General features: G+C 42.4%; 220 protein-coding genes, 15 tRNA genes, 6 rRNA genes, 1 other RNA gene, 4 pseudogenes and 1 other annotated feature (2 of these 247 only partly in view). Of the genes and pseudogenes, 212 read left to right on the top strand and 34 right to left on the bottom strand.

Going from position 1 to position 230,686, the window contains the following annotated elements; genetic code table 11:
- The 28 genes and pseudogenes from ABVF55_RS09340 to ABVF55_RS09205 form a co-directional block, all read left to right on the top strand.
- On the top strand, positions 1-158 hold the 3' end of the coding sequence (locus ABVF55_RS09340) for a CTP synthase (RefSeq protein WP_003004055.1). It extends 1,456 nt beyond the left edge of the window; 158 of the gene's 1,614 nt are visible here — the last part of the coding sequence; its start codon lies beyond the left edge, outside the window; it ends in the stop codon at positions 156-158.
- A gap of 124 nt (positions 159-282) precedes the next feature.
- A tRNA-Leu gene (locus ABVF55_RS09335) sits at positions 283-368 on the top strand.
- Positions 369-448: 80 nt separating this feature from the next.
- Positions 449-901 carry a hypothetical protein gene (locus ABVF55_RS09330; protein ID WP_445285273.1) on the top strand — a complete coding sequence of 151 codons (453 nt, stop codon included), beginning with the start codon at positions 449-451 and terminating at the stop codon, positions 899-901.
- Positions 902-1,245: 344 nt separating this feature from the next.
- Entirely contained in the window at positions 1,246-2,127 is an 882-nt protein-coding gene (locus ABVF55_RS09325) for a class II fructose-bisphosphate aldolase (protein ID WP_003004573.1), read from the top strand.
- Between the two features lie 84 nt (positions 2,128-2,211).
- Positions 2,212-3,150, top strand: a complete 939-nt coding sequence (locus ABVF55_RS09320; RefSeq protein ID WP_049522769.1) for an alpha/beta fold hydrolase — start codon at positions 2,212-2,214, stop codon at positions 3,148-3,150.
- Between the two features lie 361 nt (positions 3,151-3,511).
- The gene (locus tag ABVF55_RS09315; protein WP_445285272.1) at positions 3,512-4,504 is read left to right on the top strand and encodes an ABC transporter ATP-binding protein; all 993 of its coding nucleotides are present in this window, start codon (positions 3,512-3,514) and stop codon (positions 4,502-4,504) included.
- A 1-nt stretch (position 4,505) separates the two neighbouring features.
- Positions 4,506-5,324 carry an ABC transporter permease gene (locus tag ABVF55_RS09310; RefSeq protein WP_320910922.1) on the top strand — a complete coding sequence of 273 codons (819 nt, stop codon included), beginning with the start codon at positions 4,506-4,508 and terminating at the stop codon, positions 5,322-5,324.
- A 1-nt stretch (position 5,325) separates the two neighbouring features.
- Entirely contained in the window at positions 5,326-6,111 is a 786-nt protein-coding gene (locus ABVF55_RS09305; RefSeq protein ID WP_320910921.1) for an ABC transporter permease, read from the top strand.
- A gap of 38 nt (positions 6,112-6,149) precedes the next feature.
- On the top strand, positions 6,150-6,611 hold the full coding sequence (locus tag ABVF55_RS09300; RefSeq protein ID WP_320911300.1) for a GNAT family N-acetyltransferase: 462 nt from the start codon (positions 6,150-6,152) through the stop codon (positions 6,609-6,611).
- A 46-nt stretch (positions 6,612-6,657) separates the two neighbouring features.
- Positions 6,658-6,730: transfer RNA gene (locus ABVF55_RS09295), tRNA-Thr, on the top strand.
- Between the two features lie 197 nt (positions 6,731-6,927).
- A pseudogene (locus ABVF55_RS09290) lies at positions 6,928-7,240 on the top strand (LiaF transmembrane domain-containing protein).
- Positions 7,241-7,383: 143 nt separating this feature from the next.
- On the top strand, positions 7,384-7,830 hold the full coding sequence (locus ABVF55_RS09285) for a LytTR family DNA-binding domain-containing protein (RefSeq protein ID WP_003004160.1): 447 nt from the start codon (positions 7,384-7,386) through the stop codon (positions 7,828-7,830).
- 4 nt (positions 7,831-7,834) lie between these two features.
- The gene (locus ABVF55_RS09280; protein WP_445285271.1) at positions 7,835-8,530 is read left to right on the top strand and encodes a LiaF transmembrane domain-containing protein; all 696 of its coding nucleotides are present in this window, start codon (positions 7,835-7,837) and stop codon (positions 8,528-8,530) included.
- Between the two features lie 118 nt (positions 8,531-8,648).
- A complete protein-coding gene (gene rpmB, locus ABVF55_RS09275) occupies positions 8,649-8,837 on the top strand; it encodes a 50S ribosomal protein L28 (protein WP_001140948.1) in 189 nt (62 codons plus the stop codon).
- A 142-nt stretch (positions 8,838-8,979) separates the two neighbouring features.
- Complete coding sequence (locus ABVF55_RS09270; protein WP_003004393.1) at positions 8,980-9,345, top strand: Asp23/Gls24 family envelope stress response protein; 366 nt, start codon at positions 8,980-8,982, stop codon at positions 9,343-9,345.
- A 2-nt stretch (positions 9,346-9,347) separates the two neighbouring features.
- Positions 9,348-11,012 (top strand): DAK2 domain-containing protein, encoded by a 1,665-nt coding sequence (locus ABVF55_RS09265; RefSeq protein WP_070665167.1) that lies wholly within the window; start codon positions 9,348-9,350, stop codon positions 11,010-11,012.
- A gap of 284 nt (positions 11,013-11,296) precedes the next feature.
- Positions 11,297-11,851, top strand: a complete 555-nt coding sequence (locus tag ABVF55_RS09260) for an SP0191 family lipoprotein (RefSeq protein ID WP_049483529.1) — start codon at positions 11,297-11,299, stop codon at positions 11,849-11,851.
- Positions 11,852-11,986: 135 nt separating this feature from the next.
- Positions 11,987-12,178 (top strand): hypothetical protein, encoded by a 192-nt coding sequence (locus ABVF55_RS09255; RefSeq protein ID WP_445285270.1) that lies wholly within the window; start codon positions 11,987-11,989, stop codon positions 12,176-12,178.
- A 72-nt stretch (positions 12,179-12,250) separates the two neighbouring features.
- Positions 12,251-13,168 carry an ABC transporter ATP-binding protein gene (locus tag ABVF55_RS09250; protein WP_445285269.1) on the top strand — a complete coding sequence of 306 codons (918 nt, stop codon included), beginning with the start codon at positions 12,251-12,253 and terminating at the stop codon, positions 13,166-13,168.
- On the top strand, positions 13,137-13,877 hold the full coding sequence (locus tag ABVF55_RS09245; RefSeq protein ID WP_445285268.1) for an ABC transporter permease: 741 nt from the start codon (positions 13,137-13,139) through the stop codon (positions 13,875-13,877). Before ABVF55_RS09250 ends, ABVF55_RS09245 begins: the two co-directional genes overlap by 32 nt.
- Entirely contained in the window at positions 13,874-14,971 is a 1,098-nt protein-coding gene (locus tag ABVF55_RS09240; protein WP_070587457.1) for a sensor histidine kinase, read from the top strand. The genes ABVF55_RS09245 and ABVF55_RS09240 overlap by 4 nt, the downstream gene beginning before the upstream one ends.
- A gap of 1 nt (position 14,972) precedes the next feature.
- Positions 14,973-15,572 carry a response regulator transcription factor gene (locus ABVF55_RS09235; protein WP_070660835.1) on the top strand — a complete coding sequence of 200 codons (600 nt, stop codon included), beginning with the start codon at positions 14,973-14,975 and terminating at the stop codon, positions 15,570-15,572.
- A 187-nt stretch (positions 15,573-15,759) separates the two neighbouring features.
- A complete protein-coding gene (locus ABVF55_RS09230) occupies positions 15,760-17,460 on the top strand; it encodes an acetolactate synthase large subunit (protein WP_445285267.1) in 1,701 nt (566 codons plus the stop codon).
- Positions 17,453-17,929: an acetolactate synthase small subunit gene (gene ilvN / locus ABVF55_RS09225; RefSeq protein ID WP_003010242.1), complete on the top strand. Its 477-nt coding sequence runs from the start codon at positions 17,453-17,455 to the stop codon at positions 17,927-17,929. The genes ABVF55_RS09230 and ilvN overlap by 8 nt, the downstream gene beginning before the upstream one ends.
- Before the next feature lie 68 nt (positions 17,930-17,997).
- Complete coding sequence (gene ilvC / locus ABVF55_RS09220) at positions 17,998-19,020, top strand: ketol-acid reductoisomerase (RefSeq protein ID WP_445285266.1); 1,023 nt, start codon at positions 17,998-18,000, stop codon at positions 19,018-19,020.
- A 71-nt stretch (positions 19,021-19,091) separates the two neighbouring features.
- On the top strand, positions 19,092-20,342 hold the full coding sequence (ilvA, locus tag ABVF55_RS09215) for a threonine ammonia-lyase IlvA (RefSeq protein WP_045759134.1): 1,251 nt from the start codon (positions 19,092-19,094) through the stop codon (positions 20,340-20,342).
- A gap of 110 nt (positions 20,343-20,452) precedes the next feature.
- Positions 20,453-21,346 (top strand): SPFH domain-containing protein, encoded by an 894-nt coding sequence (locus ABVF55_RS09210; RefSeq protein WP_003004210.1) that lies wholly within the window; start codon positions 20,453-20,455, stop codon positions 21,344-21,346.
- Between the two features lie 108 nt (positions 21,347-21,454).
- On the top strand, positions 21,455-21,670 hold the full coding sequence (locus ABVF55_RS09205) for a capsule biosynthesis transcriptional regulator (RefSeq protein WP_003004771.1): 216 nt from the start codon (positions 21,455-21,457) through the stop codon (positions 21,668-21,670).
- A gap of 119 nt (positions 21,671-21,789) precedes the next feature.
- On the opposite strand, the gene ABVF55_RS09200 is transcribed toward ABVF55_RS09205, so the two are convergent.
- On the bottom strand, positions 21,790-22,530 hold the full coding sequence (locus ABVF55_RS09200; protein ID WP_003010256.1) for an amino acid ABC transporter ATP-binding protein: 741 nt from the start codon (positions 22,528-22,530) through the stop codon (positions 21,790-21,792).
- Positions 22,530-24,092: an ABC transporter substrate-binding protein/permease gene (locus ABVF55_RS09195; protein WP_445285265.1), complete on the bottom strand. Its 1,563-nt coding sequence runs from the start codon at positions 24,090-24,092 to the stop codon at positions 22,530-22,532. The genes ABVF55_RS09200 and ABVF55_RS09195 overlap by 1 nt, the downstream gene beginning before the upstream one ends.
- Before the next feature lie 117 nt (positions 24,093-24,209).
- Between ABVF55_RS09195 and ABVF55_RS09190 the strand changes: the two genes are divergently transcribed.
- From ABVF55_RS09190 to sufB, 9 genes are all read left to right on the top strand, one after another.
- Complete coding sequence (locus tag ABVF55_RS09190) at positions 24,210-26,117, top strand: DUF2207 family protein (protein WP_445285264.1); 1,908 nt, start codon at positions 24,210-24,212, stop codon at positions 26,115-26,117.
- 108 nt (positions 26,118-26,225) lie between these two features.
- On the top strand, positions 26,226-27,062 hold the full coding sequence (locus ABVF55_RS09185; protein WP_445285263.1) for an undecaprenyl-diphosphate phosphatase: 837 nt from the start codon (positions 26,226-26,228) through the stop codon (positions 27,060-27,062).
- 135 nt (positions 27,063-27,197) lie between these two features.
- Positions 27,198-27,935, top strand: a complete 738-nt coding sequence (gene mecA, locus ABVF55_RS09180; protein WP_049473266.1) for an adaptor protein MecA — start codon at positions 27,198-27,200, stop codon at positions 27,933-27,935.
- Positions 27,932-29,089, top strand: coding sequence for a glycosyltransferase family 4 protein (locus tag ABVF55_RS09175; protein ID WP_042760185.1), 1,158 nt, complete (start codon positions 27,932-27,934; stop codon positions 29,087-29,089). Before mecA ends, ABVF55_RS09175 begins: the two co-directional genes overlap by 4 nt.
- A 134-nt stretch (positions 29,090-29,223) precedes the next feature.
- Positions 29,224-29,994, top strand: a complete 771-nt coding sequence (gene sufC / locus ABVF55_RS09170) for a Fe-S cluster assembly ATPase SufC (protein WP_003004238.1) — start codon at positions 29,224-29,226, stop codon at positions 29,992-29,994.
- Positions 29,995-30,060: 66 nt separating this feature from the next.
- The gene (sufD, locus tag ABVF55_RS09165; protein ID WP_070590541.1) at positions 30,061-31,323 is read left to right on the top strand and encodes a Fe-S cluster assembly protein SufD; all 1,263 of its coding nucleotides are present in this window, start codon (positions 30,061-30,063) and stop codon (positions 31,321-31,323) included.
- A gap of 9 nt (positions 31,324-31,332) precedes the next feature.
- Positions 31,333-32,559, top strand: a complete 1,227-nt coding sequence (locus tag ABVF55_RS09160; RefSeq protein ID WP_150905372.1) for a cysteine desulfurase — start codon at positions 31,333-31,335, stop codon at positions 32,557-32,559.
- Positions 32,546-32,980: a Fe-S cluster assembly sulfur transfer protein SufU gene (gene sufU, locus ABVF55_RS09155; protein WP_003010276.1), complete on the top strand. Its 435-nt coding sequence runs from the start codon at positions 32,546-32,548 to the stop codon at positions 32,978-32,980. Before ABVF55_RS09160 ends, sufU begins: the two co-directional genes overlap by 14 nt.
- A gap of 32 nt (positions 32,981-33,012) precedes the next feature.
- The gene (gene sufB, locus ABVF55_RS09150) at positions 33,013-34,425 is read left to right on the top strand and encodes a Fe-S cluster assembly protein SufB (RefSeq protein WP_003010279.1); all 1,413 of its coding nucleotides are present in this window, start codon (positions 33,013-33,015) and stop codon (positions 34,423-34,425) included.
- Between the two features lie 56 nt (positions 34,426-34,481).
- Here sufB and ABVF55_RS09145 read toward each other — a convergent pair whose 3' ends face one another.
- Positions 34,482-35,723: a serine hydrolase gene (locus ABVF55_RS09145; RefSeq protein ID WP_150905375.1), complete on the bottom strand. Its 1,242-nt coding sequence runs from the start codon at positions 35,721-35,723 to the stop codon at positions 34,482-34,484.
- Between the two features lie 205 nt (positions 35,724-35,928).
- On the opposite strand from ABVF55_RS09145, the gene ABVF55_RS09140 reads away from it, so the two are divergent.
- The 10 genes from ABVF55_RS09140 to ABVF55_RS09095 all read left to right on the top strand — a co-directional run bounded on the left by ABVF55_RS09140 (position 35,929) and on the right by ABVF55_RS09095 (position 47,650).
- On the top strand, positions 35,929-37,914 hold the full coding sequence (locus ABVF55_RS09140; RefSeq protein ID WP_150905377.1) for a peptide ABC transporter substrate-binding protein: 1,986 nt from the start codon (positions 35,929-35,931) through the stop codon (positions 37,912-37,914).
- Positions 37,915-37,987: 73 nt separating this feature from the next.
- A complete protein-coding gene (locus ABVF55_RS09135; protein ID WP_021154493.1) occupies positions 37,988-39,487 on the top strand; it encodes an ABC transporter permease in 1,500 nt (499 codons plus the stop codon).
- Entirely contained in the window at positions 39,487-40,413 is a 927-nt protein-coding gene (oppC, locus tag ABVF55_RS09130; protein WP_445285262.1) for an oligopeptide ABC transporter permease OppC, read from the top strand. Before ABVF55_RS09135 ends, oppC begins: the two co-directional genes overlap by 1 nt.
- Before the next feature lie 11 nt (positions 40,414-40,424).
- Positions 40,425-41,492: an ABC transporter ATP-binding protein gene (locus ABVF55_RS09125; protein ID WP_150905381.1), complete on the top strand. Its 1,068-nt coding sequence runs from the start codon at positions 40,425-40,427 to the stop codon at positions 41,490-41,492.
- 10 nt (positions 41,493-41,502) lie between these two features.
- On the top strand, positions 41,503-42,429 hold the full coding sequence (locus tag ABVF55_RS09120; protein ID WP_003010296.1) for an ATP-binding cassette domain-containing protein: 927 nt from the start codon (positions 41,503-41,505) through the stop codon (positions 42,427-42,429).
- A 250-nt stretch (positions 42,430-42,679) separates the two neighbouring features.
- A 16S ribosomal RNA gene (locus tag ABVF55_RS09115) occupies positions 42,680-44,227 on the top strand.
- Between the two features lie 53 nt (positions 44,228-44,280).
- Positions 44,281-44,353 (top strand) — tRNA-Ala (locus ABVF55_RS09110).
- 123 nt (positions 44,354-44,476) lie between these two features.
- A 23S ribosomal RNA gene (locus ABVF55_RS09105) occupies positions 44,477-47,376 on the top strand.
- 79 nt (positions 47,377-47,455) lie between these two features.
- Positions 47,456-47,571: ribosomal RNA gene (rrf, locus tag ABVF55_RS09100) — 5S ribosomal RNA — on the top strand.
- Together the 16S, 23S and 5S rRNA genes with 2 tRNA genes alongside form the textbook arrangement of a ribosomal RNA operon.
- A 5-nt stretch (positions 47,572-47,576) precedes the next feature.
- Positions 47,577-47,650: transfer RNA gene (locus ABVF55_RS09095), tRNA-Asn, on the top strand.
- Between the two features lie 94 nt (positions 47,651-47,744).
- On the opposite strand, the gene ABVF55_RS09090 is transcribed toward ABVF55_RS09095, so the two are convergent.
- Positions 47,745-49,100: an aspartate kinase gene (locus ABVF55_RS09090; protein WP_021154497.1), complete on the bottom strand. Its 1,356-nt coding sequence runs from the start codon at positions 49,098-49,100 to the stop codon at positions 47,745-47,747.
- Positions 49,101-49,340: 240 nt separating this feature from the next.
- On the opposite strand from ABVF55_RS09090, the gene ABVF55_RS09085 reads away from it, so the two are divergent.
- From ABVF55_RS09085 to ABVF55_RS09025, 13 genes are all read left to right on the top strand, one after another.
- Complete coding sequence (locus ABVF55_RS09085; RefSeq protein WP_445285261.1) at positions 49,341-50,132, top strand: enoyl-CoA hydratase; 792 nt, start codon at positions 49,341-49,343, stop codon at positions 50,130-50,132.
- 96 nt (positions 50,133-50,228) lie between these two features.
- On the top strand, positions 50,229-50,663 hold the full coding sequence (gene fabT, locus ABVF55_RS09080; protein ID WP_003003993.1) for a fatty acid biosynthesis transcriptional regulator FabT: 435 nt from the start codon (positions 50,229-50,231) through the stop codon (positions 50,661-50,663).
- Positions 50,663-51,637 carry a beta-ketoacyl-ACP synthase III gene (locus ABVF55_RS09075; protein WP_445285260.1) on the top strand — a complete coding sequence of 325 codons (975 nt, stop codon included), beginning with the start codon at positions 50,663-50,665 and terminating at the stop codon, positions 51,635-51,637. The genes fabT and ABVF55_RS09075 overlap by 1 nt, the downstream gene beginning before the upstream one ends.
- A gap of 58 nt (positions 51,638-51,695) precedes the next feature.
- Positions 51,696-51,920, top strand: a complete 225-nt coding sequence (locus ABVF55_RS09070) for an acyl carrier protein (RefSeq protein ID WP_003003892.1) — start codon at positions 51,696-51,698, stop codon at positions 51,918-51,920.
- Positions 51,921-52,034: 114 nt separating this feature from the next.
- Entirely contained in the window at positions 52,035-53,000 is a 966-nt protein-coding gene (gene fabK / locus ABVF55_RS09065) for an enoyl-[acyl-carrier-protein] reductase FabK (RefSeq protein ID WP_195915913.1), read from the top strand.
- Between the two features lie 22 nt (positions 53,001-53,022).
- Positions 53,023-53,943 carry an ACP S-malonyltransferase gene (fabD, locus tag ABVF55_RS09060; protein ID WP_445285259.1) on the top strand — a complete coding sequence of 307 codons (921 nt, stop codon included), beginning with the start codon at positions 53,023-53,025 and terminating at the stop codon, positions 53,941-53,943.
- A 12-nt stretch (positions 53,944-53,955) separates the two neighbouring features.
- Positions 53,956-54,690 carry a 3-oxoacyl-[acyl-carrier-protein] reductase gene (fabG, locus tag ABVF55_RS09055; RefSeq protein ID WP_003010456.1) on the top strand — a complete coding sequence of 245 codons (735 nt, stop codon included), beginning with the start codon at positions 53,956-53,958 and terminating at the stop codon, positions 54,688-54,690.
- A gap of 61 nt (positions 54,691-54,751) precedes the next feature.
- Positions 54,752-55,984 (top strand): beta-ketoacyl-ACP synthase II, encoded by a 1,233-nt coding sequence (gene fabF, locus ABVF55_RS09050; RefSeq protein WP_003010454.1) that lies wholly within the window; start codon positions 54,752-54,754, stop codon positions 55,982-55,984.
- A gap of 3 nt (positions 55,985-55,987) precedes the next feature.
- Positions 55,988-56,476 (top strand): acetyl-CoA carboxylase biotin carboxyl carrier protein, encoded by a 489-nt coding sequence (gene accB, locus ABVF55_RS09045; RefSeq protein WP_049490989.1) that lies wholly within the window; start codon positions 55,988-55,990, stop codon positions 56,474-56,476.
- On the top strand, positions 56,473-56,898 hold the full coding sequence (gene fabZ / locus ABVF55_RS09040; RefSeq protein ID WP_049490988.1) for a 3-hydroxyacyl-ACP dehydratase FabZ: 426 nt from the start codon (positions 56,473-56,475) through the stop codon (positions 56,896-56,898). The genes accB and fabZ overlap by 4 nt, the downstream gene beginning before the upstream one ends.
- 13 nt (positions 56,899-56,911) lie before the next feature.
- Complete coding sequence (locus ABVF55_RS09035) at positions 56,912-58,276, top strand: acetyl-CoA carboxylase biotin carboxylase subunit (protein WP_003003860.1); 1,365 nt, start codon at positions 56,912-56,914, stop codon at positions 58,274-58,276.
- A gap of 103 nt (positions 58,277-58,379) precedes the next feature.
- Positions 58,380-59,246: an acetyl-CoA carboxylase, carboxyltransferase subunit beta gene (gene accD / locus ABVF55_RS09030; RefSeq protein WP_445285258.1), complete on the top strand. Its 867-nt coding sequence runs from the start codon at positions 58,380-58,382 to the stop codon at positions 59,244-59,246.
- The gene (locus tag ABVF55_RS09025) at positions 59,239-60,009 is read left to right on the top strand and encodes an acetyl-CoA carboxylase carboxyl transferase subunit alpha (protein ID WP_021154504.1); all 771 of its coding nucleotides are present in this window, start codon (positions 59,239-59,241) and stop codon (positions 60,007-60,009) included. Before accD ends, ABVF55_RS09025 begins: the two co-directional genes overlap by 8 nt.
- 42 nt (positions 60,010-60,051) lie before the next feature.
- Here ABVF55_RS09025 and serS read toward each other — a convergent pair whose 3' ends face one another.
- The 7 genes from serS to ABVF55_RS08990 all read right to left on the bottom strand — a co-directional run bounded on the left by serS (position 60,052) and on the right by ABVF55_RS08990 (position 67,147).
- The gene (gene serS / locus ABVF55_RS09020) at positions 60,052-61,329 is read right to left on the bottom strand and encodes a serine--tRNA ligase (RefSeq protein ID WP_049506154.1); all 1,278 of its coding nucleotides are present in this window, start codon (positions 61,327-61,329) and stop codon (positions 60,052-60,054) included.
- Between the two features lie 217 nt (positions 61,330-61,546).
- A complete protein-coding gene (locus ABVF55_RS09015) occupies positions 61,547-61,915 on the bottom strand; it encodes a DUF956 family protein (RefSeq protein WP_023920226.1) in 369 nt (122 codons plus the stop codon).
- Between the two features lie 80 nt (positions 61,916-61,995).
- Positions 61,996-62,907 carry a PTS system mannose/fructose/sorbose family transporter subunit IID gene (locus ABVF55_RS09010; protein ID WP_445285257.1) on the bottom strand — a complete coding sequence of 304 codons (912 nt, stop codon included), beginning with the start codon at positions 62,905-62,907 and terminating at the stop codon, positions 61,996-61,998.
- 18 nt (positions 62,908-62,925) lie between these two features.
- Positions 62,926-63,729, bottom strand: coding sequence for a PTS mannose/fructose/sorbose transporter subunit IIC (locus tag ABVF55_RS09005; protein ID WP_003003888.1), 804 nt, complete (start codon positions 63,727-63,729; stop codon positions 62,926-62,928).
- A gap of 27 nt (positions 63,730-63,756) precedes the next feature.
- Complete coding sequence (locus ABVF55_RS09000) at positions 63,757-64,746, bottom strand: PTS sugar transporter subunit IIB (RefSeq protein WP_445285256.1); 990 nt, start codon at positions 64,744-64,746, stop codon at positions 63,757-63,759.
- 375 nt (positions 64,747-65,121) lie between these two features.
- The gene (adhP, locus tag ABVF55_RS08995; RefSeq protein WP_003003874.1) at positions 65,122-66,144 is read right to left on the bottom strand and encodes an alcohol dehydrogenase AdhP; all 1,023 of its coding nucleotides are present in this window, start codon (positions 66,142-66,144) and stop codon (positions 65,122-65,124) included.
- A gap of 190 nt (positions 66,145-66,334) precedes the next feature.
- The gene (locus tag ABVF55_RS08990; protein WP_049471729.1) at positions 66,335-67,147 is read right to left on the bottom strand and encodes a Cof-type HAD-IIB family hydrolase; all 813 of its coding nucleotides are present in this window, start codon (positions 67,145-67,147) and stop codon (positions 66,335-66,337) included.
- 175 nt (positions 67,148-67,322) lie between these two features.
- On the opposite strand from ABVF55_RS08990, the gene ABVF55_RS08985 reads away from it, so the two are divergent.
- The 4 genes from ABVF55_RS08985 (at position 67,323) to lytR (ending at position 71,311) form a co-directional block, all read left to right on the top strand.
- Positions 67,323-68,744, top strand: a complete 1,422-nt coding sequence (locus ABVF55_RS08985; protein ID WP_049471728.1) for an NCS2 family permease — start codon at positions 67,323-67,325, stop codon at positions 68,742-68,744.
- Positions 68,745-69,125: 381 nt separating this feature from the next.
- Positions 69,126-69,581 (top strand): tRNA (adenosine(37)-N6)-threonylcarbamoyltransferase complex ATPase subunit type 1 TsaE, encoded by a 456-nt coding sequence (tsaE, locus tag ABVF55_RS08980; RefSeq protein WP_445285255.1) that lies wholly within the window; start codon positions 69,126-69,128, stop codon positions 69,579-69,581.
- A complete protein-coding gene (locus tag ABVF55_RS08975; protein ID WP_445285254.1) occupies positions 69,574-70,104 on the top strand; it encodes a GNAT family N-acetyltransferase in 531 nt (176 codons plus the stop codon). Before tsaE ends, ABVF55_RS08975 begins: the two co-directional genes overlap by 8 nt.
- A gap of 13 nt (positions 70,105-70,117) precedes the next feature.
- Complete coding sequence (lytR, locus tag ABVF55_RS08970) at positions 70,118-71,311, top strand: glycopolymer--peptidoglycan transferase LytR (RefSeq protein ID WP_445285253.1); 1,194 nt, start codon at positions 70,118-70,120, stop codon at positions 71,309-71,311.
- A 21-nt stretch (positions 71,312-71,332) separates the two neighbouring features.
- On the opposite strand, the gene ABVF55_RS08965 is transcribed toward lytR, so the two are convergent.
- Both ABVF55_RS08965 and ABVF55_RS08960 read right to left on the bottom strand, forming a co-directional pair.
- Complete coding sequence (locus tag ABVF55_RS08965) at positions 71,333-71,623, bottom strand: hypothetical protein (RefSeq protein ID WP_003012641.1); 291 nt, start codon at positions 71,621-71,623, stop codon at positions 71,333-71,335.
- 12 nt (positions 71,624-71,635) lie between these two features.
- Complete coding sequence (locus ABVF55_RS08960; RefSeq protein WP_003012582.1) at positions 71,636-72,049, bottom strand: HIT family protein; 414 nt, start codon at positions 72,047-72,049, stop codon at positions 71,636-71,638.
- A gap of 67 nt (positions 72,050-72,116) precedes the next feature.
- Here ABVF55_RS08960 and ABVF55_RS08955 point away from each other — a divergent pair, with 67 nt between their 5' ends.
- The 20 genes and pseudogenes from ABVF55_RS08955 to ABVF55_RS08860 all read left to right on the top strand — a co-directional run bounded on the left by ABVF55_RS08955 (position 72,117) and on the right by ABVF55_RS08860 (position 95,548).
- Positions 72,117-72,848 (top strand): ABC transporter ATP-binding protein, encoded by a 732-nt coding sequence (locus tag ABVF55_RS08955; protein WP_445285252.1) that lies wholly within the window; start codon positions 72,117-72,119, stop codon positions 72,846-72,848.
- A complete protein-coding gene (locus tag ABVF55_RS08950) occupies positions 72,845-73,900 on the top strand; it encodes an ABC transporter permease (protein ID WP_445285251.1) in 1,056 nt (351 codons plus the stop codon). The genes ABVF55_RS08955 and ABVF55_RS08950 overlap by 4 nt, the downstream gene beginning before the upstream one ends.
- A 40-nt stretch (positions 73,901-73,940) precedes the next feature.
- Entirely contained in the window at positions 73,941-74,735 is a 795-nt protein-coding gene (ccrZ, locus tag ABVF55_RS08945) for a cell cycle regulator CcrZ (RefSeq protein WP_003003852.1), read from the top strand.
- The gene (gene trmB / locus ABVF55_RS08940) at positions 74,732-75,367 is read left to right on the top strand and encodes a tRNA (guanosine(46)-N7)-methyltransferase TrmB (RefSeq protein WP_024056398.1); all 636 of its coding nucleotides are present in this window, start codon (positions 74,732-74,734) and stop codon (positions 75,365-75,367) included. Before ccrZ ends, trmB begins: the two co-directional genes overlap by 4 nt.
- A 97-nt stretch (positions 75,368-75,464) precedes the next feature.
- Entirely contained in the window at positions 75,465-75,944 is a 480-nt protein-coding gene (gene rimP / locus ABVF55_RS08935) for a ribosome maturation factor RimP (protein ID WP_003003953.1), read from the top strand.
- A 44-nt stretch (positions 75,945-75,988) separates the two neighbouring features.
- Positions 75,989-77,131: a transcription termination factor NusA gene (nusA, locus tag ABVF55_RS08930; RefSeq protein WP_445285250.1), complete on the top strand. Its 1,143-nt coding sequence runs from the start codon at positions 75,989-75,991 to the stop codon at positions 77,129-77,131.
- 14 nt (positions 77,132-77,145) lie between these two features.
- Positions 77,146-77,442 (top strand): RNase P modulator RnpM, encoded by a 297-nt coding sequence (gene rnpM / locus ABVF55_RS08925; protein WP_445285249.1) that lies wholly within the window; start codon positions 77,146-77,148, stop codon positions 77,440-77,442.
- Positions 77,435-77,734 (top strand): YlxQ-related RNA-binding protein, encoded by a 300-nt coding sequence (locus ABVF55_RS08920; protein WP_003010399.1) that lies wholly within the window; start codon positions 77,435-77,437, stop codon positions 77,732-77,734. Before rnpM ends, ABVF55_RS08920 begins: the two co-directional genes overlap by 8 nt.
- A 16-nt stretch (positions 77,735-77,750) precedes the next feature.
- Positions 77,751-77,874 (top strand): annotated as a pseudogene (locus tag ABVF55_RS08915) (translation initiation factor IF-2 N-terminal domain-containing protein); the annotation flags it as partial.
- 95 nt (positions 77,875-77,969) lie between these two features.
- A pseudogene (infB, locus tag ABVF55_RS08910) lies at positions 77,970-80,465 on the top strand (translation initiation factor IF-2); the annotation flags it as partial.
- A gap of 74 nt (positions 80,466-80,539) precedes the next feature.
- Positions 80,540-80,890, top strand: coding sequence for a 30S ribosome-binding factor RbfA (rbfA, locus tag ABVF55_RS08905; protein ID WP_003003976.1), 351 nt, complete (start codon positions 80,540-80,542; stop codon positions 80,888-80,890).
- A 449-nt stretch (positions 80,891-81,339) separates the two neighbouring features.
- Positions 81,340-82,971, top strand: a complete 1,632-nt coding sequence (locus tag ABVF55_RS08900; protein WP_031575242.1) for a Na/Pi cotransporter family protein — start codon at positions 81,340-81,342, stop codon at positions 82,969-82,971.
- A gap of 154 nt (positions 82,972-83,125) precedes the next feature.
- The gene (nagA, locus tag ABVF55_RS08895) at positions 83,126-84,283 is read left to right on the top strand and encodes an N-acetylglucosamine-6-phosphate deacetylase (protein ID WP_195529446.1); all 1,158 of its coding nucleotides are present in this window, start codon (positions 83,126-83,128) and stop codon (positions 84,281-84,283) included.
- A 172-nt stretch (positions 84,284-84,455) separates the two neighbouring features.
- Entirely contained in the window at positions 84,456-84,674 is a 219-nt protein-coding gene (locus tag ABVF55_RS08890) for a hypothetical protein (protein WP_445285248.1), read from the top strand.
- Positions 84,671-85,513, top strand: coding sequence for an aldo/keto reductase (locus tag ABVF55_RS08885; RefSeq protein ID WP_445285247.1), 843 nt, complete (start codon positions 84,671-84,673; stop codon positions 85,511-85,513). The genes ABVF55_RS08890 and ABVF55_RS08885 overlap by 4 nt, the downstream gene beginning before the upstream one ends.
- 268 nt (positions 85,514-85,781) lie before the next feature.
- Positions 85,782-90,212, top strand: a complete 4,431-nt coding sequence (locus ABVF55_RS08880; RefSeq protein ID WP_445285246.1) for a S8 family serine peptidase — start codon at positions 85,782-85,784, stop codon at positions 90,210-90,212.
- Between the two features lie 336 nt (positions 90,213-90,548).
- The gene (gene glyQ, locus ABVF55_RS08875) at positions 90,549-91,466 is read left to right on the top strand and encodes a glycine--tRNA ligase subunit alpha (RefSeq protein WP_002886077.1); all 918 of its coding nucleotides are present in this window, start codon (positions 90,549-90,551) and stop codon (positions 91,464-91,466) included.
- Positions 91,467-91,674: 208 nt separating this feature from the next.
- Entirely contained in the window at positions 91,675-93,711 is a 2,037-nt protein-coding gene (glyS, locus tag ABVF55_RS08870) for a glycine--tRNA ligase subunit beta (RefSeq protein WP_445285245.1), read from the top strand.
- Positions 93,712-93,744: 33 nt separating this feature from the next.
- A complete protein-coding gene (locus tag ABVF55_RS08865) occupies positions 93,745-94,002 on the top strand; it encodes a DUF896 family protein (protein ID WP_003010384.1) in 258 nt (85 codons plus the stop codon).
- A 163-nt stretch (positions 94,003-94,165) separates the two neighbouring features.
- Positions 94,166-95,548, top strand: coding sequence for an amino acid permease (locus ABVF55_RS08860; protein ID WP_070674546.1), 1,383 nt, complete (start codon positions 94,166-94,168; stop codon positions 95,546-95,548).
- A 259-nt stretch (positions 95,549-95,807) separates the two neighbouring features.
- Here the strand turns inward: ABVF55_RS08860 and ABVF55_RS08855 are convergent, their stop codons facing one another.
- Complete coding sequence (locus ABVF55_RS08855; RefSeq protein WP_003014929.1) at positions 95,808-95,987, bottom strand: hypothetical protein; 180 nt, start codon at positions 95,985-95,987, stop codon at positions 95,808-95,810.
- A 150-nt stretch (positions 95,988-96,137) separates the two neighbouring features.
- Here ABVF55_RS08855 and rsmH point away from each other — a divergent pair, with 150 nt between their 5' ends.
- The 13 genes from rsmH to pepC all read left to right on the top strand — a co-directional run bounded on the left by rsmH (position 96,138) and on the right by pepC (position 109,784).
- Complete coding sequence (gene rsmH / locus ABVF55_RS08850; RefSeq protein ID WP_003010377.1) at positions 96,138-97,088, top strand: 16S rRNA (cytosine(1402)-N(4))-methyltransferase RsmH; 951 nt, start codon at positions 96,138-96,140, stop codon at positions 97,086-97,088.
- Positions 97,089-97,099: 11 nt separating this feature from the next.
- Complete coding sequence (gene ftsL, locus ABVF55_RS08845) at positions 97,100-97,435, top strand: cell division protein FtsL (protein WP_003014937.1); 336 nt, start codon at positions 97,100-97,102, stop codon at positions 97,433-97,435.
- Positions 97,428-99,710 carry a penicillin-binding protein PBP2X gene (gene pbp2x / locus ABVF55_RS08840; RefSeq protein WP_155125291.1) on the top strand — a complete coding sequence of 761 codons (2,283 nt, stop codon included), beginning with the start codon at positions 97,428-97,430 and terminating at the stop codon, positions 99,708-99,710. Before ftsL ends, pbp2x begins: the two co-directional genes overlap by 8 nt.
- A 1-nt stretch (position 99,711) precedes the next feature.
- Entirely contained in the window at positions 99,712-100,704 is a 993-nt protein-coding gene (gene mraY, locus ABVF55_RS08835; RefSeq protein WP_003014926.1) for a phospho-N-acetylmuramoyl-pentapeptide-transferase, read from the top strand.
- Between the two features lie 134 nt (positions 100,705-100,838).
- Positions 100,839-102,182, top strand: coding sequence for a DEAD/DEAH box helicase (locus tag ABVF55_RS08830; RefSeq protein ID WP_045760261.1), 1,344 nt, complete (start codon positions 100,839-100,841; stop codon positions 102,180-102,182).
- Positions 102,183-102,378: 196 nt separating this feature from the next.
- On the top strand, positions 102,379-103,179 hold the full coding sequence (locus ABVF55_RS08825) for an amino acid ABC transporter permease (protein WP_024054761.1): 801 nt from the start codon (positions 102,379-102,381) through the stop codon (positions 103,177-103,179).
- Positions 103,179-103,922 (top strand): amino acid ABC transporter ATP-binding protein, encoded by a 744-nt coding sequence (locus ABVF55_RS08820; RefSeq protein ID WP_445285244.1) that lies wholly within the window; start codon positions 103,179-103,181, stop codon positions 103,920-103,922. Before ABVF55_RS08825 ends, ABVF55_RS08820 begins: the two co-directional genes overlap by 1 nt.
- A gap of 81 nt (positions 103,923-104,003) precedes the next feature.
- Complete coding sequence (locus ABVF55_RS08815; protein ID WP_003003995.1) at positions 104,004-104,231, top strand: DUF4059 family protein; 228 nt, start codon at positions 104,004-104,006, stop codon at positions 104,229-104,231.
- A gap of 58 nt (positions 104,232-104,289) precedes the next feature.
- Positions 104,290-105,201 (top strand): thioredoxin-disulfide reductase, encoded by a 912-nt coding sequence (gene trxB / locus ABVF55_RS08810; RefSeq protein ID WP_445285243.1) that lies wholly within the window; start codon positions 104,290-104,292, stop codon positions 105,199-105,201.
- Between the two features lie 138 nt (positions 105,202-105,339).
- Positions 105,340-106,800: a nicotinate phosphoribosyltransferase gene (locus ABVF55_RS08805; RefSeq protein WP_049490970.1), complete on the top strand. Its 1,461-nt coding sequence runs from the start codon at positions 105,340-105,342 to the stop codon at positions 106,798-106,800.
- Entirely contained in the window at positions 106,797-107,621 is an 825-nt protein-coding gene (gene nadE, locus ABVF55_RS08800) for an ammonia-dependent NAD(+) synthetase (protein WP_003010362.1), read from the top strand. The genes ABVF55_RS08805 and nadE overlap by 4 nt, the downstream gene beginning before the upstream one ends.
- A 209-nt stretch (positions 107,622-107,830) precedes the next feature.
- Entirely contained in the window at positions 107,831-108,382 is a 552-nt protein-coding gene (locus ABVF55_RS08795; protein WP_049490969.1) for a GNAT family N-acetyltransferase, read from the top strand.
- A gap of 67 nt (positions 108,383-108,449) precedes the next feature.
- A complete protein-coding gene (pepC, locus tag ABVF55_RS08790) occupies positions 108,450-109,784 on the top strand; it encodes an aminopeptidase C (protein ID WP_049490968.1) in 1,335 nt (444 codons plus the stop codon).
- Between the two features lie 152 nt (positions 109,785-109,936).
- On the opposite strand, the gene pbp1a is transcribed toward pepC, so the two are convergent.
- Together pbp1a and recU are read right to left on the bottom strand one after the other, a co-directional pair.
- Positions 109,937-112,051: a penicillin-binding protein PBP1A gene (gene pbp1a / locus ABVF55_RS08785; protein ID WP_445285242.1), complete on the bottom strand. Its 2,115-nt coding sequence runs from the start codon at positions 112,049-112,051 to the stop codon at positions 109,937-109,939.
- Positions 112,052-112,645 carry a Holliday junction resolvase RecU gene (gene recU, locus ABVF55_RS08780; RefSeq protein ID WP_445285241.1) on the bottom strand — a complete coding sequence of 198 codons (594 nt, stop codon included), beginning with the start codon at positions 112,643-112,645 and terminating at the stop codon, positions 112,052-112,054.
- A gap of 64 nt (positions 112,646-112,709) precedes the next feature.
- On the opposite strand from recU, the gene ABVF55_RS08775 reads away from it, so the two are divergent.
- The 5 genes from ABVF55_RS08775 (at position 112,710) to ABVF55_RS08755 (ending at position 116,690) form a co-directional block, all read left to right on the top strand.
- Positions 112,710-113,237, top strand: coding sequence for a DUF1273 domain-containing protein (locus ABVF55_RS08775; protein WP_445285240.1), 528 nt, complete (start codon positions 112,710-112,712; stop codon positions 113,235-113,237).
- Positions 113,238-113,306: 69 nt separating this feature from the next.
- Positions 113,307-113,648, top strand: coding sequence for a cell division regulator GpsB (gpsB, locus tag ABVF55_RS08770; RefSeq protein ID WP_003010351.1), 342 nt, complete (start codon positions 113,307-113,309; stop codon positions 113,646-113,648).
- Between the two features lie 16 nt (positions 113,649-113,664).
- Positions 113,665-114,030: RNase P RNA component class B (gene rnpB, locus ABVF55_RS08765), an RNA gene on the top strand.
- Between the two features lie 66 nt (positions 114,031-114,096).
- Positions 114,097-115,254: a THUMP domain-containing class I SAM-dependent RNA methyltransferase gene (locus ABVF55_RS08760; RefSeq protein WP_445285239.1), complete on the top strand. Its 1,158-nt coding sequence runs from the start codon at positions 114,097-114,099 to the stop codon at positions 115,252-115,254.
- Positions 115,255-115,265: 11 nt separating this feature from the next.
- On the top strand, positions 115,266-116,690 hold the full coding sequence (locus ABVF55_RS08755; RefSeq protein ID WP_445285238.1) for a cell division site-positioning protein MapZ family protein: 1,425 nt from the start codon (positions 115,266-115,268) through the stop codon (positions 116,688-116,690).
- Between the two features lie 229 nt (positions 116,691-116,919).
- On the opposite strand, the gene ABVF55_RS08750 is transcribed toward ABVF55_RS08755, so the two are convergent.
- Positions 116,920-117,402, bottom strand: a complete 483-nt coding sequence (locus ABVF55_RS08750) for an S-ribosylhomocysteine lyase (RefSeq protein WP_009732333.1) — start codon at positions 117,400-117,402, stop codon at positions 116,920-116,922.
- Positions 117,403-117,636: 234 nt separating this feature from the next.
- On the opposite strand from ABVF55_RS08750, the gene ABVF55_RS08745 reads away from it, so the two are divergent.
- From ABVF55_RS08745 to ABVF55_RS08685, 13 genes are all read left to right on the top strand, one after another.
- Positions 117,637-119,244: a ribonuclease Y gene (locus ABVF55_RS08745; protein WP_445285237.1), complete on the top strand. Its 1,608-nt coding sequence runs from the start codon at positions 117,637-117,639 to the stop codon at positions 119,242-119,244.
- Between the two features lie 106 nt (positions 119,245-119,350).
- Positions 119,351-119,983 (top strand): guanylate kinase, encoded by a 633-nt coding sequence (gene gmk, locus ABVF55_RS08740; protein WP_003003905.1) that lies wholly within the window; start codon positions 119,351-119,353, stop codon positions 119,981-119,983.
- A 25-nt stretch (positions 119,984-120,008) separates the two neighbouring features.
- On the top strand, positions 120,009-120,323 hold the full coding sequence (gene rpoZ / locus ABVF55_RS08735; protein ID WP_003010339.1) for a DNA-directed RNA polymerase subunit omega: 315 nt from the start codon (positions 120,009-120,011) through the stop codon (positions 120,321-120,323).
- 63 nt (positions 120,324-120,386) lie between these two features.
- Entirely contained in the window at positions 120,387-122,795 is a 2,409-nt protein-coding gene (locus tag ABVF55_RS08730; protein WP_445285236.1) for a primosomal protein N', read from the top strand.
- A gap of 11 nt (positions 122,796-122,806) precedes the next feature.
- Complete coding sequence (gene fmt, locus ABVF55_RS08725; protein ID WP_445285235.1) at positions 122,807-123,742, top strand: methionyl-tRNA formyltransferase; 936 nt, start codon at positions 122,807-122,809, stop codon at positions 123,740-123,742.
- Positions 123,732-125,045: a 16S rRNA (cytosine(967)-C(5))-methyltransferase RsmB gene (gene rsmB, locus ABVF55_RS08720; protein WP_023920307.1), complete on the top strand. Its 1,314-nt coding sequence runs from the start codon at positions 123,732-123,734 to the stop codon at positions 125,043-125,045. The genes fmt and rsmB overlap by 11 nt, the downstream gene beginning before the upstream one ends.
- Positions 125,046-125,066: 21 nt before the next feature.
- Complete coding sequence (locus ABVF55_RS08715; RefSeq protein ID WP_021154558.1) at positions 125,067-125,807, top strand: Stp1/IreP family PP2C-type Ser/Thr phosphatase; 741 nt, start codon at positions 125,067-125,069, stop codon at positions 125,805-125,807.
- The gene (pknB, locus tag ABVF55_RS08710) at positions 125,804-127,675 is read left to right on the top strand and encodes a Stk1 family PASTA domain-containing Ser/Thr kinase (RefSeq protein ID WP_445285234.1); all 1,872 of its coding nucleotides are present in this window, start codon (positions 125,804-125,806) and stop codon (positions 127,673-127,675) included. Before ABVF55_RS08715 ends, pknB begins: the two co-directional genes overlap by 4 nt.
- A gap of 116 nt (positions 127,676-127,791) precedes the next feature.
- On the top strand, positions 127,792-128,487 hold the full coding sequence (liaF, locus tag ABVF55_RS08705; RefSeq protein ID WP_003003865.1) for a cell wall-active antibiotics response protein LiaF: 696 nt from the start codon (positions 127,792-127,794) through the stop codon (positions 128,485-128,487).
- On the top strand, positions 128,484-129,500 hold the full coding sequence (locus tag ABVF55_RS08700; protein WP_118096436.1) for a sensor histidine kinase: 1,017 nt from the start codon (positions 128,484-128,486) through the stop codon (positions 129,498-129,500). Before liaF ends, ABVF55_RS08700 begins: the two co-directional genes overlap by 4 nt.
- Positions 129,497-130,129 (top strand): response regulator transcription factor, encoded by a 633-nt coding sequence (locus ABVF55_RS08695; protein WP_003004009.1) that lies wholly within the window; start codon positions 129,497-129,499, stop codon positions 130,127-130,129. The genes ABVF55_RS08700 and ABVF55_RS08695 overlap by 4 nt, the downstream gene beginning before the upstream one ends.
- Positions 130,130-130,173: 44 nt before the next feature.
- On the top strand, positions 130,174-131,574 hold the full coding sequence (locus tag ABVF55_RS08690; protein WP_021154563.1) for a bifunctional Cof-type HAD-IIB family hydrolase/peptidylprolyl isomerase: 1,401 nt from the start codon (positions 130,174-130,176) through the stop codon (positions 131,572-131,574).
- Position 131,575: 1 nt separating this feature from the next.
- Complete coding sequence (locus tag ABVF55_RS08685; protein ID WP_320909413.1) at positions 131,576-131,941, top strand: S1 RNA-binding domain-containing protein; 366 nt, start codon at positions 131,576-131,578, stop codon at positions 131,939-131,941.
- A 50-nt stretch (positions 131,942-131,991) separates the two neighbouring features.
- Here the strand turns inward: ABVF55_RS08685 and cysK are convergent, their stop codons facing one another.
- A complete protein-coding gene (gene cysK / locus ABVF55_RS08680) occupies positions 131,992-132,915 on the bottom strand; it encodes a cysteine synthase A (protein WP_003004014.1) in 924 nt (307 codons plus the stop codon).
- Positions 132,916-133,037: 122 nt separating this feature from the next.
- Entirely contained in the window at positions 133,038-133,679 is a 642-nt protein-coding gene (locus ABVF55_RS08675; protein WP_445285233.1) for a YigZ family protein, read from the bottom strand.
- A 55-nt stretch (positions 133,680-133,734) separates the two neighbouring features.
- Here ABVF55_RS08675 and ABVF55_RS08670 point away from each other — a divergent pair, with 55 nt between their 5' ends.
- From ABVF55_RS08670 to ABVF55_RS08590, 17 genes are all read left to right on the top strand, one after another.
- Entirely contained in the window at positions 133,735-135,033 is a 1,299-nt protein-coding gene (locus ABVF55_RS08670) for a DEAD/DEAH box helicase (RefSeq protein ID WP_129824778.1), read from the top strand.
- Positions 135,030-135,695 carry a ComF family protein gene (locus ABVF55_RS08665; RefSeq protein WP_320909411.1) on the top strand — a complete coding sequence of 222 codons (666 nt, stop codon included), beginning with the start codon at positions 135,030-135,032 and terminating at the stop codon, positions 135,693-135,695. Before ABVF55_RS08670 ends, ABVF55_RS08665 begins: the two co-directional genes overlap by 4 nt.
- Before the next feature lie 81 nt (positions 135,696-135,776).
- Positions 135,777-136,319, top strand: a complete 543-nt coding sequence (gene hpf / locus ABVF55_RS08660) for a ribosome hibernation-promoting factor, HPF/YfiA family (RefSeq protein ID WP_021154569.1) — start codon at positions 135,777-135,779, stop codon at positions 136,317-136,319.
- A gap of 309 nt (positions 136,320-136,628) precedes the next feature.
- Positions 136,629-138,176 (top strand): 16S ribosomal RNA (locus tag ABVF55_RS08655).
- Between the two features lie 53 nt (positions 138,177-138,229).
- Positions 138,230-138,302, top strand: a tRNA-Ala gene (locus ABVF55_RS08650).
- A gap of 123 nt (positions 138,303-138,425) precedes the next feature.
- Positions 138,426-141,326: ribosomal RNA gene (locus ABVF55_RS08645) — 23S ribosomal RNA — on the top strand.
- Positions 141,327-141,405: 79 nt separating this feature from the next.
- Positions 141,406-141,521: ribosomal RNA gene (gene rrf, locus ABVF55_RS08640) — 5S ribosomal RNA — on the top strand.
- 34 nt (positions 141,522-141,555) lie between these two features.
- Positions 141,556-141,628 (top strand) — tRNA-Val (locus ABVF55_RS08635).
- Between the two features lie 2 nt (positions 141,629-141,630).
- Positions 141,631-141,703, top strand: a tRNA-Asp gene (locus ABVF55_RS08630).
- 24 nt (positions 141,704-141,727) lie between these two features.
- Positions 141,728-141,800 (top strand) — tRNA-Lys (locus ABVF55_RS08625).
- A 6-nt stretch (positions 141,801-141,806) separates the two neighbouring features.
- Positions 141,807-141,888: transfer RNA gene (locus tag ABVF55_RS08620), tRNA-Leu, on the top strand.
- A 17-nt stretch (positions 141,889-141,905) separates the two neighbouring features.
- Positions 141,906-141,978: transfer RNA gene (locus ABVF55_RS08615), tRNA-Thr, on the top strand.
- Between the two features lie 23 nt (positions 141,979-142,001).
- Positions 142,002-142,073 (top strand) — tRNA-Gly (locus tag ABVF55_RS08610).
- Positions 142,074-142,080: 7 nt separating this feature from the next.
- Positions 142,081-142,166, top strand: a tRNA-Leu gene (locus tag ABVF55_RS08605).
- A gap of 19 nt (positions 142,167-142,185) precedes the next feature.
- Positions 142,186-142,259: transfer RNA gene (locus ABVF55_RS08600), tRNA-Arg, on the top strand.
- Between the two features lie 36 nt (positions 142,260-142,295).
- Positions 142,296-142,369: transfer RNA gene (locus tag ABVF55_RS08595), tRNA-Arg, on the top strand.
- Positions 142,370-142,388: 19 nt separating this feature from the next.
- Positions 142,389-142,462: transfer RNA gene (locus tag ABVF55_RS08590), tRNA-Pro, on the top strand.
- A 97-nt stretch (positions 142,463-142,559) separates the two neighbouring features.
- Here the strand turns inward: ABVF55_RS08590 and ntdP are convergent.
- On the bottom strand, positions 142,560-143,093 hold the full coding sequence (ntdP, locus tag ABVF55_RS08585; RefSeq protein ID WP_003005798.1) for a nucleoside tri-diphosphate phosphatase: 534 nt from the start codon (positions 143,091-143,093) through the stop codon (positions 142,560-142,562).
- Between the two features lie 95 nt (positions 143,094-143,188).
- Complete coding sequence (gene recX, locus ABVF55_RS08580; protein ID WP_254728042.1) at positions 143,189-143,971, bottom strand: recombination regulator RecX; 783 nt, start codon at positions 143,969-143,971, stop codon at positions 143,189-143,191.
- 37 nt (positions 143,972-144,008) lie between these two features.
- Here recX and rlmD point away from each other — a divergent pair, with 37 nt between their 5' ends.
- The 9 genes from rlmD (at position 144,009) to ABVF55_RS08535 (ending at position 152,258) form a co-directional block, all read left to right on the top strand.
- Positions 144,009-145,361 carry a 23S rRNA (uracil(1939)-C(5))-methyltransferase RlmD gene (gene rlmD, locus ABVF55_RS08575; RefSeq protein WP_254728040.1) on the top strand — a complete coding sequence of 451 codons (1,353 nt, stop codon included), beginning with the start codon at positions 144,009-144,011 and terminating at the stop codon, positions 145,359-145,361.
- Positions 145,362-145,371: 10 nt separating this feature from the next.
- The gene (locus ABVF55_RS08570; RefSeq protein WP_070673735.1) at positions 145,372-145,815 is read left to right on the top strand and encodes a cytidine deaminase family protein; all 444 of its coding nucleotides are present in this window, start codon (positions 145,372-145,374) and stop codon (positions 145,813-145,815) included.
- A gap of 13 nt (positions 145,816-145,828) precedes the next feature.
- A complete protein-coding gene (locus tag ABVF55_RS08565) occupies positions 145,829-146,062 on the top strand; it encodes a DUF1858 domain-containing protein (RefSeq protein WP_445285232.1) in 234 nt (77 codons plus the stop codon).
- Positions 146,062-147,408 (top strand): DUF438 domain-containing protein, encoded by a 1,347-nt coding sequence (locus ABVF55_RS08560; protein ID WP_445285231.1) that lies wholly within the window; start codon positions 146,062-146,064, stop codon positions 147,406-147,408. Before ABVF55_RS08565 ends, ABVF55_RS08560 begins: the two co-directional genes overlap by 1 nt.
- Positions 147,409-147,410: 2 nt before the next feature.
- Positions 147,411-147,665: a DUF1912 family protein gene (locus ABVF55_RS08555; protein WP_070594357.1), complete on the top strand. Its 255-nt coding sequence runs from the start codon at positions 147,411-147,413 to the stop codon at positions 147,663-147,665.
- A gap of 180 nt (positions 147,666-147,845) precedes the next feature.
- A complete protein-coding gene (locus tag ABVF55_RS08550; RefSeq protein ID WP_195623311.1) occupies positions 147,846-148,193 on the top strand; it encodes a helix-hairpin-helix domain-containing protein in 348 nt (115 codons plus the stop codon).
- Between the two features lie 282 nt (positions 148,194-148,475).
- Positions 148,476-149,036, top strand: coding sequence for a GNAT family N-acetyltransferase (locus ABVF55_RS08545; protein WP_445285230.1), 561 nt, complete (start codon positions 148,476-148,478; stop codon positions 149,034-149,036).
- On the top strand, positions 149,036-149,614 hold the full coding sequence (locus tag ABVF55_RS08540; protein WP_270288869.1) for an AAA family ATPase: 579 nt from the start codon (positions 149,036-149,038) through the stop codon (positions 149,612-149,614). Before ABVF55_RS08545 ends, ABVF55_RS08540 begins: the two co-directional genes overlap by 1 nt.
- Positions 149,607-152,258 carry a valine--tRNA ligase gene (locus tag ABVF55_RS08535; protein ID WP_445285229.1) on the top strand — a complete coding sequence of 884 codons (2,652 nt, stop codon included), beginning with the start codon at positions 149,607-149,609 and terminating at the stop codon, positions 152,256-152,258. The genes ABVF55_RS08540 and ABVF55_RS08535 overlap by 8 nt, the downstream gene beginning before the upstream one ends.
- A 71-nt stretch (positions 152,259-152,329) precedes the next feature.
- On the opposite strand, the gene ABVF55_RS08530 is transcribed toward ABVF55_RS08535, so the two are convergent.
- On the bottom strand, positions 152,330-152,950 hold the full coding sequence (locus ABVF55_RS08530) for a TVP38/TMEM64 family protein (RefSeq protein ID WP_045759145.1): 621 nt from the start codon (positions 152,948-152,950) through the stop codon (positions 152,330-152,332).
- A 147-nt stretch (positions 152,951-153,097) separates the two neighbouring features.
- Here ABVF55_RS08530 and ABVF55_RS08525 point away from each other — a divergent pair, with 147 nt between their 5' ends.
- The 11 genes from ABVF55_RS08525 (at position 153,098) to ABVF55_RS08475 (ending at position 161,260) form a co-directional block, all read left to right on the top strand.
- Positions 153,098-153,787, top strand: a complete 690-nt coding sequence (locus ABVF55_RS08525; protein WP_052690129.1) for a hypothetical protein — start codon at positions 153,098-153,100, stop codon at positions 153,785-153,787.
- A gap of 182 nt (positions 153,788-153,969) precedes the next feature.
- A complete protein-coding gene (locus ABVF55_RS08520) occupies positions 153,970-154,497 on the top strand; it encodes a YqeG family HAD IIIA-type phosphatase (RefSeq protein WP_045759146.1) in 528 nt (175 codons plus the stop codon).
- Positions 154,498-154,499: 2 nt separating this feature from the next.
- Complete coding sequence (yqeH, locus tag ABVF55_RS08515) at positions 154,500-155,606, top strand: ribosome biogenesis GTPase YqeH (protein ID WP_045759147.1); 1,107 nt, start codon at positions 154,500-154,502, stop codon at positions 155,604-155,606.
- A 222-nt stretch (positions 155,607-155,828) separates the two neighbouring features.
- Positions 155,829-156,140: a ribosome assembly RNA-binding protein YhbY gene (gene yhbY, locus ABVF55_RS08510; protein ID WP_003005853.1), complete on the top strand. Its 312-nt coding sequence runs from the start codon at positions 155,829-155,831 to the stop codon at positions 156,138-156,140.
- Positions 156,141-156,161: 21 nt separating this feature from the next.
- On the top strand, positions 156,162-156,794 hold the full coding sequence (locus tag ABVF55_RS08505; protein WP_003012335.1) for a nicotinate-nucleotide adenylyltransferase: 633 nt from the start codon (positions 156,162-156,164) through the stop codon (positions 156,792-156,794).
- The gene (gene yqeK, locus ABVF55_RS08500; RefSeq protein ID WP_045759148.1) at positions 156,791-157,387 is read left to right on the top strand and encodes a bis(5'-nucleosyl)-tetraphosphatase (symmetrical) YqeK; all 597 of its coding nucleotides are present in this window, start codon (positions 156,791-156,793) and stop codon (positions 157,385-157,387) included. Before ABVF55_RS08505 ends, yqeK begins: the two co-directional genes overlap by 4 nt.
- Positions 157,388-157,888, top strand: coding sequence for a cysteine hydrolase family protein (locus tag ABVF55_RS08495; RefSeq protein WP_045759149.1), 501 nt, complete (start codon positions 157,388-157,390; stop codon positions 157,886-157,888).
- A 14-nt stretch (positions 157,889-157,902) separates the two neighbouring features.
- Positions 157,903-158,256, top strand: a complete 354-nt coding sequence (rsfS, locus tag ABVF55_RS08490) for a ribosome silencing factor (protein ID WP_003014310.1) — start codon at positions 157,903-157,905, stop codon at positions 158,254-158,256.
- A gap of 322 nt (positions 158,257-158,578) precedes the next feature.
- Positions 158,579-159,319 carry a class I SAM-dependent DNA methyltransferase gene (locus ABVF55_RS08485; RefSeq protein ID WP_311626171.1) on the top strand — a complete coding sequence of 247 codons (741 nt, stop codon included), beginning with the start codon at positions 158,579-158,581 and terminating at the stop codon, positions 159,317-159,319.
- Between the two features lie 6 nt (positions 159,320-159,325).
- Positions 159,326-160,423, top strand: a complete 1,098-nt coding sequence (locus ABVF55_RS08480; protein WP_223325767.1) for a nucleotidyltransferase — start codon at positions 159,326-159,328, stop codon at positions 160,421-160,423.
- A gap of 120 nt (positions 160,424-160,543) precedes the next feature.
- Positions 160,544-161,260, top strand: a complete 717-nt coding sequence (locus ABVF55_RS08475; RefSeq protein ID WP_003005873.1) for a YebC/PmpR family DNA-binding transcriptional regulator — start codon at positions 160,544-160,546, stop codon at positions 161,258-161,260.
- Positions 161,261-161,312: 52 nt separating this feature from the next.
- Here the strand turns inward: ABVF55_RS08475 and ABVF55_RS08470 are convergent, their stop codons facing one another.
- The 4 genes from ABVF55_RS08470 to ABVF55_RS08455 are packed head-to-tail and all read right to left on the bottom strand — an operon-like array spanning position 161,313 to position 164,080.
- The gene (locus tag ABVF55_RS08470; RefSeq protein WP_003005875.1) at positions 161,313-161,639 is read right to left on the bottom strand and encodes a DUF5960 family protein; all 327 of its coding nucleotides are present in this window, start codon (positions 161,637-161,639) and stop codon (positions 161,313-161,315) included.
- Positions 161,620-161,991 (bottom strand): hypothetical protein, encoded by a 372-nt coding sequence (locus ABVF55_RS08465; RefSeq protein ID WP_049514182.1) that lies wholly within the window; start codon positions 161,989-161,991, stop codon positions 161,620-161,622. The genes ABVF55_RS08470 and ABVF55_RS08465 overlap by 20 nt, the downstream gene beginning before the upstream one ends.
- A complete protein-coding gene (locus tag ABVF55_RS08460; protein ID WP_445285228.1) occupies positions 161,988-163,400 on the bottom strand; it encodes a Y-family DNA polymerase in 1,413 nt (470 codons plus the stop codon). Before ABVF55_RS08460 ends, ABVF55_RS08465 begins: the two co-directional genes overlap by 4 nt.
- A 2-nt stretch (positions 163,401-163,402) precedes the next feature.
- Positions 163,403-164,080 (bottom strand): helix-turn-helix domain-containing protein, encoded by a 678-nt coding sequence (locus tag ABVF55_RS08455; RefSeq protein WP_003011690.1) that lies wholly within the window; start codon positions 164,078-164,080, stop codon positions 163,403-163,405.
- Positions 164,081-164,239: 159 nt separating this feature from the next.
- Between ABVF55_RS08455 and asnA the strand changes: the two genes are divergently transcribed.
- The 14 genes from asnA (at position 164,240) to trpB (ending at position 177,123) form a co-directional block, all read left to right on the top strand.
- Positions 164,240-165,232: an aspartate--ammonia ligase gene (asnA, locus tag ABVF55_RS08450; protein WP_003005888.1), complete on the top strand. Its 993-nt coding sequence runs from the start codon at positions 164,240-164,242 to the stop codon at positions 165,230-165,232.
- Positions 165,233-165,479: 247 nt separating this feature from the next.
- Positions 165,480-166,019, top strand: a complete 540-nt coding sequence (gene rsmD, locus ABVF55_RS08445; protein ID WP_445285227.1) for a 16S rRNA (guanine(966)-N(2))-methyltransferase RsmD — start codon at positions 165,480-165,482, stop codon at positions 166,017-166,019.
- Complete coding sequence (gene coaD / locus ABVF55_RS08440) at positions 166,009-166,497, top strand: pantetheine-phosphate adenylyltransferase (protein WP_445285226.1); 489 nt, start codon at positions 166,009-166,011, stop codon at positions 166,495-166,497. The genes rsmD and coaD overlap by 11 nt, the downstream gene beginning before the upstream one ends.
- On the top strand, positions 166,481-167,563 hold the full coding sequence (locus ABVF55_RS08435) for a SepM family pheromone-processing serine protease (protein ID WP_445285225.1): 1,083 nt from the start codon (positions 166,481-166,483) through the stop codon (positions 167,561-167,563). The genes coaD and ABVF55_RS08435 overlap by 17 nt, the downstream gene beginning before the upstream one ends.
- Positions 167,564-167,726: 163 nt before the next feature.
- On the top strand, positions 167,727-168,437 hold the full coding sequence (gene ccdA2 / locus ABVF55_RS08430) for a thiol-disulfide oxidoreductase-associated membrane protein CcdA2 (RefSeq protein WP_219075037.1): 711 nt from the start codon (positions 167,727-167,729) through the stop codon (positions 168,435-168,437).
- 26 nt (positions 168,438-168,463) lie between these two features.
- Positions 168,464-168,787 (top strand): hypothetical protein, encoded by a 324-nt coding sequence (locus tag ABVF55_RS08425; RefSeq protein ID WP_070586393.1) that lies wholly within the window; start codon positions 168,464-168,466, stop codon positions 168,785-168,787.
- Positions 168,788-168,843: 56 nt separating this feature from the next.
- Complete coding sequence (locus ABVF55_RS08420) at positions 168,844-169,404, top strand: redoxin domain-containing protein (protein WP_445285651.1); 561 nt, start codon at positions 168,844-168,846, stop codon at positions 169,402-169,404.
- 12 nt (positions 169,405-169,416) lie between these two features.
- On the top strand, positions 169,417-170,538 hold the full coding sequence (msrB, locus tag ABVF55_RS08415; RefSeq protein WP_272111137.1) for a peptide-methionine (R)-S-oxide reductase MsrB: 1,122 nt from the start codon (positions 169,417-169,419) through the stop codon (positions 170,536-170,538).
- Between the two features lie 58 nt (positions 170,539-170,596).
- Positions 170,597-171,331: a response regulator transcription factor gene (locus tag ABVF55_RS08410; protein WP_272111138.1), complete on the top strand. Its 735-nt coding sequence runs from the start codon at positions 170,597-170,599 to the stop codon at positions 171,329-171,331.
- The gene (locus tag ABVF55_RS08405) at positions 171,328-173,040 is read left to right on the top strand and encodes a cache domain-containing sensor histidine kinase (protein WP_272111139.1); all 1,713 of its coding nucleotides are present in this window, start codon (positions 171,328-171,330) and stop codon (positions 173,038-173,040) included. The genes ABVF55_RS08410 and ABVF55_RS08405 overlap by 4 nt, the downstream gene beginning before the upstream one ends.
- Positions 173,041-173,324: 284 nt before the next feature.
- Complete coding sequence (locus ABVF55_RS08400) at positions 173,325-173,900, top strand: YutD family protein (RefSeq protein ID WP_003005915.1); 576 nt, start codon at positions 173,325-173,327, stop codon at positions 173,898-173,900.
- A 6-nt stretch (positions 173,901-173,906) separates the two neighbouring features.
- Complete coding sequence (gene rlmN / locus ABVF55_RS08395) at positions 173,907-174,995, top strand: 23S rRNA (adenine(2503)-C(2))-methyltransferase RlmN (RefSeq protein WP_049514207.1); 1,089 nt, start codon at positions 173,907-173,909, stop codon at positions 174,993-174,995.
- The gene (locus tag ABVF55_RS08390) at positions 174,982-175,509 is read left to right on the top strand and encodes a VanZ family protein (protein ID WP_070589638.1); all 528 of its coding nucleotides are present in this window, start codon (positions 174,982-174,984) and stop codon (positions 175,507-175,509) included. Before rlmN ends, ABVF55_RS08390 begins: the two co-directional genes overlap by 14 nt.
- A 67-nt stretch (positions 175,510-175,576) precedes the next feature.
- Positions 175,577-175,811: a binding site (T-box leader), on the top strand.
- Positions 175,812-175,935: 124 nt separating this feature from the next.
- On the top strand, positions 175,936-177,123 hold the full coding sequence (trpB, locus tag ABVF55_RS08385) for a tryptophan synthase subunit beta (RefSeq protein WP_048687733.1): 1,188 nt from the start codon (positions 175,936-175,938) through the stop codon (positions 177,121-177,123).
- A 6-nt stretch (positions 177,124-177,129) separates the two neighbouring features.
- Here the strand turns inward: trpB and ABVF55_RS08380 are convergent, their stop codons facing one another.
- Positions 177,130-177,789: a prepilin peptidase gene (locus tag ABVF55_RS08380; protein ID WP_445285224.1), complete on the bottom strand. Its 660-nt coding sequence runs from the start codon at positions 177,787-177,789 to the stop codon at positions 177,130-177,132.
- 87 nt (positions 177,790-177,876) lie between these two features.
- On the opposite strand from ABVF55_RS08380, the gene ABVF55_RS08375 reads away from it, so the two are divergent.
- A complete protein-coding gene (locus tag ABVF55_RS08375; protein WP_003017930.1) occupies positions 177,877-178,095 on the top strand; it encodes a YqgQ family protein in 219 nt (72 codons plus the stop codon).
- Complete coding sequence (locus ABVF55_RS08370) at positions 178,095-178,478, top strand: rhodanese-like domain-containing protein (RefSeq protein WP_070589632.1); 384 nt, start codon at positions 178,095-178,097, stop codon at positions 178,476-178,478. Before ABVF55_RS08375 ends, ABVF55_RS08370 begins: the two co-directional genes overlap by 1 nt.
- A gap of 172 nt (positions 178,479-178,650) precedes the next feature.
- On the opposite strand, the gene ABVF55_RS08365 is transcribed toward ABVF55_RS08370, so the two are convergent.
- Positions 178,651-179,376, bottom strand: coding sequence for a 16S rRNA pseudouridine(516) synthase (locus ABVF55_RS08365; RefSeq protein ID WP_070589630.1), 726 nt, complete (start codon positions 179,374-179,376; stop codon positions 178,651-178,653).
- A 178-nt stretch (positions 179,377-179,554) separates the two neighbouring features.
- Between ABVF55_RS08365 and typA the strand changes: the two genes are divergently transcribed.
- From typA to ABVF55_RS08295, 14 genes and pseudogenes are all read left to right on the top strand, one after another.
- Positions 179,555-181,402 (top strand): translational GTPase TypA, encoded by a 1,848-nt coding sequence (gene typA, locus ABVF55_RS08360; RefSeq protein WP_070589628.1) that lies wholly within the window; start codon positions 179,555-179,557, stop codon positions 181,400-181,402.
- A 23-nt stretch (positions 181,403-181,425) separates the two neighbouring features.
- Positions 181,426-181,674, top strand: a complete 249-nt coding sequence (locus ABVF55_RS08355; RefSeq protein ID WP_049507003.1) for a DUF3165 family protein — start codon at positions 181,426-181,428, stop codon at positions 181,672-181,674.
- 90 nt (positions 181,675-181,764) lie between these two features.
- On the top strand, positions 181,765-183,114 hold the full coding sequence (gene murD / locus ABVF55_RS08350; RefSeq protein WP_445285223.1) for a UDP-N-acetylmuramoyl-L-alanine--D-glutamate ligase: 1,350 nt from the start codon (positions 181,765-181,767) through the stop codon (positions 183,112-183,114).
- 1 nt (position 183,115) lies between these two features.
- The gene (locus tag ABVF55_RS08345; RefSeq protein ID WP_445285222.1) at positions 183,116-184,198 is read left to right on the top strand and encodes a UDP-N-acetylglucosamine--N-acetylmuramyl-(pentapeptide) pyrophosphoryl-undecaprenol N-acetylglucosamine transferase; all 1,083 of its coding nucleotides are present in this window, start codon (positions 183,116-183,118) and stop codon (positions 184,196-184,198) included.
- A complete protein-coding gene (locus ABVF55_RS08340; RefSeq protein ID WP_445285221.1) occupies positions 184,182-185,405 on the top strand; it encodes a cell division protein FtsQ/DivIB in 1,224 nt (407 codons plus the stop codon). The genes ABVF55_RS08345 and ABVF55_RS08340 overlap by 17 nt, the downstream gene beginning before the upstream one ends.
- A 142-nt stretch (positions 185,406-185,547) precedes the next feature.
- Positions 185,548-186,936 carry a cell division protein FtsA gene (gene ftsA, locus ABVF55_RS08335; protein ID WP_003005953.1) on the top strand — a complete coding sequence of 463 codons (1,389 nt, stop codon included), beginning with the start codon at positions 185,548-185,550 and terminating at the stop codon, positions 186,934-186,936.
- 15 nt (positions 186,937-186,951) lie between these two features.
- Positions 186,952-188,217, top strand: a complete 1,266-nt coding sequence (gene ftsZ, locus ABVF55_RS08330; protein ID WP_003005955.1) for a cell division protein FtsZ — start codon at positions 186,952-186,954, stop codon at positions 188,215-188,217.
- Positions 188,218-188,219: 2 nt separating this feature from the next.
- Complete coding sequence (locus ABVF55_RS08325) at positions 188,220-188,888, top strand: YggS family pyridoxal phosphate-dependent enzyme (protein WP_003011742.1); 669 nt, start codon at positions 188,220-188,222, stop codon at positions 188,886-188,888.
- 267 nt (positions 188,889-189,155) lie between these two features.
- A pseudogene (locus ABVF55_RS08320) lies at positions 189,156-189,527 on the top strand (cell division protein SepF); the annotation flags it as partial.
- Position 189,528: 1 nt separating this feature from the next.
- The gene (locus ABVF55_RS08315) at positions 189,529-189,792 is read left to right on the top strand and encodes a YggT family protein (RefSeq protein ID WP_003005966.1); all 264 of its coding nucleotides are present in this window, start codon (positions 189,529-189,531) and stop codon (positions 189,790-189,792) included.
- 6 nt (positions 189,793-189,798) lie between these two features.
- A complete protein-coding gene (locus tag ABVF55_RS08310; protein WP_150905504.1) occupies positions 189,799-190,590 on the top strand; it encodes a YlmH family RNA-binding protein in 792 nt (263 codons plus the stop codon).
- A gap of 9 nt (positions 190,591-190,599) precedes the next feature.
- Positions 190,600-191,427, top strand: a complete 828-nt coding sequence (locus tag ABVF55_RS08305; RefSeq protein ID WP_021152770.1) for a DivIVA domain-containing protein — start codon at positions 190,600-190,602, stop codon at positions 191,425-191,427.
- 253 nt (positions 191,428-191,680) lie between these two features.
- The gene (ileS, locus tag ABVF55_RS08300; RefSeq protein ID WP_445285220.1) at positions 191,681-194,473 is read left to right on the top strand and encodes an isoleucine--tRNA ligase; all 2,793 of its coding nucleotides are present in this window, start codon (positions 191,681-191,683) and stop codon (positions 194,471-194,473) included.
- Positions 194,474-194,533: 60 nt separating this feature from the next.
- Positions 194,534-194,968 carry a GNAT family N-acetyltransferase gene (locus ABVF55_RS08295; protein WP_070666455.1) on the top strand — a complete coding sequence of 145 codons (435 nt, stop codon included), beginning with the start codon at positions 194,534-194,536 and terminating at the stop codon, positions 194,966-194,968.
- An 81-nt stretch (positions 194,969-195,049) separates the two neighbouring features.
- Here the strand turns inward: ABVF55_RS08295 and ABVF55_RS08290 are convergent, their stop codons facing one another.
- From ABVF55_RS08290 to ABVF55_RS08280, 3 genes are all read right to left on the bottom strand, one after another.
- A complete protein-coding gene (locus tag ABVF55_RS08290; protein WP_003012157.1) occupies positions 195,050-195,352 on the bottom strand; it encodes a DUF1827 family protein in 303 nt (100 codons plus the stop codon).
- Between the two features lie 67 nt (positions 195,353-195,419).
- A complete protein-coding gene (locus tag ABVF55_RS08285; RefSeq protein WP_070666453.1) occupies positions 195,420-195,869 on the bottom strand; it encodes an NUDIX hydrolase in 450 nt (149 codons plus the stop codon).
- A gap of 264 nt (positions 195,870-196,133) precedes the next feature.
- On the bottom strand, positions 196,134-198,392 hold the full coding sequence (locus ABVF55_RS08280) for an AAA family ATPase (protein ID WP_445285219.1): 2,259 nt from the start codon (positions 198,390-198,392) through the stop codon (positions 196,134-196,136).
- A gap of 248 nt (positions 198,393-198,640) precedes the next feature.
- Between ABVF55_RS08280 and ABVF55_RS08275 the strand changes: the two genes are divergently transcribed.
- From ABVF55_RS08275 to metG, 22 genes are all read left to right on the top strand, one after another.
- On the top strand, positions 198,641-198,871 hold the full coding sequence (locus ABVF55_RS08275; protein ID WP_003005989.1) for a DUF1797 family protein: 231 nt from the start codon (positions 198,641-198,643) through the stop codon (positions 198,869-198,871).
- 165 nt (positions 198,872-199,036) lie between these two features.
- On the top strand, positions 199,037-199,891 hold the full coding sequence (locus ABVF55_RS08270; protein WP_371608715.1) for a bifunctional methylenetetrahydrofolate dehydrogenase/methenyltetrahydrofolate cyclohydrolase: 855 nt from the start codon (positions 199,037-199,039) through the stop codon (positions 199,889-199,891).
- Positions 199,892-199,904: 13 nt separating this feature from the next.
- Entirely contained in the window at positions 199,905-200,678 is a 774-nt protein-coding gene (locus ABVF55_RS08265; protein WP_003005996.1) for an HAD-IIB family hydrolase, read from the top strand.
- Positions 200,679-200,730: 52 nt separating this feature from the next.
- Positions 200,731-201,609 (top strand): NAD(P)H-hydrate dehydratase, encoded by an 879-nt coding sequence (locus ABVF55_RS08260; protein ID WP_070845306.1) that lies wholly within the window; start codon positions 200,731-200,733, stop codon positions 201,607-201,609.
- Between the two features lie 26 nt (positions 201,610-201,635).
- A complete protein-coding gene (locus ABVF55_RS08255) occupies positions 201,636-202,631 on the top strand; it encodes a LacI family DNA-binding transcriptional regulator (RefSeq protein ID WP_070845308.1) in 996 nt (331 codons plus the stop codon).
- A 131-nt stretch (positions 202,632-202,762) separates the two neighbouring features.
- Positions 202,763-204,076, top strand: a complete 1,314-nt coding sequence (locus ABVF55_RS08250) for an ABC transporter substrate-binding protein (RefSeq protein ID WP_445285218.1) — start codon at positions 202,763-202,765, stop codon at positions 204,074-204,076.
- 84 nt (positions 204,077-204,160) lie between these two features.
- Positions 204,161-205,063, top strand: a complete 903-nt coding sequence (locus ABVF55_RS08245; protein WP_445285217.1) for a carbohydrate ABC transporter permease — start codon at positions 204,161-204,163, stop codon at positions 205,061-205,063.
- Between the two features lies 1 nt (position 205,064).
- Positions 205,065-205,910: a carbohydrate ABC transporter permease gene (locus tag ABVF55_RS08240; protein ID WP_161800641.1), complete on the top strand. Its 846-nt coding sequence runs from the start codon at positions 205,065-205,067 to the stop codon at positions 205,908-205,910.
- Between the two features lie 9 nt (positions 205,911-205,919).
- Positions 205,920-207,374, top strand: a complete 1,455-nt coding sequence (locus tag ABVF55_RS08235; protein ID WP_445285216.1) for a glycoside hydrolase family 32 protein — start codon at positions 205,920-205,922, stop codon at positions 207,372-207,374.
- Positions 207,375-207,449: 75 nt separating this feature from the next.
- Positions 207,450-207,647: a hypothetical protein gene (locus tag ABVF55_RS08230; RefSeq protein ID WP_445285215.1), complete on the top strand. Its 198-nt coding sequence runs from the start codon at positions 207,450-207,452 to the stop codon at positions 207,645-207,647.
- Between the two features lie 152 nt (positions 207,648-207,799).
- Positions 207,800-209,140: an exodeoxyribonuclease VII large subunit gene (gene xseA, locus ABVF55_RS08225; protein WP_445285214.1), complete on the top strand. Its 1,341-nt coding sequence runs from the start codon at positions 207,800-207,802 to the stop codon at positions 209,138-209,140.
- Complete coding sequence (locus tag ABVF55_RS08220) at positions 209,118-209,330, top strand: exodeoxyribonuclease VII small subunit (protein ID WP_003006013.1); 213 nt, start codon at positions 209,118-209,120, stop codon at positions 209,328-209,330. The genes xseA and ABVF55_RS08220 overlap by 23 nt, the downstream gene beginning before the upstream one ends.
- Positions 209,327-210,202, top strand: a complete 876-nt coding sequence (locus tag ABVF55_RS08215; protein WP_445285213.1) for a polyprenyl synthetase family protein — start codon at positions 209,327-209,329, stop codon at positions 210,200-210,202. Before ABVF55_RS08220 ends, ABVF55_RS08215 begins: the two co-directional genes overlap by 4 nt.
- Entirely contained in the window at positions 210,195-211,013 is an 819-nt protein-coding gene (locus tag ABVF55_RS08210; protein WP_445285212.1) for a TlyA family RNA methyltransferase, read from the top strand. Before ABVF55_RS08215 ends, ABVF55_RS08210 begins: the two co-directional genes overlap by 8 nt.
- Positions 211,003-211,437: an arginine repressor gene (locus ABVF55_RS08205; protein ID WP_003006022.1), complete on the top strand. Its 435-nt coding sequence runs from the start codon at positions 211,003-211,005 to the stop codon at positions 211,435-211,437. Before ABVF55_RS08210 ends, ABVF55_RS08205 begins: the two co-directional genes overlap by 11 nt.
- 6 nt (positions 211,438-211,443) lie before the next feature.
- Entirely contained in the window at positions 211,444-213,102 is a 1,659-nt protein-coding gene (gene recN / locus ABVF55_RS08200; RefSeq protein ID WP_251457952.1) for a DNA repair protein RecN, read from the top strand.
- Between the two features lie 20 nt (positions 213,103-213,122).
- Positions 213,123-213,851, top strand: a complete 729-nt coding sequence (locus ABVF55_RS08195) for a metallophosphoesterase (protein WP_445285211.1) — start codon at positions 213,123-213,125, stop codon at positions 213,849-213,851.
- Positions 213,852-213,940: 89 nt separating this feature from the next.
- Complete coding sequence (locus ABVF55_RS08190) at positions 213,941-214,774, top strand: DegV family protein (RefSeq protein ID WP_445285210.1); 834 nt, start codon at positions 213,941-213,943, stop codon at positions 214,772-214,774.
- A 110-nt stretch (positions 214,775-214,884) separates the two neighbouring features.
- Positions 214,885-215,160: an HU family DNA-binding protein gene (locus ABVF55_RS08185; RefSeq protein ID WP_003006038.1), complete on the top strand. Its 276-nt coding sequence runs from the start codon at positions 214,885-214,887 to the stop codon at positions 215,158-215,160.
- A gap of 453 nt (positions 215,161-215,613) precedes the next feature.
- Positions 215,614-216,060, top strand: coding sequence for a Fur family transcriptional regulator (locus ABVF55_RS08180; RefSeq protein WP_003006041.1), 447 nt, complete (start codon positions 215,614-215,616; stop codon positions 216,058-216,060).
- 144 nt (positions 216,061-216,204) lie between these two features.
- A complete protein-coding gene (locus tag ABVF55_RS08175; protein ID WP_003012031.1) occupies positions 216,205-216,897 on the top strand; it encodes a phosphoglycerate mutase in 693 nt (230 codons plus the stop codon).
- 158 nt (positions 216,898-217,055) lie between these two features.
- Positions 217,056-219,047, top strand: a complete 1,992-nt coding sequence (gene metG / locus ABVF55_RS08170; RefSeq protein ID WP_445285209.1) for a methionine--tRNA ligase — start codon at positions 217,056-217,058, stop codon at positions 219,045-219,047.
- A 272-nt stretch (positions 219,048-219,319) separates the two neighbouring features.
- On the opposite strand, the gene ABVF55_RS08165 is transcribed toward metG, so the two are convergent.
- Positions 219,320-219,526: a helix-turn-helix domain-containing protein gene (locus ABVF55_RS08165; protein WP_003006064.1), complete on the bottom strand. Its 207-nt coding sequence runs from the start codon at positions 219,524-219,526 to the stop codon at positions 219,320-219,322.
- 10 nt (positions 219,527-219,536) lie between these two features.
- Positions 219,537-220,058, bottom strand: coding sequence for a DUF2975 domain-containing protein (locus ABVF55_RS08160; protein ID WP_247923040.1), 522 nt, complete (start codon positions 220,056-220,058; stop codon positions 219,537-219,539).
- A 248-nt stretch (positions 220,059-220,306) separates the two neighbouring features.
- Between ABVF55_RS08160 and ABVF55_RS08155 the strand changes: the two genes are divergently transcribed.
- The 4 genes from ABVF55_RS08155 (at position 220,307) to ABVF55_RS08140 (ending at position 227,102) form a co-directional block, all read left to right on the top strand.
- Positions 220,307-221,569: a DUF6287 domain-containing protein gene (locus tag ABVF55_RS08155; RefSeq protein WP_445285208.1), complete on the top strand. Its 1,263-nt coding sequence runs from the start codon at positions 220,307-220,309 to the stop codon at positions 221,567-221,569.
- Between the two features lie 16 nt (positions 221,570-221,585).
- Entirely contained in the window at positions 221,586-222,569 is a 984-nt protein-coding gene (locus ABVF55_RS08150; protein WP_445285207.1) for a Gfo/Idh/MocA family protein, read from the top strand.
- Positions 222,570-222,922: 353 nt separating this feature from the next.
- Positions 222,923-223,858 carry a metal ABC transporter solute-binding protein, Zn/Mn family gene (locus ABVF55_RS08145; RefSeq protein ID WP_445285206.1) on the top strand — a complete coding sequence of 312 codons (936 nt, stop codon included), beginning with the start codon at positions 222,923-222,925 and terminating at the stop codon, positions 223,856-223,858.
- A 7-nt stretch (positions 223,859-223,865) separates the two neighbouring features.
- Entirely contained in the window at positions 223,866-227,102 is a 3,237-nt protein-coding gene (locus ABVF55_RS08140; RefSeq protein WP_445285205.1) for a pneumococcal-type histidine triad protein, read from the top strand.
- Between the two features lie 239 nt (positions 227,103-227,341).
- On the opposite strand, the gene ABVF55_RS08135 is transcribed toward ABVF55_RS08140, so the two are convergent.
- Positions 227,342-228,526 (bottom strand): DUF2974 domain-containing protein, encoded by a 1,185-nt coding sequence (locus ABVF55_RS08135; protein WP_445285204.1) that lies wholly within the window; start codon positions 228,524-228,526, stop codon positions 227,342-227,344.
- A gap of 169 nt (positions 228,527-228,695) precedes the next feature.
- On the opposite strand from ABVF55_RS08135, the gene ABVF55_RS08130 reads away from it, so the two are divergent.
- The 4 genes from ABVF55_RS08130 to ABVF55_RS08115 all read left to right on the top strand — a co-directional run.
- Positions 228,696-229,373: a response regulator transcription factor gene (locus tag ABVF55_RS08130; RefSeq protein WP_045759189.1), complete on the top strand. Its 678-nt coding sequence runs from the start codon at positions 228,696-228,698 to the stop codon at positions 229,371-229,373.
- On the top strand, positions 229,366-230,340 hold the full coding sequence (locus ABVF55_RS08125; protein ID WP_247913874.1) for a sensor histidine kinase: 975 nt from the start codon (positions 229,366-229,368) through the stop codon (positions 230,338-230,340). Before ABVF55_RS08130 ends, ABVF55_RS08125 begins: the two co-directional genes overlap by 8 nt.
- Positions 230,341-230,454: 114 nt before the next feature.
- Positions 230,455-230,583, top strand: a complete 129-nt coding sequence (locus ABVF55_RS08120) for a hypothetical protein (protein WP_260314290.1) — start codon at positions 230,455-230,457, stop codon at positions 230,581-230,583.
- Between the two features lie 15 nt (positions 230,584-230,598).
- Positions 230,599-230,686, top strand: the beginning of a protein-coding gene (locus ABVF55_RS08115; RefSeq protein WP_195915394.1) for an ABC transporter ATP-binding protein. The gene runs 671 nt beyond the window's last position; only the first 88 of its 759 coding nucleotides appear in the window; the start codon lies at positions 230,599-230,601; the stop codon falls past the right edge of the window.

The raw sequence follows: 230,686 nt of genomic DNA, 5'->3' as shown, positions 1-230,686 counted from the left end.
CACCAGACAACCGTTTGGTCGAAATCGTTGAAATCCCAGAAAACAAATTCTTTGTTGCTTGCCAATACCACCCAGAATTGTCAAGCCGTCCAAACCGCCCAGAAGGACTTTACACAGCCTTTATCACAGCGGCAGTTGAAAACCACGATAGCAAATAAAAATCAAGGGAGCAGGTCGAAGGACCTGCTCCCTTTTTGTGAAAAAATGACAAACTCTGAAAAAAGTTTGAAAAAAATCTTGACAAGAAAGTAGAAGATTGATATACTAGTAAGGTACTCAATCGCGGGGATGGCGGAATTGGCAGACGCGCAGGACTAAGGATCCTGTGACCGCTTTAGGTCGTGAGGGTTCAAGTCCCTCTCTCCGCATCGGATCAAGATAGCTTCGGCTATCTTTTTTTGTTTTCAAATTTCTTTGTGGTAGAATAGGTGTGAGATGAGGTGAGAACATGAAGAAAAAGGATCTGGTATTGGCCGATGGCCTTTTTGCACTATTGGGAAGTGCCATTAATTTTTTCGGTCCTATCCTGATTTTAGCGATGGGGATAGGTGCATACAAGGATACTTTTAGATATTTTATCGCCTTAAACATATGGAATGTTTTCATTTTTTTAGTGGCGATTGCTTCTAAGTATCTGCTCAGAGATGAAAAAAGAATCAAAAAATGGATTCTTTATCTTTTTCTGATAGCGGGCAGTATTCTCTTTCTTGCCTCAATCCTTGCTGTGTGTGAGAATATTCCCTTTCTTGAGGGATTGGTAAACGGACTTCTTGGGAAAATGTTTACCGACAGTCAGTTATTTGCTGCTTATTTCTATTCTCAATGGGTTGCAGCGGTATCCCTTATGATTTGCGGGATTTCCTTTCTCCTTTCACTAAAAAATTTTAAAGAAGAGAATTGAGAGTGGGACAGAAATCGGTAATTCGTTAGAATTCGATTTCGTCGTCCCACCTCCGCACAGTTGAGTAGGGCTGTAAAAGCTGAAGAAATCAGCGTATTAGAGCCCACTCAACCACTGCGTCTTGCTCGACAATCCAAAAATAATTGAGAGGCTAGGACTTTTGTCCCAGCTTCTTTTACTTATTTGCTAGGATGAAAGTCTTAGGAGAGAGAGGGTTCCTCCTCATTTATCGTAAGAAATCGCTTAAAGGCACAGGAAAAACTAGCAATTTCATCTAAAAAGTGATAAAATAAACAATGTAAGTGGGATTAACCCCACAAAAATATATAGGAGGCCTATGACTAATGGCAATCGTTTCAGCAGAAAAATTTGTCCAAGCAGCTCGTGACAATGGTTATGCAGTTGGTGGATTTAACACAAACAACCTTGAGTGGACTCAAGCTATCTTGCGTGCAGCAGAAGCTAAGAAAGCTCCAGTACTTATCCAAACTTCTATGGGTGCTGCTAAATACATGGGTGGTTACAAAGTATGTAAAGCCCTTATTGAAAACCTTGTAGAATCAATGGGTATCACTGTACCAGTTGCTATTCACCTTGACCATGGTCACTACGACGATGCTCTTGAATGTATCGAAGCTGGTTACACTTCAATCATGTTTGACGGTTCACACCTTCCAGTTGAAGAAAACCTTAAATTGGCGAAAGATGTCGTTGAAAAAGCTCATGCTAAAGGTATCTCAGTAGAAGCTGAAGTTGGTACTATCGGTGGTGAAGAAGACGGTATCATCGGTGACGGTGAATTGGCACCAATCGAAGACGCTAAAGCAATGGTTGCTACAGGAATCGACTTCTTGGCTGCAGGTATCGGTAACATCCACGGTCCTTACCCAGCAAACTGGAAAGGTCTTCACCTTGACCACTTGCAAAAATTGACTGAAGCTGTTCCAGGATTCCCAATCGTATTGCACGGTGGATCAGGTATCCCTGATGATCAAATCCAAGCAGCTATCAAACTTGGTGTTGCAAAAGTTAACGTGAACACTGAATGCCAAATCGCATTTGCAAACGCTACTCGTCAATTCGTACGTGAATACGATGCAAACGAAGCAGAATACGACAAGAAGAAACTCTTCGACCCACGTAAATTCTTGAAACCAGGTTTCGAAGCAATTACAGCAGCTGTTGAAGAACGTATCGACGTATTCGGTTCAGAAGGCAAAGCTTAATTAAAAACAGGAAAGCAAGGTCCCATGTGGATCTTGTTTTTTTGTATGGGAAAAGTTGCTTCCGGGATTTAATTTTTGTACAATATGCCTATGAAAAAATTTAAACAGTTTAGCTGGATCGTTTGTAGCTTTCTCCTGCTCTTTTTAGGTGCTACATTTGTTTTTCATCAATTTAGTTTACGAAATGAAAGTAAGCTTCTAACACCCATTGGTAAACAAGTTACAGTCAATGGACATCGAATGAATGTCTCTGTTAAAGGAGAAGGATCTGAAACAATCGTTTTTCTTTCCGGTGCAGGTATCGCCTCTCCTATTTTAGACTTTAAGAATCTATCAGATTCCCTATCCAAAAAATACAAAGTTGTTGTCGTGGAGCGAGCAGGATATGGTTTTAGTGAAGATAGTGATCGTTCAAGAGATGTGATGGAGGTCCTTTCTGAGACCCGTCAAGCTTTGGCGCAAGCTCATGTTTCAGGTCCTTATGTGATTATTTCGCATTCTATGGCTAGTTTAGAGAGTCTTGCTTGGCAAGAGAAATATCCAAATGAAGTGAAGGCTTTGATTGGTCTGGATTGGGCCTTGCCAGCGAGTTATGAAGATTTAAAGGATAATCAGGCCTTGCTTACTGTGGCTTATTGGAGCAGTAAGATTGGCTTATTACGCTATTTCCCTGAGTCCTTTTATATAAAAAATCCAACTCTGACTGAAACTGAACGACAACAATATAAATTACTAGCATATAAGCAGTTGATGTCACAAGCCATGCTTCATGAATCCCGTTTGGCAAAGGAAAATGCCAAGAAAGTTCCATCTAGCATTAATCCGAAAATTCCAGCCTTACTCCTGGTTTCTAACGGTGAAGGCACGACCTTTAGCCAATCAGAGTGGCAACGTTATGCAGAGAGATTTGCAAGCGACCAGTCTAATGTTCAAGTCGACTATATGGATGCACCTCACGACCTCTATCATTATCAAAGCGATGCTATTGTTTCTCGTATTAAAAAATTTTTAGAGAATAATTGAGGGCTTAAAAATCCATTGAGACTGATGATAATAATTAAATGCTGAAGGATTAACAGTAGAATCGTTAATTTTCTCGATTAAAAAAATTCTTTTTCTTAACAATAAGCCTGCCCCTAAGGGCAGGTTTTTTGGTGTTTTAAGGAAACTATTAAACCAGAATTTCTGACTCAAAAGCATTATTTCAAGAGAGAAATTTCTAATTTCATAATCTATAAGCAAACGCTTGCATTCCTTTTTTTATTAGATTATAATAGGTTGGTATAAAGCCCTCTGTAATAATATTGAAAAAGTGTAGAAAGTAAGGATTTAGAATATTTGTAGTCAAAAATACAATGTTGCTTCTTACGATAGGGAGATAGATATGGCAATGATAGAAGTGCAACATCTTCAGAAAAATTTTGTGAAGACAGTTAAGGAGCCGGGGTTAAAGGGGGCCTTGCGCTCCTTTATTCATCCTGAAAAGCAGACCTTTGAAGCGGTCAAGGATTTAACTTTTGAAGTTCCAAAGGGGCAGATTCTAGGATTTATCGGGGCAAATGGTGCTGGGAAGTCGACCACCATCAAAATGCTGACAGGGATTTTAAAACCGACATCTGGTTTTTGTCGGATTAACGGCAAGATTCCACAAGATAATCGACAAGATTATGTCAAGGATATTGGAGTCGTTTTCGGACAACGCACCCAGCTATGGTGGGATTTGGCACTGCAAGAGACCTACACGGTCTTGAAGGAAATTTACGATGTACCGGACTCGCTTTTCCATAAGCGCATGGACTTTTTGAATGAAGTTTTGGATTTGAAGGATTTTATCAAGGACCCCGTGCGAACTCTTTCACTTGGGCAACGGATGCGGGCGGATATTGCAGCTTCCTTGCTTCACAATCCCAAAGTTCTCTTTTTAGATGAGCCGACCATTGGTTTAGACGTTTCGGTCAAGGATAACATTCGTCGGGCCATTACTCAGATCAATCAAGAGGAAAAGACAACTATTCTCTTGACTACTCATGATTTGAGTGATATTGAGCAACTCTGTGATCGGATTTTTATGATTGACAAGGGGCAAGAGATTTTTGATGGGACGGTTAGCCAGCTCAAGGAAACCTTTGGCAAGATGAAGACTCTCTCCTTTGACCTGACGCCAGGTCAAAATCATCTAGTCTCTCATTATGAGGGCTTGCCTGATATGTCCATTGATAGACAAGGAAATACTCTCAATATTGAATTCGATAGTTCCCTCTACCAGTCGGCCGATATTATCAAGCAAACCTTATCTGATTTTGAAGTTCGTGATTTGAAGATGGTAGATACAGATATTGAAGATATTATCCGTCGCTTCTATCGAAAGGAGCTCTAAGATGGTCAAATTGTGGAGACGTTATAAACCCTTTATCAATGCAGGGATTCAGGAGTTGATTAGCTATCGAGTTAACTTTATTCTCTATCGGATTGGTGATGTCATGGGGGCTTTTGTCGCTTTCTATCTCTGGAAGGCTGTCTTTGACTCCTCCCAGGAGCCTTTGATTCAGGGCTTCAGTATGGCGGATATCACCCTCTACATCATCATGAGTTTTGTGACCAATCTTTTGACCAGGTCTGATAGCTCCTTTATGATTGGTGATGAGGTAAAAGATGGCTCTATTATCATGCGCTTATTGAGACCAGTGCATTTTGCGGCCTCTTACCTTTTCACTGAACTTGGCTCCAAGTGGTTGATTTTTATCTCTGTTGGACTGCCATTTTTAAGTGTCATTGTTTTGATGAAAATCTTATCTGGGCAAGGTATTGTAGAAGTGCTGGGATTAACTGTCCTTTATCTCTTTAGCTTAACTCTGGCTTATCTGATTAACTTTTTCTTTAATATCTGCTTTGGATTTTCAGCCTTTGTATTTAAAAATTTATGGGGCTCCAATCTACTCAAGACTTCAATAGTGGCCTTTATGTCTGGCAGTTTGATTCCCTTGACGTTTTTTCCAAAGGTGGTTTCAGATATTCTCTCCTTATTGCCATTTTCATCCTTGATTTACACTCCAGTTATGATTATTGTTGGGAAATACGATGCCAGTCAGATTCTTCAAGCACTTTTGCTTCAGCTTTTCTGGCTTATAGTGATGGTGGGCTTGTCTCAGTTGATTTGGAAACGAGTCCAGTCATTTATCACCATTCAGGGAGGTTAGTATGAAAAAATATCAACGCATGCATCTGATTTTTATTAGACAATACATCAAGCAAATCATGGAATACAAAGTTGATTTTGTGGTTGGTGTGTTGGGAGTCTTTCTGACTCAAGGCCTAAACCTCTTGTTTCTCAATGTCATCTTTCAACACATTCCCTCCCTAGAAAGTTGGACTTTTCAAGAAATTGCCTTTATCTATGGATTTTCCTTAATTCCAAAGGGACTAGATCATCTCTTTTTTGACAATCTCTGGGCTTTAGGTCAACGACTAGTTCGAAAAGGGGAGTTTGACAAGTATCTGACTCGTCCTATCAATCCTCTCTTTCACATCCTTGTTGAGACCTTTCAGATTGATGCCTTGGGTGAACTTTTGGTCGGTGGAATTTTACTAGCGACAACGGCGACTAGCATTGCTTGGACTCTTCCAAAATTCCTGATTTTTCTAGTTTGTATTCCTTTTGCGACCTTGATTTATACTTCCTTGAAAATTGCTACAGCCAGCATCGCTTTTTGGACCAAGCAGTCAGGTGCCATGATTTACATTTTCTATATGTTTAATGATTTTGCCAAGTATCCTATTTCTATTTACAATTCGCTCCTTCGTTGGTTAATTAGCTTTATTGTACCTTTCGCCTTTACGGCCTACTATCCTGCCAGCTATTTCTTGCAGGACAAGGATGGACTCTTTAAAATTGGTGGTTTGATTCTGATTTCCCTTGTTTTCTTTGTTATTTCCCTCAAACTTTGGGACCGGGGATTGGATGCCTACGAAAGTGCTGGTTCGTAAGAGGTAAAGTAAGACTAAAATCAAGAAAGGAACTTATGATGTTTGTAATTAAAGAAGTCAAGGGTGAAGATCAAAAAATGGCAGTTGTCGCTGAGATTTTAAGGGATTTGCCAGAATGGTTTGGAATACCAGAAAGCACGCAAGCCTACATTGAAGGAGCTAAGGATTTACGAGTTTGGGCTGCTTATCAAGAAAGTGATGTAGTAGGGTTTATAGGTTTATCATATTCGAGTGAAGATTGTGCTGAAATTGACTGTCTAGGCGTGAAAAAATCATTCCAAGGTCAAGGAATTGGAAGGGAATTAATTACGACTATAGAAAGAGAAGCAGTCAAACAAGTGGACTACCTACAGGTCAAAACAGTCGCAGAAGGTTCAAATAAAGATTATGACCGAACAAATGTCTTTTATCGCAGTCTTGGTTTTAAAAAATTAGAGATTTTTCCGCAACTATGGGATCCACAGAATCCATGTCAGATTCTGATTAAAAAGATCAACTAAAAGTGCTTGACATCCGCTATCAGAGTGCTATACTAAGAAGGTAATCGCCGATTTAGCTCAGTTGGTAGAGCAACGCACTCGTAACGCGTAGGTCACAGGTTCGATCCCTGCAATCGGCATAGAAAAAATCTGCTTTGAAGGAGCGAGACGACGAATGATGGTGATCACATATTCGTTCGGTCTCGCTCTTTTTTTTGACCGCATAGGCACCTTTTTTGACCACTTAGTCAAAAGTCCTTGTCGCCGTTGGGGCTCTCTGCTATCATAGAATCATCAAAGGAAGAAGTACTTCCGAATAATCAAAATGAGGTATATGATGAAAAAACTACTTGGACTTGGATTTATTTTGGCTGCTCTTGCGGTTGTCACAATGGGAATGGTTGGTTTTCCAAAGCTCGATGTGAACATCTGGCCCCTATTTCCTGCTCTCTTATTTGCATTCTTTACACTTGAAAATCTCTTGAAAAAAAGATTACAAGGCAAGTGTTATCTGCGCCTTGATCGCATTTATGATCGCAAATGCGATTTACGATCTCTTGTCGGTCTCAAATGGCCTGGTTATTACAGCAGGTGTGCTCGCTTGTGTAGGTCTTAGTTTTCTTTTACCGAACAAGGAAAGCAATAAATAAAGAAAGGCTGGTCACTTGATCAGCTTTTTTACTTCTCAAAAACTACCTCTTGATGGGGAAAACGTTCCGCTTACTGAAAAGCCCTTGTTTTGTTTTCAACAGCTGTTATAATGGTACTATCAAAACGTTGGGAAAGGAGTTTTATGAAAGTTAGAATCGAATTGGATCCATCTATGGACGAGCCTGAGATCTTGATTCGAGCTCCGCGCTTGACCCCGGAGTTGACCCAGCTGCAAGAGAGAATCCTCGAACAAAAGGTTGCTCCTTTGGCCTTTTACAAGGATCGAAGTGAGTATTTTCTGGATGTGGCATCGATCCTCTTTTTTGAGACGGACGGGGAGAAGATTTTTGGGCACACCAAGGACGAGGCCTATGAGGTTAAGCAGAAGCTCTATGAGTTGGAGGAGCTGCTTCCCATCGCCTTTTGTCGGATATCCAAATCCACCATTGTCAACGCAAAGCAGATCTACTCTCTGGAAAAGTCTTTTTCAGGGACCAGCACGGTCAATTTCTACCAGACTCATAAGCAGGTTCACGTATCTAGACGCTACTATCAACTCTTAAAAGAACGACTAAATGAAATGAGGTAATATCATGAGAAAAAAATTAATTGGAGTATTCTTAATCCTTTTAGCAGCCTTAATCCTCTTACAAGGCTATTTTGTAAAATGGGACATTAGCATCTGGACCTTAGCTTGGGTTACCTTGCTTGCCGTCCTGTCCCTCTCTAGTTTCTTAAAACGCCATTTTGGTTGGGGCTTCATCTATGGACTTTTAGCCCTCTTTTGTCTCAATGGGCAATACCATTTCCTCCCAGTTTCAAATTCAGTTGTCATCCTTTCCTCAATTCTCGCTGTGATTGGGCTCAACATTTTGTTTAAACCCTCTAAGAAAACAAAAGCCCGCCTAGCTTCCTATTCTGCTGGGTCCATGAGTAAGTCGGATGGCAATGACATTGATGTCACTTTTTCAACAGTGACAAAATATCTCAATGACCAACACTTTACCCGCGGAAGTGCAGATGTGAGTATGGGAGAAGCATCGGTTTATTTTGACAATTGCCGCATCGAGGGTCCATCTGCTCAGTTTGTTGTCGATGTTTCCCTTGGAAGTTTGAGTCTCTATGTACCAAGTGATTGGCGTGTCCATGTTCATGTGGATAATTCCCTCTCAGCGATCCAACATCAGGAAAATCCAAGTGCTCTGACAAGCAAGGATTTCTACATTACGGGCGATGTTTCCTTAGGAAATCTGGAAATTATCTATGTCGGAGCGAATTCGTTTTCTTAAGTCGGAAATGAAAAACTTTGGCCAAAAGCTTGCCAAGAGAGATTTTTTTTGGTAATATAGTACGGTATGTGGTGCTAGCACATCCGTTATATTAGATCTAATAGGAGGAAACACAGAAATGGCTAAAGTATGTTATTTCACAGGTCGTAAGACTGTATCAGGTAACAACCGTTCACACGCTATGAATCAAACAAAACGTGCCGTAAAACCAAACCTTCAAAAAGTAACTGTCCTTATCGATGGTAAACCTAAAAAAGTTTGGGCTTCAGCTCGTGCATTGAAATCTGGTAAAGTAGAACGCGTTTAATAAAGAATATAGAACCTCATAGAGGTTCTTTTCTTTTTCTCTAGAGACAGCTGTCACAGCGGGAGAAGAATAATCCCTACCCTTTTACAGCTGATCTCTTTTATGGTAAAATAGAATATAAAATACTTTTGAGGTAGAAATTATGACAGTAAAAATCAATACAAAGGACGGTCAAATTGAATTGACTGATGAGGTTATCGCAACTGTTGTAGGCGGTGCCGCTACTGAGATCTTCGGTGTGGTTGGAATGGCCAGCAAAAATGCGATCAAAGATAATTTCCAAGCCCTCCTAGGGAAAGAAAACTTCTCTAAAGGTGTTGTTGTCAAAACAACGGAAGCAGGAACTATCGCAGTTGATGTTTACACTGTTTTGAGCTATGGAACAAAAATTAGCGAAGTCTCAAAAAATATTCAAGAACGTGTGAAATTTAGTTTGGAAAATCAACTTGGAATCACTACGGATACTGTGAATGTCTATATTCAAAATATCAAGATTGTGGGAGAATAATCGTGGCTAATATTACTACAAGTTTATTTCAAGAAATGGTTCAAGCGGGGGCTACGCGCTTAAATAAACAAGCGGAATATGTAAACTCTTTGAACGTCTTTCCTGTGCCAGATGGAGATACAGGAACCAATATGGGAATGACCATCGAAAATGGGGCCAAAGAAGTATCTGACCGTTCTGCTTCAACTGTTGGAGAAGCAGCAGGGATCTTCGCTAAAGGTCTCTTGATGGGTGCGCGTGGGAACTCAGGAGTCATCACTTCTCAATTGTTCCGCGGATTTTCTCAAAGTGTCAAAGACAAAGAAGAATTGGATGGAGCAGCGCTTGCAGCAGCCTTCCAGTCTGGTGTAGAAGTTGCTTATAAAGCCGTTATGAAGCCTGTTGAAGGGACCATTTTGACGGTTTCTCGTGGAGCAGCTATCGGGGCCAAGAAAAAAGCAGAATCTACCAATGATGCAGTAGAAGTCATGCGTGCCGCTCTTGAAGGAGCTAAAACAGCTCTTGCGAAGACTCCAGATATGTTGCCAGTCTTGAAAGAAGTTGGCGTGGTAGACTCTGGTGGTCAAGGGTTGGTCTTCATCTATGAAGGATTCTTGTCAGCCTTGACAGGTGAATTCATCGCTTCTGAAGAGTTCCAAGCAACACCTGCAACCATGTCAGAAATGATCAATGCAGAACACCACAAGTCAGTTGCTGGCCATGTCGCAACTGAAGACATCAAGTTTGGTTACTGTACAGAAATCATGGTCGCTTTGAAACAAGGTCCAACCTATGTCAAAGACTTCGATTACGATGAATTCCGTAACTATTTGAACAACCTTGGGGATTCCCTATTGGTGGTGAATGACGATGAGATTGTCAAAGTTCACGTCCATACAGAAGATCCAGGTCTTGTCATGCAAGAAGGTCTTAAGTACGGAAGCTTGGTCAAGGTCAAAGTCGACAACATGCGCAACCAACACGAAGCGCAAGTTGAAAAAGAAGAGCGCCAAGCCAAACCAGTTGAAGAAAAAGAATATGCCATCATCGCAGTAGTTGCTGGTGACGGATTGGCTGATATCTTTAAAGCGCAAGGAGTTGATTACATCATCTCTGGTGGTCAAACCATGAACCCATCAACAGAAGACTTTGTCAAAGCGGTTGAAGAGTTGAATGCGCGCAACATCATTATCTTGCCAAACAACAAAAATATCTTGATGGCGGCTCAATCTGCAGCAGAAGTGATTGATCAACCTGCAGCAGTTGTTGAGACCAAGACTATCCCTCAAGGATTGACTAGTCTTCTTGCCTTTGATGAAAGCAAATCGATCGAAGAAAACTACGAACGCATGAGCGCTTCATTGAGTGATGTTGTGTCTGGTAGTGTAACGACAGCAGTTCGCGATACCACTATTGATGGGCTTGAAATCCATGAAAATGATAATCTTGGAATGGTCGATGGCAAAATCGTTGTTTCAAATCCAGATATGATGGAAACCTTGGAAGAAACATTCGCTCATATGTTGGATGAAGACAGTGAAATTGTGACCATCTATGTCGGTGAAGACGGCAGTGAGGAGTTGGCAAATGAATTGGCCCAAGCCCTTGCTGAGAAGTATGAAGATGTAGAAGTAGAAATCCACCAAGGTGGCCAACCTGTCTACCCATACTTGTTTAGTGTAGAATAATTGAACAGAAGGTTCCTTTCGGAACCTTTTTTTGTATATAGAAAAACGAGGAGATTCCCTATGAAATCAGCGTGATTCAGAGGAATTGAGATTGAAGTGACCCCTACACGGAAGCTTTATTCGTGAGAAAAAGAGGTTTCTGCAAAAAGTCTCATATTCATCAGATTTTTATTCAAATTGAAGAGCTTGAAAAGAGGGGGAAATGGTTTGAGCAGTGGAGTTTTTAGACAAGAAAGATGCGATATGTTATACTGGTATCAGTATGTGAAAGGAGAGTTATAAAAATGAAGAAATTTTTTGTAACCCTTGGGCTAGCCATTTTGGTATTGACTGGTTGTTCGCAATCCCAAACAAAGAAAACTACAACCGCTAGCTCATCTAGCAGTTCCTCTGTTAAAAAAGAAGTAAAAAATGAAGAAAAAACCACAACCTTAGTAGGAGATATCAATGGAACAAAACACCGGGATATCATCAAATCTAAGGGAGATAAGGTTGAAAACCTTCGTATCGAAGTGACGGCCGATCTGCCCCAACAACTTGGGACCATCGCAGCAGAAAAGTCACCTGAAGAGCTCACAGCAGCCATTCAAGCTTTGCTGGAGCAAAATGAAGACTATAAGAAGCTAAAAACCGTTCCTGGTTTTAGCTTGGAATACACAGTCACACCAGAAAAGAAATTGCTCTCAACCAGTGTGATTGACATCAACCAAATTGACGCCAAGTCTCTAGAAGAAATTTCTTACTTCAAAGATGCTGGTCTCAATGATTTGAAAAACATGAAGGCAGATGCCTTGGTCAAGGCCTTGAAATTGCATGGCATGAAAGAAGAAGGCCAGTAAGAAGAATAGAAAAAGTCGAGTGAAGTCACTTGGCTTTTTTTAGTGACTTTTGTCATGTGAGCGAGTGACAAAATTATCTAGTGGCTGTTATTTTCTTTCGCTATAATATAGTCAGAAAGTAAGAGGTAAGGAAAAATGAAACAATGGTTTTATAAAGTGTTTACGTTAACAGTGGTGGGGATGGTCGTCTATTTGATCTTTTCAAAGGATGATAGTCTCTATTACCATTTTCCTTGGGAATTATTTGCTGGGCTTGGCATCATGAGCTGGGCGGTTCAAGAAGGATTGAAAATGGTCAAGGCGGTAAAAAAGGAAATGGAGAAATGAAAAAAACGGGAGCGACCTTGGTCGTCTTTGTCATCATTCCAGCCAGCCAAGCCTGCTTGAAAGGAGAGTATCATGAGCATCATTAGAGTAGAGAACTTGAAAAAAAGTATCAAAGGAAAAGTCATTTTAGAAGATCTTTCTTTTGCGGTTGAACGGGGGGATTGTCTGGCCTTGATCGGGCCAAACGGAGCTGGGAAAACAACCTTAATGAACTGTCTTCTGGGAGATAGGAAGGTGACTTCTGGGATTATTGAAGTAGAGGGGAAGGCACCTGGTCATCCTCAGTTAAAGGCTAGTGTGTCCTATCTCCCTCAAGAGAATGCCATCGTTCAAAAGTTAACCGTGCAGGAACTGATTAACTTCTTTCGCTCTATTTATCCCCAACCCTTAACAGGGGAAGAAATTGATGATTTATTACGTTTTAGCTCAGAACAAAAGAAACAATTGGCTAGTAAGTTGTCTGGTGGTCAAAAGCGCCTCTTATCCTTTGTTCTAACCTTGATTGGTTGTCCCAGCTTACTTTTCTTAGATGAGCCAACTGCGGGAATGGATACGTCCACTCGCCAACGCTTCTGGGAGATTGTCGGGCATTTAAAGGAAGAGGGTGTGACCATTGTCTATTCTTCGCATTACATCGAGGAAGTAGAGCACACGGCTGATCGAATTTTGGTCTTGCACCAGGGCCATTTGCTTCGGGATACGACACCTCTCGCTATGAGAAGCGAAGAGGTAGAAAAACATTTTACCTTGCCTTTGCGCTACCAAGCTCTAGTGGCAGAGATGGAAGACATTGGTCAAGTGGTCATTAAACCCGATGCCCTTCAGGTTGTGACACGGGACGCCAATCGTTTGTGGAGGCGATTGCAAGAAGAAAGCTGTTCAATCCAAGAGATTGAAGTGACCAATAGAAGTTTATTGGATTCTATTTTTGAAAATACAAAGGAAGTAGGTAGAGAAGATGAAACGCATGAAAGCTCTTGGCGTGGTTGAGTGGCATTTAACTAAACGCCAAGCCATTTATTACTTGTTATCAATTGGGATGCCCACGGCCTTTTATCTCTTCTTTTCAGGGATGTACCAGGACACACCAGGGGCACCCGCTCACTTTATGAGGGATTATCTCCTTTCTATGACGGCATTTTCTATGATGTCTACGGCTATCTTTTCTTTTCCAACCGTTCTTGAAACCGATCGACTCAATAATTGGCAAAAAGTCTTGCGCCATACCCCCGTATCTATGGTAGAATATTATCTAATAAAGGTTGTAGGTCTCTTTGTCGATTTTCTCCTTTCGATTGTAGTTGTCTTTACCGTGGGCCATGTGGTGCGGCATGTGAATATGCCCCTACAGGATTGGGTCTTAGCAGCCTTTATTCTCATCCTAGGAAGTCTAGCTTTTGTGGCTCTCGGTCTGGTCTTGACCCTGCTTCCTTCTAGTCAATTGATGTCTGTTGTGGGCAATCTCCTTTACATGGGGCTGGCTGTCATGGGTGGTCTTTGGATGCCCATTAGCCTCTTTCCAGAATGGATGCAAGCTATCGGCAAATGCTTACCAACCTATCAATTGATGGAACTGATCAAGACCTTTTTAAACAAGGGGCAGGTCAATGTCTTTGCGAGTGTCTATTTAACTTTGTTTACCCTGGTCTTGTTTGCCCTTGTTATCGTCTATCGTCGTCATTCTGAGGTTCGTTCATGATTGAAAAACTCAAACATATTCACCATATGTTTTACGTAGGCCTAATCTTTATGGTCTTTCCCTTTGCTTCTATTTTCTTAGGGCAGATTCCCTGGTGGCATTTCTTTTTAGCCATCTTCTTTATGATGAGCTATCTAGGAATCCTCATTGTTGAAAATAGGACACTGACCTGGATTTTTTGGATTTATCTATTGGCTTACATAGGTGGAAATACCTTATATGTTGGGACAGGCTTTTGTTGGTTTTACTATTATCTAAGCAATATTTTAGTTTATCGTTTTAGAGTCCACAATTTTCGATCTCCCTTTCTTTGGACGGCCTTTTTATCACAACTGATCCTTTTGGGAGCCTTGTTATTTAATAGAGAGATGAGAGAAAATGATTGGCTTTTTGTCCTGATCGTCTCTTTGTTTATCGCGATCATGACCTTTAGTATGGTCCGGATGGAGATGATGGAAGAGTTGAAAGCTGACCATGCCAAGCAAAATGCCCAGATCAATCTCTTACTGGCAGAAAACGAGCGCCATCGGATTGGCCGTGATCTGCATGACAGTCTAGGACACACCTTTGCCATGCTCAGTGTCAAGGCGGACCTAGCTGATCAATTCTTGGCATTGGGTCAGGTTGAGAAGGCCCAGGAACAGGTGCAAGAGATTCAAGCCATCAGTCAAGAGTCCATGCACCAAGTCCGAGAGATTGTCGAGAACCTGAAGCAGCGAACCCTGGCAAGAGAGCTAGAAACCGTCAAGCAAATGCTGGAAGTAGCTCAAATCAAAGTGGAGATTCAAAACGAGCTTGATACTGCTAGCATCTCGCCGATTCTAGAATCTGCTCTGGCCATGGTATCTCTGGAATTAGCTACCAATATGATCAAACACGCTAAAGCGACGCAGGCCCTTCTCTCTTATCGCTCCACCGAAACAGGTGTAGAAATGGTCGCAGAAGATAATGGCATCGGCTTTGACAAGGTCTCTGACAAAGACCTGCACTCGATTCGCGAACGGATTGCCTTGTTGGGAGGAGAGCTGGAGATCAGTCATCAACACAAGCCGACCCGGATAGAAATACGGATCCCCTATCAAGAAAGGAAATAAGATGCGCTTATTAGTTGCTGAAGACCAAAGTATGTTGCGCGATGCGCTCTGCCAGCTCTTGCTCCTGCAAGAGGATGTGGAAGATGTCTTGCAGGCTGGCGATGGACAAGAGGCCATTCGTTTACTCGAAACACATCCAGTCGATATTGCGATTTTAGATATCGAAATGCCCATCAAAACAGGGTTAGAAGTGTTGGAATGGGCTAAAAGTCAACAACCCCAGATCAAGGTCGTCATCGTTACCACCTTTAAGCGGCCGGGCTATTTCGAGCGGGCCCTCAAGGCTGGAGTCGATGCCTATGTCTTAAAAGAACGCCGCATCACGGATTTGATGGCGACTCTTCATACAGTATTAGCAGGGCAAAAAGAATATTCGCCTGAATTAATGGAAGGGATCTTGACCCATCCCAATCCTCTAAGCCCTCAAGAAAAGGCAGTTTTAAAAGAAGTCGCAAAAGGGGCTTCTAACCAAGAAATTGCTGATCGCTTATTTCTCTCAAACGGAACCATCCGCAATTATATGTCAGCTATTTTGACCAAGTTGGATGCGGAAAACCGGACCGAGGCGGCAAAGATCGCACAAGAAAAGGGTTGGTTATAAGGAAGAAAAGTTTCTAGGATTTCCTAGAGACTTTTTTCTGATAGACCTAGCATTTTTAGAAAAACTCTCATTCTTCGGATTTGGATAGAAAATTCAGAAAATTTACTATTTTTCCTTGAAATATTTTCTAAAAATGGTATGATAGTAGCATGCTAATTTGAACTACAAAGTACTGGAAAGGAGAGACATGGAGAAAATTACCTTAGAAACTGCGAAAACCGGTTCAGAGCTCGTTCTTGAAACCCTGCGTGATTTGGGCATTGATACGATTTTTGGATATCCTGGTGGAGCAGTTTTGCCTTTATACGATGCCATCTATAGCTTTGAGGGTATCCAGCATATCTTGGGTCGTCATGAACAAGGATGCTTGCATGAGGCTGAAGGCTACGCTAAATCAACTGGAAAGTTGGGTGTCGCAGTCGTCACGAGTGGACCGGGGGCGACCAATGCCATTACAGGGATTGCAGATGCCATGAGCGATAGCGTTCCCCTATTAGTCTTCACTGGTCAAGTCAATCGTGCTGGGATCGGGAAAGACGCCTTCCAAGAAGCGGATATTGTGGGAATTACCATGCCCATCACCAAGTACAACTATCAAGTACGTGAGACGGCAGATATTCCGCGAATTATCACCGAAGCTGTCCATATTGCGACGACCGGCCGTCCTGGTCCGGTGGTGATTGACCTTCCAAAGGATGTGTCTGCTTTAGAGACAGATTTTATCTATGAACCGAGTGTGAAGCTTCCAAGCTACCAGCCTACCATTGAACCCAATGAATTGCAGATCAAAAAGATTTTGAAGCAATTGAGTAGGGCTAAAAAACCAGTTCTTCTTGCTGGTGGTGGGGTGAGTTACGCTGGAGCTGCAAAAGAGTTAATTGCTCTAGCAGAGCGCTATCAGATTCCAGTAGTGACCAGTCTGTTAGGTCAAGGAACGATTGCGACCAGTCATCCTCTTTTCCTAGGGATGGGAGGGATGCACGGATCCTTTGCGGCCAATATCGCTATGACAGAGACGGATTTCATGATCAGTGTTGGTTGTCGATTTGATGACCGTTTGACAGGGAATCCAAAGACTTTCGCTAAAAATGCAAAGGTTGCCCATATCGACATCGATCCTGCAGAGATTGGGAAGATCATTGCTGTTGACATTCCTGTGGTTGGCGATGCAAAGAAAGCCTTGCAGCAGTTGCTAGCAGAGCCAACGGTTCATAACAACACAGAAAAATGGATCGAAAAGGTGACCCAAGATAAGAACCGGGTTCGTTCATACGACAAGAAAGAACGGGTTGTGCAGCCACAAGCTGTGATTGAACGCATCGGAGAGTTGACCAAGGGGGACGCTATTGTCGTCACAGACGTTGGACAACACCAAATGTGGGCGGCTCAATACTATCCTTACCAAAATGAGCGCCAATTGGTAACATCTGGTGGTCTAGGAACGATGGGATTCGGTGTTCCTGCAGCTATCGGAGCGAAAATTGCCAATCCAGATAAAGAAGTTGTTCTCTTTGTCGGAGATGGTGGTTTCCAAATGACCAACCAAGAATTGGCGATCTTAAATATTTACAAGGTTCCGATCAAGGTCGTTATGCTCAACAACCACTCGCTTGGGATGGTCCGCCAATGGCAAGAAGCCTTCTATGATGGTCGGACATCAGAGTCAGTCTTTGATAGCCTTCCGGATTTCCAATTGATGGCGCAAGCTTACGGGATCAAGAATTATAAATTTGATAATCCTGAAACTCTGGAGAAGGATTTGGAAGTCATCACAGAAGATGTACCAATGTTCATCGAAGTAGACATTTCTCGGAAAGAGCATGTCTTGCCGATGGTACCAGCTGGTAAGAGTAATCATGAGATGTTGGGGGTGAAGTTTAATGCGTAGAATGTTAACAGCCAAACTTCAAAACCGATCAGGTGTTCTGAACCGCTTTACTGGAGTCTTGTCGAGACGTCAAGTCAATATCGAAAGTATCTCTGTTGGCGCAACAGAAAACCCTAATGTATCGCGGATTACCATTATCATTGATGTTGCTTCGCATGATGAAGTAGAGCAAATCATCAAACAGCTCAACCGCCAAGTGGATGTGATCCGTGTTCGGGATATCACTGATAAACCACACTTGGAGCGCGAAGTGATCCTGGTGAAAGTTTCTGCACCTGCTGAGAAGCGGGCGGAAATCTTGGCCATTATTCAACCTTTCCGTGCGACCGTGGTCGATGTAGCCCCAAGCTCTATCACCGTTCAAATGACGGGAAATGCAGAAAAGAGCGAAGCCCTCATTCGTGTTATTCGACCTTATGGGATTAAAAACATTGCCCGCACCGGTGCAACCGGATTTACTCGAGATTAATTCTCACTTTAACATTGTTAACCCCGCCTTAAAAAGGCAAATAATAAAATAGAAAAGAGATTTTACTTATGGCAGTTCAAATGGAATACGAAAAAGACGTTAAAGTACCAGCACTTGATGGTAAAAAAATCGCCGTAATCGGTTATGGTTCACAAGGTCATGCTCACGCACAAAACTTGCGTGATTCAGGTCACGATGTCATCATCGGTGTACGTCCTGGTAAATCATTCGATAAAGCAAAAGAAGATGGATTTGAAGCTTACCCAGTTGCAGAAGCAACTAAATTGGCTGATATCATCATGATCTTGGCACCAGACGAAATCCAAAAAGATATCTACAAAGATGAAATCGCTCCAAACTTGAGCGCTGGTAAAGCTCTTGGTTTTGCCCATGGTTTCAATATCCACTTTGGTTACATCAAAGCTCCTGAAGACGTAGATGTCTTCATGGTGGCACCAAAAGGACCAGGTCACTTGGTACGTCGTACTTACACTGAAGGATTTGGTGTACCAGCACTTTACGCTGTCTACCAAGATGCTACTGGTAACGCGAAAGACATCGCAATGGATTGGGCAAAAGGTGTTGGTTCAGCACGTGTTGGTCTTCTTTCAACAACCTTCAAAGAAGAAACAGAAGAAGATTTGTTTGGTGAACAAGCTGTTCTTATGGGTGGTTTGACAAGCTTGATCGAAGCTGGATTTGAAGTTTTGACAGAAGCTGGTTATGCACCTGAATTGGCTTACTTCGAAGTCCTTCATGAAATGAAATTGATCGTTGACTTGATCTACGAAGGTGGCTTCAAGAAAATGCGTCAATCATGTTCAAATACTGCAGAATTTGGTGATTTTGTAACTGGTCCTCGTGTTATCGGTCCAGAAGTAAAAGAAAACATGAAAGCTGCCCTTGCTGATATCCAATCAGGTAAATTTGCACGTGAATTCGTTGAAGACCACGATGCTGGTTTCCCACGTTTGAAAGCCTTCCGCAAACAAGCCGCTAACCTTGAAATTGAAAAAGTTGGTGCTGAATTGCGTAAAGCGATGCCGTTCGTTGGTCAAAACGACGATGACGCCTTCAAAATCTACAACTAATTGTCTGTAGAAGACTAAGCAAGTTGGGACACCCTGGCTTGCTTTTTTGATCAATACACAAGAGGTATGAAATGATAACAGCAAAAGATGTGGCCAAGGCCCATAAAATATTAAGTGGAGTCGTTGTCAATACGCCCCTTGAATACGACCACTATTTATCTGAAAAATATGGGGCAAAGATTTATTTGAAAAAAGAAAACGCCCAACGTGTTCGTTCGTTCAAGATTCGTGGAGCGTATTTTGCAATTTCTCAACTCTCAAAAGAAGAGCGTGAGCGTGGGGTAGTGTGTGCATCTGCGGGAAACCACGCGCAAGGAGTGGCTTATACTTGTAATGAAATGAAGATTCCAGCAACCATCTTCATGCCGATTACAACACCACAACAAAAGATCGGCCAAGTCCGCTTCTTTGGTGGGGATTATGTAACAATCAAGTTGGTCGGAGATACTTTTGACGCTTCAGCGAAGGCGGCCCAAGAATTTACTCTTGCAGAAAAGCGGACCTTTATTGACCCGTTTGATGATCCACACGTACAGGCTGGCCAAGGAACAGTGGGCTATGAAATTCTTGAGGAAGCTCGAAAAGAATCGATTGCCTTTGATGCTGTCCTTGTCCCTGTCGGTGGAGGAGGCCTCATTTCAGGTGTTTCTACCTATATCAAAGAAACGGATCCTCGGATTGAAGTCATTGGGGTAGAGGCCGAAGGAGCGCGCTCCATGAAGGCTGCTTTTGAAGCAGGTGGTCCCGTCAAATTGCCAGAAATCGATAAGTTTGCAGACGGGATTGCTGTGCAAAAAGTGGGACAATTGACTTATGAAGTGACCCGTCAACATGTGGAAACTTTGGTTGGGGTCGATGAAGGCTTGATTTCAGAGACTTTGATTGATCTTTATTCCAAACAAGGGATCGTAGCTGAACCAGCAGGAGCGGCCAGTGTGGCATCCCTTGAAATCTTGCGCGAATACATCAAGGGGAAAACCATTTGTTGTATTATCTCAGGTGGGAATAATGATATCAACCGTATGCCTGAGATGGAAGAACGTGCCTTGATCTACGATGGGGTCAAACACTACTTTATCGTCAATTTCCCACAACGTCCGGGAGCTCTTCGCGAATTTGTAAATGATATCCTAGGACCAAATGATGATATCACGCGTTTTGAATACATCAAGCGTGCTAGTAAGGGAACAGGCCCTGTCTTGATTGGGGTTACTTTGGCAAATAAACATGACTATGCAGGCTTGGTCAACCGTATCGAGCGTTTTGATCCGTCTTTCATTAACTTGAACGGCAATGAAACTCTCTATAATATGCTGGTCTGAGTATCATGCAGAAATAATCGACTATTTAAGCAATATATTTTTATGGAATATATTGCTTTTTTATGAAGACTTGTGATATGATATGCGTAAATTAAAAGGAGGAACTTTTTATGCCTGGATTTATTATCTTTGTTTTATTCTTGCTCCTAGTTGCAGGAGTCATTGTGATCAGCTCACTATATGTGGTGAAACAACAGTCCGTTGCCATCATCGAGCGATTCGGACGTTATCAAAAAATTAGCGACAGTGGTATTCATATGCGAGCGCCTTTTGGCATCGATAAAATTGCAGCACGTGTTCAATTGCGCGTCTTGCAGAGTGAGATCGTGGTTGAAACAAAAACTCAGGATAACGTGTTCGTTACCATGAATGTGGCGACGCAATACCGAGTGAACGAAAGCAACGTAAAGGATGCCTACTACAAACTCATGCGTCCAGAATCACAGATTAAATCATACATTGAAGATGCTCTTCGTTCTTCTGTGCCTAAGTTGACCTTGGATGAATTATTTGAGAAAAAAGATGAAATCGCCCTTGAAGTTCAAAAACAAGTAGCAGAAGAAATGTCAACTTATGGATATATTATTGTTAAAACCTTGATCACCAAAGTTGAGCCAGATGCCGAAGTGAAACAATCCATGAACGAGATCAATGCGGCGCAAAGAAAACGCGTGGCAGCTCAGGAATTGGCAGAAGCAGACAAGATCAAGATCGTTACTGCTGCCGAAGCAGAGGCGGAAAAAGACCGTTTGCACGGGGTTGGTATTGCCGAGCAACGGAAGGCCATTGTCGATGGATTGGCAGACTCTATTAAAGAGTTAAAAGGTGCGAATGTAGATTTGACCGAAGAACAAATCATGTCTATTCTCTTAACCAACCAATACTTGGATACCTTAAATAATTTTGCAGATAAAGAAGGGAATAATACGATTTTCCTACCAGCAAACCCAGATGGCGTCGAAAACATTCGTACACAAATATTATCAGCCTTGAAAGCAAAGTAAACTTTTTTTCATTTTTTAAAAAAGGTTCGTATTTTCAGCGATTTTAGTTGACAAAATGTGCAAAAAAATTTATATTAGTATTGGAAATAATAATATAGGAGAAAGATCATGGCTAAATCGAACTTTGAAAAAGTAGAATCAGTTGTTGGATGGGTACGTGATAAGAAAATCACAGGGTATCGTATCAGTAAGGAAACAAATGCCCGTGAAATGTCTATCATTGCCTTGGCTCAAGGACGTGCAAAAGTGAAGAACATCTCGTTCGAAACGGCACTTGGATTGATTGATTTTTACGATAAAAATCATCAAAAATTCGAAGATTAATTTGTTGTTCCAATTGAAAACCAGAGAGTTTGCTCTCTGGTTTTTTTCGATGCCTCAAAAGCAGAAGCGATACAAAAAACAGCTTGCTTCCATACTGGTAAGCAAACTGTTTCAAGAGATTAATGTAAGAAGCGTTGAAGGAATTCCTTGGTCCGTTCTTCTTTTGGATTGCTAAAGATTTCTTTTGGATCTCCTTGCTCAGCGATGACACCCTTGTCCATGAAGATGACCCGGCTAGAGACATCGCGGGCAAATTCCATTTCGTGGGTGACGACAATCATGGTGAGTCCTTCTTTTGCCAGGTCCTGCATGATTTTCAAGACTTCCCCAACCATTTCTGGGTCTAGGGCAGAAGTTGGTTCATCGAAGAGAATGGCATCAGGATCCATTGAGAGGGCGCGTGCGATAGCGACCCGTTGCTTTTGACCACCTGAAAGTTGTTTCGGACGGGCAGCCCAATATTGAGATCCCATACCGACTTTTTCAAGGTTTTCTTTGGCAACTTTCTCTGCAGTCTCACGATCGCGCTTGAGGACGGTTGTTTGTGCAACGATGGTATTTTCCAAGACGTTTAAATTTTCGAAGAGATTAAAGCTTTGGAAAACCATCCCTAATTTCTCGCGGTAGTGGGTAAGATCATACTCAGGATCAAGAACATTTTGACCACGATAGAGAATCTCTCCAGCTGTAGGAGTCTCTAGAAGATTGATGGAGCGAAGGAAGGTTGATTTTCCGCTACCAGAGCTCCCGATGATGGAGATCACCTCTCCTTTTTCAACGGTGAGCGAAATATCTTTCAAGACTTCATTTTGACCATAAGATTTTTTTAAATGTTGAATTTCAAGAATTTTTTCTGCCATTATTTCACCTCATTGACTTGCATTTGATTGGCACCTGTAGTATAAGTATCAGAATCTAAGCGACGTTCGATGTAGCGAAGGATTCGTGTGATAGTAAAGGTGAGAACGAAGTAAATCACAGCGATGATAGTAAAGGTTGGGAAGTATTGATAGTTTTGAGTTGCGACCGTATTTCCTGTAAAGTACAGTTCAACTACAGAGATAACATTCAAAACAGATGTATCCTTGATGTTAATAACAAATTCATTCCCTGTTGCTGGCAAGATATTGCGAACAACCTGTGGAAGGACGACCTTACGCATGGTTTGTCCATGGGTCATTCCTAGAGCAGTCGCTGCTTCAAACTGACCTGGATCCACTGCTAAGATCCCACCACGAACAATCTCACTCATATAAGCTCCGGTATTGATTGATACGATAAAGATAGCGGCCCAGGTACGATCCAAGGAAATGTTGAAGGCTTGGGCGGAACCGTAGAAAATGACCATGGATTGAACGATCATCGGAGTTCCACGGAAGATTTCAATGTAGACATTGAGGAACCAACCAAAGGCAGTTTGGCATCCAGCAAGGAATTTATTTTTAGCCATCGGAGCTGTCCGGAAGACACCGATTAACAAACCGATAATCAACCCAGCGATAGTTCCAGTCATAGAGATTAAGAGGGTCATTCCAGTTCCCCGTAAGAACTGTGGGCCATTATCCTTTAAAATCTTCATCATTTGGCTAAAGAATGTCTGCTTATCATCACTAGCATCACTGGAAGCTGGTTGCTTCTTAATCATGTCATCCATGAGTTTGACTTGGTCTTCAGACGAAATCTTAGCTAGTGCGGCATTGACTTGGTCAATTCTAGTGTCACCCTTCTTCATCCCGATAGCGATAGTCGCATCTTCTTCCCCAACTTCAAATCCTTTTTTGAATTGAATCATCTTAAATTTAGAATTAGCGGACTCGGCGGTTAGGGCTTCGGGACGTTCAGAAACATAGGCATCAATAACACCCGATTCTAAAGCTTGACGCATCTGGGCAAAATCACCCATTGCAGTTTCTTGTTTCGCACCCTTGAGTTGGGAAATGAGAGAATAGAGGTAGACCCCTTGTTGAGAGGTGACCTTTGCATCCTTAAAGTCATCTAGACTAGTGGCGTTTGCATAGTTTCCATCTTTACGAACGAGCATGACCGGTTCACTGGTATAGTAGCTCTTGGAGAAGGCGACCTCTTTTTTACGTTCAGCGGTTGGACTCATCCCAGCGATAATCATATCGATTTTACCAGAAGTGAGGGCTGGAATTAAACCGTTCCAAGATGTTTTTACGATCAGAGGTTTTTTACCTAACTCCTCAGCAACTTTTTTGGCGATTTGGACATCGTACCCATTGGCATATTGATTGGTACCGTCAATTTTAACAGCTCCATTTGCATCATCTTCTTGGGTCCAGTTGAAAGGAGCGTAGGCCGCTTCCATTCCGATTCGTAAATAGTCATCTGCATGAACAACCTGTGTGATCCCCAGGCAAATGAAAAGCCCTGTTAAGAGCGCGAATAATGTTTTTTTCATTTTTTCTCCTCTTCCTTATTTTAACTTCTCCTATTGTACAGTAAAATAGGCTGCATTTCAAACATGGTCCTCTTTTTATTTAAAAAATGCTATAATAATACAAAGGAGCGTGATCAAATGAAAAAGTATTTGTATGTTATTTTCGCCTTTCTGGCCTGCCTTTTTGTTAGTCAGAACGTCCTTGCATCTAGCCCATCTTATGATGTACTTTACTATGGTGGAACCTTGACCTTGGACACCTGGGACGACGCCACCTATGAGGAAGAACTGGTTTATTATTTCAAAGATTCTTATAGAGGGCAGTATGTTAGCCTAGGAACGGCAGGGAACATGCCACAAGGCTTTGCGATTGAGATACCGCCAAAGGTTGAGGTGGAAGGTCGTGAGCTTCAAAGAGAACCTGAGATTACGAATCTAGGTGATGGCTACCGAGTGAAAATTTATAACAGTGGTGTAGCGCAAGATACAGTCAAAATAAAAGTCACATGGAAATTAAAAAATCTTCTTTATTCACACAAGGATATCTTGCAGTTGAATTGGAAACCAATTACTGATGGCGATCAGAAGGTGGACGAAGTTCAGTTTCGTGTCATCCCTAAGTTTGCACCAGCTAATGCCCAATCGGAACTGTATATCCATACAGCCTTTATGGGACCGGATGTGACTGTAAAGAAAGAAGATGGAATCTATTCTGCTACTTTCTATAACCTAGGCAAAGGAAAGGCTGTGGAGTTGTATGGTTACTGGTTGAAGTCAGATCTAACTACCTTGTATGATTCTGGTCGAAATACGGGATTGACCAAATTGGATGAATTTCACAAGAACCAAGCTAAAATTGAACAGGAAAAATACTGGACACGCATGTTTTGGAACTGGATCTTGCCAGCCTTCATTATTGTACTCTGGCTTCTTTCTCTCTTGGGCCGCAATCGGTTCAAAAAAATGATTTGGCCTGGTGTGACCTATCCGACCGATACTCGTCTTTATGAAATTCCACAGGACATTGCACCTCTGATTATGAGTTCGGTTGTTTATTCAGCTGAATTAGACGAGGCCTCCCCGACCAATAAAGAGAAGGCAACTCCGCCGGTATTTACATTTGAAAAAATGCTTCAAGCTACTTTGCTGGATCTGATGGATCGTGGAGTGATTGTCTACGAGCAACAAGGAAATGAAGTCGTTTTGACCAGAAAGTCTCATGGACATGTGGATGATTTTGAACGCTCCTTTATGAATATGGCTTTTGGGGATCAAGTTTCCTGTCCTGTTAACCGTCTCTTTGAGAATTATGAATTCAGTGATGATGTATACAAACATGCCAAAAAAGCAGATCAAGATGCGATTCGTTCACTAGGAAGTAAGGCTCAGGCTCGTTTTGATACGGCTGTCAACCAAGTGGCCCGAGATGTTCATCGCAAGGTGGAAGATCTCCATTTGCCAAGCTACTATCGCCCTTTAGAAGCAAAAGAAGAAGCGCAAGCTAGACGAAGTCTCTTCTTTGGTTGGGCTGCTTGGTTTATCGCTCTTGGAGCAGAAATCTTTGCCATCTTTGGGATGGGTTGGTTCTCTGTTCCTTGTTTGATAGGGATCCTCACACTTTGGTTTATGCCAGTGCGCTTCAATGGTGTCTTTAAAGCCTGCCTACGAGATGGTGTTGTCAATCTTGCGGGTGCTGAGCAACGCTATTACTGGGATAGTTTTGGTCGGATGTTGAAAGAGATTGCCCACCTCAACGATGCAGAGTTGCAGTCTCTGGTCCTATGGAATCGCTTATTGGTCTATGCGGCCTTGTATGGTGTAGCTGATCAGGTCACAAAGGTCATGAAACTTCGGAATATTCATTTAGAAAATCAAGCCTTAAACGCCTTCGTTTATACTCCGTTCTATCATGATGTGACCCACTCAAGTCATGCCATGTCTACTTATGGATCGACAGCATCTACAGCTAGTCATTTCACAGTTTCCTCTGGTAGTGGAGGAGGTTTCTCTGGCGGAGGAGGCGGAGGAGGCTTTGGTGCCTTCTAAGTAGCACTGAGAATGGTCTTGGTCGCTCTTTCCCTTCTAGTTTAGAAGGCCTGGTCCAGTCCATAGATTTATGATATAATAGAGCAAATGTAAGTTTAGGAGAAAAAGATGTTTCTGATCGAATTAATCAAGGCGGTTCTTTTTGGGATTGTCGAGGGGATTACAGAATGGTTACCGATCTCAAGTACAGGTCACTTGATTCTGTTACAGGATTTTGTGCAGTTTAAAAATCAAGATCCGGCCTTTATGGAGATGTTCAATGTCGTGATCCAATTGGGAGCGATCCTAGCGGTTGTGGTGATTTATTTCGATAAATTATATCCCTTCAAACCTGGTAAATCTCCACTAGAAGTACGTCGAACTTGGCAATTATGGGCAAAAGTTGCGGTTGCAACGCTCCCTCTTGTCTTTGTTTTTAAATTAGACGATTGGTTTGAGGCGCATTTCCACAATTCGATTTCCGTTGCGATTATGTTGATCACCTACGGGATTGCCTTTATCTATCTGGAAAGACGAGAACAAGTTGAGCCAGCAGTAACGGAATTGCATAAGCTTCCTTATCGAACCGCTCTTTATATCGGACTCTTCCAAGTTTTATCGCTATTTCCAGGAACAAGCCGTTCAGGTGCTACGATTGTAGGTGGTTTGATCAATGGTGTTAGCCGCCCAGTGGTGACAGAATTTACCTTTTATTTGGGGATCCCAGCCATGTTTGGGGCTAGCCTCTTAAAGGTTGGAAAATTCGCTCTTGGCGGGCATTCACTAGCATTGGGGCAACTCTTTATTCTACTGGTAGCGATGGGAGTGGCCTTCGTAGTCAGCATGTACGCCATCCGCTTCTTGACAGATTATGTGAAAAATCATGATTTCACCGTCTTTGGTAAATACCGTATTATTCTTGGTTCCATCTTGTTATTGTATGGCCTCTTCCGTGTTATTTTCTAAGAGAAGGCTTGAACTTGATCAAATTATTTTCTGAGGTTGGAGACTTTTGTCCCGACCTCTTTTCTATGCATCCTTTTTTTGAATTCTATCCATTTTTTTAGTATAATAGTAAGACTAGAAGTATGAGGTTATACTATGAAGATGAAGCAAATTAGTGATTCAACCATTAAGATCACGATCCAACTAGAAGACTTAGAAGAACGAGGAATGGAAATTGCTGATTTCCTTGTCCCACAAGAAAAAACAGAAGAATTTTTCTATGCCATTTTGGATGAACTCGAAATGCCAGAAAGCTTTCTGGATAGCGGGATGCTGAGCTTTCGTGTGACACCAAAACCGGATAAATTGGATGTTTTTGTTACCAAATCAAAAATTGATCAACAATTGGATTTTGAGGATTTGTCAGATCTTCCTGATATGGAAGAGTTGTCGCGCATGACGCCAGATGAATTTATCAAAACCTTGGAAAAAACGATCTCTGATAAGACAAAAGGGGATGCAGAAGCTATTCACCATTTGGAACAAGAAGAGTTACGTGACAATCAAGAACAAGATCCTACATCTGAAGCACCAGTAAGTCAGTATATTTATTACATTTTGCGTTTTTCAAATATCCAGCAAGCAGTTGCCTTTTCAAAAATGGTCAGTTTTCCAGTGGATACCTCTGAATTATACAAAATGGGATCCGATTATTATTTAACCGTCTTGATCGATACAGAGGATCAACCAACTCAATATCCGACCTGGTTACTGGCCATCATTCGGGAGTATGCAGATGATTCAGAAGTGACACGAGCCGTTCTGCAGGAACATGGCCACTTACTGATGGTGTCTGGTGCGATTGAGAATTTGAAGAAAGTTGCTAGCTTATGATGTCCTTTTCCTTGCAATTTGTTCTGGTGCTGATTGGGACTTTTATGATTGCCTTGGTATTGACGCCCTTGGTTCGCCTATTCTCCTTTAAGATTGATGCCGTGGATTATCCGAATGCGCGTCGGATCAATACCAAGCCCATGCCAAGCGCGGGTGGACTGTCTATCGTGATTGCTTTTTCAATTGCGACTCTTGTGTTTATTCCTATGCTGACATCCACCACCGCACCAATCAAAAGTTACTTGTCCTATACCTTGCCGGTCGTAGGAGCGGGATGGATTATCGCGCTCACAGGCTTGATTGATGATGTAAAAGAATTGTCTGCCAAGAAAAAGATGATCGGCATCCTGCTGGCGGCGAGTCTGGTCTGGTTTTTGACAGATTTTCGGCTGAATGATTTTAAGATTCCATTCGGTGGTCCCTTACTTCATTTTGAACCATGGCTATCGTATCTTTTGACGGTGATTTGGATTGTTTCTATTACCAATGCGGTCAATCTGATTGATGGATTAGATGGATTGGTGAGTGGGGTCTCTATTATTTCCCTAGTGACAATGGGGATTGTGTCCTATTTCTTTCTTCCAGTACCCAATCTCTTTCTGACCATGACGATCTTTGTCTTGGTTGCGTCCATCGCAGGTTTCTTTCCCTTTAACTACCATCCGGCCATTCTCTATCTGGGAGACACTGGTGCCTTGTTTATCGGATTCATGATTTCTGTCTTATCCTTGCAAGGTTTGAAAAATGCGACAGCTGTTGCAGTAGTTACCCCAATGATTATCCTCGGAGTGCCGATTACAGATACCTTTTTAGCCATTATCCGTCGGACTCTTTCTGGTCAAAAATTTTATAAACCGGATCGCAATCACTTGCACCACCGACTTCTTTCTCTGGGCTTGACACATCGGGGAACTGTACTTGTGATCTATGGAATTTCGATGATCTTCTCCTTGATTTCTCTCTTGCTCAACATCTCGAGTCGCATTGGGGGTGTCCTACTTGTGATCGGGCTCTTGTTTGGAGTAGAGCTGTTAGCAGAATTGATCGGGGTTCTGGGGCCACATCACAGTCCTTTGTTAAATCTTCTGCGCTATATAGGGAATTCTTCCTACCGGGAGGAAGTTCGTCAAAAACGAAAAGAAAAAACTAAATAAGAATAGTTCTAATCAAAAGAAAAGCCATTTAGGCTTTTTTTTGATATACTTGAAAGGTAAAAAAATACTTTGTGATGAAGGAATCGATGCTTTGAGAACCTTCTAGACTTCAAAGTAAAAAGAAAGGGAATGCAATGTCGACATTAGAAATTAAAGACCTTCACGTTGAAATTGAAGGCAAAGAAATTTTAAAAGGTGTAAACCTGACCCTAAAAACTGGTGAGATCGCAGCCATCATGGGACCAAACGGAACAGGGAAATCTACTCTGTCAGCTGCCATTATGGGAAACCCAAATTATGAAGTAACCAAAGGGGAGATTCTCTTTGATGGTGTCAACATCTTGGAATTGGAAGTAGACGAACGTGCACGGATGGGCTTGTTCCTTGCTATGCAATACCCTTCAGAAATCCCAGGGATTACCAATGCAGAATTTTTACGTGCAGCCATGAATGCTGGTAAAGAAGAGGACGAGAAGATCTCTATTCGTGATTTCATCAAAAAATTGGATGAAAAGATGGAACTGCTCAACATGAAAGAAGAAATGGCAGAACGCTATTTGAACGAAGGCTTCTCAGGTGGTGAGAAAAAACGCAATGAAATCCTTCAATTGTTGATGTTGGAGCCAACATTTGCCCTTTTGGACGAAATTGACTCTGGTTTGGATATCGATGCACTTAAGGTCGTATCTAAAGGGGTTAATGCAATGCGGGGTGAAGGTTTTGGAGCGATGATCATCACCCACTACCAACGTTTGTTGAACTATATTACTCCTGACGTCGTTCATGTGATGATGGAAGGTCGTGTCGTGCTTTCAGGTGGACCAGAATTGGCTGCACGCTTGGAACGTGAAGGATATGCCCAACTCGCAGAAGAACTCGGTTACGACTATAAAGAAGAACTATAACCTGATGACAAGTGATCTAATGTTGTCATAAAATCAAACAGATAGTATCTTTATTAGGAGAAAAAAATGAGTATTGAAAATATTACCCTCTTTTCGGAACTGCATGCTGAGCCAAGCTGGCTGCAAGATTTACGAAAAAAAGCTTTTGACAAGATCGATCAGTTGGAATTGCCAGCCATTGAACGTGTCAAATTCCACCGCTGGAATCTTGGAGATGGGACGATCACAGAAAGCGAGGCTTCTGCTAATGTTCCCGATTTTACAGCCCTCGATTCAAACTTAAAATTGGTCCAAGTTGGAACCCAAACTGTATTTGAACAGGTGCCACAGGCCTTGGCAGACCAAGGAGTCCTTTTCACAGATTTCCATACTGCTCTAGAAGAAATTCCGCAGGTGGTGGAAGACTACTTTATGTCTTCAGTTAAATACGACGATGATAAACTAGCAGCTTACCACACAGCTTATTTTAATAGTGGGGCTGTTCTCTATATTCCAGATAACGTCGAAATTTCAGAACCAATCGAAGGCATTTTCTACCAGGATAGCGACAGTGATGTACCTTTCAATAAACACATTTTGATTATTGCAGGCAAAAACAGCAAGTTCAGCTATTTGGAACGCTTGGAATCAAAAGGTGATGGCTCAGCAACAGCAACTGCGAATGTGACGGTTGAGGTGATTGCCCGCTCAGGTGCCCAAGTGAAATTTGCGGCGATTGACCGCCTGGGTGAAAATGTCACAGCCTACATCAGTCGACGTGGGAAACTAGGACAGGATGCCAGCATTGATTGGGCTATCGGTGTTATGAATGAAGGAAATGTGGTTGCGGACTTTGATAGTGACTTGGTTGGAAACGGAAGTCATGCAGATTTGAAAGTCGTTGCCTTATCAAGCGGTCGTCAGGTGCAAGGAATTGACACCCGCGTGACCAACTTTGGTTGCAACTCGATCGGAAATATCTTGCAACACGGGGTTATTCTTGAAAAAGGAACCTTGACCTTCAACGGAATTGGTCATATTATCAAGGGGGCTAAAGGAGCTGATGCTCAGCAAGAAAGCCGTGTTTTGATGTTATCGGATCAAGCACGTTCAGATGCGAACCCAATCCTCTTGATTGATGAAAATGACGTCACAGCAGGCCATGCTGCATCGATCGGTCAAGTGGACCCAGAAGATATGTATTACCTCATGAGTCGTGGTCTGGATCAACACACAGCAGAACGCTTAGTGGTGCGTGGTTTCTTGGGATCTGTTATTGTTGAAATTCCAGTTAAAGAAGTACGTGATGAAATGATTGCCACCATCGAAGAAAAGTTATCTCAACGCTAAGGAGAAACAATGCTAGATAAAAATACGATTGCTCAAGATTTTCCCATTCTCGATCAACTAGTTCACGATGAGCCTTTGGTTTATCTAGATAATGCAGCAACGACGCAAAAACCTAAACCTGTTCTTGAAGCAGTTAATCACTATTATTTGCAAGATAACGCCAATGTTCATCGTGGAGTTCATACTTTGGCTGAACGAGCGACAGCTGCTTATGAGGCGGCGCGTGAGAAAGTCAGAAAATTTATCAACGCTTCATCAACCAAGGAGGTGCTCTTTACAAGAGGGACAACGACTGGACTCAACTGGGTAGCTCGCTATGCAGAAGAAGTCCTAAATGAAGGGGACGAAGTCTTGATTTCCATCATGGAACATCATTCCAACATCATTCCTTGGCAGCAAGCCTGCAAGAAGACAGGAGCAAAACTGGTCTATGTCTATCTAAAAGATGGCTTACTGGATATGCAGGACTTAAAGAGCAAGCTTAGTGAGAAGACAAAATTTGTCTCCATCACCCATGCTTCGAATGTCTTAGGGGTGGTCAATCCGATCAAGGAAATTGCTCGATTAGCCCATGAAGTTGGAGCGATCATGGTCGTAGATGGGGCTCAATCAACCCCTCATATGGCCATTGATGTACAAGACTTAGATGCGGATTTCTTTGCTTTTTCTGGCCATAAGATGGCTGCACCAACAGGGATTGGTGTCCTCTATGGGAAGGAAGAAATCTTAGAGCAAATGTCTCCAATCGAGTATGGGGGCGAGATGATTGACTTTGTTTACGAACAATCTGCCTCTTGGAAGGAATTGCCTTGGAAATTTGAAGCTGGAACACCTAATATGGCGGGAGCAATTGGTCTTGGTGCAGCAATCGATTACTTAGAAGAGCTGGGTATGGACCAGGTAGAAGCGCATGAGCAAGAACTGATTGCCTATGTGTTTCCAAAATTACAGGCTATCGAAGGCTTGACCATCTATGGTTCCCAAGACTTAGCCCAACGTTCTGGCGTCATTTCCTTTAATCTAGGAGATCTCCATCCGCATGACTTAGCAACAGCACTAGATTATGAAGGGATTGCCGTTCGTGCAGGTCACCACTGTGCACAACCGCTTCTTCAATACCTACAAGTCCCAGCGACAACGAGAGCAAGTTTTTATATCTACAACACCAAAGCGGACTGTGATAAATTAATTGAGGCATTGATCAAAGCAAAGGAGTTTTTCAATGGCACTTTCTAAATTAGATTCGCTGTACATGGCGGTCGTAGCCGACCATTCAAAACACCCCCATCACCAAGGGCAGATTGAAGATGTTGATCAGATCCAACTCAACAATCCAACTTGTGGAGATGTGATCCAGTTGAGTGTGAAATTTGATGAGAATGACAGGGTGGAAGATATTGCCTTTGTGAATTCAGGTTGTACGATCTCAACGGCTTCAGCTAGTATGATGACGGATGCTGTAATGGGAAAAACAAAAGAGGAAGTCGAAGAATTGGCACAGGTCTTTTCAGAAATGGTCCAAGGCCAATCAGATCCTCGCCAAGAGGAGTTGGGAGATGCAGCCTTCTTATCTGGAGTCTCAAAATTCCCACAACGGATTAAATGTGCAACCCTCTCCTGGAATGCTCTCAAAAAAGCGATCGAACGTAGCAAATAATTAAAAGAAGAAACAGAGAAAGAAAGGAAATTATGGCTGAAGAAAGAGTCGAACCGAAACCAATTGATCTCGGTGAATATAAATTTGGATTTCACGATGACGTTCAACCCATTCTCTCTACCGGGAAGGGATTGAATGAAGCGGTTATTCGTGAATTGTCTGCAGCAAAAAATGAACCAGAATGGATGCTCGAATTCCGTTTGAAATCTTTTGAAACCTTCAAAAAGATGCCCATGCAAACCTGGGGAGCCGATCTATCAGAAATTGACTTTGATGATTTGATCTATTATCAAAAACCTTCGGATAAACCTGCCCGTTCATGGGACGAAGTCCCAGAGAAAATCAAGGAAACCTTTGAGCGTATCGGGATTCCTGAAGCGGAACGTGCTTACCTAGCGGGAGCTTCTGCTCAGTATGAATCAGAAGTGGTTTACCACAATATGAAAGAAGAGTTTGAAAAGTTGGGGATTATCTTTACCGATACAGATTCTGCCCTAAAAGAATATCCAGACCTATTCAAACAGTATTTTGCGAAGTTAGTGCCACCAACGGATAACAAATTGGCTGCCCTAAACTCAGCAGTCTGGTCTGGTGGAACCTTCATTTATGTGCCAAAAGGCGTAAAAGTAGACGTTCCCCTTCAAACTTACTTCCGTATCAACAATGAAAATACAGGTCAGTTTGAGCGCACGTTGATTATCGTGGATGAGGGAGCAAGTGTTCACTATGTAGAAGGCTGTACAGCACCGACCTATTCAAGCAATAGCCTCCATGCAGCGATTGTTGAGATCTTTGCCTTGGATGGTGCTTATATGCGCTACACGACCATCCAAAACTGGTCTGACAATGTCTACAACTTGGTCACCAAGCGGGCCAAAGCTCAAAAAGATGCTACAGTTGAGTGGATCGACGGGAACTTAGGAGCCAAGACAACCATGAAGTACCCATCTGTTTATCTAGATGGAGAAGGAGCGCGTGGGACCATGTTGTCCATTGCCTTTGCGAATGCAGGTCAACACCAAGATACAGGTGCCAAGATGATCCACAATGCCCCTCACACTAGCTCGTCTATCGTATCCAAATCCATCGCGAAGGGTGGCGGAAAGGTAGACTACCGTGGACAAGTGACTTTCAACAAGAACTCTAAGAAATCAGTTTCTCACATTGAGTGTGACACTATTATCATGGATGATTTATCTGCATCAGACACGATTCCATTTAATGAAATCCACAACTCACAAGTTGCTTTGGAGCACGAGGCCAAGGTTTCAAAAATTTCAGAAGAACAACTGTATTATTTGATGAGTCGTGGTTTGTCTGAATCAGAAGCGACAGAAATGATTGTCATGGGATTTGTAGAGCCCTTTACAAAAGAACTTCCAATGGAATACGCCGTTGAGTTAAACCGACTCATTAGCTACGAAATGGAAGGATCTGTAGGATAATTCATTTTCATCAATCAAAAATCACAATGGATTTGACTCCATTGTGATTTTTTTACTTATAATTTTTCGTTGACATAACGAACAAATTCATTCCACCAAACCTTTAAGAAAAAGCTTTTCTCAATGGTTCTTCCTGCTACCATATCGACTGTTGGTTCTTGATCTTCTAAGTAGCCACGTCCGATTTTATCTGGATCAGTGTAGTGTAATTTTCCAAGATTTGTGCCTGATTTGACAGGTGCTCGGAATGATTCTTGGTCACTCTTGAATTGAATTTTTGGTTCTGCTTGACTGCCTTGCTTTTCAACGATATAGAAGTCTTTTTTTGCAACAGCTAAAACAGTCTCTGACTTCCCATCCATGATAGTTGCCTTACTTTTTCCGTAGGGATCTCCTTCTTTGACGACAATGGAAGAAACAAAGGTCCGTACCACGTAGTTCATCAGAGAAGAAGTAGCCACAAAGCGTGCATATGGATCACCGTCAACTGCCTCCACTCCTAGGACAACCGTGATCATATGGATGCCATTTTGCGTCGTCGATGCAGCAAAGGTGATGCCACCTTTGGTAGAGTTGCTGACCCGTAGGCCATCAACTCCAGAACGATAATTCGGCATGCCTTCTAGCATCAGGTTGGGGTTTTCAATCTGCGTGTTTGAAAAAAGAGCAGTGGGTTTTGAAGTATATTTGGTCACTTCAGGAAAATCCTGGAGTAAGTGCTTGGCAATGACAGCAATATCATAAGCACTCAATTGATTTTCGTCTCCTTTCCCGTCAGGATCTCCGCTGATGGTTTGAGTATTTAATCCGGTAGCATTAATTAAATGAGGAGATTGAATGCCCCATTCAGCAAGTTTTTGCTTCATTTTTTCAACGAAGCTTTTTTCGGAGCCCCCCACTTTCTCAGCTAAGGCCAAGGCAGCAGTGCTAGAATTTCCAACTAAAAGAGCAGTCAATAACTGTTCAACTGTATATTGGTTCGCTTCCATAGGAAGAGTACCAGCACCTTCGATATCATTTAAGGCCAGAGCTTTCTCAGACAATTTGATAGGATCTTTTAGAGAAAGTTTTTTTTCATGAATGGCTTCGAAAATCAGATAAGTGGTCAAGAGTGTAGATAGTCCCCCCACATCTCGCTTTTTCTCTGAATCCTTTTCATATAAGATTTTACCTGTATCAGCTTCAACAGCAATAGCGCTTTGAGCAGGAAGATCCAGATCATCTGCTAGAACGACTTGATAAGGTAAACTGCATAACAGCAGCATGAAGGTTAAAAAAGAAAGAAAGAATTTTTTCACAGTTGTTTCCTCGTTGCTTAGTCCTCTCTATTGTATCATACAAATGATCAATGGAAAATCGTAAAATCATCAATTAGGCTAAAAAGTCAATCATAACAAGGTTTTTGGATGGGGTTGAAGCAAATATTCAGAAAATTTAGTTTACTTTTTTTTCTACTTGTGATATAATCTTAAACAAATCTAAAAAAACTATTGGAGAATTCCTATGAAAAAAGGTAAAGTATTCGCAGTTGCCGGAGTAACACTCCTTGCAGCTGGATTGTTGGCTGCATGTTCTGGTTCAAATACTAGTAAAGCAAGCTCAGGTGAAGACAAAAACTATGGTTATGTCTACACAGATGATCCTCAAACTTTGGACTACACTGTATCTTCTAAAGCTGCTACACATGATATCACTACAAATGTCGTAGATGGTTTGATGGCAAATGACAAGTATGGAAATCTTGTGCCATCACTTGCAGAAGATTGGTCTGTTTCAAAAGATGGTTTGACTTATACCTACAAGATTCGTAAGGGTGTTAAATGGTACGATGCAGATGGTGAAGAACATGGTGAAGTGACTGCCAAAGACTTCGTAACTGGTTTGAAACACGCTGCTGATAAAAAATCTGAAACCCTTTCACTTGTTCAAGGTTCTGTCAAAGGCTTGGATGATTATGTACAAGGAAAAACTACAGACTTTAGCCAAGTTGGTGTCAAAGCTGTTGACGATTACACACTTCAATATACATTGAATAAACCTGAAACCTTCTGGAACTCTAAAACAACAAACGGAATCTTGTTCCCAATTAGCACAGAGTTCTTGAAGAGTAAGGGAGATGATTTTGGTCAACCAAACGATGTGAAATCAATCCTTGCAAACGGACCTTTCCTTCTTAAATCAATCACTTCAAAATCATCTGTTGTATTTGAAAAGAATGACAACTACTGGGATAAGAAAAATGTTCACCTTAAAGAAGTGAAACTCACTTATTATGATGGATCAGACCAAGATTCATTGGCGCGTGGTTTCTCTGATGGTGCTTATACAGCTGCTCGTCTTTTCCCGGCAAGTTCAAACTTTGCAACTGTATCTAAAAAATACAAAGACAACATCTATAATACACCGGCTGGTTCAGGGGTAGCGGTTCTTGGTTTCAACATTGACCGTCAATCATACAAACACACTGCTAAGAAATCAGATGCTGAAAAGACTGCGACTAAGAAAGCAATCTTGAACAAAGATTTCCGTCAAGCTATCACTTTTGCCTTGAACCGTGAAAACTACTCAGCGCAAGTAAATAGTAAAGCATTTGCTAAACCAGCTATCCGTAATACCTACACAGCTCCAGCCTTTGTGCAAGTAAATGGAAAAGACTTTGGAGATGTGGTTGCAGATAAATTGAGCACATATGGTGATCAATGGAAAGGTGTCAACCTAGCAGATGGTCAAGATGGTCTTTATAACAAAGACAAAGCAAAAGCACAACTTGAAAAAGCAAAAGCTGAACTTCAAAAAGATGGCGTTCAATTCCCAATTCATATTGACGTACCAGTAGCACAAAACTCTACAAACTTTGTTTCACGGATGCAATCATTGAAACAAACAGTGGAAGATACTCTTGGTAAAGACAATGTCGTTCTTGACCTTCAAATGATGGACTCAGACGAAGTGTTGAACATCACATTGAATGTTCCATCAGCTGCAGATGCAGATTGGGATCTTCAAGGATTGGTTGGATGGAACCCAGACTATGATGATCCATCAACTTACCTTGATACTCTTCAACCATCATCAGAAGACCAAACAAAAGTCTACCTTGGTTTTGCAGGTGGTGTAGATAATGCTTCAGCCAAAGCAGTTGGCTTGGATGAGTATGCAAAACTTCTTGCAGACGCTAATAGCGAATCACTTGATGTAGCTAAACGTTATGAAAAATACGCAGCTGCTCAAGCTTGGTTGAGTGATAGTGCCTTGGTAATTCCTACAATGTCAAGTACAGGTGCAGCAACTGTTGTTTCCAAAGTGGTACCATTCTCTGGCCCATCATCTCAAACAGGTAACAAAGGATCAGCATACTTCAAATATGTTGAAGTTCAGGATGAACCTGTTACTAAGAAACAATACGAACAAGCACGTGAAAAATGGCAAAAAGAAAAAGCTGAGTCAAACAAAAAAGCTCAACAAGATCTTGAAAAACACGTTAAATAATTAAATTATTGCTTTTCATTAGAACTTTCTCTTCTAGGGGAGAAAGTTCTTTTGGACATTAAAGGAATGAAATATGAAAAAATATGTTTTTATGCGTATTTTGCGTTCGTTAGTGTCGATCTTTCTCGTCACGACATTAACCTACATGATTATCTATACGCTAACACCGAGAAATCTCATCTTTAAAAATGACCCTAACTACAATAAAGTAGCGAAGACAAAGGATTCGAAGATCAACTACGAAAATACTGTCTACGATCGCATGGGTTATTTGGAATACATGGATTCAAAGAGCTTGCAACAAAAAGCAAGTAAAGAAGATTCTTCTGTAACAGTTGATGCGACTACTGCTAATGAAAAGATCTATAAAGAATACATTAACAAATTAGGTCATGGTTGGCAGTTGAAACGTTTCCCAGAAAGTAAGTCTTTTTATGCGGTGCGTGAAATTCCGGTTTTTGAACGTGTCATCAGCTTCTATGCAAATTTGATTCAGTTTGATCATCCAGGTTGGGTGAAAGATGCCTCAAATCCAAACCTCAAACGCTATATCCGTATTGAAAATGATCCATCTATTGGTTGGTCAGTTGTAGGTTCTGGTACGAAACACAAATACCTCTTGTACTTTAATGGTCAATTCCCATATGTACACCAAAACTTTGTGACCTTAAACCTTGGAAATTCATATCCAACTTATTCTAATACCCCAGTTCTTCAAGTTATTACACAAGGACAAGGAACGACTAAGAAGAGTGAAGTGAACTTCCCGACAGGTAAAAAGACATCTTCAATTGATATCTACTCACGTACCTACAAATCACCAAGTAAGGCAGACTCACAAGACATCAGTCGATTTGGTAAAGGGGACGCTTATACAGCAACGTTGAGCAACTATGAGAATCCATCCATGATTGCATCTTCTTCAATCATTGGTTTGATTGGTATTGCGATTGCTTACTTGATTGCGATCCCATTAGGGTCTTACATGGCTCTGTTCAAGAACTCATGGTTTGATAGCATCTCAACAGCAACCTTGACATTTATGATGTCTCTTCCAACTATTGCCCTTGTTTACATTGTGCGTCTAGCAGGTTCATTTGTTGGACTTCCAGACTCATTCCCAGTACTTGGAGCACAGGACTGGCGTTCATATGTATTGCCGTCTCTGATTCTTGGTTTGTTGAGTGCGCCATTTATCGCAGTTTGGATTCGTCGTTACATGATCGATATCCATTCGCAAGATTTCGTCCGTTTTGCTCGTTCAAAAGGATTGTCAGAACGTGAGATCTCAAGAAAACACATCTTCAAAAATGCGATGGTTCCATTGGTATCTGGTATTCCAGGTTCTATCATTGGAGTTATCTCAGGTGCGACACTTACTGAAACAGTCTTCGCTTTCCCAGGTATGGGTAAAATGTTGATTGACTCTATTAAAGCATCAAACAACACCATGGTCATCGGACTTGTCTTCATCTTCACATCACTTGGTATCTTTGCTGCCATGTTAGGTGATATCTTGATGACAGTGCTTGATCCACGGATTAAATTAACGAATACGAAAGGAGGCAAATAATGGCTACAATCGATAAAAATAAATTTCAGTTTGTAAAACGCGATGACTTTGCCTCTGAAGTAATCGATGCTCCAGCGTATTCATACTGGAAATCTGTATTCAGACAATTCTTGAAAAAAAGAACCACTATCATTATGCTTGCTATTTTGATTGGGATTCTCTTGATGAGTTTTGTCTATCCTATGTTTTCAAATTTTGATTATAACGACGTAAGTAAGGTCAATGACTTTACTGCTCGTTTGAATCCACCAAGTGCCAAAGCTTTCTTTGGTACAGATAATAACGGTAAATCCCTCTTTGATGGAGTTTGGTTTGGTGCTCGGAATTCAATTATCATTTCTTTCATCGCCACTGTTATTAACGTGGTTGTCGGAGTCATCGTTGGTGGAATTTGGGGGATCTCAAAATCTATCGACCGTATCATGATGGAAGTTTATAACGTTATTTCAAACATTCCATTTATGTTGATCGTTATCGTCTTGACTTACTCAATGGGATCTGGTTTCTGGAACTTGATTCTTGCCATGTCCTTAACAGGATGGATCGGAATTGCTTATACCATTCGTGTCCAAATTATGCGTTACCGTGATTTGGAGTACAACCTTGCCAGCCGAACATTAGGAACACCAACGTTGAAAATTGTTACGAAAAATATTTTGCCTCAATTGGTATCTGTTATCGTGACGCAAACATCACAGTTGCTTCCAAGCTTTATTTCTTACGAAGCTTTCCTTTCCTTCTTCGGACTTGGTCTTCCAATCACAGTTCCAAGTTTGGGACGCTTGATTTCTGACTATTCTCAAAACGTAACTACAAATGCCTACCTATTCTGGATTCCGCTTACTGTTTTGATTTTAGTATCCTTGTCATTCTTTATCGTCGGACAAAACTTGGCCGATGCCAGCGACCCACGTACACATAGATAGGAGGAGTAGATATGACATCAAATAACAATATTATTTTATCTGCTCAAGATATCGTAGTGGAATTTGACGTGCGCGATCGCGTGCTGACAGCTATTCGTGGCGTATCGCTTGAGCTAGTAGAAGGTGAAGTTCTTGCCTTAGTTGGTGAGTCAGGTTCAGGGAAATCAGTTTTGACAAAAACGTTCACTGGAATGTTAGAAGATAACGGCCGTATTGCCAAAGGTTCGATTAAATACCGTGGTCAAGAATTGACAGATTTAAAATCGAATAAAGATTGGGAAAATATTCGTGGATCTAAGATCGCTACAATTTTCCAAGACCCAATGACAAGTTTGGACCCAATCAACACAATTGGATCACAAATTACAGAAGTCATTATCAAACACCAAGGGAAAACAGCTAAAGAAGCCAAAGAAATGGCTTTGGACTATATGGAGAAAGTTGGAATTCCAGATGCTGAACGTCGTTTTGATGAGTATCCATTCCAATATTCAGGTGGGATGCGTCAACGGATCGTTATTGCCATCGCCTTAGCCTGCCGTCCAGATATCTTAATCTGTGACGAACCAACAACAGCCCTTGATGTAACCATTCAAGCGCAAATCATTGATTTGTTGAAATCCCTTCAAAAAGAATACCAATTTACAGTTATCTTTATCACCCACGACTTAGGTGTGGTTGCAAGTATTGCAGATAAAGTAGCCGTTATGTATGCTGGAGAAATTGTTGAGTTTGGTAAAGTAGAAGAAATTTTCTATGATCCAAAACATCCATACACATGGAGCTTGCTTTCAAGCTTGCCTCAATTGTCAACCTCAGATGGTGATCTTTACTCTATTCCAGGGACTCCGCCATCATTGTATGCTCCAATCAAAGGAGATGCCTTTGCACTTCGTTCAGACTATGCAATGCAGATTGATTTTGAAGAAGAGGCACCTGCTTTCAAAGTGACCGATACTCACTGGGCTAAGACTTGGTTGCTCCATCCAGATGCACCAACAGTTCATAAACCAGAAGTAATCGAAAACCTTCACGAAAAGATTGGCTCAAAAATGGGCTTCACTCACATTACAGAATAGGAGGAAGGAAATGACTGAAAAATTAGTTGAAATTAAAGATTTAGAAATTTCCTTCGGTGAAGGAAGTAAAAAATTCGTTGCTGTAAAGAACGCCAACTTCTTCATTAATAAGGGAGAAACTTTCTCGCTTGTTGGTGAATCTGGAAGTGGGAAGACAACAATTGGACGTGCGATCATCGGTCTGAATGATACAAGTGCTGGAGAAATTATTTATGACGGTCGCAAGATCAACGGAAAAAACTCTCATAGTGAAAAATCAGAGTTGATCCGTAAAATTCAAATGATCTTCCAAGACCCAGCAGCAAGTTTGAATGAACGTGCAACAGTTGATTATATTATCTCTGAAGGTTTGATCAACCACCATTTGTTTAACAGTGAAGAAGAACGTCAGGAAAAAGTGAAAAATATTATGCATGAAGTTGGACTTCTTGCAGAACATTTGACACGTTACCCTCACGAATTCTCAGGTGGTCAACGTCAACGGATCGGTATTGCCCGTGCACTTGTCATGGAACCAGAATTTGTCATTGCGGATGAACCAATCTCAGCTCTTGACGTTTCAGTACGTGCACAGGTCTTGAACCTTTTGAAAAAATTCCAAAGAGAATTAGGCTTGACCTACCTCTTTATCGCCCATGACTTGTCAGTTGTGCGCTTCATTTCTGACCGTATTGCAGTTATCTATAAAGGGGTTATTGTAGAAGTAGCAGAAACTGAAGAGCTATTTAACCACCCAATTCATCCATACACACAATCCCTACTTTCAGCTGTCCCAATTCCAGATCCAATTCTAGAACGTAAAAAAGTTCTAAAAATCTATGATCCAGAACAACATGATTACTCTGAAGATAAACCACAAATGGTTGAAATTAAACCAGGTCATTATGTATGGGCTAACAAAGCTGAAGAAAACAAATACAGACAAGAATATAAATAGAGAGGATTCCCTCTCTATTTTCTTTTTTTCAAAAAAACTTTCAAAAAAATAAATTTTTTTGGAAAAAAGTATTGACAGTAAGGAGAGGTCATGATATACTAATATAGTTGTCGCGCGAGAGCGACAAAGACCTTTGAAAACTGAACAAGACGAACCAATGTGCAGGGCGCTACAACAAAAGTTGTAGTAACTGAACAATAAAAAACAATAAATCTGTCAGTGACAGAATGAGTTTAAGACAAACAATTATTTTAATGAGAGTTTGATCCTGGCTCAGGATGAACGCTGGCGGCGTGCCTAATACATGCAAGTAGAACGCTGAAGCTTGGTGCTTGCACCGAGCGGATGAGTTGCGAACGGGTGAGTAACGCGTAGGTAACCTGCCTCTTAGCGGGGGATAACTATTGGAAACGATAGCTAATACCGCATAAAAGTCGATATCGCATGATATTGATTTGAAAGGTGCAATTGCATCACTAAGAGATGGACCTGCGTTGTATTAGCTAGTTGGTGAGGTAACGGCTCACCAAGGCGACGATACATAGCCGACCTGAGAGGGTGATCGGCCACACTGGGACTGAGACACGGCCCAGACTCCTACGGGAGGCAGCAGTAGGGAATCTTCGGCAATGGACGAAAGTCTGACCGAGCAACGCCGCGTGAGTGAAGAAGGTTTTCGGATCGTAAAGCTCTGTTGTAAGAGAAGAACGAGTGTGAGAGTGGAAAGTTCACACTGTGACGGTAACTTACCAGAAAGGGACGGCTAACTACGTGCCAGCAGCCGCGGTAATACGTAGGTCCCGAGCGTTATCCGGATTTATTGGGCGTAAAGCGAGCGCAGGCGGTTAGATAAGTCTGAAGTTAAAGGCTGTGGCTTAACCATAGTACGCTTTGGAAACTGTTTAACTTGAGTGCAGAAGGGGAGAGTGGAATTCCATGTGTAGCGGTGAAATGCGTAGATATATGGAGGAACACCGGTGGCGAAAGCGGCTCTCTGGTCTGTAACTGACGCTGAGGCTCGAAAGCGTGGGGAGCAAACAGGATTAGATACCCTGGTAGTCCACGCCGTAAACGATGAGTGCTAGGTGTTGGGTCCTTTCCGGGACTCAGTGCCGCAGCTAACGCATTAAGCACTCCGCCTGGGGAGTACGACCGCAAGGTTGAAACTCAAAGGAATTGACGGGGGCCCGCACAAGCGGTGGAGCATGTGGTTTAATTCGAAGCAACGCGAAGAACCTTACCAGGTCTTGACATCCCTCTGACCGCTCTAGAGATAGAGTTTTCCTTCGGGACAGAGGTGACAGGTGGTGCATGGTTGTCGTCAGCTCGTGTCGTGAGATGTTGGGTTAAGTCCCGCAACGAGCGCAACCCCTATTGTTAGTTGCCATCATTCAGTTGGGCACTCTAGCGAGACTGCCGGTAATAAACCGGAGGAAGGTGGGGATGACGTCAAATCATCATGCCCCTTATGACCTGGGCTACACACGTGCTACAATGGCTGGTACAACGAGTCGCGAGTCGGTGACGGCAAGCTAATCTCTTAAAGCCAGTCTCAGTTCGGATTGTAGGCTGCAACTCGCCTACATGAAGTCGGAATCGCTAGTAATCGCGGATCAGCACGCCGCGGTGAATACGTTCCCGGGCCTTGTACACACCGCCCGTCACACCACGAGAGTTTGTAACACCCGAAGTCGGTGAGGTAACCATTTGGAGCCAGCCGCCTAAGGTGGGATAGATGATTGGGGTGAAGTCGTAACAAGGTAGCCGTATCGGAAGGTGCGGCTGGATCACCTCCTTTCTAAGGAAATGGAAACCTGTACGTTGGTCTTGTTTAGTTTTGAGAGGTCTTGTGGGGCCTTAGCTCAGCTGGGAGAGCGCCTGCTTTGCACGCAGGAGGTCAGCGGTTCGATCCCGCTAGGCTCCATTAACACTGTAAGGGTGTTAAGATTGAACATTGAAAATTGAATATCTATATCAAATAGTAACAAGAAAATAAACCGAAACGCTGTAAATATTTAAAGAGTTTAGGTCGTAAGACCAAAAATAAGGTTAAGTTAATAAGGGCGCACGGTGGATGCCTTGGCACTAGAAGCCGAAGAAGGACGTGACAAACGACGAAATGCTTTGGGGAGCTGTAAGTAAGCGACGATCCAGAGATGTCCGAATGGGGGAACCCACTAGCTGATGGCTAGTACTCCTATCTGTTAAGGATAGGTAGAGGAAGACGCAGTGAACTGAAACATCTAAGTAGCTGCAGGAAGAGAAAGCAAAAGCGATTGCCTGAGTAGCGGCGAGCGAAACGGCAGGAGGGCAAACCGAAGAGTTTACTCTTCGGGGTTGTAGGACTGCAATGTGGACTTAAAGATTATAGAAGAATGACATGGGAAGGTCAGCCAAAGAGAGTAAGAGCCTCGTATTCGAAATAGTCTTTATACCTAGCAGTATCCTGAGTACGGCGGGACACGAGAAATCCCGTCGGAATCTGGGAGGACCATCTCCCAACCCTAAATACTCTCTAGTGACCGATAGTGAACCAGTACCGTGAGGGAAAGGTGAAAAGCACCCCGGGAGGGGAGTGAAATAGAACCTGAAACCGTGTGCCTACAACAAGTTCGAGCCCGTTAATGGGTGAGAGCGTGCCTTTTGTAGAATGAACCGGCGAGTTACGATATGATGCGAGGTTAAGTTGAAGAGACGGAGCCGCAGGGAAACCGAGTCTGAATAGGGCGCATTAGTATTATGTCGTAGACCCGAAACCATGTGACCTACCCATGAGCAGGTTGAAGGTGAGGTAAAACTCACTGGAGGACCGAACCAGGGCACGTTGAAAAGTGCTTGGATGACTTGTGGGTAGCGGAGAAATTCCAAACGAACTTGGAGATAGCTGGTTCTCTCCGAAATAGCTTTAGGGCTAGCGTCGACATTAAGATTCTTGGAGGTAGAGCACTGTTTGGGTGAGGGGTCCATCCCGGATTACCAATCTCAGATAAACTCCGAATGCCAATGAATTATGGTCGGCAGTCAGACTGCGAGTGCTAAGATCCGTAGTCGAAAGGGAAACAGCCCAGACCACCAGCTAAGGTCCCAAAATAATTGTTAAGTGGAAAAGGATGTGGGGTTGCACAGACAACTAGGATGTTAGCTTAGAAGCAGCTATTCATTCAAAGAGTGCGTAATAGCTCACTAGTCGAGTGACCCTGCGCCGAAAATGTACCGGGGCTAAAACAATTTACCGAAGCTGTGGATACCTTTATAGGTATGGTAGGAGAGCGTTCTATGTGTGGAGAAGGTGTACCGTGAGGAGCGCTGGAACGCATAGAAGTGAGAATGCCGGTATGAGTAGCGAAAGACAGGTGAGAATCCTGTCCACCGTAAGACTAAGGTTTCCAGGGGAAGGCTCGTCCGCCCTGGGTTAGTCGGGACCTAAGGAGAGACCGAAAGGTGTATCCGATGGACAACAGGTTGATATTCCTGTACTAGAGTATGTAGTGAAGGAGGGACGCAGTAGGCTAACTAAAGCGTGCGACTGGAAGTGCACGTCTAAGCAGTGAGGTGTGAATTGAGTTAAATGCTTAATTCTATAACATTGAGCTGTGATGGGGAGCGAAGTTTAGTAGCGAAGTTAGTGACGTCACACTGCCAAGAAAAGCTTCTAGCGTTAATCATACTCTACCCGTACCGCAAACCGACACAGGTAGTCGAGGCGAGTAGCCTCAGGTGAGCGAGAGAACTCTCGTTAAGGAACTCGGCAAAATGACCCCGTAACTTCGGGAGAAGGGGTGCTGGCTTTAAGTCAGCCGCAGTGAATAGGCCCAAGCAACTGTTTATCAAAAACACAGCTCTCTGCTAAATCGTAAGATGATGTATAGGGGGTGACGCCTGCCCGGTGCTGGAAGGTTAAGAGGAGTGCTTAGCGTAAGCGAAGGTATGAATTGAAGCCCCAGTAAACGGCGGCCGTAACTATAACGGTCCTAAGGTAGCGAAATTCCTTGTCGGGTAAGTTCCGACCCGCACGAAAGGCGTAATGATTTGGGCACTGTCTCAACGAGAGACTCGGTGAAATTTTAGTACCTGTGAAGATGCAGGTTACCCGCGACAGGACGGAAAGACCCCATGGAGCTTTACTGCAGTTTGATATTGAGTGTCTGTGCCACATGTACAGGATAGGTAGGAGCCATTGAGATCGGGACGCCAGTTTCGATGGAGGCGTTGTTGGGATACTACCCTTGTGTTATGGCCACTCTAACCCGGTAGGTTCATCATCTACGGAGACAGTGTCTGACGGGCAGTTTGACTGGGGCGGTCGCCTCCTAAAAGGTAACGGAGGCGCCCAAAGGTTCCCTCAGAATGGTTGGAAATCATTCGCAGAGTGTAAAGGTATAAGGGAGCTTGACTGCGAGAGCTACAACTCGAGCAGGGACGAAAGTCGGGCTTAGTGATCCGGTGGTTCCGTATGGAAGGGCCATCGCTCAACGGATAAAAGCTACCCTGGGGATAACAGGCTTATCTCCCCCAAGAGTTCACATCGACGGGGAGGTTTGGCACCTCGATGTCGGCTCGTCGCATCCTGGGGCTGTAGTCGGTCCCAAGGGTTGGGCTGTTCGCCCATTAAAGCGGCACGCGAGCTGGGTTCAGAACGTCGTGAGACAGTTCGGTCCCTATCCGTCGCGGGCGTAGGAAATTTGAGAGGATCTGCTCCTAGTACGAGAGGACCAGAGTGGACTTACCGCTGGTGTACCAGTTGTCTCGCCAGAGGCATCGCTGGGTAGCTATGTAGGGAAGGGATAAACGCTGAAAGCATCTAAGTGTGAAACCCACCTCAAGATGAGATTTCCCATGATTATATATCAGTAAGAGCCCTGAGAGAAGATCAGGTAGATAGGTTAGGAGTGGAAGTTGTGTGAGCAATGGAGCGGACTAATACTAATAGCTCGAGGACTTATCCAAAGAGTCAAAAGATATTGACAACGAAAGGTTAACTTGTTAGAATATAGATGTTCAATTTTGAATGTTTAATCATTCAGAGTTAAGTGACGATAGCCTAGGAGATACACCTGTACCCATGCCGAACACAGCAGTTAAGCCCTAGAACGCCGGAAGTAGTTGGGGGTTGCCCCCTGTGAGATAAGGTAGTCGCTTAGCTTGATTCCGCCATAGCTCAGTTGGTAGTAGCGCATGACTGTTAATCATGATGTCGTAGGTTCGAGTCCTACTGGCGGAGTATAGAATAAAAGAGATCAAGTAATTGATCTCTTTTTTACTTTTCATTTTAAAGTTAATTAAAGCTCCGTTTAGTTAACGGAGCTTTTCTCTATTTAGTTATTTGGGAAAAATGCTTGATATAAGGCTTTAATTGCTTTTTCTTCTTGATCTTTACTCACAACGAACATAATGGAAACTTCACTAGAACCTTGTGAGATCATTTGAATATTTACTTCATTTTCTGATAGTGCTTTGGCTGCAGTGGCGGTAACCCCTACCTGACTCTTCATTTTCTCACCAACAATCATAATGATGGAAAGATCATGTTCAATTTCGGCTGTGTCAACTTCGAGCTTTTGTGTTAATTGTTTCAGAATTTCTTGTTCTTTGATCGGAGTCAGTTCACGTGAACGCAAAATGATAGACAAGTCATCAATTCCTGTTGGCATATGTTCCCAACTGATATTGAGATCTTCTAAAATTTGAAGGACTTTTCGACCAAAACCGACTTCACGGTTCATAAGGTATTTTGTAGTGTTAATGCTAACGAATCCTGAATCACCTGCAATCCCTACAACAGTTACATGATCATTTGAATGTTCCAAAACAATGCGGGTTCCAGGGTGGTCTGGATTATTAGTATTTTTAATGACTAATGGGATTTTACCTCTGTATGCAGGAACGAGTGCTTCATCATGTAAGACTGAAAAACCTGCATAGGCTAATTCACGCATTTCTTTGTAGGTCAATTCAGGAATAGAATGTGGGTGTTTAATGATACCTGGATGTGCTGCAAAAATACCATTTACGTCTGTAAAGTTTTCGTATAAGTCTGCTTTTACACCTGCTGCAATGATCGATCCTGTAATGTCAGATCCACCACGAGAAAATGTACAAATGTCACCATCTTGAGTAACACCAAAGAAACCTGGAATGACAATCACTTCACTTGAATCTTTTAGTTCTTCAATTTTATCGTAACTAGATGGTAAAATACGAGCGTTGGAAGGTTCAGCAGTGACCGTAATTCCCGCTTCTTTTGGATGGATATATCTTGCTTCTAATCCATTTTGATTGAAATAAGCAGCAATGAGTTTAGCATTGTTATTTTCGCCTGCTGCTAAGAATGCATCGTATGTGAATGGATTCCCTTTTTTAGGTAAATTTGTTAAATCATAGATATCTTCAGCAATTTCTTGAATAATGGAATCTTTGAGACCCAATTCTTCTGTAATGGCCCGATAACGTTCAATAATCCACTGTTGTGTTTGTGTGACATCCTTATCTGAAGTAAATTCTTTATAATAGCGGATCAGTGCATCTGTTACTTTTGTATCTTCAGCGTTGCGTTTGCCTGGAGCTGATACAACTACAAACCTTCTTTCTGGATCATCTTTAATGATATTAAGTACTTTTTTTAATTGAGAAGCTGATGCTAGAGAACTTCCACCGAATTTAGTTACTTTCATATTTTCTCCTTAATAGTTTCATTAATACATTATACCAAAGTTCAGTTATTGATACAATGTATTTACAGATAGGGCATAAAATAATTGATTCTGTAGAAGAGAGAAATTGTAATTATTCAAATTTTACAATTTTGTTACATCTTATAGATATATTTTACTATTTTTGTTTTTTGTGGTAAGATATGTTATAATTCAAAAGTTTTAATATCAAAATATTTTATCTTTAAACAAAAGGAGTCTGTGATGTTTGAAACAATTTTGTATTCTGTCGAAAACGACCTCGCGACAATCTCTTTAAATCGTCCTGAAGTATCCAATGGTTTTAACATTCCAATGTGTCAGGAAATTTTAGCTGCCCTGGAAGATGCAGAAAAAAATGAGGAAGTAAAATTCATTATTCTATCAGCAGAAGGGAAAATCTTTTCAGTTGGTGGAGATTTGAGCGAAATGAAACGCGCAGTCGATGCGGATGACATCGAGTCTCTTGTTTTAATTGCCGAATTAGTTAATACGATTTCAAAGAAAATCAAGCAATTGCCAAAACCGGTTATTATGGTGGCAGATGGAGCGGTTGCTGGAGCAGCTGCTAACATTGCAGTAGCTGTTGATTTTTGTATTATTAGTGATCGTACTAAATTTATCCAAGCCTTTGTTGGGGTTGGTTTAGCACCAGATGCGGGTGGGTTATTCTTGTTAGGAAAAGCCATTGGCATGTCTCGGGCTACTCATTTAGTAATGACGGGTGAATCCTTGACTGCTGAAAAAGCATTTGATTATGGCCTAGCTTATCGTGTTTGTGAATCTGAAAAACTCGATAAAACCGTTGAGCAATTGCTTAAAAAATTAAGAAGAGGATCTTCAAATTCTTATGCTGCCATGAAAGAAATGGTTTGGGAAGCATTCTTGAAAGAATGGGACAAATATGCGGGTCTTGAATTGGATTTGCAAAAGAAACTAGCATTTACAGAAGATTTCAAGGAAGGGGTTATTGCCTACTCTGAGAAACGTCGGCCACAATTTAAAGGAAAATAAATTTGTAATTTTTCTATGTTTTGTGAAAAAATGCTTGCAAATTATTTTCATTTTTGATAAAATTTGACTATCAAAGTAAAATTAGGAGGTGGAGTTTTGAATTACCAATTAGTTAACGACTATTTAACATCCATCTTTAATAATGTTTTGGTTATTGAGGAGTCGAGCCTAAGAGCAAGTCGATTCAAAGATGTTTCTATTAAAGAAATGCATACGATCGATGTGATTGGTTCGACACCGAATGCAACCCCGAGTGATATTTCACGGGAGTTGATGGTGACTTTGGGGACTGTCACGACAAGTTTGAATAATCTTGAGCGCAAAGGGTATATCGAAAGAAGAAGATCGGAAGTTGATCGCCGGGTTGTACACTTGAGTTTAACGAAGAACGGTCGTCTACTTTATCGTCTTCATCAGCAATTCCATAAACGGATGGTCAACCAGATTATTGGAGATATGAGTCCTGAAGAGAAGAAAGTGATGCAAAAAGGATTGCAAAATCTGTATCGTTTCTTGGAGGAAATTAAATAATGGTCTTTGCTAAAATTAGTCAAGTTGCTCATTATGCACCTGACCAAGTCGTATCGAATGATGATTTAGCTGAGATTATGGATACAAGTGATGAATGGATCAGTAGTCGGACAGGTATTCTTCGTCGTCACATTTCAAGAGATGAGACGACCAGTGATCTTGCAACAATTGTTGCACAAAGATTATTAGCAAAAGCAAACTTAGACGCTGAGGAAATTGATTTTATCGTTGTCGCTACGATTACACCAGATAGCTTAATGCCATCAACTGCAGCCCGGGTACAAGCTAATATTGGAGCTTCTCGAGCTTTTGCCTTTGATCTGACTGCAGCATGTAGCGGATTTGTATTTGCATTAGCCACTGCTGAAAAATACATTTCTTCAGGTATGTACCGGCGAGGAATTGTGATCGGTAGTGAGACGCTTTCAAAAGTATTAGACTGGTCAGACCGTTCCACTTCAGTCCTTTTTGGAGATGGAGCTGGTGGTGTCTTGCTTGAAGCAAGTGACCAAAAATCGTTTTTGGCTGAAAATCTTTTTACGGATGGTAGCCGAGGTACTAGTCTTGAGTCTTGCTATTTGGGTCTCTCTTCCCCATATTCAGAGGAAGTTTCCGATCGAAGATATCTGACGATGGATGGACGGGCAGTTTTTGATTTTGCCATTCGTGATGTCACGAAAAGTATTCAAAAAATTATAGCAGACGCCTCTATGGAAGCAGAAGAGATTGACTATTTTCTGTTACACCAGGCGAATGACCGAATGTTAGATAAGATGTCAAAGAAGCTGGGTGTCTCTAGAGAGAAAATCCCAGCAAATATGATGGAATATGGGAACACTAGTGCTGCTAGTATCCCCATTCTATTATCGGAGTGTGTCGAGAATCATCGAATCAAGATGGATGGAAGTCAAAAAATTCTTCTAACAGGATTCGGTGGAGGTTTGACATGGGGCACACTTCTTGTTACAATCTAGTTAAACATGTGGAAACACATTTTAAAAATTTATATATTATTTTTTAAGGAGGCCTATCATGGCAGTATTTGAAAAAGTACAAGAAATTATCGTTGAAGAACTTGGTAAAGAACCATCAGAAGTAACTCTTGAGTCTACATTCGAAGATTTAGAAGCAGATTCATTGGATTTGTTCCAAGTTATCTCTGAAATTGAAGATGCTTTTGACATCCAAATCGAAACTGAAGAAGGATTGTCTACAGTTGGTGACCTTGTCGCTTACGTAGAAGAAAAAACAAAATAATGATAGATGAGAGTATCGAAAGATATTCTCTCTTGTTTAGGTAATAGTTTGAGGCTCAAAGAAACAATCTTTTAAACTCAAACTATTACTTAAGCGAAAAAAGAGGTAGGTATAATGCAAACACGAATTACTGAACTATTGAATATTAAATATCCAATCTTCCAAGGTGGGATGGCATGGGTCGCTGATGGTGACTTGGCTGGAGCAGTATCAAACGCCGGTGGTCTTGGAATCATTGGTGGCGGGAACGCTCCAAAAGAAGTTGTAAAGGCTAACATTGATAAAGTGAAGTCTATTACAGATAAACCTTTTGGTATAAATATCATGCTTTTGTCCCCATTCGCGGATGACATTGTTGACCTGGTGATTGAAGAAGGTGTAAAGGTTGTTACAACTGGTGCTGGAAATCCTGGGAAATACATGGATCGTTTCCATGAAGCAGGGATCACTGTCATTCCTGTTGTTCCATCTGTTGCCCTTGCAAAACGGATGGAAAAATTGGGTGCCGATGCGGTGATTGCAGAAGGGATGGAAGCTGGAGGTCACATTGGTAAATTGACGACCATGACCTTGGTTCGTCAAGTGGTTGAAGCTGTTTCTATTCCAGTAATTGGTGCTGGAGGTGTCGCTGATGGTGCCGGTGCTGCAGCTGTCTTTATGTTAGGTGCCGAAGCTGTTCAGGTGGGAACTCGTTTCGTGGTTGCTAAAGAATCTAATGCTCACCAAAACTTTAAGAATAAAATCTTGAAAGCGAAAGATATTGATACGGTAGTTTCAGCATCAGTTGTTGGACACCCTGTTCGTGCGATCAAGAATAAATTGGCTTCTGCCTATAACCAAGCTGAAAAAGATTTCTTGGCAGGTAAGAAGACTCAAGAAGAAATTGAAGAATTAGGAGCAGGTGCCCTTCGCAATGCCGTTGTTGATGGAGATGTTGACAATGGATCTGTAATGGCAGGTCAAATTGCTGGTCTTGTGAGCAAGGAAGAAACCTGTGCTGAAATTCTAGAAGATATCTATTATGGTGCAGCCAAGGTAATTCAAAAAGAGGCTGCTCGTTGGGCAGATGTAAACGTCTAAAAACGTCGAAAGGATTAGGATAGTGACAAAACGTGCGTTCTTATTTGCTGGTCAAGGGGCTCAGAAATTGGGCATGGCGAGCGATTTGTATGCGGCTTATCCCGTTGTTAAAGAGACATTTGATACGGCTAGTCGTATTCTAGGTTATGATTTGCGTGAATTGATTGATTCTAACGAAGAAAAACTGAATCAGACACGCTATACTCAACCAGCTATTTTGACAACGTCAGTAGCCATTTATCGTCTCTTAGCAGAAAATGGTATCACTCCTGATATTGTTGCCGGCCTCTCTTTGGGGGAATATTCTGCCTTAGTTGCGGCTGGAGCTCTGTCGTTTGAAGATGCAGTAGCTTTGGTTGCGAAACGTGGTGAATTCATGGAAACGGCAGCTCCTGCTGGAAGTGGGAAAATGGTTGCTGTTATGAATACAGATCCAAGTTTGATCGAAGAGATTTGTCAACAAGCATCTGAAAAGGGTGTAGTGACACCGGCTAACTACAATACACCCGCACAAATTGTGATTGGTGGTGAGGTTACGGCTGTGGATTATGCTGTGGAACTATTGAAGGAAGCAGGTGCCAAACGCTTGATCCCTTTGAATGTGTCAGGTCCATTCCACACAGCCTTACTGGAATCTGCTAGTCAAAAATTGGCGGCTGAACTAGAAAAAGTATCATTTAATGATTTTGATCTTCCTTTAGTTGGGAATACAGAAGCTACTATCATGAAGTCAGAAGATGTGAAAGCACTTTTGGCCCGTCAAGTAAAAGAACCGGTTCGTTTCTATGATTCAATTGCTACGATTCAAGACTTTGGTGTAGATGAGGTCATCGAGATCGGACCTGGAAAAGTCTTGTCAGGATTCTTGAAGAAAATTGATAAAACTCTTCCAACTCATAACGTCGAAGATCAGGCTAGTCTAGATGCACTTCTGAATGCTTAAAACGAGGTAAAGATGGAACTTAAAAATAAAAATGTTTTTGTAACAGGTTCAACACGCGGAATTGGATTGGCTGTGGCTCATAAATTTGCGAGTCTCGGTGCCAATGTTGTCCTAAATGGACGTTCTGAAATTTCTGAGGACTTGCTTGCACAGTTTGCTGACTATGGTGTGACTGTTGTTGGTATTTCTGGAGATATTTCTAATGGCGAAGATGCGCAACGTATGGTGGCTGAAGCAATTGAAAAGCTTGGAAGTGTTGATGTTTTGGTCAATAACGCTGGCATTACAAACGACAAGTTGATGTTGAAAATGACTGAAGAAGATTTTGAACGGGTCTTGAAAATCAACTTGACCGGTGCCTTTAATATGACTCAAGCTGTCTTAAAACCTATGTCTAAGGCTCGTCAAGGTGCCATTATCAACATGTCCTCTGTTGTTGGTCTAATGGGGAATATTGGTCAAGCGAACTATGCAGCTTCAAAAGCTGGATTGATTGGTTTTACCAAATCCGTTGCGCGTGAAGTTGCGGCTCGTGGCGTTCGTGTGAATGCCATTGCACCTGGTTTCATTGAATCAGATATGACAGACGCTATTCCAGAGAAAATGAAAGATGCCATGCTAGCTCAAGTGCCAATGAAACGAATTGGTCAAGCTGAAGAAGTGGCAGAAGTTGCGGCTTTCTTGGCAGGTCAAGAATATTTAACTGGTCAAACAATTGCCATTGATGGCGGCATGACTATGCAATAATGAATGCTTACTGATCGAAAATCACTTACTTAAATATCCATCCGACAAAAGGAGAATATATATGTCTACAAATCGTGTTGTTGTTACAGGTTACGGTGTAACCTCACCAATCGGAAATACACCAGAGGAGTTCTGGAATAGCCTTCATGAAGGAAAAATTGGAATCAAGCCCATTACGAAATTTGATGCTTCTGAAATTCCAGTCTTTAATGCTGGTGAAATTCAAGATTTCCCATTCGATAAATATTTTGTGAAAAAAGATCAAAATCGTATGGATACTTACTCATTGTATGCAATCTATGCTGCGATGGAAGCTATTGAAAATTCAGGCTTGAATATGGAAGAAGAAGACCGTGATCGAGTAGGCGTGATTGTATCATCTGGTATCGGTGGTTTGCAAGAATTGGAAGATCAAATTATCCGGATGCATGAACGTGGGATGAAGAGAATCCAACCAATGTTTATTCCAAAAGCTCTTTCAAACATGGGTGCTGGAAACATCGCACTTAAGATTGGGGCTCAAGGGGTATGTAAATCCGTAACAACAGCTTGTGCTTCTGCTAATGATGCCATTGGTGAAGCTTTCCGTGAAATTAAATTTGGTATGCATGATGTTGTTTTGGCAGGTGGTGCTGAAGCTTCAATTACCAAGATTGGTATCGGTGGTTTTAATGCCCTTACGGCCCTTTCAACAACGGAAGATCCAGAACGTTCATCTATCCCATTTGACAAAGACCGTAATGGTTTTGTGATGGGTGAAGGTGCAGGGGTTCTTGTCATCGAAAGCTTGGAACATGCCCAAAAACGTGGTGCTAATATTTTAGCTGAAATTGTTGGTTACGGTTCGAACTGTGATGCCTACCATATGACAACACCGACACCAGATGGTTCAGGTGCTGCTAAAGCGATTAAATTAGCGATCAATGAAGCGGGTATCAAGCCTGAAGATGTCGATTATGTCAATGCGCATGGTACATCTACACCTGCTAATGAGAAAGGTGAAAGCGGAGCTATTGTTTCTGTCCTTGGTAAAGAAGTTCCTGTATCATCTACTAAATCATTTACAGGACACTTGTTAGGTGCTGCTGGTGCGGTTGAAGCGATTGCTACCATCGAAGCGATTCGTCACAGCTTTGTACCAAAAACTGCTGGTACTAAAGAATTGTCTGACTATATCGAAGCAAACGTTGTTTATGGTGAAGGTCAAGAAGCGGATATTCAGTACGCTATCTCAAATACCTTTGGTTTTGGAGGACACAATGCTGTTCTGGCCTTTAAACGTTGGGAGGGTTAATTCATGAATATTTCTGAAATCAAAGATTTGTTGGCTCAATTTGATGCGTCAACTTTGCGTGAATTCTCATATAAAAATAATGGCGAAGAATTGAATTTGAGTAAAAACCAAACGAGTTCAGTTGCGGCTACACCGGTTGCTCCTGCAGTTGAAGTGGTAGCAGCTCCTCAAACTCCTGTAGTAGCCCCTGTTGTTGAAGCATCAGCAACTCCAGCTGTAGCGGCTGAACCAGTTGCTGCTCCAGCTCAGGCTGCAGAAGGTGATGTGGTTGAAAGTCCATTGGTTGGGGTGGCTTACTTGTCGCCAGCACCGGATAAACCAGCCTTTGTATCTGTAGGAGACAAAGTTACTAAGGGTCAAACACTCTTGATTATCGAAGCCATGAAAGTGATGAATGAAGTCCCAGCACCAAAAGATGGGGTAGTCACTGAAATTTTGGTAACGAATGAAGAAATGGTTGAATTTGGAAAAGGATTGGTTCGAATCAAATGACAATTGATATTAATGCTATTCGTGAGGCTTTGCCGCATCGTTACCCAATGCTTTTGGTGGATCGCGTTATAGAAACAAGCGAAGATACGATTGTTGCCATTAAAAACGTGACAATTAATGAACCATTTTTTAATGGACATTTTCCACAATATCCTGTTATGCCAGGTGTTCTCATCATGGAAGCTTTGGCACAAACAGCAGGTGTACTAGAGTTGTCAAAACCTGAAAATAAAGGGAAATTAGTCTTTTATGCAGGGATGGACAAGGTGAAGTTTAAAAAACAAGTCGTTCCAGGAGATCAACTGGTGATGACAGCTACTTTTGTCAAACGTCGTGGAACCATTGCTGTTGTTGAAGCGAAAGCAGAGGTAGACGGTAAGCTTGCAGCTTCAGGAACGCTTACGTTTGCAATTGGAAATTAAGAAAGGCCTATCTATGTTTCGTAAGATCTTAATCGCCAATCGTGGTGAGATTGCAGTACGCATTATTCGTGCGGCTCGTGAACTTGGCATCGAGACGGTTGCAGTGTATTCTACTGCTGATAAAGAAGCCTTGCATACCTTACTAGCGGATGAAGCAGTCTGTATTGGACCTGCTAAATCAACAGAGTCTTATTTGAATATGAGTGCTGTCTTGTCTGCAGCTGTTCTAACTGGTGCAGAAGCTATCCACCCTGGTTTTGGATTTTTAAGTGAAAACTCAAAATTTGCAACCATGTGTGAGGAAGTGGGCATTAAGTTTATTGGTCCTTCTGCTAAAGTCATGGATTTGATGGGGGATAAGATTAATGCTCGTAAACAGATGATCAAAGCAGGAGTGCCTGTTATTCCTGGATCAGATGGTGAAGTGTATACTGCTGAAGAAGCCCTCGAGATTGCAGAACGTATTGGTTACCCTGTGATGTTGAAAGCATCTGCAGGAGGCGGTGGTAAGGGAATTCGAAAGGTTGAAAAACCAGAAGATTTGGTTGCTGCTTTTGAATCTGCTTCCTCAGAAGCTCAAGCTGCTTTTGGGAATGGTGCCATGTATATGGAGCGGGTGATTTATCCGGCACGCCACATTGAAGTACAGATTTTAGCTGATCAGCATGGACATGTCATTCACTTAGGTGAACGCGATTGCTCTCTTCAACGAAATAACCAAAAAGTTTTAGAAGAATCCCCTTCAATTGCTATCGGAAAAACTCTTCGTAATCAAATTGGTTCTGCTGCTGTTCGGGCTGCTGAATCAGTTGGGTATGAGAATGCTGGAACGATTGAATTCTTGTATGATGAAGGCAAGGGTGAGTTCTACTTTATGGAAATGAATACCCGTGTGCAAGTAGAGCATCCTGTCACGGAATTTGTAACAGGAGTTGATATCGTTAAGGAACAGATTAAAATCGCAGCTGGCCAAGAATTATCCGTTACTCAAGAGGATATTGTCATTAAAGGCCATGCGATTGAATGCCGGATCAATGCGGAAAATCCTTCCTTTAACTTTGCACCAAGCCCAGGTAAGATCACTAATCTCTATCTTCCAAGTGGTGGGGTTGGCTTGCGTGTGGATTCTGCTGTGTATCCTGGTTATACGATTCCACCATACTATGATAGTATGATTGCCAAGATCATTGTCCATGGTGAAAATCGCTTTGATGCACTGATGAAAATGCAGCGTGCTCTTTATGAGTTGGAAATCGATGGTGTCACAACCAATAGCAGTTTCCAGTTGGATTTGATTTCAGATTCACATGTGATCGCTGGTGATTATGACACTGCATTTTTGATGGAACAATTCCTTCCAAATTATAATAAGGAATGATGAAAAAGCCTGGACTTGTGAGGGAAGTATGAACATCATCTTCACAGTTTCAGGCTTTTATAGTAATGCTGCAGATACTGTAGCATATTATAAGGAGTAAGTAATGGCATTATTTTCTAAAAAAGATAAATATATTCGGATCAATCCGAATAGGTCAGCCTGGAAGGAGCCTCAGCCAAAACCTGAAGTTCCTGATGAACTATTTTCACAATGCCCAGGTTGTAAACATACCATTTACCAAAAGGATTTAGGTAGTGAACGGGTCTGCCCGAATTGTGGCTATACCTTCCGTATTTCTGCTAAAGAACGCCTGGCGCTGACAGTGGATCCAGCTAGCTTTGAAGAAATGTTTACAGGAATCGAAACGACAGATCCTTTGAATTTTCCTAATTATAAGAAGAAACTAGCAGCAGTGCGGGAAATGACGGGACTGGATGAAGCTGTCCTGACTGGAACTGCCTTGATTAAAGGGCAAAAAGTTGCGCTTGGGATCATGGATTCCAACTTTATCATGGCTTCAATGGGTTCTGTAGTAGGCGAAAAAATTACTCGTTTATTTGAATTTGCGACAAAAGAAAAATTGCCAGTTGTTCTCTTTACCGCTTCTGGTGGCGCTCGGATGCAAGAAGGAATCGTGAGTTTGATGCAAATGGCAAAAATTTCTGCGGCTGTTCAACGTCATTCTAAAGAAAAATTATTCTATTTGACGGTATTGACAGATCCGACAACCGGTGGGGTAACGGCTTCATTTGCTATGGAAGGTGATATTATCATGGCAGAGAGTCAGGCCTTGGTTGGTTTTGCCGGTCGGCGCGTGATCGAATCAACTGTGCGTGAGAAATTGCCAGATGATTTCCAAAAAGCAGAATTTCTGCAAGAACATGGATTTGTAGACTTGATCGTGGAGAGAAGCCAAATCCGAGCAACGATTGGACAATTATTGGCCCTTCATGGAGGTAAACATGAGTAAAATAACACAGATTATTAAAGAGGCACGTGACCAAGGAAGATTGACTGCGCTTGATTTTGCTCAAGGAATTTTTGATGATTTTATCGAATTACATGGAGATCGAAACTTCCGTGATGATGGTGCGGTGATTGGTGGGATTGGACGCTTAGGCGATCAAACGGTTACAGTCGTTGGAATCCAAAAAGGAAAAAATCTTCAAGATAATCTAAAACGTAATTTTGGGCAACCCCATCCAGAAGGCTATCGAAAAGCTTTGCGCCTCATGAAGCAAGCGGAGAAATTTGGTCGTCCAGTTGTGACCTTTATCAATACAGCGGGTGCTTATCCTGGTGTTGGTGCTGAAGAACGAGGACAAGGTGAAGCCATTGCCCGTAACCTCATGGAAATGAGTGATCTAAAAGTTCCAATTATCGCGATTATCATCGGAGAAGGTGGCTCTGGTGGTGCCTTGGCTCTTGCTGTGGCAGATAAGGTCTGGATGCTTGAGAACTCCATCTATGCGGTCTTGAGTCCAGAAGGTTTTGCCTCTATTCTTTGGAAAGATGGAAGTCGTGCCATGGAAGCAGCAGAGTTGATGAAGATTACTTCTCACGAATTGTTAAATATGGAAATTGTCGATAAGGTGATTCCCGAGCATGGATTTTCAAATGGAGAACTACTGGCTCAAGTGAAGAAGGAATTACAGGAAGAGTTAAAGGTTTTACAAGCTTTACCTCTCGAAGAGCTTCTGGAGCAACGCTACCAACGTTTTCGTAAATATTAAAAAACTGAGCTTGCAATTTGCAAGACTCAGTTTTTTTAAACTTTATTTTGGTGCGATGACTTCTGCGCCACCCATGTATGGGCGAAGGACTTCTGGAATGGTCACAGAACCGTCTTCGTTTTGGTAGTTTTCAAGAATAGCAGCGACGGTACGTCCGACAGCCAACCCTGAACCGTTCAAAGTGTGAAGGAGTTTTACCTTGCCATCTGCTTCATCACGGTAGCGGATTTGCGCACGGCGAGCTTGGAAATCTTCTGTATTAGAACAGCTTGAGATTTCACGGTAGGTGTTTTGCGCTGGAATCCATACTTCCAAGTCATAAGTCTTGGCAGCTGAGAAGCCCATGTCTCCCGTTGAGAGAGCTACTACACGGTATGGAAGGTTCAGTTTTTGAAGGATATTTTCAGCATTGACAACCATTTTTTCCAATTCATCATATGAATCTTCTGGTTTGGCAAATTTCACCATTTCAACCTTATGGAATTGGTGCAAACGGATCAAGCCACGGGTATCACGACCGGCTGAACCAGCTTCTGAACGGAAAGATGGACTCATAGCGGTGAAGTAGATTGGAAGATCTTTCCCATCAAGAATTTCATCGCGATAGTAGTTTGTCAAAGGAACTTCAGCTGTTGGAATGAGGACATAATTGGTATCGCTAAGTTCAAAAGTATCTTCCTTGAATTTTGGATACTGACCAGTACCAAACATAGAATCATGGTTGACCATGTAAGGAGGGATGACTTCAGTGTAGCCTTCCTTGCCATGTTCGTCCAACATGAAGTTGTAGATAGCGCGTTCTAAGCGAGCTCCAAGTCCTTTGTAGAAGAGGAAACGAGCACCAGTGACTTTAGCCCCGCGTTCCCAGTCAAGGATATCAAGGTCTTCTCCTAAATCCCAGTGAGCTTTTGGTTCGAAGCCAAATTCGCGCGGTGTTCCCCAACGGCGAACCTCAACGTTGTCATCCTCATCCGCTCCAACAGGGACACTGTCAGCAGGGATGTTTGGAAGGGTAGTAGTGAATTCAGTTAATTTGGCATCGATTTCAGCCAATTCTGTATCCAATGCTTTGACTTCTGCAGAGAGGGTTTGCATGGCAGCAATCTTATCATCTGCATTTTCCTTGTTGCGTTTAGCTTGTGCGATTTCAGCAGATACAGTGTTACGCTCTGCTTTGAGATTTTCTACTTTGACTAAGATATCTCGACGTTTAGCATCGATTTCTTTCATTTCATTCAAAATAGCTGCATCTACGCCACGTGTTGCCAATTTTTTAGCAACAGCATCAAAGTCTGTACGAATTCGTTTAATATCTAACATAGCTTCTCCTTTAACAAAAAACACACCTGTTAGAGTGTTGGAGTGGCAGAGCCACGGTTCCATCCAACTTCACAGGTGTGCACTTGATTCGATATTGTATTTTAAAGAAACGGTAGAATTTCAATTAAGATTTCTATCTGCTCGCAGCAACCGCAGACTTTCTGAAAGAACCTCTTAACTTACTTATCCGTTTGCGTCTATTATACAAGAAAAGATCCTATTTTGCAAATAGATTTTTAATTTTAGCCGTGATGATTTGGATCAACGTAGGAAGTTTGACAATTTTATCATTTCCTAGATGTTCCCGAGCAATCTTTAAAATTTTTCCAGAGTCTTTTGAAGCAAAGAGAAATTTTGATTCTCTGGTATAGATTTCAAAATGGCGGCTAATTTTACGTCCGGATACATTGGCTCCGATTCGCTCGATTTCTTGCCAGGGAATTTGGATGTAGTCTTCTACATTTGCATCCGCATAAAATTCAAAAGCGGCATTCCCGACTAGGATTTTTCCAACCTTTCCCCCCACTCCAAGGTAAGAAACCCCTGTAGTATGGAATTCAACGGTTTTATTCAATGATTGAGCCATGAGATCCTCCTGTATTGCTGTTCACTCCATTATATCATAATAAAAAGAAGGCTGAAACCTTCTTTTTAGTTGATCTTTGCTTACATCAAGCCCGCAACGTGTGCTAATACACCGATTACAAAGAGAGCGATGATGATGGTGATTGGAGATACTTTTTTCTTCAACAACCACATACAAGCAAAAGTAAGAAGTAATCCCATCAAACCAGGAATCAATGAATCCAAGTTTTGTTGGAAAGTTGTAACTTTTTCAGGTGTTTGAGATAGACCTGAGCCAACTTGAGCGAAGGCTTCTTGGATACCCTTGTATCCTTCAGGAAGTTTATCCCAGTGGATATAAGCTTTGTCGTCTAATTTGACAGAAGAAACATTAAAGATGAATTTAATAGATACCCAACGTTCTACCAAGACAGCGAGGATGAACATCCCAAGGATAGAAGCCCCTTTAGTGATGTCTTGCAAGATCCCACCAGACATATCTTTGGTAATTTCAGAACCTGCTTTGTAACCAAGTTCTTGCGTGTACCACAAGAAGGCCATACGAATCGCATTCCATGCGATAAAGAAGATGAGTGGGCCAAGGATGTTACCAGACGCAGCAAGTGATGCACCAAGAGCCCCAAGAATTGGACGTGCTGTAAACCAGAAGACTGGATCTCCGATACCCGCCAAAGGACCCATCATACCAATTTTAACCCCTTGGATGGCAGCATCGTCAATCGCAGCACCGTTTGCTCTTTCTTCTTCAAGAGCAAGTGTTACCCCGATGATAGGAGCAGCAACGTATGGGTGAGTGTTAAAGAATTCCATGTGACGTTCAAGAGCAGCCGCTTGGTCTTCTTTCTTCGTGTAGAGTTTTTTGATAGCTGGGATCAATGAGTAGGCCCAACCCAAGTTTTGCATCCGTTCATAGTTCCAAGAACCTTGCAAGAAGGTTGAACGCCACCAAACTTTTTGACGATCTGATTTAGATAATTGTAATTTTTCAGTCATGATAGTGTCACACCTTTCTTAATAGTCTTCGAGAATGTCGCCGATTGGATCGTTAGAAGTAGCGGCTCCGCCACCTCCATTGCCACCTTTCTTAGAAAGAGTAAGGTAGATCAAGGCAAGGGCAACACCAATTGCTCCAAGAGCGATCAAAGTTAATTGGCTAACGGCTGCAAGAGCAAAACCAATGGCAAAGAATGGCCAAACTTCACGGCTTGCCATCATGTTGATAACCATGGCATAACCAACGGCTACAACCATACCACCACCGATTTGCATTCCATCAGAGAGCCATTTTGGCATTTGTTCAAGAGCAGTTTTGACAGTTTCAGCAGGAATCATCAACAAGAGGGCTGCAGGAATGGCGATACGAAGACCTTGAAGAAGAAGGGCCACAAAGTGAGCGCGTTCTACACCTTTGATATCCCCTTTTCTAGCAGCAGCGTCGGCAGTGTGAACCAAACCAACGGAAAGGGTACGGACGATCATGGTCAAGAAAAGACCAGCAACTGCAAGTGGAATAGCGACACTTTGAGCGACAGCGATTCCTTTTGTACTGAAGTCTCCCCCAAGTACCATGATGATGGCAGCAGCGACAGATGCAAGGGCAGCATCGGGTGCAACTGCGGCACCAATGTTTGCCCAGCCAAGTGCAATAAATTGAAGTGAACCACCAAGCATAATGCCAGCAGTCAAGTTACCTGTTACCAAACCGATTAAGGTACAAGCAACAAGGGGTTGGTGGAATTGGAATTGGTCAAGGATACCTTCAAGACCTGCTAAGAAGGCAACAACGACCACTAATACCATAGAAATAATAGACATGTTTAAAATCCTTTCGTAAGTAATCGATTATTGAACGTTAGCTTTGTTAATTAAGTCAAACAAATCTTTCTTAGAGTCATTTGGCACTTTACGGACGTCAAATTCTACTCCAAGATCACGCATTTTTTCAAATGTAGCCACATCCTCTTTATCCATTGACAACACATTGTTAACCATGGTTTTACCAGTTGAGTGAGCCATTGAACCAACGTTCAAGGTTTTAATCGGAACACCACCTTCGATGGCGCGAAGAGCATCTTGAGGTGTTTCAAATAAGATCAAAGCATGGGTATTTCCAAAACGTGGATCTTTTGCAACGTCGATCAATTTTTGAATTGGGACAACGTTTGCTTTCACACCATTTGGTGCCGCTTGTTTGATCAATTCCTTACGGAGTTCATCTTTGGCAACAGAATCTGAAGCAACAATGATCCGATCGGCTTTTGAATCAGGTGTCCAAGCAGTTGCGACTTGTCCATGAAGAAGACGTGTATCTAAGCGGGCAAGGTTAATCTTGAGTTTTCCATCTCCGATAACTGTTCCTTCTGGAATAGCAGCCTGGGCTACAGGAGCAGCAGCGGCTGTGCTAGCTTCTTCAACAGGATTCAATTCTTCTGGAAGGGCTTTGACACCGTCTTTTGCTTCCTTGATGATGTTTGCAGCGACTTGATCAACGCCGGCATTTGCATCCATCAAACGCTCTGTATAAGCTTGAATCAACATCGGAAGGTTCAATCCTGTGATGATCGCAAATTTACGATCTGGATTTTCTCCCATGACGCGACTCGCCTGGTTAAATGGAGAACCACTCCAAAGGTCAGCCAAAACCAAGACCTCATCTTCTGCATCAAATGCAGCAACAGCCGCATTGAATTTAGCATAGAGATCATCCGGGCCTTCACTTGGCATGAACGTAACCACTTGAACTTTCTCTTGATCCCCAAAGATCATCGAGCCGGATTGGTGGATTCCAGCTGCAAATTCACCGTGGCTAGCAATAATGATACCAATACTCATTATTGACATTCCTCCTTATAAAATTTGTTTGACTTTCAGTTTAAGAAAACTTTAAGCTACTTTATTATAAATCGTTTTCACACTTAAGTCAATTTTTCTATCAAAAACTCGATATAAAAGCATTAATTTATTATATTAAATTATCGTTGAATAAAAATTGAATGCTCTTGAATGGCTCTTGTTTATTAGTTGATGATGGCAGAAGAAAGCAATGATATGTAGGTTTCATAGGATTTGAATTTCAATAAAAATATTCCAACAATCGATCTATATCCGCAAAAATAAAAAATAAATATATAATAAATTGTAAAATAGAATGATTGAGAGCACTCAAAAAGACTAGCCCAGTTGGGCTAGTCCTGTAGGTTCAGTTGTTTAGTTTGTAAAGTCAAGTACCATACGTCCTTGAATGGTTCCAGCTTCCATTTCGTCAAAGACTTTGACTGCATCTTCTACTGGACGTTTTTGAACGACAGGGACTACCAAGCCTTCTGCACCAAATTGGAAGGCTTCTTCCAAGTCTTTACGAGTTCCTACAAGAGAACCAATGACTTGGATACCATCTAATACAGTTTTCACAATGCTGAGGTCCATCATTTCAGAAGGAAGACCAACTGCAACCACGCGGCCGCCTGCACGAACAGAATCTACTGCTTGGTTGAAAGCTACTTTAGAAACAGCTGTTACGACAGCAGAGTGAGCTCCACCATTTGTTTTTTCTTTGATCAATCCTGGGACATCTTCAACTTCGCGACCGTTGATGACAAAGTCTGCACCAACTTCTTTCGCCAATTCTAGTTTATCATTGTTGATATCGACAGCGATGACATGTGCGTTGAAGACTTTCTTAGCATATTGAACAGCCAAGTTTCCTAGTCCACCAGCTCCATAGATAACAATCCATTGTCCTGGTTCAGCTTTGGCTTCTTTGATGGCTTTATAAGTGGTAACACCTGCACACGTAATAGAAGATGCTTGGGCTGGATCTAATCCTTCAGGTACTTTCACTGCGTAATCTGCAGTAACGATACATTGTTCAGCCATCCCTCCATCAACAGAGTAACCAGCATTTTTTACAGTACGGCAAAGAGTTTCACGACCAGTTGTACAGTATTCACAAGTTCCACATCCCTCGAAGAACCATGCGACACTGACACGATCCCCAACTTTTAGGCTCTTGACATCTGGAGCAACTTCTTTAACAATACCGATTCCTTCGTGTCCAAGAACACGGCCTGGAACTTTACCGAAGTCCCCGTGAGCAACGTGCAAGTCAGTGTGGCAGACACCACAGTATTCGATTTGAACAAGTGCTTCCCCTGTTTCAAGTGGACGCATGTCTTTGTTTGCAACGATTTCAACACCAGTACCTTCTGGATTTACAACAACAGCTTTCATTTTGTTCCTCCTTAAGTGAACGAGAAGCGGTTTAAAATTTTTGAAAGCGCTTCTTTAATAACTATGTTAATAATATCACAAACCAGATGACGAGGCAATGAAAAAAATGGAAAAAAGGGGCGGTATTGATTAACCGATTAAGGATTTGGCGCAGAAAAAGACATGAGGGGATAACTCATGTCTGTTAGTTTTATAAGAATAATTGAATGAGTTGGCGCGCGACACCATCTTCGTTATTTGTGAAATCTGTGACGGAGTCTGCATAAGGGAGAAGGACGGAGCTAGCATTTTTCATAGCGTATCCATGACCAGCGAGAGCTAGCATGTCAGTATCGTTGTGCTCGTCTCCAAAGGCAATCAAATCCTTCTGATCCATATTGAGTTTATCCAGAAGGTAGGTCAGAGCAGAAGCTTTGGTCACATTTTTTGGATTGCATTCCAGAATATTTAAGGGACCACCCCAAGTATTGATAGACAGATTGTAGTCATAATGACGATTCATTTCATCTGCCAGAGCATATTTGTCTTCCGCTTTCGTTTGAAAGAGAATACAGTTTGGGTCGCTCGTTACCCGCTCGGGATTGAATTGATTTTCTGGTTGGAAAGATTCAATCCCGAATAATTTAGGATCTGCAACATGCTCATTTGGATCGGTAATAAAGAATTTATTGCGGTATTCGCCTGCTATAAAGTCCGCTTGGATAGTGTCTCGGTTAGCGACCATATCTAACAGGTATTTTTTATCTAAAGTCAAACATTGTTCATCTGCCCATTTTTTCTCAGGTAGATGCGTAAGGGAGCCGTTAAAATTGATCATCGGAGTATCTAGCTCTAGTTGTTTGTAATAGGTATGTGCCATACGGTAAGGGCGGCCTGTTGTAATAATGACTTTATGGCCAAGAGCACTAATTTTTTTTATCGTATCAATGGTAAAGTCGCTCAATTTGCTTTCGGAATTTAAGAGAGTGCCGTCTAGATCTAGAGCGATCATCTTTTTATGCATATTTCAGTTCCTTTCGAGAAGAATGAGACCATTATATCAGAAAAATCGGAAAAGCGCTCAAAAATCGAGAAGAGAAGTAGGATTTCTTGAAAGGCGAAAGATCTTTTGGTAAAATAGAAATAACGTTCGCAAATTGATTGGGAGCGAGAATGATGAAAAAGGAGTTTATTCTGAAATGGATAAGTTTTTTAAACTTTCAGAACATGGAACCACTGTTCGAACAGAGGTTCTTGCTGGTTTGACAACCTTTTTTGCGATGAGTTATATCCTCTTCGTAAACCCTCAAATGTTGTCACAAACAGGTATGCCAGCTCAAGGGGTCTTCCTTGCAACGATTATTGGATCCGTTGTCGGAACCTTGATGATGGCTTTTTATGCCAATTTACCTTATGCACAAGCACCTGGGATGGGCTTGAATGCCTTCTTTACCTTTACCGTTGTATTTGGTATGGGCTACTCATGGCAGGAAGCTTTGGGAATGGTCTTCATTTGTGGTGTGATCTCATTGATTATCACATTGACAAATGTTCGGAAGATGATCATCGAATCGATTCCGACCGCTCTTCGCTCTGCTATTTCAGCTGGGATCGGGATTTTCTTGGCCTATGTTGGAATTAAGAATGCGGGATTTTTGAAATTCACGATTGACCCTCATACCTATACAGTGGTTGGAGAAGGAGCAGATAAGGCGAATGCAACGATCTCAGCCAATGCATCTGCTGTTCCTGGATTGGTTGATTTTAACAATCCGGCTGTCCTCTTGGCTCTTGTTGGTCTTGCGATTACTATTTTCTTTGTTGTCAAAGGGATTAAGGGAGGAATTATCCTTTCTATCTTAGCAACGACTGTGCTTGGAATTCTCATCCATGTGGTTGATATCACTAAAATCGACTTTGCAAGTAATCATCTAGGAGCTGCCTTTAATGATTTAGGCAAGATCTTTGGTCAAGCTTTGGGATCAAAAGGATTGGGTTCTTTGATTTCCAATACGTCTCGTTTGCCTGAGACCTTAATGGCAATCTTAGCCTTCTCCTTGACGGATATTTTTGATACAATTGGAACTTTAATCGGTACGGGTGAAAAAGTTGGGATTGTTGCGACAAATGGGGAAAACCATCAATCAGCGAAATTAGATAAGGCCCTCTATTCAGACCTTGTAGCGACTTCAGTCGGAGCTATTGCAGGAACTTCAAACGTAACGACGTATGTTGAATCTGCAGCTGGTATTGGAGCTGGTGGACGCACTGGTCTGACAGCCTTGGTTGTAGCGATCTGTTTTGCTATTTCAAGTCTCTTTAGTCCGTTGTTGGCGATTGTACCGACCGCTGCCACAGCCCCAATTTTGATTGTTGTTGGGATCATGATGTTGAGTGGCTTGAAAAATATCCATTGGGAAGATATGTCAGAAGCAGTTCCTGCTTTCTTCACCTCTATCTTTATGGGCTTCAGCTACTCGATTACACAAGGGATCGCTGCTGGATTTATCACCTATAGCTTAGTGAAAGTGGTTAAAGGAGAAGCCAAAGAAGTGCACAGCATGATTTGGATCCTAGATGTTCTCTTTATTTTAAACTACGTTAGCATGGCCTTGAATTAGTTATCAGGGAAATATTTAAAAAGGAATGGGAGTGGTTTCCCATTCCTTTCAGATTGAAGACAAAGTTATACCAAAAACATTCCTTAGGTGAGTACGGACGTCAGCGAACTTCTTTGAAGTTCCATGACTAATTATTGAGCCTAAGGTCTCAATAATTCCGAGTGCCTGAAACGTTATTGTTTCAGGCACTTTTCTCACAGCGGAAAGTTTCAGTATTTTCTTAAATCGATTTAAAAATTGGAACTCAAATTTATTTTTTTGCAGAATCACTTAACTTATTTTACTTTAAAATAGTTTGACTATCTATCTAAAAAGCAAACCTGAGTGGAACAATTTCTAAAAGAAAGAGCAGATTTTTAAAAAGTTTGGTATAATAGAGAAATGATTAGTCACAATGAAACGGAGCTGATCGCTCTAGGGAAACAGCTAGGAAAACTCTTAGAAAAGCAAGATGTGATCATCTTATCGGGTGATCTAGGGGCAGGAAAAACGACCTTTACCAAGGGAATTGCAAAGGGTTTAGGGATTGATCAGATGATTAAAAGTCCGACCTATACCATTGTTCGTGAATACGAAGGCCGCTTGCCTTTGTACCACTTGGATGTTTACCGGATTGGGAATGATCCAGATTCGATTGATTTAGATGATTTTCTATTTGGAGATGGTGCTACCATTATTGAATGGGGAGAGTTGATTGAGCCGAGTCTCTCGGATGCTTATCTTAAAATTTTTATCCGAAAATTGGAAGATGGGCGAGAGTTGGATTTTGAGGCTCATGGAGCGCGTGCAGAAGCTTTACTAGCATCCTTTGAGCAGGTGGAAAAAACCGATGACTAAGGAAAAGGAAGTGACATTAGAAATTCGGCAAGCTGAAAGTGCAGACGCTGCTCTTGTCGTTGATTTCTTAAATCAAGTTGGGAAAGAGTCAGATTACATGACGCTAGATGAAGCTGGGATAGGCATGTCTCCAGCAGACATGGAGCATTTTCTAATGGTGCAAGAGATGACGGATAACCGGATTTGCCTCTTGTTATTTCTAGATCAGGAACTGGCAGCTTTGTTAAATATCACTGCGGCTTCTCAACGGTCTGTTCAGCATATTGGAGATGTCTTTATTGTGGTTCGCAAAGCTTATTGGAATCAAGGACTTGGACAGATCTTGTTGGAAGAAGGAATCGAGTGGGCGTACTCGACCGGTGTTCTTAGGAAACTAATCTTGAATGTCCAAGTGCGCAATGAACGAGCGGTTCACCTGTATAAAAAGTTAGGTTTTGAGATTGAAGGTTGCCAAGCTCGTGGAGCTTGTTCAGCTGAAGGAGAATTCTTAGATGTTTACCTTATGGGGAAACTGATAGATTAGAGAGAGAGTCTACATGGTTAAAAAAATTATTTTGATGTTTTTGAGCTTATTGACGGTAACAGTGATTGGGATCGGGGCCTATGGTCTCACCATCCTTAATCAAACAACAGGGACCCTCAGTAAGACCTATAAGGGTTTTGGAAATGAGACCAATGTCATCGCAGAAAACAAGCCGATGACCATTCTTTTGATGGGGGTTGATACAGGTAGTGGTTCTCGGGAAGATCCTTGGGCCGGAAATAGTGATACCATGATTTTGGTGACTGTTAATCCTCAAACCAAAGAAACAACCATGACTAGCTTGGAAAGAGATATTTTAACCAATATTACTTCAGATGGCGAAACAGTCCAAGCAAAATTGAATTCGGCCTATGCTCAAGGTGGTGCCAAGTTAGCCATTAAAACCATTCAGGATCTCTTGAATATCCATATTGACCGTTATGTCATGATCAATATGAAGGGATTGGTTCAATTAGTGGATAAGGTTGGTGGCATTACGGTCAACAATCCATTTGACTTTGATATCTCGATCGAGGAAAATGAGCCAGAATATACGGCTAAGATTGCACCAGGACGTCAGGAGATCAATGGGGATCAAGCCCTCGTTTATTCACGAATGCGTTATCAGGACCCAGAAGGAGACTATGGACGCCAAAAACGCCAACGTGAAGTGATCAAAAAGATTGTTGAGAAAGTATTAAGCCTCAATAGTTTGAGTCATTATAAAGGAATCATTGAGTCTGTTAGTGACAATATGCAAACCAACATTTCACTTGACAGCAACAGCCTTCTTCAATTGCTCGGCTATAAAGACGCCCTTTCAACGATTCATCAGTACCAGTTGAAAGGAGAAGATGCAACCTTAGCAGACGGTGGTAGCTACCAGATTGTCACTTCAAAACATATCTTAAAAATTCAAAATATCATCCGCAAAGCTTTAGGCAAGAAAGAAATCAAAACATTGAAAACCAATGCTTATCTATTGGATGGAGATGAAGAATTGAAGAATGCTTCTTCTCAAAATGATACGCCAGCGGCATCATCTGAGGAAGCACCTGTTTACCAAGAGTTTAATCAATTACCAGTTGTACCATCGACCCAGGATACGGGAGTGGTGACGCCTCAAAGTTCTGTTGCACCAGTGACACCAGTTGCTCCTGCAGCTACAGAGTCGAGCAGTGTGACACCTACGGTGCCTTCAGAATAAGAAAAAAACGATTGAGTTTTCTCAATCGTTTTTACTTGGTTGCCAGATGTCTTGAATTTCTTTTAGAGAGGCAGTTGCTTGCTGGCTAAAGAGTTTGGTCTTGTATTGGAAATCCGTTACCAATTCTTGAAGATTGGTCTTTTGGTCTTGGATAATATCCAGATTACGTTGGATTTTTGCTAGGTTATCTTGAATTCCCTTGACCAATTGGCTAGATTCAGTCACCTCTGTTTTAATTTCTTTGCGGTTTTTTACTAGGTGGTAGCTAATGCTAGCTCCTGTTGCAAACCAAAAGAGATTTTTGAGTTTCATATGGCCTCCTTTTTAACTGTTTTTGATGGTTTCTGCGAGAACTGCTAGTTGTTCAAAATTAGGCTCGTGTTCAGTAAAAGAAATGGCAAGCTCATCTTGATCGGAATAGCGAGGGATAATGTGGACATGTGTGTGAAAAACGGTTTGTCCAGAAACTTCTTCCATGTTGCTGATGATATTCATTCCCTTAGCTTGGGTAGCAGCTTCTACTTTTTTAGCAACTTTAGAGACACGTGCAAATAGTTGAGCTGTGGCGGTTTCGTCCATCTCTAAGAGATTGCGAGCGTGTTTTTTTGGAACCACTAACGTATGACCTGGTGTAACCTGAGAGATGTCCAAAAATGCGAGGACTTCCTCGTCCTCATAGACTTTGGAGGAAGGAATGTCGCCAGCTATAATCTTACAAAAAATACAATCATCAACCATAAATACACCTCATTTAGACTAAATTTTGTTATAATATAAGAACATTATACCAGAAATCGGAGAAAATATGTTAGAAATCAACAAGTTGACAGGGGGCTATGTCAACATCCCTGTCCTGAAAGAGGTGAGTTTTTCAGTTCCGGATGGCCAACTGATTGGTTTGATTGGACTAAATGGAGCCGGGAAGTCAACCACGATTAATGAAATTATTGGTCTCCTGCATCCTTATGCTGGGGAAGTACGGATTGACGGCCTGAGCCTGCCAGAAGCTCCAACGGAATACCGCAAGAAAATTGGTTATATTCCAGAAACCCCTAGTCTATATGAAGAATTAACCTTGAGAGAGCATATCGAGACTGTTGCTATGGCCTATGATTTAGACATGGATCAGGTCATGGTGCGCGTCCAGCCTTTATTGGAACGATTCCGTTTGGCTGAAAAATTAGATTGGTTCCCGACCCAGTTTTCAAAAGGGATGAAGCAAAAGGTCATGATTATTTGCGCCTATGCAGTGGATCCAAGTCTTTTTATTGTCGATGAACCCTTTTTGGGATTGGATCCTGTTGCGATTGCAGATTTGATTCAGTTATTGGCCGATGAGAAAGCAAAAGGAAAATCGATTTTGATGAGTACCCACGTTCTGGATTCGGCTGAAAAGATGTGTGATGGTTTTGTGATCCTCCATAAGGGTCAGATCCGAGCAAAAGGGACCTTGGACGAGCTGCGTTCAACTTTTGGGGATGAGAAAGCAAGTCTAAATGATATCTACATGACCTTGACAGAAGAGGAAACAGCATGAAAGAGTTGATGAAAAAACGGCAACAAACGTTTCGAACTCAATGTGTAAAATATAGCCGCTATGTTCTCAATGATCATTTCGTCCTCTTTATGTTGATTTTCATAGGATTTTTGGCGGTTCAATACAGCCAATTCTTACAAGAGTTACCCAAAGATACAAGCCTGATCCGCTGGAGTCTCATGATTGGTTTGCTCCTCTTGGTTCCGATTGGCTCCATTGCGACCTACTTAGAGAAACCCGATGCTTTATTCCTTTTAGTAAAGGAAGAGGAAGTAAAAAACCATATCAAAGGGCAGGCCAAGAAGTCTTTTGTGTTTTGGTTTTTGATTCAAAGTTTTGTCCTTCTATTATTTGTGCCTCTTCTTCTGGCAACGGGGCTGGATAACCTTGCTATTGTAGCTTATATCCTTGTCTTAGGAGTGGCTAAATGGGCTGTTTTTAGCTGGAAGGAAGCGCGCTTCTACCAGGATGGAAATTTGAATTGGAACTTGGCCATTGCTCGTGAGAATGCAAGGAAACAATTGATTCTTCGCTTTTTTGCCTTGTTTACAACGGTGAAAGGGATCACTAACAGTGTTAAAAGAAGAGCTTACTTGGATGGTTTCTTAGGGCTTCTTCCCAAAACACATGGCAATACGTGGCTTCACTTATATATGCGCTCCTTCCTACGGAATGGAGATCTTTTCTCTATGACTCTCCGACTCTTGGCTCTTTCCATTCTCGCTATCATCTTTATTCCCCAGCCTCTCGTAGTGATTGCCCTTGTAGCCTTGCTCAATTACTTGGTTATTTTTCAATTACTGGGGCTTTACAGTGCTTTTGATTACCAACCCTTGACCCTCCTTTTCCCGATGAAAAAGGGCAGTAAAAAGGCAGGGTTGAACAAAACGATTCAGCTGGTCATGGGGATGATAACGGTGATAGAAGGGGGGATTGGTCTGGTCTTTATTTCAGATAAAGTCCTGTTGTTAGGCTTACTGGCTTACACAGTTGCTTTAATCCTACTCTATCTTCCATTTAAGATGGCGCGCTTGGTTGACGAAAGTCGTTAAAATTAGTAAAATAGATTGGAAACTTTTTACGGAGGAAAAGATGGACTCGAATGAAAAAGAGCTAAGCCTCACCCCAATTCCTGGGAAGAGTGGGAAGGCCTACATGGGGACCTACCCAGATGGTGGGCGCGTTTTTGTAAAAATGAATACGACCCCAATCCTTGCGGGTCTAGCAAAAGAACAGATTGCTCCTCAATTATTATGGAGTCGACGATTGCCAGATGGAAATGTGATGAGTGCCCAAGAATGGTTGAATGGGGAAATTCTCACGCCAAATGGGATGTCGAAAAAACAAGTCGTCAATATTTTAACGAGATTGCACCGTTCTAGACCTTTGATGACCCAATTGAAAAAACTTGGCTATCCTGTGGAATCTCCATTAGAATTGCTCAATTCTTGGAGCAATCGGTTGCCAATTGCCCTACGTCAGAACCACTATATCCAATCAGTCGTAAAGAATTTACGTAAGACAGTGCCTGCCTTTCGGGAGGATTATGCGACGATCGTCCACGGGGATGTTCGTCATAGTAACTGGATTGAAACAGAGAGCGGCTTGATTTATCTAGTCGATTGGGACTCTGTTCGTTTGACAGACCGGATGTTGGATGTGGCGCATATCTTGAGTCACTATATCCCAGATTCTAATTGGCGCGATTGGTTAGGCTATTATGGCTACAAGTACAATCAAAAAGTATTTGATAAACTCTATTGGTTTGGTCAATACTCTTTCTTGTGCCAAATTGCTAAATACTATGAAAATAATGATTTAGAAAATGTCAATCGCGAGATCTATGCTCTGCGCAATTTCCGGTTGAAATATGGAAAGGAAATATGAGAGTTAGAAATCGCAAGGGAGCGACTGAATTATTAGAAGCGAACCCGCAATATGTGGTCCTAAATCCAGAAGATGCCAAGGGAAAATGGCATGAAATTTTCGGGAATGACCATCCTATTCATATCGAAGTGGGTAGCGGAAAAGGGGCCTTTATTACTGGGATGGCCAAGGCCAATCCAGAGATCAACTACATCGGAATTGATATTCAAAAATCAGTCTTGAGTTATGCTTTAGATAAGGTCTTAGAAGCTGATGTTCCTAATATTAAATTGCTTTGGGTAGACGGGGATAGCTTGACCAACTATTTTGAAGATGGAGAAATCGATCAACTCTATCTGAATTTTTCAGATCCTTGGCCTAAGAAACGTCATGAGAAGCGTCGTTTAACATACAAGACCTTCTTGGATACCTTCAAGCAAATTCTTCCAGAACATGGGGAGATTCACTTTAAAACAGACAACCGAGGTTTGTTTGAATACAGTTTGGTGAGTTTTTCGCAATATGGAATGACTTTGAAGGGAGTCTGGTTAGACCTTCATGCTAGTGACTTTGAGGGCAATGTCATGACGGAATATGAGAAGAAGTTCTCAAGTAAAGGCCAGGTCATTTACCGTGTAGAAGCACAGTTTTAGCATATTCCTTGCAATCATTGGGAAATCGTGCTATAATACATTAAATGAATAGAAAAGGAGAGGCGGGGAAATATCTTCGCCTCTTATCTATGAGGAGGTGGCAACCATCGCAACGATTGTTGACTTAGTAACAGAAGTGATTCAGCCAGCTATAAAGGAACCATTTGAATTGGTTGATGTTGAATATGGCAAAATGGGTGGTGACTACGTCTTAAGCATTTTCGTAGACAAACCAGAAGGAATCACACTGAATGATACAGCGGATTTGACAGAAATCATCAGTCCGCTATTGGATCAAATCAAACCAGACCCATTTCCAGAACAGTACTTTTTAGAAGTCACCAGTCCTGGCTTGGAGAGACCTTTGAAAACCAAGGAAGCACTCGAGGGAGCTGTTGGTAAGTACGTCAATATCAGCTTGTACAAGGCTGTTGAAAAGCAAAAGGTCTTTGAGGGGAACCTGGTAGGTTTTGAAGAGGATGTTTTGACCATTGAGTATATGGATAAAACACGAAAGAAAACAGTGGATATTCCTTATAACCTTGTGTCCAAAGCAAGGTTGGCTGTAAAATTGTAACAGAATGAAAGAAAGGATGCCTTTATAGTAGAGGCAAGAAAAACATGAGTAAAGAAATGCTAGAAGCCTTCCGCATTTTGGAAGAAGACAAAGGGATCAAAAAAGAAGATATCATCGAAGCCGTCACAGAATCATTGCGTTCAGCTTATCGCCGTCGTTATGGACAATCAGAAAGTGCAGCGATTGAATTCAATGAAAAAACTGGAGATTTCCGTGTTTATACGGTTCGTGAAGTGGTGGATGAAGTCTTTGATAGCCGTTTAGAAATCAGCTTGAAGGATGCCTTGGCCATTAGCTCTGCTTATGAGTTGGGGGATAAGATCAAGTTTGAAGAAGCACCAGCTGAATTTGGTCGTGTAGCAGCTCAATCTGCTAAACAAACGATCATGGAAAAAATGCGTAAGCAAACGCGAACCATCACCTATAACACTTATAAAGAGCATGAAAATGAAATCATGAGTGGAACGGTGGAGCGCTTTGACAATCGTTTTATCTATGTCAATCTTGGCTCAATCGAAGCTCAATTGTCTAAGCAAGACCAAATTCCAGGAGAAGTGTTCCAATCTCATGACCGGATTGAAGTCTTTGTCTACAAGGTAGAAGATAATCCACGTGGTGTCAATGTCTTTGTTAGCCGAAGCCATCCTGAAATGATCAAACGTTTGATGGAACAAGAAATTCCTGAAGTTTATGATGGAACTGTTGAGATTATGAGTGTAGCGCGTGAAGCTGGAGATCGTACAAAAGTTGCGGTTCGTAGCCATAATCTAAACGTAGATGCGATTGGGACTATCGTTGGTCGTGGTGGATCGAACATTAAAAAGATTACCAGCAAGTTCCACCCAGCTCGATACGATCAAAAATTAGACCGTATGGTTCCGACAGAAGAAAACATCGATGTCATCGAGTGGGTTCCAGATCCAGCTGAATTTATCTACAATGCGATCGCTCCTGCAGAAGTGGACCAAGTTATTTTTGATGATGAAGATAGCAAACATGCTCTCGTTGTGGTTCCAGATAATAAACTATCTCTTGCCATCGGTCGTCGTGGTCAAAACGTTCGTTTGGCGGCTCATTTGACTGGTTACCGCATTGATATCAAATCTGCTAGTGAGTTCGAAGAAATGGAAGCAGCTCAAGAAACTTTTGAAGACCAAGTAGAAAGTGGCGAAGAGCAAGTCGATTAAGAGAGGGAGGGAAAATGGTAAAAATAAGAAAAATCCCTTTAAGAAAATCTGTCGTTTCAAATGAAATTATTGATAAGCGTGATTTGCTCCGCATTGTCAAAAATAAAGAAGGACAAGTCTTTATCGATCCAACTGGCAAAGCCAATGGTCGAGGTGCTTATATCAAATTAGACAATGAAGAAGCGGCACTTGCTAAGAAAAAGAAAGTTTTTAATCGTAGCTTTAATATGGAAGTGGAAGAAGCTTTCTATGATGAATTGATCGCTTATGTAGATCATAAGGTGAAGAGAAGAGAGTTAGGCCTTGAATAAGCAAAAGATAAGTAATTTGTTGGGCTTGGCGCAAAGAGCAGGAAAACTCATTTCTGGAGAAGAACTCGTGATCAAAGCCATCCAGGAAGAAAAAGCAAAATTAGTTTTTCTGGCGAATGATGCAGCTAGTAACCTGACAAAAAAGGTGACAGATAAGGGTCACTATTATGAGGTTCAAGTATCTACCGTGTTTTCAACACTAGAATTAAGCACTGCAATTGGACGTGCCCGTAAGGTCGTCGCTGTTGTAGATGCTGGATTTTCAAAGAAAATGAGGTCTCTTATGGAATAGAAGAGGAGGACAGCAATTGTCTAAGAAAAGATTATACGAAATTGCCAAAGAATTGGGCAAGGAAAGTAAAGAAGTCGTCACTCGTGCGAAAGAATTAGGTTTTGACGTCAAGAGTCATGCATCTAGTGTCGATACTGATGTTGCTGAAAAGTTGATCAAGAGCTTTGCAGCGAAAAAAGAAACAGTCGAAAAGAAAGTAGCAGAAGTGGCTGCCAAGGCAACGGCTGTCGCAGAGAAAAAAGAAGCAGCGCCCGTCAAAAAAGAAGGAGGAACTGAGACAAAATCAGTAACGCCAGCTGCTAAACCAAAGAGTCGTAACTTTAAAGCGGAACGAGAAGCGCGTGCAAAAGAACAGGCTGAACGTAGGAAACAACAAGACAATCGTCCAAAACGTGATCGCAAAGACAATCAGCGTCATGGTGACAACCGAAAACAACGACCACAAGAGCGAAATGAACAACGAAATCAAGGTTCTGATCGTCGCAATAACCGACCAGATCAAAGACGTGGTGAACAACCCCAAGTGGCACCAAAAGTTGATTTCAAAGCGCGTGCAGCGGCACTGAAAGCTGAACAAAATGCTGAGTACGCACGTGGAAGTGAAGATCGCTACAAACAACAAGCTGCAAAAGCAGAACAAGAACGTCAACAGCGCCGGAAACGGGTAGAAGCACCAGAAGTGAAAGCACCGGTACAGGAGCCAGCTGTTGAGAACCGTACAAAACCAGCTGTTGCTGCTGCTCCAGCTCAAGTCGATACACGTCGGAAGAAACAAGCGCGACCAGATAAGAAACGCGATGATTTTGATCGTGAAGAAGATGGTCCAAGAAAACAACAAAGGAATCGAAATAGTCAAAATCAAGTGAGAAATCAGAAAAATAGTAACTGGAATAACAATAAGAAAAATAAAAAAGGAAAGAACAACCGCAATGATGCTCCAAAACCAGTAACAGAGCGTAAATTCCATGAATTACCAAGTGAATTTGAGTATACGGATGGAATGACGGTTGCAGAAATCGCAAAACGCATCAAGCGTGAACCGGCTGAAATCGTCAAGAAACTCTTTATGATGGGAGTCATGGCGACTCAAAACCAATCGCTGGATGGAGATACGATTGAACTCTTGATGGTGGATTATGGAATTGAAGCTAAGAAAAAGGTTGAAGTGGACAATGCCGATATCGAACGCTTCTTCGTTGAAGATGGTTATTTGAATCCAGATGAGTTGGTAGAGCGTCCACCAGTTGTCACCATCATGGGACACGTTGACCACGGTAAAACTACCCTTTTGGATACCCTTCGTAATTCACGTGTAGCAACTGGTGAAGCGGGAGGAATCACTCAGCACATCGGTGCCTACCAAATCGTGGAAAATGGTAAGAAGATTACCTTCTTGGATACACCTGGACACGCGGCCTTTACTTCTATGCGGGCTCGTGGTGCATCTGTTACCGATATTACCATCTTGGTTGTAGCAGCAGATGACGGGGTGATGCCACAGACCATCGAAGCCATCAACCACTCAAAAGCTGCCAATGTTCCAATCATTGTGGCCATCAACAAGATCGATAAACCAGGAGCTAATCCAGAGCGTGTCATCGGTGAATTGGCTGAACACGGTGTTATGTCAACTGCTTGGGGTGGAGATTCTGAGTTTGTAGAAATCTCAGCCAAGTTCAACCAAAATATCGATGAGCTCTTGGAAACGGTCCTTCTTGTGGCTGAAATCCAAGAACTCAAGGCAGATCCAACTGTTCGTGCCATCGGTACTGTTATCGAAGCGCGCTTGGATAAAGGAAAAGGTGCGGTGGCAACTCTCCTTGTTCAACAAGGTACCTTGAATGTTCAAGACCCAATCGTTGTCGGAAATACCTTTGGACGTGTCCGTGCCATGACCAATGACCTTGGACGTCGTGTGAAGGTGGCAGGACCATCTACTCCGGTTTCTATCACTGGTTTGAACGAAGCGCCAATGGCAGGTGACCACTTCGCGGTTTATGAAGATGAAAAATCAGCGCGTGCAGCGGGTGAAGAACGTGCCAAACGTGCTCTGATGAAACAACGTCAAGCAACCAACCGCGTCAGCCTTGAAAATCTCTTTGATACCTTGAAGGCTGGGGAAGTGAAATCTGTTAATGTCATCATTAAAGCCGATGTACAAGGTTCGGTTGAAGCCCTTGCTGCTTCCCTTCAAAAGATTGAAGTAGAAGGTGTGAAAGTGACCATCGTTCACTCAGCAGTTGGTGCGATCAACGAATCAGACGTGACCCTTGCAGAAGCTTCAAATGCCTTCATCATCGGATTTAACGTCCGTCCTACTCCACAAGCACGTCAACAAGCTGAAGCTGACGAGGTGGAAATCCGTCTTCACTCAATTATCTACAAAGTGATTGAAGAAATGGAAGATGCCATGAAGGGTATGTTGGATCCTGAGTTCGAAGAGAAAGTCATCGGGGAAGCAGTTATTCGTGAAACCTTTAAGGTCTCTAAAGTGGGTACCATCGGTGGATTTATGGTCCTCAGTGGTAAGGTTACACGTGATTCCAAAGTACGTGTCATTCGTGACGGTGTCGTGATCTACGACGGAGCTCTTGCAAGCTTGAAACACTTCAAAGATGATGTCAAAGAGATCACAAATGGTCGTGAAGGTGGATTGATGATTGAAGGCTACAATGATATCAAGACAGATGATACTATCGAAGCCTATATCATGGAAGAAATTAAAAAATAAGCAAGCTGACTAGGAAAAAAGAGGGGGGGCCTCTGATTTCCTAGTTTTTAAACACAGAGCAGAAAGGAGTTCCTATGGCAAGTCATTTTCGGACAGACCGAGTAGGGATGGAAATCAAGCGTGAAGTCAACGAGATTTTACAAAAGAAAGTCCGTGACCCGCGTGTTCAAGGTGTCACCATTACGGATGTTCAAATGCTAGGTGATTTGTCTATGGCCAAAGTGTATTATTCAATTATGAGTGATTTGGCTTCAGACAATCAAAAGGCTCAGACAGGCCTTGAAAAAGCAACAGGAACCATCAAGCGTGAATTAGGTCGGAATCTGAAATTGTACAAGATTCCAGATCTTACTTTTGTGAAAGACGAATCCATCGAATACGGGAATAAGATCGATGAGATGTTGCGCAATTTGAACAAAGACTAGAGAGGTTGGAAATTTTCCACGCCCAGATTGAAAGACAAAGTCTTCTTAGAAACTTTCCTTAGGTGAGTACGGACGTCAGCGAACTTCTTCGAAGTTCCATGACTAATTATTGAGCCTAAGGTCTCAATAATTCCGAGTACCTGAAACTATTAAGTTTCAGGTACTTTTCTCACGACGAAAAGTTTCAGTAGATGATTGAATCACTCTAACGAGTAACATTTCTTTTTATAGAATTTATTAGATTTATAAAAAAGAATAGTTTGTCTACAGTCTCGGGTTGGAAATTTCCAACCTCTTTTTTTGGCTCTTAAAACGAGGAAAATAAAACAGAAGGAAAAAACGGTTTCAAAAAATAATAGAAATTTACAGAAATCTCTTGTGTGATTGGAAATTATCCTTTACAATAGGAGAGGAGTTTTATTTCTGATCTCAAATTTGGAGGAATGAACATGTCGATTAACTGGCAGGAAATTGTATTTAACTTTTTGGGAGGCCTGGGGCTCTTTCTCTATAGTATTAAAACCATGGGAGAAGGCTTGCAACAGGCTGCAGGAGATCGACTTCGATACTATATTGATAAATATACGAGTAATCCCTTTCTAGGGGTTCTAGTAGGGATTGGGATGACTGCCTTGATTCAGTCGAGTTCAGGGGTTACAGTGATTACGGTCGGTCTGGTGAGTGCAGGACTTCTAACCCTCCGTCAAGCTATTGGTATTGTTATGGGGGCCAATATTGGAACGACTATTACCTCCTTTATCATTGGTTTTAAATTAGGAGACTACGCTCTTCCCATGCTCTTTATCGGAGCGGTTTGTCTCTTCTTTACCAAAAATCGTTTGGTTAATAATGTTGGACGAATCGTTTTTGGTGTCGGTGGTATCTTCTTTGCCCTCAACTTGATGAGTGGGGCTATGGAACCTCTTAAAGATTTGCAAGTCTTTCGTGACTATATGGTGCAGTTAAGTAAAAGTCCTATCTTGGGTGTCTTTGTTGGATCAGGCTTAACACTTTTGATTCAGGCCTCTTCTGCAACCATTGGTATCTTGCAAAATCTCTATGCTAGTCATTTGATTGACCTGAAAGGAGCCCTCCCAGTTCTCTTTGGTGATAATATCGGAACGACCATTACAGCTATCATTGCTTCCTTGGGAGCTAATATTGCGGCCAAACGTGTGGCAGGTGCCCATGTAGCCTTTAATGTTATCGGAACCATTATCTGTCTTGTCTTCCTTGTTCCGTTTACCTCTTTGATTCAATGGTTTGAAACGACTCTTCATTTATCCCCAGAAATGACCATAGCCTTTGCTCACGGAACCTTTAATATAACCAATACCATCATCCAGTTCCCATTCATTGGAGCTTTGGCATACTTTGTGACCAAGCTGATTCCTGGTGAGGATGAGGTTGTCAAATATGAACCGCTCTACTTGGATGAAAACTTGATCACCCAAGCGCCTTCGATTGCTCTTGGAAATGCGAAAAAAGAGTTGCTTCATTTAGGTGGATATGCAGACAAAGCTTTTAATCTTTCTTATGATTATATTGTTCATCAAAATGAGAAAACAGCTGAAAAGGGTCATAAGACAGAAGAAGCCATCAATACCATTGATGATGATTTGACTCGCTACCTGATTCGTTTGTCAAGTGAAGCCTTGAGTCCGAGAGAAAGTGAAGTTCTCACCAATATCTTGGATTCTTCACGGGATTTGGAGCGGATTGGAGATCACGCGGAAGCCTTGATCAATCTGACCGATTATTTAATTCGTAAGAAAGTGGTCTTTTCAGAAGCGGCCTTGGCTGAATTGGAAGATATTTACAACCAAACCCATCAATTTGTAGAGGATGCCTTAAAAGCTGTTGAGAACAATGATGTGAGTCTTGCAAACCAATTGGTAGCACGTCACGAGGCAATTGAAAAGTTGGAGAAAAGACTTCGGAAAACCCATATTCGTCGTTTGAACCAAGGTGAATGTACACCTCAAGCCGGAGTGAACTTTATTGATATTATTTCTCACTATACACGAGTTGCAGACCATGCCATGAATCTGGCTGAAAAAGTACAAATCGATCAAATTTAAGGAACGTCAAACAGAGTAAGTAGGAAGCTTACTCTGTTTTTTTGTTGGATTCTATTCAAAAATAGGTCTAGACCATTTACAAATAGAAGTGAAAGCGTTATAATATGTATGAATATAAATGGAACACAGTTCCTACAATGGAAAGGACGATTTTATGTCTACATATATTAAAGCAGATCAATTTTATTACCCACATGGGGTTCGCCGCGGAGGCTATTTGGAGCTTGTTGATGGCAAGTTTGGAAAACATGTGGAAAGCTTACCAGAAGGTGCGGATGTGCTGGATTATTCTGGTTACAGCATTGCGCCTGGCCTCGTAGATACCCATATTCACGGATTTGGTGGGGTAGATGTGATGGATAATAATATCGAAGGCACTCTCCATACCATGAGTGAAGGTCTCTTGAGTACCGGGGTCACAAGCTTTTTGCCTACGACTTTGACTTCCTCTTACGAACAACTTTTGGCGGTAACTGAAAATATTGGTGCACGATACAAAGAAGCAACAGGCGCTAAGATTCGCGGTATTTATTTTGAAGGACCTTATTTTACAGAAAAATACAAGGGAGCTCAAAATCCAGCTTATATGAAAGATCCAAGTATGGAAGAATTCCGTGCTTGGCAAAAAGCGGCTAATGGTCTGTTGAATAAGATTGCCCTTGCTCCTGAGCGTGAAGGGGTAGAAGACTTTGTTCGAACCATTACAGGAGAAGGAGTGACAGTCGCCCTGGGACACTCCAATGCTACTTTTGAAGAAGCTAAAAAGGCGGTTGATGCAGGTGCGAGTGTCTGGGTGCATGCCTATAATGGTATGCGTGGTTTGACTCACCGTGAACTCGGTATGGTTGGAGCTATGTATGAGTTGCCTCATACTACAGCAGAGTTGATCTGTGATGGTCATCACGTTGATCCGCTAGCTTGTGATATCCTGATGAAACAAAAAGGAAAAGAAAATGTTGCCTTGATTACGGACTGTATGACAGCTGGGGGCTTAGAAGACGGGGACTACATGCTTGGGGAGTTTCCAGTCGTGGTCGCTGAAGGGACTGCTCGCTTGAAATCAACTGGTAATCTGGCTGGCTCAATCTTGAAATTGAAAGATGGATTAAAAAATGTTGTAGAGTGGGGGATTGCCAACCCTTACGAAGCAGTGATGATGGCTAGTCTCAATCCGGCAAAATCAGTCCATATTGATGATGTTTGTGGTCAAATTCGAGAAGGTTATGATGCGGACTTCATTGTGCTTGATCAAAATTTGGATCTGGTGGCGACCTATCTCGATGGGGTCAAACGTTACCAAGCTATGAACTAGATTCAAGAATCGAAGATAGAACAAACCTCTCTAGGTCATACCTAGAGAGGTTTTTGTGATGTATTCATAGGGGGATCAGTATGTAGCATCTTTTTTTGTTTACCCATGGTAGTGCAATTTTGTGAATGCTGCCTTTTCATGCTATAATGGGAATTGAAATGTGAGGTAGTTTATGAAGGCAATTGATATACGTTTTTTATTGATGGGAATTTTTTTCTTGCTCTATGGTATTGTAAGAAAAAATATTTTTATTGTGATCGTTGGTGGGGCATTCTTAGTTTATAGTTTTTATAGCAAGAAGATGGAGCCAACCAAGAAAAATATTTTTAAGCCAGAGCTCAAGCTTCGAGGGCCTAAGAAACCGAAATCGAAGAAAGGAAAGAGAAAATGAATCATTATCGTTTAAATAATGGGGTGGAGATTCCTGTATTGGGATTTGGAACTTGGAAAGCAGCGGATGGTGAAGAAGCCTATCAGGCTGTTTTAGCTGCTTTAAAAGCAGGTTACCGGCATATCGATACAGCTGCGATTTATCAAAATGAAGAGAGCGTTGGTCGGGCGATCAAGGATAGTGGTCTTAAACGCGAAGACTTGTTTATTACCACAAAACTTTGGAATACTCATCACACCTATGAAGATGCTCAAGCTGCTTTGGACGAGTCTCTTGAGAAACTGGGTTTGGACTATGTCGATCTTTATTTGATTCATTGGCCAAATCCAAACCCCCTTCGAGAAAATGATGCTTGGAAAGTGCGAAACGCTGAGGTTTGGCGAGCCATGGAAGATATGTTAGCTGCTGGTAAGGTTCGGGCTATTGGCATTAGCAATTTTCTTCCTCATCATTTGGAAGCGCTCCTTGAAACAGCTCGGGTCATCCCAGCTGTGAACCAAATTCGTCTAGCACCTGGGGTTTACCAAAGCGAAGCCATTGCTGTAAGTCGCAAGCATGGTATCTTACTAGAGGCTTGGGGACCTTTTGGCCAAGGGGAGTTGTTCCAAAATGAACAAGTAAAAGAAATGGCTGCCAAATATGGAAAGACCGTTGCTCAACTAGCCTTAGCTTGGAGTTTACAAGAAGGCTTCCTTCCATTGCCAAAATCGGTTACGCCTGAGCGGATTGCGAGTAATCTAAATTGCTTTGATTTTGAATTGGCGACAGATGATGTGGAACTCCTGCGCCATCTTCCGGTTGAAGCAGGTGCACCAGATCCGGACACCAAAGATTTTTAAAAGAGAATTTCTATTCATTAATGAAAACCGAGGACAGTTTCGTTCTCGGTTTTTAAAAACCTTTCAAATATGAAATAATTTTAAGAATCCAACAAAAACAGATGTTCTATAATATTTTCCCGGTCAACTTCAAAAATTTCCGAACGAAAATAAGTTAATAATTAGTAATATACGTAAATATTACAATTGTGTTACAATTCATTTTTGAATGAATTTTCAGATAATTTTGCGTTATAATAGTTACTATTAAAATAAAAGGGGAGTTTCTATGAATAGACAAGAGCGTTTTTCATTAAGGAAATACAAATTTGGTGTAGCCTCAGTTTTATTAGGGGCTGTTTTGGTATTTGGATCTGCACAAGCGAGTGCAGAAGAACAAACAGCGGGTCAAACGAGCGCTGGGACACAGCTTGTAGCAAACAGTCAACAGGCACCTGCTGAAGAAGAGCATTCACAAGCAACAGAAGCAAGTACAGCAGTTGCTAGTGAGAAAGTAGCAGTTGCAAATGAAGCAACAGTTGCTGAAAAGACAAGTCATACAACAGAAGCAGCTGTAGTTGAAAAAACAGAAGCTCCGAAAGAGGCAGCTGCTGTTCCAGAAACAAAACTGGAAGTAGCGGAAAAACCTGTAGAAAAATCTGTAGAAAAAGCGACAGAAGTGGCTACTGCGACAAGTTCGGAAACAACGAATCGCCATGAGGCAGCTGAAAAACCTCAAAGCATCGAAAGTGACGAGATTATTACTGTTCCACAAACCTGGAAGCAAGGCTACAAAGGGGAAGGGATGGTTGTCGCCGTCATTGATTCTGGCTTGGATGTGAACCACGAGGTTCTTCGGATTACCGATCCTTCTAAAGCTAAGTTTAAAAACCAAGAAGAAATCGAAGCTGCTAAGAAAGCAGCAGGAATTGATTATGGTAAATGGTACAACGACAAAGTTGTCTATGCTTATGACTATTTTGATGGTACTGACAATATTAAAGAGGCCGAAAGAGATTCTCACGGGATGCACGTTACAGGGATTGCGACAGGGAATCCTGATAAAGAAGCAGGAAACGGAGAAAAGATCTATGGTGTAGCACCAGAAGCTCAAGTTATGTTTATGCGTGTCTTCTCAGATCGTCAAAAAACAACGGGATCTGCTCTTTATGTAAAAGCAATTGATGATGCTGTAGCTCTTGGTGCAGATACTATCAACATGAGTCTTGGCTCTACGACTGGTTCTACGGTCAATGCGGATTCAGATATTGTGGATGCCATTAAACGAGCGCGCGCTAAAGGCGTATCTGTCTTAATCTCTGCAGGAAATAGCAATACTTTTGGGAATGGTTATTCAAGACCAGCTGCAGAAAATCCAGATTACGGCTTGGTCGGAAATCCTTCAACAGTAGAGGACTCCATCTCTGTTGCTTCTATCAACAATAAAATCATTACCACAGAAGTTTTTGAAGTCAAAGGCCTTGAAGGAAATGCAGAATTAGATAACGGGAAATTTGACTACAGTAAATCTGCAACAGATACAGACTTTGAAAAAGGCAAAGAATATGAGTATGTATCTGTTGGTCTTGGGAAAGAAGATGATTTCAAAGATCTAGATCTTACTGGTAAATTAGCGCTTATTCAACGTGGAGAAATTCCATTCACAGAAAAAATTGCTAATGCTCTCCATCATGGTGCAGTAGGGGCTTTGGTCTACAATAATGTGGAAGGATCAAACCTTGGGATGTCAATTGATGGGGATGCTAAGAAAATTCCATCAGTCTTCATTTCAAAACGCTATGGGGAAGCTCTTAAAGCTGGATCTTACAAAGTTGTCTTTAACAATACCATGGCCAACCGTCCATCTCCAGAAGCAGACCAATTGTCTGATTTTTCAAGCTGGGGTGTAACAACAGATGGTCAGTTGAAACCAGATGTCACTGCACCTGGTGGGAATATCTTCTCTTCTTTAAATGACAATACTTATGGGGATATGAGTGGTACTAGTATGGCCTCACCTCACGTAGCAGGTGTTGCAGCCTTGGTTAAAGAATACCTTGTGAAGAACCATCCAGAATTGACTCCAGAACAAGTTTCTGAAACAGTGAAAGCCTTGATCATGTCTACGGCTAAACCACACGTTAACAAAGAAACGGGTGCTTATACTTCTCCTCGTCAACAAGGAGCAGGGGTTGTTGACACAGCAGCTGCCGTTTCAACAGACTTGTATGTGACCGGTGAAAACAACTATCCAAGCGTTACTCTTGGTAACGTTGGAGATAGCTTTACCTTTGATGTGACGGTTCACAATATTTCAGATACCGATCGTACCTTGAAAATGTTGGTGAATACTGACACAGATGAAGTGAAAGATGGTAAATTTACTCTTCGCCCACGTAAATTGACTGAAACAGCTTGGCCAGAAGTGACTGTGAAAGCACATAGTTCTGAAACAGTTACGGTGAAAGTTGACACAAGTAAATTTACAGAAGAATTGAGCAAAGAAATGCCAAACGGCTATTTCCTTGAAGGATTTGTTCGCTTTGTTGATCCGGCTGATGATGGAGATGTGGTCAGCTTGCCATTTATGGGCTTCAAGGGAGAATTCCAAAACCTTCCCGCTGTTGAAAAGCCAGTCTATGATTTGGTTCGCGAAGGAAAAGATGGATTCTACTACCATATTCCAAAAGATTTGAATATCTCTTCTAGTGCGAATGTTTCTGCGCTCGTCACTCAGCAAAATGACTTCCTTCTCACTCAAGGAAAACGAGATGGTCGTCGGATTACAGTCCTTGGTATTGACGAAAATGCAGAAGGAACTCACACCCTTCAACTAGATGAAAACGGAAATGTTCGCATTGCCATTTCACCAAATGAAGATGGAAATAAAGATTTCGTCGAATACAAGACAGTTGCCCTTAGAAACATTGAAAACCTTCGTGCAAGTGTCTACGCAGCAAGTGATACGGAACATAAAAATCCATTGTGGGAAGGAACTCCATCTGACCATCGTAAGAACTTCTTCAACGGTGACCAAAAGAACCCACGCAGCTACACATTAGATAATACTGCTTGGAATGGTATTGATGCGAATGGAAATGCGGTAGCAGATGGTCTATATGATTATGTCATCCGTTACACCCCAATGGTTCCTGGAGCTGAGGAGCAATCAACGACCTTCAAGGTTCGGGTTGATACTCAAAAACCAGTGATCACATCTGGATATATCCGTTTCAAAGATGGGGCTCAACAGTTTGTAGCACGTAAAGCCAAAGATGTTGGCGATGGTGGTATCTTAACTGAAAAACTCGTCTATGTGACTCCATTTGATGATCAGGGGACAATGGTCCAAACCAGTGAAGATAAGAATAGTACACGTGCGCTTGAAAATTACCATGTGATCAAGGCCAATGCAGATGGTAGCTTCGATCTTCCTGAAAACATCGATAAGAAGAATATCTACTACTATGTAGAAGACTTTGCGGGGAATGTAGACTATGTTTCACTAGCTGATTTAGTTCGGGATCAAAATAGTGGTCGGGTTCAAATCGCAGTTCGTAACGCTAAAACGAACAAAGATTTGGATACTATGTATGTTTACCGAATCAAAGATAGTAATGGTCAATATGTGTCAGTTGATAAGACAAAAGATATTAACTTCTTGAACTTTGGTCATTATACTGCAGAAATCTTTACGTATGATCGTACAGAAGTGAAATTTGTCAGCAGCTTGACACAAGAATTTGATTTGACAGAGGATAATAGTTTCCAAACGATTGCTTTCCTTGCCAATACTTTAGAATATGCACCAGTTAGCATCAGCTTTGATCAACCGGTTTCAAAAGCAGCTACGATCGTATTAAAAGGGGCAGATGGTGAAAACTTTGTCTTGCCTGCTGAAAAATATGGTAAAAATGGCTTTGGTAAATCTGTAGCAACTGGTCAATATACCTTGGTTGCAACTCTTCCTACAGGCTATGAACTAGCTGAGGAGGCACCAGTGATCTCAGTTGTCGCAGGACGCAACAACAATTATCGTATTGGAGTGATCTCAAAAGTGGATCTCTTGGCTACTTTGAACAACCAAGCAGATGTTACAAAGACAGCGCAATACTTCAATGCCAGTGCGGATAAGAAGGAAGCCTATGATCAAGCCTTGCAAGCTGCCCAAGCAGCTTTGACCAACAAGGTTAGTCAAGAGCAAGTCAACCAAGCTCTAGCTAGTCTTGAAGCTGCCAGCCAAGCTTTGGATGGGAAAGATTCAAACGTTGCGGCCTTGAAAGAAGCCATGCAGGCTTACGATGCTACAACTAAAACTGGTCGTTATGCCAATGCCAAAGAAAAAGTACGTCGCGACTACGATCGTGCTTTCCAAACAGTTGCCTTGCTTGCAGTTGATCCAACTGTGAAACAAGAACAAATCAATCAAGCACTTGCTGAGCTTAGCCGTGCGGAAGGAAAATTAAACGGGAAAGCAACTGATTTTTCAAGCCTTGAAAAATACATCAAGGAAGAATTGAAGTTCCAAGAAAAGAATGCGAAATTCATCTATGCTGGAAATGAAGAAAAAGAAGCTTACCTAGCAGCCTTCAAGGATGCACAAACCATCCTTTCAAATCCAGGAGCAAGCCAACAAGATGTGAAAGATGCTTTGACAGCCTTGAAGAATGCCAAGAAAAAACTTCATGGTAAAAAACCAAAAGCTGCGAGACGTCCATAAGAAAAACAACCTTGTTTGTTAGCCTAAAATCCGTATGAAACGATTGTTTCATGCGGATTTTAATTTACAAGTCACTAAAAATCTGCTATAATACTAGTCAAGAAAGAAGGGCTTACGGCGTTTTTCTAGCGAGCTTGGGATAGTGAGAGCCAAGTAGAGCAAAGTAAGCAAGTGGCGCTTTCTCTCAGTAAAAAGCTGAGTAAAGTAAAATAAAATGAAGTAATAAATTAGGGTGGAACCGCGTTTCTGACGCCCCTAGGTCATAGACTTAGGAGCAGAGACACGGTTCTTTTTGTATCCTAAGTCACAAGAAACTTTATGAATAAGGAGTAAAACATGTCTAAAAAATTGACTTTCCAGGAAATCATCCTTACTTTGCAACAATACTGGAATGACCAGGGTTGTATGCTCATGCAGGCTTATGATAACGAGAAGGGTGCGGGGACAATGAGTCCATATACCTTCCTTCGTGCCATTGGTCCTGAGCCATGGAATGCGGCTTATGTAGAACCATCACGTCGTCCAGCGGATGGTCGTTACGGGGAAAACCCAAACCGTCTATACCAACACCACCAATTCCAAGTGGTGATGAAACCATCACCATCAAACATCCAAGAACTCTACCTTGAGTCATTGGAAAAATTGGGGATCAATCCATTGGAACACGATATCCGCTTTGTTGAAGACAACTGGGAAAACCCATCAACTGGTTCAGCTGGTCTTGGTTGGGAAGTTTGGTTGGACGGTATGGAAATCACTCAGTTCACCTACTTCCAACAAGTGGGTGGGTTGGCAACTGGTCCGGTAACTTCTGAGGTCACTTACGGATTGGAACGTTTGGCTTCTTACATCCAAGAAGTAGATTCTGTTTACGACATCGAGTGGGCTCCAGGCGTTAAATACGGAGAAATCTTCCTTCAACCAGAATACGAGCACTCAAAATACAGCTTTGAAGTTTCTGACCAAGATATGCTTCTTGAAAACTTCGAAAAATTTGAAAAAGAAGCAGGGCGTGCTTTGGAATTAGGCCTTGTTCACCCAGCCTATGACTACGTTTTGAAATGTTCACACACCTTCAACTTGCTTGACGCGCGTGGAGCAGTATCCGTTACAGAACGTGCCGGCTACATTGCCCGCATCCGTAACTTGGCCCGTGTCGTAGCCAAAACCTTCGTCGCAGAACGCAAGAAACTTGGTTACCCACTTCTTGACGAAGCAACACGCGCCAAACTCCTAGCAGAAGAGGAAGAGTAAAGAGAGCGTATTAGATGGGATTGGATGATAGAGCAATCCTACAGAACCAGTTGCCGCAGTGATAAAGGTATCGTTAGAGAAACTAACGATACCAGGCAAAATTGGAGACCTTAGGCTCCAATTTTAGCAATGAAACGACGAAGTCGGTTGCTTGCGTGCCAATCACATAAGGCAAACTGGAAAAAAAGATATTTTTCGGAGAAAAAACATGACAAAAAACTTATTAGTAGAACTTGGACTTGAAGAGTTGCCAGCCTACGTTGTCACACCAAGTGAAAAACAACTGGGTGAGAAAATGGTAGCCTTCTTGGATGACAACCGTCTTTCATACGAAAGCATTCAAACCTTCTCAACACCACGTCGTTTGGCAGTCCGTGTTATTGGTTTAGCTGACCAACAATCGGATTTGACTGAAGATTTTAAAGGACCTTCTAAGAAAATCGCCTTGGATGCAGATGGAAACTTCTCAAAAGCGGCTCAAGGATTCGTCCGTGGAAAAGGCTTGACGGTTGATGATATCGAATTCCGTGAAGTCAAAGGGGAAGAGTACGTTTATGTTACGAAGCACGAAGCTGGAAAACCAGCTAAAGAAGTCTTGGCTGGCGTTCCAGAGGTGCTTGCTTCATTGACCTTCCCTGTTAGCATGCACTGGGCTAACAACACCTTTGAATACATTCGCCCAGTTCATACCTTGATCGTTCTTTTGGGTGATGAAGCGCTCGACCTTGATTTCTTGGATATCCACTCAGGTCGTGTGAGCCGTGGGCACCGTTTCCTCGGGCACGAAGTGGAAATTACCAATGCGGATTCTTATGAAGAAGACCTTCGTACCGTTTATGTGATTGCGGATAGCAAAGAACGTGAAAACATGATTCGTGAGCAAATCAAGGCTATCGAGGCAGATCAAGGTGTTCAGGTTCAAATCGAAGAAGGACTTTTGAATGAAGTTTTGAACTTGGTCGAATACCCAACTGCCTTTATGGGAAGTTTTGACACCAAATATTTGGACGTTCCAGAAGAAGTTTTGGTGACCTCAATGGAAACGCACCAACGGTATTTTGTTGTACGTGACCTTGATGGTAAGCTCAAACCAAACTTCATCTCCGTCCGTAATGGGAACGCTGAGCACTTGGAAAATGTCATCCGAGGAAATGAAAAAGTCTTGGTGGCACGTCTTGAAGATGGTGAATTCTTCTGGCGTGAAGACCAAAAATTGAAGATTGAAGACCTCGTTGCTAAATTGGCGAACGTGACCTTCCATGAAAAAATTGGTTCTCTTTCAGAACACATGGCGCGTGCTGGTGTCATTGCAGCGTCACTAGCTGAGCAAGCTGGTTTGACTGCTGAAGAAACGGCAGCCGTCGCTCGTGCAGCTGAAATCTACAAATTTGACCTCTTGACGGGTATGGTCGGAGAGTTCGATGAATTGCAAGGAATCATGGGTGAAAAATACGCCCTCCTTGCTGGTGAAGATGCTGCGGTTGCGACAGCTATCCGTGAGCACTACCTTCCTGATTCAGCAGACGGAGCCCTTCCAGAGACTAAGGTTGGTGCCATTCTTGCCCTTGCAGATAAATTGGATACCCTTCTTTCCTTCTTCTCAGTTGGCTTGATTCCATCAGGTTCCAATGACCCTTATGCACTTCGTCGTGCAACACAAGGGATTGTTCGTATCTTGGATGCCTTTGGTTGGCATATCCCTATGGATGAGTTGATTGACAGCCTTTACGGTCTGTCGTTTGATAGTCTTTCTTATGACAATCAAGCAGAAGTGCTCAACTTCATCAAGGCGCGTGTGGACAAGATGATGGGACGCACACCAAAAGATATCAAAGACGCTGTTCTTGCTGGTTCAAACTTTGTCGTGGCTGATATGCTGGAAGTAGCTGAAGCTCTTTCAGAAGCTGCGAAGACCGATGGTTATAAGGCGGCTGTTGAGTCCCTCTCTCGTGCCTTTAACTTGGCAGAAAAAGCAGATGCTTCAGTAGCAGTCGATGCCAGTCTCTTTGAAAACGATCAAGAAAAAGCCCTTGCTAAAGCAATTGAAGATCTTGAATTGACTGGTTCAGCTAGTGACAAATTGGCTCAACTCTTTGCTCTTAGCCCAGTCATTGATGCTTTCTTTGACAATACTATGGTAATGGCAGAAGATGAGGCGGTTAAAAACAACCGTTTGGCCCTTCTTGCGGGCCTTGTAGCTAAAGCTAACGCTGTTGCAGCCTTCAACCAATTGAACACAAAATAAGTACCTGATGACAGGTAGAAAGTAGGTTTTATTATGACACCTGAAAAAATCGCTCGTATCAATGAGCTTGCTAAAAAGAAAAAAACAGAAGGTTTGACACCAGAAGAAACAGTGGAACAAGCAAAACTTCGTGAAGAATACATTGAAGGTTATCGTCGTTCGGTTCGTCACCACATTGAAGGTATTAAAATTGTGGATGAAGAAGGAAATGATGTAACACCTGAGAAACTACGCCAAGTGCAACGTGAAAAAGGTTTGCATGGCCGTAGCCTCGATGACCCTAATTCATAAGCAAAAGAGTGCTGGAAGAGACTCCAGCACTCTTTTGTATCTTTAAAATTCAGAATATTCTGGACTAGATTGACCAATTTTTAAAAACATGGTATAGTAGATTGTGTGAAAATTTGAAGTATACTTTTCTGAAAATGTACAGAAAAAGAATTGGAGTAATCATATGTCAAAAAAACATCATCCTGGTGAAGAAACCGGAAATGGGATGGTTCGTGGTCTGCAAAATCGGCATGTTCAGCTGATCGCTATTGCAGGAACCATCGGGACAGGACTCTTTCTTGGAGCCGGTCGTTCCCTTTCTTTGACAGGTCCTTCTATTATTTTAGTCTATATGCTGACTGGCGCCTTCATGTACTTGATGATGCGGGCAATCGGAGAAATGCTCTATATGGACCCTGATCAACACACCTTTATCAACTTTATCACCAAGTATATAGGAAAAGGTTGGGGTTATTTTTCAGGATGGTCCTATTGGGTCTCCTTGGTATTTTTGGGAATGGCAGAGATCACCGCTGTTTCCAACTATGTCCAGCTTTGGTTTCCAAATTGGCCAGCCTGGCAGATTCAAATTATCTTTTTAGCGCTCTTAAGTTGTATAAACTTGATCGCTGTGAAGGTTTTTGGAGAGGTTGAATTCTGGTTTGGAATGATCAAGATTGTCACGATTTTAGCCTTGATCGCAACAGGAATCTTTATGGTGACGACGAATTTTGAAACACCAGCTGGACACGCTAGCTTAAGTAACATTACCAATGGTTTTCAAATGTTTCCAAATGGTTGGGTCAAGTTCGTCATGGCCTTCCAAATGGTCTTCTTTGCTTACCAAGCAATCGAATTTGTTGGAATTACTACTTCTGAAACAGCTAATCCCCGACAAGTATTGCCAAAAGCTATTAAAGAAATTCCAATCCGGATTGTAATCTTTTATGTAGGAGCTTTGTTGGCGATTATGGCTATTTTCCCTTGGCAACAGCTTCCTGTCAATAAGTCACCGTTTGTAACGGTCTTTCAGATGGTAGGAATCAAGTGGGCAGCTGGATTGATTAATTTTGTCGTACTGACAGCTGCTGCATCTTCCTTGAATTCCACCCTCTATTCAACAGGGCGTCACTTGTACCAGATTGCAAAAGAAACACCAAACAGCAAAGTGATGAATCGTTTGAAACTGAATAGCTTATCTCGTATGGGGATTCCAAGTCGCGCGATTATTTTTTCTGCGATTGTGGTTGCTGTTTCAGCCTTTATCAATGTGTTGCCAGGTGTCTCAGATGCCTTTGCCTTGATTACGGCATCTTCTTCTGGTGTCTACATTGCTATTTACATTTTGACGATGCTTGCCCATCTTAAGTACCGTAAATCGAAAGAATTTATGCCAGATGGTTTTGTCATGCCAGCCTATAAAGTGTTGAATCCATTGACCATTGTTTTCTTCCTCTTCGTATTCGTTTGTCTCTTCTTGCAAGAATCAACATACATTGGAGCGATTGGAGCAACCATCTGGATCATTCTTTTTGGGATTTACAGCAATTGGAAACATAGTAAATAAACCGCAAGAGAGTGGGACAGAAATCGGTAATTCGTTAGAATTCGATTTCGTCGTCCCACCTCCGCACAGTTGAGTAGGGCTGTAAAAGCTGATGAAATCAGCGTAGTAGAGCCCACTCAACCACTGCGTCTTGCTCGACAATCCAAAAATAATTGAGAGGCTAGGACTTTTGTCCCAGCCTCTTTATTATTTCAGAGCTCGTTTACTTCATTTAAGAAATTACTTGGAGGGAACAAAAGAAAAACAGAGATGGAAGAAATTATTTTTCTTCCATCTCTGTTTTTTGTCCTTGAATGGCTTTTTTGAGCCACCAAAGTGAGCCAACTAGGATCAGGGCAGCAAGCCAAAAAATCCAAGCCTCAATAGTGGTTAGAAAAAAGTAGAGAGCGATAGCATCGACCAATAAAAGTGGGATGAGAATCTGTTTTCTTATTTTCATAAGAATATTGTATCATAAATCCTAGAGGAAACAAATAAAATCAAGCCTTTCTAGGTATTTTGAAGGATCCGAAAAGGTCCGATAGGATTAGTTAGTGAATTTTCTTTCAGGAGTGCATCTTGGTCCCATTTGTGGTAAAATAGTAAAGATATGAGTAAAGAATTTCATCATGTAACGGTTTTGCTTCATGAAACGATTGATATGCTGGATGTTAAGCCAGATGGTATCTATGTAGACGCCACATTGGGTGGGGCAGGCCACAGCGAATATTTGTTAACAAAATTAAATGAATCGGGCCATCTTTATGCCTTTGACCAAGATCAGCATGCAATTGAGAATGCTAAGATTCGTTTGGCACCTTTCATTGAGAAAGGCATGGTGACCTTCATTAAGGATAACTTTCGTCATTTGAAGGAACGTCTAAACGAATTGGGTGTGACTGAAATTGATGGAATCTGTTATGACCTAGGTGTCTCTAGTCCTCAGTTAGATGAACGGGAACGCGGATTTTCTTACAAGAAAGATGCGCCACTGGACATGCGGATGAATCAAGAAGCTTCCTTAACAGCCTATGAAGTGGTTAATAGCTACGATTACCATGATCTAGTTCGCATTTTTTTCAAATATGGAGAGGACAAATTTTCCAAGCAAATTGCGCGGAAAATTGAGCAAGCGCGAGCAATTAAACCGATTGAAACGACGACTGAATTAGCAGAGATTATTAAATCTGCTAAACCAGCTAAGGAGCTCAAGAAAAAGGGTCATCCTGCTAAACAGATCTTCCAAGCCATTCGTATCGAAGTCAATGATGAACTGGGAGCGGCGGATGAATCGATTCAGCAAGCCATGGATTTGTTGGCCCTCGATGGTCGTATTTCTGTGATTACCTTTCATTCGTTAGAGGATCGATTGACCAAACAATTGTTTAAAGAAGCTTCGACGGTTGAGGTTCCAAAGGGGCTTCCCTTTATTCCAGATGATTTGAAACCAAAGATGGAGTTAGTCAACCGGAAACCTATTTTGCCAAGTGAAGAAGAGCTTGAGGAAAATAATCGATCCCATTCAGCAAAATTACGGGTTGCTCGAAAAATACACAAGTAAGAGGAATTGATATGGCAGCAAGAGATGAGAGAACAAGAACACAGCTACTGCAAGACCGCTTTCGCCGTTTCTCTAGAGTAGAAAAGGCTTTTTATGGGTCGATTGTCCTAACAGCTGTTATTTTAGCCATTAGTATCGTCTTTATGCAGACACGGATTTTACAAGTTCAGAGTGAATTGACTGATTTGAATACGGAACTAGAAGCCAAAAAGACGGAATTAGCAGATGTTCGTCAAGAGGTCAATGAATTAACACGTTATGACCGCTTATCACAGTTGGCTAGCTCCCAAGGAATGAAGCTGCAAAAAGAAAATCGAAAAACAGTGAGTGCAAGTAGTGATGAATAAATTCAAAAAATTTTTGATCGGGTATTCGATAAAGAAACGTCGCTTGCCGGATCAGAATCGAAAACAAGTTGGGAAAAATCTCAGTGTACTGGCGATTTTCCTCTTTTTTCTCTTTCTGATTAATTTTGCAATGATCATTGGGACTGACAAAAAATTTGGTGTAACCTTATCGGATCAAGCCAAAAAAGTCCATGAGCAGACGGTCATTGTTCCTGCAAAACGTGGAACGATCTACGACCGAAATGGAGCAGTAATTGCTGAAGATGCGACGACCTATAACGTTTATGCTATTATTGATAAAAAGTACAAATCAGCAACTGGGAAAATCCTCTATGTAGAAGAGAGCCAATTTAAAAAAGTAGCAGAAATCTTTAAGCAGTACTTAGGGATGGATGAGGATTACGTCATTCAACAGTTGTCGCAAAAGAAATTGAAACAAGTTTCTTTTGGCTCGAACGGAAACGGCATAACTTATAGCAATATGACGGCCATCCGTGAGGCCATGGAAGCGGCGAAGATTGAAGGGGTTGCCTTTACAACTAGTCCAAATCGGAGCTATAAAAATGGGGTTTTTGCCTCTCAATTTATAGGTCAGGCCTCTCTTCAAGAAGATAAAGAGGGGAATAAAACCCTGAAGGGGCAATCAGGGATGGAGAAATCCCTCGATCGTATTCTCGCTGGTCAAAATGGGGTTATCACCTATGACAAAGACCGAAACGGGAATATCGTTCCTGGTTCAGATAAGGTTTCTGTCAAAACAGAAGATGGAAAAGATGTCTATACGACCATTTCAGCAGAATTACAAACCTACCTTGAGACGCGAATGGATGTTTTCCAAGAAAAAGTAAAAGGAAAGTATGTTAGTGCGACTCTTGTGAGTGCAAAAACTGGAGAAATCCTGGCGACAACGCAACGTCCATCCTATAATGCGGATACCAAACAAGGGTTGGATCTGAAAAACTTGAAAACCTGGAATACCATCCTTTATCAAGATCAATATGAACCGGGTTCAACGATGAAGGTCATGTTATTAGCTTCGGCGATTGATCATGGAACCTTCCCAGCCTATAATGAAGTATACTACAGTAACGAACTACAAGTAAAAGATGCGACGATCCGTGACTGGGATGTCAATATGGGACTGTCTGAAGGTCGCTATATGAATATCGCACAAGGCTTTGCTTACTCAAGTAACGTGGGGATGACCCGCTTGGAGCAAAAGATGGGAAATGCTGTCTGGATGGACTACCTAACCCGCTTTAAATTCGGTCTTCCGACCCGTTTTGGAATGGGAAATGAAGCTTACGGGGGTCTTCCAGGGGATAACTATGTCAGTCAGGCCATGTCTTCCTTCGGTCAAGGGATTTCCGTCAGTCAAACCCAAATGTTACGGGCCTTTAGTGCCATCGCTAATGATGGACAAATGTTGGAGCCGAAGTTTATTAGTGCTATTTACGATAAAAAATCAGACACAGCCCGCAAATCAAAAAAAGAAGTTGTTGGAAAACCAGTTTCAGGATCAGCTGCACAACAGACACGGAACTATATGATCACCGTCGGAACAGATCCAGAGTATGGAACCTTGTACAGTGATGGACCCATCATTCAGGTACCCGGTCAAAACGTTGCGGTGAAATCAGGGACTGCCCAAATGGCGACAGATCAAGGATACTTGCAAGGAGAAAATGATTATATCTACTCGGTTGTAGCCATGACACCTGCAGAAGATCCTGAATTCATCATGTATGTGACGGTCCAACAACCAGAAGTGAAATTCTCATTCACCAGCTGGGAAGAGCTGGTCAATCCTATTTTGGAAGATGCAGTTGCTTTAAAAGACGAATTGCATCTAACATCAGAGGCACCAACTTTGGATGATGTGACCAAAGAAACGACCTACAAAATCCCTTCAGTAGAAACTCTCTCTAAGGAGTTGAATCTGAAACAAAATCTGAGCCCAGGTGCTTATTCAGAGGAATTGCGTCGCAATTTGGTGCAACCAATTGTCCTAGGAACCGGGAAAAATATCCGCAAGATGTCTGTGGATGTAGGCTCTAAAGTCAAAGCCAATCAGCAAGTATTGTTATTGACAGAAGACTTTGATGCGGTTCCGGATATGTATGGTTGGACCAAGAAAAATGCAGATATCTTTGGAGAATGGACTGGAATTGAGATTACCTATAAAGGTAGTGGAAAGAAAGTAACCAAACAAAGTGTCAAAATGAACACCTCACTCAATAAAACTAAAAAGATTACGTTAACATTAGGAGACTAAGATGTATATTGCTACGATCCTTGTATCGTTTTTATTAACAGTGGCTGCTATTCCAGCCTTTATTCGATTTTACCATCGTGCTCATATTTCCGGGCAACAAATGCACGAAGATGTGAAACAACACAAAGCGAAAGCTGGCACTCCGACAATGGGTGGAGTTGTATTTCTCATTACAGCCGTTCTAGTTAGTTTTGTCGTTACCGTATTGACTGGAAATTTCACGCGCCCTGTTCAACTTATTCTATTTATCTTGATTCTATATGGAATTGTTGGATTTTTGGATGACTTTTTAAAAGTCTTTCGTAAGATTAATGAAGGTCTCAACCCAAAACAAAAATTAGCCCTTCAACTTGTTGGTGGAATCATCTTCTATATTTTTTCTGAACGCCACGGTGCAGGAAGCCTTTTGAATGTCTTTGGTTACGATCTTTACTTGGGTCATTTCTACATTCTCTTTGCTTTGTTTTGGTTGGTTGGATTTTCAAACGCGGTCAATTTGACAGATGGGATTGATGGATTAGCCAGCATCTCCGTTGCTATTAGCCTGAGTGCCTATTCCTTTATTGCCTATATGCAAGGAAAATGGGACATTCTCTTTGTGACTTTGAGTATGATTGGGGCCTTGCTTGGATTCTTTGTCTTCAACCACAAGCCGGCTAAAATCTTTATGGGCGATGTCGGTAGTCTAGCTCTTGGAGGGATGCTTGCAGCCTTGTCAATGGCTTTGCATGTCGAGTGGACGCTGCTCTTGATTGGTCTGGTCTATGTCATTGAAACAGGTTCAGTGATGCTACAAGTGACCTATTTCAAATGGACCAAGAAACGTTACGGGGAAGGACGTCGGATTTTCCGAATGACTCCTTTCCACCATCATTTAGAACTGGGTGGCCTTTCTGGCAATGGGCAAAACTGGTCAGAATGGAAAGTGGATGCCTTTATGTGGAGCATTGCCTTGGTGACAAGTGTCGTGACTCTAGTCCTTCTCTACCTATAAAACGACGGTGGGCTTGCCCATCGTTTTTTTGCTGACTCAGAGAGACTTCGCTGGTTAGGAAAAATGACCCATAAGAGAGGCAAGAAGACAGCTTTTCTGATATAATAATAGAGATCATGAAAGGAACTGAGAAAATGAAATTTACAGAGTTTAATTTTAAGCCCTATATTCAAGAGGCACTGAAAGAAATCAATTTTAGAGAAGCAACCGAAGTACAGGAAAAACTAATTCCGATTGTCCTAGCTGGAAATGATTTGGTAGGAGAGTCAAAGACAGGTTCTGGGAAAACCCATACTTTCCTCTTGCCGATTTTTCAAACCTTAAATGAAGACAGCCAACAAGTAGAAGCGGTCATCACGGCTCCTAGTCGGGAGTTGGCGACGCAAATTTACCAAGCTGCTCGTCAAATCGCTAGTCATTCTGAAAAAGAGATTCGGATTGTAAATTATGTTGGAGGAACGGATAAAAGCCGTCAGATTGAAAAACTGCAGGTCAAACAACCACATATCGTGATTGGAACTCCAGGCCGGATTTATGATCTGGTTGCATCGGGTGATCTGGCTATTCATAAGGCCCATACTTTTGTGGTGGATGAGGCAGATATGACACTGGACATGGGATTCTTGTCTACTGTGGATAAGATTGCTTCAAGTCTTCCGCAACAACTGCAATTTTTAGTTTTTTCAGCCACCATTCCGCAAAAATTGCAGCCTTTCTTGAAAAAATATCTCTCAAACCCAGTCATGGAGCAAATTAAGACTAAGACGGTGATTTCAGATACCATCGATAATTGGCTGGTTTCCACCAAGGGTCGGGATAAAAATGAGCAAATTTACCAATTGACCAAGACCTTGCAACCTTATTTGGCCATGATTTTCGTTAATACCAAAACGAGAGCAGATGATCTCCATGCCTATTTGGTGGCTCAGGGATTGAAAGTGGCAAAGATTCACGGAGATATCCCACCACGTGAACGGAAACGGATCATGAATCAGGTTAAAAATCTTGATTTTGAGTATATTGTGGCCACAGATTTAGCGGCTCGTGGAATTGATATCGAAGGGGTGAGTCATGTCATCAACGATGCTATTCCACAAGATCTTTCTTTCTTTGTCCACCGTGTCGGTCGGACAGGGCGCAATGGTCTACCAGGTGTCGCTATTACTCTTTATCAACCGAGTGATGATTCAGATATCCGTGAACTAGAAAAAATGGGAATTCGTTTCGTACCTAAAGTCTTGAAAAATGGGGTTATTGAAGATACTTATGATCGGGATAGACGGGCCAATCGTGAGAAAAAGCAAGAGAAACTCGATATCGAAATGATTGGTCTGGTGAAGAAGAAAAAGAAAAAAATCAAACCAGGCTACAAGAAAAAAATCAAATGGGCAGTTGATGAAAAGAGGAGAAAAGCTAAGCGAGCTGAAAACCGTGCGCGTGGTCGGGCGGAACGAAAGGACAAACGTCAAACTTTCTAACCCCTTCTTTCACATGTTCAGAAGAAAACATAGATTTTCTTTATGAACTCCATAAAGAAAATCTATTAGGAACTTGTCTAAAATTATGATAGACTAAATTTGAGTAGTCTATCATTTTTCTATTTCTGTAGCAATTTTTGGAATTCCGATAGTGAATGTGATAGAATGTTTATGTTTGAGAAAGGAAGTAACAAAAATGTTTACAACTAATCTTTTAGCTGCCAACTGGTATGCTGACTTTTTAAAACACGTTCCAGATAGCAAGCTGTTTAGTTTGAGAGCCGTATTGGATGCATTTCCGGCAGTCATTGGGAAATTGCCTGTGACGATTTTATTAGCCCTAGGAGGCGCATTTTTTGGGATTATTTTTGCCATGATTTTTGCTCTGGTCAAAATTAATCGTGTACGAATTCTTTACCCGATTCAAGCTGTTTTTGTCAGTTTTTTGCGGGGGACTCCTTTGTTGGTTCAGTTGATGTTGACCTATTATGGGATTCCTCTTATTTTAAAAGCGATCAATCAGTCTTATGGAACAGCTTTTAATATTAATGCCATTCCAGCTGAGTTATTTGCAATTGTGGCTCTTGCCTTTAATGAGGCGGCTTATGCGAGTGAGACCATCCGGGCAGCCATTTTATCAGTGGATCCTGGTGAAATTGAGGCAGCGCGTAGTCTTGGAATGACCAACCGTCAAGTTTATCGCCGGATTATTATTCCCAATGCAGCAGTCGTTGCAACTCCTACTTTAATCAACTCTCTCATTGGCTTGACCAAGGGGACCTCGCTAGCCTTTAGTGCCAGTGTAGTTGAAATTTTTGCCCAAGCACGGATTATTGGGGGGAGCGATTTGAAGTACTTTGAACGCTTTATCACGGTATCGATTGTTTACTGGATTGTGAACATTCTCATTGAAATACTAGGCCGTCACATTGAACGTCGACTGGATATTGAGACTCCCGTAGCAATTGATTTACCAGATCAGGAGGTCCGGATCTAATGATTTATATTTCAGAATTATCAAAGACATTTTCAGGTCAAAAGGTTTTAAATAAACTAAGTTTGGAAATTCAAAAAGGGGAAGTCGTGGCCCTAATCGGGTCTTCGGGAGCTGGTAAATCAACCTTCTTACGCAGTTTAAACTATTTGGAAGCACCAGATAGTGGTAGAATTAAGATTGATGATTTCGAAGTTGATTTTGAGCACATTACTCAAGATCAAATCTTAACCTTAAGAAGAAAATTGGCCATGGTGTTCCAACAGTTTAATTTGTTTGGTAGAAAAACAGCCCTTGAAAATGTGAAAGAAGGGCTCATTGTTGTGAAGGGGTTATCCGATCAAGAAGCAACGAAAATTGCTCGAGAAGAACTGGCAAAAGTCGGTTTATCGGATCGTGAAAATCACTATCCTCGTCACCTCTCAGGTGGACAAAAACAACGGGTGGCTTTGGCCCGTGCCTTGGCCATGAAACCAGAGGTTCTTTTGTTGGATGAACCGACTTCAGCCTTGGATCCAGAATTGGTTGGAGAAGTTGAAAAATCCATTGCCAATGCGGCAAAATCAGGACAAACCATGGTACTGGTCAGCCATGATATGTCTTTTGTAGCGCAAGTAGCAGATAAGGTATTATTTTTGGATAAAGGACGGATTATTGAATCTGGAACACCAGAGGAAATCATGCAACATCCAAAAGAAGAACGGACAAAAGAATTCTTTGCTAGTTACAAACGGACCTATGTTTGATATAATAGAGGAGAGGTAAGACTCAGCTGGCGATGCTAGCTGGGTTTGTTTTCTGAAAATGTAAAAATATTTGGAGTCGTGATGTTAAATAAATTATTGTCCTTATATTTACAAAGTTTAGTGACGACAACGATTTTAGTTGGGATCGCTTCTTGTATTTGGATTGGCTACCGTGCCCTTAAGAAGAAAGATAAAACAGCCAAGCAACGACAAGCCCATTTGTATGATATCCTCTTAATTGATATCATGACGATTCCTATTTTAACCTTTGCGGTCATAGGGATTTTGTTTATCTTTCAAGCACGATAATTGCAAAAAGACCGTGTTAGAATTATAATGGTTACAACAAAACAGAAAGAGGTTGTGTATGTTTGATACAGTGATTATTGGAGCAGGTCCTGCAGGGATGACTGCTGCCCTTTATGCAGCACGAAGCAATTTAAAAGTCGCATTAATTGAGAGAGGGATTCCAGGCGGTCAAATGAACAATACGTCTGACATTGAAAACTATCCTGGCTATGCGAATATTAGTGGCCCAGACTTGGCTGAAAAAATGTTCGAGCCTTTGGAAAATCTTGGTGTGGAACATTTGTTTGGTCAGGTAGAGCGCATCGAAGACCACGGAGCAACCAAAAAGATTGTCACAGATGATGGGGAATTTGAAGCTAAAACCGTGGTGATTGCCACAGGGTCTAACCACCGTTCATTGAATGTCCCTGGTGAAGAAGAGCTGAATAGTAGAGGGATTTCCTACTGTGCTGTTTGTGATGGAGCTTTCTTTAGAGACGAGGATCTCTTGGTCGTTGGTGGTGGCGATTCTGCGGTAGAAGAAGCTGTCTTTTTGACTCAGTTTGCAAAAACAGTGACCATTGCCCATCGTCGTGATCAATTGCGTGCTCAAAAGGTTCTTCAAGATCGTGCCTTTGCCAATGATAAAATTCATTTTGCTTGGAATACGGTTGTTGAAGAAATTAAAGGTGAACAAAAAGTAACGTCTGTCCTTTTAAAAGATGTGAAGACAGGAGAGGTTAGAGAGCAAGCCTTCGGTGGTGTCTTTATCTATGTCGGTTTAGATCCTGTCAGTGATTTTGCGACAGAACTTGGTATTTTAGATGAAAATGGCTGGGTGATCACGGATGATCATATGAGAACCACAGTCCCAGGTGTTTTTGCAGTTGGCGATGTTCGTCAAAAAGACCTACGTCAAGTGACGACAGCCGTCGGAGACGGTGCGATTGCTGGCCAAGAAGTTTATAAATATATCACAGAAAACTTTTAATCCAAAAAATCTGAGCTTCCTGTCTCAGATTTTTTTCATGCTTTCCTTTCAGTATTCAATAGAGCTGAAATGTGCTATAATGGTACTAATTTTATGGTAGGAATTCATAGAACAAATCAATAAAAAAGAGGTATACATATGTATCCAGATGACAGTTTAACGTTGCATACTGATTTATACCAAATCAACATGATGCAAGTCTATTTTGATCAAGGTATCCACAATAAACATGCTGTATTTGAAGTGTATTTTCGTCAACAGCCTTTTAAAAACGGTTACGCTGTATTTGCTGGCTTAGAGAGAATTGTGAAATACTTGGAAAACTTGAGTTTTTCTGAGAGCGATATTGCCTATTTAGAGTCACTTGGTTATCATGGGGCCTTCTTGGAATATCTTCGTGATCTCAAGTTGGAATTGACGGTACGATCGGCTCAAGAAGGAGACTTAGTCTTTGCGAATGAACCAATTGTTCAGGTAGAGGGCCCTTTAGCTCAGTGTCAATTGGTGGAAACAGCCCTTTTGAATATCGTCAACTTTCAAACCTTGATTGCAACAAAAGCTGCTCGTATTCGTTCGGTCATTGAAGATGAGCCTTTGATGGAATTTGGAACACGTCGTGCGCAAGAAATGGATGCGGCCATTTGGGGAACTCGTGCAGCAGTCATCGGAGGGGCCAATGGAACTAGTAATGTTCGTGCAGGAAAACTCTTTGGAATCCCAGTTTTAGGAACCCATGCCCATTCTCTTGTACAAGTATATGGGAATGACTATCAAGCCTTTAAAGCTTATGCGGAAACCCATAAAGATTGTGTCTTCCTCGTCGATACCTATGATACGCTTCGTATTGGGGTACCAGCAGCTATTCAGGTAGCGCGTGAAATGGGAGATAAGATCAATTTCCTAGGCGTCCGGATTGACTCAGGAGATATTGCTTATATTTCTAAAAAGGTTCGCCAGCAATTAGATGAGGCTGGGTTTACAAATGCTAAAATCTACGCTTCTAATGACTTGGATGAAAATACCATCCTCAACTTAAAAATGCAAAAAGCAAAAATTGATGTTTGGGGTGTAGGAACCAAGTTAATTACAGCTTACGATCAACCAGCGCTTGGAGCGGTATACAAAATTGTCTCTGTTGAAAACGAAGCAGGAGAGATGATCAATACCATCAAGCTTTCCAATAATGCAGAGAAAGTTTCTACACCAGGTAAAAAGCAAGTCTGGCGGATTACCAGCCGTGAAAAAGGTAAGTCAGAAGGGGACTACATCACTTACGATGGAGTAGATGTTTCACAACTGACAGAACTTAAAATGTTCCATCCAACTTATACCTACATTAATAAAACAGTCCGAAACTTTGAGGCGGTTCCTCTTTTAGTGGATATTTTTAAAGAGGGTCAATTGGTTTATCAACTGCCAACATTATCAGAAATTCAAGAATATGCTCGTAAAAATTACGATCAATTATGGGATGAATACAAGCGCGTTCTCAATCCACAGCATTACCCAGTTGACTTGGCCAAAGATATTTGGCAGGATAAGATGGATCTGATCGAGGAAATGCGTAACAAGGCCAATGGAGAAGGAGAAGCAAAATGAGTTTGCAAGAAGAGATTATCCAACAATTGGGTGTCAAGCCTAGCATTGATCCTCAGGAAGAGATTCGCCGCTCGGTTGATTTCTTAAAAAGATATCTAAAAAAACATCCCTTCTTGAAAACATTTGTATTAGGGATCTCAGGAGGACAAGATTCAACTCTTGCTGGACGATTAGCTCAATTAGCCATGGAAGAAATGCGTGCAGAAACAGGAGATGCCTCCTATCAATTTATTGCCGTTCGTCTTCCTTATGGGGTACAAGCAGATGAAGCAGATGCACAAAAAGCATTGGCCTTTATCCAGCCGGATGTTAGCCTGGTTGTGAATATCAAGGAGTCTGCTGACGAAATGGTACGAGCAGTAGAAGCGACTGGAACAGAGGTTTCTGATTTTAACAAAGGCAATATTAAGGCTCGCAGTCGCATGATTGCTCAGTATGCTCTAGCTGGAGCACGCAGCGGAGCGGTGATTGGAACGGATCATGCTGCAGAAAATATTACTGGTTTCTTCACAAAATTTGGAGATGGTGGTGCAGATATTTTACCCCTTTTCCGTTTGAATAAACGCCAAGGAAAACAATTGCTTAAGGCCTTAGGAGCCGATCCTGCTCTTTATGAGAAAATCCCAACAGCAGATTTGGAAGAAGAAAAACCAGGAATAGCAGATGAAGTAGCACTGGGTGTCACCTATAATGAAATTGATGATTACCTAGAAGGCAAACAAGTGAGTCCAGAAGCTCAAGCCACTATTGAAAAATGGTGGTACAAAGGCCAACACAAACGCCACTTGCCAATCACAGTATTTGATCATTTTTGGGAGTAAAAAGGTCCAGTGGACCTTTTTAGCCCGAGTCTTAAAATAGGAGAACGAGGTAGAAATCGGTAACTCGTAGAGTTCTATTTCGTAGTCTCACCATACAATATTGTGAAAAGCATTAAAAAGAAGGGCGGTTTCATCCGTCCTTTTCTTCTAGATTAAAGTAACCAACTTGCAAAGTTCAAGTTGCATGAAAAAATGAAGGGAGACAATCTATGAAGCATCTTGGAAGTCTTGTCATAGAGACGGAGCGTTTATACATGAGGCCTTTCGTTTTGGAGGATGCATCAGCGATGTTTGAAAATTGGGCTTCTGATCCTGAAACCCTGAAATATGTCACCTGGGATGCCCATGCATCTTCTGAGAGAACTAGAGAATCGATCAAAAGATGGATCGAACAGTATCGTAAATCAGATACTTATAAATGGGCGATTTGTTTGAAAACATCACCGGATCAGGTAATTGGAGATATTAGTGTGGTTTCTCAGGACCCGGAAAGTCAATCATGCGAGCTAGGTTATATCCTTGGCAAGAAATTCTGGGGGCAGGGATTCATGACAGAAGCCGTCATAGCTGTTTTGGCTTTCTTATTGAACGAAGTCGGATTTAAAGAAATCAAAGCCACTTATGTCAGTTTAAATCCTGCTTCAGGGAAAGTCATGGAAAAGACAGGAATGCAGTATGTAGAAACCATCCCTCATGCCATTCAACGCAAAGGATATTGTGGGGATAAAATCATCTATTCTATACAGAATCCCTCTCTATAGGGTGATTTTTACTTGAAGATTCTGCTCAAAGGATTATAATAGTAAATAACGAAAAAAGGAGATTGCTATGTCAGAATTAACGAAAGAATTTACAGACCAGCTCTATGCTAATTATGAAGCAAATGTGAAATATGCGGCTCTTGAAAATGCTGTTACCCACAATGGGATCCATGCATCGCTTGAAACGCGCAAGAGTGCAGTAGAAAATACACCAGTTTTTTCACTTGATTTGACCAAGGATAAGGTGACAAACCAAAAAGCATCTGGACGTTGTTGGATGTTTGCTGCTTTAAATACCTTCCGTCACAAGATGATTTCAAGCTTCCAATTGGAGGATTTTGAATTGTCTCAAGCACATACTTTCTTTTGGGATAAGTATGAAAAATCAAACTGGTTTTTGGAGCAAGTGATTGCTACAGCAGACCAAGAATTGACCAGCCGTAAGGTGGCTTTTCTCCTACAAACCCCACAACAAGATGGCGGTCAATGGGATATGGTGGTATCTCTCTTTGAGAAATACGGAGTGGTTCCAAAATCAGTTTATCCAGAATCGATTTCTTCAAGCAATAGCCGGGAATTGAACACCTACCTCAATAAACTCTTGCGTCAAGATGCGCAAATCTTGCGTGATTTGATTCACTCAGGCGCAGATAGTGAGGCAGTTGCGAGCAAGAAACAAGCGCTGTTGCAAGAAATTTTTAACTTCTTGGCTATGTCTTTAGGATTGCCTCCACGTGAATTTGACTTTTCATACCGTGATAAGGACAACCAATTCCATAGTGAAAGTGGTTTAACTCCACAAAGCTTCTACAAAAAATATGTAGACCTTCAATTAGACGATTACGTCTCTATTATCAATGCCCCAACTACAGACAAGCCATATGGAAATTCTTACACCGTAGATATGCTGGGCAATGTTGTTGGTAGCCGTCCAGTCCGCTACCTAAATGTTCCAATGGATCGATTGAAAGAATTAGCCATTGCTCAAATGAAAGCAGGGGAAACTGTCTGGTTTGGTTCAGATGTAGGCCAAGTCAGCAACCGTAAAGCCGGAATCCTGGCAACAGATGTCTACGATTTTGAAGCAGGCATGGACATTCATTTGACACAAGACAAGGCGGGTCGCTTGGACTATGCAGAAAGTCTCATGACACATGCTATGGTCTTGACAGGGGTTGATTTAGACGAAGCAGGTCAGTCTCGTAAATGGAAGGTTGAAAATTCATGGGGAGACAAGGTCGGTACAGATGGTTACTTTGTGGCTTCTGATGCTTGGATGGATGAATATACCTACCAAATCGTGGTTCGTAAAGAATTCCTAACAGCAGACGAATTAGCAGCCTATGAAGCAGAACCAATTGTCCTAGCACCGTGGGATCCAATGGGAGCTTTGGCAAAATAATGATACAGAAAAGAGCCGAAAGGCTCTTTTTTTTATATACTCAAAAATAAAAAAGCTGGGAAGTCTAACTAAATAAATCAGATTTTATTCGTTCTGGTTTTTTAACCATTGTTTTAAAAAAAGCCGGGCAAAAGCCCGACTTCTCTGTTATATTATTCGTTATGATTGTTAGAGTCTTGCGAAGAAGGCTCAGATGGTTTAGATGGATTTTCTTCGTTCGAAGAGCTAGACGATGGTTCTTCATACGAATACTGATCAGTGGAATAACTTGGCTCATAGTAGTAGTTATTGTAGTTGTTCTTACCATTGTTTAAGTAGAGATAAGAACCACTTCGATACAGTCCACTTGGTTGCGTCCAATCCGTATGACCAGAGTTATTATTATTAGCAAGATAGAGCATCATTTGACGGTAGACATCCGTTGCGACCTGTATTCCATTATCCAATACTGGTGTAAAGCGATTGGAATAACCTGTCCATACTGCCATGGCATATTCAGGAGTGTAGCCTACAAACAATTCATCCGGTGTTACAATATTTGAATAAGCATTTTTTGTCAATTTACCGATTTCGTTATCAGCATAGTTTGATGTACCTGTCTTACCAGCTTGGTAGATTCCCGAAATGGCAGCATTTGTACCGGTACCAGACAAGAGAACTGTCTTCATCATATCTGTCATCATGTAGGCAGTTGTTGCTTTCATTGCACGAGTTCCTTCGGACTCAAATTCCTTGGTTGTACCATCACTAAAGACAACCCGACTAACATAGGATGGTTTGTAATAGGTACCGCCATTGGCAAAAGCAGCATAGGCAGCTGCCATTTTCTCACTGCTGGCTCCGTATTTGTTGCTAGAATCGCTAGTGTTACTCGAGATAGCGTTGGCGTAAACCATTTCTGGGTAATCGATCCCTAATCCATTGAGGAATTTCTTAGCTTGTTTAAGACCAACTTTTTCCAGGGCCTTCACCGCAGGCACGTTACGAGATTGTTGAATTGCGTAGGTAATGGACATGCTACCATAGTATGAACGGTCCCAGTTGTAGACAGGCGTTGATGAATGAGGGAAGTTGTATGGCGCATCTGTTGTAGTAGCTGCTGTAGAGGTATATTCCTCATGTTCAAGAGCTGGTGCGTAATCTGTGATTGGTTTCATTGTTGAACCCCAGTCACGGTTCGTTTCAACCGCTTGGTTTGTACCAAAGGAAACATTGCTGGATTGGTGACGAGAACCCAGCTGAGCAATGACTTTACCAGTATTGACATCAATAACGGTAGAAGCTACTTGCATTTCATCATCCGGGTAATTGACATATTCATCTGTATTGTAGATATCCCATAGTTTCTTTTGAGCTTCTGTATCCACGTTTGTATAGACAACCATTCCGGTTGTCAACAAATTGTAGCCCGTTTCTTCTTCGACTTGCTCGATCACTTCTTTTAGGTAATTATCCATATAGGCTGGGTAACTGCTTGAAGAACTGAGACTTTGCAGACCATCTGTAACAGGTGTATTGACCGCTGCTTCGTATTGTTTGTTAGAAATGGTCTTCATATCGAGCATTTCTTTTAATACTAAGTTTCGGCGCTGTTGCGCTGCTTCAGGATGGGAGTATGGATCGTATTGGTTTGGTGCTTGGGGCATCCCCGCAAGGAGTGCCAATTGAGGGAGCGAAAGATCTTTTAGATCTTTTCCGTAATAACTTTTCGCAGCTGTCTGCATTCCGTAGTTCCCATTCGCCATAAATACTTTATTGACGTAATAGGTCAAGATTTCTTGTTTGGTTGCTTTCTTTTCTAGTTGGGTTGCTAACCAAGCTTCTTGGATCTTACGAGAGAGGGTACGGTCAGAGGCTGAAGTGGAGAAATAGGTTAACTTGATCAATTGTTGCGTCAAGGTTGACCCACCTTGACTTCCTCCTCGCAAGTTGTGAAGGAAGGAACCGCCGATCCGAATGATGTCGACCCCACGGTGATTGAAGAAACGGTGGTCTTCAATCGCAACGATAGCATTGACCAAATCAGTAGGGATTTCATTGGCTGTGACATTGATTCGTTTCTCAGCTCCCAAATCCGCGATCAAGTTATTTTGGTTGTCATAGATCTTACTAGATGTTGTTGCAACCAAATCTTTTTCAGACAAGGTTGGCGCCTTCATGGCATAATAACCGAAGATCAATCCACCAAGGACAAATAAAAGTAAGAAAAATGAAATGGCTGCAATAGCAAGATATTTTAACCATTGAATGACTGTTTGTTTGTTCATTTAAATACCGCCTAGAAGTTTCTGTTCGATAATATCGAGATAAGGTACGCTTGGAAGGCGATCCCTATCTAGAAGAAATCCATGCTCTTGGATATACGAGAGAGGCATAGATTTACTGCCATGATCGATGTTGTAATAGCCTACGAGTGCAGGAGCCGGAAGTAAGTATGTTTCATTTAATTTTGCAAAATGCAAGAGAACGAAACAGATACCACCTTGCTGGACAACCGCTTCCATATGATCGATCTGATGTTGATGAAAATTTTTCATCGGCATGGACTGTTTTTGCTGTGTTTCCTTAGCTTCAAAATCGATATAGCGTCCCTTGTATACTCCAGAATAGTCCGTCGTTGAGGCTTGCCTGAAATAGGCTTCAACAATCTTTGCCCGACTGCGACGTGGATAATCCACTTTCACGATTTGAATCGGTGTTGGTTTTTTATGGATGACAGCTAGACCTCGAGAAAGATAGTATTGATTGCTTTCATTGATCATTTTTTCAAATGTCATCCCACGATTCGCAAAGTCGACTGGATGTTTCCTTTGTGTAGAGACCAAGGTTTTTTTGGCTACTTTATGTGGATAGTTGACCATAGTTCTCCTTATTGGTACAATTACATCACTCTATTATATCATAAATTAGAATAATGAGGAAAAAATGAATACCATACTTGTTGCAGGTTATAAGAGTTTTGATGTGGGCGTCTTTTCCAATAAAGACCCTCGACTGGCCATTATCAAAAAAGCCATTGAAAGAGATCTTCGTCGTCTATTTGAAGAAGGAGTGAAATGGCTGGTCTTTTCTGGTAATTTGGGATTTGAGGCTTGGGTACTAGAGGTCGCCTTTGCATTAAAAAAAGATTACGATTTTCAAATGGCGACGATCTTCCTATTTGAGAATGTTGGCGAAAATTGGAATGAAAGCAATCAGGAATTATTAGCACGCTTCAAACAGGTGGATTTCGTGAAATATGCCTATCCCCACTATAGCAATCCGGGTCAACTAAAAGAATACAATCAGTTTTTGATAGATAACGCGGATGGAGCTTACCTTTTTTATGATCCAGAAAATGAAACCAATTTAAAATATCTTTACAAAATGATGGTAGAAAAAGAACCATTTTATGTCAAACAATTAAGTTTTGATGACTTAAATGAACTTGCTGAAAATTTTTACGAAAACTAAGTGTTATACCTTGATTTTTCTTACCATTTTTTTATATAATTGAGATGATGAACTAGATTGGAGAGAGTAATGGCGAGTATTATTTTTACTGCGAAAGATATTTTTGATCAAGATTTCAAACGAGAAGTTCGTGGTTATAATAAAGATGAAGTAAATGAATTTTTGGATGATGTCATAAAAGACTATGAAACCTATGCTGCTTTGGTGAAGGAATTGCGTGAAGAAAACGCTCGTCTTCGTGAAGAACTTGCCCAAAAAGCACAGGAAACACCACAAACATCTCCGATTGCTAGCACCGCTACGCAAGAATTCCCGCAAGTGACAACAGCGACGAACTTTGATATACTCAAACGTCTCAATCGTTTGGAAAAAGAAGTTTTTGGGAAACAGATCGTAGATCGCGATTATTAATCCCATAGTTTGTGCAATTTTTGGATAATCGCGTGAGAGAATCCTCTCATGAGGAAAGTCCATGCTAGCACAGGCTGTGATGCCTGTAGTGTTTGTGCTAGGTGAATCCATAAGCCTAGGGACTTGGTATTCAAGTTACGGCGAGTGAAGGAGCTAAGTCTAAGGATAAGCTCTAGTAACTCTGAAAGTGCCACAGTGACGTAGTTTTTAGGGAAACCTAAAAAGTGGAACGCGGTAAACCCCTCAAGCTAGCAACCCAAACTTTGGTCGGGGCATGGAATGCGTGGAAACGAACATAGCATTCTGACTGGAAACAGTAGACAGATGATTATCGAAGGAAATGGTACCTAGTCATTTCTGGAACAAAACATGGCTTATAGAAAATTGCATATAGGTTGATGAGGTGGAGAGAGATCTCAACCTCCTTTTTTAAAGTGATAGGAATAAGATGAAAAAACAATTTGAATTGATTGCAACGGCCGCTGCTGGCTTAGAGGCTGTTGTTGGTCGAGAACTACGCGATCTTGGCTACGATTGCCAGGTCGAAAATGGACGGATTCGATTTCAAGGAGACCGTCGAGCAATCATAGAGACCAATCTCTGGTTGCGCGCGGCTGATCGAGTAAAAATTGTGGTTGGGATTTTTCCAGCCAAAACCTTCGAAGAACTCTTTCAAGGTGTCTTTGCTTTGGATTGGGAAAATTATTTGCCTTTAGGAGCACGTTTTCCTATTTCTAAGGCTAAATGTGTCAAATCAAAACTCCATAATGAACCTAGCGTTCAGGCCATTTCGAAAAAAGCAGTGGTTAAAAAGTTACAAAAACACTATGCCCGACCAGAAGGTGTTCCTCTCATGGAAAATGGGGCAGAGTTCAAGATCGAAGTATCGATCCTTAAAGACCAAGCCACTGTCTTGATTGACACCACTGGTAGTAGCCTCTTCAAACGTGGTTATCGGAATGAAAAAGGGGGAGCCCCTATTAAGGAAAATATGGCAGCAGCAATTCTTCTGCTGTCAAACTGGTATCCAGATAAGCCCTTGATTGACCCGACATGTGGTTCTGGAACGTTTTGTATTGAGGCGGCGATGATTGCGAGAAATATGGCACCTGGTTTACGTCGGACCTTTTCTTTTGAAGAATGGAACTGGATGGATGATCGCTTGATTCATGAAGTCCGTCAAGAAGCAAGCAGAAAAATCAATCGTGAGGTCGAATTGGATATTATGGGAACCGATATCGATGCACGGATGGTTGAGATTGCCAAAGAAAATGCCCAGAAAGCGGGCGTTAGCAGTGACATTACTTTTAAACAAATGCGAGTCCAAGATCTTCACTCGGATAAGATCAACGGGGTGATTATCTCCAACCCTCCATATGGAGAACGCTTATCCGATGATGAGGGTGTGACGAAATTGTATACTGAAATGGGGCACGTATTTGCACCTCTCAGAACCTGGAGTAAATTCATCTTAACCAGTGATGAAGGTTTTGAATCTAAATTCGGTAGTAAAGCAGATAAAAAACGAAAACTTTATAACGGAACCCTAAAAGTTGATCTCTACCAATATTTTGGGGAACGAGTAAAACGGCAGATTAAGGCATAGAAAGGATTTTTATGACAGAGAAGGATAAAAAGCCATTAGAGCAAGAAACAGAATCAATTTTAGAGTTTGAAGATGCTAAAGAGATGACGATTGGGCAGGCCAATCGAAAAGCAGAAGAAATCGAAGCAGGTGTTACTGAAGGTGATAATGTCTTAGACAAATACATCAAACAACACCGAGCAGAAATTGAAGCTGAAAAATACGATACAAAAATTTTGGCCAAAGAAGAATTGGCTAAAGCTGAAGAGTTGGCAGCTACAGAAACAGTTGCTGAAGTAGCTGAAGCAGTGGAGGCGCCGGAAGTGACGGAAACGGTCTTGGAACAAAGGCCTGAAATGGATGCTATCTCAACTGAATTACCTGCTAAGATTAAATTTGGTCCCACACCAACTGAACCAATTGTAGAAGCTGAGGAACTTCCTGAGGAAACACCAAGCAATGCGGGTAAACGAATCAAAGCGGTTCTATACTCTGCATTAGGTCTTGCGATTGTCGGTTCGGCCATTTTTGTGACCTATAACTGGATGCACAGTCGTGGAAAATCTGGTGGTACAACTGTTGTATCGTCTTCATCTAGCAAGTCATCTTCTACTTCTAAATCAAGTAGCAGTGAAACACAAGCTCAAAAACTAGAAGAGTTTACCAAAGCCTACGATGCCTTTTTTGTAGATGAATCAAAAAGTGCTCTTAAAAATGATAAATTTGGAGACTTGGAAAATCTTAAGAAACTGCTGGACAAATTAGAAGGAAGCAGTGATTATAATGCGGCTAAAACAAAATATGAAGACCTTGTGAAGCAAGTTTCTGCTATTCAAAAAGTGAATTCTCAATTTAGTTCTCCAGTCATCAAAGATGGAGTTCTTGATACAACTGCCAAAGCGAAAAGTGATGCGACCTTTGCAGAAACAAAGACAGGCAATGAAAAATTAGATAGCTTATTGAATGATGCGGTTGCGCAAGGACGTTCACAACAAGTTGCGACACCGGCACCAGTGACAGGAACAGGTGGTACAGATACTTCTAATGCAACTCCAGCCCCAGCTCAAGCAGCAACGCCTACGGCCCCAACTGTCAATGCTGCTACAGGTAGTACAGGAACGGCAAACCCAGGCTATTCAGGGTACGGTCTTCCAAGCGATGGTGTCCCACTTCAGCGGAACTTGAGTCGTGTGCCGTATAACCAAGCAGCTATCAATGATGTCAATAACCCAGCTTGGGTGTTTGGTGATGGGATCCTTGAAAAAGTATTGAACATTGCTCGTAAACGCGGACATATCACTGGCAATCAATACATTTTAGAGCGTGTCAATATCATTAATGGTAATGGCTATTACAACCTCTTCAAACCAGATGGAACCTATCTCTTTAGTATCAATGCCAAAACTGGTTATTTCGTAGGAAACGGAAAAGGTCATTCAGATGCTCTGGATTATTAATGCTTGATCAGACATCCCCTTTTTGGGAAAAATGACAATAAAAAAGAGAGTGGGACAGAAATCGGTAATTCGTTAGAATTCGATTTCGTCGTCCCACCTCCGCACAGTTGAGTAGGGCTGTAAAAGCTGATGAAATCAGCGTAGTAGAGCCCACTCAACCACTGCGTCTTGCTCGACAATCCAAAAATAATTGAGAGGCTAGGACTTTTGTCCCAGCCTCTTTTTCGTATTAAACAAGATGACGTTCAAATGGATCATCTGAGATTCCTTGATCTAGAATCAAGCGACACCATTCTTTGGCTGAGAAGAGGCTGTGATCCTTGTAATTTCCGCAAGACTCAATGGTTGTGCCTGGGACATCCTCCCAAGTGCTGATAGAAGCAATTTCTTCTAGAGAATCTTTAATCACTTTAGCAATTTCCGTACTTGAATGCTGTCCCCACATGATCATATGAAAACCGGTGCGACATCCAAATGGGGAACAATCAATCATTCCATCGATGCGTTTGCGAATAAGCATTGCAAGAAGGTGCTCGATCGTGTGGAGTCCTGCCGTTGGAATCGCATTTTCATTGGGTTGCACCAGACGAATATCGAAGTTAGAGATGATGTCTCCTTTGGGTCCAGTTTCTTCCCCAATCAAGCGTACATAGGGAGCCTTCACAGCTGTGTGGTCCAATTCAAAACTTTCAACAATTACTTCTTTTGTCATACTCAAATCCTTCTTTGTTTTTCTTGATTATAGCATAAAAAAGCAGATTCAACAAAGTGGAAATAAATGAATGTCTCACAGATGTTCCATGAAAGAAAAGTCGATAAAAGAACAAGCGTTAAGCAAAAATATAAAAGGTTTTTCCTGTTTTTTTAGATTGTTAATTTTAGTAATTTATGGTAAAATGTAAAAGAATTTTTAATTCAACTAATTAAATAGATTTGGGGTAAAAGCATGAATTTTGTTATTACAGGTGTTTTTGCCGCGGTCATTGGTTTAGTCATTGGATATGTGGGAACTGCTCTTAAAATGAAAGCTTCAAAAGAAGCTGCGGAACTCACCCTTTTGAATGCTGAACAAGAAGCAACGAATTTACGTGGACAGACTGAACGCGAAGCCGATTTGATTTTAAAAGAGGCGAAGCATGAGTCAAGTTCACTTAAAAAAGAAGCACTTTTGGAGGCAAAGGAAGAAGCCAGAAAATATCGTGAAGAGGTCGATGCTGAGTTTAAGTCAGAACGACAAGAATTGAAGCAATTAGAAAGCCGTTTGGCAGAACGTGCTAGCAATCTTGATCGCAAAGACGACATTTTAACAAGCAAAGAACAGTCTCTTGAACACAAAGAGCAAAGTCTTACAGATAGAACTAAACACATTGATGCGCGTGAACAACAGCTGGAAGAGCTTGAACACAAGAAAGTAGAAGAACTGGAACGTGTCGCTGCTCTAAGTCAAGGAGAAGCGCGTGACATTATTTTGAGTCAGACGGAAGAGCAACTTTCAAAAGAAATTGCCTCACGGATTCGTGATGCTGAATTGGAAGTGAAAGAACGTTCTGATAAAATCGCAAAAGACATTCTCGTGCAAGCTATGCAGCGAATGGCGGGTGATTTTGTTGCTGAGCAAACAAACTCAACCGTTCATTTGCCGGACGATAGTATGAAGGGTCGGATTATCGGTCGTGAAGGTCGCAATATTCGTACCTTTGAGAGTTTGACAGGTGTCGATGTGATTATTGATGATACGCCTGAAGTGGTGACCTTGTCAGGGTTTGATCCGATTCGTCGTGAAATCGCCCGCATGACAATGGAGAGCCTTCTCAAAGATGGTCGGATCCATCCAGCCCGCATCGAAGAGCTGGTTGAGAAGAACCGCCAGGAAATTGACAACCGGATTCGTGAATACGGTGAGGCGGCTGCCTATGAAATCGGTGCGCCAAACCTCCATCCAGATTTGATGAAAATCATGGGACGGTTGCAATTCCGTACTTCTTATGGTCAAAACGTTTTGCGTCACTCCATTGAAGTTGCCAAACTTTCTGGTATTATTGCTAGCGAGTTGGGTGAAAATGCTACCTTGGCACGACGTGCAGGATTCTTACATGATATCGGTAAAGCGATTGACCGTGAAGTGGAAGGAAGTCACGTCGAGATTGGAACTGAATTGGCACGGAAGTACAAGGAACACCCAGTGGTGGTCAATACCATTGCCAGTCACCATGGGGACGTGGAACCAGAAAGTGTCATTGCAGTCATTGTCGCTGCGGCGGATGCCTTGAGTGCAGCTCGACCTGGAGCACGAAGTGAGTCACTTGAAAGCTACATCAAACGCTTGCAAGATCTTGAAGAAATTGCAAATAGTTTTGAAGGAGTTAAGACAAGTTTCGCCCTTCAAGCGGGTCGTGAAATCCGTATTATGGTTAGCCCTGAGGCAATCAAGGATGATAAAGTGACGATCTTAGCTCATGATATTCGTGAGAAGATCGAGTCCAATCTTGAATATCCTGGAAACATTAAGGTTACCGTTATTCGAGAATTGCGTGCAGTCGATTACGCAAAATAAACAAAAAGCTTGAGATCTAGCATCTCAAGCTTTTTGAATGAAAAAATCAGTTGAAAATTAGGCCGATTTTTGTTACACTAGATAGAAAGACATTGAAGGAGAAATCATGGCGGATCGTGGCTTATTAATCGTATTTTCTGGCCCTTCGGGGGTTGGAAAAGGAACGGTCAGACGAGAAATTTTTGAAAACTCGGACAATCAGTTTCAGTATTCTGTATCGATGACGACGCGTGCACAACGTCCAGGTGAAGTGGATGGTGTCGACTATTTTTTCCGTACACGTGAAGAATTTGAAGATTTGATCCGTCAAGGGCAAATGTTGGAGTATGCTGAGTACGTTGGAAATTACTATGGGACTCCTTTAACCTATGTGAATGAAACCTTGGACAAAGGAATCGATGTATTCCTTGAAATTGAAGTTCAGGGTGCACTTCAAGTAAAGAAGAAAGTTCCAGATGCAGTTTTTATTTTCTTAACTCCGCCTGATTTGGATGAATTGCAGGATCGATTAGTAGGTCGCGGGACAGATAGTGCAGAAGTTATTGCGCAACGGATTGAAAAAGCAAAAGAAGAAATCGCAATGATGCGTGAATATGACTACGCCATTGTGAACGACGAGGTTCCTCTTGCTGCTGAGCGTGTCAAACGTGTGATCGAAGCAGAGCATTTCCGTGTAGACCGTGTCATTGGCCATTATCTGGATATGTTACCAAAAACACAAACTATTGTGAAGAGATAAATAATTAGAAATTAGGTATAGGAATATGATGTTAAAACCTTCTATTGATACATTGCTTGACAAAGTACCATCAAAATATTCATTGGTCATTCTTGAGGCAAAACGGGCCCATGAATTGGAAAGTGGTGCAGTACCAACTCAAGAATTCCAATCAGTTAAATCAACATTACAAGCGCTTGAAGAAATCGAGTCTGGGAACGTAGTTGTTCACCCGGATCCAGAAGCAAAACGTGAAGCGCTTCGTCGTCGGATTGAAGCAGAGCGGATTCGCAAAGAAGAAGAAGAGCGCAAAATTAAGGAACAAATTGCCAAAGAAAAAGAAGATGGTGAAAAAATTTAAGGTTGGGGCTTCTCAATCTTATTTTTTGCTATTTAAAGGGTTCCGTGATAAAGTAAAGCTCATATGATAGAGGCTGGAGGTGAAAAAGTGATAGCAAAAGTCATCGTAGATGTCCCATTGATGCAGACAGATAAACCCTATTCTTATCAGATTCCATTAGAATTTGAGGATATGGTGGAGGCAGGTATGCGAGTTCATGTCCCGTTTGGTAAAGGGAATCGCCTCATTCAAGGGATTGTGGTAGATGTTTTAGAAGAGGCAGACACAAGCGAGGAATTAAAAGCGATTGTGGAGGTCTTGGATTACACTCCGGTCTTAAATCAAGAGCAGTTCTGGTTGGCAGATCAATTACGAAAAAGTGTTTTTTCTTATAAGATCACGATTTTAAAAACCATGCTTCCTTCTCTCCTCAATTCGAGTTATGATAAGATTTTGTATCCTCAACCTTCTTTAGATCCCACTCTCAAAGTGAAACTTTTTGGTGAAAAAAATGAAGTTTCTTTTTCTTCTCTAGATGCGGCCGATCAAGCCCAAGTGATGCGGTTGGTCAGAAAAGGAGATTTGGTACTTGAATACAAGGCCAAGGATAAGAAACAAATTAAAACAGAAAAATGGTATCGCGTTAACCAGGAAGGATTAAAAGAACTTCAACTATCAGTGAGAGCTAAAAAAAGGCTAGCATTGAAAGAACGCCTGTTACTAGAGCAAGGGGAGCAACCTTTAGCAGGATTGTATCAGGATTTTTCACGAGAAGTAGTGGCTTATTTTATTGATCAGGGTGTTTTAGAAATTACAGAACGAGAAGTGAATCGGGCGGCTGCATATTATGAAGGCAAAGAGCAGACCCAGGCTCTGCTTTTAAATTCAGAGCAAGCAAAAGCTGTCGAAACAGTAGTTTCTCAAATTGGGAAAACATCAAAGCCTTTTTTATTAGAAGGTGTGACTGGAAGTGGGAAAACAGAAGTTTATCTGCAGATTATTCAGGAAGTTCTAAATAAGAGAAAAACAGCTATCATGTTGGTCCCTGAAATTTCCCTGACACCACAGATGACAGACCGTTTTATCTCGCGTTTTGGTCAGGAAGTAGCCATTCTACACTCGGGTTTATCAAACGGTGAGAAGTATGATCAATGGCGGAAAGTTGAACGTGGGGAGGCTAAGGTAGTCGTTGGAGCGCGCTCAGCCATCTTTGCCCCTTTAAAAAACATCGGAGCGATCATCATTGATGAGGAGCACGAGGCTTCCTACAAACAAGATAGTAATCCACGCTACCACGCAAGGGAAGTCGCAGTCCTAAGGGCTCAGTACAATCAAGCAGTTTTGCTTCTTGGATCTGCTACACCAAGTTTAGAATCGAGGGCTCGTGCAACAAAAGGGGTTTATGAATTAATTCGTCTAACCCAGCGGGCCAATCCGGCAGCCAAAATTCCAGAAGTTAAAGTCGTTGATTTCCGTGATTATATTGGCCAAAATGAAGCTGGTAACTTCACTCCGGTTCTAGTGGAAGCTATTGCTGATCGCTTGCAGAAAAAAGAGCAGGTTGTCTTGATGTTGAACCGCCGTGGTTATTCCAGTTTTGTCATGTGTCGCGAGTGTGGAACTGTAGATACTTGTCCCAATTGTGACATCTCTTTGACCCTCCACATGGATACTAAAACCATGAACTGTCATTATTGTGGCTATAGTAAAGCGATTCCTCGACACTGTCCAAATTGCCAAAGTCCTTCCATTCGTTATTACGGGACAGGAACACAAAAAGCTTATGATGAATTACAAGAGATCTTTCCTGAAGCTAAAATTCTGCGCATGGATGTGGATACCACTCGAAAAAAGGGGAGCCACGCAGCGATATTAGATGCTTTCGGGAATGGAGAAGTGGATATTTTGTTAGGGACGCAAATGATTGCGAAGGGATTGGATTTTCCAAATGTGACGTTAGTGGGTGTCTTGAATGCGGATACTTCTTTAAATTTACCGGATTATCGATCCTCTGAGAGAACCTTTCAACTCTTGACTCAGGTGGCAGGAAGGGCCGGACGAGCAGAGAAAGAAGGAGAGGTTATCATTCAAAGCTACAACCCCAATCATTATGCGATTCGATTTGCCAAAAACCAAGATTATGAAGGTTTTTTTGCCTATGAAATGCAGATTCGCCGGCAGTTAGGCTATACGCCTTATTACTTCACAGTTGGACTAACCCTATCTCATAAGAGTGAGGAAATGGTGATGGAGAAGTCACATCAGGTCATGGAAATTCTCCGATCTGGCTTATCTGATCAGGTCCAAATCTTTGGACCAACACCTAAACCAATTGCACGCACACATAATTTGTATCATTATCAAATCATTGTGAAATATCGTTTCGAAGAAGGCATGACTCAGGTCTTGAATCAAATCTTAGAATTTACACAAGAAAGAGGCAACCAAGATCTACGTGTCAGTATTGATAATGAACCTCAAAGTTTTATGTAAGGAAGAAAGAAATGACAAAATTAATTTTTATGGGAACGCCTGATTTTTCAGCGACGGTTTTAAAGGGATTGTTAGCAGATTCGCGCTATGAAATTTTGGCAGTTGTGACTCAACCAGACCGCAAAGTAGGTCGCAAAAAAGAGATTCGAATGACCCCGGTGAAGCAGGTAGCTTTAGAACATCAACTACCAGTTCTTCAGCCGGAGAAATTATCGGGTAGTCCAGAAATGGAAACTCTCTTAACCCTAGATGCAGATGGAATTGTGACCGCTGCTTTTGGACAATTTTTACCGACAAAATTGTTGGAGAACTTTCAGTTTGCGGTGAATGTCCACGCGTCTTTATTACCTAAATATAGAGGTGGAGCTCCCATTCACTATGCCCTGATCAATGGTGACGAAGAAGCTGGGGTTACAATTATGGAAATGGTCAAGGAAATGGATGCCGGAGACATGATTGCAGCTCGTTCTCTCCCAATTTTAGATGAGGACAATGTGGGAACTTTGTTTGAAAAATTGGCAGTCCTTGGACGTGACTTACTCCTAGATACTTTGCCAGCTTACCTGGCAGGGGAGATCAAGCCATGTCCACAAGATCCAAGTTTGGTCACATTTTCACCGAATATTTTACCGGAAGAAGAGGTTTTGGACTGGACCAAAACCAATCGCCAAGTCTTTAACCAGATTCGGGGAATGAATCCTTGGCCGGTCGCTCATACGTTATTAAATGGTCAACGCTTCAAAGTCTATGAAGCAGAACTATGCGAAGGAAATGGAAATCCAGGAGAAGTGATTGCTTTGACCAAAAAAGAGTTGCTGGTCGCTGCAGGAGAAGGCGCATTGTCCCTTAAAGTTGTGCAGCCAGCAGGAAAACCAAAAATGTCCATCACAGACTTTTTGAATGGCGCTGGCCGTCAATTGAAAGTAGGAGATCACTTTGGAAGTTAAACAAATGAATGCGCGTGAACAGATCGTTCGAGTGCTAGAAGAGGTTTTTGAGCAGGGAGCTTATTCTAATATTGCCCTAAATCAAGCGCTAGAACACTCTCAACTTTCAGATAAAGATAGAAGCTTTGTTACGGAAGTTGTATACGGTACTGTAGCACGGAAGATAACGCTCGAGTGGTATCTCGCCCACGTAATTGAAGACCGGACGAAATTAGATCCTTGGCTCTATTATCTTTTGATGATGAGTTTGTATCAACTTGTCTATTTAGACCGAATTCCCGATCATGCCATCGTCAATGAAGCTGTCCGGATAGCAAAACGTCGTAAAGAAGGCAGTGAGAAGTTTGTCAATGCTATTCTTAGAAAGCTCCTCCGCGAGGGACTACCAGCTATTGATACGATCAAGCGAAAGAACAAACGTTATTCGGTAGAGTATTCCCTACCCGTATGGTTGGTCAAAGCATTGATCGAAGAATACGGTGAAGAACGTGCTGGCGCTATTTTTAAGAGTCTCTATCAACGTAATAAATCCAGTATTCGTGTGATTAATCTAGACGAAAAAGAAGAGTTAGCGCAGCTACTCGAAGCAACCTCCTCTCTACTTGCTCCCTCTGCTCTCGTGAAAGAACAGGGACATTTTGCAGCGCATTCCTTGTTCAAAGAAGGGCACATTACTATTCAAGACGAGTCCAGTCAATTGGTGGCACCGGCTTTGGATTTGCAAGGAGATGAGTGGGTTTTAGATGCCTGTGCGGCGCCAGGTGGAAAGACGACTCACCTGGCTTCTTATCTCACAACTGGGAAAGTCACAGCCTTGGATCTCTATGACCATAAGCTCAAATTGATTCAAGAAAATGCTAATCGGCTCCATGTTGCGGACAAAATTTTGACAAAGAAGTTAGATGCGACAAAAGTCTTTGAAACATTTGGACCTGATGCTTTCGATAAAATTTTGGTGGATGCGCCTTGTTCAGGGATTGGTTTGATCCGGAGAAAGCCTGATATCAAGTACAATAAAGAGAGTGCAGATTTTGTATCTTTACAAGCTATTCAATTGGCCATTCTGGATAGTGTTTGTCAAAGTGTGCGTAAAGGTGGTATAATAGTGTACAGTACGTGTACAATTATGGGTAAAGAGAATTTTGAAGTGGTGGACCAATTTTTGAAAAACCATCCAAATTTCGAACAAGTCCCATTGGATCACGAAAGAAAAGATATTCTTAAAAATGATTGTATCCTTATTACACCCGAATTATATGGAAGCGACGGCTTCTTTATCAGTCGTTTTAAGAGAATCTCATAATATCAGGAGGAAACTGACAGTATGGATATTACGATCTTAACCGATGTAGGTCAAAGACGGACAAATAACCAAGACTATGCAAATCAATATAAAAACAAGGCAGGAAAATCTATGGTTTTACTTGCTGATGGTATGGGAGGACACCGTGCCGGAAATATTGCTAGTGAAATGGCAGTCACAGACCTAGGTGCGGCTTGGGTTTCTTCTGAGATCGAGACGGTTAATCAAGTACGGGAATGGTTTGCAGAACATTTAGAAGCTGTGAACCGTCGGATCCATTTAGCTGGGCAAGATGATGAGCACAAAGGAATGGGAACGACATTGGAAGCCTTGGCTTTTGTAGAAGGGCAAGTGATTTATGCCCATGTTGGAGATTCGCGGATTGGCCTCATTCGTCAGGGCGAATATCAGCAGTTGACCAGTGATCATTCTCTTGTAAATGCTCTTTTGCGAGCAGGTCAAATCACAGAGGAAGAAGCTGCCCATCATCCTCAACGTAACATCATCACTCAGTCCATTGGTCAAAAAGATGAGTTAGAGCCGGATTATGGTTTGGTGACGGTTGAAGCAGATGATTATATTTTGATCAATAGTGACGGTTTAACCAATATGATTGGCCCAGATGAAATCAGAGACATTGTCTTGAGTGATGTTTCACTGGAAGAAAAAGCTCAAACCTTGATTCGTTTTGCCAATAATGCTGGAGGCTTGGATAATATCACCGTTGTACTGCTCCACTTTACTGAGGAGGACGCAGCATGATTCAAATCGGCAAAATTTTTGCCGGGCGATATAAAATCATCCAACAAATTGGACGCGGCGGGATGGCAGATGTTTATCTTGCGCGTGATTTGATTTTGGATGGGGAAGAAGTTGCAGTCAAGGTACTGCGTACGAATTACCAGACGGATCCCATTGCAGTTGCGCGTTTTCAGCGTGAAGCAAAGGCGATGGCAGAGCTGGACCATCCAAATATCGTTCGGATTACAGACATTGGCGAAGAAGAAGGACAACAATACCTTGCAATGGAATATGTTGCAGGTTTAGACTTGAAACGCTATATCAAAGAAAATGCTCCTTTATCAAATGAAGAAGCTGTTCGTTTGATGGGGCAGATCCTTCTAGCTATGCGTCTTGCCCATACGCGTGGCATTATCCATAGAGATTTAAAACCACAGAATGTTCTCTTGACACCAGATGGAACAGCAAAAGTTTCAGACTTTGGGATTGCAGTGGCCTTCGCAGAGACTAGTTTGACTCAGACCAACTCGATGTTGGGGTCGGTTCATTATTTGTCCCCTGAGCAGGCGCGCGGTTCAAAAGCTACGGTGCAAAGTGACATCTACGCGATGGGGATCATTTTCTATGAGATGTTGACAGGACACATTCCTTATGATGGAGATAGTGCAGTTACAATCGCTTTGCAGCATTTTCAAAAGCCACTCCCATCTATTCGGGAAGAGAATAAGAATGTTCCACAAGCTTTAGAAAATGTGGTAATCAAAGCGACAGCTAAAAAACTGACGGATCGCTATAAATCAGTGGCAGAGATGTATGTGGACCTTTCAAGTTGCTTGTCCTATGAGAGAAGAAATGAGAAAAAACTGATTTTTGAAGATCAATCGAAAGCTGATACAAAGACTCTTCCAAAAGTGAGTCCAACTCCAAAGACGGCTCCTGTTCCAATCTCTGAGGTACGCAGTGAAATCAGTTCGGTAGATCCTAATCGACCATTATCTGACCAGCAGACAATGGCACCAAGTAAAAAGCCAAGAAGACGCTTGCGGGCGCGCTACAAGGTCTTGTTTGTTGCCATTGCACTAGTTCTTGCAGCCTTTACTTTTTTGTTGTATATGAGCCCAGCCAATAAAACAGTTCCAGATGTTTCCGGCAAAACCATTGCCGAAGCTAGAGCGGTTATTGAGGGACAAGACCTTCAAGTCGGTGAAGAGAAAGAAGAGTACAGTGATTCGGTTGCAGAAGGCTATGTGATTCGGACCAATCCAAATGCAGGTGCTCAAAAGAAAGAACAAAGTCGCATTGATTTGATTGTTTCAAAAGGTCCAAATAGTTTTGAAATGCCAAACTATGTAGGAGAAACACGAGCTAAAGCAGAGGAAGATCTGAAAAATACTTATAAAGTATCAAGCAAAATGATCACGATTGAAGAAGTTGAGACCTTCGATTATGCTGCAGGGACAGTTCTTGAACAAACCCCAGCTCCAGGAGAGCAATATTCTCTGAATTCAAAAACCAAGATTGTTTTGAAAGTAGCGAAAGAAACGACTTCAATTGAAATGCCAAACTATGTTGGATCAACTTATGATTTTGCTAGAAGTAATTTGATTGAGATCTATGGTATTAAAGAAGCCAATATCGAATTAAGAAAAACGGAACATCTCCCTGATGGGGTAGTTGTTTCTGCCGGTCAAATTGTCAGTCAAACTCCAGAAGTTTCGAGTACGGTGGATATTAACCGAACACGAATTGTTTTGACTGTATATGAGCCTAAAGTGACGGCTTCTTCAAGTACGAAAGCCTCATCAAGTTCAGATGCATCTAGTTCATCCTCTGCTGAACGATCAGATACAGAAAGTTCTAGCAGTAGTGCAACTGGTGGAGATTCATAAATCAGTCTAAGACTCAGATGGATTTCTGAGTCTTTTTGATTGTCTGCTATTATCCAACCACAGACGGAAGTCAAATGAGGAAAAATTTGATAAAATAGGAAAAGATGAGGTAGACTATGTGGAAAATACAAATTTTTATTTTCGTTGAAGCCGTTTTGTTAACATTAGCAGCGATCACCATTTTATCAATCGATTTTTCCAGATTTGTTGTCTTGATGGTTCTCTTTTTGCTCCTTTTATATTACTATTTTGGCAAACAAAAAGCGAATTTTCTATTAATCGCGCTGAGTGTCCTCTTGTTTTTTATCGTGATGCTGAATCCTTTTGTGATTGCAGCCATTTTATTTGCGGTGGTTTATGGTTTATTGATTGCCTACCCTTATATGTATAAGGAAAATGAAGCCGTTGTGTTTGATGTTGAAGAGGATACGAAAATTCGTCAGGAAAAAACTCGATGGATTGGTGATTTACAACATTTTTCAAAGCAAAGTCGGGGGTATCGAGATCTGAATGTGATCCGAGTTTTTGGGAATGACACCCTCCATTTAGAGGAGGTAGCCATTTGCAATTGGGACAATGTAGTGATCATTCGGAAAGGGTTTGGAAATACAAAAATTATCTTACCGATTGATTTGGAATTGCATTTACAAATTAACACCCTGTATGGAGATCTGAAGTTCTTGGATCTTCCTGTCCGTAAAATGAGGAATGAAACCATAGACATTGAAACGGCACATTATCGGAGATCGCACCGTTCTATAAAAATTGTGTTAGTTGGTATTGTTGGGGATGTTGAGGTGATTCGCGCATGAAGAAATTAGACTATCTCCTATTGTATTTCTATTCCCTAATGGTGGTTGCGGTCATTTGTCATACCATTTTCCATTTTGTTGGTTTTCAGTGGGGCAAACTTCTTTCAGATCTTTCCTTGCTTCAGTCATTCCTATTTTTGGTTTTTAGTCTGACGCTTGCATTGACGGCTTTGGTTGTCTTAATTATTAAAATCACGCAATTTGTAACGGTTCATGCAGTACAACAAAAGGTAGAATCTATCCTGACTGCTTCACAGCGAAAAGAAATTGCCCCCAAAGAATTGAATCAACAGTTAGATTTATTGGACAGCAAATTGCTTCGACTAGAAGAAAATTTACAAAAAAGTGAAAATCGTGTGATGCGAAATGAGGAAGAAATTGTGGAAATCGAGCGTAAGAGAATTGCGCGTGATCTACATGACACGGTTAGTCAAGAATTGTTTGCAGCCAATATGATTTTATCTGGAGTGGCAGCACAGGCCCTTGAGTTAGAGAAAAGTCAGATCCAGCAGCAACTAAATGGTGTGTCAGATATTCTAGGTACAGCCCAAAATGATTTACGCGTCTTGCTCCTACATCTTCGTCCTACAGAATTGGAAGGAAAAAGCCTGGTAGAAGGTATGGAGATGATTTTTAGAGAATTGAAGGAAAAGAGTAACCTAACAGTTGTCTTCCATCATAATGACGTGAGCATTCCAAAAGAAATGGAAGAACATCTATTTCGGATCGTCCAAGAAATTGTCAGCAATACCTTGAAACACGCTAGAGCTCAACAAATGGATGTCTTTTTGCATCAGGAAGGAAAACAACTTCATTTACGGATGGTAGATGATGGAATCGGCTTTGAGCAGGAAAAATTGGAACGATTGAGTTATGGGTTGAAAAATATTCAAGAACGTGTAGAGGACATGGCGGGAACCATTAAAATAAGAACGAGTCCCCAAAAGGGAGTGGCTGTGGATATTCGCGTTCCCCTCCTTGTAAAAGATAAAAATGAAAAGGAAACTGTATGAAAGTATTATTAGTAGACGACCATGAAATGGTCCGATTGGGATTGAAAAGCTTTTTGTCCATGCAAACCGATATTGAGCAAGTCTTAGAGGCGAAAAATGGGCAAGAAGGGGTGGAGTTGGCGCTGAAAGAAAGACCAGACGTCATCATCATGGATATTGTGATGCCAGAGCTAAATGGAATCGATGCGACTCTAGCCATCCTAAAAGAGTGGCCGGAAGCTAAAATTGTCATTTTGACGTCTTATTTAGATAACGAAAAGATTTACCCTGTCTTAGATGCCGGTGCAAAAGGGTATATTTTAAAGACCTCGTCAGCGACTGAGATCTTACAGGCTGTCCGAAAGGTTGCAAAGGGAGAATTTGCGATTGAGACAGAAGTTAGTCAAAAAGTTGAGTCACGAAAGAACCATGCTGAATTGCATGATGATTTGACAGCTAGAGAACGAGATATTCTGGCTTTATTGACGAAAGGATATGAAAATCAACGAATAGCAGATGAACTCTTCATTTCTTTAAAAACGGTGAAAACCCATGTTTCCAACATCTTATCGAAATTAGAAGTCAGTGATCGGACGCAAGCAGTCGTTTATGCCTTCCGACACCATCTGGTGAATCAAGAAGATTTTTAAAGGGAAACATGCTATAATAGAGCATGATCATAAGGGGGAGATAAGTGGACGCAAAATTACGTTATAAAGCTAAAAAAGTTAAAATCGTCTTTTTTGATATTGATGATACATTACGTGCAAAAGAAACTGGATTGATCCCAGAATCTGTCAAAGAAGTCTTTCATCAGTTGAAAGAAAAAGGAATCCGAACAGGGATTGCAACGGGTAGAGGGATTTTTGGGGTTGTTCCTGAAATCATGGACTTAAAGCCTGATTTTCTAGTAACCTTAAACGGTGCCTATATAGAAGATACAAAAGGAACTGTGATCTACCAATCACCAATCAATGAAGCAATCGTTTCTTCTTTTGTGGATTGGGCCAAAGAATCCGAGATTGATTATGGGTTAGTGGCTAGCCATCAAGCTGCCCTGTCTAATCGGACACCCTTGATCAGTGATGCTATTGACATCATTTATCCTAACTTACCCGTAGATCCAGATCTGCATTTGAAAGAACCTATTTTCCAAATGTGGACCTTTGATGAACAGGATAGTGAGCTAGAGTTGCCCCCTTCTTTGCAAGAGAACTTGCGCCTAGTTTCGTGGCATCCCCATTCATCAGATGTTGTTCGCTTTGAAGCTTCAAAAGCTTCAGGAGTTTCTCATCTTGTAAATCATTTGGGCTTGAAGCCAGAGAATGTTTTAGTATTTGGGGATGGATTAAATGATCTAGAACTGTTTGATTACGCTGGAATTAGTATCGCAATGGGAAAATCTGCTCCAGAGTTACAAGAAAAAGCTGATTATATCACTAAGAATTTAGAAGAAGATGGCATATTCTATGCCTTAGAGGAGTTAAATATGGTTGAAAAAGAATTGACATTACCACAGTTAGAACTTGCTACGGTTGACGGTCCTGTCGCTGTGATCAAAACCAATCACGGTGAGATGAACATTCAATTGTTCCCAGATCAAGCGCCAAAAACAGTTGCAAACTTTGTAGCTCTTGCTAAGTCTGGCTATTATGATGGTGTCATTTTCCATCGGATTATTAAAGATTTTATGATCCAAGGGGGAGATCCAACAGGCACAGGTATGGGTGGTGAATCCATCTATGGGGAGAGCTTCGAAGACGAGTTTTCAAAAGAATTGTACAATATTCGCGGAGCCCTTTCGATGGCAAATGCTGGACCAAACACAAATGGCAGCCAATTCTTTATTGTACAAAATCAACATCTTCCATATTCGAAAAAGGAATTGGTCCGCGGTGGCTGGCCTGAAAAAATCGCAGAAATCTATACGACAGAAGGGGGAACTCCTCACCTAGATCAACGTCATACAGTATTTGGTCAATTGATGGATGAAGCTTCTTTTGCTGTGTTGGATGAGATCGCGGCTGTTGAGACAGGGATGATGGATAAGCCAGTAGAAGATGTCGTGATTGAAACCATCGAAATTGAGGACTAATATGAAAATTGGAGATAAGTTAGAAGGAACCATCACAGGAATTCAACCTTACGGCGCCTTTGTCGAACTAGAGTCGGGTGTGACGGGCTTGATTCATATCTCAGAGATTCGAAGTGGTTATGTAAGTAATATTCATGATATTCTTTCGATTGGAGAAAAAGTTTTTGTCCAAGTCATCGATGTTGATGAATATTCTAAGAAAGCCAGCCTCTCTCTGAGAACACTAGAAGAAACACCACAACGAAGCATTCGACACCATCGTTTTTCAATTGACCGCCACAAGAGTGGTTTTGCGCCCTTAGCTCAACAGATGCCGACCTGGGTCAAAGAAGGAAAGGTATTCTTTAGCAAACAAGAAAAAAAATAAAAACTTCGATAGGTTGAGGAAACCTATCGAAGTTTTTTTGATGTAGAGAATTATTCAAATTCGTAAAGGGTAGTAGAAAGGTAACGTTCCCCATTATCTGGTGCAAGAGCAAGAACTTTTTTACCGCTACCCAATTCTTTTGCGACTTCAATAGCAGCATAGATAGCAGCTGCGCTTGAGATACCGACTAAGAATCCTTCAGCTCCACCGATAGCGCGTGCAAGTTCGAAAGCTTCTTCTGAAGATACGCGACGAACACCATCATATGCATTAGTGTCTAAAGTATTTGGGATAAAACCAGCTGAAATCCCTTGGATTTTATGTGGTCCAGGTTTTTCGCCAGAAAGGACTGCAGATTCATTGGCCTCAACGGCATAGACTTTGACAGCAGGATTATTCTTTTTCAAAGTATGAGAAATACCAGAAACAGTACCACCAGTACCAACACCTGCGACAAAAGCATCTAAACCATCTTTTCCAAAGGCATCAACGATTTCTTGTCCTGTTGTTCTTTCATGTACCTCTGGGTTAGCAGGGTTTTCAAATTGAAGAGGAAGGAAGCCATTTCTTTCTGCAGCGATTGCTTCAGCTTTAGCGATAGCGCCTTTCATTCCTTCACTTCCAGGAGTCAAAACGAGTTCAGCTCCATAGGCTTGGATGATTTTACGACGTTCCACACTCATGGTTTCAGGCATGACAATCACAACTTTGTAGCCTTTAGCTGCGCCAACCCATGACAAGCCAATCCCTGTGTTCCCACTAGTTGCTTCGACAATGGTATCACCTGGTTTGATCAAGCCATCCGCTTCAGCTTTTTCAATCATGCTCAAAGCAATCCGGTCTTTGACAGATGATCCAGGATTGAAGGCTTCGAGTTTGACATAGACATCTGCAGCTCCTTCAGGAACAAGACGGTTCAATTTGACAATAGGAGTGTTCCCAATCAATTCTGTAATATTTTCATAAATAGCCATAATATACCTCAGTTCTAGGTTTTCTTGATACTAACAAGTATAGTCTCTTGCGAGAAGAATGTAAAATATAGAAATTTTATGGGTGTGATAAAAAAAAACTATCGTTGCCGATAGTATTTTAATTATTTTTCTACAGAAAGTAGGGGTACTTCAACCTCACGAATTCCTTGGTCCTCAATAATGACTTTGCCATTGTAAAATTCGACTAAAGCTGCTGTGATAGAACTTGTGTTTTCTTTATCTACAAAAATAGTTGTCATCACCTGATCTGTAAACATCGGATCTTGTTCCGCCAATTGATGTTCTTTTAAGAAATTAGCAAATTCTTGGTATTGGGAGTAAGAAAGTGTGATCCCAAGAATCACTTGCTCTTTGATTTCTACCAGTCCAATTTCTCGAACTGCTTGTGCAACACTTCCAGCATAAGCACGAATCAGACCGCCAGCGCCTAATTTAATACCTCCGAAATAGCGGGTAACCACGACACAACTATTAGTGATGCGATGATTCTCCAAAACTCCTAACATCGGTACCCCAGCGGTTCCACTAGGCTCTCCATCGTCACTGGTCCGTTTGATGTCACTTTGTTCCCCAATGATGAAAGCAGAGCAGTTATGTGTAGCCTTATAGTGTTCCTTTTTGATGGCATTGATAAAATCTCTAGCTTCCTCTTCAGAGGAGACTCGCTTTATATGACAAATGAATTTTGATTTTTTGATTTCTTCTTGAACAGTGCCGTTCTCTTTAAATGTAACATATTCCATATTCTTATTTTACAAAAAAAGAATGATTTTCTCCAACTTTTGCGAATTAATAAGTATGAAGATAGAAGAATCTTATGGAAGACTCTTAACGGAGAGTCAAATGACAAATGATTTAAAAGAAATTGCCCAAGAACTTCCCGCTATAGAAAAACAGAATGGAAGGTACCAATGCTTTCGATGTGGCAGTTTGATTGATCAAAAACTGTGGAAGTTGAGTGAAGAGGTACTGTATTGTAGAGCCTGTATCCAATTGGGGAGGATCCGGAGTGATCAAAAACTTTATACTATTGCACAGCAAGACTTTGAAGGACAGGAGGTGTTAAACTGGAAGGGAACCTTGACTTCCTATCAACAAGAGGTATCCGAAGGTCTTATCCAAGCAGTTAAGGCAGGAAAACATGCCTTGGTACATGCTGTGACAGGAGCTGGAAAAACGGAAATGATGTATCAGGTTGTAGCAACAGCGATCAAGGCAGGAAAAGGAGTCTGTATTGCTACCCCGAGAATCGATGTCTGTATCGAACTGTACGGAAGGATGAAGGAAGATTTTTCCTGCCCCATCTCTTTACTTCATGGAGAATCGGAACCCTATTTTAGAACACCCTTGGTGATCGCTACAACCCATCAATTGCTAAAGTTTTATCAGGCCTTTGATCTCCTTATTATAGATGAAGTAGATGCGTTTCCCTATGTGGACAATCCAATCTTATATAAAGCAGCTCAGAATGCAATAAAAAAAGAGGGAAATACCCTATATTTAACAGCAACCTCTACAGATGAGTTAGATAAAAAGGTCAAGAAAAAAGAAATCATTCGTTATAGTCTTCCAAGAAGATTTCATGGGAACCCACTAGTGGTCCCTGAAATAAAATGGGTGCCGAAAATTAGAGAAAAAATAGAAAAAGGAAGAATTCCTTACGAACTATTGCAACTGATCAAGAAACAAAGACAGACTCACTACCCATTGTTAATCTTTGTATCTGAGATAGAATTAGGACAACAATTTACTGAGAACTTAAAAAAATACTTTCCAAAAGAAACAGTAGGTTTTGTATCCTCACAGACAACAGACCGCCTACGAATGGTAGAAGAGTTTAGAAACAGAGCCATAACCATGCTAGTCTCGACAACAATTTTAGAAAGAGGAGTGACTTTTCCATTTGTAGATGTCTTTGTTTTAGAAAGTAATCACAAATTATTTACTAAAAGTGCCCTCGTACAAATTTCAGGAAGGGTCGGTCGAAGTAAAGAAAGACCAACAGGTAAACTACTTTTTCTATCAGATGGTATAACACGAGAAATGAAGAAAGCGATCAAAGAAATAAAGGAAATGAATCAGGAGGCTGGATTTTGAAAGAATGTCTGCTTTGTACTAAAGAGTTGAAAACTGGTGAACATTTTACAGACCTTATTTTTATGAAACAACAAGAAGAATGGATTTGTAAAGAATGCAAAGAAGACTTCGAACAAATTGGCGAAATCCATTGTCCTAGATGTTTTAAAGATAAGGAGGAGAAAGTATGTAAAGATTGCGAATACTGGATACAAAAGGGGAATATGGTCGAACATGAAGCATTATATAGATATAATACAGCAATGAAGGACTATTTCAAGCGATATAAATTTGAAGGCGATCGTTTATTAGGAATGGTATTTGCATGTGACATCAAAAAAGCCTTGAAAAAGTATAAAAGCTATACGATAATACCGACTCCAATCAGCCATGAAAAAAACCAGGAGAGAGGATTCAATCAAGTCTCGACTATACTAGATTTTGCAGAGATAAAGTACAACAATCTATTCCAAAAAGAAGACACTTTAGCCCAATCAAAAAAAACAAGAGAAGAACGATTAAAAACCTCTCAACACTTTCAATTAAAAGGAGAAGTTTCAAAAAAGCAGAAATATCTTATCTTCGATGATATCTACACAACTGGCAAAACAATCGAATTAATGAAGCGCCTACTAATTGAAAAAGGTGTGAAAGAAATAAAGACATTTTCAATCGCAAGGTAAAAAAAGATTTGCAAAAAGTTTATGAAAGCGTTATAATATACATATAAATAAAAACATAATGTTTAGAAAGTAGGTACTAATATGATTAAATATAGTATCCGTGGTGAAAACCTAGAAGTAACAGAAGCCATTCGCGACTATGTCGTTTCTAAACTCGAAAAGATTGAAAAATATTTTCAGGCAGATCAAGAGCTAGACGCTCGAGTAAACTTAAAAGTTTACCGTGAAAAGACCGCAAAAGTAGAAGTAACCATTCCGCTTGGATCTATCACACTTCGTGCAGAAGATGTCTCTCAAGATATGTACGGTTCAATTGATCTAGTTGTAGATAAAATTGAACGTCAAATCCGTAAGAATAAAACAAAAATCGAAAAGAAAAATCGTGTTAAATCTGGTGCAGGTAAATTGTTTACCGATGCAGTTGTAGAAGAAGCAGCAACCACAGAAAAAGTTGTTCGCTCAAAAACAATTGATCTAGAGCCAATGGATTTAGATGAAGCGATCCTTCAAATGGATCTATTAGCACACGACTTCTTCATTTATCGTGATGCAGAAGACAACACAACAAATGTGATCTACCGTAGAGAAGATGGAGACATCGGTCTATTGGAAGTAAAAGAATAGAGATCAAAAAGAGATTGAAAACATCAATTAAATTATAGAGGAATCAGGAGCATTTATGCTCCTGATATTTTTATATAAACCAAAAAAGTAAAAAAACTTTCAAAAAAATAAATTTTTTTGGAAAAAAGTATTGACAGTAAGGGTAGGTCATGATATACTAATATAGTTGCCGCGCGAGAGCGACAAAGACCTTTGAAAACTGAACAAGACGAACCAATGTGCAGGGCGCTATAACTAAGGTTATAGTAACTGAACAATAAAAAACAATAAATCTGTCAGTGACAGAATGAGTTTAAGACAAACAATTATTTTAATGAGAGTTTGATCCTGGCTCAGGATGAACGCTGGCGGCGTGCCTAATACATGCAAGTAGAACGCTGAAGCTTGGTGCTTGCACCGAGCGGATGAGTTGCGAACGGGTGAGTAACGCGTAGGTAACCTGCCTCTTAGCGGGGGATAACTATTGGAAACGATAGCTAATACCGCATAAAAGTCGATATCGCATGATATTGATTTGAAAGGTGCAATTGCATCACTAAGAGATGGACCTGCGTTGTATTAGCTAGTTGGTGAGGTAACGGCTCACCAAGGCGACGATACATAGCCGACCTGAGAGGGTGATCGGCCACACTGGGACTGAGACACGGCCCAGACTCCTACGGGAGGCAGCAGTAGGGAATCTTCGGCAATGGGGGCAACCCTGACCGAGCAACGCCGCGTGAGTGAAGAAGGTTTTCGGATCGTAAAGCTCTGTTGTAAGAGAAGAACGAGTGTGAGAGTGGAAAGTTCACACTGTGACGGTAACTTACCAGAAAGGGACGGCTAACTACGTGCCAGCAGCCGCGGTAATACGTAGGTCCCGAGCGTTATCCGGATTTATTGGGCGTAAAGCGAGCGCAGGCGGTTAGATAAGTCTGAAGTTAAAGGCTGTGGCTTAACCATAGTACGCTTTGGAAACTGTTTAACTTGAGTGCAGAAGGGGAGAGTGGAATTCCATGTGTAGCGGTGAAATGCGTAGATATATGGAGGAACACCGGTGGCGAAAGCGGCTCTCTGGTCTGTAACTGACGCTGAGGCTCGAAAGCGTGGGGAGCAAACAGGATTAGATACCCTGGTAGTCCACGCCGTAAACGATGAGTGCTAGGTGTTGGGTCCTTTCCGGGACTCAGTGCCGCAGCTAACGCATTAAGCACTCCGCCTGGGGAGTACGACCGCAAGGTTGAAACTCAAAGGAATTGACGGGGGCCCGCACAAGCGGTGGAGCATGTGGTTTAATTCGAAGCAACGCGAAGAACCTTACCAGGTCTTGACATCCCTCTGACCGCTCTAGAGATAGAGTTTTCCTTCGGGACAGAGGTGACAGGTGGTGCATGGTTGTCGTCAGCTCGTGTCGTGAGATGTTGGGTTAAGTCCCGCAACGAGCGCAACCCCTATTGTTAGTTGCCATCATTCAGTTGGGCACTCTAGCGAGACTGCCGGTAATAAACCGGAGGAAGGTGGGGATGACGTCAAATCATCATGCCCCTTATGACCTGGGCTACACACGTGCTACAATGGCTGGTACAACGAGTCGCGAGTCGGTGACGGCAAGCTAATCTCTTAAAGCCAGTCTCAGTTCGGATTGTAGGCTGCAACTCGCCTACATGAAGTCGGAATCGCTAGTAATCGCGGATCAGCACGCCGCGGTGAATACGTTCCCGGGCCTTGTACACACCGCCCGTCACACCACGAGAGTTTGTAACACCCGAAGTCGGTGAGGTAACCATTTGGAGCCAGCCGCCTAAGGTGGGATAGATGATTGGGGTGAAGTCGTAACAAGGTAGCCGTATCGGAAGGTGCGGCTGGATCACCTCCTTTCTAAGGAAATGGAAACCTGTACGTTGGTCTTGTTTAGTTTTGAGAGGTCTTGTGGGGCCTTAGCTCAGCTGGGAGAGCGCCTGCTTTGCACGCAGGAGGTCAGCGGTTCGATCCCGCTAGGCTCCATTAACACTGTAAGGGTGTTAAGATTGAACATTGAAAATTGAATATCTATATCAAATAGTAACAAGAAAATAAACCGAAACGCTGTAAATATTTAAAGAGTTTAGGTCGTAAGACCAAAAATAAGGTTAAGTTAATAAGGGCGCACGGTGGATGCCTTGGCACTAGAAGCCGAAGAAGGACGTGACAAACGACGAAATGCTTTGGGGAGCTGTAAGTAAGCGACGATCCAGAGATGTCCGAATGGGGGAACCCACTAGCTGATGGCTAGTACTCCTATCTGTTAAGGATAGGTAGAGGAAGACGCAGTGAACTGAAACATCTAAGTAGCTGCAGGAAGAGAAAGCAAAAGCGATTGCCTGAGTAGCGGCGAGCGAAACGGCAGGAGGGCAAACCGAAGAGTTTACTCTTCGGGGTTGTAGGACTGCAATGTGGACTTAAAGATTATAGAAGAATGACATGGGAAGGTCAGCCAAAGAGAGTAAGAGCCTCGTATTCGAAATAGTCTTTATACCTAGCAGTATCCTGAGTACGGCGGGACACGAGAAATCCCGTCGGAATCTGGGAGGACCATCTCCCAACCCTAAATACTCTCTAGTGACCGATAGTGAACCAGTACCGTGAGGGAAAGGTGAAAAGCACCCCGGGAGGGGAGTGAAATAGAACCTGAAACCGTGTGCCTACAACAAGTTCGAGCCCGTTAATGGGTGAGAGCGTGCCTTTTGTAGAATGAACCGGCGAGTTACGATATGATGCGAGGTTAAGTTGAAGAGACGGAGCCGCAGGGAAACCGAGTCTGAATAGGGCGCATTAGTATTATGTCGTAGACCCGAAACCATGTGACCTACCCATGAGCAGGTTGAAGGTGAGGTAAAACTCACTGGAGGACCGAACCAGGGCACGTTGAAAAGTGCTTGGATGACTTGTGGGTAGCGGAGAAATTCCAAACGAACTTGGAGATAGCTGGTTCTCTCCGAAATAGCTTTAGGGCTAGCGTCGACATTAAGATTCTTGGAGGTAGAGCACTGTTTGGGTGAGGGGTCCATCCCGGATTACCAATCTCAGATAAACTCCGAATGCCAATGAATTATGGTCGGCAGTCAGACTGCGAGTGCTAAGATCCGTAGTCGAAAGGGAAACAGCCCAGACCACCAGCTAAGGTCCCAAAATAATTGTTAAGTGGAAAAGGATGTGGGGTTGCACAGACAACTAGGATGTTAGCTTAGAAGCAGCTATTCATTCAAAGAGTGCGTAATAGCTCACTAGTCGAGTGACCCTGCGCCGAAAATGTACCGGGGCTAAAACAATTTACCGAAGCTGTGGATACCTTTATAGGTATGGTAGGAGAGCGTTCTATGTGTGGAGAAGGTGTACCGTGAGGAGCGCTGGAACGCATAGAAGTGAGAATGCCGGTATGAGTAGCGAAAGACAGGTGAGAATCCTGTCCACCGTAAGACTAAGGTTTCCAGGGGAAGGCTCGTCCGCCCTGGGTTAGTCGGGACCTAAGGAGAGACCGAAAGGTGTATCCGATGGACAACAGGTTGATATTCCTGTACTAGAGTATGTAGTGAAGGAGGGACGCAGTAGGCTAACTAAAGCGTGCGACTGGAAGTGCACGTCTAAGCAGTGAGGTGTGAATTGAGTTAAATGCTTAATTCTATAACATTGAGCTGTGATGGGGAGCGAAGTTTAGTAGCGAAGTTAGTGACGTCACACTGCCAAGAAAAGCTTCTAGCGTTTAAACATACTCTACCCGTACCGCAAACCGACACAGGTAGTCGAGGCGAGTAGCCTCAGGTGAGCGAGAGAACTCTCGTTAAGGAACTCGGCAAAATGACCCCGTAACTTCGGGAGAAGGGGTGCTGGCTTTAAGTCAGCCGCAGTGAATAGGCCCAAGCAACTGTTTATCAAAAACACAGCTCTCTGCTAAATCGTAAGATGATGTATAGGGGGTGACGCCTGCCCGGTGCTGGAAGGTTAAGAGGAGTGCTTAGCGTAAGCGAAGGTATGAATTGAAGCCCCAGTAAACGGCGGCCGTAACTATAACGGTCCTAAGGTAGCGAAATTCCTTGTCGGGTAAGTTCCGACCCGCACGAAAGGCGTAATGATTTGGGCACTGTCTCAACGAGAGACTCGGTGAAATTTTAGTACCTGTGAAGATGCAGGTTACCCGCGACAGGACGGAAAGACCCCATGGAGCTTTACTGCAGTTTGATATTGAGTGTCTGTGCCACATGTACAGGATAGGTAGGAGCCATAGAGATCGGGACGCCAGTTTCGATGGAGGCGTTGTTGGGATACTACCCTTGTGTTATGGCCACTCTAACCCGGTAGGTTCATCATCTACGGAGACAGTGTCTGACGGGCAGTTTGACTGGGGCGGTCGCCTCCTAAAAGGTAACGGAGGCGCCCAAAGGTTCCCTCAGAATGGTTGGAAATCATTCGCAGAGTGTAAAGGTATAAGGGAGCTTGACTGCGAGAGCTACAACTCGAGCAGGGACGAAAGTCGGGCTTAGTGATCCGGTGGTTCCGTATGGAAGGGCCATCGCTCAACGGATAAAAGCTACCCTGGGGATAACAGGCTTATCTCCCCCAAGAGTTCACATCGACGGGGAGGTTTGGCACCTCGATGTCGGCTCGTCGCATCCTGGGGCTGTAGTCGGTCCCAAGGGTTGGGCTGTTCGCCCATTAAAGCGGCACGCGAGCTGGGTTCAGAACGTCGTGAGACAGTTCGGTCCCTATCCGTCGCGGGCGTAGGAAATTTGAGAGGATCTGCTCCTAGTACGAGAGGACCAGAGTGGACTTACCGCTGGTGTACCAGTTGTCTCGCCAGAGGCATCGCTGGGTAGCTATGTAGGGAAGGGATAAACGCTGAAAGCATCTAAGTGTGAAACCCACCTCAAGATGAGATTTCCCATGATTTTATATCAGTAAGAGCCCTGAGAGAAGATCAGGTAGATAGGTTAGGAGTGGAAGTTGTGTGAGCAATGGAGCGGACTAATACTAATAGCTCGAGGACTTATCCAAAGAGTCAGAAGATATTGACAACGAAAGGTTAACTTGTTAGAATATAGATGTTCAATTTTGAATGTTTAATCATTCAGAGTTAAGTGACGATAGCCTAGGAGATACACCTGTACCCATGCCGAACACAGCAGTTAAGCCCTAGAACGCCGGAAGTAGTTGGGGGTTGCCCCCTGTGAGATAAGGTAGTCGCTTAGCAAGAGATTGAGCCTAGTAGATACTAGGCTCATTTGGGAGTTTAGCTCAGCTGGGAGAGCATCTGCCTTACAAGCAGAGGGTCAGCGGTTCGATCCCGTTAACTCCCATAGGTCCCGTAGTGTAGCGGTTATCACGTCGCCCTGTCACGGCGAAGATCGCGGGTTCGATTCCCGTCGGGACCGTTAAGATAATGAAAATTATTTTAAGACTCGTTAGCTCAGTTGGTAGAGCAATTGACTTTTAATCAATGGGTCACTGGTTCGAGCCCAGTACGGGTCATATTTTGCGGGTTTGGCGGAATTGGCAGACGCACCAGATTTAGGATCTGGCGCTTTACGGCGTGGGGGTTCAAGTCCCTTAACCCGCATAAGAGAATAATAATGAGCCGGCTTAGCTCAGTTGGTAGAGCATCTGATTTGTAATCAGAGGGTCGCGTGTTCAAGTCATGTAGCCGGCATTTTTTTATATAAAGAAAGCAATGCGAACGTAGTTCAGTGGTAGAACACCACCTTGCCAAGGTGGGGGTCGCGGGTTCGAATCCCGTCGTTCGCTTGAGGAGGCCGGGGTGGCGGAACTGGCAGACGCACAGGACTTAAAATCCTGCGATTGGTAACGATCGTACCGGTTCGATTCCGGTCCTCGGCATAGACAAAGGTTGAAAGAAGCACCCTTAGCTCAACTGGATAGAGTACCTGACTACGAATCAGGCGGTTAGAGGTTCGACTCCTCTAGGGTGCATGGTCGCAAGGCTATGTAATAATTGAATAGGAACGAGCACCCTTAGCTCAACTGGATAGAGTACCTGACTACGAATCAGGCGGTTAGAGGTTCGACTCCTCTAGGGTGCATAAAGCGGTAGCTTTAGATCGGGAAGTAGCTCAGCTTGGTAGAGTACTTGGTTTGGGACCAAGGTGTCGCAGGTTCGAATCCTGTCTTCCCGATAGTGTATCGAAAAAGTCTAATGGTTGACATTAGACTTTTTTTGTAGTTATTTTTTTATTAATTTTCAAGAAAAAAGAGCTTGCGCTCTTTTCAACTTTATTTATTTCGCAGTTCAACATAACGGTTATACCAAATTTTGATATATTCCTCAGAAAAAGGACCTTTGTTTTGGTTTATCCAATCTACTAGAACCTTAACATTTTCCTTTAAAATAAAGTCGATGTCATCTGAATAGTGCATTTTTTCTTTATGCTGCTCGTATTCTTCAACATCTAACAATTTTTTTTCACCATTGGTAAAGACTTTGACATCGAGATCATAGTCGATATATTTTAAGGCTTCTTGGTCAATGTGAAAAGGACTTGCTAGGTTACAGTAGTAAGACACACCATTGTCACGGATCATGGCGATGATGTTAAACCAATATTTTTTATGGAAATATACGATCGCTGGTTCACGTGTAATCCAACGTCTACCATCACTTTCAGTAACAAGTGTATGATCATTTACTCCAATAATTGCATTTTCGGTTATCTTTAATACCATGGTGTCACGCCATGTACGGTGTAAACTGCCATCATGTTTATAACTTTGAATTGTAATAAAGTCGCCTTCTTTAGGTAGTTTCATAACTTACCAACTTTCTACAATCTAAGTATATCCTCTATATTGTATCATATTTTTTCAAATTTTTTCTTATTTTTCTATTTAATTTTCAATTTGGTTTATGAATCTAAGTATTCTCTAATGGTTGACGTTATATCACTATAATCGTAGCCTTTTCTGGCTAGTGCCTGAGTCAAGCGTTGTTTGAGGTCATAGCCTTCATATTTTTTACTGTATTTACGGTATTGTTTTTCTAACTCTTTTAGAATGAGCTCATTGGTTGTTTCTTCATCTGTTTCGAGCTCGAGATTTTGGAATGCTATCTTTGCTTGGTTGTAAGCAAAGCCTTTTGAAATGAGGGCTTGGATGATTTTCGTTTCAATGGCTTTTAACGGGTATTTTCCTTGGTATTTTTTTAGGAGTTTTATTGCGGTACGGTCGATCACTTCTGAAAAATCATAGTCTGCAAGAATTTCTTGAAGGATAGATTTTGGGATCCCTTTTTGTTGAATTTTTTGTTGTAATAAGATAGGACCCTTATCGCCACTGAGAAGGTTGGCTTCTATCAGGTTTCTTGCATATTGACGATCATCTAACCACTTGTCTTCTTTTAGGTGTTGGACCACTTTATCAATAATGCCACTTTCAATCTCATACTTTGTCAGGTAGTCTCTGACTTCTTTTGTTGTCCGAGCTTTAAAAGAAAGATGGTAAAGGGCCAGGTTTTTACCATAGGAGTATTGAGCAAACTCTTGGATTTCTTTTAGTTCCTCTTCACTGATTTCTTTCTCTTTGGAAAGGAAATATTTGACGATGGTGTCTTCTGTAATATAAAGTTTTTGATCACTGTCTAATTCTAGGAGGTAGAGTCTTTTTTTCTTTTCTAGTTTTGTAATTTTCATGTTTTTATTATACCGAAAAATGTGTTAAGATAGGGATATGAACGTTAAAGTAAAACAAAAAATTCCTTTGAAAATTAAACGAATGGGAATTAATGGAGAAGGGATTGGCTTTTATAAAAAAACACTTGTCTTTGTACCAGGTGCTTTGAAGGGAGAAGATATCTTCTGCCAAATTACAAGTGTCAAGAAAAATTTTGCGGAAGCCAAACTCCTATCTGTGAATAAGGCGTCTAAGTTTCGTGTGACGCCCATGTGTGATATCTATGAGACCTGTGGTGGTTGCCAAATCATGCATTTGAAGTATGACAAGCAGCTGGAGTTTAAGACAGATTTATTGCAACAGGCCTTGAAGAAGTTCTCACCTGAAGGCTTTGAACAGTATGATATTCGGCCGACAATTGGAATGCAGGAGCCTCTTTACTATCGGGCAAAATTGCAATTTCAAACAAGGAAATTCAAGGGCCAGGTGAAGGCGGGACTCTATGCTCAAAATTCACATTATTTGGTGGAATTAAAAGATTGTTTGGTTCAAGATCCGGTTATTCAAGCTATCGCCAACGATCTAGCGGATTTATTGACCTATTATCAGATTCCAATTGCTGATGAGCGTAAAGAACTGGGTGTCAGAACCATGATGGTTCGACGGGCTCGGAAGTCTGGGCAGGTTCAGATCATTGTGGTCACCAGTCGTCAGATTAACGTAAAGAATTTGGTGGAAGACTTGGTCACGAAACACCCTGAGATTGTCACAGTTGCTGTTAATAAAAATACGTCTCGTTCCAGTGAGATCTATGGGGAACAAACGCAGATTATTTGGGGAGAAGAGGCCATTTTGGAAGGTGTTTTGGATTATGAATTCTCCCTATCTCCTCGAGCCTTTTACCAGTTGAATCCGGAACAAACTGAAGTATTGTATAGTGAGGCTGTCAAGGCTCTAGATGTTTCTCCAGAGGATCACCTGATTGATGCCTATTGTGGGGTTGGAACGATTGGGTTTGCTTTTGCGAATAGAGTAAAAAGTGTGCGGGGGATGGATATCATTCCTGAAGCGATTGAAGATGCTAAATATAATGCCAAACGGATGGGATTTGAGAATACCCACTATGAGGCTGGGACAGCAGAAGAGATCATTCCTCGCTGGTACCAGGAAGGCTATCGGGCTAATGCTGTGATCGTGGATCCACCTCGTACGGGCTTGGGGACAAAATTAATCGAGACCTTGTTGCACTATGCACCTGAAAAGATGGTCTATGTCTCTTGTAATGTCTCTACTTTGGCACGGGATCTAGTAGCTTTGACGAAGGTTTATCAGGTTGAATATATTCAATCAGTGGACATGTTTCCCCATACTGCAAGGACGGAAGCAGTTGTGAAGTTAGTGAAGAAGTGAAAGTAGAAGAATGGATATTTGGGAAAAACTTTATCTTGAGGCGAAAGCTCTCTATGCGCCTCAAGAGGTTTCAGATTTTGTCTATGCTCGACATGTGGTTGCTGCTGTTGAGGCTGCAGATGGTCAGATTTTTACGGGCTTTTGTATGGAAGGAACCTGCGGTGTCTTTCATTTATGTGCCGAACGAGCGGCCCTTTTCAACATGTATCAACAATCAGGACAGACCAAGGTCAAGCGCATTATTGCTTTTCGAGACAAGCCTCCTTATGGAGAAGGTTCTGGGATGCCTTGTGGGGCCTGTCGTGAATTTCTCCTTGAGCTAAATGCAGAGAATCGTCATCTAGAATTTATGGTGGATTATGAGAGTCGCAAGACCATTACTTTAGGTGAATTGATGCCTCTTTGGTGGGGCGAAGAACGGGCTCGTCAGAGAGAGAATAAAGGGAAGAAGTAGAGGAAATAAATAAATGGACAATGTTATTGATGTATCGATTCCAGTTGCTCAAGTTATTGATCAACATCCGGAGGTATTGGATTTGTTGGTGGAGTTGGGCTTTAAACCCTTAGCCAATCCGATCATGCGCAATACAGTTGGGCGCAAGGTTTCCTTAAAACAAGGATCAAAATTAGAAGGTACTCCTATGGAGAAGATTGTGAGAACACTAGAGACTAATGGCTATGAAGTAGTGGGGCTAGACTAATGAGTGATGAACGAATTCACGTCTTAAGAGATATCTTATTAGAGCTTCATCATGGAGCTTCCCCTGAGTCGGTTCAGGAACGGTTTGATGCGACCTTTGCAGGGGTTTCTGCGATTGAGATCTCTCTTATGGAGCATGAACTGATGAACTCCGATGCAGGTGTTACTTTTGAAGATGTGATGGAGCTTTGTGATGTCCATGCCAATCTCTTTAAAAATGCGGTTCAAGGGGTCGAAGTTGCAGATACCGACCATCCAGGTCATCCGGTTCAAATCTTTAAACAGGAGAACTTAGCCCTTCGTGCGGCTATGATGCGGGTACGTCGCTTGCTAGACAATTATGAGACGACTGAGGATCCTGAGATGATTCAGGAGATTCAGAAGGGCTTGTTACGTCAGCTGGGCTTGGTGGGTCAATTTGATCGGCATTACCGTCGTAAGGAAGAGTTGATGTTTCCGATTATGGAAAAATATGGGCATGATTCCCCACCAAAAGTGATGTGGGGAGTGGATGACCAGATTCGGGAACTCTTTGCGCAAATTTTGGATGCGGCCAAGATATTACCGGATTCTAGTATTTCTGAAGTCAAGGAACGCTTTGAAGCCTTTGCGCAAGAGTTTGAGGGCATGATCTTCAAGGAAGAATCGATCCTCTTGATGATTTTGTTGGAGGCCTTTACCCAGGATGACTGGCTCTCCATTGCAGAAGAAAGTGATGCTTATGGTTATGCCATTATTCTCCCAAGTGAGAAATGGGTGCCGAAACGCGTGGACTTCAAGGAGGAAGCGTCGAAAGAGTCAGAAGGTTCAACTGAACCACTTCCTTCTTCAAAAGGCGATGAGCACCGTCAGGTCATTGAGACTCCTGATGGGCAGTTGACCATTACCTTCACGCCTAAGAAAAAAGAAGAGAGTTTCGATCGCCAGCAGCCACAAGCTTTTGGGAATGGCTTTCTATCTGTGGAGCAAGCGAATTTGATCTTGAACCAGTTACCGATGGAGATCACCTTTGTCAATAAGGATGATATTTTCCAATATTACAACGATGCTGCGCCTTTTGAGGAAATGATTTTTAAGAGAACGCCGTCGCAGGTAGGACGCAATGTTGAGCTGTGTCACCCGCCAAAATACTTGGAAAAGGTCAAAGCGATCATGCAGGGGCTTCGAGAAGGGAAAAAAGACAAGTACGAAATGTGGTTCAAATCCGACTCACGTGGGAAATTTGTCCATGTCACCTATGCAGCAGTGCGTGATGAAGCTGGAGACTTTCAAGGTGTCTTGGAATATGTTCAGGACATTCAACCTTATCGGGAGATCGATACGGATTTTTATAGAGGAATGGAGTAAAGATGAGTTACGAAACAGAGTTTATGAAGGAGTTTGAGGAGTGGATCAAGACCCAGGTCATGATCAATGAAATGGCTCTAGAAGAAAGTAAGAAGGTTTTTGATGAAGACCAGGATGAACGAGCTAAAATCGCGATGATTCGCTATGAAAGCCGTTTGGATGCTTATCAGTTCTTGCAAGGGAAGTTTGAAAATTTCCATGCTGGAAAAGGATTTCATGATTTACCAGATGGCCTCTTTGGTAAAAGAAAATATTAAAATGGTCTTATTGAAGGCGTTTTACTGGCTAGATTTACCTGAAAATTGAGCAATGACTTGATTTTTTAAGGGATTGTGATACAATAAAAAAGTTGAAATGACATCAACGGATTATTGAATGGAATGATGGTGATGAAACCTTGTTGCCTTAGGAATTGATCACTGAATTTAGGAGGAAAAATGGCAAAGAAGAACGTAAACCGTGCGAAACAATACAAACATCAAAATAGACATCTTTTGAAAAAAGCTGTCGCAACTGTAACTGCAGCTGTTAAAGAAGCACCTAAAAAAGTTGAGAAAGCTACAAAAGCAGTAGCGAAAGAAGTGAAACAAGCGGCTTCTTCAGTGGAAGAGTTTGCTTCAAGTTTGGAAGGTGTGGCACTTGATCGTGCGCAAACATTCTATGATGAAGGTATTCGCTCTGTTGCGGACTTCGCAAACTGGACGGAGAAAGAGTTGTTGGCCCTTAAAGGAATTGGCCCAGCTACAATCAAGAAATTGAAAGAACTAGGCGTTAAATTTAAATAATCGCTTTTGTGATTTCTTGCTATTTCCAGGAGATCTTGATAAAATGAACCTGTTAGAGGTGTTTTGAGTCCCACATTTTACAGAAAGTGGCGGTGCTGAGAAGTCCACAAATGTGTCAAAACTAGTTGCTAATGGATGAAAAATTGAAATAAAAATGTCTTTTTGTTTAAAAGACGAGAGATGCGGGCGTTGCCCGAAATTGGGTGGTACCGCGGATTAATACATTCGTCCCTGTCAGATTCATGACAGGGACGATTTTTTTGTAGAAAGCGAGGGGGGAAGATGACAAGAGCAGAGTTACCAGAACGAATCGAAACGGAGCGTCTAGTCTTACGAGTCCGAACAGTGGCTGATGCAGAGGACATATATGCTTACGCCAGTTTGCCAGAAGTCTCCTACCCAGCAGGTTTTCCACCCGTCAAGACCTTGGAAGATGAGATTTATTACCTAGAGCATATCCTTCCCGAGCGCAATGAAAAGGACAATCTCCCAGCGGGTTACGGAATTGTGGTCAAAGGGACGGATAAGCTCATCGGCTCTGTTGATTTCAACCATCGCCACGCAGACGATGTGCTGGAGATTGGCTATACCTTGCACCCAGACTATTGGGGTCGAGGATATGTTCCAGAAGCAGCGAGTGCCTTGATTGACTTAGCTTTTAAAGAACTAAACCTACACAAGATAGAATTGTCTTGCTTTGGCTACAATGTCCAAAGTCAACGAGTTGCTGAGAAGCTTGGTTTCACTCTTGAAGCTCGTATCCGAGACCGCAAAGATGCTCAAGGCAATCGTTGTGATGATTTGAGGTATGGCTTGCTGAAGAGTGAGTGGGAGGTGGATTGATGCATGTTTTTATCATTGGAGCTCCAGCCTCAGGGAAAATGACCATTGGTCAGGAACTTTCAAAACTAACCGGTGCGACTCTCTTTTTCAACCATCAACCAATTGATTTCGCACTCGAAATCTATCAGGATTTTACGGAAGAAATGTGGGAATTTGTTCGTGGAATTAACTTTTCTTTTCTTGGAACAAGCGCCAGGAATCATCGGTCGGTGATCTTAACAGGCGTAATTGACTTTTCAAATCAGTACAATCTGATGTATTTAAAGGAAATTCAGAATTTGTTGGATGATTATCATCAAGAGATTCTTTTTGTTGAGTTGGAAACAAGTCTTGAAGAGCGCTTACGTCGAAATCGAACGGAGAATCGATTAAAGCACAAACCCTTAAAACGACATATTGAGGTATCTGAAAGAGAGATTTTAGAGACCACTGAAACACTTCAATTAAATTCTCAATTTCAACCAAATGAGTTGCACCACTACTTTAAAATAAATAATACGAATTTGTCTGCAGAAGAAGTTGCTAAGCAGATTCAAAATAAAATAAAAATAATAGAGAAAGGACAAACACATGTCTAAAGAACTTTCACCTAAATACAATCCAGCCGAGGTTGAGGCTGGTCGTTACCAAAAATGGCTTGACGCAGATGTTTTCAAGCCTTCAGGCGATCAAAAGGCTAAGCCTTATTCCATCGTGATTCCACCACCAAACGTAACTGGGAAACTCCACCTTGGTCATGCTTGGGATACGACTTTGCAGGATATCATCATCCGTCAAAAACGCATGCAAGGTTTTGATACCCTTTGGCTTCCTGGTATGGACCACGCGGGGATTGCAACTCAGGCTAAGGTTGAGGAGCGCTTGCGTGGTGAGGGTATTACGCGTTACGACCTGGGTCGTGAGAAATTCCTCGAAAAAGTCTGGGAATGGAAAGACGAATATGCCACTACCATCAAGGAACAATGGGGCAAGATGGGTCTCTCTGTGGACTACTCTCGTGAGCGTTTCACTCTTGATGAAGGTTTGTCAAAAGCCGTTCGCAAGGTCTTCGTGGACCTTTACAAGAAAGGATGGATCTACCGTGGTGAGTTTATCATCAACTGGGACCCAGCAGCTCGCACAGCCCTTTCTGATATCGAAGTGATTCACAAGGATGTCGAAGGTGCCTTCTACCACATGAACTACATGCTGGAAGATGGTTCACGCGCCCTTGAAGTTGCGACGACTCGTCCTGAGACCATGTTTGGGGACGTTGCGGTTGCAGTCAATCCAGAAGACCCACGCTACAAGGATTTGATTGGTAAACATGTCGTTCTTCCAATCGCTAATAAACTGATCCCAATCGTTGGAGATGAGCACGCAGACCCTGAGTTTGGTACTGGTGTCGTGAAAATCACGCCTGCCCACGATCCAAATGACTTCTTGGTTGGTCAACGCCATAACTTGTCACAAGTTAACGTTATGAACGAAGATGGAACTATGAACGATCTAGCCTTCGAATTTGCAGGTATGGATCGTTTTGAAGCTCGTAAGGCAGTCGTTGCTAAGTTGGAAGAAATCGGTGCCCTTGTTAAAATCGAAAAACGTGTCCACAGTGTTGGTCACTCAGAGCGTACAGGGGTTGTGGTTGAACCACGTTTGTCTACTCAGTGGTTCGTCAAGATGGATCAACTGGCTAAGAATGCCATTGCCAACCAAGATACAGATGATAAGGTAGAATTCTACCCACCTCGTTTCAACGATACCTTCCTCCAATGGATGGAAAATGTCCATGACTGGGTCATCTCTCGTCAGCTCTGGTGGGGTCACCAAATCCCTGCTTGGTACAATGCTGAGGGTGAAATATATGTCGGCGAAGAAGCTCCAGAAGGTGACGGTTGGACTCAGGACGAAGACGTCTTGGATACGTGGTTCAGTTCGGCTCTTTGGCCATTCTCTACCATGGGCTGGCCGGATGTCGACTCAGAAGACTTTAAACGTTATTATCCAACATCAACTTTGGTGACTGGTTATGATATTATTCCGTTCTGGGTGTCTCGAATGATTTTCCAAGGTTTGGAATTTACTGGCAAGCCGCCATTCAAAAATGCGTTGATTCATGGTCTCATTCGTGATGAGCAAGGACGCAAGATGTCGAAATCTCTCGGTAACGGGATTGATCCAATGGATGTTATTGATAAGTACGGAACAGATAGCCTTCGTTGGTTCCTTTCAAATGGTTCTGCACCAGGTCAAGACGTGCGCTTCTCTTACGAGAAAATGGATGCTTCATGGAACTTCATTAACAAGATCTGGAACATCTCTCGCTACATCCTCATGAATAATGAAGGCTTGACCCTCGAGCAAGCAACTGCCAATGTCGAAAAAGTGGTCAACAAGGAAGCTGGAAATGTCACAGACCGCTGGATTCTCCACAACCTCAATGAAACTATCGGAAAAGTCACTGAAAACTTTGATAAGTTTGAATTTGGTGTAGCTGGACACATCCTCTACAACTTCATCTGGGATGAGTTTGCGGACTGGTACGTTGAGTTGACCAAGGAAGTCCTTTATAGCGATAACGAAGAAGAGAAAGTCATCACACGTTCTGTTCTCCTTTATACTTTGGACAAGATCCTTCGTCTCCTTCATCCAATCATGCCATTCGTGACAGAGGAAATCTTTGGACAAATCTCTGAAGGAACAATCGTGACGGCGGAATACCCAGTGGTTCGTCCAGAGTTTGAAAACGAAGAAGCGGCAGCTGGTGTTGAAGCACTTAAAGACGTGATTCGCTCCGTTCGTAACTCACGTGCAGAAGTGAACGTAGCACCAAGCAAACCAATCACTATCTTGATCAAGACAAGCGACAGCAAGCTTGATGCCTTCTTCAATGACAATGTCAACTACATCAAACGCTTCACAAACCCAGAACACTTGGAAATTGCAGCAGATGTCGAAGTGCCTGACTTGGTTATGTCAAGCATCATCACAGGCGCAGAAATCTACTTGCCACTTGCTGACCTTCTCAATGTTGAAGAAGAATTGGCTCGTCTTGAAAAAGAATTAGCCAAATGGCAAAAAGAACTGGATATGGTCGGTAAGAAGCTCTCTAACGAACGCTTCGTAGCCAATGCCAAACCAGAAGTCGTCCAAAAAGAACGCGACAAACAAGCCGACTACCAAGCTAAATATGATGCGACCGTTGCACGTATTGATGAGATGAAGAAGTTGGTTAAATAAACACAGAAACACGGCGGGATGCCGTGTTTTTTGTATGATTCTGTAAGAGAAAAAGTTTAAGTAACCTATTTTTAGACCATTTTCCAGAAATAATCGATGATATAGGTCAGGCCGTAGGTGTAGATGACGAGGGTGATGGGTTTACAGAGGATGATGATGGTCATGTAGCGTTTGAAGGTCATATTGGTCAGACCTGCCAGCATACAGATGAAGTCGGCGGGACTAACCGGCCAGATCATCATGAAGATAAAGAAGCGATCGAACCGCTTGCCTTCATTGAGCCAGCCAATGTACTTGTCGTAGGTTTTCTGACTGACCATGGATTGGACGAACTTAGGTCCATACATTCTGGCTAGGTGGAAGATAATGGCACAGCCAATCACGATCCCGATGTAATTGTAGATGGTCCCGATAATATGGCCGTAGATGAAGACACCTGCTACAGATGTCAGGGCGCCAGGAATAATAGGGACCACTGTTTGAAGGATCTGAAGAAAGATAAAGAGCGGTGGCCCGAAGATTCCGGCTTGCAAAATAAAAGCTGACAAGGTTTCTTTGGATTGAAGGATGCCAGAAAAGTAGGCCCAGATACAAAAGGCCAAGGTCCCAAGAGCCCCAATGATGGACGACCAATTAATGATGTGCTGGAGAAGAGGGGATACCTCCCTCAATTTTTTTTCTTTTGTTATCATAACTCTTCCGCGTAGTTTTTTCTTCTACTATACCATTTTTTTGTCTATTTGTAAGCTCTGGTGATGGAGGTGATGAAAGCCTTAAAAGATGGTATAATGATGTAATTGAGGCTCGAATTAGCATCATAGATATTAGAGGAGGATGTAGTGGAAGAATATATAAATTTATACCATCAGAAATTATGGGAAATAGCTTTTACGAATGTACGAGATACTTTCGTCAATCAAAATACACTTTCCTGGGGGTTATTAATTTATTTCAGTTATGTCATGTTTGATCTATTAGCTGGGAATAAAAAACGTGTCCTGATTGTTACTTGTATTCCTTTTGTCTTATTCTTTCTTAGTATGGGTGCGGAGTATCTATACAGTTATGATAAAATCATGAATCCCAAATCAGATTATAACAATGAATGGAGTTTTGAAGGGTTAAAACGTGACACCGTTTTACCTATGATTGAGAATATTGATAAAATTCCCATAGCCAGTGTTGATGGAAAATTAAAAAGACAAGATATTATCCTATTTGCGGTATCTAATCCAACATATTATGATGCGTTGTTTGGAAAAGCATCCATGTTGCTATCAGGTCGACAGCAGGTTGGAAATGACTTTGTGATTGTTTTGGTTGGATATGAAGTGAAAGATGATAGTTGGCAATCTGTAGATATTCGTATTGCACCAAGTGTTGAAGAAAGTGATTTTCAGAAATTTTCTAAAGTGCTTCATATCGAAAGAGAAGAAAAAGTAGGTGCTACTAGTATTGTTAGCGACCTTCAATTCATATATTATAAGAATTCGCAGGAAGAAAAGAATGGAAAAAAGTCCAAATTGTGAATAAAACGGCTCTCCACTCTAACATTAGAACTTTCCTTTTTGGAAAGTTTTTTTGTCTAAAAAAGTAAGGAAGACCTTCTCCATTTGTTTATGAGTAGATCTCTCCTCTGAGATCAAGTCATCCGTGCTAAAAAGCCTATTTTATGCTATAATGGGGAGAATACGAATGTTTGGAGAAAAACGTGTCAATCGAAAATTACAAACCAGATTTTGCGGTGGAAGCAGCCTATGATCTCACCGTTGCAGACTTGAAAAAACAGGGTATCAAGGCGGTCCTTGTGGATTTGGATAATACCTTGATTGCTTGGAATAATCCGGATGGGACTCCTGAAATGCGCCAGTGGTTGCATGACCTTCGTGATGGAGGGATTCGGGTTATCGTGGTGTCTAATAATAGCCCCAAACGGGTCAAGCGCGCTGTTGAGAAATTTGATATTGACTATGAAGCCTGGTCGCTCAAGCCCTTTACTTTTGGGATTGATCGTGCCCTCAAACGTTTCCACTATGAGAAAAATGAAGTGGTCATGGTCGGAGATCAACTGATGACCGATATCCGGGCTGCCCATCGTGCAGGCATTCGTTCGATTTTGGTCAAGCCTTTGGTTGAGCATGACTCCATCAAGACGCAGATCAACCGGGCGCGTGAACGCCGTGTCATGAAGCAAATGGCCGAAAAATATGGTCCAATTGTATATAAAAAAGGAATTTAAGAATGGAAGAATTATTCTGTATTGGCTGTGGAGCCCCCATTCAGACAGAAAACAAAGAGGGGCTAGGCTATACTCCCCAATCAGCTCTTGAAAAGGGTTTGGAAACAGGCGAAGTTTATTGCCAACGCTGTTTCCGTCTGCGTCACTACAATGAAATAACAGATGTGCATCTGACGGATGATGATTTCCTAAAACTCCTTCACGAGGTAGGAGATAGTGATGCTCTCGTGGTCAATGTAGTGGATATTTTTGATTTTAATGGATCTGTTATCCCAGGCTTACCACGCTTTGTAGCAGGAAATGATGTTCTCTTGGTCGGAAACAAAAAAGACATCTTGCCCAAGTCTGTCAAGGATAGCAAGGTGACCCATTGGTTGATGGAGCGGGCCCACGAAGAAGGCATGCGTCCTGTCGATGTGGTCCTCACCTCTGCTCAAAACAAGAGTGCGATCAAGGACTTAATGGAAAAGATTGAACAGTACCGCAAGGGACGTGATGTCTATGTGGTGGGTGTGACCAACGTTGGGAAATCGACCCTCATCAATGCAATCATCCAAGAAATCACTGGAGACAAGGATATCATTACGACTTCTCGCTTCCCAGGGACGACACTGGACAAGATTGAAATCCCACTGGACGATGGATCCTACATCTACGATACACCAGGGATTATCCATCGCCACCAGATGGCTCATTACTTGACAGCAAAAAATCTCAAATATGTCAGCCCTAAAAAGGAAATCAAGCCTAAGACTTATCAGCTCAATCCAGAGCAAACCCTCTTTTTGGGTGGCTTGGGACGTTTTGACTTTATTAAGGGGGAAAAACAAGGTTTCACCGCCTTCTTTGACAACGAACTCAAGCTTCACAGAACCAAGCTAGAGGGCGCGACCGCCTTTTATGACAAGCATGTTGGTGGCTTGCTAACTCCACCTAATAGCAAAGAAAAAGAAGAGTTCCCACCCTTGGTTTCTCATGAGTTTACCATTAAGGACAAGACAGACCTGGTCATCTCAGGACTCGGCTGGCTCCGCGTCAATGGAGAAGCTAAAGTAGCTGTCTGGGCACCAAAAGGCGTTGCCGTCGTTACCCGCAAAGCTATTATTTAAAAAAACAGGAAAAAATATATCTGAAGAGCGAACAAAGTGAGCTCATAAAGAGATCGTTATTGCCGTGGTGTAGTTGCCAATCGTGAGATTGGCAAGGGCAAAATGGAGACCAAGGCTCCATTTTGAGGTGAGGAAATCCATTTTTCAAAGATGAGATCTTTGAAAAATTAGTTCCGGCCGTCCCCACCACTTAAAATAACAATCAAAAAAGGAAGTAAAAATATGACATTAACATCTAAACAACGGGCTTTCCTCAATAGCCAAGCCCACAGCCTCAAACCCATTATCCAAATCGGGAAGAATGGGCTCAATGACCAAATTAAAACCAGTGTGCGCCAAGCGCTTGATGCGCGCGAATTGATCAAGGTGACTCTTCTTCAAAATACGGATGAGAATATCCATGAAGTCGCAGAAATCTTGGAAGAAGAAATCGGTGTGGAAACGGTCCAAAAGATTGGTCGGATTCTCATCTTGTTTAAACAATCGAGCAAAAAAGAAAATCGTAAAATTTCAGCGAAGGTAAAAGAAATTTAAGACATCGAGGAGAGCAAACCTATGGCAATTGAACTATTGACTCCCTTTACCAAGGTAGAGTTAGAGCCAGAGATCAAAGACAAGAAACGCAAACAAGTTGGTATTTTGGGTGGAAATTTCAATCCGGTCCACAATGCCCATTTGGTCGTTGCGGATCAAGTGCGCCAACAATTAGGGTTAGATAAGGTGCTCTTGATGCCTGAGTATGAGCCGCCGCATGTCGATGCCAAGGGGACGATTGCAGAGCACCATCGCCTTAAGATGCTGGAATTAGCCATTGAAGGCATTGAAGGTCTGGAGATCGAGACGATTGAACTCGAGCGGAAAGGGATTTCCTATACCTACGACACCATGCTCTTGCTCAATGAACGGGATCCAGACACAGATTATTACTTCATTATTGGTGCAGATATGGTGGATTATTTACCCAAATGGCACCGCATCGATGAATTGGTGGAGATTGTGCAATTTGTCGGGGTCCAGCGACCACGCTATAAGGCAGGGACTTCTTATCCGGTGATCTGGGTGGACGTTCCTCTAATGGACATCTCCTCTAGTATGGTGCGTGATTTTGTAGCCAAGGGTCGGACGCCGAATTTTATGTTGCCAAAACCAGTCTTGGACTACATCAAGAAAGAAGGTTTGTATCAATGACCTATGAAAACTATCTAGGCTTTTCTCGTGAGGTCTTGCTTGAAAAAATGCGTCAAATCCTGCCAGAAAAGCGGCTTACTCACTGTTTAGGGGTTGAGAAGGCTGCGCGTGACTTGGCCAAACGCTATGGGGCTGATGAAGAGCAGGCTGGCCTAGCAGGTCTCTTACATGACTATGCCAAGAAATTATCAGATCAGAAATTTCTGGACTTGATCGATCGCTATGAGCTGGATCCAGCATTAAAAAACTGGGGCAACAATGTCTGGCATGGGATGGTCGGGATTTACAAGATCCAAGAAGACCTCGGACTGACAGATCCAGCCATTCTTCGCAGTATTGAGATTCACACCGTGGGGAGTGGACAGATGTCGACCTTAGACAAGATTGTCTATGTGGCAGATTACATTGAGCACAACCGGGCCTTTCCAGGGGTAGATCAGGCGCGCGACATTGCCCAAGTCTCCTTGGATCGTGCCGTGGCCTATGAGACGGCTCGCACAGTCGAACACCTGGCCCACCAAGGATTGCCCATTTATCCCCAAACCCTTGAAACCTATAACGCCTTTGTGAAGTATTTGAAAGAGGAGCAGTGAGTGAAGACAGCTTTTATCATTATTGATGTACAAAATATCTTAGTGGAAACAGGTTTTGAGACAGGAAAGCTCTTAGAGAAGATCGCTTATTTGCAAGATCAGGCTAGAAAAGAGCAGATTGAAATCATCTATATACAGCATATTGAAACGCCAGAGGCTTTAACTTCGGAAGATTGGCAATTATCGCCCCTGTTGAAGAGGCAGGCAGATGAGAAGGTATTTCAGAAGCGATACAATAGCATATTTAAAGAGACAGGATTAAAAGAATACTTGGATCAACAAGGGATTGAACAACTGGTCCTGTGTGGTATGCAGACAGAATATTGTGTCGATACATCCGTCAAAGTGGGGTTTGAATACGGTTATAAGTTGGTTATTCCAGAAGGAGCTGTCACAACCTTTGATGGAGAGGATATTCCGGCAGAAACGCTTAATGAATTTTATGAAAATATTTGGGCAGAACGTTTTGCGGATGTCTTAGATTACAAATCAATTTTTTAAGGAAAGAGGATTACATGAAAGAAAAAGAACTACTTGAACTAGTTGTCAAAGCAGCCGATGAAAAGCGTGCAGAAGACATTGTGGCTTTGGATGTTCAAAGCTTAACCAGCGTGACAGACTACTTTGTCATCGCAAGCTCTATGAATAGCCGTCAATTGGAGGCTATCGCTGAAAATATTCGCGAGAAGGTCGTTGAAGCTGGTGGCAATGCCAGCCACGTCGAAGGTGATTCAGCTGGAGGTTGGGTCCTTCTTGACTTAGGTGGTGTAGTGGTTCATGTCTTCTCAGAAGAAATGCGTGCCCACTATAACCTAGAAAAGCTATGGCACGAAGCAAGTGCTGTCGATCTTTCAGCAGCCCTAGCATAAGCAGGTAAACTCAGTTGGTAGCAACTGAGTTTTGTTGGTTAAATTGAAATTCTATGGAAAGAAAGGATGGGGCCTCGTGTTTGGTTAATTTGATAATTGAACACGAGCTAAAAGCTGTGAGAAAAAGAGTAACTTCCTTTGTATCTGATGATACGGCAGAAAGTTCCCTATTTTCTCTATGCTTTTAACGCTCCTTGTATCTTAGAAAGGATTTGAACCCGTCCTGTACTCCTCGGAAAATAGATAGCACTCCTTGGAGTTTAGCTCCATCGTCGTGCTCCTAATTTTCTATCGGATTACGGATGGACTTGGTATCATGAATATGGCGACTTATGAAACGTTTGCGGCGGTCTACGATGCGGTCATGGATGATAGTCTGTATGACTTATGGACGGATTTTTCCCTCCGTCATCTTCCTAAAAGTAAGGACCGGAAAAAATTACTGGAATTGGCTTGTGGGACAGGGATTCAGTCTGTTCGCTTTTCCAAAGCTGGTTTTGATGTGACAGGATTAGACCTGAGTGCGGATATGCTGAAAATTGCTGAAAAAAGAGCGGCTTCAGCCAAGCAGAAGATTGATTTTATCAAGGGCAATATGCTGGACCTGTCGCAAGCAGGCACTTATGATTTCGTGACCTGCTATTCCGATTCTATCTGCTACATGCAAGACGAGGTAGAAGTAGGGGATGTCTTCAAAGAAGTGTATAATGCCCTTAATGAAGATGGTGTTTTTATCTTTGATGTACATTCGACCTACCAGACAGATGAGGTATTCCCAGGATATTCTTACCACGAGAATGCGGAAGACTTTGCCATGCTCTGGGATACCTATGAGGATGCAGCCCCTCACTCGATCGTCCATGAGCTGACCTTCTTTGTCCAAGAAGAGGATGGCTCCTTTAGTCGCCACGATGAAGTTCATGAGGAACGCACTTATGAAGTTTTAACCTATGACATCTTATTGGAGCAGGCTGGCTTTAAATCTTTCAAATTGTATGCAGACTTTGAGGACAAAGCGCCAACAAAGACCAGCAAACGTTGGTTTTTTGTAGCACAGAAGTAGGATAGCATGACAGTTACAGGTATTATTGCAGAATTTAATCCCTTTCATAATGGACACAAGTACCTGCTGGAACAGGCAGAAGGGCTGAAGATTGTGCTCATGTCTGGGAATTTTGTCCAGCGTGGCGAACCTGCCATTGTAGACAAGTGGACACGTGCTCAGATGGCTTTGGAAAATGGAGCAGATCTGGTGGTCGAGCTCCCCTTTCTCGTGGCTGTTCAGTCGGCTGATCATTTTGCCAAGGGAGCAGTAGAAATCTTGTCCCGTCTAGGAATCGACCAATTGACTTTTGGGACAGAAGAGGTCTTAGATTACCAAGCGATTGCGACTGTTTATTCGGAGAAAGAAGTGGAAATGGAAGCTTTCCTGCGAAGTCTTCCAGAAGATTTATCCTATCCACAAAAGACTCAAAAAATGTGGGAAACCTTTGCTGGAGTGGAGTTCACAGGAGCTACTCCCAATCATATCCTGGGTTTGGCCTATGCCAAGGCTTGTGCTGGGAAGGGAATTGCGCTCAAGGCTATCCAACGTCAAGGTGCAGGCTACCATTCAGAAGAAAAAGAGGTGGCCTATGCTTCTGCGACTAGTCTACGCCTACACAAGGAAGATCAAGACTTTGTCGCTAAATTCATGCCCAATAGCCAACTCTTTCAGTCGGCTCCACAGGTATCTTGGGAGTATTATGACCAACTGCTCCGTTATCAAATCCTAACCCATCCGGATTTGACACAGATTTTTCAAGTCAATGAAGAACTGGCCAATCGGATAAAAGATGCGGTTCGAAGTGCTAGTTCTGTGGAAGACCTGGTGGAGAAAGTCGCAACCAAGCGCTATACCAAAGCACGTGTGCGCCGCATCTTGACCTACATCTTGGTAGGGGCGATGGATCAAGCTCTTCCCTATGCCATTCATGTCTTAGGATTTTCCGCAAAGGGACAAGCTCATCTCAAAGGCTTGAAAAAATCAGTAGAAATCGTGACCCGAATCGGTAAGGAACCTTGGGACAGTTTGACCCAGCAAGCCGATCAGGTGTATCAACTAGGCCATCCCCAATTGCCAGAGCAGATCTGGGGGCGGGTGCCAGTGAGAGTGGAAGATCAATAAGAGGTGAATAGTCGAGCAACTCCAATTGGAAGGATACACAAAAAACTCTTCCAAGTCTTGTGATTTATGATATAATATAAAAGATTGAAAATAATTTGAAAAAATTTAAGGAGAATCCTCATGGGACGTAAATGGGCCAATATTGTTGCCAAGAAAACTGCCAAAGATGGTGCCAACTCAAAAGTGTATGCTAAATTTGGTGTGGAGATCTATGTAGCTGCTAAAAAGGGTGAACCAGATCCAGAACTAAATACTGCTTTGAGATTCGTTATTGACCGTGCGAAACAAGCGCAAGTGCCAAAGCACGTGATTGATAAAGCGATCGATAAGGCAAAAGGAAACACTGACGAAACCTTTACAGAAGGACGTTACGAAGGATTTGGACCAAATGGTTCGATGTTGATCGTTGATACCTTGACGTCAAACGTCAACCGTACAGCTGCTAATGTCCGTGCTGCTTTTGGTAAAAACGGTGGGAACATGGGAGCTTCCGGTTCTGTATCTTACCTCTTTGACAACAAAGGTGTCATCGTATTTGCTGGTGATGATGCCGATGCGATCTTTGAACTTTTGCTTGAAGCAGATGTTGATGTAGATGATGTCGAAGCAGAAGAAGGAACGATCACAGTCTACACTGCTCCAACTGATCTTCACAAAGCGATCGTTGCTTTGCGTGAATCAGGTGTCGAAGAATTCCAAGTAACAGAATTGGAAATGATTCCTCAATCAGAAGTTGAGTTATCAGGTGAAGATTTGGAAACATTTGAAAAACTTTACAGCGTTCTTGAAGATGACGAGGACGTACAAAAAATCTACACCAACGTAGATGGATTCTAATCACTCATAAGGATTGTAGTGAATCCCATAAATCAAGAAAAAGGATAGCTTCTCAGATCAAGCTATCCTTTTTCTCTGTCTGATGAGGATCTATCTTTTGTAAGTGATGTCCTGTATAAGCGTAAATACGGGTCAGGGGTGATTGGGAGAGTGTGGAAACCTTGAAATAGAAATAATGGTCTCGATGATCCCGACTTTTAGTATGGTGAAGACGAAAGTAGTTTCGCTGGCCTGCTGCCATAGAGTGGAGAATATCGTCTTCTAAAAAGACGAGCGGCGTAGAAGTAGCGGCCCACTTGTAAAAGTCCATCTCAAATTGGTGGTAATTCTCTGAAAAATAATCAAATTGTAATTCGTGTTTAGTCTGAATTGGTTTCATACGGTGTTTCCTCAGCTTCAATAAAAATGATAGAGGTCAGAAGGAGCCGGTGGTAGTGACCATTGCTTTTGAGAAGAAGCTCAGAAGCAGATAAGGTGTGAATCGAACCTGTGTAGGTTGCAAATTGATTCCCCTCTAGAGTCGTGATCGAGATCGTCGTTTGTTGTTGGAAGGCCTGCTCCAGGAGCTGGATCTGTTCAGCAAGTGGAAGAATCGTGAGCTGACTGCGGTCAATTTCTTTTGTGTGAAGGGCAGTTGTGTGCTCAGATAAAAAGAAGCCGGCCCATTTGGCCATGCCACGGTCTTGAAATTCGCGTGCGGATTGATAAGGGAGATAAGAACGGTCGATCATGTTAATCCATCTAAGCCTCCTGCGGAATGTCCGCCAGTTAGTTTACTGCGTGCAATGGCGCGTGAGTTTTCTAGTAGTGAGGAGCCTTTCTGAAGAGAGGTAAAGCCAAATTGGTCCCGAATGCGGTCGATGGTCTGCTGGAGATTTTCCTCTTTTTCTAGGGCTATTGGATCATCAAAGAGAGAAAAAAGTTGGAGAGATTCCTCGACAAGTTCGCCATAAAAAACACCAATCTGCCGAATGGCTCCGCCTTCGTACTTGGAGCGAAAGAGCCGCAGAACAGTATCGGATAAAACCTTGGTGGATTGCGTGGGTTCAATCTTTTGCTGACAATGAATGGACGGAAGCCCCTCAATTTTGGAGTAGGAGGCATGAATGGAGACTAGCTGAGTCTTCTTTTTTTTCCGTCGCAAGCGGATAGCCACCTGTTCAGCCATCTCACGAAACACCAGTTCAATGTCTGTTTGTAGGTGGTAGTCATAGGGCAAGATTTGAGAATTGCCAATGCCTCGTGACTTCGGACGATAAGGTTTGTGGACATTGCTTTCATCAATGCCATGAGCATGGAACCAAAGTTGAAGCCCCATGACTCCGAATTCTTTCTTTAAGAGATCGGGATGAGCCTGAGCCAGTTCTTTAATCGACGTGATCCCGATCCCTTGCAATCGTTTTTCAGTGCGACGTCCAATGCCCCAAAAATCAGTGAGCTGGGGCAGTTTCCAGACCTTGCTTTCTACGTCTTCGTAAGACCAGTTGGAGCGCATATTTCGGCAATGCTTGGCTTCGTTGTCCAAGGCTAGCTTGGCAAGAAGGGGATTGGCGTTGCTGAGGCCAATGGTAGAATAGATTCCAGTTTCCTGCCAGATTCTTTTTTGAATCCTGGCAGAAAGAAGGTCCAGTTTTTCCTTTCGCGAGAGGGAGGAATCTGGAATAAAATAATTTAAGGAAGAAGTCAGATCGATAAAGCCTTCGTCGATCGAGTAAGGAAATATGTCATCGGGTGCCGCAAATTCCTGAAAAACCTTCTGAATCTCCATATTGACCTGAATGTAGGCATTCATGCGTGGCGGCACAATCAGGGTCCTCTTGGCCCAGGATTCAATGTAGGAAACAAAGGTTGGATCCGTTGGCAATCCTTGCTTTTTGGCGACGTAGCCATTAAATTTTCTGGTTTTGAGGTCAAAAGGTAGGTCGTAGCTACGGCTGACATTCTTCTTGCCAAAGACTTGTTTGAAAACGGGAGAACTCGCTAAAATCAGGCCAGCAGAATTGTCGCTTCGACTCATGACGCAAAGAGAAGTCGTCAAGGGATTGAGCCCCAGACGGACACATTCACAACTGGCATAAAAACTTTTCATATCCACAAAAGCAATATCAGAATGAGGCTCACGTGAATAATCAAATAGCATATTTAAACCTCGAGTGGGAGAAAATGCCCGACCACAATGCCGACGATTTTGGGCTCGTCTTCATAGGGAGCAAATAAATCATCGTAGTCAGGGTTGATGGATTCTAAGCGCAAGCCTTCAGCCTCCCGATAGACTTTCTTGATATAGGTCTTTCCATTCCAGATGAGGGCGTAGACAGCCCCATCATAGTCAAAGCCAGTCTGCTTCATGAGGGCAACAGAGCCGTTGGGGTAGAGAGGTTCCATCGAATCACCTGATACCCAAGAAGCGAAATCGTGCTGGATCTCTTGGTCAAAATAGACAGTTTCATAGTCTGTTTCGTTGTCATAAAAGGTATGTCCCAAACCGGCTGCTAGTTCAATCGAAAGAACCTTATAAGCAGTCAAGGAAACAACTTTTTGCTGCTGTTCGAATAACTGGCTGGCCAACTGGTCGACTTTCTTTTGATGAGGTGGGGTTAATAAAGGGTAGGTGTAGAGTGCGGAGTCTTTGTTAATAAAGTAGTCCTCTTTAACGGAGAGGCGCTTGGCCAACCTCCTGAGATTTTTTTCGTGTGGCTCTGCTAAGCCATTCTCCCAACTGGAGTAAGTCTTGCGAGAAATCTTGAGATCCTCGTAGACATCAGCTTGGGTCAAGCCTTTTTCTAGGCGTCTTTCTTTTAGTTTTTTTGCATCAAACATGTCGCTTCTCCTATGTAACGTTTTAAAAGTTACATACAGTTTATCAAAAATGAATCCTTTTTGCAAGAGAAAAATTCAGTTGAAAACGAATGAAAAGACTTGATTTTGATTGAAAAAAGAGTATAATCATTTCTAAAATGTCTATAAATGAGGAACTATATGAAAAAAAGTTTTATCCACCAACAAAAAGAAATTTCGTTTGTTAAAACGACTTTCACACAATATTTAAAAGATAAATTGGACATCATTGAAGTCCAAGGGCCAATTTTGAGCAAGGTCGGAGACGGGATGCAGGATAACCTTTCTGGGATTGAACATCCGGTATCTGTAAAGGTCCTTCAAATTCCTGATGAGACTTATGAAGTCGTGCATTCACTCGCAAAATGGAAACGCCATACCTTGGCACGTTTTGGTTTTGGCGAAGGAGAAGGTCTCTTTGTCCATATGAAGGCTCTTCGTCCAGATGAAGATTCGCTAGACGCTATCCACTCTGTTTATGTAGACCAATGGGACTGGGAAAAAGTCATCCCAAATGGTCAACGCAATATCGCCTACCTCAAAGAAACGGTTGAAAAAATCTACAAGGCGATTCGTTTAACAGAACTAGCAGTAGAAGCGCGCTATGACATTGAGTCAGTTCTTCCAAAACAAATTACCTTCGTTCACACAGAAGAGTTGGTGGAACGCTATCCAGATTTAACTCCAAAAGAGCGTGAAAATGCCATTGCCAAAGAATTCGGAGCCGTTTTCTTGATCGGGATTGGTGGAGAGCTTGCAGATGGCAAACCACACGATGGCCGTGCACCTGACTACGATGACTGGACAACAGAGTCTGAAAATGGCTACAAGGGCTTGAATGGTGATATCCTAGTCTGGAATGACGTTCTAGGTTCAGCCTTTGAGTTGTCTTCAATGGGGATCCGTGTCGATGAAGATACGCTTCGCCGTCAAGTTGCGATTACAGGGGACGAGGATCGTCTCCAATTAGAGTGGCACAAGGCTTTGTTAAATGGTCTCTTCCCACTCACGATTGGTGGAGGGATCGGACAATCTCGTTTGGCTATGTTCTTACTTCGTAAGAAACATATCGGTGAAGTCCAAACCAGTGTCTGGCCTCAATCTGTCCGCGATGAATATGAAAATATCCTATAAGGAAGAAAGAGAGTGGGACAGAAATCGGTAATTCGTTAGAATTCGATTTCGTCGTCCTACCTCCGCACAGTTGAGTAGGGCTGTAAAAGCTGATGAAATCAGCGTAGTAGAGCCCACTCAACTACTGCGTCTTGCTCGACAATCCAAAAATAATTGAGAGGCTAGGACTTTTGTCCCAGCCTCTTTTAGTTGTCGCTTGACCATATCAAATCGCAATTTTCTGATTTTTTTTGGTATAATGGTCCCTATGAAAATAGTATCCGGAACCTATGGGGGACGTCCCCTAAAAACACTTGAAGGAAAAACAACCAGACCGACTTCTGATAAGGTCAGAGGGGCCATGTTTAATATGATCGGTCCTTACTTTGATGGAGGAAGAGTGCTGGATCTCTATGCAGGAAGCGGTGGCCTCTCTATCGAGGCAGTCTCTCGAGGCATGTCAGAGGCGGTTCTAGTGGAAAGAGATCGTCGAGCGCAGGAAATCGTGGCAGCTAATATTGCCATGACCAAGGAAAAGGAACGGTTTCAACTGTTAAAAATGGAGGCTAAGCAAGCCTTGGGGTTTCTAACGGGCACCTTTGATCTGGTTTTCTTAGACCCGCCTTATGCCAAGGAAGAGATTGTCCGAGATATCGAAATCTTGTGTGAGCGCCACCTCTTATCAGAAGACATCATGATTGTGTGTGAGACCGATAAACACGTGGAACTCCCTGAGGAAATCGGACAGGTGGGGATCTGGAAAGAAAAAATCTATGGAATTAGTAAGGTAACAGTATATGTCAGATAGAACTGGATTGTTTACCGGATCGTTTGATCCGATTACCATTGGGCATGTGCAATTGATCGAGCGGGCGAGTCGCTTGTTCGATCGTGTCTATGTCGGAATTTTTTATAATGCGGAAAAGGTTGGTCTCTTTTCTATTGAGCAGCGCGTGCGTATGGTAGAAGGGGCCTTGGCTCATTTGGAGAATGTTGAAATTGTGACGTCGACTCAAGAGTTGGCTGTGTCCGTGGCGCGCAATCTTGGCGTAGTGACCTTGATCCGGGGCTTGCGTAATGCGCAGGATCTAGTTTATGAAGCCAATATGGATTATTTCAACCACCAATTAGCGCCTGAAGTGGAGACCATTTATCTCTATGCTCAGCCTCCTTATCAGGCTATTAGTTCCACCCGTATTCGAGAGTTGCTGGCTTTTCAGCAGGATATCTCACCTTATGTACCAGAGAGTGTAATGGAGGAAATCAAAGATGACCCAAGCGAATAAACCAAGCTTGACCCCTAAAAAGAAAAAAGGACGGTTGAAAGAATACCGATGGCCAATTGCAGGCGTTCTTTTCTTGCTCCTCTTGCTAGCTGCTTTTGTGATTCGCCTTCCCTATTACATTGAGATGCCGGGAACGGCTGAAGATATTCGATCCGTCATGACAGTAGATGGAAAAATGGATACCAAGTCGGGATCCTATGATTTTGTAACTGTCGCAGTGAAAGAAGCAACTCCGGCTGATTTGATCTATGCTTGGGCGACACCTTTTACAGATATCTACTCTGCTAAGGATATGACAGGTGGTAGCTCCAGCCAAGAATTTACGCGAATCAACCAATTCTATATGGAAACCTCACAAAATATGGCCATCTACCAGGGGCTAAAGACAGCTGGAAAAGAAACCCAGATGGACTTTCTAGGAGTCTATGTCATGCAGGTGGCAGATGACTCGACCTTTAAAGGAGTCTTGAACATAGCGGATACCGTAACTGGTGTGAATGGCAAGACCTTTAAGAGTTCCAAAGAATTGATTGACTATGTCGGTTCTCAAAAAATTGGCGATCCCGTTTCGGTGACCTATATTGAGGATGGACAAACCAAGACCGCAGATGGGAAGATCATCAAATTAACCAACGGGAAAAACGGAATTGGGATTAGCCTGATCGACCGGACGGAAGCCAAAGGCGATGTTCCTGTCCAGTTTGCGACCCAAGGAATTGGTGGACCAAGTGCCGGCATGATGTTTAGCCTAGCCATCTACACTCAAGTGGCTGATCCAGATCTTCGTCAGGGACGCCATATTGCAGGGACAGGAACCATTAACCAAGATGGGACGGTTGGTGATATCGGTGGGATTGACAAGAAAGTCGTCGCAGCAGATAAAGAAGGAGCAGAAATTTTCTTTGCCCCCAATAACCCTGTTTCTAAAGAAGAAAAGAAAGCCAATCCCAAGGCTAAATCGAACTATGAAACCGCTAAAGAAGCAGCGAAACAAATCCATTCGAAGATGAAAATTGTGCCTGTCAAAACCCTTCAAGATGCTATTGATTATTTGAAGAAGAAGTAAAGTAGTATGCCAAACAAAGTTTGGGACGTGAATATGCGAAGTGGCGTTAGCAAAAGGGAAAATTCACCTCCTAATCAAATTCAAGTTTTTGCATATCAATCTCTCTATTTTTAGAGAGATTTTTTCTTTATACTAGTGTCAGAAAGTAAGGGAGGTAGTTGGAATGATTGAAAATAGTTTATTTTCCATTTCAGTGTTCTTAGCGGGGATTCTATCTTTTTTCTCTCCGTGTATTTTACCGTTGATGCCAGTCTATGTAGGGATTTTATTGGATTCTGAGCATGAAAAAACGGTGCGTATTTTTGGAAGAGATATTTCTTGGTATGGTTTGGTCAAGACCCTCTGTTTTATTGCTGGTCTATCAACCGTATTTCTCATCCTAGGTTATGGTGCGGGTGCCCTGGGTCAGGTACTCTATGCTCCCTGGTTCCGTTACCTACTAGGAGGGATTGTCATCTTATTGGGAATCCATCAGATGGGTCTCATCAATCTTCAGCAACTCCAAAAACAAAAGAGTATCCAACTGAAGAAGGATGAAAAACGCAACGAATTCTTCAATGCCTTTCTAATTGGAGTGACCTTTAGTTTTGGGTGGACTCCTTGTGTCGGACCTGTATTGAGCTCCGTTTTAGCAATTGCGGCCTCTGGAGGAAATGGTGCTCTACAAGGAGCGCTCTTAATGCTGGTTTACACCTTGGGCTTAGCTCTTCCCTTCCTACTCTTGGCCCTGGCTTCAGGCTGGGTCTTGCAACGCTTTGCCAAACTCAAGCCCCATATGGGGACCTTGAAAAAAATCGGTGGTGCTCTCATCGTCTTGATGGGCATCTTGCTCATGCTGGGCAATCTCAACAGTCTAGCATCCCTGTTTCACTAATCTTGAATGATTAAAGGAGAAAAATCATGAAAAAAATTCTTACACTTACCATTGCTACGCTTAGCCTTGTCACTTTAGCAGCTTGTTCTGGACAAAAATCGGATTCAGATATGAAAAAAACGGACGATAGTAGTATGATGAAGAAGGACGATATGAAGAAGGATGACATGAAGGATTCGTCCATGTCCGATGATAAAATGAAAAAAGAAGACATGAAAGATTCATCTATGATGTCTGACAGCAGTTCTGAAATGAAGGATGATATGAAAAAAGATGAGATGAAATCCAGCGATTCAGAAATGAAAGATGAAAAGAGTGGATCATCTGATATGAAATCAGACAAGGAATGAAAGAAGGGAGAGGTCATCTGAGGATGACTTTCTCCTTGTTTAAAGAGGTAATAATGATGAAGAAATTAGCTTTAGTAGCTGCAGGATTCTTGTGTACTGGACTTTTGGGGGCTTGCTCGAGTCAAGGAATGGCTACTTCCAATAAGGACATGAGCCAACAAACAGCCAAAGCTGGGGCTAGGCAACCATCTGGCAAGAAAGTGAAGGAGTTTAACCTGCAAGGAGTAGACGGTAAGACCTACCGATTATCCGATTACAAAGGGAAGAAAGTTTACCTCAAATTTTGGGCTTCCTGGTGCTCAATCTGTCTTTCAACATTAGGCGACACAAATGATTTAGCAAAGGCAGAGGAGGGTAAGGATTATGTGGTCTTATCCGTTGTAGCTCCAACCTTTAATGGTGAAAAATCGGAAGCAGATTTCAAAAACTGGTACCAGTCTTTGGATTACAAGGATTTCCCAGTCTTGATGGACAGTAAGGGCGACTTGCTCAAAGAGTATGGGATTCGCTCTTATCCATCTGCTCTCTTTATTGCGAGCGATGGAACTCTCGCTAAGACCCATATCGGTTATATGAGCAAGGAAGACATCGTCCAGACTCTAAAAGAAATGAAGTAAGGAGGACATAAAATGGAAACAAAATGGAAACTCATTTCCATTCTTTTAGTGGGGCTATTTTGTTTTGGAATCTTTTTCCTTATCAAAGGATCCATGGCCTTGGATACATCAGATGCGACGACTGAGCAGATCAAAAAAGCGTCCATGAGTCAGACACCAGTAGCAAACAAAAAGAAGGAAGAAAAAGTCAACCCAGAAGACCAACGAGAAATCTATCTAGCTGGTGGTTGCTTCTGGGGCGTAGAGGAATATTTCTCCCGTGTTCCAGGTGTGATCGATGCTGTATCAGGTTACGCCAATGGGAAGGGAGATACAACCAAGTATGAATTGGTCCCTCAAACAGGCCATGCTGAAACAGTTCACATCACTTACAATGTCAAGCAGGTATCTCTGAAAGAATTGCTCCTGCACTATTTCCGGATTATCGACCCAACGTCGAAGAATCGTCAAGGAAACGATCAAGGTACTCAATACCGAACAGGTGTCTATTATGTCTCTCAAGAAGACCTTCCAACCATTAACCAAGTCTTTGATGAAGTAGCAAAGAAATACGACAAACCGTTAGCAGTAGAAAAAGAGCCACTGATCAATTTCATCCAGGCGGAAGATTACCACCAGGATTATCTAAAGAAACATCCGAATGGGTACTGCCATATTGATGTCAATCAAGCTTCTTATCCGGTGATTGATGCTAGTCGCTACTCTAAACCGAGTGATGAGGAGATCAAAAAGAAATTGAGCCCAGAAGAATATGCGGTAACACAAAAAAATGATACCGAACGGGCCTTCTCCAATCGTTACTGGGATCAGTTTGATGCCGGTATTTATGTAGATGTCGTGACCGGTGAGCCGCTCTTTTCCTCTAAGGATAAATTTGATTCTGGATGTGGTTGGCCAAGTTTTAGCCGTCCCATTAGTCCTGATGTGGCGATTTATAAGGAGGATAAGAGTTTCAATATGACTCGGACAGAAGTTCGGAGCCGTGTGGGAAATTCCCATCTGGGTCATGTTTTTACAGATGGACCCAAGGAAAAAGGAGGCCTTCGCTATTGCATCAATAGTTTGTCTATTACCTTCATACCTAAAGCAGAAATGAAAGAAAAGGGCTACGGTTATTTATTAGACTATGTCTGAGACAATTCAGTCTATAATTTGCTATAATAAGTATAGCAAAAACAAGTAGGTGAAAGACATGTACGCGATTATGATTGTGGAAGATGAAGAGTTGATTCGGCAGGGTCTGACTTCCTTAGTCAACTATGAACAGTTTGGAATGACTGTCATCAATCAGGCAGAAAATGGGCGTGAGGCTTGGGAGAAGTTTCAAGAGCAACCAGCCGATATCCTTCTAACCGATATCAACATGCCACAAATGAATGGCTTGGATCTAGCCCATCTCGTTAAAGAGAAATCTCCGTCTTGTCATATCATTTTTTTGACAGGTTATGATGACTTTGAGTTTGCGAGAAAAGCCATCAAGTTAGGTGCGGATGATTATTTGCTGAAGCCTTTTTCAAAAGATGATATTGAAGAGATGTTAGCCAAGGTGAAAGGAAAGCTAGACAAAGAGCGAAAGAAAGCGCAAGTCGAAGATTTGGTCAGCCATGGTTATTCGACAGAGTTGGAAGAAGCCATTCATGCTCGTTTAGCAGATTCGCAGTTAACCCTGAAGGATTTGGCCTATCAACTTGGCTTCAGTTCCTCTTATCTAAGTGTATTGATCAAGAAAAAATTGGGACTTCCTTTCCAAGAATACCTCATCCAAGAGCGAATGAAGAAGGCTCAACTCTTGCTTCTCACGACAGATTTAAAGATTTATGAGATCGCCGATCAGGTTGGTTTTGAAGATATGAACTATTTTTCTCAACGCTTTAAGCAGGTTGTTGGGGTGACGCCAAGGCAGTACAAAAAAGGAGAGCATGAATGAAACGATATCCCTTGCTGATTCAGCTGGTCCTCTACTTTTTTCTCTTCATTCTCTTACTTTTTGGTCTCATCGGTAGCCTTTACTATCAAACGAGTTCAGGGACGATCCGCCAGCTAACGGAGCGGACGACAAGAAATAGTATCGACCAAAGTAGTCAGTTTATTACGTCTTATCTAAAAAAATTAAAGCAGACCACAACGGTGCTTAGCAAGGAACAGGCTGTTCAACAATTTGCCCAAGATAAGAGTGCGGATCAAGAAACGGTTCAGCACTTGATGCGAACGATGATTGAAACGGATCCGGACTTGGTCTCTGCGGTCTTGGTGACCAAGGATGGACGTCTGGTAGCGACAGATTCCAAAATCAGCATGCAGACTTCCTCAGACATGATGAATGAAAGCTGGTATCAAGAGGCGATTAAGGAAAGAGCCATGCCAGTTTTGACGCCAGCTCGAAAGGAATTCTTGACTTCGGAAAAAGAAAAATGGGTGGTTTCTATTACCCAAGAAGTGGTTGATCAGACTGGTCAAAATCTTGGAGTAGTACGCTTGGATATTGGCTACGATAGCCTTCAGGCTTACTTGGATCACCTGCAACTAGGGAAACAAGGCTTTAGTTTTATCATTAATCAAAAGCATGAGTTTGTCTACCATCCTAAAAAAACGGTCTATTCCTCCAGCCAAGAGATGCAGGCCATGCAGCCCTATATTGCTGTGACAGATGGCTATGCAAAAGGAGGGCAGAATTTTATCTATCAAGTTCCGATTCCAAATAGTGATTGGACCTTGATTGGAGTAGCTTCACTTGAAGGACTTCAGATGCTTCAGTCGCAACTCCTATACTCTTTCATTGGTCTAGGATTACTGGCCTTGATCATGTGTTTAATAGGGCTTGGCTTTGTTCTGCGTTTGTGGATCAAACCCTTACGAGACCTTCAGACCATCATTTTGAGGATTGGATCAGGAGATGCTCACGTGAGGGCTGCAGCCAAAGGATCTCCAGAATTGGTCGACCTCGCTCAAGCTTTTAATGCCATGTTGGATCAAATCGATCATCTCATGCAACAGGTAAAGGAGGAGGAGCAGAACGCACGGCGTTACGAGCTGCGGGCACTTTCGGCTCAGATTAATCCGCATTTTCTCTACAATACCTTGGATACGATTGTCTGGATGGCGGAGTTTAATGATAGTCGGCGCGTGGTCGACATCACTAAGTCTCTGGCTCAATATTTTCGACTGGCTCTCAACCAAGGCCAGGAACAAATCCTACTGAGAGATGAAATTGACCATGTTCGCCAGTATCTTTTCATTCAAAAACAACGTTATGGTGAAAAGCTCAATTATGAAATTCTAGAAGATGAACGGTTGGGCGATTATCAGCTACCCAAATTAGTGCTTCAACCCTTAGTGGAAAATGCGATTTACCATGGCATTAAAGAGATCGATCGGCCAGGTCTCATTCGAGTGACAACTGAAGTCAGTGGAGACTCCGCCTGCGTATCGATTTTTGACAATGGACAAGGGTTTGATTTATCCGGATCAACAGACCAAACCCTTCTTCGTTTAGGAGGTGTTGGCTTGAAAAATGTGGACCAACGATTGCATCTTCAATTTGGCGAAGCCTATCATATGGAGATTGATTCTAAAGCTAATAGCTATACGAAAATCACACTTTATTTGCCCCTTTCATCTGGCGATGAATCTTCATAGAGACTGGGACAAAAGTCCTAGCCTCTCAATTATTTTTGGATTGTCGAGCAAGACGCAGTGGTTGAGTGGGCTCTACTACGCTGATTGCATCAGCTTTTACAGCCCTACTCAACTGTGCGGAGGTGGGACGACGAAATCGAATTCTAACGAATTACCGATTTCTGTCCCACTCTCTTTTTGCTGTCAAAGGAATTTCAACTCTTTTCTAGTCAAATCTGACGCAAGTTATCAAATTTATGATAGAATAAAGTGTTACAGTAAATAGATTTTGATGAAGGAACACTATGCGAAAAGAGATTGACCCTGAATTATATAATTACAATAAATTTCCTGGACCTGTGTTTCGTCAGGTAGGAGACCAGATCCTTTCAGAAAACCTCTCCTTTGAGTTGTTAAAAAATGAAAAGGAAGCATTTGATGCGACCGTTTTTGGTCAACGATTTTCTGAGATTTTAACCAAATTTGATTACATTGTTGGTGATTGGAGCAATGAGCAGTTGCGCTTGCGTGGCTTCTATAAGGAAGAACGCGATGTTGCAACGATGGATAAACTAAGTCGCTTAGACGATTATTTGTTAGAATATTGTAGCTATGGTTGTGCTTATTTTGTCCTTGAAAATAAGGAGCCTCATCGTGCTTCCTTTGATAAGAAATCACCGGTCAAAAAAGCTCAATCAGAAGAAAGAGAGCCTAAGAAGCGTTCGCGCAATCGCAAACAAAAAGATCGTTTCCAAAAACGAGAACGCGACAAGGGACAGTCAACGAATAACTCGAAAAAAACAAGACCGTCTGCTGAAACTAAAAAAACAACAAAGACGAACAACAAACGTCATTTTGTGATTCGTCAAAAAGAGGAGTAAGAAAGAATGAAACCATCGATTTATAGTTTAACACGCCAAGAGATGATTGATTGGGCGGAAGAAAATGGCGAAAAGAAATTCCGTGCAGCACAAATCTGGGAATGGCTCTATCGTAAACGTGTCCAGTCTTTCGAAGAAATGACCAACCTTTCTAAGGACTTAATTGCGAAGTTAAACGATCAATTCGTTGTCAACCCACTCAAGCAACGGATCGTGCAAGAGTCAGCAGATGGAACGGTCAAGTATCTTTTTGAATTGCCAGATGGCATGTTGATTGAAACCGTCTTGATGCGTCAGCACTATGGTTTATCTGTTTGTGTAACGACTCAGGTAGGATGCAATATCGGTTGTACCTTCTGTGCTTCAGGTTTGATCAAAAAACAACGCGATTTGAACAATGGGGAAATCGTGTCTCAAATCATGTTGGTCCAAAAATACTTTGACGAACGGGGTCAAGATGAACGGGTCAGCCATATCGTTGTCATGGGGATCGGAGAACCATTTGACAACTATAACAACGTCTTGAAATTTATCCGGACCGTCAACGATGATAAAGGTCTAGCGATTGGGGCTCGTCATATTACCGTATCAACTTCTGGTTTGGCCCATAAAATTCGCGACTTTGCAAATGAAGGGGTGCAGGTCAATTTGGCGGTGTCTCTACATGCTCCAAACAACGACTTGCGCTCTAGCATCATGAAGATCAACCGGGCTTTCCCAATTGAAAAATTGTTTGCAGCGATTGAATACTATATCGAAACCACGAACCGTCGGGTGACCTTTGAGTACATCATGTTGAATGAAGTCAATGATGGGGTTGAGCAAGCCTTAGAGTTGGCAGAATTGCTCAAGAATATTAAGAAATTGTCTTATGTTAACTTGATTCCTTATAATCCTGTCAGTGAGCATGACCAATATAGCCGGAGTCCAAAAGAACGGGTTATGGCCTTCTATGATACCTTGAAAAAACAAGGTGTCAACTGTGTGGTGCGTCAAGAGCACGGTACAGATATTGATGCTGCCTGTGGCCAATTGCGTTCCAATACGATGAAACGGGATCGGGAGAAAGCGATTGTTGAACATGCGCAACCTTAAACAAGGGCTGATGGATCAAACAGAACTAACAAAGAGAGGAAGAAGGCTGTTACAGAGTGGCAGCTTCTTCTATTTTATCCTCTTGTGCCTGATGTGCTTTTTGCCTCAACAGCCAGAGCCAGGTATGGAAACACCGGGAATTCAACATTTTGGTCGCATCGTCGTCCTACTGGTTCCACTTAATTCGTTGATGAATTTTGGCCAGATCACCAGTGTCATCCAACTCATCAAGGTGATTCTCCAAAACGTAGCCAATGTCTTTTTGTTAAGCCCGCTGGTCTTTCAACTTCTCTGGCTATGGCCCTGGTTGCGGAGTCACAAACGGGTCTTACTCTTTGGCTTTGGTCTAAGTCTATGGATTGAATCTAGCCAAGTGCTCTTAGATCTTTTGTTTGATGCCAATCGTGTCTTTGAGCTAGATGATTTGTGGACCAATACCTTAGGGGCTTACCTGGCCTATCTAGGCTTTCAGTATCTCCAAGCGCGATTGCTAGCCAAAAATGGGGAAATGTAAAATCCGAACATTTCAGTCACTTTTTGAAATTTTTGTTGACAAAGTCAGAAGCGGGAGCTATAATAGCTTCAAGACATCAGAAAAGTAGAGATTTTTCTCACTTCCAGGGAGCTTGTGGTGATTGCGAACAAGCAGTGGTGAATCTTGAAATGGGCTGATGCGTTTATGATGATGAATTTGAAACAATAAAAATTCGGTGAGCACACCTTATCGTGCACCCTGTTGTTAGACAGGTCAGAGATGTAGGAGAAAAATAGCTTCCTACAATTGAGGTGGCACCGCGGTATCGAATCGTCCTCACACAGATTTTTCTGTGTGAGTTTTTTTGTATCTCAAAAGGACCCTGTGAGACTGCAGCTCAAAGGACCAACGAGAGAGAAAAAAGATCATAAATAGGATTGAAAATATAGAAAAGAGGATACAATCATGACAGAAACAAAAGGCTATTTCGGACAATTTGGTGGATCTTTCGTACCAGAACCCATTCAAAACTTGCTCGATCAATTAGAGGCAACTTTTGAACAGTATAAAAATGACCCAGAATTTATTGCAGAATACAAACATTATTTGAAAGACTATTCTGGACGGGAAACACCGCTCTACTTTGCGGAAAGTTTGACAGATCATTTAGGTGGGGCGAAAATTTATTTGAAGCGCGAAGACTTGAACCACCTAGGTTCTCATAAATTGAATAACGTCTTGGGGCAAATTCTCTTGGCTAAACGCATGGGCAAAACACGCGTGATTGCTGAAACAGGAGCTGGTCAACATGGTGTGGCTACAGCAGCTGCGGCAGCTAAGTTTGGTATGGCCTGTGATGTCTACATGGGAGCAGAAGACGTCGAACGTCAACGTCTCAATGTCTTCCGCATGGAAATGATGGGGGCAACCGTTCATGCGGTTGAAACAGGAACAAAGACCTTGAAAGACGCCGTTGATGCTGCTTTTGGAGCATGGATGGCAGACCTCGATGCTTTTTATGTCTTGGGTTCTGCTGTTGGACCTCACCCTTACCCAACCATTGTGCATGAATTCCAAAAAGTGATCAGTGAAGAGTCTAAACGTCAAATTTTGGAAAAAGAAGGTCGTTTGCCAGACTATGTGATTGCCTGTGTCGGTGGTGGATCTAATGCCATTGGTGCCTTCTCCCAATATGTAGGTGATGAAGAGGTCAAATTGGTCGGTGTTGAAGCAGCTGGTCATGGCTTGGACACAGACCAGCACGCAGCAACCATGACCAAGGGGACTGTTGGAGTTGTCGATGGGATGAAGACCTACGCTGTCTTTGGCGAAGATGGAAAAGTAGCGCCAGTGTACTCGATCTCTGCTGGTTTGGACTACCCAGGTGTAGGTCCAGAACATGCCTTCTTTAAAGATTCTGGTCGTGTTGAATATGTGGCAGCGACAGATGATGAAGCGGTTCAAGCTCTTCTTCTCCTCAGTAAGACAGAAGGGATCCTCCCAGCTATTGAAAGTTCACATGCGATTGCAGAAGCTGTCAAACGTGCTCCACAATTGGACAAGGACAAGATTATTATTATCAATGTCTCTGGACGTGGGGATAAGGACGTGGCTGCCATTGCAGATTATCTAGAAGCGAAAGCTACAAAATAAGAAATCTTATCTGCTTAAAAATGTAAAAAACAGTAAAGCATGATAACTCAGAAAAAGACAGGGAACAAAAGGAATCCGGTCTCTTTCTTTTTTGAGGGCAAAGAAGAGAATGCCTAAGATGGATGCGATCTGGATGAGAATGAGGATCTTGGTAGAAGAAAAGCTGAGTGAGAAGGTGGCGAGTAAGAGAAAATCTCCCGCCCCCATTCCAATAAAGAAAAAGTGGGCACCGATCGCAAGGAGTAAAAAGACCAGCATGAGGAGATTACTAGCGGATAAAAAGAGGACTAAGGCATGGAGACAACACCAGATGGCCAAGGGGTATTCCATAAAGCGTAGGTCATAGATGGCTAAAACAGCAGATCCGAGTAACGTCAGAAGTTGAGGCAGAGAAAGAAAACCATTGGCACAGGCTAAGAAGATCAGGCCACTCCAGATCTCAAAAAGGCAGTACCAAAATGGGTAGGTCTGATGACAATAGCGACAGCGAAAACGATGCAGTAGTTGCGAGATAATGGGGATGAGATCCCAAACTCCAAGGACGTGCTGGCAGTGATCGCAATGACTGCGAGGAGTGAGAATGGATTGGTTTGGGAAGCGATCGACCACTAGTCCCAAAAAAGAGGCGAAACAAGTACCGATGGTAAAAAAATAAAAGTTGATCATACTTATTTATTCGTAAACAAATCGAAAAATGTCATCATTTACTTGAAAATCTTGTAAAGCCTTTCTAAATTTGATACAATAATGAACATGAAAAACCTGTATGATGTTCAACAATTTTTAAAACGTTTTGGAATCATCATTTATGTGGGGAAGCGCCTCTATGACATCGAATTGATGAAAATTGAGCTTCAACGTCTTTATGATGCAGGCTTGATGGAGCGGCTCGATTATTTAGAAGCCGATACCGTTTTAAGAAGAGAGCACAAGCAAGAATTAGAATTTTTGAAAAAGAGTGAGGTAGAGTGATGGGAAATATCATTTTTTGGTTGGTTGTTTTAGGAATAGTTGGATGGATGGTGTTTAATTATTTCCGCATCCGTAAAGCTGCTAAATTTGTGGACAATGCTGCTTTTGAAGAGTTGATTCGTAAAGGGCAGTTGATTGACTTGCGAGAGCCAGTTGAGTTTCATGCAAAGCATATTTTAGGAGCGCGCAACATTCCTTCTACTCAGTTGAAGTTGAGCCTTGCGGCCTTGCGCAAAGACAAACCGATTTTGCTCTATGAGAATAGCCGTAGTTCGCGTGTCACCAATGCGGCTCTCTATCTCAAGAAACAGGGCTATACAGACATTTATGTCTTGTCTTATGGTCTTGATTCTTGGAATGGGAAAGTGAAAAAAGACGCTTAATAAAAGAGAGTGGGACAGAAATCGGTCATTCGTTAGAATTCGATTTCGTCGTCCCACCTCCGCACAGTTGAGTAGGGTTGTAAAAACTGATGAAATCAGCGTAGTAGGGCCCACTCAATGCACGACAATCCAAAAACAATTAAGAGGCTAGGACTTTTGTCCCAGCCTCTTTTTATCTCGTTTTTTCAAGGGAATCTTTGACCCAGGTGAGCTCCACTTCATTCAAAGGCCGGCTTTCGCCAGGGGCTAACTGAGGATCCAAGGTGAAGGGACCAAAAGACAAGCGTTTTAAGGTCATTACTTTGACGCCAATGGCTAAGAACATCTTTTTCACTTGGTGGTATTTTCCTTCTGAGATTCGGACCTGGGCCTTGCTGTAGCTAGGGCTACTTTCTAGAATGGTTAAGGAAGCAGGCTTACAGATGGGGCCATCTTTGAATGAAATCCCATTCTGAAATTGCTCGATGTGGGCTGCATAGAGCGGTCCATTGACTTCAACTTGATAAGTTTTATCCACATGATATTGAGGATGTAGAAGTTGAAAACCAAGGGGCCCATTATCTGTGATGAGGAGCAGACCACTGGTATCGCGATCGAGGCGACCAAGCGGATAAAGATCTGGATATTCTTGTTGGGGATCTACCAGATCGATTACTGTTGGATGCTGGGCATCTCTTTTGGCAGTCACGGCTCCAATTGGTTTATGGAGCATGTAGTAGTGGTGACGCGGTTCCTGAATGAGCCGTTCCCCTATTTGAATCTCTTGGAGTCCAGGGTCGATGTTTTGTGACAGTTTTTTAGCTGGTAGGTGATCGACCAAGATTTGCCTTCGGGCCAGAAGTTGTTTGATGTCTTTGCGAGCGTAATGATGGTCTGCCATCAATTGATCTAATCTCATGGGAGCCTCTTTTTCTGAAATTCTTATCATCAGTGTATCATGAAATGAAAAGGAAATCGAGTCGGAGAAAAGAAATGAGGATGAAAACATTTACAACTAGCTGAACTGTGTTTTTTAAACGGGACTGTGGTATAATTGTTCAGTTAGAAATATTATTTAAAATTATATAGAGGAAATCATGACAAAATTAAGAGAAGATATTCGTAACGTTGCGATCATTGCCCACGTTGACCATGGTAAAACAACCTTGGTAGACGAATTGTTGAAACAATCGCACACCTTGGATGAACGTAAAGAATTGCAAGAACGTGCAATGGACTCAAACGATCTTGAAAAAGAACGTGGGATTACCATTCTTGCTAAAAATACAGCCGTTGCTTATAACGGAACTCGGATCAATATCATGGACACACCAGGACACGCGGACTTCGGTGGAGAAGTGGAACGGATCATGAAAATGGTTGACGGGGTTGTATTGGTCGTAGATGCCTACGAAGGAACTATGCCTCAGACTCGTTTCGTATTGAAAAAAGCCTTGGAACAAGACCTTGTGCCGATCGTTGTAGTTAATAAAATCGATAAGCCATCTGCTCGTCCAGCAGAAGTAGTAGACGAAGTCTTGGAACTCTTCATCGAGCTAGGTGCGGATGATGACCAGCTTGACTTCCCAGTTGTTTATGCATCAGCGATCAACGGAACATCATCCTTGTCAGATGATCCAGCAGATCAAGAAAAAACTATGGCACCGATCTTTGATACCATTATTGATCACATCCCAGCTCCAGTTGATAACTCAGATGAGCCCCTTCAATTCCAAGTGTCTCTTCTTGACTACAATGACTTCGTTGGTCGTATCGGTATCGGACGTGTCTTCCGTGGTACAGTTAAGGTTGGGGACCAAGTTACCCTTTCTAAACTGGATGGTACAACTAAAAACTTCCGTGTGACCAAACTCTTTGGTTTCTTTGGTTTGGAACGTCGCGAGATTCAAGAAGCTAAAGCTGGTGACTTGATCGCTATTTCTGGTATGGAAGATATCTTCGTTGGAGAAACCATCACACCAACTGACGCAGTAGAAGCACTTCCAATCCTTCACATCGATGAGCCAACCCTTCAAATGACCTTCTTGGTCAACAACTCACCATTTGCAGGTCGGGAAGGGAAATGGGTGACCTCTCGTAAGGTCGAAGAACGCTTGCAAGCAGAATTGCAAACAGACGTCTCTCTTCGTGTTGACCCGACGGACTCACCTGATAAATGGACAGTTTCAGGACGTGGGGAATTGCACTTGTCTATCTTGATTGAAACCATGCGTCGTGAAGGATACGAATTGCAAGTATCTCGTCCAGAAGTTATCATCAAGGAAATTGATGGTGTCAAATGTGAACCATTTGAGCGCGTACAAATCGACACACCAGAAGAATACCAAGGATCTGTTATCCAAAGCCTTTCTGAACGTAAAGGTGAAATGTTGGATATGGTCGCAACTGGTAACGGTCAAACTCGTTTGGTCTTCCTTGTTCCAGCGCGTGGGTTGATTGGATACTCAACAGAGTTCTTGTCAATGACACGTGGTTACGGAATCATGAACCACACCTTTGACCAATACTTGCCAGTGATTCCAGGAGAAATTGGTGGACGTCACCGTGGTGCTCTTGTTTCCATCGATAACGGAAAAGCAACGACATACTCGATCATGTCTATTGAAGAACGTGGTACGATCTTTGTCAATCCAGGTACAGAAGTTTACGAAGGAATGATCATTGGGGAAAACTCTCGTGAGAACGACTTGACTGTCAACATTACGAAAGCAAAACAAATGACCAACGTCCGTTCAGCTACCAAGGACCAAACAGCGGTTATCAAGACTCCTCGTATCTTGACCTTGGAAGAATCTCTTGAGTTCTTGAACGACGATGAGTACATGGAAGTAACACCTGAATCTATCCGTTTGCGTAAACAGATCTTGAATAAAGCAGAACGCGAAAAAGCAAATAAAAAGAAAAAATCAGCAGCTGCTGAATAATACGAAAAGAAAGGAGAAACAAAATGGTCTATTTTATCTTAGGGATTTTGATTCTCCTTTTTTACCTTTTTATGACCCCAAAGAGTATTCGTGGTACCTTAAACAGTGTCACAATGGTGGTCTTGATCGTCTCTTTTATCGTTCTTGCTTGTCTAGCCATTTTTCAGATATTCCAACTACCGTCCGAGTTTTTTGTCGGTGCCTTTCTAGCCTTTGTTGGCTACCTGGCTTTGGTAGATATTTCCAAAATGACGACCAAACAGAAAAAATAAACGGTGACGTGATTTTTAAAGCCCTTTGGGCTTTTTAATTTTGCTAAAAAAAGGTAAAATAGAGAGTGATAAAAATGGAGCGAAGAAATCATGAAATTTGTGAAACAATTTGAAAATAAAAAGGTTCTTGTATTAGGTTTGGCTAAGTCAGGCGAGTCAGCTGCCCGTTTGTTGGATCGCTTAGGAGCGATTGTGACCGTCAATGATGGCAAACCTTTTGAAGAAAATCCAGCAGCACAAAGTTTACTGGAAGAAGGGATTAAAGTTGTGACAGGAGGTCACCCTCTGGAGTTGTTGGATGAAGACTTTGCAGTCATGGTCAAAAATCCAGGAATCCCTTATACGAATCCGATGGTCGAAAAAGCGCTTGAAAAGGGCATTCCAGTCCTCACTGAAGTGGAATTGGCCTATCTGATTTCGGATGCGCCAATTATTGGGATTACAGGATCAAACGGAAAAACGACGACGACAACCATGATCGGGGAAGTCTTGACGGCTGCTGGCCAAGGTGGTCTATTGTCTGGGAATATCGGCTTTCCAGCCAGCCAAGTCGCACAAACAGCGACAGAAAAAGAAGTTCTGGTCATGGAATTGTCTTCTTTCCAATTGATGGGCATTGAAGCCTTCCATCCAGAGATTGCAGTGATTACCAACCTCATGCCAACCCATATCGACTACCATGGTTCTTTTGAAAATTATGTAGCTGCCAAATGGAATCTTCAAAAGAATATGACAGAAAAAGATGTCATTGTGTTAAACTTCAACCAAGACCTGGCTAAGGAACTGGCTACAAAAACCAAGGCAAGGGTCCTTCCATTTTCTACAATCGAAAAAGTGGACGGTGCTTATTTGGAAGATGGACTTCTCAAGTTTAAGGGAGAAGCTGTCATGCGTGCGGATGAACTGGGTGTTCCAGGAAGCCACAATGTAGAAAATGCCTTGGCAACGATTGCTGTTGCAAAAGTCCGAGGTGTGGAGAATGAGGTCATTAAAGAAATCTTGTCGGCCTTTGGAGGAGTGAAACACCGTCTTCAATATGTGGATGAGATTCAAGGTGTCAAATTCTACAATGATAGCAAATCGACTAATATTCTAGCAACACAAAAAGCTCTTTCTGGTTTTGATAACAGCAAGGTGATCTTGATTGCAGGGGGGCTCGATCGTGGCAATGAATTTGATGAATTGGTGCCTCACATTACTGGTTTAAAGGAAATGGTGATTCTAGGGGAATCAGCTCCTCGAGTGAAACGCGCAGCCGATAAAGCAGGCGTCCCTTATGTCGATGCAGCAAATGTAGCAGATGCTACAAAGAAAGCCTTCGACTTGGCTAGCCCTGGCGATGTTGTACTACTAAGTCCTGCCAATGCCAGCTGGGATATGTATCCGAATTTTGAAGTGCGTGGGGATGAATTCCTTGCTACAGTAAAAGGGTTGAAATAAGATGAAAAAAATAATGTTTACTGGTGGGGGAACCGTGGGACATGTGACCCTTAATCTCCTCTTGATTCCAAAATTTATCGAAGATGGATGGGAAGTCCATTATATTGGAGACAAAAAAGGAATCGAATACCAAGAGATCAAAAAGTCTGGCTTAGACGTGCGATTCCATTCAATTGCAACGGGGAAATTGCGCCGCTATTTCTCTTTCCAAAATATGATGGATGTGTTCAAGGTGGCTTGGGGAACGCTCCAGTCCATTGCAATCCTGCTTCGTGTGCGTCCACAAGTTCTCTTCTCAAAAGGGGGATTTGTCTCGGTGCCACCAGTGATCGCAGCTAGACTCACGCGTGTCCCTGTCTATATCCATGAGTCGGATCTCTCGATGGGATTGGCCAATAAAATTGCTTATAAATTCGCTACCAAGATGTACACGACTTTTGAGCAAGCTCATGGTTTAACAAAGAGTGCGCATATCGGTGCGGTAACCAAGGTCACAGATCATGTTCCGACAACTTCTGAAGAATTAGAAGAAAAAACAAAAGGTTTCCGAAAAGACTTGCCGACACTTCTCTTTGTCGGAGGATCTGCTGGTGCGCGTGTCTTTAATGAATTTGTGACAGAGCACAAAGCAGAGCTCTTGCAGCACTACAATATCATCAATTTGACGGGTGATTCAACATTGAATCAGGCTGAGGGTGGCTTGTATCGAGTGGATTATGTAACCGATCAGTATTTGCCCATGCTCCAGAAGGCTGATTTAGTGGTGACTAGAGGTGGAGCCAATACCTTATTTGAACTCTTGGCCATGAACAAACTCCATTTGATTGTACCGCTAGGAAAAGAAGCCAGCCGTGGCGATCAGATTGAAAATGCCCAATATTTTGTGGATAAAGGTTATGCAGAGCAATTGCAGGAAGATCAATTGACGCTCGAAACCTTTAATGAAACCATTCAAGAAATGTTGAAGCAAAGCCAAGTCTACCACCAAGCAATGGAAAAATCGACAGAACTCCTTTCACTAGACGATTTTTATGGCCTGCTTCAAAAAGATATCAGTAAGGGAAAAGATGACGGACGACAATAAAAAAACGCCAACGGATGACAAAATTACAGAATTGTCAGCCTGGCAAAAAAGAAACAAAGAATATTTAGAAAAAAAAGCGCTTGAAAAAGCGGAAGAAGCTGAAACAGAGGAAACTGAAAGCGAAGAAGCAAAAGAAGACGAAGACCTTTCAGAAAAAGAGACAGCTTCCGTCTCAGAGGAAGAATCTGAAGAAATAGAAGAGTCTGAAGAGGAAGATGAATCTGAGGCCGAAGAGGATCCAGATGCGGATGGAGAAAGTTCAGAAGGAGAAGAAGTTGATCCGGCTAAAGAGGAGCTAGATCCTTCAGAGAAACAAGAGAAAAAGCCTTCATTTTTTAAAGGCTTGAAGACGAAAAAACCAAAGAAGGAACCGACAGTGGCAAAACGCCACATCTATCGTGCCCTTCCGGTTATCGGAATCAGCTCGATTGTCGCCCTTCTCTCGATCTACTTTTTAAGCCCCTTATCCACACAGAAAGTGATTGAATTTTCAGGGAACAAGGCGGTTGACCAGCAACTCTTGTATGAAAAAAGTCGCATCAAAGAAGAAGATTATACTCTGACGACTTTCCTTCATAAATCGGTCTATGAACAAAATATGAAAACGGCTAGTCCATGGATCAAAGAGGTTCACATGCATTATCAATTCCCGGTGACTTTTAAAGTCAATATCGTGGAACACAAAGTGGTTGCCTATTATGTGACCGGAGAAGACCACTATCCAGTATTGGAAAATGGAGAAGTAGTTGAGACAGTAACTCCAGCTTCGGAATTGCCGTTCTCCTATATTAGCTTAAAATTCTCAGATCGAGAATTGGTTAGACAATTTGTCCAAGAAATGAAGTCTATATCTTCTTCCATTACGGATAAAATTGTTTCGGTAGATCTGACTCCGAGCAAGGTCACCAAGGATCTGGTGACCATCACCATGAAAAACGATAATAAAATCTTGGTGCCTGTTTCCCAAATTACCCGCAAGCTTCCTTATTATAAAGCCATTAGTAAGCAATTAGACGATAATTCCACCATTGATATGGAGGCTGGAGTCTTCAGCTATAGTGAACAATCTATCGCAGATGCCAAAGAGCAAGCTGAAAAAGAAAAGGCTGAAAGTACAGAAAAGCAAGAAGAACATTCTGAGGAAGCAAGCCAAGAACAGAATCAAGAACAGAATGCAGAAGGAGAAAATTCTTCTGGGAATGAGTAAAGCCCATAAATTATCTCAAATAATTGAAGAAAAAATGTCCATTTTAGGCTTCTTTGTGATATAATGAAGTTTGGATAGTTCCAACTAAAAGGGCTATAAATAGATGTAAAGTGAAAACAAATAAAGAGAGAGGACTGGTGTAATGGCTAGAGACGGCTTTTTTACAGGTTTAGATATCGGTACTAGTTCAATAAAAGTATTGGTGGCAGAACATGTCAATGGAGAAATGAATGTAATTGGAGTCAGCAATGCAAAAAGTGCTGGCGTCAAAGATGGAATTATCGTAGATATCGAAGCTGCTTCAAATGCAATTAAAAATGCAATCAGCCAAGCTGAAGAAAAAGCAGGGATTTCAATCAATCTAGTCAATGTTGGGTTGCCTGCAAACTTACTACAAATCGAAGCAACTCAAGGAATGATTCCAGTCACAAGTGATTCGAAAGAAATCACAGATGCAGATGTTGAAAATGTTGTCAAATCTGCACTCACAAAAAGTATGACACCGGATCGTGAAGTAATCACCTTCATTCCTGAGGAATTCACAGTTGATGGTTTCCAAGGAATTCGCGATCCACGCGGAATGATGGGGATCCGACTTGAAATGCGTGGTCTTCTTTATACAGGACCTCGTACAATCTTGCACAATTTGCGTAAAACCGTTGAACGTGCAGGCTTACAAGTTGAAAACATCATCATTTCACCGCTTGCGATGATCAAAACAGTCTTGAATGAAGGCGAACGTGAATTCGGAGCAACGGTGATCGATATGGGTGGTGGCCAAACAACGGTGGCATCTGTTCGTAGCCAAGAACTTCAATTTACAAATATCTATCAAGAAGGTGGCGATTATGTTACCAAAGATATTTCTAAAGTATTGAAAACTTCTCAAAAATTGGCAGAAGGCTTGAAGTTCAATTATGGTGAAGCCTATGTGCCATCTGCTGGAAACGAAGTCTTCCATGTAGAAGTCATCGGTGAAGTAGAGCCAGTTGAAGTGACTGAGAAGTATTTAGCTGAAATCATTTCAGCACGTATCAAACACATCTTTGAGCAAATCAAACAAGACCTTGAGAGAAGACATTTGTTGGATCTTCCTGGTGGTATTGTGATTATCGGTGGAGGTGCGATCCTTCCTGGTGTTGAAGAATTGGCTCAAGAAGTCTTTGGTGTAAATGTGAAATTGTTTGTTCCAAATCAAATTGGAATTCGCAATCCAGCTTTTGCCCATGTAATTAGCTTGTCTGAATATGCAGGCAATTTGACAGATGTGGATATTATTGCTCAAGCTGCAGTTCATGGAGACGAAGTCTTGCGTCAACAACCGATTCAATTTGATCGTCCAGTGCAACCACAAGTACAACCACAACCTGCTGCTCCAGCACAACCGGTAGTACCTGCATACAATGCTGAGAAGATTGAATCTCCAGTGGATGCTCAAGAAATTCCAGCAGCAAGCAATGATAGCAAACAAGAACCAAAAACTACATTCACAGACCGAATGAAAAATTTGATCGGTAATATGTTTGATTAAGGAGTGTAAGTATTTATGACATTTTCATTTGACACAGCAGCGGCACAAGGTGCAGTAATTAAAGTAATCGGTGTCGGTGGCGGTGGCGGTAACGCCATCAATCGTATGATTGACGAAGGCGTTGCCGGAGTAGAATTCATCGCAGCTAATACAGATGTTCAAGCACTTTCAAGTGCTAAGGCTGAAACAGTTATCCAATTGGGTCCAAAATTGACTCGTGGATTGGGTGCTGGAGGTCAACCTGAAGTTGGTCGTAAGGCAGCTGAAGAAAGCGAAGAAGTGTTAACAGAAGCTTTGCAAGGTGCAGACATGGTCTTCATCACTGCAGGGATGGGTGGAGGATCTGGTACAGGTGCTGCACCAGTCATCGCTCGTATTGCCAAAGCTGTAGGTGCTTTGACAGTAGCCGTTGTCACTCGTCCATTCGGGTTTGAAGGTTCAAAACGTGGCAACTTCGCTATTGAAGGGATCAACGAACTTCGCGAACATGTAGATACATTGTTGATTATTTCTAATAACAACTTGCTTGAAATTGTAGACAAGAAGACACCGCTTCTTGAAGCTTTGAGTGAAGCAGATAACGTTCTTCGTCAAGGTGTTCAAGGGATCACTGACTTGATCACAAGTCCTGGATTGATCAACCTTGACTTTGCAGACGTGAAGACTGTTATGGAAAACAAAGGAAATGCCCTCATGGGTATTGGTGTTGGTAGCGGTGAAGAACGCGTTATCGAAGCGGCTCGTAAAGCTATTTACTCTCCACTTCTTGAAACTACAATTGATGGTGCAGAAGACGTGATCGTCAACGTAACAGGTGGTTTGGATATGACATTGATCGAAGCAGAAGAAGCTTCAGAAATTGTGAACCAAGCTGCAGGTCACGGAGTGAACATCTGGTTGGGTACATCTATTGATGAATCTCTTAAAGATGAAATCCGCGTGACGGTTGTTGCAACTGGTGTCCGTCAAGACAAGGTAGAACGCGTTAGTGGCATTGCTTCCTCACAACGTCCTTATAAAACAGGACCACGTGAACAACGCCCACAAGCTGCACCATTTGACCGTGAATTTGATTTGAAACAAGATGTTGAATTGCCAACAACTCCAAGTCGTCCAGCGGTAGAACCAAACCGTGGCTCAGCCTTTGGTGATTGGGATATTCGTCGTGAGAATATCGTTCGCCAAACTGAACCAACATCAACACATCAAGTTGATCGTTATGTAGATTCATCTTCAGATGATGATGAATTGGAAACACCACCATTCTTCCGGAATCGTTAATCATGAATCTGGTAGAGAATGCTGATCTTGTTCGGCAACAAGTAGAAACAGCAAGAAACAAAGCTAACCGTCAAGATCAAGTTAATGTGATAGCTGTCACCAAGTATGTGGATGTTGCCACAACAGAAGCACTGGTGAAAACAGGTATCCAACATATCGGTGAAAATCGTGTCGATAAATTCCTAGAAAAGTATCAAGCTCTCAAAGAGTATGACCTCACTTGGCACTTGATTGGGAGCCTCCAACGGCGGAAAGTAAAAGACGTGATCAATCTCGTCGATTACTTTCATGCCTTGGATTCGGTGAAGCTGGCTCAAGAAATTCAAAAGCGAGCAGAACACCCGATCAAGTGTTTCCTCCAAGTGAACATTTCTGGTGAAGAAAGTAAGCATGGATTTGCACCCGATGAACTGGATGATGTTTTAGCGGAAATCGCACAGCTGGACAAAATTGAAATTGTTGGTTTAATGACGATGGCTCCTTTTGAGGCTAGTCAAGAAGAGTTGCAGGATATTTTTTCAAAAACTCACCAACTTCAGAAACAACTAGAAAAGAAACAATTAAAAAATATGCCTTTTTCAGAACTAAGTATGGGTATGAGTCGTGACTTTGAAGTAGCCATTGCGAACGGAGCGACTTATGTAAGAATTGGGACATCATTTTTTAAATAGGAAAGAACTATGTCATTAAAAGATAAATTTAACAACTTTATTGACTACTTCACAGAAGACGGTGAAGAAGTAGAAGTTCGCGAGGCAAAAGCAGCTGGGGCGGAAACTCAACCAGTTCCACAGCCACAGCCGACTCCTCAAGTGACTTCTCCACGTCCACAGATTAGTCAAAAAGAACCGGTAAGACAAAAACCGACTCCTGTCGCACCTGTTACGACTCCAGTGTCTACAGCGGCAGTGAAGGAACCTGTTTCAACAACGAAAAATACATCTGAAAATATTACTCGCTTGCATGAACGTCAACGTGAATTGGCTGCTAATCGTGCGAATACAGATGAAAAGATTACCATTGATGTACGCTATCCCCGCAAATACGAGGAAGCGACTGAAATTGTTGATCTATTACTATCTAATGAGAGTATCTTGATTGACTTCCAATATATGACTGAAGTACAAGCACGTCGTTGTTTAGATTATTTGGATGGGGCACGTTATGTTTTAGCAGGAAATCTTCGTCGTGTTGCAAGTACCATGTACTTGTTGACTCCAATTAATGTAGTCGTTAACATTGAAGATATCCGCCTTCCAAATGATGTGGAAGTGACAGAATTTGACTATGATATGAAACGTAATCGTTAAGATGGTTATCTTTCAATACTTATCAAATATCATTCAAATCTATTCCATCATTCTTGTCATCTATGCCTTACTATCTTGGTTCCCTGGGGCACCTCAAAGTACTCTTGGACAAATGGTTCACCGCCTAGTTGAACCATTTTTGAGCCTTTTTAGAAAGTTACCATTACAGTTTGGGGGCTTGGATTTTACAGTTCTAGTAGCACTTTTGGTCTTGAACTTGATGAATCAGTTATTAGCCCGCTTGTTCCTATTTTTGATTGGATAGAATACGATGGGACAGACAGAGATTTACCAACATTTCAATCGCGAAGATCACGAATTCATTGATCGCTGTATTGAATTGTCTGAAAGAGTGGTGGAACGCTATTCTGTTGAGGTGACGGGTTTTTTAAACCCTCATCAGGTCACTATTTTACGAAATGTCGCGGCAAGCTACCAATTACAGGTCTTTGCTTCCAGTGATGAGCAGAAAATGGAGTATGCCAAGGTTATTGTTGCTCCGGATTATTACCAATTAGATCCAAGTGACTTTGATCTGGCCTTATTGGAAATGGTCTATGCTTCAAAATTTCATCACTTGACCCATTCCCAGGTACTGGGGACCATTGTTCACCAATTAGGTGTGGAGCGCAAGTCCTTTGGAGATATTCTGACGAGTGATGGAAAGATCCAAGTATTTGTTGAACGGCGTTTTGTTCACTATTTTATGGATCACATCCAGAAAATTTCTCGGGTACCTGTTAAGCTGAGGGAAGTTCCTCTCTCTGAACAAATGATCGTAGAGGAAGAAAGCCAGCAGCGAGATATTCTCGTGTCGAGTTATCGGTTAGATAAGGTGATTGCTGGGACCTTCAAGCTTTCACGCTCACAAGCTAGTCAGTTGATTAGTTCTGGTTTAGTGAAAGTTAACTATGCGACTACTTCCAATGTTAGCTATGCTGTAGGTCTGAATGATTTAGTCAGTGTCCGACGCTTTGGGCGTCTTAAAATTGTTTCTGAAAATGGTATTTCAAAGAGTGGAAAATATAAAATAACTGTTGAAGTACTCTTAAGTAAAAAATGAGGAGGAGTTATGGCTCTTACTGCTTTAGAAATTAAAGATAAAACTTTTGGCGTTAAATTTAGAGGGTATGATGCGAACGAAGTAGAAGAATTTCTAGATATCGTTGTTCGCGATTATGAAGATCTTGTTCGTTTAAATCATGATCAAGAAGCAAAAATTCAAGCTCTTGAAGAACGCTTAAACTATTTTGATGAAATGAAAGATTCATTGAGTCAATCTGTTTTGATTGCACAAGATACTGCGGAACGTGTCAAACAAGCCGCTAACGAACGTTCTGAAAATATTGTTCGTCAAGCTGAACAAGATGCACAGCACTTAGTAGATGAAGCAAAACAAAAAGCAAATGAAATCCTTCGTCATGCAACGGATAATGCCAAGAAGGTTGCCGTTGAAACAGAGGAATTGAAGAACAAGACACGCGTCTTCCATCAACGTTTGAAATCAACCATCGAAAGCCAATTGAGCATTATCGATACACCTGAATGGGATGAAATTCTTCGTCCAACAGCTATGTACATTCAAACAAGTGATGAAGCTTTCCGTGAAATTGTGGAGAAAGCTTTGGGTGAATCAGTTCACCATCATCATGCAGAAGATGATAACATTGATTTGACTCGTCAATTCTCTCCAGCTGAAATCGAAGAATTGCAAAAACGCATCGAAGCTGCTAATTTAGAATTGGGTGCAACACAAGCGTTTGAAGGTTTGAATGAAAAAGTTCAATCCGCTTTAGAAGAAGCAGAGCACGCTCGTCATGAAAATGAGGAAGTCGTTGAGGTTGAAGAAACTGTTCAACCAGAAGATGATGCAAATCGTGAATCTGTCAATATTTTATAATTTTGTAAAAACAGGTCCATTAATGATAGGTCTAGCGAGCAGATGATGGTGGAAGATCTGCACTCCCTCTTAATGGATGATCCTTTTACAGTATTCGTTCTGAACCCTTGAGTAAGAACGGACGTTTCCCTCGTTACGGGATGAGAGGAGAAGGTCGCTTGCGACTTCTCGAACAAAGGTGGTACCACGAGCAATCGTCCTTTTTAGGATGCTCGTGTTTTTTTTATAGCTTTTAAATCAATAAGGAGACATAATGAAACTCAAAGAAACATTGAATCTTGGGAAAACAGCTTTTCCAATGCGGGCTGGGCTTCCAACGAAGGAACCAGTTTGGCAAAAAGAATGGGAAGATGCAAAATTGTATCAACGCCGTCAAGAGTTGAATGAAGGAAAACCGCATTTTACCCTTCATGATGGCCCTCCCTATGCCAACGGAAATATTCACGTAGGGCATGCCATGAACAAGATCTCAAAAGATATCATTGTTCGTTCTAAGTCTATGTCAGGCTTTTACGCCCCTTATATTCCAGGTTGGGATACCCATGGTCTACCAATTGAGCAAGTCTTGGCTAAACAAGGTGTCAAACGTAAAGAAATGGACTTGGTTGAGTACTTGAAACTCTGCCGTGAATACGCTCTTTCTCAAGTAGATAAACAACGCGAAGACTTCAAACGTTTGGGTGTTTCAGGTGATTGGGATCACCCTTATGTAACCTTGACGCCTGACTATGAAGCAGCACAAATCCGTGTCTTTGGTGAAATGGCCAATAAAGGCTATATCTACCGTGGGGCTAAGCCAGTTTACTGGTCTTGGTCTTCTGAATCAGCCCTTGCTGAAGCAGAGATTGAATACCATGATTTGGTTTCAACGTCTCTTTACTATGCGAACAAAGTTAAAGATGGTAAGGGTGTCCTAGATACAGATACCTACATCGTTGTCTGGACAACAACTCCATTTACGGTTACAGCTTCTCGTGGATTGACGGTGGGTGCAGAGTTTGATTATGTCGTAGTGAAACCTGCTGGATCTGACCGCAAGTACGTCGTAGCATCTGAGCTCTTGCCAAGCCTTTCTGAAAAATTCGGTTGGGAAAATGCTGAAGTCCTTGCAACTTACCAAGGAAAAGAATTGAACCATATCGTTACAGAACATCCATGGGATCCTGAAGTGGATGAATTGGTGATCCTTGGTGAGCATGTAACCCTTGATTCAGGTACTGGTATCGTCCATACCGCTCCTGGTTTTGGTGAGGATGACTACAATGTAGGGATTGCCAATGGCCTCGAAGTTGCTGTTACTGTTAACGAACGCGGTATTATGATGGAGAATGCTGGTCCTGATTTTGCAGGTCAATTCTACGACAAGGTTGTTCCAACGGTTATCGAAAAACTTGGCGATTTGCTCCTTGCTCAAGAAGAAATCTCTCACTCCTACCCATTTGACTGGCGGACGAAAAAACCAATCATCTGGCGTGCCGTGCCACAGTGGTTCGCTTCTGTATCAAAATTCCGTCAAGATATCTTGGACGAAATTGAAAAAGTGAAATTCCACTCAGAATGGGGGAAAGTCCGTCTTTACAACATGATTCGTGACCGTGGTGACTGGGTCATCTCTCGTCAACGTGCCTGGGGTGTGCCTCTTCCAATCTTCTATGCAGAAGACGGGACACCAATCATGACAGCTGAAACCATCGAACATGTGGCTCAACTCTTTGAAGAGCATGGTTCGATCATCTGGTGGCAGTGTGAAGCGAAAGACCTCTTGCCAGAAGGGTTTACGCATCCTGGTTCACCGAATGGCGAATTTACAAAAGAAACAGATATCATGGACGTCTGGTTTGACTCAGGTTCATCATGGAATGGGGTTGTGGTTAACCGTCCAGAACTCAAATACCCAGCTGATCTTTACCTAGAAGGTTCAGACCAATACCGTGGTTGGTTCAACTCATCTCTTATCACATCTGTGGCGAACCATGGTGTCGCACCATACAAACAAATCTTGTCTCAAGGTTTTGCTTTGGATGGTAAAGGTGAGAAGATGTCTAAATCTCTTGGAAATACCATTGCTCCAAGCGATGTTGAAAAGCAATTTGGTGCAGAAATCTTGCGTCTCTGGGTAACCAGTGTAGACTCAAGCAATGACGTGCGTATCTCAATGGATATCTTGAGCCAAGTGTCTGAAACTTACCGTAAGATTCGGAATACTCTTCGTTTCTTGATTGCCAATACTTCTGACTTTAACCCAGCTGAGGATGCAGTAGCTTACGAAGAACTTCGTTCTGTTGACAAGTACATGACCATTCGCTTTAACCAGCTTGTCAAGATCATCCGTGACGCTTATGAAAACTTTGAGTTCTTGACGATCTACAAAGCGCTAGTCAACTTTATCAACGTTGACCTGTCTGCCTTCTACCTAGATTTTGCCAAGGATGTTGTTTACATCGAAGGAGCTAAATCCCTTGAACGCCGTCAAATGCAAACAGTTTTCTATGATATCCTTGTGAAAATCACGAAACTCTTGACGCCAATTCTTCCTCACACTGCTGAAGAAATCTGGTCCTATCTTGAGTTTGAAGAAGAAGACTTCGTTCAATTGTCAGAATTGCCAGAAGCAGAAACGTTTGCCAACCAAGAAGAAATCTTGGATACCTGGTCAGCCTTCATGGACTTCCGTGGTCAAGCTCAAAAAGCCTTGGAAGAAGCGCGGAATGAAAAAGTGATCGGTAAATCTCTTGAAGCTCACTTAACTGTTTATCCAAATGAAGTTGTGAAAACTCTTCTTGGAGCTGTTGATAGCAATGTTGCTCAACTCTTGATTGTTTCTGAGTTGACCATCGCAGAAGGGCCAGCTCCAGAAGGTGCAGTGACCTTTGAAGATGTAGCCTTCACAGTTGAACGTGCAGCTGGTGAAGTTTGTGACCGTTGCCGTCGCATCGATCCAACAACGGCTGAACGCCACTACCACGCAACCATCTGTGATCACTGTGCAAGCATCGTCGAAGAGAACTTTGCGGACGCAGTCGCAGAAGGATTTGAAGCTAAATAATAAGATGTGAAAAATCGCAGGGAGAGAGTCTCCTTGCGACTTTTCAATAAAGAGGAAGTTATGTGGTACCAGAAAGAATTTAAGGAACTAGAACTGAAAGAGTTTTACGAGATCGTTCAGCTACGATTAGAGACTTTTGTCGTGGAACAAACTAGGATCTACAATGATCTCGATGATGTTGATTATCGATCTATCCATCTTTTTCATCAAAATAGGGAAGGACGTGTGGATGCCTATGCTCGCATATTCGAAACAGGGCTGACAATTCATTTTGGCCGAGTGGCTGTTGCCGAAGGCAGTCGTGGTCAAGGACTAGGAAAGGCTATGGTAGAGCAAATTTTGGACCTTTGTGAACAAAGATTTCCTGAACGGACCATTGAAATTGAGGCTCAAGAACAGGTGGTAGGCTTGTATGAAAAATTAGGTTTTCAAACGGTGAGCGAGCCCTTTATCTTGGCTTCTACCCCTCACGTAAAAATGATCTATCAGAAATAAAGAATCCTTTCATCTCATAATCGAGGTGAAAGGATTTTTTTTGGAAAAAGATACCAAAGAAAAAAGTAAGGCAAATTGGCCTTACTTAGTAATTGGAAAGGAAATTTCAATTAGTTTATCGGAGTAGAGGGTTTTAATAGCGGATTGGTCAATGATTTGAAGATCAATCTTACGTTTTAAAAAGAACTCACGAATTTTTTCTACTTCAGTTTCACGAATAGCTCGGTGTTTGTTACTGATCAATAATTCATAGTGTGTTGGGGCCTGTGTAAAAACAACATCGGTATTGCCCGCGGAATAAACCTCGACAAGCAAGGCGTCAGTGCTGGCAAGTTGGCTTTTGACCAGTGCAGCATGACTATTTGTGGTATTAATGAGCTTCATATGAGTTCCTCCTAACCTCTATCTTCATTTATTATAGCACTTTTTTATTTTTTGTGAAAGAATTCCTTTATTTTTTGTGGGTATTTTTCCACTGTTCAATGCCCCATTTGTGACTACCACGTTTGAGTTTTTCAATCGCTTCATCTACAGGAAACCAAGCAAGATTGTTAAAATCTTCCAGTGGTTTTTGAGTCTCTGTATAGTCTACCACTTCATAAATATAGGCAGGATTGTAGTAGTAGGTGTCGCGATGACTGGAATAGAAATACTCATCTGCTTGGCCATAGTATTGCCCTAAAATAGCGGTAAAGCCTAATTCTTCGATCAGTTCCCGTTTCAGAGCTTGCACGTGATCTTCACCTGCCTCAATTTCCCCTCCAGGTAAGAACCAAGCTCCATTAGGAGCTTGAACGAGGATGATCTGATCCTTGTCCTTATTGGGAATAACAGCGTAGACACCATAGCGATTGACGTAGGTCACATCTTGTTTCTTTTCACCAAAACTTGGAATGGTCATGGTTTTCTCTTTTCTTATTTTTTCATCATTATATCATATTTTTTAGCAAAAATCTGGAGAGAAAAAAGAAAGAGGCTGGGACAAAAGTCCTAGCCTCTCAATTATTTTTGGATTGTCGAGCAAGACGCAGTGGTTGAGTGGGCTCTACTACGATGATTTCATCAGCTTTTACAGCCCTACCCAACTGTGCGGAGGTGGGACGACGAAATCGAATTCTAACGAATTACCGATTTCTGTCCCACTCTCTGAATGTACATTTACTGATTATGCTTCTGACTTCTTTTCAGCCGTCTTGTGAACAGCTTTGATACTAATATTCCCATTGCTGGTCATGACTGCTTTGAGTTGTTTCTCACTTGGATGTTCCAGGTAATAATCGGTAATAGCATCTTCGATATGGTCTTGGATGGTACGACGGAGTGGGCGGGCCCCCATTTTTGGATCGTAACCCAGATCGACCAATTTTTCTTTGACCTTCTCTGTCACATCCAGATGAATATCATTTTGTGCGAGACGTTGATTGACCTCATCGAGCATGAGGGTAACGATTTGAAGAAGGTTTTCTTTTGATAGAGGTTGGAATTCAATGATGCCATCAAAACGGTTCATGAATTCAGGGCTAAAGAAGTTACCGAGTTCTCCAAGTACAGAGTTGGTTCGACCTTCGCGAGCAGCTCCAAAACCAACATTGGCCTCAGCTTTGCCGGTTCCAGCATTAGAGGTCATGATGATAATAGTATCTTTAAAGCTGACGGTACGACCTTGACCATCTGTCAAACGGCCATCATCCAAGACTTGCAAGAACATGTGCATGACATCTGGATGGGCTTTTTCCACTTCATCCAATAACACGAGGGAGTAAGGATTGCGACGAACCTTTTCAGTTAGTTGTCCAGCTTCATCGTAGCCAACATAGCCCGGAGGAGCTCCGACTAGTTTTGCTACGCTATGTTTTTCCATGTATTCGCTCATATCAAAGCGGATCATATTATCTGCAGAGCCAAAGAGCTCGATCGCTAATTGTTTAGACAATTCGGTCTTCCCGACACCGGTAGGTCCGACAAAGAGGAAGCTTCCGATCGGACGGTTAGGCGATCCTAGGCCGACACGATTGCGTCGAATGGCTTTCGCAATTTTATCTACAGCATCATCTTGACCGATCACATGAGCTTTCAAATCAGAAGCCAGATTGATCAATTGAGACTGTTCTTTTTCTTTCAAATCACCAACAGGAATATTGGTCTTTTGTTCAACGATGTGTTCAATCGTTTTTTCACTGATGACAGGGGTCTCTTGATCGGTGACATGTTGACCTTGCATTTCCTTGTATTTCGCGATTTGGTCGCGGAAGTAGGCTGCTTTTTCAAAATCTTCTTCGCGCGTCGCTTGGGCTTTGAGGTTTTCCGCTTCAATCAAGCGCTGGTCGATCACTTTTGGATCCACAAAGTTTAGGGTCAGGTTCATCTTAGACCCCGCTTCATCCAACAAATCAATGGCCTTGTCTGGCAGGAAGCGATCTTGGATATAGCGGTTTGACAGAATAGCTGCCGCTTCGATAGCCCCGTCTGTATAGTGGACGTGGTGGTAGTCTTCGTATTTTTTCTGGATGCCCTTGAGGATGGTGATGGTTTCTTCAACCGTTGGTTCATCGACCTTAACGGGCTGCATCCGACGTTCCAAGGCCGCATCTTTTTCAATGATACGGTATTCATTGAGGGTAGTAGCCCCAACTAATTGGAGTTCTCCGCGCGCCAAGGCTGGTTTAAGGATATTTCCAGCGTCCATATTGCCCTCACCAGCTGATCCTGCACCAACAATTTCATGGATTTCGTCGATGAACAGAATAACATCTTCGCGTTGACGAATTTCATCCATTAATTTTTGCATGCGTTCTTCGAATTGACCACGGATGCCTGTGCCCTGAACGAGGCTGACGACGTCTAGGCGGATGACTTCTTTTCCTTGCAATTTATGTGGAACGTCGCCATCGACGATTTTTTGAGCCAGGCCTTCCACAACGGCAGTCTTTCCGACCCCAGGTTCCCCGATCAGAACCGGGTTGTTCTTGGTTCGACGGTTGAGAATTTCGATGATACGGATAATCTCCTCATCACGGCCAATGACAGGGTCAATATCCCCTTTGCGGGCAATCTCTGTGACATTGATGCCGAACTCTTCTAACAGCCCTTTTGGCTTTTGAGGGCGTGCTTGACGAGGGTCTTGACCACCACCACGGTTATTGTTTTGGCCGTAGCCGCCACCTCCATAACTGCCTCCGGATTGAGTTGGAGGGGTTTGAGGTTCTTGCGGACTTTGGAAGTTTCCAAGGTTATTGAAGAAATCTTCAAAAGGATCTCCAGTGAGTTGGCTCCGTTGGGTCATGCCTTTCAAGAAGCTGTTATTTGGGTCTGTTTTCATAATTTTATAGCAATTTTGACAGAGGTCTACTTGCTGCTGACGTCCATTTACATTTGTATATAAATGGATGGTTGATTCATTTATTTTACAATTTTGACAAAGCATATACATACCTCACAGTAGGTTTTTGATGGTTTTCCATCAAGAGACGAGCCTATTTTCAAAAGGTCAAAAATAGTCAAAGATTTATAGTTTCATTATATCAGTATTCTAGAAGTTTGCAAGAATTTGCTACGGAATGTCGCTCAGGATTGAAGAAGAGAGCAAATCAATGGAAAAATGTGAATTTTTATTGGAAGAGCTTTCTCTTTTATGATAAAATAGGAGAGTAGAAAGTAAAGAGGAGAAATAAAATGGAATCACATTTAGTACGGATTATCAACCGTTTGGAGACGATGACAAAAGACGGTGGAAACTTGAAACGTAATTTTGAACGTGACGGTGTTGTTGTCGCTGAAGTAGCATACAACCACAATGAAGAAGAAGGTTCAACCTTTACACTTCGTGATGTTGAAGCGCGTGAAACCTATACATTTGATAGCATTGATTTAATTGCAATGGAAATTTATGAATTGCTTTACTAAGCAGCTGTGTGGATGAGTTTGGGGTGGTCTCAAGCTCATTTTTTGTCCATCTGGCTATAGTTTTCGTCTATAGGAAATTCTAATTAGGAACAGTTAGGTTTGAGAGTTGAAATCTGCTATAATAGAGAGGACTATTTTCATTACTTGACTAGAAAGAGAATTGATATGACGACACTCATTGATGGAAAGGCGCTCGCTACAAAATTACAGGGTGAGATTGCAGAGAAAACAGCACGATTAAAAGAAGAGACAGGAGTTGTGCCTGGCCTCGTTGTCATCGTGGTAGGAGATAATCCAGCTAGCAAAATCTATGTAAGAAATAAAGAGCGTTCTGCTATTGCGGCAGGCTTTCGGAGTGAAGTGAGACGACTTCCTGAAAGCATTAGCCAAGCTGAATTATTAGAAGTGATCGAACACTACAATCAAGATCCCCTTTGGCATGGGATTTTGGTACAGTTGCCACTGCCTAAGCATATCGATGCGGATGCAGTCCTTTTAGCCATTGATCCGACAAAAGATGTGGATGGCTTTCATCCATTGAATATGGGGCGCTTGTGGGCTGGAAATCCCCTCATGGTGCCTTCAACTCCCGCTGGGATCATGGAGATGTTCAAAGAGTACGGGATTGATCTAGAAGGGAAGCGAGCAGTCGTGATTGGTCGTTCCAATATCGTTGGAAAACCAATGGCGCAGTTGCTCCTCGCCAAAAATGCGACGGTAACCTTGACCCATTCTCGGACCCATCATCTGCCTAAAATTGCTAGAAGAGCAGATATCTTGGTTGTTGCGATCGGTCGTGCGAAATTTGTAACAGCAGACTTCGTGAAAGAAGGCGCCGTTGTTATTGACGTCGGAATGAATCGCGATGAGAATGGCAAATTGTGTGGGGATGTCGATTTTGAATCCGTTGCACCTTTGGCCAGTCATATTACTCCGGTACCAGGAGGGGTTGGGCCTATGACCGTCACCATGCTGATGGAGCAGACCTACGAAGCAGCTGTTCGTGCCTTAAAAAAATGAAAGTGTGAACAAGATGAAGTTTGTATTTGATTTAGATGGAACCCTGTCATTCGATGGTGTCACAATCGATGATGAAATCAAACAGGTCTTATTGAGAGCAGAAGAATTTGGCCATGAAGTCGCCTTTGCTTCTGCACGTTCTTACCGGGACTGCTTGGGCCTTTTAGGGGACCCATTGAGTCAGCAACTCGTGATTGGTTTAAATGGTGGATTGGCCTATCGTCAGGGGCAATTGGTATATGAGGACCAATTGGACAAGGATGTGTATCGGGAAGTCCTTGGCTTTTGCCGCCATTACAATCTACCATTTTTTGTGGATGATACCTTTGATTATAGCGGACAGATTTTGGAAAAGATTCCTTTTGTTGCTAATGTAGATCCCCTCAAGAAAGCCCAATATCGTTCATTAGAGGAGCTGACAGATCCGATTAAGGTCGTGATCTATATGGGTGGCCATGAGGAGCTCGTGGATGAGATCATCGAGCGGATCGAAAAGACAGATAAGGCCCATATCCGCTATCATGCGCATGAAAAATGCATCTATCTCAATCCAGCAGACACGCATAAAGCGACAACCGTAGAAGAACTCTGTGGAGAGAATTTCGTGGCTTTTGGCAATGATCAAAATGATATCGAGCTCTTTGAAAAAGCTCTTTATGCAGTTCAGATTGGTGATTTTCCAGCCCTTCAGCCTTATGCGGATGATCAATTGGTAGCCAAACAAAATCAACCACAAGCTGTGGCTGCTAAGATCTTGCAAGTCTTTGCAGAATTCAGAGGAAAATAAAAGATGGAGGGGGAGTCGTGGCTTCTCCTTTTTCACTAGAAATGAGGAAGGTATGAGAACAGTTCAGAAAGAAGAGATCCAGCGTGTTATTGTGAAGCGAGAGGAGAATTCTTATAAGGGCGATTTTGGTCGCCTGCTCTTGATTGGGGGAACTTACCCCTATGGAGGAGCTATTATTATGGCAGCCCTTGCTGCGGTTCATAGTGGTGCGGGGCTGGTTACTGTCGCAACAGATCCTGATAATCTGACAGCCCTTCATAGCCATCTTCCTGAAGCCATGGGCTTTGATCTAGCCGATCACGAACTCCTTTGTGAGCAGCTCCAAAAAGCCGGTGTGATTCTCGTAGGACCGGGCTTAAAGGAAGCAAGAGAAAGCCAAGCGATCTTACACATGATTTTTGAGCATGTCTCTAGCCAGCAGGTCTTGATATTAGATGGCGGAGCTATTAGTCTTTTTGCAGCTTCTCAGTTTGACCTGCCAGAGGCTCAGTTGGTCTTTACCCCTCATCAAAAGGAATGGGAAAAACTGTCAGGGCTTGATCTAACAAGCCAGACTGAAGATAGAAGTCGAGAAGCGGTTCAAAGTTTTCCTAAAGGGACTGTCATTGTAGAAAAAGGGCCACACACCCGCATTTGGACAAGTGGGCAAGATGAGGGCTATCAGCTAGATGTTGGTGGTCCCTATCAGGCAACAGGGGGTATGGGAGATACCTTGGCAGGGATGATCGCAGGATTTGCGGGTCAATTTCCACAGGTCAGTCTCTATGAGCGCGTGGTGGTTGCGACCTATCTCCATTCAGCCATTGCAGAAGACTTGAGTAAGGAGGCTTATGTGGTTCTACCGACGACCATTAGCCAAGAAATCCCCAAATGGATGAAGAAGTGGAGTGACAATTCAAACGAAAATGTTGAAAATGAAACGTTTTCATGATAGTATGGATGAAAGGAGGTGAGAAAATGAATGAGCAAAAAAAATCGATTACGATGAAAGATGTTGCAGCAGAAGCTGGGGTTAGTGTTGGGACAGTCTCTCGTGTTATCAATAACGAAAAAGGCATTAAAGAGGTGACATTAAAAAAAGTTCAACAAGCGATTGAAAAATTGTCTTATGTGCCAGATGAATATGCGAGAGGATTAAAAACGAATCGTAGTAATATTATCGCTTTACTTATTCCAACCATTTGGCATCCATTCTTTTCTGAGTTTGCATATCATGTAGAAAAGGAATTGTTGAAAAATCAATGTAAATTATTGATTTGTAATGCAGATAAAGATGCTCAAAACGAGATAGAGTACATAAAATTACTTGAAAAAAATAAGGTAGATGGGATCATTGGGATCACCTATTCAGATATCGATAAGTATATCTCCTCTAATTTACCTTTTGTTAGTATTGACCGTCATTTTTCTGAAAATGTCTATTACGTAACCTCTGAAAATTATCATGGTGGTCAACTAGCTTGCCGAGAGTTAGTCAAACGAGGTTGCCAAAATTTAGCTTACATTAGTGGTGTGAACAAACATTTGAATGAAACAACGGAACGGGGAAGGGGGTTTAAAGATGAAGCTAAGCAGCAAAATACAAAACTCTGTAGTCTTGAAATGCCAGAACCGTTAGATCAAGCAGAAAGACAAATTAAGTCCTTTTTTGAAGCTCATCCTCAGATTGATGGGATTTTTACAGTAAATGATTTTATGGCTCTACGTGTTATAAAAGTTTTGACGGAGATGGGAAAAACTCCTCTAGAGGACTATCAAATTATTGGTTTTGATGGGTTAAGACCTGCTTTTGATCAACCGTACTTACTTTCGACCATTGTTCAAGAAATAGCTCAGATGGCCCAAGCGGCAGTAGAATTATTACTTAAATTGATTCGTAAAGAAAAAATAGAAAAGAATGTGATTAGTTTACCCGTACATTTCTTTGAAGGGAACACTACAAAAAAATTATAAAAAGTGCTTGACAAATTATGAAAGCGCTGTTATAATTTAGCTATAAAATGAAACGTTTCAAAAAACTCAACTATTTTAGCTTGAGTTGAAAATATAACCAAAAAATGAAACGTTTCAAAAAGGAGGACGCTATGCGTAAAGGTATTAAGTTATCTGTAGTTGCAGCACTATCATTAGGATTGCTTGCAGGATGTGGTGGGGGATCAAAATCCAAAACTGCAAGTTCTTCAAATGAGATTAAAGTCTGGGTTCAGTTCTCAGATGAAACAGCTGAGGGAAAAGCTTGGCAACAAGTTGTTGATAATTTCAACAAATCAAAGAAAACGAAATATAAGGTTGTGACAGAATTTATTCCACGTAGCGGTAGTGGTGGTGGATATGAAGATAAGGTTAACGCCGCTGTTACGACAAATAGTTTACCAGATGTCATTACACTAGATGGTCCTAATACTGCAGCCTATGCAAAATCAAAGGTGATTGCTCCTTTGGATGATTATCTAAAAGACGATAATATGGATGATGTACTGGACAGTATTAAACAACAGGGAACTTATGATGGTAAATTTTATGCATTTGGTTATTCTGAATCAAGTGTAGGTGTTTACTACAATAAGAAAATGTTTAAGGAAGCAGGGATTGATGAAGCTAGTTTACCAACCCTAGAAAAACCATGGACATGGTCTGAGTTTAATGCCATTTCTAAGAAATTAAAAGATCATTTTAACAAACCAGCAATTGATTTCCGTTTGAATTCAAACGATGAGATGTTGCCATATGCTTACATGCCTCTTATTTGGTCAAATGGTGGATCTGTTGTGAATTCTAAAGGAACAAAAGCGGAAGGCTACTTCAATAGCAAGGAAAGTGTTGAAGCTGTTCAATTTATTCAAGATCTTGTGAAGGATGGATATACGACAGTTAGTCCTGTTGAAAAAGGTTTTGAAACCGGTGAATATCCTATGCTTCTGAGCGGTTCTTGGACGATTGCAGACCTACAAACAAATTACAAAGATATTGATTTTGGTATTCTTCCTTATCCAGTTTCAGATAAAACGAAGAAATTGGTTTCACCTTCAGGTAGTTGGCAATTAGCCGTTACAACAAAATCTGATAAAAAAGAAGCAGCCGCTGAATTTGTTAAGTTTGCTACAAATACTGAATCTAGTGAAATTCTAAGCTTAGGTAACAGTGTTCTTCCAATCAGAAAATCAACAATTAAAAATATTAAGGACAAAGTATCTGAGCCAATGCGTTTCTTGATGGAACAAAATGCCAAAACGGCTCATGCTCGTCCAGTTGTAGTAGCTTATCCACAAGTTTCACGCGCTTTCCAACAAGCAATGCAAGATATCAGCTATTATAAAGATAATCCAGATGTACAAAAAGTATTAGATGCTCGTGCGAAAGAAATGCAAACGGCAATTGACCAATCTTTAAATAAATAGTTGGCATTTAAAAGGTGGAAGGTAAGTAATAAAATGTACCTTCCACCTTATTTTATTTAATGATTTCATCTTAGGAGACGAACAATGAGCGAAACAAAGAAAGTCGAAACAAAAAAGAAAGAACGTCTTAAAGAAAATATTATGGGCTATAGCTTTTTAGCTCCAGCATTAGTATTACTTTTTATCTTTTTGGTGATACCTGTTGGTATGGTCATCTATTATGCCTTTACAGATTATTACCTATTGACACCAGAGGACAGAAAATTTGTAGGGCTACAAAATTTCATGCGTTTAGCACAAGATCCGATCTTTATAAAAAGCTTCTTGAATACATTGAAATTTGTTATTTGGATCATTCCAGTACAACTTGGGGCAGCCCTTGGTATGGCCTTAATCGTAAATAAGAAACGTAAAGGAAACATGTTCTTTAAGGTAGCATTCTTTGCTCCTGTTGTGATGTCTCTTGTCGTTATCTCTATCCTATGGTTATACTTGTTAAATCCAAATAATGGTTTGCTCAATGCTCTACTGAATAAAATTGGTATTTCTTCACAACCATTCTTGACAAGTCCAAAACAAGCCATGTATGCCATTGTATTTGTTTCTGCATGGCAAGGTGCAGGTTATCAAATGTTGTTATTCCTTGGAGGAATGCAAAATATTCCACAAGATATTTATGAGGCGGCAGAGTTGGATGGATTTTCAAAATGGGCTCAATTTAGATATATCACGATGCCTTTATTGAAACCAACTGCCTTATTTGTACTCTTGACGACATTGATTTCAGCATTTAAATTGATTGTGCAACCAATGGTCATGACTCAAGGTGGTCCATTGAACTCAACAATCACTATGGTATATTACATTTATCAACAAGGTTTCACTGACCGTCTTGTTGGTTACTCAAGTTCAATTGCCTTAGTATTTACAACATTGATTGGTATGATTAGTCTTGTACAACGGCGAGTTTTGAAGGAGGATGATTAGGATGAAACGTTTAAAACCGACTACTATTTTAGAATATGTTTTATTAATTCTATTAGCAGGCCTCTTTCTATTTCCTATGATCTGGATGGTGGTTTCAGCAATGAAGCCAGAAGCAGATGTGTATAAGAATTTAACAAGTTGGAAAGCATTCTTACCTAGTTTTAATCCAGCTGATTGGTTTAAACCCTACCAAGAGGTTCTTGCCCGTTTTAGTATTCTAACATATCTAGGGAACAGTATTTTTTATGCAGGAACATTTGCACTTGGGTCTATTATTGTAAACGCCTTAGCGGGATTTGCATTTGCAAAAATTAATTTTACAGGTAAAAAAATTCTGTTTGGCTTTTTATTGGCATTGTTAATCATTCCGATGGAAACAGTGTTGATTCCACAATTTACAATTATTAATTCACTTGGCTTAGTTAATAATCGTTTAGCGGTTATTATCCCTGGATTAGCTAGTGTCTTTAATATTTATCTTTTCCGAAACTTCTTTATTGCCATTCCAGAAGAAATTATCGAATCTGCAAAAATAGATGGTGCAAGTATCTTACGGATCTTTTTCAAGATTATGTTGCCGATGTCGAAACCAGCGGTTGCAACAGTAGGTGTTCTTTCCTTTATTTCTAGTTGGAATGATTATATCTGGCCGTTGATGGTTTTAACCGATTCGTCAAAATTTTCAATGCAGGTGGCAATTACAACCATTAATACAACTCAACCAGTTTATATCAATCAAGTAATGGCTGTTTTGACAATTTCTACAATTCCACTTATTCTAGTATATATCGTAGCACAAAAATATATTATTCAAGGTCTAGGTGGATCTGGTACAGGTATTAAGTAGGTGATCAGTATGAAGGAAAGCATTCGGAAGGCAAATCAGTATATCGATGAAAACAGGGAGAAGGTTGACCAGCAATATAGAGGGGCATTTCATTTGCTACCTCCAATCGGCTGGATGAACGATCCAAATGGCTTTGTTTATTTCCGTGGGGAATACCATTTATTTTACCAATTCTATCCCTATGATAGTATTTGGGGTCCTATGCATTGGGGGCATGCCAAATCAAAAGATCTTCTCCATTGGGAAGAACTGCCAGTAGCTTTAGCACCAAGTGAAAGCTATGATAAGGATGGTTGTTTCTCGGGTAGTGCTATTGTGAAAGATGACAAGCTTTATTTGCTGTATACGGGTCATGTAGACGATGAGGAAAAGCGAGAAGAGACTCAATGTCTTGCGGTTTCGACAGATGGCATTACCTTTGAAAAGTTGCCTACTAATCCAGTGATCCATGCTCAACATATTGAGGGGATCGCAGATATTGCAGATTTTCGTGATCCTAAAGTATTTGAATACCAAGGAAGCTATTACGCTGTCGTTGCTTCTAAGACGCCAGATGATAGAGGTCAAATTCTCCTATTTGCATCAAGTAATCTAGTAGATTGGGCCTTTACATCAGTTCTTTTAGAAGGTGAAAAAGGGCAAGGGATTATGTGGGAGTGTCCTGATTTCTTCCCTTTAGATGGCAAATGGGTCTTGATCTTGTCTCCCATTGAAATGGAAAGGCAGCAAGAAAAATACTGGAACTTAAATTCGACGGTTGCCTTTATCGGTGACATGAATTGGGAAACGGGGCACTTTCGTGTCGATTCCTATGATGAAATGGATGGCGGTTTGGATTTCTATGCTCCTCAAACTTGTCAAGGACCAAAGGGCGAACGATACATGGTTGCTTGGATGCAAATGTGGCACCGGTCTATCCCCAGTCATGATTTAGCTCATGGGTGGGCAGGTAGTATGAGTCTTCCAAGAAAATTGTCTCTGAAAGACGGACGATTAGTTCAGGAGTTACCTGAGTCAGTGAAAGAACACTTTCTTGTAGAGCATGCGTCAGAAACCATTGTTAAGGGCAATCAAATCATTATCCCAGCTAGAGGGAAACAAACCTTGTTTGAGCTAGATACCAAACCGGGTCGCTCCTTTATCCTTGGTTATGGCGATGAAACTGATCCTGATAGTGTCTTGCAATTGGTTTACGACGCCTCTCAAAAACGCTTTAGCTTCAGTCGAGACCAATTTGGGCACCTCATTTCTGGAAAAGAAAGCCCAGCATTTCAATCGAGATGGATTCAGTTGGATGCTGAAAAGGATCATCATTTTTCGATCATTCGCGATACCAACTCCATCGAAGTATTTGTGGATGGTAAAACTCTATCCATGACCTTTTATGAAACGAGTCAGAATCCCGTCTATACCCTCACGGCAGATGAAGGGGTCAATTGGGTCGTAAAAACCTATCAAAAATAGGAAATCAATAGCCTCCTAAAGAAGAAAAAGACAAGTCTTGTGACTTGTCTTTTTGTTGTATCCTAAATAGGATTTGTGTTCATCGAAGAAAATTTGGGAATTGGTCTCATGACGGATCTGACTCTCTTTCCAGAATATCCAAATCTTGTCAAAATTCCGCTGGTTGAAGAGGAAAAAACAGTCTTCTATATTAGTTATGCCTATTCAAATGAAGGGGAACCCCAAGCGCTTCTAAGCTCTTTTATTGAACGGTTAGAGAAGTGTGAAAAATAAGGAAGCTGGTGTCAAACAGACAAATAGAAAGTGTCTTGAATAAAATGAGGCTTGTAGAGAAAGGAAATTCATGATTTCGCTTTGTCTGCCAGCCTTTTTTGGTGTTTTTTGGTATAATTAAACTTGATCATATTCTGCAGAAAGGAGTTCCTATGTCCAACTATTTATCCGTATCAAGTTTGACCAAATATTTGAAATTAAAATTTGATAAGGATCCCTATTTGGAAAGGGTTTATCTGACAGGGCAGGTCTCCAATTTCCGAAAACGTCCCAACCACCAGTATTTTTCATTAAAAGATGAAAAAGCGGTCATTCAGGCAACGGTCTGGGCTGGAGTTTATCGAAGCTTTGGTTTTGAGCTAGAAGAAGGCATGAAGATCAATGTCATCGGTCGCATTCAGCTCTATGAGCCAAGTGGGAGTTATTCCATTGTCATTGAAAAGGCTGAGCCAGATGGGGTAGGGGCCTTGGCCATCCAATTTGAGCAACTCAAGAAAAAGTTGACTGAAGAAGGGCTCTTTCAGGACCGGTGGAAGCAAGCTCTGCCACAATTTCCAAGAAAGATCGGGGTCATCACCAGTCAAAGTGGGGCCGTGATTCGCGATATTATCACAACGGTGAGCCGACGCTTTCCTAGTGTAGAGATTGTGCTCTACCCGACCAAGGTTCAGGGTGAAGGCGCATCTAGTGAGGTGGTTGCTAATATTCAAAGGGCCAACCAACGGGATGATTTGGATGTTTTGATTATCGGTCGTGGGGGTGGTTCGATTGAAGATCTCTGGGCCTTTAATGAAGAAACAGTGGTGCGAGCCATCTTTGAATCGCGGATTCCGATTATCTCCAGTGTTGGACATGAGACAGATACGACTCTGGCCGATTTTGTAGCAGACCGACGAGCCGCTACTCCGACAGCCGCTGCTGAATTGGCCACTCCAGTAACGAAGTTGGATCTCTTGTCCCATTTGCAAAAGCAGGAAAATCGCATGGCAACAGCCATGTCCAATCGCTTGGCCTATAATCGTGAACGCTTGGCCAAATTAAGTCAATCGGTTATTTTTAGACAGCCTGAAAGACTCTATGATGGCTACATGCAAAAGATTGACCAGTTGCAATTGCGCTTGAAACAAGGAATGCGTGATGCTTATGGACAAGGAGCCAATCAGCTGCAAGGTCTGCGTCATCGCCTAGAAGCTATGTCTCCTTTGCATCGCATCGAGCGCTACCAGGACCGCCTGCTCCAAGATAAGAGAATCTTAACCAACCGAATGGAACAAGTCCTAAAAGAGCAAAAGATCAAGGTGCAAGGCTTATCAGAAGCCCTCTTGATGCTCGATACCAGTCGGATTATTGCGCGTGGCTATGCTATGGTTAAGGAAGGAGATCAGGTCCTAGATTCGGTTGCGAAAGTAACAGAAGGGGACCCGCTATCCCTCATCATGAGAGATGGCCAGTTAGAAGTAGAGGTAAAACATGTCGAAAGAAAAGAAATTTGAAGAAAACTTAGCAGATTTGGAAGCTATCGTCCAAAAATTGGAAAGTGGTGATGTGGCTTTAGAAGAAGCCATTACAGAATTCCAAAAAGGAATGAAGTTGTCAAAAGAATTGCAAGATACCTTGGATCAAGCAGAGAAAACCTTGGTCAAGGTCATGCAAGCAGATGGTACTGAAGCGGATCTAGCATGAGACAAGAAGAAAAACGAAATAGAGTAGAGCAAGCGGTTCGCTCTTTTTATGAGGAGAAAGCCGTTGCCCCCCATTTAGTGGAGTCGGTCCTTTATTCCATCCAGGCAGGTGGAAAACGCCTGCGCCCCTTGCTCCTTCTAGAATTGTTAGAGGCCTTTGGACTGGAATTAACGGAGGCTCACTTTCAAGTGGCAGGGGCTTTAGAGATGATCCATACAGGAAGCCTTATTCACGATGATCTGCCTGCCATGGACAATGATGATTACCGTCGGGGGCAATTGACCAATCATAAGAAATTCGGAGAAGACCTGGCGATTTTAGCAGGGGATGCGCTTTTTCTCGATCCCTTTGGGATGATTGCTGCGAGTGCCCTTCCCGATGCGGTCAAGGTCTCTTTGATTCTTGAATTGTCAGATGCTTCCGGTAGTCGTGGAATGGTAGCTGGCCAAGTCCTTGATATGGAAGGGGAGCACAAACAGCTCACACTAGCAGAGTTGAAGACCATCCATGCCAATAAGACAGGACGCCTCCTTGCCTATCCTTTCATCGCAGCAGGTTTGATTTTAGAGTTGCAAGCAGACATTGCTCAGCTCTTAGAAAAAATCGGGAAAAAATTAGGCCTGGCTTTTCAAGTGCGGGATGATATTTTGGATTTGGTCGCTGATTTTGAAGCTTTGGGTAAGACTCCTCAAAAGGACTTAGTAGCTGAAAAATCGACCTATCCAGCCCTGTTGGGATTGGAAGAATCAAAAGCTTTGCTGACAAGCGAATTAGACGCTTGCGAGGACTTGTTGGATCAGATTACAGCTACTTGCAACTTTGATCCGCGAGCGATCAAGAAATTAATAGAAGGATTACGAATAGATGGCTAAGGAAAGAGTAGATGTATTAGCCTATAAACAAGGCCTATTTGATACCCGTGAACAAGCCAAAAGAGGGGTGATGGCAGGTCTTGTCGTTGCTGTTATCAATGGTGAGCGCTTCGATAAACCGGGTGAAAAAATTGATGAAGCAACCGAGTTGAAATTAAAGGGCGAAAAGCTCAAATATGTCAGCCGGGGCGGTCTTAAATTAGAAAAAGCCCTGAACCAATTCGGTTTATCTGTAGAGGGTAAAATTGCGATTGATATTGGAGCTTCTACAGGTGGCTTTACAGATGTCATGCTGCAAAATGGAGCCAGCCAGGTCTTTTCGGTGGATGTCGGGACCAATCAGTTGGCCTGGAAATTGCGTAATGATCCTCGGGTGGTCTCGATGGAGCAGTTCAATTTCCGCTATGCCGAGCCAGATGATTTTGAAGCGACACCGAGCTTTGCGAGTATCGATGTCAGCTTTATTTCCTTGGACTTGATTCTGCCAGCCCTTCACCGGATTTTGGCAGAAAATGGACAAGTCGTGGCCTTGGTCAAACCTCAGTTTGAGGCAGGACGCGAACAGATCGGGAAAAATGGGATCATTAAGGATCCTAAGATTCATTTAGCCGTTCTGGAAAAGGTCGCTGCGTTTGCAGGGACACATGGCTTTGCGGTAATGGAAGTGGCTTATTCCCCTATCCAAGGAGGCCATGGCAACATCGAATTTTTGATGTATCTAGAAAAAAAAGAAGAGAAAACAAAGCCAACGACAGAGCAGCTGGAGGCTGTTGTGGAGCTGGCACACAAGGAATTTAAACATGAAGAGTAAGAATATCAGATTAGAAAAAATTCGTCGTTTCATTCGCGATCATGAAGTGGGGACGCAAGAAGAGATCGTCGAACATTTGAAAGAAGAAGGCATCTCAGCAACCCAAGCGACGGTGTCACGGGATATCAAAGAATTGGGCATCGTAAAACGCCCTCTCAAAGACATGACCTATGTCTATGAATTGCCACGTAAGCACCACCAAGGGATCGGGATGATCGAAAGCAATATTTTGTCTCATCGTCGCATGGGAGAATATGTCAATTTCACCATGGTTCCAGGGACAGCGCCTTTAGTCAAACGTCGCTTGCGGGAGATTTATAAGGAGCATATCTTTAGTATTGTTGCAGATGATGATACGATCTTGTTGATTGCTTATTCCGCACCAGAAGCAGAGAATATCCTCAAATCAATCTTTGGGTGGTAAGAGCCTATGCTATTAGAAATTTCGATTAAGAACTTTGCCATTATCGAAGAGATTTCCTTAAATTTTGAAAAGGGAATGACGGTACTGACAGGGGAAACAGGTGCAGGGAAATCCATCATTATCGATGCCATGAACATGATGCTGGGAAGCCGCGCAACGACGGACGTCATTCGACATGGAGCCCCAAAAGCGGAAATCGAAGGTCTCTTTACCGTTGAGAGCAATCGACACCTGACAGCTCTTTTTGAAGAGCAAGGACTAGAGTGGACCGATGAATTGATCATTCGCCGAGAGATCTTGCAAAATGGACGAAGTGTCAGCCGGATCAATGGTCAAATGGTGAATTTATCTGTCTTAAAGGCAGTCGGCCAACACTTGGTGGATATCCATGGCCAGCATGATCAGGAAGAACTCATGCGGCCCCAATTGCATATCGCTATGCTGGATGAATTTGGGGATGCAGCCTTTTTCCAAACTAAAGATGCTTATCGTCAGACCTTCGAAGACTACAAACGCCTGCGCAAACAAGTGGTGGAACTCCAGCGCAACCAGCAGGAAAACAAGGCTCGTATCGAGATGTTGGAGTTTCAAATCGCAGAGATTGAGGCAGCTGCCTTGGAAGTGGATGAGGACCTGCGTCTGGAGCAAGAACGCCAACGCCTGCTTAATCACAAGATGATTGCTGATACCCTAACCAATGCCTATACCATGCTGGATGCAGAAGAGTTTTCGAGCCTCTCCAATGTGCGCTCAGCCATGAATGATCTGGAAAGCATCGAAGAATATGATCCCAGCTACAAAGAGCTCTCAAGCCAGTTATCAGAAACCTTTTATGCCCTTGAGGATATTACCAAGCGCTTAGAAGATGTGGTCGATGGTCTGGAGTTTGATGGCAATCGCCTCATGCAGGTGGAATCACGTTTAGATTTGATCCACTCCATCACGCGCAAGTATGGTGGTCAAGTCAAGGACGTCTTGGAATACCTGGCGCAAATCACCAAAGAATATAGCCTCCTCACTGGAAGTGACCTCTCGTCTGAGGACTTGGAAAAAGAACTCAAACGTCTAGAAAAGAGTTTGGTCACCTTGGCTCAAGATTTGAGTGATCAGCGGCATACTCTGGCCCAAGCTTTGGAAAATGAAATCCAGCAAGAATTGGCAGATCTCTACATGGACAAGGCGCGTTTTCAAGTACGTTTTAGCAAGGCTAAGTTTAATCGTGAGGGAAATGAAGCTGTCGAATTTTACATTTCGACCAACCCAGGTGAGGACTTTAAACCCCTTGTCAAGGTAGCATCCGGCGGAGAATTGTCACGCTTGATGTTGGCTATTAAGTCGGCTTTTTCTCGAAAAGAAGGAAAAACTAGTATCGTCTTTGACGAGGTGGATACAGGGGTCTCTGGTCGCGTGGCTCAAGCCATCGCAGCGAAAATTCATAAGATTGGTCAAAATGGCCAAGTGCTTGCCATTTCTCACCTGCCTCAAGTCATCGCTGCAGCAGATTATCAATTCTATATTGAGAAAATCAGTGATGAACACTCAACTGTCTCTACTGTGCGTTTGCTCAATAGAGAAGAACGAATCGAAGAAATTGCCAAGATGCTGGCAGGAGAGGATCTAACGGAAGCTGCCCGTCAACAAGCAGAGCAACTTCTCAAGCGTTAAGAGAAAGAAGGTTTGAAACAATGTCAACATACTTTGTAGTTGGAGATATTCACGGAAAAGTACAAATGCTAGAAGAGCTCATGACAGAGTGGGATGGAAAAGCCCAATTGGTCTTTTTAGGGGATTTGATAGATCGAGGCGAAAACAGCAAACGATCAATTGAAATCGTAAAGGACTACGTAGACCATCACGGAGCTGTTTGCCTTTCCGGGAATCACGAGTACATGTTTTTAGCCTGGTTGGACAATCCAGAAGAGCGTTATGATCACTACCGAAGAAATGGTGGCGATACGACCATCAACTCTCTGTTAGGCCGGCCACTCGATACTCCTGTAGATGGCATTGCGGATGCGCAAGCAGTAGAAAATGCCGTTCCTGACTTGGTAGCCTTTATCCGCAGTCTGCCCTTTGACTACGAGACAGAAACCTATTACTTTGTCCATGCTGGTGTGGATCTAACCCTGGATAATTGGCGGGAAACCAGTGATTACCAAAAGGTCTGGATCCGAAAACCATTCCATGAAGCGGAGAATCATACAGGCAAATGGATCGTCTTTGGACATACACCAGTTTATGGACTGCTCAATGAGCCAGTCGGCACCGAAAATCTTTGGATTTCAGATCAGAAGATGGGCGTCGATGGGGGCGCTGTCTTTGGTGGAGTCCTCCATGGATTGCTCTTGGATGATCAAGGCATTGTCCATGACCATGTCCTTCATAATACAGGTTTTTCTGCCGCAGACGACTGAGAAAGCAGGAATGGATATCTTTCACTGCAAAACCCCGTGTTTTTTGATATAATGAAAGCAGAACATTCTTAGGAAGAGTATAGAAATATATGGCAAATATTAAAATAGTTACAGACTCATCTATTACAATTGAGCCTGAAGTGGTTGAAGAATATGGCATTACCATTGTGCCACTTTCTGTTATGGTGGATGGAGTCCTTTATTCCGACAGTGAGTTGGGTGAAGGGGACTTCTTGCGCTTAATGCAGTCTAGTAAAAATCTTCCAAAGACCAGCCAACCACCCGTTGGAGTCTTTGCGGAGGTGTATGAAAAGTTAGCAGCAGACGGAGCTCATATCGTTTCAATTCATATGTCTCATGCCTTGTCAGGAACCGTAGAGGCGGCTCGTCAAGGGGCAACCTTGTCAGGAGCAGATGTTACTGTGATTGATAGTGGCTTTACAGACCAGGCGATGAAGTTCCAAGTGGTTGAAGCAGCTAAGTTGGCTAAAGAAGGAGCAGATCTAGACACCGTTTTAGCTCGTATCGAAGAAGTCAAAGAAAAGACAGAGTTGTATATCGGCGTATCTACCTTGGAAAATCTAGTTAAAGGTGGTCGGATTGGCCGTGTTACCGGACTTTTGAGCTCGCTTCTTAACATCCGTGTGGTGATGGAAATGAAGGACCATCAATTAGAACCAATCGTCAAGGGACGTGGAAACAAGACCTTTAAGAAGTGGTTGGATGAATTGGTAGAGAAACTATCCCACAGCAAGGTGGCTGAGATCGGGATTTCCTACGCAGGGACGCCAGAATGGGCAAATGAAATGAAGGCTCAGTTGCAATCGCTCGTTGAAAATGCGATCCCAGTTCTCGAAACTGGATCGATTATCCAAACCCATACAGGTGAGAATGCATTTGCAGTTTTGGTGCGCTACGAATAAGCTGAATAAATGTTTGAAAAAACAGGTTTAGTACTTGACCTAAAGGCTTTTTTTAGATATTATAGTACTGTTAAGGCGTAAAGCCTAAAAAAATTTGGAGGATTTGTTAAATGGCTAACAAACAAGATTTGATCGCAAAAGTGGCAGAAGCTACAGAATTGACTAAAAAAGATTCAGCAGCAGCTGTTGATGCTGTATTCGCAGCAGTTTCAGAATACCTTTCAAAAGGTGAAAAAGTTCAATTGATCGGTTTCGGTAACTTCGAAGTTCGTGAACGTGCAGCTCGTAAAGGTCGCAACCCACAAACTGGTAAAGAAATCAAAATCGCAGCTTCTAAAGTTCCAGCATTCAAAGCTGGTAAAGCTCTTAAAGAAGCAGTTAAATAATTGCATTTTGAAAATCCATCCTAGATTTCTAGGGTGGTTTTTTTGTTGGACAGCTCTATAGGATAAGGGTATAATAGGAAAAAGAAAGAGAGAAAAGACCATGCGAGTCATTTTAGGACTATTTGCCTTGTTGTTAATCCGACCTATTTTGTATCTATTGAAAGGGCTGTGGTTTGTACTGGAATTTTGCTTTATGATCCTCGTGGTCAAAATGATCTTAGGAACTGTACGCTGGATGACCAGTTGGATCGGTTGAGAGTAGATGAATCTATTTCAGGCTCGTGAATCAATGTCCCCTGGACATAACCTCGCTTTTCCATTTTTAGGCTCGTGAAAAAAATGTCCACTGGACATTTTTTTTAATTAAAAGCATTCTAAATAGTGATTTATTTTGAAACATGATATAATAAGGGTAACGAATCGATTAAATCATATTGGAAAGGGGGGATCATAGTGAACGCATTGCATCGTCATGAAGAAGAGCGCGTGGAAGAAGTCTTGCAAAATTTACGTGCTAAGGGCATTCGGATTACCGATACCCGCAGAGCAGTTCTTTCCTATTTAGTGGCGAGTCATGAACATCCAAGCGCTGAGAAGATCTATCGTGATTTATTGCCTCAGTTTCCAAGCATGAGTCTAGCAACTGTCTACAACAATATCAAGGTATTAATTGATGAGGGGGTTGTCTCTGAGATCAAGGTTCGCAATGATACCACGACCTATTTTGATTTCATGGGGCATGACCATTTGAATGTGGTGTGTGAAAAATGTGGCCGTATCGCAGATGTGGACATTGAAGTCCCAGATCTTCGCGAAGAAGCAGCCAGTCAAAGTGGCTACCAGATCACCAAGACTCAGATGACCGTCTATGGCATTTGCCCCGACTGTCAGAAAAATTAATGTGAGAGAAACCAGAGCCGTCAGGCTCTTTTTTGTGAGAAATTGCACTTTTCTATGGTCGCCACTAGATTTTTTACTGAAAATCTAGTAGAATAAAATAGATAAACGGGGGAAACCTCGGAGAATAAAAAGGAGATCCATCTAATGGTAAAATTGGTTTTTGCTCGCCACGGTGAGTCTGAATGGAACAAAGCTAACCTTTTCACTGGTTGGGCTGATGTTGATTTGTCTGAAAAAGGTACACAACAAGCGATCGACGCTGGTAAATTGATCAAAGAAGCTGGTATCGAATTTGACCAAGCTTACACTTCAGTATTGAAACGTGCGATCAAAACTACTAACTTGGCTCTTGAAGCTTCTGACCAATTGTGGGTTCCAGTTGAAAAATCATGGCGCTTGAACGAACGTCACTACGGTGGTTTGACTGGTAAAAACAAAGCAGAAGCTGCTGAACAATTTGGTGATGAACAAGTTCACATCTGGCGTCGTTCATACGATGTATTGCCTCCTGCAATGGACCGTGATGATGAACACTCAGCACACACTGACCGTCGTTACGCTTCACTTGACGATTCAGTGATTCCAGATGCTGAAAACTTGAAAGTGACTTTGGAACGTGCCCTTCCATTCTGGGAAGATAAAATCGCTCCAGCACTTAAAGATGGTAAAAACGTATTCGTAGGAGCACACGGTAACTCAATCCGTGCCCTTGTAAAACACATCAAACAATTGTCAGACGACGAAATCATGGATGTGGAAATCCCTAACTTCCCACCATTGGTATTCGAATTTGACGAAAAATTGAACGTTGTAAAAGAATACTATCTTGGTAAGTAAGATAACATAATTTGTTATCCATAAAAAAGCTGACTTCGGTCAGCTTTTTTGCTTGTCTTCCTTACATCCTAGCTGGTTTTGGGTTTTCAGGGTCTCCTAAAAATGTTATAATAGAGTGTTACTAAATTGGGTTCCATTAGCCCTGAAAGGAAAAGAAAATGACAAAATCATTCTACATCACAACCCCTATCTATTACCCATCTGGTAAATTGCATATTGGTTCAGCTTATACAACGATCGCCTGTGACGTTTTGGCGCGTTACAAACGTATGATGAACTACGATGTTTTCTACCTGACTGGTCTCGATGAGCATGGTCAAAAGATCCAGCAAAAAGCAGAAGAAGCTGGGATTACGCCACAAGCTTATGTAGATGGGATGGCCGTTGGAGTGAAAGAACTCTGGCAATTACTCGATATCTCATACGATAAATTCATCCGTACGACAGACGACTACCATGAAGAAGTGGTGGCCCAAGTCTTTGAACGCTTGCTTGCGCAAGACGACATCTACCTTGGTGAGTACTCTGGCTGGTATTCAGTCTCTGATGAAGAGTTCTTTACAGAAAGCCAATTGGCTGAGGTCTTCCGTGATGAGAATGGCAAGGTCATCGGTGGGGTAGCCCCATCAGGCCACGAAGTAGAATGGGTTTCTGAAGAATCTTATTTCCTTCGCCTCAGTAAATACCAAGACCGCTTGGTCGAATTTTTCAAATCCCAACCGGACTTTATCACGCCAGATGGCCGTCTCAATGAAATGTTGAAAAACTTCATCGAGCCCGGTTTGGAAGATTTGGCAGTATCTCGGACTACCTTTACTTGGGGAGTTCCAGTTCCATCTAATCCAAAACACGTGGTCTATGTGTGGATTGATGCCCTTCTCAACTATGTGACGGCTCTTGGTTACGGTCAAGAAGATCATGAAAACTTTGATAAATTCTGGAATGGAACCGTCTTCCACATGGTTGGAAAAGACATTCTTCGTTTCCACTCGATCTACTGGCCAATCCTTCTCATGATGTTGGATATCAAATTGCCAGAACGTTTGATTGCCCATGGTTGGTTTGTCATGAAAGACGGCAAGATGTCGAAGTCTAAAGGGAATGTCATCTACCCCGAAATGTTGGTGGAACGCTTCGGTTTGGATCCACTTCGTTACTACCTCATGCGCAGTTTGCCAGTTGGTTCAGATGGGACCTTCACACCAGAAGACTACGTAGCCCGCATCAACTATGAATTGGCCAATGACCTTGGAAACCTCCTTAACCGGACGGTAGCCATGATCAATAAATACTTTGGTGGCCAAGTTCCAGCTTATGTCGAAAATGTCACTGCATTTGATGTTGATTTGGCTAAGGTAGTTGAAGAAAACATCGCTGAATACCACAAGCAAATGAATGCGGTTGATTACCCACGCGCTTTGGAAGCCGTATGGAACATCATCTCTCGGACCAATAAGTACATCGATGAGACAGCGCCTTGGGTCCTCGCTAAAGAAGACGGTGACAAGGATCAATTGGCAGCAGTGATGGCTCACTTGGCAGCTAGCCTTCGTGTCGTGGCTCATTTGATCCAACCATTCATGATGAACACCTCAAATGCCATCATGGAACAACTTGGCTTGGGCTTGGACTTCGATCTTGAAAACTTGACCCTAGCAGGTTTCCCTGAAAATGTCACAGTGGTTGCCAAAGGAACTCCAATCTTCCCACGTCTCGACATGGAAGAAGAAATTGCCTACATCCAATCTCAAATGACTGCTGGAAAACCACAAGAAAAAGAATGGATTCCAGAAGAAGTGGAACTCAAGTCTGAAAAAGACGAGATCAAATTTGAAGACTTTGACAAGGTTGAAATCCGTGTAGCAGAAGTCAAAGAAGTGGAACGCGTTGAAGGATCAGACAAATTGCTTCGCTTCCGCCTAGATGCAGGAGATGGCGAAGACCGTCAAATCCTCTCTGGTATCGCGAAATTCTATCCAAATGAACAAGAATTGGTCGGCAAGAAACTTCAAATCGTGGCCAACCTCAAACCACGTAAGATGATGAAAAAATACGTCAGCCAAGGCATGATTCTTTCAGCTGAACATGGAGATCAATTAACAGTCTTAACGGTTGATCCATCTGTTCCAAATGGAAGCATTATTGGTTAAACATATATAAAAAAGCACACCCGCGGGAGTGCTTTTGTTGTATTGATATAGTTCCCATCATTGAATTTTACAAGGATAGAAGATGAGTCCTATTTGTAATGAATATTAATGGAGACTTCCGCAGTGAGAAAAGAGTCTGAAACATTTTCGTTTCAGACTCTCGGAAGATTTGAGACAGTGGGCTCAAATCTTAGGTATGGAATCCCAAAGGGATTCGCTACCGTCCGTCCTCACCCAAGGTAAGTCTCCAATTATATATTTAAATACTTGTCCTATTCATCTGGCCGGTATTCCAAGATATCTCCTGGCTGGCAGTCGAGTTCTTTGCAGATGGCTTCAAGGGTGGTGAAGCGGATGGCTTTGGCCTTGCCGGTTTTGAGGATGGAGAGATTAGCAGTGGTGATGCCGATTTTGTCAGCCAGCTCATTGGATTTCATCTTTCGCTTGGCCAGCATGACATCTAGATTGACGATAATCATGGCACCCTCCTTAAATGGTTAGCTCATTTTCTTCAGCAATCTCAATCCCTCTCTCTAAAATCTTGCCAAGGACCCAGACAATTGGAACGGCAAGGAGAAGCCCTGTGTTAAAGGTAAATTGGAAAGTGAAGGGAAGGAGATAAGCATTTCCACTGGTTTCAAGTGTGCCAGACATAAAGGACAAGACCAAGAGAATCTTCCAAGCTCGGTTGCAAAGATCAATGTTAGAGTGAGAAAAGATCTTTTCTTGGTAGAGATTTTGGAGGAAGCTGCGAATGGTGATGAGAAGGTAAATATAGATAGCGCTTGAGGCTAGTGGGAAGAGCAGCTGCCAGAGAGGTTGCGGATGTTTGGGGAAGAGTTGGATGCCATTCACATCAAAGGACAAGCGTCCAGTTTGAATGAGATCTTTAAACACTCCCATCCGTGAAAGCAGGTGGACGACCAGTGCAGCCACAGTCATAAAGCCACAGAAGTAAATGAAAGCCGTCAAGACTTCAATGACATTTTTTAAGGTTTTTGAGTTTTTCATCGCAAGCCTCCTTGAAGTTTATTTATTTTTCACTTATAGTATACTCTTTATAAAAAAATAGTCAATAAAAAAGTATCGAAAAACGATAAAAAAATAACGATAAACAAAATATTATTTTTGAGAAACAGGTATTCTCTGCTAAGACTAGTCAGTTTAAACCTGGAAAACCACTACATAGAGGGGAATTTTACTATACTTTCGATTTAGGGTATACTAGTGTAAAGATCTTATTCCATGGAGGTAGTAAAATGAATCTTAAGTGGAAGAAAAAATACCTGGGGCCGATTCTGGGGCTGGTCGGAGCAGTTGTTCTGATCGGTGGAGTCTATCTCTACTCTAGCTCCAACATCCAACCAGACCATCAAAAGGAATTTAACCAGACCAGTAAGAAGGCCACTAAGCCAAAGGAAAAAACTATTGACTTGAGTGGTGACTACGTCTCTAATGAACGGGATGAAGCCAAAATCGAGAAAAAAGGCAAGGCCTGGAAGATCGATTACCAAACGTCTGATGGCAAGGTATCTGCTGAATTTAGCACGGATTGGAAGGTCGAAGGGTCTAATAAAGTTTCGACAGGTAAGATGAAAAAGTCCGATGGCAATACAGACTTTACAGTCACTGTTCGTGTCTTTAAATACAAGACAGACAAGAAGCCTTTGATCACGGTCACCATGTCTGATAAAAATCCTGACCACGAGATGGTCTTTGCCAATCGGGAGGATTTTTTCAAATCGACAGATCCCAATGATGTCGTCCTTGATGGCAATCTCTCACCGTTTGAAGGTGCTTATTCCAATGATACCTATGAAAAGGAAATCGCAGATTCCGGTTTTAAACTTTATGGCTATACTCCAGAAGAGTATTACCAAAACAAGACCAACGCCTTTCCAAGTATTGTAAATGGGGAGACCGGCTGGACTTTCTGGAGTGGAGGCACTCGGGCAAGTTACTTGTTCAATAAAGAAAAAGAGCCCAAGAAGCGAAAAGGCTATTATGAAGTTTATTTCACAGGGGCAAATGGGACTGCGATCCAAGGGCAAGAGCAAACCTTGTACTTGATCCCAGCGGGTGTGACAGGTCCTGATGGAGTAGCTTCCCAAGAACGTCGGATTCTCTTTGGGGATGCGGCCTACCGTGATTACCATCTAGAGTGGTGGAAAGCTTACCCACAACCGAAAAAAGAGAAAGACTTGGATATTGCGGCCATTAACGGAGGCGACTTCTCAAGCTTAGCTGGAACCTGGCGCAATGGCAAAGGGGCTGAAATCGTCATCCAAGCAGATGGAAAAGTCAAGGGCCAAGGAAGCCTCAAGGCTGTTGCAGACTCGGATAAGAAGAGCAAGATCCCTTATGTTGAGATGAAGATGGGTGAGACTGGTGCTGCGATTGGACTTCTGAAAATCGGTTTCCAAAATCCAGATGGAGACCAGTCTGATACCAGCAAGCCACGTCTAGTGGTCACTCAATCTGCAGGCAACTATCCGGCTGATCAATATTTCTACCGTCAATAAAAAAGGAGATTAAACAATGGGCCATCACATCAACTATAAGTGGGCTAGTCTTGGAACAGGCGTCATTGCCAATGAATTGGCGCAAGCCCTTGAAGCGCTTGGTGGGAAACTCTATTCCGTTGCCAATCGTACCTATGACAAGGGTGTCGCCTTCGCTGAGAAATACGGGATCGAAAAGGTGTATCATGAAATTGATGAAGTCTTTGAGGATCCTGAAGTGGATATCATCTATATCTCAACACCTCACAATACGCATATCCAGTATCTTCGTAAGGCCCTCGCAGCTGGTAAACACGTGCTCTGCGAAAAGTCCATCACTCTCAACAGTGAGGAATTGGCAGAAGCGATAAAGCTTGCTGAAGAAAACCATGTCAAACTGGCTGAAGCCATGACCATTTTCCATATGCCTATTTATCGGAAACTCTCTGAAATTGTGGCAAGTGGGAAGTTGGGCCCGCTCAAAGTCATCCAGATGAACTTCGGTTCCTATAAGGAATACGATATGAGCAACCGCTTTTTCAATCGCAATCTGGCAGGTGGTGCGCTACTGGACATCGGTGTCTACGCTTTGTCTTTCGTGCGTTGGTTTATGACGTCACAGCCGACAGAGATGGTTTCACAGGTCAAGCTGGCACCGACTGGTGTTGATGAGCAAGCGGGGATCCTTCTTACAAATGCAGAAGGGGAAATGGCGACGGTGACGCTGAGTCTTCACGCCAAACAACCAAAACGCGGTACCATCGCTTATGATAAGGGCTATATCGAACTCTACGAATACCCGCGTGGCCAAAAAGCGGTCATCACCTATACGGAAGATGGTTCACAAGAAGTGATCGAAGCAGGAGAAACCGCTAAAGCCCTCCAGTATGAAGTCCTCGATATGGAAGCAGCAGTCGCAGGAAGGGAAAATCATCTCTACCTAAACTACAGCCGCGATGTCATGGACCTCATGACTCAACTCCGCAAAGACTGGGGCTTGGTTTACCCAGAAGAAGAATAACGAAAGGAAAAGAGGCTGGGACAAAAGTCCTAGCCTCTCAATTGTTTTTGGATTGTCGAGCAAGACGCAGTGGTTGAGTGGGCTCTACTACGCTGATTTCATCAGCTTTTACAGCCCTACTCAACTGTGCGGAGGTGGGACGACGAAATCGAATTCTAACGAATTACCGATTTCTGTCCCACTCTCTTTTTTACTGCAAGGAAGGCTCGTGGGGCCTAGGAAATTGCTAGTCTCTAGCATTAAAAGGAAAAAAATGTAAAAAAAGCTTGACAAAGCAAATGATTAGCAGTATGATTAACTAGTTAATTAACTGATTAATAAACTAGTTAACGAAAATGAAAAAGAGGTGAAGGATGAATAGGAGAAGAATAAAGGTTCTGGGACTCTTGTTTCTCGCTTTCTTTCTGCTGACAGCTTGTGGAAGTCAAGGAAATGCGGGCAAGCCCCCTTCTAAAAAAGGTCTTAAAATTGTCACGAGTTTTTATCCCATCTATGCCCTGGTCAAGGAAATCTCTGGCGATCAAAATGACATCTGGATGGTTCAGTCAGGTGCAGGGATCCATGATTATGAACCCTCAACCAAGGAAGTGGCCCAGATCTATGATGCAGATGTATTTGTCTATCATTCTCAGACCCTGGAATCTTGGGCCGGTCACTTAGATCCCAATCTTCAAGGTTCCAAGTTGCGAGTGATCGAAGGTAGCCAAGGAATGACCCTTGATAAGGTGGCTGGATTAGAGGATGTCGATGCTGGTCAGGTAAAAGAAGCCAAGCACTTGTATGATCCGCATACTTGGTTGGATCCTGTAAAAATTGCAGAGGAAGGAAAGATTATCGCCCAGCGCTTGGGAGAGATCGATCCAAAGAACAAGGAGCGCTATCAGACCAATGCTCAAAAGCTTGAAAAGCGCTGTGAGGACCTGGTAGCCCACTACCAGCCTCTCTTTGACAAGGCCAAGCAAAAGACTTTTGTGACCCAACATACAGCCTTTTCTTATCTGGCCAAACGCTTTGGTCTCAAGCAGTTAGGGATTGCAGGGATTTCCCCAGAGCAAGAACCAACCGCTCGGCAATTGGCCGAGATCCAGCAGTTTGTCAAAGACTACAAGGTGAAAACGATCTTTGTGGAAAAGCACACGTCGTCAAAAGTGGCAGATAGTATCGCCAAGGCAACAGGGGCGCGTGTCAAGGTCTTGGATCCACTGGAAGCTGATCCGCAAAACGATAAGGATCTATTAGAAAATTTAGAAGAAAATATGGCGACTTTAGCCAAGGAATTAGAGGAGTAAATCAAGAATGAAGAAAAAGGGAACGATTGGAATTGTAGCGACCTTGGGGTTAGGACTCTGTGCCTATGCGCTCAGTCAGCAACCACAAGTCAAGGAAGAGAAAAAGAATCAGATTCAGTATTTGCAAGCGGACAAGAAATCGTCATCGTCTGCCACCAGCAAAAAGGAAGACAGCATCGAAGCGGTCAATGCCAAGGAAAAGACCCAGGCAGAGCAGATTGTCATCAAGATTACAGATGAAGGCTTTGTCACTTCTCATGGGGATCATTTTCATTACTACAGCGGCAAGGTTCCATTTGATGCCATCTTTAGTGAAGAGTTGATTTTGCGGGATCCAACTTACCAGCTGCAAGAAGCGGATATCGTGAGCAAGGTCAAGGATGGCTATATTATCAAACGCGCTGGGAAATACTATCTCTACTTAAAGGATGCCCAACATACAGTCAATGTGCGCTCGATCGAAGAGATCGCCCAACAGCAAAAGGGAGGCACCAAAGAAGAAGGAGAGACAGGATCGGTGCAAGCGAGCTCCTCGCACAAGGCAGGCAAGACCCGTGACTTCCGTCAACCGAGTCAAGCGCTGAAAGAAGGAAAGACTCTAGAGATACTGACGGCTAAGAACCATACAGCTGGTGGTTATCGTACGGACGATGGTTATGTCTTTAGCCCTGGAGATGTCATTTCAGATACAGGGGACGGCTTTATTGTGCCCCATGGCGGCCATTTCCATTATATTCCAAAGAGTGCCTTATCTGCTGGCGAGTTAGCAGCAGCCCTCTCTGTCTTAGGTGGTCAAGCCGGCCATCAGCCAGGAAGCTCACACCTAGCTGGAGCAAGCACAGAAGCAGGGCATGGAACTTCAGATCAAGCCTCTCCAAGCCTTGGGAAGCAAGCTAGCAACCAGCCATCAGCCGGTCCAACCAATACACAGACAACCCCAACGACTTCTAAACCGGCTACTTCTAAACCGAATCCAACCCTGACCAACTTGATCGAAGAATTGCAGAAAACACCTCTGACTTCTCGTCATGTGGAGTCTGATGGTTCTGTTTTTGATCCAAGTAAGATTACCAAGTGGACAGATCAAGGGATTGTCTACCCTCATGGGGATCATTTCCACTTTATCCCATACAGCTCCCTATCGCCTTTAGAGCGTGAGTTGGCGCGGCAATTCCAATTGCTTCGTGCTCAAGGAACTAGTAGTCCAACCGAAGGAAGTCCAAGCTTGCCTTCAAATCCAAGCACAAGACCAGTTGAACATGAGCATGATCATGAGCATGGCGACAGTCACGAGCACGAAGAGGAGCACGATCATGGCTTCCACGCAGACAAGGTCATCAGCAAGGACGAGGAAGGCTATATGGTCGCTCATGGCAACCATGCCCATTATTTCTATAAAAAGGACCTCTCTCCTCAAGAGATTGCAGCAGCGGAGGCAACTCTAGCTGGTAAGAAAGAAGAGGACAAGGGGCAGCCCCTGACAGATGATGTTGCGACCTATTCTCGTGATGCATCAGATGAGGAAAAGATCCAGTACATCAGTAAGACCTATGGTGTTCCTCGTGAGGCCATTAAGATTTCCAATGGTTTCTTTGTCTTTAACAATCCAGACCAAGAATACGATCCGACCCACATCCATCCTTATGCCGTTCGGAAGGAACATGTCCGCATCCCACTTGAAACTGGCAATCCTGAATTAGACTTTATCAATGAACTCTATGCAACAGCGCTTCGTTCGGGGATTTCTCCTTATAGTCTCCAGATTGAAAATGGTCAGTTTGTCATCCCGCATGGCGATCACAACCACTATATCAAGGTGCGCTCAGCAGGACTAGCAGACTACTTAGCCCACCGTCTTCCAACCATCCAATCTCCTTACAAAAAAGGAGACTTGGACAAGAAAGTCGTAGAGGACAAGGTCAACCAGCTCTTAGCAGAAAGCCGCAGCCTCTATGCTTCTGATCCATTGCAACAAAGACGGATTGAGCTCATCTTGGGCCACTTCTTGGAAAATGTCAAGAGTTTCCCAAGTAACTCAACAGAGGGCTATCTGGCAAGTCTCAAACAGGTTGATGCGCAGTACATTCATGCGACTCAAGCGGTCAAGCCAAAAGAAGAGACAGCCTTGGACCGTCGTTACCAAGAATTGCTGGAACAAGTGCGCTTGCTAGACACAGAAGCCTTCCAATTGAAGAAGGAAGAGTTGGTCTCTCAACTGCAGGAAGCCTATGCTGCCAAGGACAGTAAGCGTCTAGAGCAGGAAGGGAAGCTATTAGAAGCTGTTCAGGAGATGCAAGATCGGACGGGTGTGACATCGGTCGATTACCTCAAGTATTTCTACCAAAGCTTGAGCGATGCGCGCTTGACACCAGAACTCCGCACTAAGGCAGCAGATCTAGCCTTGAAGCTCTACCGAGCTCAAGCCTTTGAAGAAGCTTGGGATTCCAAGTCTCACTTTATGGAGCTCTACCAAACTAAGCAAGCTATTGACCAGCTCTTCTCCCAAGATAAAGGCCAAACCTATCCTATTGAAAAAACAGTTTTGGATCAAAAAGGAAGTCAAACTCCATCCTACAACGTAGCGGTTTATGATTTCCTCAAAGGCTTGTATGGAGAGTTGGATAAGGCAACAGAAGCCCGTCAACAGAACAAGATTTTGACAGCTCTCTTAGAGCAAATCCAGTCGCTCTTGCCACAAGTCGAAGACCAAGGCAAACGAACTGCTTTTGAAGCAGGCTTGGCTCAACTTGGAAAAGAATCTGATCCAGACAAGGCTATTCCAAGTGGGGAAGCACTTCTACGCGAAATCAGTGATAGTATTGAAAAGCAAAAACAGAAGCAAACCGAAGAGCCTCAAATTGGGGATGTCGCTCTTTATCAACAGCTCTATAATCAATTGATGGCCCTACACCAACAATTGCAGGACAAGGGGGCTAGTGATGCGGTATTTGATCGCTTAGAAGCTCTCTTTGACCAATTGGCTAATCCAAAGAGTGATAAAGCAGCCTTACTACAGGCCATCCAAGCCTTCCAGGCAGAATTAGCTGCAGCCCCATCTGCAAGCGAAGCGGGCAAACCAGCTTCCACAGCTGAAACGCCTGTCGCTACAGAAACTCCGGTGGAAAAAGAAGCAGCAGCTTCAGAAGGAAGCAAGCCTGCCACAACTGAGACAGGAACAGAGCCTGCAAGCGCAGCTGTAACAGAAGCAAGCACGCCAGATACTCCATCTCCTCAGAAACAATAGAAAATAGAAAAGAGAGTGGGACAGAAATCGGTAATTCGTTAGAATTCGATTTCGTCGTCCCACCTCCGCACAGTTGAGTAGGGCTGTAAAAGCTGATGAAATCAGCGTAGTAGAGCCCACTCAACCACTGCGTCTTGCTCGACAATCCAAAGATAATTAAGAGGCTAGGACTTTTGTCCCAGCCTCATTTTGCGTTCTAGTGAATAGAAGAGGAGGTCTCTTTTTTCAGTAGTTGAGCCTCACTCCTTGTGCTCTAAGAGCAGTGGCGAGGCAAGCTCGACTGCTTGTTTTCGCTTGAAAAATGCGGCCATTTGAACCAGGATGCGGGGGACCGTCTGCCATTTTTTCCAGGCTTGAAAGCGGGTGTCGATGAGCTGCTTGGCCAAGCGTTCCAGCATTTCCCGCTCGGTTGGATCCAAATCCTGGGCATTTTGGAGGATTTCCTTGGCCTTAGCTAGCTGTTTGAGATCAGTTAGATCATTGATGGAAGTGATGCCGGCATCCAGAAAAATGCCAAAAAAGGTGTCAAAAAACTTCTTGCGCTCGTCTGCCGAGGTCTCGCGAACCCATTGCTTCAAGGTCAGATCGGTCTGCTGGCTATCTGGACTGGTTTCAGAAACGGTCACAAAGCTGTCGTCCTTGATTTCCCAAGTAAAGGCATCGTGCTGGGCAAAGCCACCCAAGGCGTGACTTTTGACAATGGTCGTCGGTTCTGGCACTTCCAACATCATGCCAACGATGGATCCCTGAGGGACAAAGCGACGAATGTATGGGGACGTGCGCTGGTAGCCTTCGGTTTCGATAATGGCCTTGTTGAGGCCAGGAGCATCGTAGCTGTAGATCGTGTCGACCCGTTCAAATAAGGAATCAGGTAGATACGAGCAGGCATAGGTTGCAAGATTTCCCCCTTTGGAGTGACCGGCTACTAAGAAACGTCCTTTCGGAAATTCCTTCATGACGTTTTGCAGGTAGCTGGCAGCGCGCTTCTGGGCTGGGACATGGTCCATATAGGTCATGTGGAAGTCTTCCTTCCAGCCGATCAAGGTGTCATCCGTCCCTCTGAAAACGACCAAATAGACATCCATGGTGAGCCGATAGGTCATGGCCGCAAACTGTTTTTGCACATCGAGATCGTACTCATCGACGTAGTTAAGGAGTTTGATGTTCTTAAAGCGCTTTGAACTAGCTAATTCATCGACTAATTGGAGGTGCTGGTTACTCACGATGAAATCGGTTGTCCGGTCGATCAGTTCCATCGCATCAGACAGGCGCACTTGGATCCCTGTTGTATCTCCTTGAGGCACAATGTGTCCAAAAGGCAGATAGGTCAGCTCTGTCAAAGCGAGGACATCCAGCTCCTTGAAGGGGCGGTCATAAATGGAATCGTCCGTCACTTCTTTTAGGTAATCAAAAATCGTCGACATCTGTGCCTCCCGTGTCTTATTTCTTTCAGTATAGCACAAAAATGGATGGAGAAAAAGCGCCTCCCATTAAGAAAGGAGGAGCCAGTTCTTCTTTCCCTCTGAAACAGCCTTTTTCTCTGCTGTTTAATCTGTTATAATAGGAAGAAGAAAAAAAGAAGGAAAGAAAGCCATGCATAAAATTCTCTTAGTAGAAGACGATGAAATTATCCGCCAACAAGTCAAACAATTATTGGAACAATGGGGCTATGAAGTGGTCGCAGTAGAGGACTTTATGGATGTCCTCGGGATCTTTGTCGAAAGTGACCCCCACTTGATTCTCATGGATATTGGCCTACCTCTCTACAATGGTTACCACTGGTGCCAAGAGATTCGCAAGGTTTCAAAGGTTCCGATCATGTTTCTTTCTTCACGGGATCAAGCCATGGATATTGTCATGGCCATCAATATGGGTGGAGACGACTTTGTCACCAAGCCTTTTGACCAAAATGTCCTCCTTGCCAAGGTTCAAGGACTCTTGCGCCGTTCCTACGAATTTGGGACAGATCAAAATCTGCTGGAGCACCGGGGAGCCATCCTAAATCTCAAGTCTACGGACTTGGTGTATGAAGGGGAAGTCATCAAGCTGACCAAGAATGAATTTCAGATCCTGCGTGTCCTCTTTGAGCATGCAGGCAGTATCGTGGCGCGTGATGACATGATGAAGGAGCTCTGGAATAGCGACTTCTTTATTGATGACAATACCTTGTCTGTCAATGTGGCCCGCCTTCGTAAGAAACTAGAAGAGGCTGGCTTGTCAAACTTCATCGAAACCAAGAAAGGCATCGGTTACGGGTTGGTCCATGAATAAATTTGGAAACATCTTTTGGCAGTATGTGGTATCCCGCAGGCGCTTGCTCTATCTAGTGGTCATTTTTTTAATCGTCGATTTGGTTTTTGCCTATCTCTTTCCAGAGACAGGGACAGTTTTCCTCTATGCGACCCTAGTGCTAGGCTTTTTTGCCCTCTGTGTCTTGATCTGGGATTTCGCTATGACCTTTCAAGACTACCGCAAAGCCGCACTTTATGAGGAAGTTGAGGTTGCCTCACCTCTGGAACACCTCCTTTATGAAAAATACACGGAAGAACAGCAGGCGCGCTTGGAGGAAGGGAAGACAGCCCAGGCCAAGTTCAACGACCTGATGGACTACTATACCCTCTGGGTTCACCAGATTAAGACGCCTATTGCGGCCAGCCAGCTCTTGGTGCAAGATGTCGAGACACCCATTGTCAAGCAGCAGATGGAGCAGGAGCTCTTTAAGATTGATTCCTATGCCAATCTGGTTTTGCAGTACCTGCGACTGGAGAGTTTTCATGATGATCTGGTCTTAAAGCGCGTGTCGGTTGAAGATTTGGTCAAGGAAGTGGTCCGCAAGTATGCCCTCTTTTTTATCCAAAAGAACTTGGCAGTGGACCTACATGATTTGGAAGAGGAGGTCATCACCGATCGCAAGTGGCTCCTTGTCATCATCGAGCAGCTCTTGTCCAATAGCCTCAAGTACACCAGCACAGGTGGGATTGAAATCTATTTTAAAGACCAGACTCTCTATATAAAAGATAGCGGGATTGGGATCAAAAATAGCGATGTCCTTCGCGTCTTTGAGCGGGGCTTCTCCGGCTACAATGGCCACCTGACCCAGCAATCTTCAGGGCTGGGGCTCTATCTATCTAAGAAAATCGCAGAGCAATTGGGCCACAGGATCACCCTCCATTCAGAGGTCGGCCAAGGCACGACCGTTGCCATTCGCTTTGAAGAGAAGAAGTTGGTCATGGATTAATTTTCCCCATCTTACAAAAATGTAAGAAATAAAGGTCAAAATGAAAGGTTAGGTTATGGTAGCCGCCTTTTATTTTTTATACAATAGTCTCATCAAATGAAGGAGGTCAAGAAAATGAAACTCTTGAAATGGATGAAACAACCCAAAAAGACTGAGAAACCAAATAACCAAACCGATCTGGAAAAGACGGAATTTGGTCTCCAAGTCCTGCAACAAACCCAAGAATTTTTCTTGATCTACTAGTAAAAGGAGAAAAGCATGTCATTACTAGATGTTCAACATATCAAAAAGATCTACAAAACCCGCTTTCAAGGAACGCAGGTTGAAGCCTTAAAGGATATCCACT

Source organism: Streptococcus sp. KHUD_012 (genome assembly GCF_052588255.1).
The sequence above is the reverse complement of the archived record's forward strand: the minus strand, read 5'-3'. Positions and strand labels throughout refer to the sequence as shown.

What these genes read in the sequence shown, in the direction of transcription:
- ABVF55_RS09330 (WP_445285273.1), top strand. Translation starts at nt 449, where the DNA reads ATGAAGAAAAAGGATCTGGTATTGGCCGATGGCCTTTTTGCACTATTG.
- ABVF55_RS09325 (WP_003004573.1), top strand. Translation starts at nt 1,246, where the DNA reads ATGGCAATCGTTTCAGCAGAAAAATTTGTCCAAGCAGCTCGTGACAAT.
- ABVF55_RS09320 (WP_049522769.1), top strand. Translation starts at nt 2,212, where the DNA reads ATGCCTATGAAAAAATTTAAACAGTTTAGCTGGATCGTTTGTAGCTTT.
- ABVF55_RS09315 (WP_445285272.1), top strand. Translation starts at nt 3,512, where the DNA reads ATGGCAATGATAGAAGTGCAACATCTTCAGAAAAATTTTGTGAAGACA.
- ABVF55_RS09310 (WP_320910922.1), top strand. Translation starts at nt 4,506, where the DNA reads ATGGTCAAATTGTGGAGACGTTATAAACCCTTTATCAATGCAGGGATT.
- ABVF55_RS09305 (WP_320910921.1), top strand. Translation starts at nt 5,326, where the DNA reads ATGAAAAAATATCAACGCATGCATCTGATTTTTATTAGACAATACATC.
- ABVF55_RS09300 (WP_320911300.1), top strand. Translation starts at nt 6,150, where the DNA reads ATGTTTGTAATTAAAGAAGTCAAGGGTGAAGATCAAAAAATGGCAGTT.
- ABVF55_RS09285 (WP_003004160.1), top strand. Translation starts at nt 7,384, where the DNA reads ATGAAAGTTAGAATCGAATTGGATCCATCTATGGACGAGCCTGAGATC.
- ABVF55_RS09280 (WP_445285271.1), top strand. Translation starts at nt 7,835, where the DNA reads ATGAGAAAAAAATTAATTGGAGTATTCTTAATCCTTTTAGCAGCCTTA.
- rpmB (WP_001140948.1), top strand. Translation starts at nt 8,649, where the DNA reads ATGGCTAAAGTATGTTATTTCACAGGTCGTAAGACTGTATCAGGTAAC.
- ABVF55_RS09270 (WP_003004393.1), top strand. Translation starts at nt 8,980, where the DNA reads ATGACAGTAAAAATCAATACAAAGGACGGTCAAATTGAATTGACTGAT.
- ABVF55_RS09260 (WP_049483529.1), top strand. Translation starts at nt 11,297, where the DNA reads ATGAAGAAATTTTTTGTAACCCTTGGGCTAGCCATTTTGGTATTGACT.
- ABVF55_RS09255 (WP_445285270.1), top strand. Translation starts at nt 11,987, where the DNA reads ATGAAACAATGGTTTTATAAAGTGTTTACGTTAACAGTGGTGGGGATG.
- ABVF55_RS09250 (WP_445285269.1), top strand. Translation starts at nt 12,251, where the DNA reads ATGAGCATCATTAGAGTAGAGAACTTGAAAAAAAGTATCAAAGGAAAA.
- ABVF55_RS09245 (WP_445285268.1), top strand. Translation starts at nt 13,137, where the DNA reads ATGAAACGCATGAAAGCTCTTGGCGTGGTTGAGTGGCATTTAACTAAA.
- ABVF55_RS09240 (WP_070587457.1), top strand. Translation starts at nt 13,874, where the DNA reads ATGATTGAAAAACTCAAACATATTCACCATATGTTTTACGTAGGCCTA.
- ABVF55_RS09235 (WP_070660835.1), top strand. Translation starts at nt 14,973, where the DNA reads ATGCGCTTATTAGTTGCTGAAGACCAAAGTATGTTGCGCGATGCGCTC.
- ABVF55_RS09230 (WP_445285267.1), top strand. Translation starts at nt 15,760, where the DNA reads ATGGAGAAAATTACCTTAGAAACTGCGAAAACCGGTTCAGAGCTCGTT.
- ilvN (WP_003010242.1), top strand. Translation starts at nt 17,453, where the DNA reads ATGCGTAGAATGTTAACAGCCAAACTTCAAAACCGATCAGGTGTTCTG.
- ilvC (WP_445285266.1), top strand. Translation starts at nt 17,998, where the DNA reads ATGGCAGTTCAAATGGAATACGAAAAAGACGTTAAAGTACCAGCACTT.
- ilvA (WP_045759134.1), top strand. Translation starts at nt 19,092, where the DNA reads ATGATAACAGCAAAAGATGTGGCCAAGGCCCATAAAATATTAAGTGGA.
- ABVF55_RS09210 (WP_003004210.1), top strand. Translation starts at nt 20,453, where the DNA reads ATGCCTGGATTTATTATCTTTGTTTTATTCTTGCTCCTAGTTGCAGGA.
- ABVF55_RS09205 (WP_003004771.1), top strand. Translation starts at nt 21,455, where the DNA reads ATGGCTAAATCGAACTTTGAAAAAGTAGAATCAGTTGTTGGATGGGTA.
- ABVF55_RS09200 (WP_003010256.1), bottom strand. Translation starts at nt 22,530, where the DNA reads ATGGCAGAAAAAATTCTTGAAATTCAACATTTAAAAAAATCTTATGGT.
- ABVF55_RS09195 (WP_445285265.1), bottom strand. Translation starts at nt 24,092, where the DNA reads ATGAAAAAAACATTATTCGCGCTCTTAACAGGGCTTTTCATTTGCCTG.
- ABVF55_RS09190 (WP_445285264.1), top strand. Translation starts at nt 24,210, where the DNA reads ATGAAAAAGTATTTGTATGTTATTTTCGCCTTTCTGGCCTGCCTTTTT.
- ABVF55_RS09185 (WP_445285263.1), top strand. Translation starts at nt 26,226, where the DNA reads ATGTTTCTGATCGAATTAATCAAGGCGGTTCTTTTTGGGATTGTCGAG.
- mecA (WP_049473266.1), top strand. Translation starts at nt 27,198, where the DNA reads ATGAAGATGAAGCAAATTAGTGATTCAACCATTAAGATCACGATCCAA.
- ABVF55_RS09175 (WP_042760185.1), top strand. Translation starts at nt 27,932, where the DNA reads ATGATGTCCTTTTCCTTGCAATTTGTTCTGGTGCTGATTGGGACTTTT.
- sufC (WP_003004238.1), top strand. Translation starts at nt 29,224, where the DNA reads ATGTCGACATTAGAAATTAAAGACCTTCACGTTGAAATTGAAGGCAAA.
- sufD (WP_070590541.1), top strand. Translation starts at nt 30,061, where the DNA reads ATGAGTATTGAAAATATTACCCTCTTTTCGGAACTGCATGCTGAGCCA.
- ABVF55_RS09160 (WP_150905372.1), top strand. Translation starts at nt 31,333, where the DNA reads ATGCTAGATAAAAATACGATTGCTCAAGATTTTCCCATTCTCGATCAA.
- sufU (WP_003010276.1), top strand. Translation starts at nt 32,546, where the DNA reads ATGGCACTTTCTAAATTAGATTCGCTGTACATGGCGGTCGTAGCCGAC.
- sufB (WP_003010279.1), top strand. Translation starts at nt 33,013, where the DNA reads ATGGCTGAAGAAAGAGTCGAACCGAAACCAATTGATCTCGGTGAATAT.
- ABVF55_RS09140 (WP_150905377.1), top strand. Translation starts at nt 35,929, where the DNA reads ATGAAAAAAGGTAAAGTATTCGCAGTTGCCGGAGTAACACTCCTTGCA.
- ABVF55_RS09135 (WP_021154493.1), top strand. Translation starts at nt 37,988, where the DNA reads ATGAAAAAATATGTTTTTATGCGTATTTTGCGTTCGTTAGTGTCGATC.
- oppC (WP_445285262.1), top strand. Translation starts at nt 39,487, where the DNA reads ATGGCTACAATCGATAAAAATAAATTTCAGTTTGTAAAACGCGATGAC.
- ABVF55_RS09125 (WP_150905381.1), top strand. Translation starts at nt 40,425, where the DNA reads ATGACATCAAATAACAATATTATTTTATCTGCTCAAGATATCGTAGTG.
- ABVF55_RS09120 (WP_003010296.1), top strand. Translation starts at nt 41,503, where the DNA reads ATGACTGAAAAATTAGTTGAAATTAAAGATTTAGAAATTTCCTTCGGT.
- ABVF55_RS09090 (WP_021154497.1), bottom strand. Translation starts at nt 49,100, where the DNA reads ATGAAAGTAACTAAATTCGGTGGAAGTTCTCTAGCATCAGCTTCTCAA.
- ABVF55_RS09075 (WP_445285260.1), top strand. Translation starts at nt 50,663, where the DNA reads ATGGTCTTTGCTAAAATTAGTCAAGTTGCTCATTATGCACCTGACCAA.
- ABVF55_RS09070 (WP_003003892.1), top strand. Translation starts at nt 51,696, where the DNA reads ATGGCAGTATTTGAAAAAGTACAAGAAATTATCGTTGAAGAACTTGGT.
- fabK (WP_195915913.1), top strand. Translation starts at nt 52,035, where the DNA reads ATGCAAACACGAATTACTGAACTATTGAATATTAAATATCCAATCTTC.
- fabG (WP_003010456.1), top strand. Translation starts at nt 53,956, where the DNA reads ATGGAACTTAAAAATAAAAATGTTTTTGTAACAGGTTCAACACGCGGA.
- fabF (WP_003010454.1), top strand. Translation starts at nt 54,752, where the DNA reads ATGTCTACAAATCGTGTTGTTGTTACAGGTTACGGTGTAACCTCACCA.
- accB (WP_049490989.1), top strand. Translation starts at nt 55,988, where the DNA reads ATGAATATTTCTGAAATCAAAGATTTGTTGGCTCAATTTGATGCGTCA.
- fabZ (WP_049490988.1), top strand. Translation starts at nt 56,473, where the DNA reads ATGACAATTGATATTAATGCTATTCGTGAGGCTTTGCCGCATCGTTAC.
- ABVF55_RS09035 (WP_003003860.1), top strand. Translation starts at nt 56,912, where the DNA reads ATGTTTCGTAAGATCTTAATCGCCAATCGTGGTGAGATTGCAGTACGC.
- accD (WP_445285258.1), top strand. Translation starts at nt 58,380, where the DNA reads ATGGCATTATTTTCTAAAAAAGATAAATATATTCGGATCAATCCGAAT.
- ABVF55_RS09025 (WP_021154504.1), top strand. Translation starts at nt 59,239, where the DNA reads ATGAGTAAAATAACACAGATTATTAAAGAGGCACGTGACCAAGGAAGA.
- serS (WP_049506154.1), bottom strand. Translation starts at nt 61,329, where the DNA reads ATGTTAGATATTAAACGAATTCGTACAGACTTTGATGCTGTTGCTAAA.
- ABVF55_RS09015 (WP_023920226.1), bottom strand. Translation starts at nt 61,915, where the DNA reads ATGGCTCAATCATTGAATAAAACCGTTGAATTCCATACTACAGGGGTT.
- ABVF55_RS09010 (WP_445285257.1), bottom strand. Translation starts at nt 62,907, where the DNA reads ATGACTGAAAAATTACAATTATCTAAATCAGATCGTCAAAAAGTTTGG.
- ABVF55_RS09005 (WP_003003888.1), bottom strand. Translation starts at nt 63,729, where the DNA reads ATGTCTATTATTTCTATGGTATTAGTGGTCGTTGTTGCCTTCTTAGCA.
- ABVF55_RS09000 (WP_445285256.1), bottom strand. Translation starts at nt 64,746, where the DNA reads ATGAGTATTGGTATCATTATTGCTAGCCACGGTGAATTTGCAGCTGGA.
- adhP (WP_003003874.1), bottom strand. Translation starts at nt 66,144, where the DNA reads ATGAAAGCTGTTGTTGTAAATCCAGAAGGTACTGGTGTTGAAATCGTT.
- ABVF55_RS08990 (WP_049471729.1), bottom strand. Translation starts at nt 67,147, where the DNA reads ATGCATAAAAAGATGATCGCTCTAGATCTAGACGGCACTCTCTTAAAT.
- ABVF55_RS08985 (WP_049471728.1), top strand. Translation starts at nt 67,323, where the DNA reads ATGGATAAGTTTTTTAAACTTTCAGAACATGGAACCACTGTTCGAACA.
- tsaE (WP_445285255.1), top strand. Translation starts at nt 69,126, where the DNA reads ATGATTAGTCACAATGAAACGGAGCTGATCGCTCTAGGGAAACAGCTA.
- ABVF55_RS08975 (WP_445285254.1), top strand. Translation starts at nt 69,574, where the DNA reads ATGACTAAGGAAAAGGAAGTGACATTAGAAATTCGGCAAGCTGAAAGT.
- lytR (WP_445285253.1), top strand. Translation starts at nt 70,118, where the DNA reads ATGGTTAAAAAAATTATTTTGATGTTTTTGAGCTTATTGACGGTAACA.
- ABVF55_RS08965 (WP_003012641.1), bottom strand. Translation starts at nt 71,623, where the DNA reads ATGAAACTCAAAAATCTCTTTTGGTTTGCAACAGGAGCTAGCATTAGC.
- ABVF55_RS08960 (WP_003012582.1), bottom strand. Translation starts at nt 72,049, where the DNA reads ATGGTTGATGATTGTATTTTTTGTAAGATTATAGCTGGCGACATTCCT.
- ABVF55_RS08955 (WP_445285252.1), top strand. Translation starts at nt 72,117, where the DNA reads ATGTTAGAAATCAACAAGTTGACAGGGGGCTATGTCAACATCCCTGTC.
- ABVF55_RS08950 (WP_445285251.1), top strand. Translation starts at nt 72,845, where the DNA reads ATGAAAGAGTTGATGAAAAAACGGCAACAAACGTTTCGAACTCAATGT.
- ccrZ (WP_003003852.1), top strand. Translation starts at nt 73,941, where the DNA reads ATGGACTCGAATGAAAAAGAGCTAAGCCTCACCCCAATTCCTGGGAAG.
- trmB (WP_024056398.1), top strand. Translation starts at nt 74,732, where the DNA reads ATGAGAGTTAGAAATCGCAAGGGAGCGACTGAATTATTAGAAGCGAAC.
- nusA (WP_445285250.1), top strand. Translation starts at nt 75,989, where the DNA reads ATGAGTAAAGAAATGCTAGAAGCCTTCCGCATTTTGGAAGAAGACAAA.
- rnpM (WP_445285249.1), top strand. Translation starts at nt 77,146, where the DNA reads ATGGTAAAAATAAGAAAAATCCCTTTAAGAAAATCTGTCGTTTCAAAT.
- rbfA (WP_003003976.1), top strand. Translation starts at nt 80,540, where the DNA reads ATGGCAAGTCATTTTCGGACAGACCGAGTAGGGATGGAAATCAAGCGT.
- ABVF55_RS08900 (WP_031575242.1), top strand. Translation starts at nt 81,340, where the DNA reads ATGTCGATTAACTGGCAGGAAATTGTATTTAACTTTTTGGGAGGCCTG.
- nagA (WP_195529446.1), top strand. Translation starts at nt 83,126, where the DNA reads ATGTCTACATATATTAAAGCAGATCAATTTTATTACCCACATGGGGTT.
- ABVF55_RS08890 (WP_445285248.1), top strand. Translation starts at nt 84,456, where the DNA reads ATGAAGGCAATTGATATACGTTTTTTATTGATGGGAATTTTTTTCTTG.
- ABVF55_RS08885 (WP_445285247.1), top strand. Translation starts at nt 84,671, where the DNA reads ATGAATCATTATCGTTTAAATAATGGGGTGGAGATTCCTGTATTGGGA.
- ABVF55_RS08880 (WP_445285246.1), top strand. Translation starts at nt 85,782, where the DNA reads ATGAATAGACAAGAGCGTTTTTCATTAAGGAAATACAAATTTGGTGTA.
- glyQ (WP_002886077.1), top strand. Translation starts at nt 90,549, where the DNA reads ATGTCTAAAAAATTGACTTTCCAGGAAATCATCCTTACTTTGCAACAA.
- glyS (WP_445285245.1), top strand. Translation starts at nt 91,675, where the DNA reads ATGACAAAAAACTTATTAGTAGAACTTGGACTTGAAGAGTTGCCAGCC.
- ABVF55_RS08865 (WP_003010384.1), top strand. Translation starts at nt 93,745, where the DNA reads ATGACACCTGAAAAAATCGCTCGTATCAATGAGCTTGCTAAAAAGAAA.
- ABVF55_RS08860 (WP_070674546.1), top strand. Translation starts at nt 94,166, where the DNA reads ATGTCAAAAAAACATCATCCTGGTGAAGAAACCGGAAATGGGATGGTT.
- ABVF55_RS08855 (WP_003014929.1), bottom strand. Translation starts at nt 95,987, where the DNA reads ATGAAAATAAGAAAACAGATTCTCATCCCACTTTTATTGGTCGATGCT.
- rsmH (WP_003010377.1), top strand. Translation starts at nt 96,138, where the DNA reads ATGAGTAAAGAATTTCATCATGTAACGGTTTTGCTTCATGAAACGATT.
- ftsL (WP_003014937.1), top strand. Translation starts at nt 97,100, where the DNA reads ATGGCAGCAAGAGATGAGAGAACAAGAACACAGCTACTGCAAGACCGC.
- pbp2x (WP_155125291.1), top strand. Translation starts at nt 97,428, where the DNA reads ATGAATAAATTCAAAAAATTTTTGATCGGGTATTCGATAAAGAAACGT.
- mraY (WP_003014926.1), top strand. Translation starts at nt 99,712, where the DNA reads ATGTATATTGCTACGATCCTTGTATCGTTTTTATTAACAGTGGCTGCT.
- ABVF55_RS08830 (WP_045760261.1), top strand. Translation starts at nt 100,839, where the DNA reads ATGAAATTTACAGAGTTTAATTTTAAGCCCTATATTCAAGAGGCACTG.
- ABVF55_RS08825 (WP_024054761.1), top strand. Translation starts at nt 102,379, where the DNA reads ATGTTTACAACTAATCTTTTAGCTGCCAACTGGTATGCTGACTTTTTA.
- ABVF55_RS08820 (WP_445285244.1), top strand. Translation starts at nt 103,179, where the DNA reads ATGATTTATATTTCAGAATTATCAAAGACATTTTCAGGTCAAAAGGTT.
- ABVF55_RS08815 (WP_003003995.1), top strand. Translation starts at nt 104,004, where the DNA reads ATGTTAAATAAATTATTGTCCTTATATTTACAAAGTTTAGTGACGACA.
- trxB (WP_445285243.1), top strand. Translation starts at nt 104,290, where the DNA reads ATGTTTGATACAGTGATTATTGGAGCAGGTCCTGCAGGGATGACTGCT.
- ABVF55_RS08805 (WP_049490970.1), top strand. Translation starts at nt 105,340, where the DNA reads ATGTATCCAGATGACAGTTTAACGTTGCATACTGATTTATACCAAATC.
- nadE (WP_003010362.1), top strand. Translation starts at nt 106,797, where the DNA reads ATGAGTTTGCAAGAAGAGATTATCCAACAATTGGGTGTCAAGCCTAGC.
- ABVF55_RS08795 (WP_049490969.1), top strand. Translation starts at nt 107,831, where the DNA reads ATGAAGCATCTTGGAAGTCTTGTCATAGAGACGGAGCGTTTATACATG.
- pepC (WP_049490968.1), top strand. Translation starts at nt 108,450, where the DNA reads ATGTCAGAATTAACGAAAGAATTTACAGACCAGCTCTATGCTAATTAT.
- pbp1a (WP_445285242.1), bottom strand. Translation starts at nt 112,051, where the DNA reads ATGAACAAACAAACAGTCATTCAATGGTTAAAATATCTTGCTATTGCA.
- recU (WP_445285241.1), bottom strand. Translation starts at nt 112,645, where the DNA reads ATGGTCAACTATCCACATAAAGTAGCCAAAAAAACCTTGGTCTCTACA.
- ABVF55_RS08775 (WP_445285240.1), top strand. Translation starts at nt 112,710, where the DNA reads ATGAATACCATACTTGTTGCAGGTTATAAGAGTTTTGATGTGGGCGTC.
- gpsB (WP_003010351.1), top strand. Translation starts at nt 113,307, where the DNA reads ATGGCGAGTATTATTTTTACTGCGAAAGATATTTTTGATCAAGATTTC.
- ABVF55_RS08760 (WP_445285239.1), top strand. Translation starts at nt 114,097, where the DNA reads ATGAAAAAACAATTTGAATTGATTGCAACGGCCGCTGCTGGCTTAGAG.
- ABVF55_RS08755 (WP_445285238.1), top strand. Translation starts at nt 115,266, where the DNA reads ATGACAGAGAAGGATAAAAAGCCATTAGAGCAAGAAACAGAATCAATT.
- ABVF55_RS08750 (WP_009732333.1), bottom strand. Translation starts at nt 117,402, where the DNA reads ATGACAAAAGAAGTAATTGTTGAAAGTTTTGAATTGGACCACACAGCT.
- ABVF55_RS08745 (WP_445285237.1), top strand. Translation starts at nt 117,637, where the DNA reads ATGAATTTTGTTATTACAGGTGTTTTTGCCGCGGTCATTGGTTTAGTC.
- gmk (WP_003003905.1), top strand. Translation starts at nt 119,351, where the DNA reads ATGGCGGATCGTGGCTTATTAATCGTATTTTCTGGCCCTTCGGGGGTT.
- rpoZ (WP_003010339.1), top strand. Translation starts at nt 120,009, where the DNA reads ATGATGTTAAAACCTTCTATTGATACATTGCTTGACAAAGTACCATCA.
- ABVF55_RS08730 (WP_445285236.1), top strand. Translation starts at nt 120,387, where the DNA reads ATGATAGAGGCTGGAGGTGAAAAAGTGATAGCAAAAGTCATCGTAGAT.
- fmt (WP_445285235.1), top strand. Translation starts at nt 122,807, where the DNA reads ATGACAAAATTAATTTTTATGGGAACGCCTGATTTTTCAGCGACGGTT.
- ABVF55_RS08715 (WP_021154558.1), top strand. Translation starts at nt 125,067, where the DNA reads ATGGATATTACGATCTTAACCGATGTAGGTCAAAGACGGACAAATAAC.
- pknB (WP_445285234.1), top strand. Translation starts at nt 125,804, where the DNA reads ATGATTCAAATCGGCAAAATTTTTGCCGGGCGATATAAAATCATCCAA.
- liaF (WP_003003865.1), top strand. Translation starts at nt 127,792, where the DNA reads ATGTGGAAAATACAAATTTTTATTTTCGTTGAAGCCGTTTTGTTAACA.
- ABVF55_RS08700 (WP_118096436.1), top strand. Translation starts at nt 128,484, where the DNA reads ATGAAGAAATTAGACTATCTCCTATTGTATTTCTATTCCCTAATGGTG.
- ABVF55_RS08695 (WP_003004009.1), top strand. Translation starts at nt 129,497, where the DNA reads ATGAAAGTATTATTAGTAGACGACCATGAAATGGTCCGATTGGGATTG.
- ABVF55_RS08685 (WP_320909413.1), top strand. Translation starts at nt 131,576, where the DNA reads ATGAAAATTGGAGATAAGTTAGAAGGAACCATCACAGGAATTCAACCT.
- cysK (WP_003004014.1), bottom strand. Translation starts at nt 132,915, where the DNA reads ATGGCTATTTATGAAAATATTACAGAATTGATTGGGAACACTCCTATT.
- ABVF55_RS08675 (WP_445285233.1), bottom strand. Translation starts at nt 133,679, where the DNA reads ATGGAATATGTTACATTTAAAGAGAACGGCACTGTTCAAGAAGAAATC.
- ABVF55_RS08670 (WP_129824778.1), top strand. Translation starts at nt 133,735, where the DNA reads ATGAAGATAGAAGAATCTTATGGAAGACTCTTAACGGAGAGTCAAATG.
- hpf (WP_021154569.1), top strand. Translation starts at nt 135,777, where the DNA reads ATGATTAAATATAGTATCCGTGGTGAAAACCTAGAAGTAACAGAAGCC.
- ntdP (WP_003005798.1), bottom strand. Translation starts at nt 143,093, where the DNA reads ATGAAACTACCTAAAGAAGGCGACTTTATTACAATTCAAAGTTATAAA.
- recX (WP_254728042.1), bottom strand. Translation starts at nt 143,971, where the DNA reads ATGAAAATTACAAAACTAGAAAAGAAAAAAAGACTCTACCTCCTAGAA.
- rlmD (WP_254728040.1), top strand. Translation starts at nt 144,009, where the DNA reads ATGAACGTTAAAGTAAAACAAAAAATTCCTTTGAAAATTAAACGAATG.
- ABVF55_RS08570 (WP_070673735.1), top strand. Translation starts at nt 145,372, where the DNA reads ATGGATATTTGGGAAAAACTTTATCTTGAGGCGAAAGCTCTCTATGCG.
- ABVF55_RS08565 (WP_445285232.1), top strand. Translation starts at nt 145,829, where the DNA reads ATGGACAATGTTATTGATGTATCGATTCCAGTTGCTCAAGTTATTGAT.
- ABVF55_RS08560 (WP_445285231.1), top strand. Translation starts at nt 146,062, where the DNA reads ATGAGTGATGAACGAATTCACGTCTTAAGAGATATCTTATTAGAGCTT.
- ABVF55_RS08555 (WP_070594357.1), top strand. Translation starts at nt 147,411, where the DNA reads ATGAGTTACGAAACAGAGTTTATGAAGGAGTTTGAGGAGTGGATCAAG.
- ABVF55_RS08550 (WP_195623311.1), top strand. Translation starts at nt 147,846, where the DNA reads ATGGCAAAGAAGAACGTAAACCGTGCGAAACAATACAAACATCAAAAT.
- ABVF55_RS08545 (WP_445285230.1), top strand. Translation starts at nt 148,476, where the DNA reads ATGACAAGAGCAGAGTTACCAGAACGAATCGAAACGGAGCGTCTAGTC.
- ABVF55_RS08540 (WP_270288869.1), top strand. Translation starts at nt 149,036, where the DNA reads ATGCATGTTTTTATCATTGGAGCTCCAGCCTCAGGGAAAATGACCATT.
- ABVF55_RS08535 (WP_445285229.1), top strand. Translation starts at nt 149,607, where the DNA reads ATGTCTAAAGAACTTTCACCTAAATACAATCCAGCCGAGGTTGAGGCT.
- ABVF55_RS08530 (WP_045759145.1), bottom strand. Translation starts at nt 152,950, where the DNA reads ATGATAACAAAAGAAAAAAAATTGAGGGAGGTATCCCCTCTTCTCCAG.
- yqeH (WP_045759147.1), top strand. Translation starts at nt 154,500, where the DNA reads ATGGAAGAATTATTCTGTATTGGCTGTGGAGCCCCCATTCAGACAGAA.
- yhbY (WP_003005853.1), top strand. Translation starts at nt 155,829, where the DNA reads ATGACATTAACATCTAAACAACGGGCTTTCCTCAATAGCCAAGCCCAC.
- ABVF55_RS08505 (WP_003012335.1), top strand. Translation starts at nt 156,162, where the DNA reads ATGGCAATTGAACTATTGACTCCCTTTACCAAGGTAGAGTTAGAGCCA.
- yqeK (WP_045759148.1), top strand. Translation starts at nt 156,791, where the DNA reads ATGACCTATGAAAACTATCTAGGCTTTTCTCGTGAGGTCTTGCTTGAA.
- rsfS (WP_003014310.1), top strand. Translation starts at nt 157,903, where the DNA reads ATGAAAGAAAAAGAACTACTTGAACTAGTTGTCAAAGCAGCCGATGAA.
- ABVF55_RS08485 (WP_311626171.1), top strand. Translation starts at nt 158,579, where the DNA reads ATGGCGACTTATGAAACGTTTGCGGCGGTCTACGATGCGGTCATGGAT.
- ABVF55_RS08480 (WP_223325767.1), top strand. Translation starts at nt 159,326, where the DNA reads ATGACAGTTACAGGTATTATTGCAGAATTTAATCCCTTTCATAATGGA.
- ABVF55_RS08475 (WP_003005873.1), top strand. Translation starts at nt 160,544, where the DNA reads ATGGGACGTAAATGGGCCAATATTGTTGCCAAGAAAACTGCCAAAGAT.
- ABVF55_RS08470 (WP_003005875.1), bottom strand. Translation starts at nt 161,639, where the DNA reads ATGAAACCAATTCAGACTAAACACGAATTACAATTTGATTATTTTTCA.
- ABVF55_RS08465 (WP_049514182.1), bottom strand. Translation starts at nt 161,991, where the DNA reads ATGATCGACCGTTCTTATCTCCCTTATCAATCCGCACGCGAATTTCAA.
- ABVF55_RS08460 (WP_445285228.1), bottom strand. Translation starts at nt 163,400, where the DNA reads ATGCTATTTGATTATTCACGTGAGCCTCATTCTGATATTGCTTTTGTG.
- ABVF55_RS08455 (WP_003011690.1), bottom strand. Translation starts at nt 164,080, where the DNA reads ATGTTTGATGCAAAAAAACTAAAAGAAAGACGCCTAGAAAAAGGCTTG.
- asnA (WP_003005888.1), top strand. Translation starts at nt 164,240, where the DNA reads ATGAAAAAAAGTTTTATCCACCAACAAAAAGAAATTTCGTTTGTTAAA.
- rsmD (WP_445285227.1), top strand. Translation starts at nt 165,480, where the DNA reads ATGAAAATAGTATCCGGAACCTATGGGGGACGTCCCCTAAAAACACTT.
- coaD (WP_445285226.1), top strand. Translation starts at nt 166,009, where the DNA reads ATGTCAGATAGAACTGGATTGTTTACCGGATCGTTTGATCCGATTACC.
- ABVF55_RS08435 (WP_445285225.1), top strand. Translation starts at nt 166,481, where the DNA reads ATGACCCAAGCGAATAAACCAAGCTTGACCCCTAAAAAGAAAAAAGGA.
- ccdA2 (WP_219075037.1), top strand. Translation starts at nt 167,727, where the DNA reads ATGATTGAAAATAGTTTATTTTCCATTTCAGTGTTCTTAGCGGGGATT.
- ABVF55_RS08425 (WP_070586393.1), top strand. Translation starts at nt 168,464, where the DNA reads ATGAAAAAAATTCTTACACTTACCATTGCTACGCTTAGCCTTGTCACT.
- ABVF55_RS08420 (WP_445285651.1), top strand. Translation starts at nt 168,844, where the DNA reads ATGAAGAAATTAGCTTTAGTAGCTGCAGGATTCTTGTGTACTGGACTT.
- msrB (WP_272111137.1), top strand. Translation starts at nt 169,417, where the DNA reads ATGGAAACAAAATGGAAACTCATTTCCATTCTTTTAGTGGGGCTATTT.
- ABVF55_RS08410 (WP_272111138.1), top strand. Translation starts at nt 170,597, where the DNA reads ATGTACGCGATTATGATTGTGGAAGATGAAGAGTTGATTCGGCAGGGT.
- ABVF55_RS08405 (WP_272111139.1), top strand. Translation starts at nt 171,328, where the DNA reads ATGAAACGATATCCCTTGCTGATTCAGCTGGTCCTCTACTTTTTTCTC.
- ABVF55_RS08400 (WP_003005915.1), top strand. Translation starts at nt 173,325, where the DNA reads ATGCGAAAAGAGATTGACCCTGAATTATATAATTACAATAAATTTCCT.
- rlmN (WP_049514207.1), top strand. Translation starts at nt 173,907, where the DNA reads ATGAAACCATCGATTTATAGTTTAACACGCCAAGAGATGATTGATTGG.
- ABVF55_RS08390 (WP_070589638.1), top strand. Translation starts at nt 174,982, where the DNA reads ATGCGCAACCTTAAACAAGGGCTGATGGATCAAACAGAACTAACAAAG.
- trpB (WP_048687733.1), top strand. Translation starts at nt 175,936, where the DNA reads ATGACAGAAACAAAAGGCTATTTCGGACAATTTGGTGGATCTTTCGTA.
- ABVF55_RS08380 (WP_445285224.1), bottom strand. Translation starts at nt 177,789, where the DNA reads ATGATCAACTTTTATTTTTTTACCATCGGTACTTGTTTCGCCTCTTTT.
- ABVF55_RS08375 (WP_003017930.1), top strand. Translation starts at nt 177,877, where the DNA reads ATGAAAAACCTGTATGATGTTCAACAATTTTTAAAACGTTTTGGAATC.
- ABVF55_RS08370 (WP_070589632.1), top strand. Translation starts at nt 178,095, where the DNA reads ATGGGAAATATCATTTTTTGGTTGGTTGTTTTAGGAATAGTTGGATGG.
- ABVF55_RS08365 (WP_070589630.1), bottom strand. Translation starts at nt 179,376, where the DNA reads ATGAGATTAGATCAATTGATGGCAGACCATCATTACGCTCGCAAAGAC.
- typA (WP_070589628.1), top strand. Translation starts at nt 179,555, where the DNA reads ATGACAAAATTAAGAGAAGATATTCGTAACGTTGCGATCATTGCCCAC.
- ABVF55_RS08355 (WP_049507003.1), top strand. Translation starts at nt 181,426, where the DNA reads ATGGTCTATTTTATCTTAGGGATTTTGATTCTCCTTTTTTACCTTTTT.
- murD (WP_445285223.1), top strand. Translation starts at nt 181,765, where the DNA reads ATGAAATTTGTGAAACAATTTGAAAATAAAAAGGTTCTTGTATTAGGT.
- ABVF55_RS08345 (WP_445285222.1), top strand. Translation starts at nt 183,116, where the DNA reads ATGAAAAAAATAATGTTTACTGGTGGGGGAACCGTGGGACATGTGACC.
- ABVF55_RS08340 (WP_445285221.1), top strand. Translation starts at nt 184,182, where the DNA reads ATGACGGACGACAATAAAAAAACGCCAACGGATGACAAAATTACAGAA.
- ftsA (WP_003005953.1), top strand. Translation starts at nt 185,548, where the DNA reads ATGGCTAGAGACGGCTTTTTTACAGGTTTAGATATCGGTACTAGTTCA.
- ftsZ (WP_003005955.1), top strand. Translation starts at nt 186,952, where the DNA reads ATGACATTTTCATTTGACACAGCAGCGGCACAAGGTGCAGTAATTAAA.
- ABVF55_RS08325 (WP_003011742.1), top strand. Translation starts at nt 188,220, where the DNA reads ATGAATCTGGTAGAGAATGCTGATCTTGTTCGGCAACAAGTAGAAACA.
- ABVF55_RS08315 (WP_003005966.1), top strand. Translation starts at nt 189,529, where the DNA reads ATGGTTATCTTTCAATACTTATCAAATATCATTCAAATCTATTCCATC.
- ABVF55_RS08310 (WP_150905504.1), top strand. Translation starts at nt 189,799, where the DNA reads ATGGGACAGACAGAGATTTACCAACATTTCAATCGCGAAGATCACGAA.
- ABVF55_RS08305 (WP_021152770.1), top strand. Translation starts at nt 190,600, where the DNA reads ATGGCTCTTACTGCTTTAGAAATTAAAGATAAAACTTTTGGCGTTAAA.
- ileS (WP_445285220.1), top strand. Translation starts at nt 191,681, where the DNA reads ATGAAACTCAAAGAAACATTGAATCTTGGGAAAACAGCTTTTCCAATG.
- ABVF55_RS08295 (WP_070666455.1), top strand. Translation starts at nt 194,534, where the DNA reads ATGTGGTACCAGAAAGAATTTAAGGAACTAGAACTGAAAGAGTTTTAC.
- ABVF55_RS08290 (WP_003012157.1), bottom strand. Translation starts at nt 195,352, where the DNA reads ATGAAGCTCATTAATACCACAAATAGTCATGCTGCACTGGTCAAAAGC.
- ABVF55_RS08285 (WP_070666453.1), bottom strand. Translation starts at nt 195,869, where the DNA reads ATGACCATTCCAAGTTTTGGTGAAAAGAAACAAGATGTGACCTACGTC.
- ABVF55_RS08280 (WP_445285219.1), bottom strand. Translation starts at nt 198,392, where the DNA reads ATGCTTTGTCAAAATTGTAAAATAAATGAATCAACCATCCATTTATAT.
- ABVF55_RS08275 (WP_003005989.1), top strand. Translation starts at nt 198,641, where the DNA reads ATGGAATCACATTTAGTACGGATTATCAACCGTTTGGAGACGATGACA.
- ABVF55_RS08270 (WP_371608715.1), top strand. Translation starts at nt 199,037, where the DNA reads ATGACGACACTCATTGATGGAAAGGCGCTCGCTACAAAATTACAGGGT.
- ABVF55_RS08265 (WP_003005996.1), top strand. Translation starts at nt 199,905, where the DNA reads ATGAAGTTTGTATTTGATTTAGATGGAACCCTGTCATTCGATGGTGTC.
- ABVF55_RS08260 (WP_070845306.1), top strand. Translation starts at nt 200,731, where the DNA reads ATGAGAACAGTTCAGAAAGAAGAGATCCAGCGTGTTATTGTGAAGCGA.
- ABVF55_RS08255 (WP_070845308.1), top strand. Translation starts at nt 201,636, where the DNA reads ATGAATGAGCAAAAAAAATCGATTACGATGAAAGATGTTGCAGCAGAA.
- ABVF55_RS08250 (WP_445285218.1), top strand. Translation starts at nt 202,763, where the DNA reads ATGCGTAAAGGTATTAAGTTATCTGTAGTTGCAGCACTATCATTAGGA.
- ABVF55_RS08245 (WP_445285217.1), top strand. Translation starts at nt 204,161, where the DNA reads ATGAGCGAAACAAAGAAAGTCGAAACAAAAAAGAAAGAACGTCTTAAA.
- ABVF55_RS08240 (WP_161800641.1), top strand. Translation starts at nt 205,065, where the DNA reads ATGAAACGTTTAAAACCGACTACTATTTTAGAATATGTTTTATTAATT.
- ABVF55_RS08235 (WP_445285216.1), top strand. Translation starts at nt 205,920, where the DNA reads ATGAAGGAAAGCATTCGGAAGGCAAATCAGTATATCGATGAAAACAGG.
- xseA (WP_445285214.1), top strand. Translation starts at nt 207,800, where the DNA reads ATGTCCAACTATTTATCCGTATCAAGTTTGACCAAATATTTGAAATTA.
- ABVF55_RS08220 (WP_003006013.1), top strand. Translation starts at nt 209,118, where the DNA reads ATGTCGAAAGAAAAGAAATTTGAAGAAAACTTAGCAGATTTGGAAGCT.
- ABVF55_RS08215 (WP_445285213.1), top strand. Translation starts at nt 209,327, where the DNA reads ATGAGACAAGAAGAAAAACGAAATAGAGTAGAGCAAGCGGTTCGCTCT.
- ABVF55_RS08210 (WP_445285212.1), top strand. Translation starts at nt 210,195, where the DNA reads ATGGCTAAGGAAAGAGTAGATGTATTAGCCTATAAACAAGGCCTATTT.
- ABVF55_RS08205 (WP_003006022.1), top strand. Translation starts at nt 211,003, where the DNA reads ATGAAGAGTAAGAATATCAGATTAGAAAAAATTCGTCGTTTCATTCGC.
- recN (WP_251457952.1), top strand. Translation starts at nt 211,444, where the DNA reads ATGCTATTAGAAATTTCGATTAAGAACTTTGCCATTATCGAAGAGATT.
- ABVF55_RS08195 (WP_445285211.1), top strand. Translation starts at nt 213,123, where the DNA reads ATGTCAACATACTTTGTAGTTGGAGATATTCACGGAAAAGTACAAATG.
- ABVF55_RS08190 (WP_445285210.1), top strand. Translation starts at nt 213,941, where the DNA reads ATGGCAAATATTAAAATAGTTACAGACTCATCTATTACAATTGAGCCT.
- ABVF55_RS08185 (WP_003006038.1), top strand. Translation starts at nt 214,885, where the DNA reads ATGGCTAACAAACAAGATTTGATCGCAAAAGTGGCAGAAGCTACAGAA.
- ABVF55_RS08175 (WP_003012031.1), top strand. Translation starts at nt 216,205, where the DNA reads ATGGTAAAATTGGTTTTTGCTCGCCACGGTGAGTCTGAATGGAACAAA.
- metG (WP_445285209.1), top strand. Translation starts at nt 217,056, where the DNA reads ATGACAAAATCATTCTACATCACAACCCCTATCTATTACCCATCTGGT.
- ABVF55_RS08165 (WP_003006064.1), bottom strand. Translation starts at nt 219,526, where the DNA reads ATGATTATCGTCAATCTAGATGTCATGCTGGCCAAGCGAAAGATGAAA.
- ABVF55_RS08160 (WP_247923040.1), bottom strand. Translation starts at nt 220,058, where the DNA reads ATGAAAAACTCAAAAACCTTAAAAAATGTCATTGAAGTCTTGACGGCT.
- ABVF55_RS08155 (WP_445285208.1), top strand. Translation starts at nt 220,307, where the DNA reads ATGAATCTTAAGTGGAAGAAAAAATACCTGGGGCCGATTCTGGGGCTG.
- ABVF55_RS08150 (WP_445285207.1), top strand. Translation starts at nt 221,586, where the DNA reads ATGGGCCATCACATCAACTATAAGTGGGCTAGTCTTGGAACAGGCGTC.
- ABVF55_RS08145 (WP_445285206.1), top strand. Translation starts at nt 222,923, where the DNA reads ATGAATAGGAGAAGAATAAAGGTTCTGGGACTCTTGTTTCTCGCTTTC.
- ABVF55_RS08140 (WP_445285205.1), top strand. Translation starts at nt 223,866, where the DNA reads ATGAAGAAAAAGGGAACGATTGGAATTGTAGCGACCTTGGGGTTAGGA.
- ABVF55_RS08135 (WP_445285204.1), bottom strand. Translation starts at nt 228,526, where the DNA reads ATGTCGACGATTTTTGATTACCTAAAAGAAGTGACGGACGATTCCATT.
- ABVF55_RS08130 (WP_045759189.1), top strand. Translation starts at nt 228,696, where the DNA reads ATGCATAAAATTCTCTTAGTAGAAGACGATGAAATTATCCGCCAACAA.
- ABVF55_RS08125 (WP_247913874.1), top strand. Translation starts at nt 229,366, where the DNA reads ATGAATAAATTTGGAAACATCTTTTGGCAGTATGTGGTATCCCGCAGG.
- ABVF55_RS08120 (WP_260314290.1), top strand. Translation starts at nt 230,455, where the DNA reads ATGAAACTCTTGAAATGGATGAAACAACCCAAAAAGACTGAGAAACCA.